269 protein-coding genes, 2 tRNA genes and 1 pseudogene (2 of these 272 running past the window's edge) are annotated in these 224883 nt (G+C 71.0%); 209 read left to right on the forward strand and 63 right to left on the reverse strand.

Annotated features, from left to right (window positions below; translation table 11 throughout):
* The 3 genes from gatB to F4559_RS05320 form a co-directional block, all read left to right on the forward strand.
* Positions 1-137 carry the 3' end of an Asp-tRNA(Asn)/Glu-tRNA(Gln) amidotransferase subunit GatB gene (gene gatB / locus F4559_RS05310; RefSeq protein WP_184666458.1) on the forward strand. It extends 1360 nt beyond the left edge of the window, so only the last 137 of its 1497 coding nucleotides appear in the window; the start codon falls outside the window, past its left edge; its stop codon occupies positions 135-137.
* Positions 138-578: 441 nt separating this feature from the next.
* Positions 579-839 (forward strand): hypothetical protein, encoded by a 261-nt coding sequence (locus F4559_RS05315; RefSeq protein ID WP_184666459.1) that lies wholly within the window; start codon positions 579-581, stop codon positions 837-839.
* Positions 840-914: 75 nt separating this feature from the next.
* Positions 915-3542: a CHAT domain-containing protein gene (locus tag F4559_RS05320; protein WP_184666460.1), complete on the forward strand. Its 2628-nt coding sequence runs from the start codon at positions 915-917 to the stop codon at positions 3540-3542.
* A gap of 96 nt (positions 3543-3638) precedes the next feature.
* Here the strand turns inward: F4559_RS05320 and F4559_RS05325 are convergent, their stop codons facing one another.
* The gene (locus F4559_RS05325) at positions 3639-4820 is read right to left on the reverse strand and encodes a PQQ-dependent sugar dehydrogenase (protein WP_184666461.1); all 1182 of its coding nucleotides are present in this window, start codon (positions 4818-4820) and stop codon (positions 3639-3641) included.
* A 9-nt stretch (positions 4821-4829) separates the two neighbouring features.
* Positions 4830-5666: an alpha/beta fold hydrolase gene (locus F4559_RS05330; RefSeq protein WP_184666462.1), complete on the reverse strand. Its 837-nt coding sequence runs from the start codon at positions 5664-5666 to the stop codon at positions 4830-4832.
* Between the two features lie 18 nt (positions 5667-5684).
* On the opposite strand from F4559_RS05330, the gene F4559_RS05335 reads away from it, so the two are divergent.
* Positions 5685-6599, forward strand: a complete 915-nt coding sequence (locus F4559_RS05335; protein ID WP_184666463.1) for a 2-hydroxyacid dehydrogenase — start codon at positions 5685-5687, stop codon at positions 6597-6599.
* Positions 6600-6671: 72 nt separating this feature from the next.
* Positions 6672-7370, forward strand: a complete 699-nt coding sequence (locus F4559_RS05340) for a DoxX family protein (protein ID WP_184666464.1) — start codon at positions 6672-6674, stop codon at positions 7368-7370.
* Between the two features lie 46 nt (positions 7371-7416).
* Here the strand turns inward: F4559_RS05340 and ilvD are convergent, their stop codons facing one another.
* The 3 genes from ilvD to F4559_RS05355 all read right to left on the reverse strand — a co-directional run bounded on the left by ilvD (position 7417) and on the right by F4559_RS05355 (position 10407).
* On the reverse strand, positions 7417-9261 hold the full coding sequence (ilvD, locus tag F4559_RS05345) for a dihydroxy-acid dehydratase (protein WP_184666465.1): 1845 nt from the start codon (positions 9259-9261) through the stop codon (positions 7417-7419).
* Positions 9262-9345: 84 nt separating this feature from the next.
* Positions 9346-9810: a vitamin K epoxide reductase family protein gene (locus F4559_RS05350; protein ID WP_184666466.1), complete on the reverse strand. Its 465-nt coding sequence runs from the start codon at positions 9808-9810 to the stop codon at positions 9346-9348.
* Between the two features lie 93 nt (positions 9811-9903).
* Complete coding sequence (locus F4559_RS05355) at positions 9904-10407, reverse strand: PH domain-containing protein (RefSeq protein ID WP_184666467.1); 504 nt, start codon at positions 10405-10407, stop codon at positions 9904-9906.
* Between the two features lie 285 nt (positions 10408-10692).
* Here F4559_RS05355 and F4559_RS05360 point away from each other — a divergent pair, with 285 nt between their 5' ends.
* The 6 genes from F4559_RS05360 to F4559_RS05385 all read left to right on the forward strand — a co-directional run bounded on the left by F4559_RS05360 (position 10693) and on the right by F4559_RS05385 (position 17317).
* Positions 10693-12531, forward strand: coding sequence for an acetolactate synthase large subunit (locus tag F4559_RS05360; RefSeq protein ID WP_184666468.1), 1839 nt, complete (start codon positions 10693-10695; stop codon positions 12529-12531).
* A gap of 14 nt (positions 12532-12545) precedes the next feature.
* Positions 12546-13052 (forward strand): acetolactate synthase small subunit, encoded by a 507-nt coding sequence (gene ilvN, locus F4559_RS05365; protein ID WP_184666469.1) that lies wholly within the window; start codon positions 12546-12548, stop codon positions 13050-13052.
* A 47-nt stretch (positions 13053-13099) separates the two neighbouring features.
* A complete protein-coding gene (gene ilvC / locus F4559_RS05370) occupies positions 13100-14113 on the forward strand; it encodes a ketol-acid reductoisomerase (protein ID WP_184666470.1) in 1014 nt (337 codons plus the stop codon).
* A 69-nt stretch (positions 14114-14182) separates the two neighbouring features.
* Complete coding sequence (locus F4559_RS05375) at positions 14183-14452, forward strand: DUF397 domain-containing protein (protein WP_184666471.1); 270 nt, start codon at positions 14183-14185, stop codon at positions 14450-14452.
* 473 nt (positions 14453-14925) lie between these two features.
* Entirely contained in the window at positions 14926-16512 is a 1587-nt protein-coding gene (gene serA, locus F4559_RS05380) for a phosphoglycerate dehydrogenase (RefSeq protein WP_184666472.1), read from the forward strand.
* 550 nt (positions 16513-17062) lie between these two features.
* Positions 17063-17317 (forward strand): hypothetical protein, encoded by a 255-nt coding sequence (locus F4559_RS05385; protein ID WP_184666473.1) that lies wholly within the window; start codon positions 17063-17065, stop codon positions 17315-17317.
* Here F4559_RS05385 and F4559_RS05390 read toward each other — a convergent pair.
* Positions 17314-17835, reverse strand: a complete 522-nt coding sequence (locus F4559_RS05390; RefSeq protein ID WP_184666474.1) for a helix-turn-helix domain-containing protein — start codon at positions 17833-17835, stop codon at positions 17314-17316. The genes F4559_RS05385 and F4559_RS05390 overlap by 4 nt on opposite strands.
* An 88-nt stretch (positions 17836-17923) precedes the next feature.
* On the opposite strand from F4559_RS05390, the gene F4559_RS05395 reads away from it, so the two are divergent.
* From F4559_RS05395 to F4559_RS05615, 45 genes are all read left to right on the forward strand, one after another.
* Complete coding sequence (locus F4559_RS05395) at positions 17924-18190, forward strand: helix-turn-helix domain-containing protein (RefSeq protein ID WP_184666475.1); 267 nt, start codon at positions 17924-17926, stop codon at positions 18188-18190.
* The gene (locus F4559_RS05400) at positions 18187-18642 is read left to right on the forward strand and encodes a helix-turn-helix domain-containing protein (protein ID WP_184666476.1); all 456 of its coding nucleotides are present in this window, start codon (positions 18187-18189) and stop codon (positions 18640-18642) included. Before F4559_RS05395 ends, F4559_RS05400 begins: the two co-directional genes overlap by 4 nt.
* A gap of 161 nt (positions 18643-18803) precedes the next feature.
* Positions 18804-19586 carry a hypothetical protein gene (locus tag F4559_RS05405; RefSeq protein ID WP_184666477.1) on the forward strand — a complete coding sequence of 261 codons (783 nt, stop codon included), beginning with the start codon at positions 18804-18806 and terminating at the stop codon, positions 19584-19586.
* A complete protein-coding gene (locus F4559_RS05410; protein ID WP_184666478.1) occupies positions 19586-20275 on the forward strand; it encodes an ERF family protein in 690 nt (229 codons plus the stop codon). The genes F4559_RS05405 and F4559_RS05410 overlap by 1 nt, the downstream gene beginning before the upstream one ends.
* Positions 20272-20445, forward strand: a complete 174-nt coding sequence (locus F4559_RS05415) for a hypothetical protein (RefSeq protein ID WP_184666479.1) — start codon at positions 20272-20274, stop codon at positions 20443-20445. Before F4559_RS05410 ends, F4559_RS05415 begins: the two co-directional genes overlap by 4 nt.
* Positions 20442-20690 carry a hypothetical protein gene (locus F4559_RS05420; RefSeq protein ID WP_184666480.1) on the forward strand — a complete coding sequence of 83 codons (249 nt, stop codon included), beginning with the start codon at positions 20442-20444 and terminating at the stop codon, positions 20688-20690. Before F4559_RS05415 ends, F4559_RS05420 begins: the two co-directional genes overlap by 4 nt.
* The gene (locus F4559_RS05425) at positions 20687-21151 is read left to right on the forward strand and encodes a hypothetical protein (RefSeq protein WP_184666481.1); all 465 of its coding nucleotides are present in this window, start codon (positions 20687-20689) and stop codon (positions 21149-21151) included. Before F4559_RS05420 ends, F4559_RS05425 begins: the two co-directional genes overlap by 4 nt.
* Entirely contained in the window at positions 21148-21585 is a 438-nt protein-coding gene (locus tag F4559_RS05430) for a hypothetical protein (protein WP_184666482.1), read from the forward strand. The genes F4559_RS05425 and F4559_RS05430 overlap by 4 nt, the downstream gene beginning before the upstream one ends.
* A 98-nt stretch (positions 21586-21683) precedes the next feature.
* The gene (locus tag F4559_RS05435; RefSeq protein WP_184666483.1) at positions 21684-21914 is read left to right on the forward strand and encodes a hypothetical protein; all 231 of its coding nucleotides are present in this window, start codon (positions 21684-21686) and stop codon (positions 21912-21914) included.
* Entirely contained in the window at positions 21911-22171 is a 261-nt protein-coding gene (locus F4559_RS05440; RefSeq protein ID WP_184666484.1) for a hypothetical protein, read from the forward strand. Before F4559_RS05435 ends, F4559_RS05440 begins: the two co-directional genes overlap by 4 nt.
* A gap of 52 nt (positions 22172-22223) precedes the next feature.
* Positions 22224-23150, forward strand: a complete 927-nt coding sequence (locus F4559_RS05445; RefSeq protein ID WP_184666485.1) for a hypothetical protein — start codon at positions 22224-22226, stop codon at positions 23148-23150.
* Positions 23147-23722 (forward strand): zinc finger domain-containing protein, encoded by a 576-nt coding sequence (locus F4559_RS05450; RefSeq protein WP_184666486.1) that lies wholly within the window; start codon positions 23147-23149, stop codon positions 23720-23722. Before F4559_RS05445 ends, F4559_RS05450 begins: the two co-directional genes overlap by 4 nt.
* Positions 23719-24021, forward strand: coding sequence for a hypothetical protein (locus F4559_RS05455; RefSeq protein ID WP_184666487.1), 303 nt, complete (start codon positions 23719-23721; stop codon positions 24019-24021). Before F4559_RS05450 ends, F4559_RS05455 begins: the two co-directional genes overlap by 4 nt.
* Positions 24018-24626, forward strand: a complete 609-nt coding sequence (locus F4559_RS05460) for a hypothetical protein (RefSeq protein WP_184666488.1) — start codon at positions 24018-24020, stop codon at positions 24624-24626. The genes F4559_RS05455 and F4559_RS05460 overlap by 4 nt, the downstream gene beginning before the upstream one ends.
* 171 nt (positions 24627-24797) lie before the next feature.
* Complete coding sequence (locus F4559_RS05465; protein WP_184666489.1) at positions 24798-25070, forward strand: hypothetical protein; 273 nt, start codon at positions 24798-24800, stop codon at positions 25068-25070.
* Positions 25067-25234 carry a hypothetical protein gene (locus tag F4559_RS05470; RefSeq protein WP_184666490.1) on the forward strand — a complete coding sequence of 56 codons (168 nt, stop codon included), beginning with the start codon at positions 25067-25069 and terminating at the stop codon, positions 25232-25234. The genes F4559_RS05465 and F4559_RS05470 overlap by 4 nt, the downstream gene beginning before the upstream one ends.
* Positions 25231-25398, forward strand: a complete 168-nt coding sequence (locus tag F4559_RS05475) for a hypothetical protein (protein WP_184666491.1) — start codon at positions 25231-25233, stop codon at positions 25396-25398. The genes F4559_RS05470 and F4559_RS05475 overlap by 4 nt, the downstream gene beginning before the upstream one ends.
* A 109-nt stretch (positions 25399-25507) precedes the next feature.
* On the forward strand, positions 25508-25654 hold the full coding sequence (locus tag F4559_RS05480; protein WP_184666492.1) for a hypothetical protein: 147 nt from the start codon (positions 25508-25510) through the stop codon (positions 25652-25654).
* Positions 25651-26094, forward strand: a complete 444-nt coding sequence (locus tag F4559_RS05485; RefSeq protein WP_184666493.1) for a hypothetical protein — start codon at positions 25651-25653, stop codon at positions 26092-26094. The genes F4559_RS05480 and F4559_RS05485 overlap by 4 nt, the downstream gene beginning before the upstream one ends.
* A gap of 121 nt (positions 26095-26215) precedes the next feature.
* On the forward strand, positions 26216-26608 hold the full coding sequence (locus F4559_RS05490) for a hypothetical protein (RefSeq protein WP_184666494.1): 393 nt from the start codon (positions 26216-26218) through the stop codon (positions 26606-26608).
* Positions 26605-27120 (forward strand): hypothetical protein, encoded by a 516-nt coding sequence (locus tag F4559_RS05495; protein ID WP_184666495.1) that lies wholly within the window; start codon positions 26605-26607, stop codon positions 27118-27120. Before F4559_RS05490 ends, F4559_RS05495 begins: the two co-directional genes overlap by 4 nt.
* A gap of 53 nt (positions 27121-27173) precedes the next feature.
* Complete coding sequence (locus F4559_RS05500; protein ID WP_184666496.1) at positions 27174-27905, forward strand: hypothetical protein; 732 nt, start codon at positions 27174-27176, stop codon at positions 27903-27905.
* A gap of 60 nt (positions 27906-27965) precedes the next feature.
* Positions 27966-28676 carry a hypothetical protein gene (locus F4559_RS05505; protein ID WP_184666497.1) on the forward strand — a complete coding sequence of 237 codons (711 nt, stop codon included), beginning with the start codon at positions 27966-27968 and terminating at the stop codon, positions 28674-28676.
* The gene (locus F4559_RS05510) at positions 28673-30208 is read left to right on the forward strand and encodes a DNA cytosine methyltransferase (RefSeq protein WP_184666498.1); all 1536 of its coding nucleotides are present in this window, start codon (positions 28673-28675) and stop codon (positions 30206-30208) included. The genes F4559_RS05505 and F4559_RS05510 overlap by 4 nt, the downstream gene beginning before the upstream one ends.
* A gap of 43 nt (positions 30209-30251) precedes the next feature.
* Positions 30252-30476: a hypothetical protein gene (locus F4559_RS05515; protein WP_184666499.1), complete on the forward strand. Its 225-nt coding sequence runs from the start codon at positions 30252-30254 to the stop codon at positions 30474-30476.
* Positions 30473-30721 carry a hypothetical protein gene (locus tag F4559_RS05520; RefSeq protein ID WP_184666500.1) on the forward strand — a complete coding sequence of 83 codons (249 nt, stop codon included), beginning with the start codon at positions 30473-30475 and terminating at the stop codon, positions 30719-30721. Before F4559_RS05515 ends, F4559_RS05520 begins: the two co-directional genes overlap by 4 nt.
* A complete protein-coding gene (locus F4559_RS05525; protein ID WP_184666501.1) occupies positions 30718-31050 on the forward strand; it encodes a hypothetical protein in 333 nt (110 codons plus the stop codon). The genes F4559_RS05520 and F4559_RS05525 overlap by 4 nt, the downstream gene beginning before the upstream one ends.
* A 198-nt stretch (positions 31051-31248) precedes the next feature.
* Positions 31249-31620 carry an ASCH domain-containing protein gene (locus F4559_RS05530; protein ID WP_221447147.1) on the forward strand — a complete coding sequence of 124 codons (372 nt, stop codon included), beginning with the start codon at positions 31249-31251 and terminating at the stop codon, positions 31618-31620.
* Positions 31613-31969, forward strand: a complete 357-nt coding sequence (locus F4559_RS05535) for a hypothetical protein (RefSeq protein WP_184666502.1) — start codon at positions 31613-31615, stop codon at positions 31967-31969. Before F4559_RS05530 ends, F4559_RS05535 begins: the two co-directional genes overlap by 8 nt.
* A gap of 3 nt (positions 31970-31972) precedes the next feature.
* The gene (locus F4559_RS05540; protein WP_184666503.1) at positions 31973-32218 is read left to right on the forward strand and encodes a hypothetical protein; all 246 of its coding nucleotides are present in this window, start codon (positions 31973-31975) and stop codon (positions 32216-32218) included.
* Complete coding sequence (locus F4559_RS05545) at positions 32215-32490, forward strand: hypothetical protein (RefSeq protein WP_184666504.1); 276 nt, start codon at positions 32215-32217, stop codon at positions 32488-32490. The genes F4559_RS05540 and F4559_RS05545 overlap by 4 nt, the downstream gene beginning before the upstream one ends.
* A 3-nt stretch (positions 32491-32493) precedes the next feature.
* Positions 32494-32694, forward strand: a complete 201-nt coding sequence (locus F4559_RS05550; RefSeq protein ID WP_184666505.1) for a hypothetical protein — start codon at positions 32494-32496, stop codon at positions 32692-32694.
* Positions 32691-32927 carry a hypothetical protein gene (locus F4559_RS05555; protein WP_184666506.1) on the forward strand — a complete coding sequence of 79 codons (237 nt, stop codon included), beginning with the start codon at positions 32691-32693 and terminating at the stop codon, positions 32925-32927. The genes F4559_RS05550 and F4559_RS05555 overlap by 4 nt, the downstream gene beginning before the upstream one ends.
* Positions 32924-33268 carry a hypothetical protein gene (locus F4559_RS05560; protein WP_184666507.1) on the forward strand — a complete coding sequence of 115 codons (345 nt, stop codon included), beginning with the start codon at positions 32924-32926 and terminating at the stop codon, positions 33266-33268. The genes F4559_RS05555 and F4559_RS05560 overlap by 4 nt, the downstream gene beginning before the upstream one ends.
* Positions 33268-33798 carry a RuvC family protein gene (locus tag F4559_RS05565; protein WP_184666508.1) on the forward strand — a complete coding sequence of 177 codons (531 nt, stop codon included), beginning with the start codon at positions 33268-33270 and terminating at the stop codon, positions 33796-33798. Before F4559_RS05560 ends, F4559_RS05565 begins: the two co-directional genes overlap by 1 nt.
* Positions 33798-33995 (forward strand): hypothetical protein, encoded by a 198-nt coding sequence (locus tag F4559_RS05570; protein ID WP_184666509.1) that lies wholly within the window; start codon positions 33798-33800, stop codon positions 33993-33995. Before F4559_RS05565 ends, F4559_RS05570 begins: the two co-directional genes overlap by 1 nt.
* A gap of 13 nt (positions 33996-34008) precedes the next feature.
* On the forward strand, positions 34009-34350 hold the full coding sequence (locus F4559_RS05575; RefSeq protein ID WP_184666510.1) for a hypothetical protein: 342 nt from the start codon (positions 34009-34011) through the stop codon (positions 34348-34350).
* Entirely contained in the window at positions 34347-34853 is a 507-nt protein-coding gene (locus F4559_RS05580; protein WP_184666511.1) for a DUF3307 domain-containing protein, read from the forward strand. Before F4559_RS05575 ends, F4559_RS05580 begins: the two co-directional genes overlap by 4 nt.
* A 31-nt stretch (positions 34854-34884) precedes the next feature.
* A complete protein-coding gene (locus F4559_RS05585) occupies positions 34885-35511 on the forward strand; it encodes a type I-E CRISPR-associated protein Cas6/Cse3/CasE (protein ID WP_184666512.1) in 627 nt (208 codons plus the stop codon).
* Positions 35508-36266, forward strand: a complete 759-nt coding sequence (locus F4559_RS05590) for a hypothetical protein (protein WP_184666513.1) — start codon at positions 35508-35510, stop codon at positions 36264-36266. Before F4559_RS05585 ends, F4559_RS05590 begins: the two co-directional genes overlap by 4 nt.
* Positions 36235-36594 carry a hypothetical protein gene (locus F4559_RS05595; protein WP_184666514.1) on the forward strand — a complete coding sequence of 120 codons (360 nt, stop codon included), beginning with the start codon at positions 36235-36237 and terminating at the stop codon, positions 36592-36594. The genes F4559_RS05590 and F4559_RS05595 overlap by 32 nt, the downstream gene beginning before the upstream one ends.
* Positions 36591-37481: a hypothetical protein gene (locus F4559_RS05600; protein ID WP_184666515.1), complete on the forward strand. Its 891-nt coding sequence runs from the start codon at positions 36591-36593 to the stop codon at positions 37479-37481. Before F4559_RS05595 ends, F4559_RS05600 begins: the two co-directional genes overlap by 4 nt.
* Positions 37478-38191, forward strand: coding sequence for a Csf3-related protein (locus tag F4559_RS05605; RefSeq protein ID WP_184666516.1), 714 nt, complete (start codon positions 37478-37480; stop codon positions 38189-38191). Before F4559_RS05600 ends, F4559_RS05605 begins: the two co-directional genes overlap by 4 nt.
* Positions 38176-39081, forward strand: coding sequence for a class I SAM-dependent methyltransferase (locus F4559_RS05610; RefSeq protein ID WP_184666517.1), 906 nt, complete (start codon positions 38176-38178; stop codon positions 39079-39081). The genes F4559_RS05605 and F4559_RS05610 overlap by 16 nt, the downstream gene beginning before the upstream one ends.
* The gene (locus F4559_RS05615) at positions 39075-39848 is read left to right on the forward strand and encodes a phosphoadenosine phosphosulfate reductase domain-containing protein (RefSeq protein ID WP_184666518.1); all 774 of its coding nucleotides are present in this window, start codon (positions 39075-39077) and stop codon (positions 39846-39848) included. Before F4559_RS05610 ends, F4559_RS05615 begins: the two co-directional genes overlap by 7 nt.
* Before the next feature lie 63 nt (positions 39849-39911).
* Here F4559_RS05615 and F4559_RS05620 read toward each other — a convergent pair whose 3' ends face one another.
* Positions 39912-40373, reverse strand: coding sequence for a hypothetical protein (locus F4559_RS05620; protein ID WP_184666519.1), 462 nt, complete (start codon positions 40371-40373; stop codon positions 39912-39914).
* Positions 40374-40447: 74 nt separating this feature from the next.
* On the opposite strand from F4559_RS05620, the gene F4559_RS05625 reads away from it, so the two are divergent.
* Complete coding sequence (locus tag F4559_RS05625) at positions 40448-41032, forward strand: hypothetical protein (protein ID WP_184666520.1); 585 nt, start codon at positions 40448-40450, stop codon at positions 41030-41032.
* 69 nt (positions 41033-41101) lie between these two features.
* Here the strand turns inward: F4559_RS05625 and F4559_RS05630 are convergent, their stop codons facing one another.
* From F4559_RS05630 to F4559_RS05665, 8 genes are all read right to left on the reverse strand, one after another.
* Entirely contained in the window at positions 41102-41302 is a 201-nt protein-coding gene (locus F4559_RS05630; protein WP_184666521.1) for a hypothetical protein, read from the reverse strand.
* A 76-nt stretch (positions 41303-41378) separates the two neighbouring features.
* The gene (locus F4559_RS05635; RefSeq protein ID WP_184666522.1) at positions 41379-41903 is read right to left on the reverse strand and encodes a hypothetical protein; all 525 of its coding nucleotides are present in this window, start codon (positions 41901-41903) and stop codon (positions 41379-41381) included.
* Entirely contained in the window at positions 41900-42625 is a 726-nt protein-coding gene (locus F4559_RS05640; RefSeq protein WP_184666523.1) for a hypothetical protein, read from the reverse strand. Before F4559_RS05640 ends, F4559_RS05635 begins: the two co-directional genes overlap by 4 nt.
* A gap of 153 nt (positions 42626-42778) precedes the next feature.
* Positions 42779-43177 carry a hypothetical protein gene (locus F4559_RS05645; RefSeq protein WP_184666524.1) on the reverse strand — a complete coding sequence of 133 codons (399 nt, stop codon included), beginning with the start codon at positions 43175-43177 and terminating at the stop codon, positions 42779-42781.
* Positions 43170-43517, reverse strand: a complete 348-nt coding sequence (locus F4559_RS05650; protein WP_184666525.1) for a hypothetical protein — start codon at positions 43515-43517, stop codon at positions 43170-43172. The genes F4559_RS05645 and F4559_RS05650 overlap by 8 nt, the downstream gene beginning before the upstream one ends.
* Positions 43518-43658: 141 nt before the next feature.
* On the reverse strand, positions 43659-43970 hold the full coding sequence (locus F4559_RS05655; protein WP_184666526.1) for a hypothetical protein: 312 nt from the start codon (positions 43968-43970) through the stop codon (positions 43659-43661).
* Positions 43967-45838 (reverse strand): type I-E CRISPR-associated protein Cse1/CasA, encoded by a 1872-nt coding sequence (gene casA, locus F4559_RS05660; RefSeq protein ID WP_184666527.1) that lies wholly within the window; start codon positions 45836-45838, stop codon positions 43967-43969. Before casA ends, F4559_RS05655 begins: the two co-directional genes overlap by 4 nt.
* Positions 45835-46551: a hypothetical protein gene (locus F4559_RS05665; RefSeq protein ID WP_184666528.1), complete on the reverse strand. Its 717-nt coding sequence runs from the start codon at positions 46549-46551 to the stop codon at positions 45835-45837. The genes casA and F4559_RS05665 overlap by 4 nt, the downstream gene beginning before the upstream one ends.
* Positions 46552-46680: 129 nt before the next feature.
* Between F4559_RS05665 and F4559_RS05670 the strand changes: the two genes are divergently transcribed.
* Positions 46681-47019 (forward strand): hypothetical protein, encoded by a 339-nt coding sequence (locus tag F4559_RS05670; RefSeq protein WP_184666529.1) that lies wholly within the window; start codon positions 46681-46683, stop codon positions 47017-47019.
* Between the two features lie 44 nt (positions 47020-47063).
* Here the strand turns inward: F4559_RS05670 and F4559_RS05675 are convergent, their stop codons facing one another.
* The 13 genes from F4559_RS05675 to F4559_RS05735 all read right to left on the reverse strand — a co-directional run bounded on the left by F4559_RS05675 (position 47064) and on the right by F4559_RS05735 (position 56414).
* Positions 47064-47789 (reverse strand): hypothetical protein, encoded by a 726-nt coding sequence (locus tag F4559_RS05675; protein ID WP_184666530.1) that lies wholly within the window; start codon positions 47787-47789, stop codon positions 47064-47066.
* Between the two features lie 91 nt (positions 47790-47880).
* Complete coding sequence (locus tag F4559_RS05680; RefSeq protein WP_184666531.1) at positions 47881-48615, reverse strand: metal-dependent hydrolase; 735 nt, start codon at positions 48613-48615, stop codon at positions 47881-47883.
* 14 nt (positions 48616-48629) lie between these two features.
* Positions 48630-49802 carry a hypothetical protein gene (locus F4559_RS05685; protein WP_184666532.1) on the reverse strand — a complete coding sequence of 391 codons (1173 nt, stop codon included), beginning with the start codon at positions 49800-49802 and terminating at the stop codon, positions 48630-48632.
* A gap of 272 nt (positions 49803-50074) precedes the next feature.
* On the reverse strand, positions 50075-52087 hold the full coding sequence (locus F4559_RS05690; RefSeq protein WP_184666533.1) for a hypothetical protein: 2013 nt from the start codon (positions 52085-52087) through the stop codon (positions 50075-50077).
* A gap of 1 nt (position 52088) precedes the next feature.
* Entirely contained in the window at positions 52089-52469 is a 381-nt protein-coding gene (locus F4559_RS05695; RefSeq protein ID WP_184666534.1) for a TraA-like protein, read from the reverse strand.
* Positions 52466-52729, reverse strand: coding sequence for a hypothetical protein (locus tag F4559_RS05700; protein WP_184666535.1), 264 nt, complete (start codon positions 52727-52729; stop codon positions 52466-52468). The genes F4559_RS05695 and F4559_RS05700 overlap by 4 nt, the downstream gene beginning before the upstream one ends.
* Before the next feature lie 5 nt (positions 52730-52734).
* Positions 52735-53238 (reverse strand): hypothetical protein, encoded by a 504-nt coding sequence (locus F4559_RS05705; RefSeq protein WP_184666536.1) that lies wholly within the window; start codon positions 53236-53238, stop codon positions 52735-52737.
* Entirely contained in the window at positions 53235-53846 is a 612-nt protein-coding gene (locus F4559_RS05710) for an NUDIX domain-containing protein (RefSeq protein ID WP_184666537.1), read from the reverse strand. Before F4559_RS05710 ends, F4559_RS05705 begins: the two co-directional genes overlap by 4 nt.
* Before the next feature lie 117 nt (positions 53847-53963).
* Positions 53964-54404, reverse strand: a complete 441-nt coding sequence (locus tag F4559_RS05715) for a hypothetical protein (protein WP_184666538.1) — start codon at positions 54402-54404, stop codon at positions 53964-53966.
* Between the two features lie 71 nt (positions 54405-54475).
* The gene (locus F4559_RS05720) at positions 54476-55435 is read right to left on the reverse strand and encodes a hypothetical protein (RefSeq protein WP_184666539.1); all 960 of its coding nucleotides are present in this window, start codon (positions 55433-55435) and stop codon (positions 54476-54478) included.
* Positions 55432-55632 carry a hypothetical protein gene (locus tag F4559_RS05725; protein ID WP_184666540.1) on the reverse strand — a complete coding sequence of 67 codons (201 nt, stop codon included), beginning with the start codon at positions 55630-55632 and terminating at the stop codon, positions 55432-55434. The genes F4559_RS05720 and F4559_RS05725 overlap by 4 nt, the downstream gene beginning before the upstream one ends.
* Positions 55633-55649: 17 nt before the next feature.
* Entirely contained in the window at positions 55650-56006 is a 357-nt protein-coding gene (locus tag F4559_RS05730) for a hypothetical protein (RefSeq protein ID WP_184666541.1), read from the reverse strand.
* Between the two features lie 84 nt (positions 56007-56090).
* Positions 56091-56414 (reverse strand): hypothetical protein, encoded by a 324-nt coding sequence (locus F4559_RS05735; protein WP_184666542.1) that lies wholly within the window; start codon positions 56412-56414, stop codon positions 56091-56093.
* Between the two features lie 541 nt (positions 56415-56955).
* Here F4559_RS05735 and F4559_RS05740 point away from each other — a divergent pair.
* The 60 genes from F4559_RS05740 (at position 56956) to F4559_RS06030 (ending at position 94924) form a co-directional block, all read left to right on the forward strand.
* Positions 56956-57831 (forward strand): helix-turn-helix domain-containing protein, encoded by an 876-nt coding sequence (locus tag F4559_RS05740; protein ID WP_281386567.1) that lies wholly within the window; start codon positions 56956-56958, stop codon positions 57829-57831.
* Positions 57797-57988 (forward strand): DUF397 domain-containing protein, encoded by a 192-nt coding sequence (locus tag F4559_RS36210; protein ID WP_184666544.1) that lies wholly within the window; start codon positions 57797-57799, stop codon positions 57986-57988. Before F4559_RS05740 ends, F4559_RS36210 begins: the two co-directional genes overlap by 35 nt.
* A gap of 119 nt (positions 57989-58107) precedes the next feature.
* Complete coding sequence (locus F4559_RS05750) at positions 58108-58287, forward strand: DUF397 domain-containing protein (RefSeq protein WP_184666545.1); 180 nt, start codon at positions 58108-58110, stop codon at positions 58285-58287.
* A 143-nt stretch (positions 58288-58430) separates the two neighbouring features.
* Entirely contained in the window at positions 58431-58598 is a 168-nt protein-coding gene (locus tag F4559_RS05755) for a DUF397 domain-containing protein (RefSeq protein WP_184666546.1), read from the forward strand.
* Positions 58599-58626: 28 nt separating this feature from the next.
* On the forward strand, positions 58627-58797 hold the full coding sequence (locus F4559_RS05760; RefSeq protein ID WP_184666547.1) for a DUF397 domain-containing protein: 171 nt from the start codon (positions 58627-58629) through the stop codon (positions 58795-58797).
* 6 nt (positions 58798-58803) lie between these two features.
* Positions 58804-59259: a hypothetical protein gene (locus F4559_RS05765; RefSeq protein ID WP_184666548.1), complete on the forward strand. Its 456-nt coding sequence runs from the start codon at positions 58804-58806 to the stop codon at positions 59257-59259.
* 405 nt (positions 59260-59664) lie between these two features.
* Positions 59665-59862 carry a hypothetical protein gene (locus F4559_RS05770; RefSeq protein ID WP_184666549.1) on the forward strand — a complete coding sequence of 66 codons (198 nt, stop codon included), beginning with the start codon at positions 59665-59667 and terminating at the stop codon, positions 59860-59862.
* Positions 59859-60686, forward strand: coding sequence for a hypothetical protein (locus tag F4559_RS05775; protein WP_184666550.1), 828 nt, complete (start codon positions 59859-59861; stop codon positions 60684-60686). The genes F4559_RS05770 and F4559_RS05775 overlap by 4 nt, the downstream gene beginning before the upstream one ends.
* Position 60687: 1 nt before the next feature.
* Positions 60688-60873 carry a hypothetical protein gene (locus F4559_RS05780; protein WP_184666551.1) on the forward strand — a complete coding sequence of 62 codons (186 nt, stop codon included), beginning with the start codon at positions 60688-60690 and terminating at the stop codon, positions 60871-60873.
* A gap of 114 nt (positions 60874-60987) precedes the next feature.
* A complete protein-coding gene (locus F4559_RS05785; protein WP_184666552.1) occupies positions 60988-61212 on the forward strand; it encodes a hypothetical protein in 225 nt (74 codons plus the stop codon).
* Positions 61209-62105 carry an SPFH domain-containing protein gene (locus tag F4559_RS05790; protein ID WP_184666553.1) on the forward strand — a complete coding sequence of 299 codons (897 nt, stop codon included), beginning with the start codon at positions 61209-61211 and terminating at the stop codon, positions 62103-62105. The genes F4559_RS05785 and F4559_RS05790 overlap by 4 nt, the downstream gene beginning before the upstream one ends.
* On the forward strand, positions 62105-62368 hold the full coding sequence (locus F4559_RS05795; protein ID WP_184666554.1) for a hypothetical protein: 264 nt from the start codon (positions 62105-62107) through the stop codon (positions 62366-62368). The genes F4559_RS05790 and F4559_RS05795 overlap by 1 nt, the downstream gene beginning before the upstream one ends.
* Positions 62368-62991: a hypothetical protein gene (locus F4559_RS05800; RefSeq protein ID WP_184666555.1), complete on the forward strand. Its 624-nt coding sequence runs from the start codon at positions 62368-62370 to the stop codon at positions 62989-62991. The genes F4559_RS05795 and F4559_RS05800 overlap by 1 nt, the downstream gene beginning before the upstream one ends.
* Positions 62992-63114: 123 nt before the next feature.
* Entirely contained in the window at positions 63115-63369 is a 255-nt protein-coding gene (locus F4559_RS05805; protein WP_184666556.1) for a DUF6221 family protein, read from the forward strand.
* A complete protein-coding gene (locus F4559_RS05810; protein ID WP_184666557.1) occupies positions 63366-64100 on the forward strand; it encodes a hypothetical protein in 735 nt (244 codons plus the stop codon). The genes F4559_RS05805 and F4559_RS05810 overlap by 4 nt, the downstream gene beginning before the upstream one ends.
* A gap of 7 nt (positions 64101-64107) precedes the next feature.
* Complete coding sequence (locus F4559_RS05815; protein ID WP_184666558.1) at positions 64108-64356, forward strand: hypothetical protein; 249 nt, start codon at positions 64108-64110, stop codon at positions 64354-64356.
* 273 nt (positions 64357-64629) lie between these two features.
* A complete protein-coding gene (locus tag F4559_RS05820; protein WP_184666559.1) occupies positions 64630-64848 on the forward strand; it encodes a hypothetical protein in 219 nt (72 codons plus the stop codon).
* Positions 64849-64852: 4 nt separating this feature from the next.
* Positions 64853-65236 carry a phage tail fiber protein gene (locus tag F4559_RS05825; protein WP_184666560.1) on the forward strand — a complete coding sequence of 128 codons (384 nt, stop codon included), beginning with the start codon at positions 64853-64855 and terminating at the stop codon, positions 65234-65236.
* A gap of 28 nt (positions 65237-65264) precedes the next feature.
* On the forward strand, positions 65265-65561 hold the full coding sequence (locus tag F4559_RS05830; protein WP_184666561.1) for a hypothetical protein: 297 nt from the start codon (positions 65265-65267) through the stop codon (positions 65559-65561).
* Between the two features lie 14 nt (positions 65562-65575).
* Positions 65576-67453: a hypothetical protein gene (locus F4559_RS05835; protein WP_184666562.1), complete on the forward strand. Its 1878-nt coding sequence runs from the start codon at positions 65576-65578 to the stop codon at positions 67451-67453.
* Positions 67454-67468: 15 nt separating this feature from the next.
* Complete coding sequence (locus F4559_RS05840) at positions 67469-67792, forward strand: hypothetical protein (protein WP_184666563.1); 324 nt, start codon at positions 67469-67471, stop codon at positions 67790-67792.
* An 87-nt stretch (positions 67793-67879) separates the two neighbouring features.
* Positions 67880-68242 carry a hypothetical protein gene (locus tag F4559_RS05845; protein WP_184666564.1) on the forward strand — a complete coding sequence of 121 codons (363 nt, stop codon included), beginning with the start codon at positions 67880-67882 and terminating at the stop codon, positions 68240-68242.
* Positions 68239-68619 (forward strand): hypothetical protein, encoded by a 381-nt coding sequence (locus F4559_RS05850; RefSeq protein ID WP_184666565.1) that lies wholly within the window; start codon positions 68239-68241, stop codon positions 68617-68619. The genes F4559_RS05845 and F4559_RS05850 overlap by 4 nt, the downstream gene beginning before the upstream one ends.
* Before the next feature lie 113 nt (positions 68620-68732).
* Complete coding sequence (locus F4559_RS35785) at positions 68733-68864, forward strand: hypothetical protein (RefSeq protein WP_281386272.1); 132 nt, start codon at positions 68733-68735, stop codon at positions 68862-68864.
* The gene (locus tag F4559_RS05855; protein WP_184666566.1) at positions 68861-69427 is read left to right on the forward strand and encodes a 3'-5' exoribonuclease domain-containing protein; all 567 of its coding nucleotides are present in this window, start codon (positions 68861-68863) and stop codon (positions 69425-69427) included. The genes F4559_RS35785 and F4559_RS05855 overlap by 4 nt, the downstream gene beginning before the upstream one ends.
* Positions 69424-69954 carry a hypothetical protein gene (locus tag F4559_RS05860; protein WP_184666567.1) on the forward strand — a complete coding sequence of 177 codons (531 nt, stop codon included), beginning with the start codon at positions 69424-69426 and terminating at the stop codon, positions 69952-69954. Before F4559_RS05855 ends, F4559_RS05860 begins: the two co-directional genes overlap by 4 nt.
* A 34-nt stretch (positions 69955-69988) precedes the next feature.
* The gene (locus F4559_RS05865) at positions 69989-70336 is read left to right on the forward strand and encodes a hypothetical protein (protein WP_184666568.1); all 348 of its coding nucleotides are present in this window, start codon (positions 69989-69991) and stop codon (positions 70334-70336) included.
* Positions 70337-70402: 66 nt separating this feature from the next.
* On the forward strand, positions 70403-70630 hold the full coding sequence (locus F4559_RS05870) for a hypothetical protein (RefSeq protein ID WP_184666569.1): 228 nt from the start codon (positions 70403-70405) through the stop codon (positions 70628-70630).
* Between the two features lie 7 nt (positions 70631-70637).
* Positions 70638-70814, forward strand: coding sequence for a hypothetical protein (locus F4559_RS05875; protein WP_184666570.1), 177 nt, complete (start codon positions 70638-70640; stop codon positions 70812-70814).
* A gap of 18 nt (positions 70815-70832) precedes the next feature.
* Entirely contained in the window at positions 70833-71300 is a 468-nt protein-coding gene (locus tag F4559_RS05880; protein ID WP_184666571.1) for a hypothetical protein, read from the forward strand.
* Positions 71301-71321: 21 nt separating this feature from the next.
* The gene (locus tag F4559_RS05885) at positions 71322-71546 is read left to right on the forward strand and encodes a hypothetical protein (RefSeq protein WP_184666572.1); all 225 of its coding nucleotides are present in this window, start codon (positions 71322-71324) and stop codon (positions 71544-71546) included.
* Positions 71543-71797: a hypothetical protein gene (locus tag F4559_RS05890; protein WP_184666573.1), complete on the forward strand. Its 255-nt coding sequence runs from the start codon at positions 71543-71545 to the stop codon at positions 71795-71797. Before F4559_RS05885 ends, F4559_RS05890 begins: the two co-directional genes overlap by 4 nt.
* A gap of 189 nt (positions 71798-71986) precedes the next feature.
* Positions 71987-72448 carry a phage terminase small subunit P27 family gene (locus tag F4559_RS05895; RefSeq protein ID WP_184666574.1) on the forward strand — a complete coding sequence of 154 codons (462 nt, stop codon included), beginning with the start codon at positions 71987-71989 and terminating at the stop codon, positions 72446-72448.
* Positions 72449-72458: 10 nt separating this feature from the next.
* Complete coding sequence (locus tag F4559_RS05900) at positions 72459-74138, forward strand: terminase large subunit (RefSeq protein ID WP_184666575.1); 1680 nt, start codon at positions 72459-72461, stop codon at positions 74136-74138.
* Positions 74135-75565: a phage portal protein gene (locus tag F4559_RS05905; RefSeq protein WP_184666576.1), complete on the forward strand. Its 1431-nt coding sequence runs from the start codon at positions 74135-74137 to the stop codon at positions 75563-75565. Before F4559_RS05900 ends, F4559_RS05905 begins: the two co-directional genes overlap by 4 nt.
* A gap of 47 nt (positions 75566-75612) precedes the next feature.
* Entirely contained in the window at positions 75613-76491 is an 879-nt protein-coding gene (locus tag F4559_RS05910; RefSeq protein WP_184666577.1) for a VG15 protein, read from the forward strand.
* 218 nt (positions 76492-76709) lie between these two features.
* On the forward strand, positions 76710-77204 hold the full coding sequence (locus F4559_RS05915) for a hypothetical protein (RefSeq protein WP_184666578.1): 495 nt from the start codon (positions 76710-76712) through the stop codon (positions 77202-77204).
* Positions 77205-77220: 16 nt separating this feature from the next.
* Positions 77221-77925, forward strand: a complete 705-nt coding sequence (locus tag F4559_RS05920; RefSeq protein ID WP_184666579.1) for a hypothetical protein — start codon at positions 77221-77223, stop codon at positions 77923-77925.
* Between the two features lie 15 nt (positions 77926-77940).
* Positions 77941-78987 carry a major capsid protein gene (locus F4559_RS05925; protein ID WP_184666580.1) on the forward strand — a complete coding sequence of 349 codons (1047 nt, stop codon included), beginning with the start codon at positions 77941-77943 and terminating at the stop codon, positions 78985-78987.
* Positions 78988-79000: 13 nt separating this feature from the next.
* Positions 79001-79330: a hypothetical protein gene (locus F4559_RS05930; protein ID WP_184666581.1), complete on the forward strand. Its 330-nt coding sequence runs from the start codon at positions 79001-79003 to the stop codon at positions 79328-79330.
* Between the two features lie 4 nt (positions 79331-79334).
* On the forward strand, positions 79335-79724 hold the full coding sequence (locus F4559_RS05935) for a hypothetical protein (protein ID WP_184666582.1): 390 nt from the start codon (positions 79335-79337) through the stop codon (positions 79722-79724).
* A 3-nt stretch (positions 79725-79727) separates the two neighbouring features.
* On the forward strand, positions 79728-79985 hold the full coding sequence (locus tag F4559_RS05940; protein ID WP_184666583.1) for a hypothetical protein: 258 nt from the start codon (positions 79728-79730) through the stop codon (positions 79983-79985).
* Positions 79957-80220: a hypothetical protein gene (locus F4559_RS05945; protein WP_184666584.1), complete on the forward strand. Its 264-nt coding sequence runs from the start codon at positions 79957-79959 to the stop codon at positions 80218-80220. The genes F4559_RS05940 and F4559_RS05945 overlap by 29 nt, the downstream gene beginning before the upstream one ends.
* An 11-nt stretch (positions 80221-80231) precedes the next feature.
* Positions 80232-80738 (forward strand): hypothetical protein, encoded by a 507-nt coding sequence (locus F4559_RS05950; protein ID WP_184666585.1) that lies wholly within the window; start codon positions 80232-80234, stop codon positions 80736-80738.
* Positions 80738-81043, forward strand: coding sequence for an HK97 gp10 family phage protein (locus F4559_RS05955; RefSeq protein ID WP_184666586.1), 306 nt, complete (start codon positions 80738-80740; stop codon positions 81041-81043). The genes F4559_RS05950 and F4559_RS05955 overlap by 1 nt, the downstream gene beginning before the upstream one ends.
* Positions 81044-81046: 3 nt before the next feature.
* The gene (gene gp17 / locus F4559_RS05960; protein ID WP_184666587.1) at positions 81047-81475 is read left to right on the forward strand and encodes a tail completion protein gp17; all 429 of its coding nucleotides are present in this window, start codon (positions 81047-81049) and stop codon (positions 81473-81475) included.
* Positions 81476-81604: 129 nt separating this feature from the next.
* On the forward strand, positions 81605-82153 hold the full coding sequence (locus tag F4559_RS05965) for a hypothetical protein (protein WP_184666588.1): 549 nt from the start codon (positions 81605-81607) through the stop codon (positions 82151-82153).
* Positions 82154-82162: 9 nt separating this feature from the next.
* Positions 82163-82570: a hypothetical protein gene (locus F4559_RS05970; protein ID WP_184666589.1), complete on the forward strand. Its 408-nt coding sequence runs from the start codon at positions 82163-82165 to the stop codon at positions 82568-82570.
* Between the two features lie 35 nt (positions 82571-82605).
* Positions 82606-82989, forward strand: a complete 384-nt coding sequence (locus F4559_RS05975) for a hypothetical protein (protein ID WP_184666590.1) — start codon at positions 82606-82608, stop codon at positions 82987-82989.
* A 22-nt stretch (positions 82990-83011) separates the two neighbouring features.
* Positions 83012-86782: a phage tail tape measure protein gene (locus F4559_RS05980; protein ID WP_184666591.1), complete on the forward strand. Its 3771-nt coding sequence runs from the start codon at positions 83012-83014 to the stop codon at positions 86780-86782.
* A 3-nt stretch (positions 86783-86785) separates the two neighbouring features.
* Positions 86786-87532, forward strand: a complete 747-nt coding sequence (locus F4559_RS05985; protein ID WP_184666592.1) for a hypothetical protein — start codon at positions 86786-86788, stop codon at positions 87530-87532.
* A gap of 14 nt (positions 87533-87546) precedes the next feature.
* Positions 87547-88971 carry a hypothetical protein gene (locus F4559_RS05990; RefSeq protein ID WP_184666593.1) on the forward strand — a complete coding sequence of 475 codons (1425 nt, stop codon included), beginning with the start codon at positions 87547-87549 and terminating at the stop codon, positions 88969-88971.
* Entirely contained in the window at positions 88971-90071 is a 1101-nt protein-coding gene (locus F4559_RS05995; RefSeq protein WP_184666594.1) for a DUF5047 domain-containing protein, read from the forward strand. Before F4559_RS05990 ends, F4559_RS05995 begins: the two co-directional genes overlap by 1 nt.
* On the forward strand, positions 90071-90295 hold the full coding sequence (locus F4559_RS06000; RefSeq protein ID WP_184666595.1) for a hypothetical protein: 225 nt from the start codon (positions 90071-90073) through the stop codon (positions 90293-90295). The genes F4559_RS05995 and F4559_RS06000 overlap by 1 nt, the downstream gene beginning before the upstream one ends.
* Before the next feature lie 16 nt (positions 90296-90311).
* Positions 90312-90629, forward strand: a complete 318-nt coding sequence (locus F4559_RS06005) for a hypothetical protein (protein ID WP_184666596.1) — start codon at positions 90312-90314, stop codon at positions 90627-90629.
* Between the two features lie 23 nt (positions 90630-90652).
* Complete coding sequence (locus F4559_RS06010) at positions 90653-91075, forward strand: hypothetical protein (RefSeq protein ID WP_184666597.1); 423 nt, start codon at positions 90653-90655, stop codon at positions 91073-91075.
* Positions 91072-91428, forward strand: coding sequence for a hypothetical protein (locus F4559_RS06015; RefSeq protein ID WP_184666598.1), 357 nt, complete (start codon positions 91072-91074; stop codon positions 91426-91428). The genes F4559_RS06010 and F4559_RS06015 overlap by 4 nt, the downstream gene beginning before the upstream one ends.
* A 42-nt stretch (positions 91429-91470) precedes the next feature.
* Positions 91471-92562: a DUF1906 domain-containing protein gene (locus F4559_RS06020; protein ID WP_184666599.1), complete on the forward strand. Its 1092-nt coding sequence runs from the start codon at positions 91471-91473 to the stop codon at positions 92560-92562.
* A complete protein-coding gene (locus tag F4559_RS06025; RefSeq protein ID WP_184666600.1) occupies positions 92562-92960 on the forward strand; it encodes a hypothetical protein in 399 nt (132 codons plus the stop codon). Before F4559_RS06020 ends, F4559_RS06025 begins: the two co-directional genes overlap by 1 nt.
* Before the next feature lie 386 nt (positions 92961-93346).
* Complete coding sequence (locus tag F4559_RS06030) at positions 93347-94924, forward strand: TROVE domain-containing protein (protein ID WP_184666601.1); 1578 nt, start codon at positions 93347-93349, stop codon at positions 94922-94924.
* Between the two features lie 42 nt (positions 94925-94966).
* On the opposite strand, the gene F4559_RS06035 is transcribed toward F4559_RS06030, so the two are convergent.
* The gene (locus tag F4559_RS06035; RefSeq protein WP_184666602.1) at positions 94967-95431 is read right to left on the reverse strand and encodes a hypothetical protein; all 465 of its coding nucleotides are present in this window, start codon (positions 95429-95431) and stop codon (positions 94967-94969) included.
* A gap of 56 nt (positions 95432-95487) precedes the next feature.
* Positions 95488-96687, reverse strand: coding sequence for a site-specific integrase (locus F4559_RS06040; RefSeq protein WP_184666603.1), 1200 nt, complete (start codon positions 96685-96687; stop codon positions 95488-95490).
* Positions 96688-96865: 178 nt separating this feature from the next.
* Here F4559_RS06040 and F4559_RS06045 point away from each other — a divergent pair, with 178 nt between their 5' ends.
* From F4559_RS06045 to cimA, 3 genes are all read left to right on the forward strand, one after another.
* Positions 96866-100192 carry a S8 family peptidase gene (locus F4559_RS06045; protein WP_184666604.1) on the forward strand — a complete coding sequence of 1109 codons (3327 nt, stop codon included), beginning with the start codon at positions 96866-96868 and terminating at the stop codon, positions 100190-100192.
* 247 nt (positions 100193-100439) lie between these two features.
* Positions 100440-101480 (forward strand): 3-isopropylmalate dehydrogenase, encoded by a 1041-nt coding sequence (locus tag F4559_RS06050; protein WP_184666605.1) that lies wholly within the window; start codon positions 100440-100442, stop codon positions 101478-101480.
* A gap of 506 nt (positions 101481-101986) precedes the next feature.
* The gene (gene cimA, locus F4559_RS06055; RefSeq protein WP_184666606.1) at positions 101987-103576 is read left to right on the forward strand and encodes a citramalate synthase; all 1590 of its coding nucleotides are present in this window, start codon (positions 101987-101989) and stop codon (positions 103574-103576) included.
* On the opposite strand, the gene F4559_RS06060 is transcribed toward cimA, so the two are convergent.
* Positions 103557-104129 carry a S1 family peptidase gene (locus F4559_RS06060; protein WP_184666607.1) on the reverse strand — a complete coding sequence of 191 codons (573 nt, stop codon included), beginning with the start codon at positions 104127-104129 and terminating at the stop codon, positions 103557-103559. The two genes, cimA and F4559_RS06060, sit on opposite strands and share 20 nt — an antisense overlap.
* A gap of 57 nt (positions 104130-104186) precedes the next feature.
* On the opposite strand from F4559_RS06060, the gene F4559_RS06065 reads away from it, so the two are divergent.
* On the forward strand, positions 104187-104957 hold the full coding sequence (locus F4559_RS06065; RefSeq protein ID WP_184666608.1) for a fumarylacetoacetate hydrolase family protein: 771 nt from the start codon (positions 104187-104189) through the stop codon (positions 104955-104957).
* A 159-nt stretch (positions 104958-105116) separates the two neighbouring features.
* On the opposite strand, the gene F4559_RS06070 is transcribed toward F4559_RS06065, so the two are convergent.
* Positions 105117-106355, reverse strand: a complete 1239-nt coding sequence (locus F4559_RS06070; RefSeq protein ID WP_184666609.1) for an FAD-dependent oxidoreductase — start codon at positions 106353-106355, stop codon at positions 105117-105119.
* Positions 106356-106443: 88 nt separating this feature from the next.
* On the opposite strand from F4559_RS06070, the gene gltX reads away from it, so the two are divergent.
* The 4 genes from gltX to F4559_RS06090 all read left to right on the forward strand — a co-directional run bounded on the left by gltX (position 106444) and on the right by F4559_RS06090 (position 109137).
* On the forward strand, positions 106444-107934 hold the full coding sequence (gltX, locus tag F4559_RS06075; RefSeq protein WP_184666610.1) for a glutamate--tRNA ligase: 1491 nt from the start codon (positions 106444-106446) through the stop codon (positions 107932-107934).
* Between the two features lie 104 nt (positions 107935-108038).
* The gene (locus F4559_RS06080) at positions 108039-108776 is read left to right on the forward strand and encodes an HAD family hydrolase (RefSeq protein ID WP_312865480.1); all 738 of its coding nucleotides are present in this window, start codon (positions 108039-108041) and stop codon (positions 108774-108776) included.
* Between the two features lie 101 nt (positions 108777-108877).
* Positions 108878-108949 (forward strand) — tRNA-Gln (locus F4559_RS06085).
* Between the two features lie 115 nt (positions 108950-109064).
* Positions 109065-109137 (forward strand) — tRNA-Glu (locus tag F4559_RS06090).
* A gap of 520 nt (positions 109138-109657) precedes the next feature.
* On the opposite strand, the gene F4559_RS06095 is transcribed toward F4559_RS06090, so the two are convergent.
* Positions 109658-110359: an IclR family transcriptional regulator gene (locus tag F4559_RS06095; protein ID WP_184666611.1), complete on the reverse strand. Its 702-nt coding sequence runs from the start codon at positions 110357-110359 to the stop codon at positions 109658-109660.
* 72 nt (positions 110360-110431) lie between these two features.
* On the opposite strand from F4559_RS06095, the gene leuC reads away from it, so the two are divergent.
* The 3 genes from leuC (at position 110432) to F4559_RS06110 (ending at position 113378) form a co-directional block, all read left to right on the forward strand.
* Positions 110432-111835 (forward strand): 3-isopropylmalate dehydratase large subunit, encoded by a 1404-nt coding sequence (gene leuC / locus F4559_RS06100; protein WP_184666612.1) that lies wholly within the window; start codon positions 110432-110434, stop codon positions 111833-111835.
* Between the two features lie 15 nt (positions 111836-111850).
* Positions 111851-112453 (forward strand): 3-isopropylmalate dehydratase small subunit, encoded by a 603-nt coding sequence (gene leuD / locus F4559_RS06105; protein ID WP_184666613.1) that lies wholly within the window; start codon positions 111851-111853, stop codon positions 112451-112453.
* A gap of 208 nt (positions 112454-112661) precedes the next feature.
* Entirely contained in the window at positions 112662-113378 is a 717-nt protein-coding gene (locus tag F4559_RS06110) for an HU family DNA-binding protein (RefSeq protein WP_184666614.1), read from the forward strand.
* A 389-nt stretch (positions 113379-113767) separates the two neighbouring features.
* Here F4559_RS06110 and F4559_RS06115 read toward each other — a convergent pair whose 3' ends face one another.
* The 3 genes from F4559_RS06115 to F4559_RS06125 all read right to left on the reverse strand — a co-directional run bounded on the left by F4559_RS06115 (position 113768) and on the right by F4559_RS06125 (position 117476).
* A complete protein-coding gene (locus F4559_RS06115; protein WP_184666615.1) occupies positions 113768-114604 on the reverse strand; it encodes an NUDIX hydrolase in 837 nt (278 codons plus the stop codon).
* Positions 114601-116736, reverse strand: coding sequence for an RNA degradosome polyphosphate kinase (locus F4559_RS06120; protein ID WP_184675485.1), 2136 nt, complete (start codon positions 116734-116736; stop codon positions 114601-114603). Before F4559_RS06120 ends, F4559_RS06115 begins: the two co-directional genes overlap by 4 nt.
* Positions 116737-117281: 545 nt before the next feature.
* Positions 117282-117476, reverse strand: a complete 195-nt coding sequence (locus F4559_RS06125; RefSeq protein WP_184676547.1) for a hypothetical protein — start codon at positions 117474-117476, stop codon at positions 117282-117284.
* A 108-nt stretch (positions 117477-117584) separates the two neighbouring features.
* On the opposite strand from F4559_RS06125, the gene F4559_RS06130 reads away from it, so the two are divergent.
* Together F4559_RS06130 and F4559_RS06135 are read left to right on the forward strand one after the other, a co-directional pair.
* Positions 117585-119141 (forward strand): LVIVD repeat-containing protein, encoded by a 1557-nt coding sequence (locus F4559_RS06130; protein WP_184666616.1) that lies wholly within the window; start codon positions 117585-117587, stop codon positions 119139-119141.
* A gap of 66 nt (positions 119142-119207) precedes the next feature.
* Positions 119208-120229: pseudogene (locus tag F4559_RS06135) on the forward strand (IS5 family transposase).
* Positions 120230-120570: 341 nt separating this feature from the next.
* Here the strand turns inward: F4559_RS06135 and cofC are convergent.
* The gene (gene cofC / locus F4559_RS06140) at positions 120571-121182 is read right to left on the reverse strand and encodes a 2-phospho-L-lactate guanylyltransferase (RefSeq protein ID WP_376774624.1); all 612 of its coding nucleotides are present in this window, start codon (positions 121180-121182) and stop codon (positions 120571-120573) included.
* A gap of 84 nt (positions 121183-121266) precedes the next feature.
* On the opposite strand from cofC, the gene F4559_RS06145 reads away from it, so the two are divergent.
* The 4 genes from F4559_RS06145 (at position 121267) to F4559_RS06160 (ending at position 124800) form a co-directional block, all read left to right on the forward strand.
* Positions 121267-121971, forward strand: a complete 705-nt coding sequence (locus tag F4559_RS06145) for a lysophospholipid acyltransferase family protein (protein ID WP_184666617.1) — start codon at positions 121267-121269, stop codon at positions 121969-121971.
* Between the two features lie 21 nt (positions 121972-121992).
* Positions 121993-122979 (forward strand): NAD(P)H-dependent glycerol-3-phosphate dehydrogenase, encoded by a 987-nt coding sequence (locus F4559_RS06150; RefSeq protein ID WP_184675489.1) that lies wholly within the window; start codon positions 121993-121995, stop codon positions 122977-122979.
* Between the two features lie 65 nt (positions 122980-123044).
* A complete protein-coding gene (locus tag F4559_RS06155) occupies positions 123045-124109 on the forward strand; it encodes a cystathionine gamma-lyase (RefSeq protein ID WP_184666618.1) in 1065 nt (354 codons plus the stop codon).
* A 226-nt stretch (positions 124110-124335) separates the two neighbouring features.
* Positions 124336-124800: a cysteine dioxygenase gene (locus tag F4559_RS06160; protein ID WP_184666619.1), complete on the forward strand. Its 465-nt coding sequence runs from the start codon at positions 124336-124338 to the stop codon at positions 124798-124800.
* Between the two features lie 80 nt (positions 124801-124880).
* On the opposite strand, the gene F4559_RS06165 is transcribed toward F4559_RS06160, so the two are convergent.
* On the reverse strand, positions 124881-125528 hold the full coding sequence (locus tag F4559_RS06165) for a pyridoxamine 5'-phosphate oxidase family protein (RefSeq protein ID WP_184666620.1): 648 nt from the start codon (positions 125526-125528) through the stop codon (positions 124881-124883).
* 67 nt (positions 125529-125595) lie between these two features.
* On the opposite strand from F4559_RS06165, the gene pdxR reads away from it, so the two are divergent.
* Both pdxR and F4559_RS06175 read left to right on the forward strand, forming a co-directional pair.
* Positions 125596-126990 carry a MocR-like pyridoxine biosynthesis transcription factor PdxR gene (gene pdxR, locus F4559_RS06170; RefSeq protein ID WP_246445093.1) on the forward strand — a complete coding sequence of 465 codons (1395 nt, stop codon included), beginning with the start codon at positions 125596-125598 and terminating at the stop codon, positions 126988-126990.
* Between the two features lie 10 nt (positions 126991-127000).
* On the forward strand, positions 127001-128068 hold the full coding sequence (locus F4559_RS06175) for a D-alanine--D-alanine ligase family protein (RefSeq protein WP_184666622.1): 1068 nt from the start codon (positions 127001-127003) through the stop codon (positions 128066-128068).
* A gap of 2 nt (positions 128069-128070) precedes the next feature.
* Here the strand turns inward: F4559_RS06175 and F4559_RS06180 are convergent, their stop codons facing one another.
* Positions 128071-128646 carry a DUF3515 domain-containing protein gene (locus F4559_RS06180; protein ID WP_184666623.1) on the reverse strand — a complete coding sequence of 192 codons (576 nt, stop codon included), beginning with the start codon at positions 128644-128646 and terminating at the stop codon, positions 128071-128073.
* A 20-nt stretch (positions 128647-128666) separates the two neighbouring features.
* The gene (locus tag F4559_RS34300) at positions 128667-128900 is read right to left on the reverse strand and encodes an Lrp/AsnC family transcriptional regulator (protein ID WP_184666624.1); all 234 of its coding nucleotides are present in this window, start codon (positions 128898-128900) and stop codon (positions 128667-128669) included.
* 97 nt (positions 128901-128997) lie between these two features.
* Between F4559_RS34300 and F4559_RS06190 the strand changes: the two genes are divergently transcribed.
* The 4 genes from F4559_RS06190 (at position 128998) to F4559_RS06205 (ending at position 131826) form a co-directional block, all read left to right on the forward strand.
* Positions 128998-129963: a thiamine-phosphate kinase gene (locus F4559_RS06190; protein WP_312865483.1), complete on the forward strand. Its 966-nt coding sequence runs from the start codon at positions 128998-129000 to the stop codon at positions 129961-129963.
* 25 nt (positions 129964-129988) lie between these two features.
* Positions 129989-130447 (forward strand): GNAT family N-acetyltransferase, encoded by a 459-nt coding sequence (locus F4559_RS06195; RefSeq protein WP_312865484.1) that lies wholly within the window; start codon positions 129989-129991, stop codon positions 130445-130447.
* A gap of 53 nt (positions 130448-130500) precedes the next feature.
* The gene (locus F4559_RS06200; protein ID WP_312865485.1) at positions 130501-131175 is read left to right on the forward strand and encodes a uracil-DNA glycosylase; all 675 of its coding nucleotides are present in this window, start codon (positions 130501-130503) and stop codon (positions 131173-131175) included.
* 213 nt (positions 131176-131388) lie between these two features.
* Positions 131389-131826, forward strand: coding sequence for an RICIN domain-containing protein (locus F4559_RS06205; protein WP_184666626.1), 438 nt, complete (start codon positions 131389-131391; stop codon positions 131824-131826).
* Positions 131827-131902: 76 nt separating this feature from the next.
* Here F4559_RS06205 and rpmB read toward each other — a convergent pair whose 3' ends face one another.
* Positions 131903-132094, reverse strand: a complete 192-nt coding sequence (gene rpmB, locus F4559_RS06210; protein WP_184666627.1) for a 50S ribosomal protein L28 — start codon at positions 132092-132094, stop codon at positions 131903-131905.
* A gap of 146 nt (positions 132095-132240) precedes the next feature.
* Between rpmB and fakA the strand changes: the two genes are divergently transcribed.
* From fakA to F4559_RS06225, 3 genes are all read left to right on the forward strand, one after another.
* Positions 132241-133824, forward strand: a complete 1584-nt coding sequence (gene fakA / locus F4559_RS06215) for a fatty acid kinase ATP-binding subunit FakA (RefSeq protein ID WP_184666628.1) — start codon at positions 132241-132243, stop codon at positions 133822-133824.
* Between the two features lie 80 nt (positions 133825-133904).
* The gene (gene recG, locus F4559_RS06220; RefSeq protein WP_184666629.1) at positions 133905-136067 is read left to right on the forward strand and encodes an ATP-dependent DNA helicase RecG; all 2163 of its coding nucleotides are present in this window, start codon (positions 133905-133907) and stop codon (positions 136065-136067) included.
* Positions 136064-136876: an SCO4651 family lipoprotein gene (locus F4559_RS06225; protein WP_184666630.1), complete on the forward strand. Its 813-nt coding sequence runs from the start codon at positions 136064-136066 to the stop codon at positions 136874-136876. The genes recG and F4559_RS06225 overlap by 4 nt, the downstream gene beginning before the upstream one ends.
* A gap of 245 nt (positions 136877-137121) precedes the next feature.
* On the opposite strand, the gene F4559_RS06230 is transcribed toward F4559_RS06225, so the two are convergent.
* The gene (locus F4559_RS06230; protein WP_184666631.1) at positions 137122-138237 is read right to left on the reverse strand and encodes a coiled-coil domain-containing protein; all 1116 of its coding nucleotides are present in this window, start codon (positions 138235-138237) and stop codon (positions 137122-137124) included.
* A gap of 269 nt (positions 138238-138506) precedes the next feature.
* Here F4559_RS06230 and F4559_RS06235 point away from each other — a divergent pair, with 269 nt between their 5' ends.
* The 10 genes from F4559_RS06235 to mutM all read left to right on the forward strand — a co-directional run bounded on the left by F4559_RS06235 (position 138507) and on the right by mutM (position 149416).
* Positions 138507-141884: a pyruvate carboxylase gene (locus tag F4559_RS06235; RefSeq protein WP_184666632.1), complete on the forward strand. Its 3378-nt coding sequence runs from the start codon at positions 138507-138509 to the stop codon at positions 141882-141884.
* A gap of 130 nt (positions 141885-142014) precedes the next feature.
* Positions 142015-143103 (forward strand): MBL fold metallo-hydrolase, encoded by a 1089-nt coding sequence (locus F4559_RS06240; protein ID WP_184666633.1) that lies wholly within the window; start codon positions 142015-142017, stop codon positions 143101-143103.
* Positions 143104-144697: 1594 nt separating this feature from the next.
* Positions 144698-145264, forward strand: a complete 567-nt coding sequence (gene rsmD / locus F4559_RS06245; protein WP_184666634.1) for a 16S rRNA (guanine(966)-N(2))-methyltransferase RsmD — start codon at positions 144698-144700, stop codon at positions 145262-145264.
* Positions 145265-145318: 54 nt separating this feature from the next.
* Positions 145319-145801, forward strand: coding sequence for a pantetheine-phosphate adenylyltransferase (gene coaD, locus F4559_RS06250; RefSeq protein WP_184666635.1), 483 nt, complete (start codon positions 145319-145321; stop codon positions 145799-145801).
* A gap of 84 nt (positions 145802-145885) precedes the next feature.
* The gene (locus tag F4559_RS06255) at positions 145886-146599 is read left to right on the forward strand and encodes a F0F1 ATP synthase subunit B (protein WP_184675494.1); all 714 of its coding nucleotides are present in this window, start codon (positions 145886-145888) and stop codon (positions 146597-146599) included.
* A 95-nt stretch (positions 146600-146694) separates the two neighbouring features.
* Positions 146695-147282, forward strand: a complete 588-nt coding sequence (locus F4559_RS06260) for a YceD family protein (protein ID WP_184666636.1) — start codon at positions 146695-146697, stop codon at positions 147280-147282.
* Between the two features lie 2 nt (positions 147283-147284).
* Entirely contained in the window at positions 147285-147467 is a 183-nt protein-coding gene (gene rpmF / locus F4559_RS06265; protein ID WP_184666637.1) for a 50S ribosomal protein L32, read from the forward strand.
* Positions 147468-147494: 27 nt separating this feature from the next.
* Entirely contained in the window at positions 147495-148298 is an 804-nt protein-coding gene (gene rnc / locus F4559_RS06270) for a ribonuclease III (RefSeq protein ID WP_184666638.1), read from the forward strand.
* Positions 148299-148305: 7 nt separating this feature from the next.
* Positions 148306-148530 carry a hypothetical protein gene (locus F4559_RS06275; RefSeq protein ID WP_184666639.1) on the forward strand — a complete coding sequence of 75 codons (225 nt, stop codon included), beginning with the start codon at positions 148306-148308 and terminating at the stop codon, positions 148528-148530.
* Positions 148531-148540: 10 nt separating this feature from the next.
* Positions 148541-149416 (forward strand): bifunctional DNA-formamidopyrimidine glycosylase/DNA-(apurinic or apyrimidinic site) lyase, encoded by an 876-nt coding sequence (mutM, locus tag F4559_RS06280; protein WP_184666640.1) that lies wholly within the window; start codon positions 148541-148543, stop codon positions 149414-149416.
* Here the strand turns inward: mutM and F4559_RS06285 are convergent.
* The gene (locus F4559_RS06285) at positions 149413-149853 is read right to left on the reverse strand and encodes a MarR family winged helix-turn-helix transcriptional regulator (protein WP_184666641.1); all 441 of its coding nucleotides are present in this window, start codon (positions 149851-149853) and stop codon (positions 149413-149415) included. The genes mutM and F4559_RS06285 overlap by 4 nt on opposite strands.
* Positions 149854-150097: 244 nt before the next feature.
* On the opposite strand from F4559_RS06285, the gene F4559_RS06290 reads away from it, so the two are divergent.
* Positions 150098-150778 carry a response regulator gene (locus F4559_RS06290; protein ID WP_184666642.1) on the forward strand — a complete coding sequence of 227 codons (681 nt, stop codon included), beginning with the start codon at positions 150098-150100 and terminating at the stop codon, positions 150776-150778.
* Between the two features lie 7 nt (positions 150779-150785).
* On the opposite strand, the gene F4559_RS06295 is transcribed toward F4559_RS06290, so the two are convergent.
* The 4 genes from F4559_RS06295 to F4559_RS06310 all read right to left on the reverse strand — a co-directional run bounded on the left by F4559_RS06295 (position 150786) and on the right by F4559_RS06310 (position 153770).
* On the reverse strand, positions 150786-151889 hold the full coding sequence (locus F4559_RS06295) for an NAD(P)/FAD-dependent oxidoreductase (protein ID WP_184666643.1): 1104 nt from the start codon (positions 151887-151889) through the stop codon (positions 150786-150788).
* Between the two features lie 66 nt (positions 151890-151955).
* On the reverse strand, positions 151956-152399 hold the full coding sequence (locus F4559_RS06300; protein WP_184666644.1) for a hypothetical protein: 444 nt from the start codon (positions 152397-152399) through the stop codon (positions 151956-151958).
* A 142-nt stretch (positions 152400-152541) separates the two neighbouring features.
* Positions 152542-153060, reverse strand: a complete 519-nt coding sequence (locus F4559_RS06305; RefSeq protein ID WP_184666645.1) for a hypothetical protein — start codon at positions 153058-153060, stop codon at positions 152542-152544.
* Between the two features lie 11 nt (positions 153061-153071).
* Positions 153072-153770, reverse strand: a complete 699-nt coding sequence (locus F4559_RS06310) for a CAP domain-containing protein (protein WP_184666646.1) — start codon at positions 153768-153770, stop codon at positions 153072-153074.
* A gap of 45 nt (positions 153771-153815) precedes the next feature.
* Between F4559_RS06310 and F4559_RS06315 the strand changes: the two genes are divergently transcribed.
* The 4 genes from F4559_RS06315 (at position 153816) to smc (ending at position 158906) form a co-directional block, all read left to right on the forward strand.
* Positions 153816-154100: an acylphosphatase gene (locus F4559_RS06315; protein ID WP_184666647.1), complete on the forward strand. Its 285-nt coding sequence runs from the start codon at positions 153816-153818 to the stop codon at positions 154098-154100.
* A 33-nt stretch (positions 154101-154133) separates the two neighbouring features.
* Positions 154134-154634, forward strand: coding sequence for a sigma-70 family RNA polymerase sigma factor (locus tag F4559_RS06320; RefSeq protein WP_184666648.1), 501 nt, complete (start codon positions 154134-154136; stop codon positions 154632-154634).
* Complete coding sequence (locus F4559_RS06325; RefSeq protein ID WP_184666649.1) at positions 154631-155239, forward strand: anti-sigma factor family protein; 609 nt, start codon at positions 154631-154633, stop codon at positions 155237-155239. The genes F4559_RS06320 and F4559_RS06325 overlap by 4 nt, the downstream gene beginning before the upstream one ends.
* A gap of 64 nt (positions 155240-155303) precedes the next feature.
* The gene (gene smc / locus F4559_RS06330) at positions 155304-158906 is read left to right on the forward strand and encodes a chromosome segregation protein SMC (RefSeq protein WP_184666650.1); all 3603 of its coding nucleotides are present in this window, start codon (positions 155304-155306) and stop codon (positions 158904-158906) included.
* Between the two features lie 35 nt (positions 158907-158941).
* Here smc and F4559_RS06335 read toward each other — a convergent pair whose 3' ends face one another.
* Both F4559_RS06335 and F4559_RS06340 read right to left on the reverse strand, forming a co-directional pair.
* Positions 158942-159589, reverse strand: coding sequence for a response regulator (locus F4559_RS06335; RefSeq protein ID WP_184666651.1), 648 nt, complete (start codon positions 159587-159589; stop codon positions 158942-158944).
* A complete protein-coding gene (locus F4559_RS06340; protein ID WP_184666652.1) occupies positions 159586-160635 on the reverse strand; it encodes a sensor histidine kinase in 1050 nt (349 codons plus the stop codon). The genes F4559_RS06335 and F4559_RS06340 overlap by 4 nt, the downstream gene beginning before the upstream one ends.
* Before the next feature lie 152 nt (positions 160636-160787).
* Between F4559_RS06340 and F4559_RS06345 the strand changes: the two genes are divergently transcribed.
* Positions 160788-161423, forward strand: a complete 636-nt coding sequence (locus tag F4559_RS06345; protein WP_184666653.1) for a DUF2306 domain-containing protein — start codon at positions 160788-160790, stop codon at positions 161421-161423.
* Between the two features lie 25 nt (positions 161424-161448).
* Here F4559_RS06345 and F4559_RS06350 read toward each other — a convergent pair whose 3' ends face one another.
* Together F4559_RS06350 and F4559_RS06355 are read right to left on the reverse strand one after the other, a co-directional pair.
* Entirely contained in the window at positions 161449-161781 is a 333-nt protein-coding gene (locus F4559_RS06350; protein ID WP_184666654.1) for a hypothetical protein, read from the reverse strand.
* A 56-nt stretch (positions 161782-161837) separates the two neighbouring features.
* Positions 161838-163364: a cytochrome P450 gene (locus tag F4559_RS06355; RefSeq protein WP_246445095.1), complete on the reverse strand. Its 1527-nt coding sequence runs from the start codon at positions 163362-163364 to the stop codon at positions 161838-161840.
* 105 nt (positions 163365-163469) lie between these two features.
* Between F4559_RS06355 and F4559_RS06360 the strand changes: the two genes are divergently transcribed.
* Both F4559_RS06360 and F4559_RS06365 read left to right on the forward strand, forming a co-directional pair.
* A complete protein-coding gene (locus tag F4559_RS06360) occupies positions 163470-164390 on the forward strand; it encodes a GNAT family N-acetyltransferase (RefSeq protein ID WP_184666655.1) in 921 nt (306 codons plus the stop codon).
* Between the two features lie 230 nt (positions 164391-164620).
* A complete protein-coding gene (locus tag F4559_RS06365) occupies positions 164621-165829 on the forward strand; it encodes a S1 family peptidase (protein ID WP_184666656.1) in 1209 nt (402 codons plus the stop codon).
* Positions 165830-165949: 120 nt separating this feature from the next.
* Here F4559_RS06365 and F4559_RS06370 read toward each other — a convergent pair whose 3' ends face one another.
* Positions 165950-167440 (reverse strand): sodium:solute symporter, encoded by a 1491-nt coding sequence (locus tag F4559_RS06370; protein ID WP_184666657.1) that lies wholly within the window; start codon positions 167438-167440, stop codon positions 165950-165952.
* On the reverse strand, positions 167427-168137 hold the full coding sequence (locus tag F4559_RS06375; RefSeq protein WP_246445565.1) for an anhydro-N-acetylmuramic acid kinase: 711 nt from the start codon (positions 168135-168137) through the stop codon (positions 167427-167429). Before F4559_RS06375 ends, F4559_RS06370 begins: the two co-directional genes overlap by 14 nt.
* Before the next feature lie 92 nt (positions 168138-168229).
* On the opposite strand from F4559_RS06375, the gene ftsY reads away from it, so the two are divergent.
* The 26 genes from ftsY to F4559_RS06505 all read left to right on the forward strand — a co-directional run bounded on the left by ftsY (position 168230) and on the right by F4559_RS06505 (position 194728).
* Complete coding sequence (gene ftsY, locus F4559_RS06380) at positions 168230-169573, forward strand: signal recognition particle-docking protein FtsY (protein ID WP_184666659.1); 1344 nt, start codon at positions 168230-168232, stop codon at positions 169571-169573.
* A 136-nt stretch (positions 169574-169709) separates the two neighbouring features.
* Positions 169710-170168 carry an Imm1 family immunity protein gene (locus F4559_RS06385; RefSeq protein ID WP_184666660.1) on the forward strand — a complete coding sequence of 153 codons (459 nt, stop codon included), beginning with the start codon at positions 169710-169712 and terminating at the stop codon, positions 170166-170168.
* Positions 170169-170280: 112 nt separating this feature from the next.
* On the forward strand, positions 170281-171819 hold the full coding sequence (locus tag F4559_RS06390) for an alpha/beta hydrolase (protein WP_184666661.1): 1539 nt from the start codon (positions 170281-170283) through the stop codon (positions 171817-171819).
* Positions 171820-171951: 132 nt separating this feature from the next.
* Complete coding sequence (locus F4559_RS06395; protein WP_184666662.1) at positions 171952-173421, forward strand: alpha/beta fold hydrolase; 1470 nt, start codon at positions 171952-171954, stop codon at positions 173419-173421.
* A 190-nt stretch (positions 173422-173611) separates the two neighbouring features.
* Complete coding sequence (locus tag F4559_RS06400) at positions 173612-174955, forward strand: ammonium transporter (RefSeq protein ID WP_184666663.1); 1344 nt, start codon at positions 173612-173614, stop codon at positions 174953-174955.
* Positions 174952-175290, forward strand: coding sequence for a P-II family nitrogen regulator (locus F4559_RS06405; RefSeq protein ID WP_184666664.1), 339 nt, complete (start codon positions 174952-174954; stop codon positions 175288-175290). The genes F4559_RS06400 and F4559_RS06405 overlap by 4 nt, the downstream gene beginning before the upstream one ends.
* 18 nt (positions 175291-175308) lie before the next feature.
* On the forward strand, positions 175309-177639 hold the full coding sequence (locus tag F4559_RS06410; RefSeq protein ID WP_184666665.1) for a [protein-PII] uridylyltransferase: 2331 nt from the start codon (positions 175309-175311) through the stop codon (positions 177637-177639).
* A gap of 673 nt (positions 177640-178312) precedes the next feature.
* A complete protein-coding gene (locus tag F4559_RS06415; protein WP_312865486.1) occupies positions 178313-178855 on the forward strand; it encodes an AAA family ATPase in 543 nt (180 codons plus the stop codon).
* Between the two features lie 62 nt (positions 178856-178917).
* Entirely contained in the window at positions 178918-180477 is a 1560-nt protein-coding gene (ffh, locus tag F4559_RS06420; RefSeq protein ID WP_184675498.1) for a signal recognition particle protein, read from the forward strand.
* Entirely contained in the window at positions 180474-181544 is a 1071-nt protein-coding gene (locus tag F4559_RS06425; RefSeq protein ID WP_184666667.1) for an amidohydrolase family protein, read from the forward strand. Before ffh ends, F4559_RS06425 begins: the two co-directional genes overlap by 4 nt.
* A gap of 758 nt (positions 181545-182302) precedes the next feature.
* Entirely contained in the window at positions 182303-183079 is a 777-nt protein-coding gene (locus F4559_RS06430) for a CPBP family intramembrane glutamic endopeptidase (protein WP_184666668.1), read from the forward strand.
* Complete coding sequence (locus F4559_RS06435) at positions 183076-183831, forward strand: LamB/YcsF family protein (RefSeq protein ID WP_184666669.1); 756 nt, start codon at positions 183076-183078, stop codon at positions 183829-183831. Before F4559_RS06430 ends, F4559_RS06435 begins: the two co-directional genes overlap by 4 nt.
* Positions 183832-183980: 149 nt before the next feature.
* On the forward strand, positions 183981-184415 hold the full coding sequence (gene rpsP / locus F4559_RS06440; protein WP_184666670.1) for a 30S ribosomal protein S16: 435 nt from the start codon (positions 183981-183983) through the stop codon (positions 184413-184415).
* Complete coding sequence (locus F4559_RS06445; protein ID WP_015104447.1) at positions 184412-184651, forward strand: RNA-binding protein; 240 nt, start codon at positions 184412-184414, stop codon at positions 184649-184651. Before rpsP ends, F4559_RS06445 begins: the two co-directional genes overlap by 4 nt.
* Positions 184652-184659: 8 nt before the next feature.
* Positions 184660-185178, forward strand: coding sequence for a ribosome maturation factor RimM (gene rimM, locus F4559_RS06450; RefSeq protein WP_184666671.1), 519 nt, complete (start codon positions 184660-184662; stop codon positions 185176-185178).
* On the forward strand, positions 185168-185908 hold the full coding sequence (gene trmD / locus F4559_RS06455) for a tRNA (guanosine(37)-N1)-methyltransferase TrmD (RefSeq protein ID WP_184666672.1): 741 nt from the start codon (positions 185168-185170) through the stop codon (positions 185906-185908). The genes rimM and trmD overlap by 11 nt, the downstream gene beginning before the upstream one ends.
* A 169-nt stretch (positions 185909-186077) precedes the next feature.
* Positions 186078-186437, forward strand: coding sequence for a 50S ribosomal protein L19 (gene rplS / locus F4559_RS06460; RefSeq protein ID WP_184666673.1), 360 nt, complete (start codon positions 186078-186080; stop codon positions 186435-186437).
* Positions 186438-186472: 35 nt separating this feature from the next.
* Positions 186473-187375, forward strand: a complete 903-nt coding sequence (lepB, locus tag F4559_RS06465) for a signal peptidase I (protein WP_184666674.1) — start codon at positions 186473-186475, stop codon at positions 187373-187375.
* Between the two features lie 16 nt (positions 187376-187391).
* A complete protein-coding gene (gene lepB, locus F4559_RS06470) occupies positions 187392-188294 on the forward strand; it encodes a signal peptidase I (protein ID WP_184666675.1) in 903 nt (300 codons plus the stop codon).
* A gap of 9 nt (positions 188295-188303) precedes the next feature.
* Positions 188304-189098, forward strand: coding sequence for a ribonuclease HII (locus F4559_RS06475; RefSeq protein ID WP_184666676.1), 795 nt, complete (start codon positions 188304-188306; stop codon positions 189096-189098).
* Positions 189098-189421 (forward strand): DUF2469 domain-containing protein, encoded by a 324-nt coding sequence (locus F4559_RS06480; RefSeq protein ID WP_015104440.1) that lies wholly within the window; start codon positions 189098-189100, stop codon positions 189419-189421. The genes F4559_RS06475 and F4559_RS06480 overlap by 1 nt, the downstream gene beginning before the upstream one ends.
* 176 nt (positions 189422-189597) lie before the next feature.
* Positions 189598-189945, forward strand: coding sequence for a YraN family protein (locus F4559_RS06485; RefSeq protein ID WP_184666677.1), 348 nt, complete (start codon positions 189598-189600; stop codon positions 189943-189945).
* The gene (locus tag F4559_RS06490) at positions 189945-191456 is read left to right on the forward strand and encodes a YifB family Mg chelatase-like AAA ATPase (protein ID WP_184666678.1); all 1512 of its coding nucleotides are present in this window, start codon (positions 189945-189947) and stop codon (positions 191454-191456) included. The genes F4559_RS06485 and F4559_RS06490 overlap by 1 nt, the downstream gene beginning before the upstream one ends.
* 151 nt (positions 191457-191607) lie before the next feature.
* Positions 191608-192753, forward strand: coding sequence for a DNA-processing protein DprA (dprA, locus tag F4559_RS06495; protein ID WP_184666679.1), 1146 nt, complete (start codon positions 191608-191610; stop codon positions 192751-192753).
* Between the two features lie 33 nt (positions 192754-192786).
* Entirely contained in the window at positions 192787-193761 is a 975-nt protein-coding gene (locus tag F4559_RS06500; protein ID WP_184666680.1) for a tyrosine recombinase XerC, read from the forward strand.
* A 199-nt stretch (positions 193762-193960) separates the two neighbouring features.
* The gene (locus tag F4559_RS06505; protein ID WP_376774706.1) at positions 193961-194728 is read left to right on the forward strand and encodes a FliA/WhiG family RNA polymerase sigma factor; all 768 of its coding nucleotides are present in this window, start codon (positions 193961-193963) and stop codon (positions 194726-194728) included.
* A gap of 274 nt (positions 194729-195002) precedes the next feature.
* Here the strand turns inward: F4559_RS06505 and F4559_RS06510 are convergent, their stop codons facing one another.
* The gene (locus F4559_RS06510; protein WP_184666682.1) at positions 195003-195551 is read right to left on the reverse strand and encodes a murein hydrolase activator EnvC family protein; all 549 of its coding nucleotides are present in this window, start codon (positions 195549-195551) and stop codon (positions 195003-195005) included.
* 344 nt (positions 195552-195895) lie between these two features.
* On the opposite strand from F4559_RS06510, the gene rpsB reads away from it, so the two are divergent.
* From rpsB to F4559_RS06535, 5 genes are all read left to right on the forward strand, one after another.
* Entirely contained in the window at positions 195896-196738 is an 843-nt protein-coding gene (rpsB, locus tag F4559_RS06515) for a 30S ribosomal protein S2 (protein ID WP_184666683.1), read from the forward strand.
* A gap of 93 nt (positions 196739-196831) precedes the next feature.
* On the forward strand, positions 196832-197647 hold the full coding sequence (tsf, locus tag F4559_RS06520) for a translation elongation factor Ts (RefSeq protein ID WP_184666684.1): 816 nt from the start codon (positions 196832-196834) through the stop codon (positions 197645-197647).
* A gap of 113 nt (positions 197648-197760) precedes the next feature.
* The gene (gene pyrH, locus F4559_RS06525) at positions 197761-198471 is read left to right on the forward strand and encodes a UMP kinase (RefSeq protein ID WP_221447711.1); all 711 of its coding nucleotides are present in this window, start codon (positions 197761-197763) and stop codon (positions 198469-198471) included.
* A 45-nt stretch (positions 198472-198516) separates the two neighbouring features.
* Positions 198517-199074, forward strand: coding sequence for a ribosome recycling factor (gene frr / locus F4559_RS06530; RefSeq protein WP_184666686.1), 558 nt, complete (start codon positions 198517-198519; stop codon positions 199072-199074).
* A gap of 17 nt (positions 199075-199091) precedes the next feature.
* On the forward strand, positions 199092-199964 hold the full coding sequence (locus F4559_RS06535) for a phosphatidate cytidylyltransferase (RefSeq protein ID WP_184666687.1): 873 nt from the start codon (positions 199092-199094) through the stop codon (positions 199962-199964).
* Positions 199965-199982: 18 nt separating this feature from the next.
* On the opposite strand, the gene F4559_RS06540 is transcribed toward F4559_RS06535, so the two are convergent.
* Positions 199983-200798 carry a VOC family protein gene (locus tag F4559_RS06540; protein WP_184666688.1) on the reverse strand — a complete coding sequence of 272 codons (816 nt, stop codon included), beginning with the start codon at positions 200796-200798 and terminating at the stop codon, positions 199983-199985.
* A 59-nt stretch (positions 200799-200857) separates the two neighbouring features.
* Between F4559_RS06540 and F4559_RS06545 the strand changes: the two genes are divergently transcribed.
* Positions 200858-201649, forward strand: coding sequence for a class I SAM-dependent methyltransferase (locus tag F4559_RS06545; protein WP_184666689.1), 792 nt, complete (start codon positions 200858-200860; stop codon positions 201647-201649).
* On the opposite strand, the gene F4559_RS06550 is transcribed toward F4559_RS06545, so the two are convergent.
* A complete protein-coding gene (locus F4559_RS06550; protein WP_184666690.1) occupies positions 201601-202245 on the reverse strand; it encodes a PadR family transcriptional regulator in 645 nt (214 codons plus the stop codon). The genes F4559_RS06545 and F4559_RS06550 overlap by 49 nt on opposite strands.
* A 106-nt stretch (positions 202246-202351) precedes the next feature.
* On the opposite strand from F4559_RS06550, the gene rlmN reads away from it, so the two are divergent.
* Positions 202352-203458, forward strand: coding sequence for a dual-specificity RNA methyltransferase RlmN (gene rlmN, locus F4559_RS06555; protein WP_184666691.1), 1107 nt, complete (start codon positions 202352-202354; stop codon positions 203456-203458).
* A 34-nt stretch (positions 203459-203492) separates the two neighbouring features.
* Here rlmN and F4559_RS06560 read toward each other — a convergent pair whose 3' ends face one another.
* Together F4559_RS06560 and F4559_RS06565 are read right to left on the reverse strand one after the other, a co-directional pair.
* Entirely contained in the window at positions 203493-203981 is a 489-nt protein-coding gene (locus tag F4559_RS06560) for a beta-class carbonic anhydrase (RefSeq protein ID WP_184666692.1), read from the reverse strand.
* A gap of 154 nt (positions 203982-204135) precedes the next feature.
* Entirely contained in the window at positions 204136-204390 is a 255-nt protein-coding gene (locus F4559_RS06565; RefSeq protein ID WP_184666693.1) for a DUF2631 domain-containing protein, read from the reverse strand.
* Positions 204391-204569: 179 nt separating this feature from the next.
* Between F4559_RS06565 and F4559_RS06570 the strand changes: the two genes are divergently transcribed.
* Genes F4559_RS06570 through F4559_RS06595 form a run of 6 tightly spaced genes read left to right on the forward strand, consistent with a single transcriptional unit; the run spans position 204570 to position 210830 of the window.
* Entirely contained in the window at positions 204570-205718 is a 1149-nt protein-coding gene (locus tag F4559_RS06570) for an ABC transporter ATP-binding protein (RefSeq protein ID WP_184666694.1), read from the forward strand.
* On the forward strand, positions 205711-206847 hold the full coding sequence (locus F4559_RS06575) for a polyamine ABC transporter substrate-binding protein (RefSeq protein ID WP_184666695.1): 1137 nt from the start codon (positions 205711-205713) through the stop codon (positions 206845-206847). Before F4559_RS06570 ends, F4559_RS06575 begins: the two co-directional genes overlap by 8 nt.
* A complete protein-coding gene (locus F4559_RS06580) occupies positions 206844-207686 on the forward strand; it encodes an ABC transporter permease (protein WP_184666696.1) in 843 nt (280 codons plus the stop codon). The genes F4559_RS06575 and F4559_RS06580 overlap by 4 nt, the downstream gene beginning before the upstream one ends.
* The gene (locus F4559_RS06585) at positions 207683-208516 is read left to right on the forward strand and encodes an ABC transporter permease (protein ID WP_184666697.1); all 834 of its coding nucleotides are present in this window, start codon (positions 207683-207685) and stop codon (positions 208514-208516) included. The genes F4559_RS06580 and F4559_RS06585 overlap by 4 nt, the downstream gene beginning before the upstream one ends.
* 16 nt (positions 208517-208532) lie before the next feature.
* Positions 208533-210176 (forward strand): sensor histidine kinase, encoded by a 1644-nt coding sequence (locus F4559_RS06590; RefSeq protein WP_312865488.1) that lies wholly within the window; start codon positions 208533-208535, stop codon positions 210174-210176.
* Between the two features lie 3 nt (positions 210177-210179).
* Positions 210180-210830: a response regulator gene (locus tag F4559_RS06595; RefSeq protein WP_184666699.1), complete on the forward strand. Its 651-nt coding sequence runs from the start codon at positions 210180-210182 to the stop codon at positions 210828-210830.
* Positions 210831-210887: 57 nt separating this feature from the next.
* Here the strand turns inward: F4559_RS06595 and F4559_RS06600 are convergent, their stop codons facing one another.
* The gene (locus F4559_RS06600; protein ID WP_184666700.1) at positions 210888-211154 is read right to left on the reverse strand and encodes a GlsB/YeaQ/YmgE family stress response membrane protein; all 267 of its coding nucleotides are present in this window, start codon (positions 211152-211154) and stop codon (positions 210888-210890) included.
* A gap of 160 nt (positions 211155-211314) precedes the next feature.
* On the opposite strand from F4559_RS06600, the gene dxr reads away from it, so the two are divergent.
* From dxr to map, 6 genes are all read left to right on the forward strand, one after another.
* Positions 211315-212535, forward strand: a complete 1221-nt coding sequence (gene dxr, locus F4559_RS06605) for a 1-deoxy-D-xylulose-5-phosphate reductoisomerase (RefSeq protein WP_184666701.1) — start codon at positions 211315-211317, stop codon at positions 212533-212535.
* 1 nt (position 212536) lies between these two features.
* Entirely contained in the window at positions 212537-213730 is a 1194-nt protein-coding gene (locus tag F4559_RS06610; RefSeq protein WP_184666702.1) for a M50 family metallopeptidase, read from the forward strand.
* 37 nt (positions 213731-213767) lie between these two features.
* Entirely contained in the window at positions 213768-214898 is a 1131-nt protein-coding gene (gene ispG, locus F4559_RS06615) for a flavodoxin-dependent (E)-4-hydroxy-3-methylbut-2-enyl-diphosphate synthase (protein WP_376774707.1), read from the forward strand.
* A gap of 49 nt (positions 214899-214947) precedes the next feature.
* Positions 214948-215802: a GNAT family N-acetyltransferase gene (locus F4559_RS06620; protein ID WP_184666704.1), complete on the forward strand. Its 855-nt coding sequence runs from the start codon at positions 214948-214950 to the stop codon at positions 215800-215802.
* A 21-nt stretch (positions 215803-215823) separates the two neighbouring features.
* Entirely contained in the window at positions 215824-217620 is a 1797-nt protein-coding gene (locus F4559_RS06625) for a penicillin-binding transpeptidase domain-containing protein (protein ID WP_184666706.1), read from the forward strand.
* A 176-nt stretch (positions 217621-217796) separates the two neighbouring features.
* Positions 217797-218654 (forward strand): type I methionyl aminopeptidase, encoded by an 858-nt coding sequence (gene map / locus F4559_RS06630; RefSeq protein WP_184666708.1) that lies wholly within the window; start codon positions 217797-217799, stop codon positions 218652-218654.
* On the opposite strand, the gene F4559_RS06635 is transcribed toward map, so the two are convergent.
* Positions 218641-219339 carry an alpha/beta fold hydrolase gene (locus tag F4559_RS06635; RefSeq protein ID WP_184666710.1) on the reverse strand — a complete coding sequence of 233 codons (699 nt, stop codon included), beginning with the start codon at positions 219337-219339 and terminating at the stop codon, positions 218641-218643. The two genes, map and F4559_RS06635, sit on opposite strands and share 14 nt — an antisense overlap.
* Before the next feature lie 7 nt (positions 219340-219346).
* On the opposite strand from F4559_RS06635, the gene F4559_RS06640 reads away from it, so the two are divergent.
* Positions 219347-220909: a cobyric acid synthase gene (locus tag F4559_RS06640; protein WP_376774626.1), complete on the forward strand. Its 1563-nt coding sequence runs from the start codon at positions 219347-219349 to the stop codon at positions 220907-220909.
* A 308-nt stretch (positions 220910-221217) separates the two neighbouring features.
* Here the strand turns inward: F4559_RS06640 and F4559_RS06645 are convergent, their stop codons facing one another.
* Positions 221218-222150 (reverse strand): pentapeptide repeat-containing protein, encoded by a 933-nt coding sequence (locus F4559_RS06645; RefSeq protein WP_312865489.1) that lies wholly within the window; start codon positions 222148-222150, stop codon positions 221218-221220.
* 165 nt (positions 222151-222315) lie between these two features.
* A complete protein-coding gene (locus F4559_RS06650) occupies positions 222316-223209 on the reverse strand; it encodes an EamA family transporter (RefSeq protein WP_184666712.1) in 894 nt (297 codons plus the stop codon).
* Positions 223210-223282: 73 nt separating this feature from the next.
* Between F4559_RS06650 and F4559_RS06655 the strand changes: the two genes are divergently transcribed.
* On the forward strand, positions 223283-224191 hold the full coding sequence (locus tag F4559_RS06655; RefSeq protein ID WP_184666714.1) for a LysR family transcriptional regulator: 909 nt from the start codon (positions 223283-223285) through the stop codon (positions 224189-224191).
* 144 nt (positions 224192-224335) lie between these two features.
* On the opposite strand, the gene F4559_RS06660 is transcribed toward F4559_RS06655, so the two are convergent.
* On the reverse strand, positions 224336-224883 hold the 3' portion of the coding sequence (locus F4559_RS06660; protein WP_184666716.1) for a FadR/GntR family transcriptional regulator. The gene runs 124 nt beyond the window's last position; the window shows 548 of its 672 coding nt (coding positions 125-672); its start codon lies beyond the right edge, outside the window; its stop codon occupies positions 224336-224338.

The raw sequence follows: 224883 nt of genomic DNA on the forward strand, positions 1-224883 counted from the left end.
AGCCGGACGTGGCCGCCAAGATCCGCGACGGCAAGGTGGCGGCGGCGGGTGCGATCGTCGGCGCGGTCATGAAGGCGACCAAGGGCCAGGCCGACGCGAAGAAGGTGCGTGACCTGGTCATCGCGCGCTGTTCGTAAGGATTCCTCGCCCGAACGGGGGTGTGCCGGATTTCCGGCACACCCCCGTCGTCGTTTCGCCCACGGTGTGGTTCGGGTCACCGAAGTGCGTGCGGACGGATTTCGCGGAACCGTCGCGGCCCGGAATTCCCGGGGCGATGATCACTGTTCGGAGCCGCGCGGGTACGGGAATTGTTGCCGGTGAGTGACTTCGTTGTGTTAATACGTTCGGCCATTCGAGTGGTATCCACAGTGGCACTGCATTATCTACCTGGGGAAACGCCAGGGCTAACCTGGACTTCATTGCTCTAAGTAAGAGTTCCCCTCCATAGATGCATCCATCTGTGTCAGGATTGATCCGTTCGGTCAGGCCGGGGGGCCGGCCGGACGAGCAGGAAGTACTGACCGAAGGTGATCACGACCCACAGCCGGGGTCGTAGTTGTAGGGGAGGGCAACCACAGATGTCTGTCACCGACGAGAAGAACACCACCGGCACGCTGTCGGCCGAGACCGTCGACCTGGACTCGGTCGAACTGGCGGGCTCCGTCGAGGAGACCACGCCGGCCGAGGCCGTCACCGCGGAGGCCGAGGCGGTCGTCTCGAACGCGGCGCTGCTCGCCGCCGCCAAGCCCAAGGGCCCGCGTCAGGGCGGCGACGGTGACGAGGTCGAGGACGGCCCGTACAAGCCGCACTCGCCGGAGCCCGCGACTCCGCTCAACTAGAAGATGTCCTTACGGCCGGCCGGACGGGAGTTCCCGTCCGGCCGGCTGCGTCCACCTGGACCTTTGTGCTTACATATGTCAGTGCCAGCCGCGACACCCTCTGATGGTGGATCCACGGGCGCGGCCGAGAAGGCGCGGCTGCTGCACCGCAGGGGCAAGAAGGCGGCCACGGCCGACCGGCACCCGACCGCGATCCTCCTGCTGAAGCGCGCGTTGGCCGTGCTCGACGCCGCGCAGGACGTCGATTCCGTCGTGCGGGTGGAGATCCGCACCCGGGTCCAGGCGACTTTGGCCTACTGCCTGGCCGAAACGACGAGCCTCGACGAAGGCGCCGCCCTGCTCGACCGCGTGCGGGCGGAACTGGCCGAGTTGCCCGACATGCCGCTCAAGGACGAGCTGCACGGGTTGATCGACCACAACCACGCCGTACTGCTCTGCCGGGTCGGCCGGATCAAAGACGGCATCGTGCTTTTCGACTCCGACGTCCGCCACACGGAGCGTCGGCTGGCCGAGACCACCGGTGACCGCACGGCCGTCGTCGACTGGCTGGTCACGTCGCTGTCCAACCGCGGCAACGCCCATGGGACCTCGGGCAGCCCGTCGCTGGCGGTGCGGGACCTGAACCGGGCCATCGACCTGGCCCGCGAGTACGGACTGCACGAACGGGTCGGGATCGCGACGCACGCGCTGGGCAACTTCCTCCAGCGCATCGGGGACATGCCCGCCGCGCTGCGCCGCTACGAGGAGGCCAACCGGCTGTTCACCGAGCACGAACCCGGACTGCTGCTGCGCCTGCGGCTGGACCAGGCCGAAGCGATGCTCAGCGTCGGCCTGGCCGACGAGGCCGGCCGGCACCTGGACGAGGTGCTGCCCGAGATGCGGCGGCAGCGCATCCTCCAGGACCACGCCGAAGCCGAGCTGTTCCGGGGCGCGGCGGCCCTGCTGGAGGGCGAGGTGCGTACGGCCCGGCGCATGGCCGTGTCCGCGCACCGCCGTCTGTTGCGCCGGGGCAGCCCCGGGTGGGCGGCGATCGCGGCCCTGATGATCGCCCGTGTGGACGTCCAGAAAGCCTTGGACGCCAGGGTTCCGGCCGCGCTGCCGCGCCGGGTGCTGGAGCTGTCCGACCAGCTCGCGGTGTTGCGCCTGGCCGACGCGTCCGCGCAGGCCCGCATGCTCGCCGTCCGGCTGGAGGTCAAGCTCGGCAACGTCGACCGCGCGGCCGAGCTGTTCGCGGCCGTGCCGACGCCGCGTCCCACGTCCGCGATCGACCACCGCATGCTGGTGCGCATGTGCCGTGCCGAACTCGCGTTGGCGCGCGGCGACCGCCGGGCCGCGTTGGCGCAGGCCAAGGCGGGCCTGACGGAACTGGGGCGGATGCGCGACAGCCTCGGCGCGGTGGAACTGGTGTCGGGCAGCGCGTTGCACGGTCGTGAACTCGGCGACTTCGCGGTCCGGCTCGTGCTCGGCTGCGGCGACTCGCCCGCCGACGCCCGCCGCCTGTTCACCTGGCTCGAACGCACGCGCGCCCAGCTCTACCGGTACGACCCGGTCGAGTCCACTGTGGACAGCGAGTTGCGCGAACGCATCGCCGAGGTGCGCCGGCTGAGCCGGGCACTGCTGCGCGCCCGCCTGGACGGCGCACCCACCTCGAAGCTGGAGATCCAGTACGCCGCGGCCCAGCGCGACGCCATGCGCCTGGGCTGGAGCGAATCGCCGTGGGGCAAACCCCGCCCGGTCGCCCGGCCGCGCGACGTCATGGACCGGCTCGGCGACCGGGCGCTGATCAGCTTCGCGGCGTCCGACGACAGCCTGGTGGCCGTGGTCGTGCTGGCCTCCGGCGTGCGGATGGTGCGCCTGGGCTCGGCCGCCGAGGTCAACGAACGCGCCCGCCGCCTGCACGCCGACCTCAACGCCCTCGCGCCCGACCACCTGCCGCCGCCGCTGGTCGAGGTGATCACCGCCTCGGCCCGCCGCGAGGCCGAACGCCTCGACGAGACGTTGCTGCGCCCGCTGGTGGATCTGATCGGCGATCGCGACCTGGTCGTCGTGCCGACCGGCGCGCTGTACGTGGTGCCGTGGGCGGTGCTGCCGACGTGCGCGTCCCGGCCGACCGTCGTCGTGCCGTCGGCCACGGCGTGGCTGTCGACGACCCGGGCCGACCCCGAGGAGGCCAGCGGTGTCCTGCTCGTGCGCGGACCCGGCCTGGTCGCGGCGGAGGACGAGATCGACCGGCTGGCCGGCTACCACAGCGACGCGCGCACGCTGGGCCTGCCGGACGCCAGGGTGTCGGCGGTGCTGAAGGCGTTGGACGGCGTCGAGCTGGCCCACATCGCCGCGCACGGCGAGCACGAACCGGACAACGCGCTGTTCTCCCGGCTGGAGCTGATCGACGGCGCCCTGTTCGCCCACGAGGTCGGCCGGGTGCGCCGCCCGCCGCACCGGGTCGTGCTGTCCGCGTGCGAACTGGCGCTCAACCGCATCCGCCCCGGCGACGAGCCGCTGGGCTTCGCCGGTGCCCTGCTGGCGGGTGGCGCGCTGACCGTGATCGCGGCGTCGAGCAAGGTGGGCGACCAGCCGTCGGCCGCCGCCATGGCCGACTTCCACCGCAACCTGGCCAACGGCGCGGCGCCCGCCGTGGCGTTGGCCGAGGCGGTCGCCGTGGACCCCTTCCGCCGCCCGTTCGTGTGCCTCGGCTCAGGCTGACCCGCGAGTCCTCCACCCAGGCACTCCGAAATACGCACTCAGGCACCCCGAAAAACGCGTTCGGGCACCCCGAAAAACGCGTTCGGGCCGGCCGGCTCAGTCCTGGCCGCCGCCGGCGCTGTCCGGCCGGACGATGATCACCACGCGGTCGTCGCTGGACACCGGCGTCGCGCCCGGGACCTTGTTGACCGTGCCGACCAACGCCGTGCGGTCGTCCAACGCGACCATGGGCCCCAGCCGCCCGAAACCCTTGTCGTCGTCGAGGTTGCGCTCCGGCTTGCCGCTGAAGCTGCCGTCCGGGTTCAGGTGCAACGACAGCGTGCCCGGCGCCTTCGTCGTGGCCAGCCAGATCAGGCCGGTCATCGACGCGCACCCGGCGATGCCCGGACGGTCCGGCCACGACCACGCGGCCGACGTCAGCGCCTTGCCCGGCTCGACCCGGAACAGCAGGTCCGACGTCGGCGTGGAGTCGGTGACCCACAGCTTCGACCCGTCGGTCGCCAGGCACAGACCGCCAGGGGAGTGCAGGCCCGACGTCACCACGCGCGAACCCTCGGTCGGGTTGCCCTTCGCGGCCTGGCCGGACGCGTCGATGCGCAGCACCTTGCCCGCCAACGACGCGGGGTCGGCCGCCGACGCCGCGTTGCCCGCGTCGCCGGTCGCCACCAGCAGCGCGCCGGACGGGTCGGACGCCAGCGCGCCCCGGTTGCCGGTCGCGCCCTTGGGGATCCCGGTCAGCACCGGCTTGGGCACGTCGCCCGGCGCCAGCCGCAGCACGCGGTTGTCGGTGGCGGTCGTCACGTACACGTAGACGAGCTGGTCCTCCGCGTAGGTGGGCGACAGGGCCAGCCCGCTCAGGCCGCCGTCACCCGACGCGTCCACCTCGAAGGTCGCCACCACGACCGGCTCGACGTCCTTGGCCACGCGCAGCAACCGGCCGCCGCGCTCGGTCGCCAGCGCCGTCACGGACCCGGTGGTCTCGTCCACGTCGATCATCGCCACGCCGGTCACGGTGTTCAGGCAGGTGGCCACGACGGCCGGGTTGAAGTCCTTGCACCCCTCCGGCGGTGGGACCGGCACCGCGGACTGGCCGGGCTGCTGACCCTGGCCGGGGCTGCTGGGCAGCTCCCCGGGCAGCTCGGGCCGGGGCCCGGCCTGGGGCGTGAGCTGCACCTGCGCGCTCCACCCGGCGGGCGCCGGCTGGTCGGGGAAGCTCGCGCACCCGGCGGCGAGCAGGCCGACGGCGGACGCGACCAACACCGTGCGCAGACGTGACACGCGACCAGGCTAGGCGGCGCCGGGTGAACGCGGGGTGAGCAGGAGGGCCTCCCGCACGGCGGCGGCCCGCCGGACCAGCGCGTCCAGTTCCGCCACGACCAGACCGGGGTTCTCCACGGGCAGCAGGTGCGTGTTCGGCACGACCCGGACGCGGGCCTGCGGCAGCGACCCGGCCGCGCCGACCACGTCCGACGCCGCCGCCAGCGGGTCGTAGCGCCCGGCCAGCACGGTCGTGGGGCACGTCAACGGCCGCAGGTCGAACCGGGGCGTGCGGCCCAGCGCCAGCGACAGCGTGAAGTACCAGGCCCAGTCGTGCCGCAGCACCGCGCCGAGCGAGCCGGCCAACGGCACGCGGTGCAACACGCCGTCCAACACCGGCGCGGCCAACCGCAGCGCGGACACCGACAGCACGCCCAGCGCCCGCCGCACCGACTCCGGCACGCCCGGCACGCCGAACGCCCCGGCGAACGCGTCACCCGGCGCACCGGCCACGAGCAGCAGACCGGACACCCGCTCGGGATGGCGCAACGCCAACGCGGCGGCGACCGTGACGCCCATGGCCCACCCGGCGACCACGCACCGGCCCACGCCGGCGTCGTCGAGCACGGCCACGGCGTCGGCCACGTGGTCGTCGACCGCGATCCGGTCCGGGTCGTCGGGTCGCGCCGAGCCGAACGTGCCCCGGTAGTGCCAGCCGCGGACCCGTGCGCCGGCCGCCGGCCACGCGCCGGGCAGCGCGCCGAGGCCGGTGCACAGCAGCACGTCCGGTCCCACACCGGTGTCCCAGGCCCTGATCCGCGTGCCGTCCGTCGCAACGACGTCGTGCTCCCGCATGCGGTCCAGCATGCCGTATACCGTGCGAGGGTGACGATCACCGTGCTGGTACCCGACGATCTCGGCGTGCGCGTGCTGTCCGAAGTGGAAGGCGTGACCCCGGTCCGCTACACGGCGGGCGAACCGCTTCCGCCCGAGGCGGTCGAGGCGCGGGTGCTGGTGCCGAGGTTCCTCGCGGGTGTCGACCCGGAGGCGTTCTTCGCGGATCTTCCCCGCCTGGAGTACATCCAGTTGCTCAGCGCGGGCGCCGAGAACTTCGTGGGCGTGATCCCGGACGGCGTCGTGCTGTCCACGTGCCGGGGCGCGCACGGCGGCAGCACGGCCGAGTGGGTGGTCGGCGCGCTGCTGTCGGTCTACCGGGACCTGCCCGCGTTCGACCGGTCCCGGATCGAGGGCCGCTGGGACTACCGCGGCACGGAGACGTTGCAGGGCAAGGACGTCCTGGTCGTCGGCGCGGGCGACCTGGCCGTGGAGCTGCGGCGGCGGGTCGAGCCGTTCGACGCGACCGTGACGCTCGTCGGTCGTACCGCGCGCGACGGCGTGCACGGGTTCGACGAGCTGCCCGACCTGCTCGGCCGGTTCGACGTCGTGGCGCTGGTCGTCCCGCTGACCTCCGAGACGACGGGCATGGTCGACGCCGCGTTCCTCGAACGGATGCGCGACGGCGCGATCCTCGTCAACGCCGCGCGCGGACGGGTCGTGGACACCGACGCGCTCGTGGCCGAGCTGGTGTCGGGCCGGTTGCGCGCGGCGCTCGACGTGACCGATCCCGAGCCGCTGCCCGAGGGGCACCCGCTGTGGAGTGCGCCCGGCCTGTTCCTGACCCCCCATGTGGCGGGCAGCTGTACGGGCACGATGGAGCGCGCGTATGCGGTCGTGGCTGCTGAAATCGCCCGATTTGCTCGCGGAGAGCAGCCGAATAACCTCGTTCGGGGAGAGTATTAGTCCGTTCGGGTCAGATGGCAGGGCGGAACGGACGCTCGCGGTTGTCGGCCGAACCTCCTACCGTGCGGGTGCGTGGCTACTCACGACGACCGCACGACCGGCTACTCCGACGAAGGTCCCTACCCGGCGAGCGGAGGAGTCCACCACTTCGACGACGGCACGACGGCGTTCGACAAGAAGACCAACGCCTTCGACACGTCCGCCTACACCCCCGTCGACCAGTTCCCGACGGCGGCGGCCCACCTGGACGAGGAGGACACCCGCCGCCCGTTCGGCTGGACCGCCGGACCCGACATCGGCCTGCTCGTGCTGCGGCTCGCGCTCGGCGGCGCGTTCGTGCTGCACGGTCTGCAAAAGGTGTTCGGCCTGTTCGGCGGGCCGGGCGTCGACAAGTTCGCCCAGGCGTTGCAGGACATGGGCTTCCGCGAGGCGAAGGTGCTCGCCTGGGTCACCGGCGTCACCGAACTCGCGGGCGGCGGCCTGCTCGTCCTCGGCCTGTTCACGCCGCTCGCGGCGGCCGGCCTGCTGGGCGTGATGGCCAACGTGCTCGTGCTGCGGTGGCGGTCGGGCTTCTTCGCGCCGGGCGGCGTCGAGTTGGAGGCCGCCTACGCGGCGATGGCGTTCGGCCTGCTGTTCGCCGGACCGGGCCGGGTCGCGCTGGACCGCGGCCGGACCTGGTTCCGGCGCCCGCTGCTGTGGGGCTTCCTGTGCCTGGTACTGGCCGCGGGCGCGACGGCGGCGACCCTGTACGTCTTCCGCAACACCCACTGATTCCGGTCGCGTCCCCACCCTCGACGGGGACGCGACCGGATCGTCCCTACCGGTCGACGTCGCGCACGGCGCCCAGCGAGGCGTCCGTGGCCATGCGCGCGTAGGCCCGCAGCGCCGAGGTCACCGGGCGCACCCGGTCGACGGGCTGCCACGGCCGCTCCGACGTCTCCATCTTCGCCCGCCGCTCGGCCAGCACCCGCTCGTCGACGAGCAGTTCGAGCTTGCGCCGCGCCACGTCGATCAGGATGCGGTCGCCGTCCTCGACCAGGCCGATCGCGCCGCCGCCCGCCGCCTCCGGCGAGACGTGGCCGATCGACAGACCCGAGGTGCCGCCGGAGAACCGGCCGTCGGTGATCAACGCGCACTTCTTGCCCAGGCCCGCGCCCTTGAGGAACGCGGTCGGGTGCAGCATCTCCTGCATGCCCGGACCGCCCGCCGGACCCTCGTAGCGCACGACCAGCACCTCGCCGGCCTGGATCTGCTTGCCGAGGATCACCGACACGGCCTGCTCCTGGGACTCGACGACCCGCGCCGGTCCCTCGAAGCGCCAGAGGTCCTCGTCGATGCCCGCCGACTTGATCACCGCGCCGCGCTCGGCCAGGTTGCCGCGCAGCACCGCGAGCCCGCCGTCCTTCGTGTACGCGTGCTCGACGTCGCGGATGCAGCCGCCGCCGGCGTCGGTGTCCAGGCGCGACCAGCGGTTCGTGGTGGAGAACGCCTGCGTGGTGCGCACGCCGCCGGGCGCGGCGTGGAACAGCTCGACCGCCTCGGGCGACGGCGACTCGGCGCGGACGTCCCACGCGGACAGCCAGGACGCCAGGTCCTCGCTGTGGACGGTGCGCACGTCCTCGTTGAGCAACCCGCCCCGCCAGAGTTCACCCAGCAGGGCCGGGATTCCGCCCGCCCGGTGGACGTCCTCCATGTGGTAGTCCGAGTTCGGCGACACCTTGGCCAGGCACGGCACCCGACGGGACAGCCCGTCGATGTCCTCCAGGGTGAAACCGATCTCGCCCTCCTGCGCCGCGGCGAGGATGTGCAGCACGGTGTTCGTCGACCCGCCCATGGCCATGTCCAGCGCCATCGCGTTCTCGAACGCCTTGCGGTTCGCGATCGAGCGCGGCAGGACCGACTCGTCGTCCTCGTCGTAGTACTTGCGGCACAGCTCGACGACCGTGGTCCCGGCCCGCGCGAACAGGTCGCGGCGCGCGGCGTGCGTGGCCAGCGTCGACCCGTTGCCCGGCAGCGCCAGGCCCAGCGCCTCGGTGAGGCAGTTCATCGAGTTCGCGGTGAACATGCCCGAGCACGACCCGCACGTCGGACACGCCGACCGCTCGACCTCGGCCAGGCCCGCCTCGTCCACGTCCGGCGACGCGGACGCCGCGATCGCCGTGATCAGGTCGGTCGGCGCGACGGCGACGCCGTCCACCACGACCGCCTTGCCGGCCTCCATCGGCCCGCCCGAGACGAACACCACGGGGATGTTCAGGCGCATGGCCGCGTTGAGCATGCCGGGCGTGATCTTGTCGCAGTTGGAGATGCAGACGATCGCGTCGGCCTGGTGCGCGTTGACCATGTACTCGACGGAGTCGGCGATGATCTCGCGGCTGGGCAGCGAGTAGAGCATGCCGCTGTGGCCCATCGCGATGCCGTCGTCGACCGCGATCGTGTGGAACTCCCGGGGGACGCCGCCCGCCTCCCGGATCGCCTCGGCCACGATGTCCCCGAGGTCCCGAAGGTGCACGTGACCCGGCACGAACTGGGTGTAGGAGTTGGCGATGGCCACGATCGGCTTGCCGAAGTCCGAGTCGGTCATGCCGGTCGCGCGCCACAGCGAGCGGGCGCCCGCCGCGTTGCGGCCGTGGGTGGTGGTTCGGGAACGGAGCGGTGGCACGGCTCCTCCAGGATCTGCGTGTGGTGCTGTCGCGAAACGGCGCGGTCGTGGGCGCCGGAAAGCGGTGCGGGCGGTGCGTCCAGGCTACTCCCGCCGCGTCGCCCCGGTGACCGGCCGGTCCTCCCGCAGCGCACCCGCCACCAGTACGCCCGCCAGCGCGAGCGTGATCACGTGCACGGCCGTGCACCACAGGCAGATCTTCCCGATCAGCACGAATTCGGCCGCGACCAGGTAGACGACGAACAGCACGCCCACGCCGGCCGCGCCCAGCCGTGCCCAGTGCAGGCGTCGGTCGCGCCAAGCGGCCGGCAGGCACAGGACCGTGATCCCGACGAAGAACGCCAGGCCCAGGACCGCGACCGGGATGCCGAGGAACTCGGACTGCTCGCTGGTGGTGACCGTGCCGCAGTCGATCACCGCGCCCTCGGAGCACAGCAGCACGTCCGGGTCGAAGTGGGTGTAGGTGAGGTACGCCGAGACCGCGAGCCCGGCGATCGCCAGGACCAGGCTGATCAGCGGGAGGGGCGTCGTCCGGGTGTTCGAACTCACCGTGCCGACTGTACGGAAGCGGCCGTGTCGTCCGGGTCAGGTGGGCGGATCGGGCGAGGTGGACGGGGGTGTGCGACCGGGCAGGTCTCGCGGCTACTTCGCGGTGGGCTTTTCCCCGGCCGGGGCGTCCGGGGTGGTGCTGTCCGGGGTGGTGCCCGCGGGGGCGGCGTCCTCCACGCGGTCCGAGGCGGTGGCGTCCGTCTCGTCCGGCGCTGCTTCGTCAGGCTCCGGAGCGCTCGGGTCCGGCACCCGGCCGCCGCTGACGACCGAGAGCGCGGGCAGGTGCCCGGCGCGCACGGCGGGCAACCGGACGAGCGAGCCGTCCGCGAGTCGGGCGCTCAGCCAGCCCCTGGCCACGACCTTGATCGCGGACACCTCCGACCACGCGATCACGCGCCGGCCGAACGTGCCGCGTGCGACCAGCCGTTCTTCGTCCACAGTGGTCCGGTTGCGCACGACCCACCAGCCGAACCCGAGCGGCAGCAGGTAGATCGCCTGGAGGCCCGGTGCGGCCCACGCGACCGGAGTGGCGCAGATCGCCGTGGTCAGCGCGGCGAACAGCGCGGGCATGGGCATCCGGAAGACGACTCTGCGCACGTCGGGACATGCTGCCACCGGTCGTTCGAGCGGGTGATGGCGGGCCGGTTTCCCCTGATCGGAGCGTCCACGATCCGGGAGTGCCATCCCGCACAGTTGACGCCCGCCTTCATTGACGGTTAACGTCCCTGCCATGCAGCGCAACCTCGTTCTCGTACTTCCCAGGCGCGTCGACGCCTAGGCAAGCGAGCTTGCGTCGACGCGCGACCCTCGTCCGACCCTGCGGGTTGGCGAGGGTTTTTTCGTGCCCGGACCGTGCATTCTCCTTACCCACGAGGCAGACAGATGACCAGCGCAACCTCGCGACCGGCTCCCGGCGAGTCCGCGTCGCCCCGCCCTGGACCGCGACCGAAACCGGCCCCGCCGAGCGGAGCACCGATCCGCGTGACCGGTGCCCAGTCCCTCGTCCGCTCGCTCGAAGCGGTGGGCTGCGAGATCGTGTTCGGCATTCCCGGCGGCACCATCCTGCCCGCGTACGACCCGCTACTCGACTCCACGAAGGTGCGCCACGTCCTGGTCCGCCACGAGCAGGGCGCGGGTCATGCCGCGACCGGCTACGCGCAGGCCACGGGCAAGGTCGGCGTCTGCATGGCGACCTCGGGCCCCGGTGCGACGAACCTGGTCACGCCGCTGGCCGACGCCAACATGGACTCCGTCCCGGTGGTGGCCATCACCGGCCAGCAGTCCCGGCCGCTGATCGGCACGGACGCGTTCCAGGAAGCGGACATCTGCGGCATCACGATGCCGATCACCAAGCACAACTTCCTCGTCACCGACCCGGCGGACATCCCCCGGGCGATCGCCGAGGCGTTCCACCTGGCGGCCACCGGCCGCCCCGGCCCCGTCCTCGTGGACATCCCCAAGGACGTGCTCCAGGAGACCACCTCCTTCTCCTGGCCGCCGGAACTGCGCCTGCCCGGCTACCGGCCGACCACCCGGCCGCACGGCAAGCAGGTGCGCGAGGCCGCGAAGCTGATCGCGGGCGCCCGGCGTCCCGTGCTCTACGTCGGCGGCGGCGTGATCAAGTCCGACTCGTCGGCCGAGCTGCTCACGCTGGCCGAGCTGACCGACATCCCGGTCGTGACCACGCTGATGGCGCGCGGGGCGTTCCCCGACTCGCACCGCCAGCACCTGGGCATGCCCGGCATGCACGGCACGGTCGCGGCCGTGGCCGCGATGCAGAAGGCCGACCTGCTGGTCGCGCTCGGCGCCCGGTTCGACGACCGGGTGACCGGTCAGCTCGCGTCGTTCGCGCCCGAGGCCGCGATCGTCCACGCGGACATCGACCCGGCCGAGATCTCCAAGAACCGGCGCGCGGACGTGCCGATCGTCGGCGACTGCAAGGAGATCATCGGCGACCTCGTCGAGGCGGTCCGCGCCGAACGCGAGAACGGCGAGGTCGTCGACCTCGCGCCGTGGTGGAGCCAGCTCGACGCGCTGCGGGACACGTTCCCGCTGGGCTACGACTGGCCCGACGACGGCACGCTGTCGCCGCAGTACGTCATCGAGCGGATCGGCGCGCTGACCCCGGCCGACACGCTGTACACCGCGGGCGTCGGCCAGCACCAGATGTGGGCGGCGCAGTTCGTGAAGTACGAGACGCCGCGCACGTGGATCAACTCCGGCGGCCTGGGCACCATGGGCTTCGCGGTCCCGGCCGCGATGGGCGCCAAGGCGGGCGTGCCGGACGTCCAGGTGTGGGCGATCGACGGCGACGGCTGCTTCCAGATGACCAACCAGGAACTGGCCACCTGCGCCATCGAGGGCATCCCGATCAAGGTCGCCGTCATCAACAACGGCAACCTGGGCATGGTCCGCCAGTGGCAGACCCTGTTCTACGGCGAGCGGTACTCCAACACCGACCTCGGTACGCACAAGCACCGCATCCCCGACTTCGTCCTGCTGGCCGAGGCACTGGGCTGCGCCGGGTTCCGGGCCGAGTCGAAGGAAGAGGTCGACAAGGTCATCGAGCAGGCCATGGAGATCAACGACCGCCCGGTGGTCATCGACTTCGTGGTCGGCAAGGACGCGCAGGTGTGGCCCATGGTCGCGGCGGGCACCGGCAACAGCGAGATCATGGCCGCCCGCGGCATCCGGCCGCTGTTCGACGAAGACGACGTGTGACGGGAACGAAGGACATGACAAGGCACACCCTGAGCGTCCTGGTCGAGGACAAGCCCGGCGTCCTCGCGCGGGTGGCGGGCCTGTTCTCCCGTCGCGGCTTCAACATCGAGTCGTTGGCCGTCGGCCGCACCGAGCACCCGGACATCTCGCGGATGACCATCGTGGTCTCGGTGGAGGACCTGCCGCTGGAGCAGGTCACCAAGCAGCTCAACAAGCTGATCAACGTCATCAAGATCGTCGAGCTGGAGCCGACCGCCGCCGTGCAGCGGCAGCTCCTGCTCGTGAAGGTCCGCGCCGACGCGACCGTCCGCAGCCAGGTGCTGGAGACCGTGCAGCTGTTCCGCGCCAAGGTCGTCGACGTGTCACCCGAAGCGGTGACGGTCGAGGCGACGGGCACGTCCGAGAAGCTGGACGCGCTGCTGCGCATGCTCGAACCGTACGGCCTGCGCGAGATCGTCCAGTCCGGCATGGTCGCGATCGGCCGCGGCGCCCGTTCCATCACCGCCACCGCGGTGCGCTAGTAGACCGCGTTGAGAATCTTCGCCAGTTCGAAAGGGAGTACCACACAGTGAGCGTCGAGATCTTCTACGACGAGCATGCCGACCTGAGCGTCATCCAGGGGCGCAAGGTCGCGGTCATCGGCTACGGCAGCCAGGGCCACGCCCACGCGCTGAGCCTGCGCGACTCGGGCGTCGACGTCCGCATCGGCCTGGCCGAGGGCTCGAAGTCCCGGGCCAAGGCCGAGGAGGAGGGCCTGGTCGTCGGCACCGCCGCCGAGGTCTCCGCGTGGGCCGACCTGATCATGATCCTGGCGCCGGACACCGCGCAGCGCCACATCTACGCCAACGACATCGCGCCCAACCTGAACAAGGGCGACGCGCTGTTCTTCGGCCACGGCTTCAACATCCGCTACGGCCTCATCCAGGTGCCGTCCGATGTGGACGTCGCCATGGTCGCCCCGAAGGGCCCGGGCCACCTCGTCCGCCGCCAGTTCGTGGACGGCAAGGGCGTCCCGGCGCTCATCGCCGTGGAGCAGGACGCGTCGGGCAACGCGCAGGCGCTGGCCCTGTCCTACGCCAAGGGCATCGGCGGCACGCGCGCGGGCGTCATCAAGACGACGTTCAAGGAAGAGACCGAGACCGACCTGTTCGGCGAGCAGGCCGTGCTGTGCGGCGGCGCGTCCGCGCTGGTGCAGGCCGGTTTCGAGGTGCTCACCGAGGCGGGCTACGAGCCCGAGATCGCGTACTTCGAGTGCCTGCACGAGTTGAAGCTGATCGTCGACCTCATGTACGAGGGCGGCATCGCGCGCATGCGCTACTCGATCTCCGACACGGCCGAGTACGGCGACCTCACCCGCGGCCCGCGCGTGATCACCGCGTCGGTCAAGGAGGAGATGCGCAAGATCCTGGGCGAGATCCAGGACGGCACGTTCGCCCGTCAGTGGGTCGAGGAGGACGACGCCGGTCGCGCCAACTACAAGAAGTTGCAGTCCGAGGGCGAACAGCACCCGATCGAGGAGGTCGGCAAGAAGCTGCGCGGCCTCATGTCGTGGGTCGACCGGCCGATCACCGAAACCGCCTAGGACCTGCGGGTTCGCTGCCGGGGTGTGCGGTGTCCCCACGCACCGCGCACTCCGGTATACCTAGTTTCCATGACCGAGAGCGCGCCGATCTACGACGACAAGGCCCACGTCAGAGGCAATCTCGACCTGTCCGCAGCGGGTTGGATTCGCAGTGACGAAGGGGCGGAGGACGAGGACGAGCACGTCGAGATCGCCTTCGTGGAGCACAGCGACGGGGTCACGTACACCGCGATGCGGAACTCCGCCCATCCCGATGGGCCGGTGTTGGTGTTCACGCCGGCCGAGTGGGAGGCGTTCATCCTGGGGGTCAAGGACGGGGAGTTCGACGAACCCTGGTGAGGGTTCGTGCCTGGTGGCCGTGTTCGGGGTCGGGTCGGGGAAGCGCTGGTGCCTGGCGGGTGTCGTCGTGGGGCGCTGACGGAAGCGTTCAAGCGTCGCTCGCCGCTGGGCAGGCCGCCAGGGGCACTCAGGGGGATTCCGCCTTCGACTGTTGCCGTCGTGGGTTGGCCGTGATGCTGCCGGTGCTTCGCACAGGGTTCGCTGCCGGCAGGTCGCGGGGCTGATGGTGATGCTGCCGGTGTCTCGTGGTCTGTCTGTCTGTCCATCTGTGGCTGTGTGGGCGATTTTTCGGTGTCGTGCTCATCTGCCTTCGGGTGGATTCCCTCCCGGGCCGACCTCCCGCCCGTTCCGTCGGTCGGCGGGACTATGCTCGGGCGGAACCCGGACACACTGTCGTGGCCGGTCGGCGCGGGTATCCGCTGCGACGGCCGCCCGCGCATCCCACCCGTCCACACCCTCCGGGAGCGACGTCCGTGACCAAGCCCGTTGTCCTGATCGCCGAGAAGCTCGCGCCGTCCGTTCTCGACGTCTTCGGTGACGGCATCGAGGTGCGCCACGTGGACGGCACCGACCGTCCCGCGTTGCTCGCCGCCGTGGCCGACGCCGACGCGCTCCTGGTCCGGTCCGCGACCAAGGTCGACGCCGAGGTTCTCAAGGCCACCACCAAGCTCAAGGTCGTCGCCCGTGCGGGCGTCGGGCTCGACAACGTCGAGGTGCCCGTCGCGACCGAGCGCGGCGTCATGGTCGTGAACGCGCCGACCAGCAACATCGTCAGCGCCGCCGAGCACGCCGTCGCGCTGCTGCTCGCGGTCGCCCGGCAGATCCCGGCCGCGCACGCCACCCTCCAGAACCACGAGTGGAAGCGCAGCAAGTTCAACGGTGTCGAGCTGAACGGCAAGACGGTCGGCGTCGTGGGCCTGGGCAAGATCGGCCAGCTGTTCGCCGCCCGCGTGGCCGCGTTCGGCACCTCGCTCATCGCGTACGACCCGTACGTGTCCGAGGCCCGCGCCGCGCAGTTGGGCATCGAGCTGGTGTCGCTGGACGAGCTGCTCGAGCGCGCCGACGCGATCAGCATCCACCTGCCCAAGACGCCCGAGACCAAGGGTCTGATCGGTGCCGCGCAGCTGGGCAAGACCAAGCGGGGCGTCATCATCGTCAACGCGGCGCGGGGTGGTTTGGTCGACGAGGAGGCGCTCGCCGAGGCCGTGCGCTCCGGCCAGGTCGGCGGTGCCGGTGTGGACGTGTTCTCCACCGAGCCCACCACCGAGAGCCCGCTGTTCGGCGTGCCCAACATCGTGGTGACGCCGCACCTGGGCGCGTCCACGGGAGAGGCGCAGGACCGCGCGGGCACGGACGTGGCCAAGTCGGTGCTGCTGGCCCTGCAGGGCGAGTTCGTGCCGGACGCGGTGAACGTGCGCGGCGGCGGTGTCGGCGAAGAGGTCCGGCCGTACCTGCCGCTGGTGCAGAAGCTCGGCACGGTCGTGGCCGCGCTCAGCGCCAAGGCGCCCACCAGCGTCACCATCGAGGTGCGCGGCGAACTGTCCAACGAGGACGTCGACGTCCTGCCGCTCGCCGCGCTGCGCGGCGTGTTCTCCCGCGTGGTCGAGGAGCAGGTCACCTTCGTCAACGCGCCGGCGCTCGCCGAGTCGCTGGGCGTGACGGTCGACCTGGTGAAGGGCTCCGAGAGCGCCAACCACCGCAGCCTGGTGACGGTGCGCGCGGTGCAGGCGGACGGCGCGGTGATCACCGTGTCCGGCACCCTGACCGGCCTCGACCAGGTCGAGAAGCTGGTCGGCGTCAACGGCCGCGGCTTCGACCTGCGTGCCGAGGGCAACGTGCTGCTGCTGGAGTACCCGGACCGGCCCGGCGTGATGGGCACGGTCGGCACGCTGCTCGGCGAGGCGGGCGTCAACGTCGAGGCGGCGCAGATCAGCCAGACCAAGGACGGCGCGGACGCGTTCATGCTGCTGCGCGTGGACCGGCCGGTCGACAACGCGGTGCTGGACCCGATCGGCGCGGCCGTCGGCGCCCGGACCGTCCGCTCGGTGAACTTCGACTGATTCGTCGGTGACGCACCGGGGTTCACGTTAGATATCGTTGTGAGCCCCGGTGTTGTCACACTTCACCGTTGAGTGTCAAATCTGTGGTTTACGTCACTCAAAATGCCTAATTGTTCCGGATGGTCACTCGAATAGGTTGCCCCCACGAGGTTGACCCGGTGCCGTAGAGGGCACGGCACCACGCGGGCGTGACACCTACCGGATTTTGATCACTGACCGTGCTCGCGAACACCACGCCGGGTGGGCTGACCTGCGGCCGTATGGGCAGACGTTTTTCGGCGGGCACTGAAGCCACAGACCGTACCGGCGGACGCTCCACCGTGCTGGCGAACGCGGCGCCGGACTCATAAACGGTGGGTTTAGGGTGGCTCACGCCCCTGCGCGGCATACGGCACGGCGCTCTACCGTGAGTTGTATTCACGTTGAATATTGAGCGTCACGGGTGATCATGTTACGCCGATCGGCGGCGAGCACCTGTCCATGTACCGATGGACGTGTTGGATGGAATTTCCGCAAATCGCGTACCCGCCCTGCGACACCCGGGGGACCAGTGACCACAGACCGTGACAGCGGAGGAGTCCAGCTCTGGAACATCCTCGCGAACATGCTGCACCGACGGGCGAATCTCCCGGCGGACACGCTCATCACCGACACGATCGTCATATCTCGCACGGTGCGTTACGACGCCGACGGACACCCCCGATACCGCGTACACCTCACCCACCCGCACGGCCCCATGGACCCCCATCTGGAGCAAGGCATCCTGGAGGCCGCACTGCGGCAGTCCCACGAGCGGACGTCCTAATCGACCCTGGTGCTAATCGTGTCCGCCAAGGTCGCACCTTCTCCCGCGGCGGCGATTTCGTCGCCCGCGCGGTCTCCCGCCGCCGCGACCTCCGACCCCGAATGCACGACAGGTCCGGGACCGACGTCGTATCCCCGGGCGCGGAGCAGGGAGTCGACGATCGCCTCGATCGCCGAGAAGTCGGCGGGGGCGAGCTTCACCAGCTTGCCCGCCAGGTGGCGTGCCTCCGGTGGCTCTTCTTCTTCGGACGCCTCCACTTTGTATCCGGCGAGTCGGAGCCACACGGAGGGCCGCTCCTCGAGCCCGGACGCCACCCGACGCACGACGTCCTCGCTTGGTTTCCACGGCTCGCCCGGCAGGTGGGTCATGTAGCCCCGCACCAGGTTGCTGACGGTCTGGGGGCTGAGCCCGGACCGCTTCGCGAACCTGTTCTGAGACCATCCGCGCTGACGCAGCGACGCAGTCAGCCGCTCACCGAAGGCCCACTGCGTCCGAGGCTCGCCATCCCCGACTGTCATGGGCGGCATCCTCCCGGATCGGGCACTGCCCGTCGAGCGGTACCCGCTCGCACTTGCCTTTGGATGGTCTTGGATATAATTTGGATGCATGTCGTCCTCCCTCCCGACACCCCAGGAGATCCGTGATCTCCGGATGGCCGCACGGCTCAGTCAGGTCGAACTTGCCCAGCTCACCGGCCTGAGCCGCAACACCGTGCAGGCAGCCGAGCAGGGGCGCCTGACCACCCGTACCGCGCGCGCACTCGGTTGTGTACTGCGCGAACTTCAAGTCCCCTCCGATCGGCTCACCCAGGTCGAGCGGCAACTCGCCGACCTCACGGCCCAGGTCGAGCAACTGGCCCGAGGTGCGGCGTGACGTACTTCCTCGCCGAACGTCGCGCCCTCGCGCACCGCCCCCTGGTCAAGATCGCGTACACCGTCCCCGAAGCCGCCACGGCCCTCGGTAAACCCGACCACACCATCCGCCGGCTGATCGCCAGAGGCGTCATCCGCAGCCGTAACACCGGGTCCGAGTACCTCATCGCCGGCGGAACACTGCTCGACCTCGTCGAGGGCACGCTCCCGGGCATCGTCGACCACCGCGACGTCGTCCACGCCGACGATTACTACCTCACCGCCGATCTGCTGGCCCTGCTCCCCCTCAGCGAGGAGCAGATACGAGGACTCGTGCACCCCGGCAACGCCAGGTTCCGTAAAGGCCCGCTAGTGCCGACGCACCGCAGTCCGCGACTCATCGTGCCCGGGAGCAGCCTGCTGGAGTACCTGAACGGCGAGGACGCCCCGATCCGACACTCCGCGTCCGCGTGATCGAACTCTTACCCCCGCCAATCACAGCGGTGGGTCGTCCTCCACACCGGATTGCGCCCGGTACGGCGACGACCCACCCAGAACACGAGGAGTCGACTCGTGCCCGAACGTAACCATCCCATACCGGCGCAAGCCATCCTTACCGCCCCGGAGGTCGCGTCGTGATCAAGCGCTGGCAGCAGGGCTCCGGCCATTGCTACTCCATCGACGGCAAACGCGCCCTCGGGGTCACCACGGTCCTCAAGGCCGTGCCGAAGGAACTCGTCGGCTGGTCCGCCAGGACCGTCGCGGACTTCGTGGTCGAGCACCCCGGTCTGCTCCAGGACCTGATCCGCGACGGCGGCGGCGACGCCACCCGCGACTTCCTCGCCGGACTCCCCTTCCAGCAGCGCAACGCCGCCGCCGTACGCGGAACCGCGGTCCACCGCCTGGCAGAGCGGATCATGCACGGCGACGAGGTCGAGGTGCCCGACGACCTGGTGCCGTACGTCCGGTCCTACATCGCGTTCTGCGACGACTGGCAGCCGACCGCGCTGCACTCCGAACTGGTGGTCGCCTCCCGCAAGCACGGCTACGCTGGCACGCTCGACTCGATCCTGCGGATCCCCGTCCAGGGGCTGGGGGTCGTGCAGGTGGACTACAAGACCGGCAACGGCGTGTACGGCGAGGTCGCACTGCAGACCGCCGCCTACCGCTACGCCGACGTCTACCTCGACGAGGACGGCGTCGAGCAGCCGATGGTCCCGGTCGACGGCGTCTACGTGCTGCACGTGCGCCCCGAGGGCTACGAGCTGATGCCGCTGGAGGCCGGGCCGGCGACGTTCGACAGGTTCCTGGCAGTGCTGGAGATGTACCGGCAGGTGATCCGACCGGTACAGCGGGTCCGGCCGCTCGACCGGCTGATCGGCGCCCCGCTGTCGATCGACGCGCCGGCGGTGGCCTGATGGGCGACGAGCCGCGCGACGAGCCGATCGTGAAGGTCATGGCCCGGGTCATGGCCGAAGTGCGTGCCGTGGGCAAGGGCGACAAGAACACCTTCCACAACTTCTTCTTCCGGGGCATCGACCGCATCCTCGACAACGTCGGCCCGGCGCTGCGCGCGCACGGCGTCGTGCCCACACCGAGCTTGCTCACCCTGGAGTCACGGGACACCAAGACCGAGAAGAACAAGACCGCACGCGAGATCACCGTCTGGGTCAAGTACACGTTCCACGGCCCGGCAGGCGACTCGATGGAGTGCATCGTGCCCGGCGAGGCACAGGACACGGGAGACAAGGCGGTCTCCAAGGCCATGGCCGTCGCGTACCGGACCGCGTTGATCCAGGTGCTCGCGATCCCGACCAGGGAGCTGGACCCGGATGCCCGGTCCTACGAGCGGACGTCGACGGACGGCGGCCCCAGTGTCACCGAGCTGAAGCGGTCCATCTGGGCCGCCGCCCAGGAACGCGGCTGGATCGCGGAGGACGACACCTACGAGGAGCTGACGCAGGACTTCGCTCTATGGCGGGCACAGGGCGACGAGCCCGTGATCGAGCTGGCCGACGCCGACTCCGAGACGCTCACGGCCTATCTGGCCTTCCTGAAGCCCAAGACGCGAATGTCGCGGACGCGGACGCGGACGGCGCAGTCATGACGGCCGCCGAGCAGTTCGCCAGCGTGGCCGCGTTGGACGCGGCCACCCACCACGCGGTGGAGGTGCTGCCCCCGCTGGACCCGCCGTACCAGGGCGAACTCGACGTACCCACCCGCCCCACGGTGTCGCCGTGGTTCCGCAAGCCGAACAGCCTCGGAGGTGCCGCGTGAGCGACCCGAGCCGGTACGACCCGGTGGACCTGTGGGACCGGATGCTCGCGGCCAAGCAGGTGGTCGAGGAGTTCGAGGCGGGGGTCGATCCTGGCGAGCAGGTGGCCGCGTTCCTGTACGACCTGAAACTCGCGCTCAACGGCGACGTCCTCCGCGACGAGATCACCGGCGAACTGATGCGGTTCCGTCCCGGCCACGGCCAGGCGTTGACCGCGCTGCTCGCCGCCGGTCGGGAGGCGTCATGACCCGCCGCCGATGGGGAAAAGCCGGGGTCCAGCTCACCCCGCGCGAAGCGTCCCACCGCGACCGGCTCTCCGTCCTCCGTAACGCCGAGCGGAAGCGCCAGGACGAGGCCGCTCGGCAAAAGTGGTTGCAGGGCTTGGTGGTCCCGGCACACATCACGATGGCGCTCGACGCCGCAGGCCTGCACGGGCCCGAAGTGGACTGGGCGTGCGGAGTCAACGAGCCCGACGTGGACAACTGGGAATCGGGGCTCCTGTACCCGAGGTGGGAACAGCTCCTGCGATTGGCTGAAATCACGAGCCGGAGGCCGATGTACTTCATGGCTCCGGTGCACCAGATCACGTCCATCTACGACACGTCGATGCGGTTCCACCTGGTTCCCGGAGACCGGCATCCGCTGCCCGTCCACCGATATCGCTACCGCGCCCTCGTCGACGCACGCCAGTGGGGGGTACGAGCATGAGCGTCCGCACCGTGTTCCGCTACCTCTGCGACGCGCCTCGGTGCCCGGTTTCAGCCACCGGGGAGAGCGCCTCGTCGACTCCGGCTGGTTGGTCCCGCCTGTCCTCCACCGCCCACCTCGCCGGTGTACGGGAGACGAGAGGCACGGTGTCGCCGTCGGACCGGGCGCGTGGCAGCTTCAGCCTGCTGCTGTGCCCGGACCACGCACAGGCGTTCGACGGCCACCGGCCGGTCACCGACGGCCGACCACCGCGACCGGGCCGTGGTGCGGTCGCGGTGCACGTGGCCTGCACGTGCGGCGGCCTGTCCACCTACGCCGACGCCGCGACCGTGGCCGGTGACACCGGCGGTGTGCCCGCGCACCTGCCGGAACGCGCCTGGTGGCTGCACCTGCCCGTCGCACTGCGCTGGTACACCACCCGGGAGATGCCGTGAACCGGCGGACGCCGCTGAAGCGCTGCGGCCGAGATGTCCGACGGAGCGGGTATTCGTTGCAGCATCGGCTCCCGCGTGGCCGTGGTGGCACCAACACCATGGCCAACTTGGTGACGCTCTGCGGATCTGCCACGACAAAATGCCACGGCGAGGTCGAGTCCGGACAACGCGCCCTCGCCACCGCCGAGGGCTGGGTCGTCCCCTCGGGCATCCGCCTGGAGGACTGGCCGGTCCTGCGCTTCCGGGAGACGTGGTCGCTGCCCGGCGAGCACGGCTGGGACGACGACGTCGACCCGCACCCGCTCCAGACCGACCCGAGGCTCACGTGAGCCGCCGACGACTGCCCGCCGCACTCACCACCGGCCGTCCCCGCTCGGACTGGCGGCTGTGGCGGGCCTGCTGCGACGGCCGCGAACCCGCCGAGGCGCTGACCACCCGGGACCGCGAGGACCTGGTGCGGCTGCTGTGGGACTGCGGCTGGACCGACGGCGAGATCGCCGTGCACACCCGACTCACCGACTACACCGCCGCCCGCATCAGGACCCGACTGGGCCTCGTGGCGAACACCCTTCCGAGCGCAGCTTGACCGCCGCCGCGGCCGACGCGCCTCCGATCCCGACCACCAGGAGGCAGGCACCATGACGTTCTTCCCCACCCCCGACGAGTTCTATCGAGACCCCCTGTACCTCGGCTTGTCCGCCCAGGCGATCGCTCTGTGGACAGTGGCCGGCTCGTGGTCCGCCGACCGTCTCACCGACGGTTTCGTGCCGACCGCGGCGCTCGCTCTGTTCCCCACGATCGACCCCGCCGCGGCCGACGAGCTGGTGGCACGCGGGATCTGGAAGCGGGCTCGCGGCGGTCACCAGTACGTCGACTGGCCGAGGACGTGCAGTCGCGAGTACGTGCTGGCGAAGCGGGAGAAGGAGCGGGACAAGAAACGCGGGCAACGCGCGGCCAATCCGGGTGCAGGAAGCCGAACTCCCAGTTCAAAGCCGGTTGTGTCCCCAGGGGACACCCGAGGGGACACCCCGGGGACTCACGTGGGGAGTCCATCGGGGAGTCCCCGCCCATCCAGTAAGCCAGTACAACCAGTACAACCAAACAAAGAACAACCCCCTTCGGGGGTTGTCGCGCCCACGCGCCCGCGCGCGAGTGCCGGGACCTACATCCCGGAGGACTTCACCGCGACCGACGAGATGATCGCCTGGGCACGGAAGGAGACCCCCCTGGTCGGCGCGGCCGAAACCGACCAGTTCCGTGACTACTGGCTCGCCGCGTGCGGGCCGTCGGCGAAAAAACGCAACTGGCTCGCCGCGTGGCGGAAGTGGATGCGCGAAGCACAGGCCAAGGCCGAAGCCGCGCCGGTCCGACCGCACCCGCTGGTCCGGCAGCGACAGGGACTAGGACGCGTACCGACGACCGACACCGGCACGGTCACCGGATCACGGCGCATGGACAAAGTCCTCGCGGCGCTCGAGCCAGACGACCCGTTCCTCGCCGACTACCTCGACGAACCACCGACGAACGATCACCTGCTGGTCATCGAAGGAGGCCGGACGGCATGAACCTCTCGGAGGCAGGACGCATCCTCGCCACCGCGATCAGCCTGGACCCCAAGATGCCCCAGCCCGACGCCAAGGGCTTCATCCGCGGCGTCTGGCAGAAGGCCCTGCACGACGTGCCCTACGAAGACGCAGAGAAGGCCGTTTTCGCCCACTACCGGTCCGACGAGTACACCCGGCACCGCGAGACGATCTCGCCCGCGGACATCGTCCAGTGGTGGAACGCGCGGCGACGCCCGACCGAGCGCGAACGCTCCGGGTCGACCGGGGCCCGTGCCATCCCTGCTGCCCCGTTCGATCCGGAGCGGCTGCACGCGGGCGTGGACCGGGCCGTGGCGGCGCTCAGGGCCGGGAAGCGGGTACGGGCCGGGTCCGCGCTCGCCGTCGCCGAGCGGGAGGGCGTGCGTGAGTCGACCGCGAGGCGAAGAGTCCTGGCCCGGCCGTGCGGGTACTGCCGGGCACAGGTTGGGGAGGCGTGTGTGGACGGTCGGGGCCGGAAGCTCACGAAGTCGGAGGCGCACCCCTCCCGCCTGGTCGGCGCCGAGGTCACGCCGCGCGCGCGGAGGCTGTGGTGAGCCCGTCCCGGTTCGGCGACCCCGACGACGAGGCCGTGACCGCCGACGAACTGCTCGTCGACGAGCCCGCGGTCGAGGTGCCCGAGCAGCGTGACCAGCCCCCGGTGCCGCACGTGTGCGACGGGGGCTGGGTCGACCCGGACGCGGACCGTCCGGTGCCGTGTCCGGTGTGCCAGCCGTGGCTGGCCGTGACGGTCCGGGTCGGCATCTGCCCACCCCGGGTCAGGCCGGCCCGACAGGAATCCCCCGCAGTGCCGTCCAGCGTCCCCGTGGACGCGAGAGGAGACCGTTCCGCATGACATCCCACCCCGACACCAGCAGCGGCCCGCAGTACCCGACTCCGTGGCGATGCGGGGAATCCCACGGCACGACGGCGATCGTGGCTGCCGACGGCCGGGTCGCGGCCCAGGCGGTGCCCGACGTCGCCAAGATGATCGTTCGGCTCGTCAACGCAGCAGCTGCATGCGGGGGCATCAGCACGACCCGGACCGGTGACAGCCGCTACCGCACCGGGAGCCACAACCCGCGCAACGTCTACACCGACACCGGGGACAGGGACACCGACGAGCACGTCGCCGTCGCCCTCGACCCGGCTTTCGGGCCGGTGATCGCCGCCGCCCTCAACCGGGCCGCCTGCGGAGGCGGGGCGGTCTCCGGCGGTCACTACGGCGTGGACGAGCTGCGGTCCGCCACGTCCGCATGGGCGCGGGAGCGCGAGTCCCGGATGGACTGGGCCGCCGAAGCGATGCGCGTGGACGCCGCGATAGCCGGGCTGGCCGCCGACTTCCGCCGCATGGCGTCGCTGCCGGAGGCGGGCGAGTGCGTGCGGGGCATGTGCGAGCTGGTCGTCTCCCACCTCGACGCGATCCGTGTGCAGCCCGACGAGGAAGACGGCTGCGACTGACGCGCCCTGCGGGCTGAGGTTCCCCGACCGCTCGCCGCCCCCGGACGACCGCCTGGCGCGCTGAAGCTGTCCTGAGGCGCAAGGTCTGAATTGGCGAAGTGGGATCGACAACACTTGCGTTTGGATGGATTTGGACGTAGTTTGGATACATCAGACGCCCAAGGAGATCCGATGACGCTCTCCACCGCTCGCACCGAACTCGACCCCCAGCTCCGCCCCCTCGACACCCCTGCCGACGCGGTCGGCCTCACCGCCGCGACCACCGCCGCCGGCGCCCTCTCCGCACTCGTCACCACCGCCGTGACCACCGACCTGCCCTGGTGGGCGGTCGGCCTGTCCGGACTGGCCGGCGCGTCGGCCGCCCTGGTCCTGCTCGCCGTGTCCGCGGCGCTGATCGGCGCCGCCGGGACCGTCCTCGCTCGAGCCCGCCGGAGCACCCGATGACCATCCCCACCGTCCGTACCGACGACCAGGCGCTCACCGGCCTGGCCTCCGGCGACCCGGGCACCGTCACGGCTGGCGACCCCGGGCTCGACGCCCGGCTCGCCGCGTGGGCCGCCACCGAACGGGCCGCGCTGGACGCCCAGGGCCGCGAGGCGCTCCGATGACCCCGGCGTGGACGGTCGCGGTGCTGCTGGCCGGGCTGTGGACGGCACCGGTCGCGGTCCTGCGCGCCGCCGTCCGGCGGGCCGACGACGACGCGTTCACCGCCGCCCTGCCCTACCCGCGTGCCCGCTGCCCGCACCGCGACCTGCCCGGCGGCCGGTCGTGACGGGCCGCCACCACATCCACCACACCGACCGGGCCCGGCACGCCTGCGCCGTCCTGCTCTTCGCGGTGGCCATCGCCGGCCTGTGGGCCGTCGTGCTCGGCCTACTCCCGTGACCCGCCAGTCCTGGTTCGCCCGGCTGCTGCTCGGCCCGCTCGACGGCCAGGACGGACCCGACCCCGACTGCCCGCGCGGCGGCGAACCCCACCCCGACGTATCCGACCACGACACCACCACCGATCCCGAGGAGGCGCGGTGAGCGCGACGGTCCGCCTGTCCTGCGACTGCGGCGACGACTGCGGCCTGCACACCACGGTCACCACCGACACCCCGTGGTCCGCCCGGGTCGTCGCCCAGGACGCCGGCTGGTCCTGCGACACCCTGCCCGGCGGCACCACGATCGACCTCGCCCCCGGCCACACCCTCCCGACGGAGGCCGACACCGGCTACACCCCGGACACCGGCATCCCCGGCGACGTCGGCCACCTCACCGACCGGTACGGCCGGCCCTGGACCCGACGCGGCACCCGCTGGCAGAACACCGACGGCGGCTGGCTCACCGTCGCCTCCGAACACGACCTGCTCCGCGAGGACGGTCCGCTGCGCGACCGCGTCCCCGACGACGACGAGCCCGCCGCGACCGCGATCCCGGACTGGGTGCGCAACCACGCCGCTTTCGCCGAGGGCGACCCGGCGTGACCACGACCTCCGACCCGTGGTGCGTCTACTGCCACGACTCCGGTGCCTGCCGGTGGTGCGGCATCCCCCGCACCACCGGCACCACCCCCCGCCCGCCCCGACCCCCGAGGTGAAACCCGCCGTGAACAACACCGCCCTCCTCGCCCGCATCGCCCGCGTCGCCGGACACCCCGCCCTCACCGCCACCACCCCCGACCTCGGCCGCATCGGCAACATCACCGGCACCGCCAAGCGCGTCGACATCCAGCTCGGCCAGCCGAGCACCGTCGAAATCCTGGCCTCCTGGTACGACCTCCTCCACCAGTCCCACATCGCCCTGCACGACATGACCCGCTACGACCCCGACAAGACGCTCTCCGTCCACATCGACGTCACCGGCAAGCTCGACGGCGACGAGGTGCGCGTCTTCACCGCCCTCGACCCCGTCCGCACCGCCCGGCTCCACGCCCTCATGCGCGGCCACGACTCCATCGCGATCGGCGTCGGCACCCTCTGCTCGATCGAGGCACCGTGACCGTCCTCGACCACCACCCCGACGCGGAGACGTGCCCCGAGCTGTGCGCCACCACGCGCAGCCAGAGGTACGCCCCCACCTGCGGCCACCCCGCCGCAGACCACCGCGTCTGCGGATGCTGCCCCGGCAGGCACCGTTCGCGGTGCCAGCAAGCGCAGATCCTCACCCAGCTCACCACCACCGAGATCACCGCATACCTGCGCGACCTCAGCGGCAGTCTCGGCTACCTCGCACCCGAGGACGCGTGGACGGACGCCGTCGGCGTGCCGCTGCCCGAGGACGTGCAGGACGCCGCACACCGGTTGTGGCGCAACGGCCTGCTGCCCGCGTTCGTCGACTGCGGGCTGCCGGACGACTACGTCGCGCCGAACGCCTGCGCCTACTGCGACATCGACCGCGAACACCACCTCCAGCGCCACGCACCCGGCATCAGCTGGCACCGGTGGACCGAGCCGAGCGACGCCCTGCGCCTGGCCCGCATGCGCCACCGCTACGCCACCCGACACCACTGACCACCCCGCCCGGCGCACCCCGCGTGCGCCGGGCCTCACCCCGGAGACCAGCCGTGGCTGACCCAACCGAGGACGAGATCACCACCGCGATGCGCGGCCTGACCCCCCTCACCGCCGCGATGCTCGCAGACATGGCGGCCCAGCCCGATCGGGCTCTGATCCTGGTCGGCCAGTACCACCCGGCCACCCGCGCCGCAGCGGACCGACGCGGCCTCATCTACCCCGTGCCCGCTGGCGAGCACCGGCTGACCCTGCTCGGAGAGGCTGTCATGTCCCGCATGTCCATCCAAACTGGACAGAACAAAGCCGTGGCTGACCCCATCACCGACCAGGCCGTGGCCGCAGCAGCGACCGCGATCCACGACCTCCTGTCCCCGCACGCACACGACTGCGCCGGGATCTACACCGGCCAGATCGGCAGCCTCTCTCCCACGAACGAAGACCTCGCCCGCGCCGTGCTCGCCGCCGCGCTCCCGATCATCCACGCCAACGCCAGCACGGCAGCACACGTCCACACCGGAGAGTGCGACCACCGCGTCGTCCCGATGGACGTCGAGGGCGCCACCGAGTGCTACCACTGCGGCCCGCACTACGGCACCAGCCGGTACTGCCACGAAACCTGCCCGGCACCCGACGACCGGCCGCCAGCGGACATCGACACGTTGATCGCCGAGCACTTGGTGGCCTGGCCTGGGTGGGCCGTGCAGCGAGACCTCCTCGCCAGCGGCACCGCACCGTCCGGTGAGGACCGGAACACGACCCTGCGAGGTGAGCCCGGTGAGTGACCTCGACAAGGCCATCCGCGACCAGCAGGTCACCGGCGGCCTGTCCGACGTGGAGCCCCGATGACCACCGCCTGCGACTGCCCCGACCGCATGCATGGCTACGGCCTCGGAGACCTCACCGCCATCGCTCGACGTGCCACCGCCAACGCGCGCGCCCGCGGCGACGTCGACCTGCTCCACGAGGCCGCCTGGAACGGCTTGGTGGACTGCCTGCTCGCCTCGGAGACCCACCCCGGTCCATGCGAACTCGCGGTCGCCGCCCGCGACGGCATCCTCAACGACATCCATCAGTGGCAGGGCCACCGTGGACGTCGGAAGAGCTGGGGCAATCCCGGGGCACGGTTCGCTGCCTACTGGCACTCGGATCTCCCTGCCCTCGTCGACCCTCGAATCGAAGCGCTCGTCGATCGCATCGCCACCGAGCAGGTCACTCACAAGCTCCCTCGCCACCAAGCCGACCTTCTGCTGCTTCTCGCCGCCACCGGCAGCGTCCAAGCCGTCGCGACCGCGCGCGGATTGCCCTACGAGACCGTAAAACCGCAAGTACGACAGGCACGTCGGTGTTGGGAAGACCTGTGGTTTGACTGGGAACACGCCCACCGCGTGCGACACGCCAAAATCCGGCCACGGCGTCCGATCCAACACGGCACCATCAACGGCTACGCACAGCACCGCCGCCGCTACGAACAGGCATGCGACGACTGTCGTCACGCGGCACGCGCCTACAACCGGGCACTGGCGGCCTGCGGTAAAAAAGGGAAAGCGAAATGATCACCGTAACCGACCTGTTCTGCGGAGCCGGGGGCTCCGGACTCGGCGCGACCGCCGTCCCCGGCGTCCAGCTCGTCATGGCCGCGAACCACTCCCCGCGCGCCATCGAGACCCACGCCGCGAACTTCCCGGACTGCGCACACGACTGCGCCGACATCTCCCAGGTCGAGCCCCGCCGCTACCGGCGCACCAACATCCTGTGGGCGTCGCCGGAGTGCACCTCGCACTCCGTCGCGAAAGGACGCAAACGCCGCCAGGTCGGCCCCGGCCTGTTCGACGAACCCCTGCCCGACCACGTCGCCGAACGCTCCCGGGCGACCATGTGGGACGTACCCCGCTTCGCCGAGGTGCACCGCTACGACGCGGTGATCGTGGAGAACGTCGTCGACGCCGCGCACTGGGCTCCGTTCCAGGCGTGGCTGATGGCCATGGACTCCTACGGCTACGACCACCACGTCGTGTACCTCAACTCCATGCACGCCCCCGCGATCGCCGCGCCCCGTGCCCCGCAGTCCCGCGACCGGATGTACGTGGTGCTCTGGCGGCGCGGCAACCGACGCCCGGACCTGGAGATCCGGCCGCGGGGCTGGTGCACCGGCTGCGCGGCCGAGGTCGAGTGCCGGCAGGCATGGAAACGGCGCGGCGCGACGTGGCCGCTGGAGCGGTGGGGCCGCTACCGCGCCCAGTACACCTACGCGTGCACCACCCCGGGCTGCGGCAGGCCGGTCGAGCCCTACGTGCTGCCCGCCGCGTCCGCGATCGACTGGTCGATGCTCGGCGAACGGATCGGCGACCGGGACAAGCCGTTGTCGGACAAGACCATCGCGCGTATCCGCGCCGGCCTGGCCCGCTACGCCGGTGCCCAGCTGGTGCCGTCCGGGGGCACGTGGAACGAGTCCGCCCAACCCGTGACCGGTCCGTTCCGGTCCCGTACGACCCGGGAGAACGAGGGGCTGCTCGTCCCGGTCGAGGGCAGGGTCGGCAACGCCGCACTCCCAGCCGCGGCACCGATGCGCACCCAGACGACCCGGCACGAGACCGCGCTGGTCGTCCCGTACTACGGGACCGCCGAGGCCGCGCAGCCGACCGACCGGCCGTTGGGCACCCTGACCACGGTGGACCGCTACGGCCTGGCGTTCATCGCCGAGCTGCGCGGCGGCGGCTCCACCGCCCGGGACGTCCGCGAGCCGCTGTCGACCGTGACCGCGAGCGGCACCCACCACATGCTCGTCCGGCACAACACCGCGCGCGGCGACGAGGGCTACCTGTCCACGCCCGTGGACGAGCCGATGCGCACGCTCACCACCGCCGGACACCAGTCCCTGGTCGGCTGGTCCGAGCGGCCTCCGGCCGTGGAGGACTGCACGTTCCGGATGCTCGCCGTCCCGGAGATCCAGCGCGCCATGGCGTTCGGCGACGACTACGTGGTCACCGGGAACAAACGCGAGCAGGTCAAGCAGTTGGGCAACGGAGTCACCCCGCCCGCGGCCGAGTTCCTGATCCGCGCCGTCGTCGACTCCCTCACCCCCTGATCACCCGTGCCGCCGCCGCGGCGGCCTGAGGAGGACAACACCCATGACCGACACCGACAACCTCCACTCCACCCTCTCAGCCTGGCGGGTCGGCGACATCGGCATCTTCCGCCACGACGAGGTCGGCGACATCGAGGTCGAGGTCGAGCGCATCTACAGCGACGGCCCCGCAGCCCCCGCGCTGGGCATCGTCTACGCCGACGACTGGCACGCGGTGATCGACCCGTCGCGGCTGCGCCCGGCACCCGCGGCCGAGGTGTCCCGGTGACCGCCCCGGACCCCGAGACCACGGCCGCCCGGGACCTCGCCACCGCCTGGTGCACGCTGCCCGGCTGGACCCGTGCCCACGCCCTGATCGAGATCGGGTCGATGGGCGCGGTCGCCCTGTACTCGACCGGGTGCGAGCGGGACTACCGCCCGCCGGACCCGGAGGTGGACGAGCCGATCGTCGCCCCGGACGACATGCCGCGCTGCAAGCGGTGCCTGCGCCGATCCGAGGAGCGCGCATCGTGACCACCCCCTCCACCGGCCACGACCAGCCGTGGCTGCCGACCGCCGGCCACCCGGCGGTGTGGATGCCGCACGCCACCGGCGATGACGACTCCCGACTGGTCGTCGACGTCCTGGACGTCTGGCCCGACGCCGGGCGCCGGCACCACACGCCGAGCGCGCTCCTGTGCGAGGTACGGGAGCCTGGCGAGGGCACTCCGGTGTGGGTGTGTACCGAGCAGGATCTCCTCCCGCCCGCCGTCCCTCAGGCCACGGCAGAGCCGACCGAGTGGCACGAGGGGGACGCCACAGATCTTGGGGACGCAGTCACCCCGCCCGCCGAGGAGGCGTGACGTGGCCGCCTACCGATCCGTACGACTGATGTGCGACGGAGCGCGCTGCCTCACGGAGTACATCCCAACCGACCCGACGCCGACTGCGAGCGCTGCCCGGTACCTCGCCTCCCGACGGGGCTGGACGACTGTCGCCCGGCGCGACTACTGCCCGGCGTGCTGCCCCGCCACCGCCAACACCACCGCCAAGGAGGCGTGATGCCCCGCTTGATGTCCGTCGCGATGACGGAGGACGCCGTCCGATCCCGCATCAAGACCGTGACGCGTCGCAAGGGCTGGGTCGACCTCCAGCCCGGTACCCGTCTCACCCTGTGCCGCAAGATCATGGGCCGCAAGCCCGGCGAGCCGCTGGTGCGGATCGTGGACGTCGAGGTCGTGTCCGTCCGCCGCGAACGCCTCGACACCATCACCGCCGACGACGTGGCCCGCGAAGGCTGCCCCGGCATGACCCCGGACGAGTTCGTCGACCGGTTCTTCGTGCGCGCCCAGCGGATCGACCCGGCCGCAGAGATCACCCGCATCGAGTGGCGCTACCTGCCCGACACCACCGAGGAGACCGTCCGTGCGTGAGATGCGTCGGTCCATCCAGCCCACCTACGACAGCCGTGAGACCGGACCCCGGTATCGGGTCACCTACCAGCTCGACGACCGCACCATCACCTTCCGGGAACCCATCGCCGACCCGTTCGGGAGGTTCACGCTCCGCGTGTCGTGGTGGGACCGCTTCAAGTCGCTGCTGCGCCGCGACATGGCCGTGACCGTACTGGTCGACGGCGACCCCGAGGTGATGGACGACGTCCTGGAGTTGGACGCGGACACCCTCGTGCCGTACTCAACCCGGCAGGCCGAATTTCGGGCGGGGGTCCACAAGAGCTTGGCCCGATTCGCCAAGGAGAACGAAACCGTCGAGGGAGCGTGAGCCGTGGCCAACGACGACACCTGGATCTACCCCGCACCCGCCTGGAGGACCGGCGACCGGGTCGCCATCGACGACAGCAGCCGCCTCGACTACGACGAGGCTGGGACCGTCATCGGACCCGACCCGTACGACAACGGCGCGTGGCTCGTCGAACTGGACGACGGCACCGAGACCTCTGCGTACTCCGATGAGCTGACCGGGCTGATCGAGCCCCACTCCGCTTCGTCTCCCGAAAGGACAGACACGTGAGCAGCGACCCCGCCGCCATCACCATCCACCTCGGCATCGGCGGCCTGGACCGCAACGAAGCCACTGCCGTTCTCCGCGCCATCCCGGCCGGACGCTCGGCCACGTTCGACGTCACCCAGCCCGCCCTCGGCGGCCCGCGCTACGACGTCACCCTGCACGACCTGTCCAGCGTGCAGGCCCGAGACCTGCTCGCCGCCCACATCACCGCCGCCGAAGCTGTGTGGAACACGGGAAACGGCGATGGCACCGCCCCGCCCGCCGAGGAGGCGTGAGCCGTGGCGGTCTTCATGGACTCCGCAGCATTCTTTCGCCGCCAAGCCATGCTCGCCCGCCGAGCGGAGGTCATGGCGGCCAACCCGACGATCACCGAGGCATCCGCTCTCGCGCCGCTCATGGGCGACATGCAGAGCGAGTACTGGAAATGGTGCCTGGAGCGCCACCTCATCGAACCGGCCGCGCCCGAGGGTGCGGGGTGAGCTCCGTGCCGGACGGGATACGCCAGCCCGTCCGCCACGACCTCACCACCACAGAACTCGGCGCCCGCCTGCACGTGGTCGAACGCCCGGTCTTCCCGTGCCCCCGGTGCGGCCGGGCCGGGTGGCTGGCCGTGCACCTGCACGGCGTGCGCCGGCCGTGCGGCCACACCCGCAGCCTCCCGCCCCTGACCCCCACACCCGCACACCACCGCCACCACCGAGGAGCAGCATGACCACCGATCCCCTCGCGTACTTCGAGGACGAGACCCTGCCCGACCACTGGTCCAACGGCGACCTCGCCGCCGAGATCACCAGGAACGACCCCGTCGCAGACGCCCGCGTCGTGTGGATCCTCGCCGCCCGCGTGGCAACGGCCGGCGCGGCGAACACCGACCCCTTGCACACCCTCCACGACCTCGGCCGCGCCGTCGCCGCGATCACCGTCACGGCCGACGCGATCATCCGAGACCGTTTCGACGACCTCGACGCCGAGGAGACCACCGACTTCCGGTCCACGATCGACCACCTCGTCGCCGCCGCGAAGGGCCTGGACGACTTGTCGGGGTGGTTCTGATGGACGCCGCCTCCGCGCGCGGGAACGTCATCGGCCTGGACTTGTCCATCACCGCCACCGGGATCGCCTACCCCGACGGCTCCACCGCCACGGTGAAGACCCGGTCCGCCGACGGCGACCGCCGTCTGCTGGACATCGTCGTCGCCGTCAATCTCGCCCTCGGCTCCGAGCCCACGCTCGTGGTGATCGAGGACCTCCCGACCCACGCCCACGCCGCCGGGATCACCGGCATGGTCCACGGCGCGGTCCGGGCCGCACTGCTCGACGCGGGCATCCCGTACGTCCTGGTGCCCCCGGCCACGCTCAAGGCGTACGCGACCGGGAGGGGCAACGCGGACAAGACCGCGATGGCCCTGGCCGCGTTCAAACGCGCCCAGGTCGAGTTCGGCGACGACAACCAGTGCGACGCGTGGTGGCTGCGCCATGCCGGTCTCGACCACCTCGGCGTCCCGCCGGTCGCGCTGCCCGAAGCCCAGCGGAACAGGCTGTCGGTGCTGCGCTGGCCCGACCTGCCGGCCCGGGTCGCGTGATGAGCTCGGACAACCTGTTCATCCCGAGCGTGCACGCCCGCGTCCACGCGTGGGACCGCGACGACCAGGACGGCTACCTCCAAGACCAGCGGCACGCGGCCCGGCTGACCGTGGCCCGCCACGCCCACGACCGGGACGACTGCGTGGTCCTGCTCGACATGCTCGGCCTGCTCCCCGACACCAACCCCCGCCACTGACAGGAGACACCCCGTGACCGTGTTCCGCCGCTACGTGGAAGAGAACGACTGGGAGGGCGAGACCTGGACGTTCTGGCTCCAGGTCGACGGCAACGAGGCCGGCCTCGACCGGCTCGCCAGTCTGCTCGCCGACCTCGACCCAAGCAGCCAGTACGACACCGAGGACTCGGAGGAGTCCCCCTACACCCTGGCCGACGAGGTCGAGCCGGAGCACGTCGTGGACAAGCTCGTCGAGTACTCCGACACCGGCTACATGGCCTCCCACACCAAGGTCCCCGGCCGCCTCGTGCTGCCCGAGGCGACCGTCGCCGAGACCCTCCACAAGGGCGGGATCAAGGACTTGTTCGTCGCATGACCGCCGGGACCACCGCGGCCCTGGTGTTCGTCGCGCTCTACACGGCCCACCACCTGGCCGACCACTGGGTACAGACCGACCACCAAGCCATCCACAAAGGACTCCCCGGTTGGCGGGGACGCCTGGCCTGTGCCCGGCACGTCGCCACCTACACCCTCACCACCCTCGCCGCCGTCCTGGCCGTGCTCTGGCTGCCGCTGGGCCTGCACGCCACCTGGACCGGCATCGCCGTGGGCCAGGCCGTGTCGGCGGTCACCCACTACGTGATCGACCGGCGCACCCCGCTGGCCCGACTCGCGCACGCCACCGGCAAAGGCGACTACCACGACCGCGGAACCCCACGGCCGCACCGGGTGTTCGCGTACCGGCCGGACGTGGAGGACGACCCGACGGCCGACCTCCCGCTCGACCAGGCCCCGGTGGTGCGGGGCGCGTACTTCCTGGACCAGTCTTTGCACATCGCCGTGCTGTTCGCGGCGGCCTTGATCACCGCCCTGCTCTGACCCAACGCACCGAGGAGACCCGCCAGTGATCATGACCAAGGTGGTGCTGGACCACCGCAACCCGCAGACCGTCGAGGATCTCCGAAACGCCTACCAAATGCACGTCCGCGTCCGGGAGATCGCCGAGGGCCTGCCCGACCCGGACGGCGGCAGGCTGCTGTGGGGCCTGCACGGCACGACCCTGCTCGTGCAGACCGGAGCGGCGGTGTCCCCGCTCGCCCTGCCCGCCGGGTACGCCGTCTCGGTCCACTCCGCGAACCTGGCATCCCGCCTCGACCGGATCACCGCCGGTTCGGTCGTGCGGTGGGCGGTCATCGCCAACCCGACCCGGGCACGGGCCAAGGCCACCGCCGTCGGCCCCGACGGCGTCCCGGTGCGCAAGTCGAGGGGCCAGCCCACCCCGGTCGCCCTGGGCGAACGCAACGAGTGGATCACCCGCAGGCTCGCCCCGGCACTGGAGATCACCGCGCTGACCGGCAGGCCGCTGCCCGCCGCCGCCGGCACCCAGATCCGCACGAGGCACCGCGTGCACCACTCCCGGCACCTGTGGCAGGGCACCGCGACCGTGGCCGACCCGGACGTCCTGCGCGGTCTGGTGTCGTCCGGGATCGGCCACGGCAAGGCGTTCGGCTGCGGCCTGCTGCTGGTGGCGTCGTGACCTCGCCGACCCGACTCGTCTGGGGACTGGCCGGACACCCCGAGCCGACCGGGGCCGTCGCGAACCTGTTCGCCGACCGGCCCGGGATGTGCGTGATGTGCGGGCTGTCCGCCGACCGCACCGCCGACGCCGCCCGTGCGACCGGCGCGAACTTCACCGACCAGTACCTGTACCGCCGGCCGGACTCGGACCGGATCTGCCCGGCGTGCGTGTGGTGCTGCTCGGGGAAACCCCCGGCGACGCTGCGCATGTGGACGGTCGTCGCCGCGATCGGCGCGACCCTGCCCGACAACCACCCCAAGTGCTGGCTGCCCAGCCAACCAGGTTTGTGCCTGACCAACCGGGCCGCGCCCGGTGTCGTCGCCGACATCCTCGCCGCCCCACCGGAGGGGGCGTGGCTGGTCACCGTCGCGACCTCCGGGCAGAAACACGTCCTGCCCTACGGGAAAGTCAACCACGGCGGTCCCGAGTGGACGGTCCGAATGGAGAACACCACGATCACCTCCAACGCCCCCACGTGGCGCCGCGTCCTGGGCCACGCCGCCACACTGCGCGCGGCCCGCCACACCGGCGACGACCTCGCCGCCGGGCGGCCCACCCTCGCCGCGATCCGCACCGCCGACGACCTCGACACGTGGAACCACCACCACGCCGGACTCGCCGACCACGTCGGCTCACCACTACTCGACCTAGCCCTCTGGTGCCTGACCAAGGAGACGATCCATGACCACGCCCACGCCGCCCCCGTCGCCTGACGAGCTGATCCAGGCCACCGTCGCCTGGCTCAACGCGCTGCTCGACTCGGCCTCGGCCGACGTGCTCGGCGTCGCCCACTACTGGGACCGCGCCCAGTCCGCGCTGATCACCGCCGCCACCGCCGACACGGTCGGGGAGGCGGTCACCACCGCCGCCCGCAAACTCCAGATCGAGACCACCCAGGCCCGCACCGACACCGCGCTGCTGGAGGCGTGCGCGGTGATCGCCGCCGACTACCCCGCCTGGCAGGCGAGGGTGGAACGCGAAGCCGTCTACCTCGTCGCCCTCGCCCGTGTCGCCCGCACCGCCCGGAAGGCCACCCGATGACCACCACGCTGACGATCCCGTTCACCGCCACCCTGGTGGCGCCGCTGCACCACGGCGCCGGCACCGCCGGCAACACCAGCCTCATCCGCACCCAGCGGATGGTCCGCCCCGACGGCACCGTAGCGCAGGTGCCGTTCGTGTCCGGGAACTCGCTGCGCCACGGCCTGCGCGCCGGCCTGGCCTGGCACGCCGTGCGCACCCTGGGCGTCGAGGACGGCGGCCTGTCCAAGGCCGTGGTCGACCTGCTGTGGTCCGGCGGCGCGATCACCCGCACCGGCTCCCAGACCGACCTCGCGCTGCTGCGCCGGGTCGAGCACCTGTACCCGCCGCTCGCCCTGATGGGGTACAGCGCCGCGGCCGACATGACCGCGGGCACCCTCGCCGTCGACCAGCTGCACCTGGTCTGCGCCGAGAACGCGTGGCGGCTGCCCGGGCGGCTGGCCGGCGACCCACGCGCCGCACGGCCGGCGTCGGCGTTCCGCGGCGAGGAATTCGGGACTCGCCACGACGTCGCCGGGACCCCGGTCGACCGGTACACCGCGCTGGCCGACGAGCTGGTCCCCACCACCACCCAGATGATCTACGAGCACCAGGTCGTGCTGCCCGGTGCCGCCCTGTACGGCGGGCTCGTGCTGACCCCGGCGGCCACCGACGCACAGCTCAGGGTCCTGCTCGTCGCCCTCGACGAGATCATGCCCGCCGACCGGGACGGCGTCCGCGTCCTGCAACTTGCCGCGAAGCGCGGCGTCGGCTACGGCACCTGCCGGGTCGACCTCGACCTGCCGGACGGCCTGCCCACCCCCGCCGACGCCCGCGCCTGGTGGGAAGCCCACCTCGTCGAGCACGCCGAGGAGATCACCGCCCTGTGGCAGGAGATCGTCGCGTGAGCCCGGTCGTCCCCGCCGGCACCGTGGTCGACACCACCGACGACCCGCGCTGGCAGCCACTGGTCGTCACCGCGACCCTGACCGAGCCGGTCGTCGGCCTGGACTCGCAGCCGCTGTGCCTGGACGGGCCGCTGGCGTGGTGCGCCGCGCAGCTCGCCCTGGCCGACGAGGCCGGCCTGCCGCCGCTGCGGCACGACTGGGCACCCGACCTCGCCCTGCCCCTGGCCACGTGGACCGCCGCGCCCTCCCGGCCCGACACCGACTCGCGGCTGCGCGCCGCCGACGGCGAACGGGTGTGGGGGTGGGCGTGCTCGGCCGCGTCGTGGACCGCGCTCGGCCACACCACCGTCGAGATCCGCCGCCGTCCCCCGGTCGGAGAGATGGCCCGGTTCACCGCGGACGGCAAGCACCACTCCGGGTTGGGCCCGTACAAGGCCCGGGACACGCCGATGGCCGCGACCTGGGTCGACACGGTCGTCTGGCACGCCCTGGGCGACCCCGACGCCGTCGCCGGGCTGCTCGCCCACCTGGGACACCTGGGCCGGGCGACCCGGCACGGCCACGGCCGCATCCAGACGATCACCGTCGAACCCGGCCGGGACCGGGACGCGTGGCGGTCCCGGCCGCTGCCCGACCCGACCGGCCCGGCCGGGTCGATCCGCGCCCCCTACCACCACCACTCCCGGAGGATGCCGTGCCGCACCCCGTGATCGCCTGGGACGGGCAGCCGGTCGGCGACCGCTACCCGGCGATGGACGTCGTCCCCGGCGTGCTGCCCTGGTCCACCCTGGACCAGGACTCCCGGCCGTGGCAGGACCGCAAGAAGCACTGGCACGACCTGGGCGTCCGCGACACCACGCCCCGCGACCACGCCGCGGGGATGATGACCACCGGACGGCACGGCGCCCTCTCGGGCGGGGTGTCGCGGTTCGACCCGGTGCTCGCCGAGGTCCTGTACCGGTGGTACTGCCCGCCGGGCGGGCGGGTGCTCGACCCGTGCGCGGGCGGACCCGTACGCGGCCTGGTCGCCTCCCACCTGGGCCTGGAGTACGTCGGCGTCGACCTGGACGCCGACCAGGTCGACGCGAACACCGCCGTCGCGGCGGGTTCGCCGTACCCGTCCCCGGCCTGGTTCGCCGGGGACGCGCTGACCTACGCCTGGCCGGTCTCCGACGGGGACGCGGACATGGTGCTGACCTGCCCGCCCTACCACGACCGGGAGCGCTACTCCGACGACCCCCGCGACCTGTCCACCATGGACTGGCCCGCGTTCCTCGACGCCCACCGCGCCGTGGTCGGCCGGGCCGCCGCGGCGCTGCGCGAGGACCGGTTCCTCGCGTGGGTGATCTCCGACGTCCGCGACCGGCACGGCCACCTGCGCGGCCTGCCCCGCCACGCCTGGCAGCACCTGGAGGACGCCGGACTGCACGTCGTCAACGAGCACGTGCTGCGTGCCCCGGTCGGCACCGCGCACAAACGCATGCGCCCGCCGTGGCAGGCGTGCCGCACCGCGACCCGCCGCCACCAGATCGTCCTGGTCGCGGTCAAGGGCGACCGGCGTGCCGCGACCCGCGCCGTGTCCGGGGGTGGCGGGTGCTGATCGACTCGACCCGGATCACCGACCGCGACCGCGACCACTGGGACGCGCTGGAGCGCTACGACCGGATGCTCGCCGCCGACCCGGCCCTGGACCGCAAGGCCGAGAGCGCCGTCGCCGAGGTCCGGGCGTTCCTGGACGCGGGCGAGGCGTACGTGTCGGTGTCCTGGGGCAAGGACTCCGTCGTCGTCGCCCACCTGGCAGCCCTGGCCGAGCTGACGGTCCGGGTGGTGTGGGTCCGGTCGGTCCTGTTCGAGACCCCCGAGTGCGACGCGGTGCGCGACGCGTTCCTCGACGCCCACCCGCAGGTGCGCTACGAGGAGATCGCGGTCGAAATGCGGAACCCGAAACGCGGCGAACCGGGCTACGACACCCGGCACGCCGACCCGCACGCCGACCACCAGGACGTCCTCCGGGAGACCCTGACCGGCCGGTGGATCTCCGGGCTGCGCGGCGAGGAGTCCCGGATGCGCCGCATGTCCATCGCCCACCGGGGCCTGTCCACGAAGAACACGTGCCGGCCGATCGGCCGGTGGGACGCCACGCACGTGTTCGCCTACCTGTGGCGCGAGAAACTCCCGGTGCACCCGGTGTACGCGATGACCGCCGGCGGACACTACGACCGCCGCTGGCTGCGGGTGCACCCGCTGGGGTCGGCACCCCCGGCCCGGTCCGCCGTGCACGGCCGGGACATGGACTCGTGGGAGGACGCCTACTACGGGGACGTGCTCGCCGCCGCGAGGCAGGCCCGCGCCCACCTGTGGCGGTGACCGGCTGAACGACCAACGCCCCGCCCGACAACCGGGCGGGGCGTTGCGCACGCCGGCGGAAGCTCAGGGGCCGTCGGGGTAGACGACGGCGCGGAGTGCCGCGGCACCGATCCTGTAGATGGCCTCGGCCGCGTCGTCGCTGTGGTCGATCCACCAGCGGGCATCGGTCCGACCGGTCAGCACCTCGCGCATGGCGTCGATCCAGACGTCGCAGAACGCCGGGGTGAATCCGTTGACGCCGATCGACGCGACCAGCTCTTCGACGTGGCGTTCGACAGCGGGCGCGGCCCTGCCTCGGATGGCTTCGGCCCAGGCGATCTGTTTGGTGCTGCCGGTGAGCGGGGGCAGGTCGAGGTCGGCGGTGACCCGGGCGCCGGCGCGGTGTTCGGCGGCGGTGTGGCAGGCGAGGCAGGCGCGGCGTTCCTGGCGGCGGACTTCGCCGCGGTGTTGGTTGCGGACGTTGGTGCCGGTGATGTTGATGGTGTCCTCGTGTCCGCAGGTGCGGGTGATCGTGTACTGGGCCATGGTGTCCTCCGTCGCTCACCCAAACCGTACAAGTCATGCTTGCAATACACAAGTGGTGCTTGTACGGTCGTGCCATGCGATTCGACACCACCCGCCCCGCCGCCGCCTCGCCCCAGCACTACCACGCCACCCCACCCGAACGACCGTTGCCCGAGTACGCCGAGCTGACCGACGACGAGTTCACGGCGCTGTACCGCGACACCCTCGGCCAGGGCGAAGCCCCCGCCGAGTACTTCGCCGCCGAGCTGCTCCGCCGATTCCCCGGCCTGCAGTTCGCCCACCGCCAGTACAAGGACTCGTTTCGCCGCGACATGGACGAAACCACCGCGACCGAGAAGGCCGCCGGCACGTGGAACGTGATGAAGGTCGTCCCGGTCGAGCCGTCGGAGCAGACGCAGCGACTCGCCGAGGCGTTCGCCGCGCTGGTCCGGGCGACCGCCTACGACGACGACACCAGCCTGCGCGCCCGACCCACCATCACCCTCGACGAGATCCTGGAACGCGCGCAGATCAAGCGCGACACCTGGCACGGCTACATCAGCCGCGGGCAGGTCGGCGGCAGGATCGGCCACGACTGGCACACCGGAGAGCCGGTATGGGACCGGGACGTGGTCGAGTACTGGATGCGCCGGCGCCGTACCCCGGCCCGCAGCCGGTAGCCGCGCCCGCGAACAGACCTGTGCCCCGCCACCTCCGGGTGGCGGGGCACTTTCGCTCGTCCCGATCCGTCAGTCGAGGGTGTCGCGCACCGATTCGGCGTGCTGGCGTGCCGACTGCTCGGCAACACTCGTCAGCCCGCCTCCGATAGCCGAGGCTTCGGCGTTCGTCAGCGAGATGGTGGCCCACTGCCCCCCGGCGTCGGAAATCCGAAGCCGCACGTCACCGCCGGCTTCGGGTGTGACCGAGAATTCGATCGGGCCTTTCCACAAGACAGGGCAGCTCGGCGGCCCGTATGGCCGTGGCGTGTCGCACATGGCGTCCTCCTGGTCCGAATCGGTCGTGCGGTCAAGCGCCCGAAACCTGTCCGGGGCGCGGAAAACTCCCCGGCACCGGCCAGTGCTCGATGTCCCCGCCGTCGATCAGCCACAGGTGCCCGTCGACGTCGGCGTAGTTGTCCCGACAGGTCTGCGGCGCGGCCTGGCGGATCGCGGCGAGCCGGGCGGGATCGACTTCCGCGCCGCTGTCGGGCAGGTACGGCATCGCCACGACGACACACTCGAAGCCCCACTCGTCCAGCACCGTCCACAGCGTGGTCGGCGGTGCCCACGGGGCACCCGCTTGACGCCACGCGGTCAGCGCCTCGTGCTCGTACCGGTTGCCGGCGTCGCGCCCGACCTTGTAGACGACTCCGTCGATCAGCCACGCCACGCACCGCTCGCCCCGGCCGATCAACCGCTTGTGCAGGCGCGGATCGTCCTCGTGCGCGTCGTCGTGGAGCATGAGCGAGATGTCGTGGTCGTCGTAGTCGTGGTAGCCCAGTGCCGCCGAGGCCGCGTCGCGCCGGTTTCCGACGGGGCGGTCAGACCTCAAAGGATCTCCCCCCACAGGCTCTCCGCGGTCACCTCGTCGGTGATGTGGCCGTCGTTCCGCAGGCTGGTGCGGGCGGGGCTGGTCATCGTCAGCACCAGCGGCTGCTGCTGCCGGACCTCCTCGACCGTCATCCCGGCCACCTCCGCGATCTGCTCCACGGTCAGCGGGCACGGCTCGAGCGTGCGTACCCGACGCACGGCGTACCGGCGGGCCGCGAAGGCCTCCAGCAGCCCGGTTCGGTCCGGACGCGCGTACGAGGAGGCGACCCGGTCGGCTTCCGCGCGCAGCAGTGCCAGCGAGTCGGCGTGGGCCTCGGCCCGCGCACGCTGTTCGGCCTCGCGTTCCCTCTCGTGGAGGGCCTGGTCCAGGCGGGCCCGGGCGACGACCGTCACGAGCGCGTCCAGGACCTGGTCGGGGTCGGACAGGTCGAAGCCGTACTCCCAGCGGCGCGTCCCGTAGACGTACGGGTGGTCCGGGTCGTCGTTGTGGTTCTCCTCGGTCAGATGCGGCGCCGCGGCCTGCACCCAGTCCAGGCGTTCCGTGCCGACCACGCCGGCCTGGCCGGTCTCGACCAGCTCCTGCTGGTGCCAGGCGGCCAGGACGGTGACGCCGTCGGCCAGGGTCGCGCGCAGCCGCCACCGGGTGCGCGGGAGCGGTGCCTCCTCGACGATGCGGTGGGCGAGGGCGACGAGTTCGCCACGGCCCTCGGGCGTGTCGGTCATGGAGTGTCCTCTCGGTGGTCGTCGGGGTGTCGGGTGGTGACGTCGGCGCGCGGCGCGGTCACGCGGTCCTCTCGGCGGTGTCCTCGGCGCGGCCGCGGATGTCCACGTCGGCGCGCGCGTACTCCTGCTGGACGTCCGAGGACGCCAACGGCATCAGTTCGCCTCCAGCCAGCCGAGCACGGTGGACCGCTCCACCCCGGCCCGGCGGGCGAACGCGCCGGGCGAGTCCGGGTTGTGCCGCCCACGGACACCGACCCGGACGGTCATCACGGCGACTTGGCGCAGCGCGGCCAGCGCTTCGATCTCGGCCCGGCGTGCCCTGGTCCGCTCGGCCGCGAGGGTTTCGACGAGGTCGTCCTCGCCGAGCAGGACGCGGTAGGCGGCGGTGAGCGCGGCGGTGCGTTCGTCCTCGTTGTCGGGGTCGGGCCACGTGGCGGCGATCCGGTCGGCCTCGTCGCGCAGCCGTGCGAGCCGTTCGTCGTCGAGGCCGTGGTCGTCGCCGAGCCACGCCTCGATCTGGTAGTCCTGCACGGGTCGGGGGGTGTCAGTCATCGTCTTCCTCGTCGTCGATGGTGTCGCAGGCGAAGCAGTCGCACGGGTAGTCGGCGACGGGGCCGCCGACCGCCCGTGCGAACGCGTCGCCCTCCTCGGTGCGGTGTCCGGCCGGGGCGTGGAAGACCCCGACCTGGGTGTCCGCGGCCCGATAGAGGGCGCGGGCGAGCCCTTCGCCGCGTCGGTCGGATCGGGTCTCGATGTTGGCGATCTCGTGGGTGTCGACGAAGACGTACAGCTCGGCGGCGACACCTCGACCGTCGAGGATTTCCCAGATGAGGTACCGGCCCCCGTCTCCGAGGTAGTCGCCGGCGCGTCGGGCGATCGTCTCCGTCATCATGTTGTACACACTACATGACTCATGCGGTGTGCACAACATGATGGTTGCCGCTGGACGCAGCGTCCCGACCACATCATTCGGTCTCCGGACGGCACTGGCCCACCATGGCTTCGAGGCCGGCGCGCGTCGGTGTGCAGAGATCTACTCGCCGTCGCCGTTCCCGTGGTCGCGGTACCACCGCAGCCACGACCAGGGCCTCACCCACACACCCCACGGCATCATCGACTCCTCGGTCCCGGTCAACCCCGCGACCCCGACCTCGATCAGCCGCATCCCGCCCAGGACGACCACCACGACCGCGGGCGCGACGGCCGGGGCCAGCCACCACGGCCACCGGACGTCCCGGGCCACGTCGGACCACCTGTCCGCCTCGACCGCGACGACCACGCACCACCCCAGGCCCAAGGCCGCGCTGACGGTTTCCCTGAGCAGCTCCCGGTTCGTCTTCTTCACGACGACTCCTCTCCTTCCCGTTCCGTGTCGTCCGGTGCGGCGCCCGGAGCACGTCGCCCCGGCGTGGTCAGCGCCGCCTCGGGATCCCACCCGTTGATCAGCCGCGACCGCAGCGCCGACACCGAGACCACGCAGCGCTCGTCACGCGCCCACTGCGCCTGGGTCTTCTCCTCCCCGAACGCCACCAGCATCGGCGACGGCCTCCCCCCGCCCGCACCGCGTCCGGACCCGGGCTTCCGCCCGCCGGACCGCCGGGCCCTCGCGCCCGCCGCCGCGGCGGCGAACGCCCGCGCCTGTACCGGGGTGACCTTTCTCGGATAGGGCTTGGTGGGCAGGTCGGTGAAGTACGCCACGTACCGCTCCAACGCGACCCCGGCCTTCGCACGCATCAACATGCCCGACGAGCCGCCGAACGGCAGCCGGTCCAAGGCCTGCGCGCACAGCCCGACCAGTCGCCGGCCGTAGTCCAGGCACACCCCGGCCAGCTCCTCGTGGGACGGGTCGGTGTCCAGCGCGGCCAGCCGGCGGGTCGTGTCGGACCACAGCCGCTCCAGCGCGTAGGCGTCGGGCGTGAGCCTGTCGCCGAGGGTGACGTGCGGCAGCGCCTCGGCCGCGGCGACGGCCAGGCCGCGCAGCGTGGCCGCCGTCTGGTGGTCGAGGAACGCCACCACGCGCGCGGTGGGCTCGGCGGCGTGCACCCCGACCGGTCCCAGGTCGACCCGGCCGTTGTGGTCGCCGACGGCCACGGAGCCGTGCGTGTTGTAGACGGCCTGGGACACCCACACCCGCAGCGGCAGGTCGGCGGGCAGCAGGCCGCGCCGGGCCGCGCCGACGGCGTGCACCAGTGCGCCGCTGTGCCAGCGGCGGGGGTCGGCGGCGGGCGGGACGTGCAACGGCCGGGTGAGCAGCCACCACCGGGGCTGGTGGCCGTACGGGTCGAACGCGTCGGGGTCCGCCGTGCCCTGGCCGTCCCGGGAGTCGCGGCACAGCAGGGTCGGGTCCAGGCGGTGGTAGTGGTTCCAGTACCCGGCGACCCGGTCCCCGTCGTGCCACGCCCACCGGGCCACCCGGCCGTCCCGGTCGGGGAACAGCCTCAGCCGGCGCGCGGGCATCGTGGCCAGCTCCAGCCGCCCGGCCGGGACGCGGTCGACGCGGATGCCCGCCGGCGGGCCCTCGTCGCGTTCCCACTCCGGGGCGTCGCCCGGCGCGCGGGGCGCGGGCGGCAGGTTGAGCAGCAGCGTGTCCTTGAGGGTGGCGCCGAGCACGACCAGCCGGACGGTGGCGCCCAGCGGGCCGATCCGGGACCCGTAGACCTTGTTCCCCTTCCCGGCGGGGTCGCCGGGCGCGGCGGGTTTGATCCCGCCGGTGTCGTAGGCCATGCGGACGAGCAGGTTCCGGGCCGCCTCGCCCGGCTCCCACGGCGGGTGGTCCGCGCCCCGGTACAGGCCGGGGTGGAACCACGCCGCGCCCTGCCCGCCCAGCCAAGCGGGGTGCAGCTCGACCGCGCCCCGGTTCGGCTCGGCCAGGTGGGCGCACTGGGCGAAGGGCCGGTCGGGGTCGTACAGGTCGAACCGGTTCGCCCACCGGTCGAGGTAGTCGGCGATCCGGCCGTGCGGGTCCAGGGTCGGCGCCCGCCAGGCGGCGTCCCACCCGTCGTCGTCGACGGGTCCGGCGGCGGCCTCGTAGACGGCCAGCAGCAGCCGCAGCAGGACCAGGCCCTCGCCGGACAGGCCGAGGCGGGCGAGGTTGTGCCGGTGCGCGGACTGCAGCGCCTCGCGCAGTCCCACCTCCCGTTCGCCCTCGCCCCCGGTGGTGTACACCGGGATCCAGGGCCGGGAGAGCAGGTCGTAGGACGGGGCGCCGGTCACGCGTCGTCACCGGTGGGCCGGGCGGCGTGGACGGTGTCGTGGCCCTCGGTGGTGACGGTGACCACGAGGATCGGGTCGTCGCCGTCCCGGCGGACGGTGACGCGCACGGCGTCGTAGGCGGCGGTGTCGTCGAGGTCCCACTCGTCGACGTACCGTCCGGCTAGGCGCAGCGCGGCGTCCTCGTGGTCCTCCTGCCCGCCGTACTCGTTCTCGCCCAGCATGTCGCGGTCGGATTCGACGCGCTGCCAGTCGCCGTCGATCTCGTGGGTCTCGATGGTGTAGGCGAACTTGCACTGGGGGACGCCGTCGACGTCGGTGCGGTGCCACCAGACGGTGCCCTGCTCGGCGCAGTCGGCGAGCTGGCGGACCTCGTACTCGTAGCGGGCGTCGGCTTCGGTCCGGTCGTCGGTGTCGGCGTAGTGGGTGCCGTTGTTGTCCATGGTGCGCACGGCCCACCGGACGACCTGCTCGGCGTGTCCGCGTCGGGAGAGCACGGTGTCGGTGTTCGGGTCGGTCACGGGCGGCTCCTCGACCCAGACGCGGCCGGCGACGTACTGGATGAGGTCGACGCCGAAGGTGGTCTGGCCGATCTTGTCGGTGCAGTCGGAGGAGCGCTTGACCGATCCCCGGTTGATGGTCTCGACGAGGGCGTCGACGGTCTCTTTCAGGGCTTCGACGACGGTGGTCTCGTAGTCGCTGCGGAGGATGCGCATCGGGGCTCCGGTGGTGTGGCGGTCGGTTGTGTGCCACCACCGTAGCCAAACCAACAAAACATAGTCAACTAATTGCGGAGGTTTTGTTGTTTGAACTAGGGTGGTGGCACGACAACCTCGGAGGCCCGCGTGATCACCACCGACCTGGACACCGTCCTGGCCACCCTCGACCGCACCGACCTGCACTGCCGCTGCCCCCGCCCCGACACCTGCCGCGACGTCCACGCCGAGCACGAGGACCTCCCGCGCGGCGAGTACGGCCTGGCCTTCGTCCACCCCGACGGCCGCCTGCACCGCGCCGCCAACGCCGAGGCGTTCGGCCAGCAGGGCGCCCAGTACGCGACCCTGGCCGACGTGCTCGCCGCACTCGACGACTGGACCGAGTACCTGCACGAGCTGGTCGTGGTCCACCGCGACACCCGACAGACCCGCCCCGCCGCCGACGTCCACCGCGCCCGGGCCTGGTAAGCCCGACCCGGGGCCCGGGGGATGCGTCCGCGTCGCGGGGCGGTTCAGGGGGTGTGCGCCGGGTCCGGCGCGAACCCGTCTCGGTACGGCCTGCGCGGGGCGTAGGTGCGCCCGACGAGTCCGGCCAGCTCCCAGGGCACCTCCGCCTCGCTGATGCGCAGGTGGTAGCAGGGGCACCAGTGGTCGTGCACGGAGGACCTGAGGTCGGCGTCCGTGCACCGGTGCACGCCGTCCGCGTTGGCCGTGCACCGGTGGGTGTCCGACCACGCGGCCCAGCACTGGCCGGCCCGGTCGATCACCGCGCGCAGCAGGTCGACGACTGCGGTACGCGGGTGGAACTCGGCGCCGTACTCCACGCCGAGCGCGTAGCGGGCCCGGTCCGGGTCGTCACCGACCACGGCGGCGAGCGCGGCCAGGTCGACGACCTCCGGGTCGACAAGCAGGGCGGAAAGTTCGGCGACGATGTCGCCGGGGGCATGGGGGCGGGTGTCGGTCATCTGTCCTCCACGGGGGTCAGGGCCGCGCTGCCCGGTGATTCGCATCCCGGCCGTGTCGAGCACGTAGTAGAGACCGTGCTCGCCGCTGATGAAGTCGCTGTCGTCCAGGTCGTCACACCGTGCCAGGCGGTAGCCGCGAGGGAACGGGGCGCCTGGGTCCGGGTCGTCGACGGCCCAGAGCCGCCACATGCTGCCCTCGGGGTCTGGTGCCTCGAAGACGCCGCTGCCGATGCCGCCGATCGGCTCCCATTGCGGGAGCGGCTTGGAATTCATGAAACCTCCAGAGGGTTCGGGGTCAGATCGCGGTGGACCGCGCCCGATCGACGTCGAGTGGAGCAGATACGGAGATCTGCGGGTACATCGGTCATCGGGTGATCCAGGGCCACACGCCGGGCAGCAGCAGCACGGCGGCCACCACGCACACCGGCCACACCACCCACAGCTCGACCCGGCCCCCGGTGCGGAACCTCCACCAGGGCGGCGGGCCGAGTTCGTACCACGTCTCCCCGAGGATCGGGACCGGCCAGAGGATCGGGCAGCCGGAGATGGTCATCGCGTCGCCCAGGCAGTGCACCAGGCAGCCCACGCCGACCGCGATCCCCAGCCAGCCGGTGATGGCGGCGAGTTCGGCGCCCGGGTCGCCGCGGCCGACCCACACCAGCCACACGGTGACCACGGCGGCGGCGACCCAGTCGCCGAGGGCGTCGACCGCGAGCAGCACCGCGACCGCGAGCACGACCACCGCCGCCCACGTCCCGGACGAGGACACCCACCACGTGGTGGCCGCGCCGACGAGTATGGCGAACGCGAGGGTGTGGGTGAGGTGGCGGTGGGTGCCGTCCAAGTCCTCGTCGCGCGGGCCCCGGGTGGCCCGGTAGGCCAGCCCGGACAGTCCTTGCACGATCCGGGACAGCAGCCGGGTGACCGGGGCGGCGAACCGGCTCGCGCGGGAGCCGGGGTGGTCGAGGTCGGGCAGGAGCGCGGACCCGGCGGTCACGGCGGCGACCGTGACGGCCTGGCCCAGGCCGTGGGCGCCGAGCAGCGGGGCGAGGGCCAGTCCGGCGCACCAGCCGGTGAGCGCGTGCGTGGAACCCAGCATCAGGGGTCTCCCGGTCAGACGACGGCGCGCAGGCCGTGGCGCAGGTCGGCGTTGAGGGCTTCGCGGATCTCGCGGGCGCGGGCGGCTCCGACGGACAGGGCTTCACGGACGGCCTGCTCGGTGTAGCTGCCCCGCGCGCCGGGCTGGAGCCGACCCGACTCGATCAGTCGACGGGCGGCGTCGAGCTGTCCGTCGAGAGTCGGGTCGGTCGGGTCGGCATCGGAGTCGGGTCGGGTCGGGTCGGGTTCGGTCGACTGCTTCTGAGTCGGGTCGGCCAGTCGGGTTGCCGGAGTCGGGTCGGCTTCCGGCTCGCCGGTCGGGTCGGGTGAGTCGGCTACCGGGTCGGGTCGGTCGGTCGGGCAGTCGGCTTGTCGGGTCGGGTCCGGTTCCCGCGCGGTCGGCAGGGTCGGCTTGCCCGACTCGACCGGTCGGGCCGGGTCGGGTCGACTACCCGACTCACCCGACTCTCGCAGGTCAGGCCCAGAGTCGGGTTCGAGTCGGGTACCCGACTCGGCCACGCGAGTCGGGTACCCGACCCGGCCCGTCGGGTCGGGTGGGACCGGCGAGTCGGCAGGTGAGTCGGCTACCGGGTCGGGTCGGGTCGGCTTCGCGGAGTCGGCCGGCTCGACGTGGGTCGGGTAGTCGGACAGGCGACCGGTCGGGTAGCCGACCGGCCCGACCGCGAGTCGGGTACCCGACCCGACCCGACCCGACCGGGAGTCGAGCCAGGCCCGCAGCACCGCGCCGAACGCATGCACCAGCACGCCGACCATGATCGGCACGGCGACCGACAGCAGCATCACCACCAGATCCCACCGGCCCGGCAGGTGCCAGCCGGCCATCGAGTCGGGCATCACCGCCCGGGTCGTGCCGCCGGGCACCGCGATCGAGTGCCCGGCGAGGTTGACCACGACCGACAGGCCGGTGGCGCCGACCAGCAGGCCCAGTCCCCAGGCGCGGACCTGCCGGTCGCGGGCGACGACGTGCATCACCGCCCCCGCGGAGGCGGCGAGGTCGAGGACGACCGGCCCGAGCGGCGCGGTGCGGGGCCCCCAGCCGCCGAGCATCATCACCGGCAACTGCTGCTCGAACGACAGGACGAACGCGCCGCCGGCCAGGGGCAGCAGCAGGGCGCCGAGGACGGCGACGAGCCATCCGGGCGTGGGGGTGGTGTGGGGTGCGGTCACGGCGTCTTCCTGGTGTTTTGCCTGGTGAATGGGGGTGTGAAGGGGGTGAATGCGAGGGTGAGTCGGTTCGGTGTCACCGGGTCTCACTCCGCTCTCACTCCGCATCACTGCGGCTTTCACCCCCGTGTCACCCCGTATCACTGCGGTCTCACCTCCGGTCTCACCCCGCTTGTCACCCCCGCTCTCACCCCCTCCGACCTGTAACTGCGTGTCCGTCGGCCGGGGTGACGCGTCGACGGACGGACCGGCCGCCTCCGGGACTTCGGCGCGGATCATGCCGGGACCAACTCGCGCACGAACCTGAACCCGGTGTCGGTGCGCTCCAGTTGCCCGGTGTCCACACGGCCGTTCAGCGACTTGTAGACCCACGCCGGGGACCGGACCGCCTTTCGGGCCACGTCGACCAAATCCCCGGCCCGGATCTCCTCCACGCCCTGGGCCTGGAGTTCGAGCAGCCGCTGCTCGAACAGCGCGGCGGCCTCGGCGGGCGTGGCTTTGGGTCCGGCGGGTCGCTCCCAGTCGCCGTCCGTGCCGCCGATGGGCAGCGGGTCGTCGATGCCCGGCTGCACGGAAGGGTCCGGGTCGTCGGCACCGGGCCGCCACGGCTCCTCGAAGTCGTCGCCGAGCAGATCCCGCACCGGCGCCTCGTCGTCTTCGTCGTCCACGACCGGCACCGGCACCGGGGTGGGCGGCACAACGGGTGCTGCGGGTGCGCTCGGGGCCGCGCCGACCATGCTCTCGACCGGAACCCGGGTGGTGTACAGCTCGCCGAACGCCGCCGTGGTCATCGCGTCCAAATCGTCGCCGTGCAGCCGTGCCCAGCGGGCCAGCATCCGGAGCTGGTCGTCGGAGATCCCCAGGGTCCGGCCAGGGGTGGTCCACAGCGCCCGGTCGACGCCGGGGGCGACCAGGTAGCAGCACGCGGGCCGTTCGTTCTTCCACCGTGACGGGTCGGCACCGGCCTCCAGGACCTCGTCGGGCATGGCGAACGCGGCGTCTTCCTGCTCGGCGACGCCGAAGCAGAGCACCGCGCCGAACTGCGCGCGCGCGGCCACGTCGAGCGACACGTACGAGGGCCTCTGCATGGACAAGGTGAACTCGACGCCCACCGACCGGATGCGCTCCATGGACTGGACGAACGCCTTGTCGCCCAGGAACAGGCCGGATCCCTCCTCGATGTGCACGCGCAGCCGGGGAATGCCGCACCCGGGCTCCCAGTTCTTCAGGCCGCGGCGGCCGAGGTAGTCGGCCCGCGCCGGTACGACCTTGTCCCGCAGAGCCCGCATCAGCGCGTGGGCCTCGGCCTCGGTGCGGATGACCCACCGGATCCCCTCGGCCAGCGGCCCCAGGGACTGCGCGCCCTTCACCGTGTCGACGTAGATCGTGTAGGTGTCCCGGCGGGTGAACTCCTCGGCGAAGATCACGTAGGCGCCGAAGGTCTTGCCCGCACCGGTCATTCCCATGATCAGGAGCGCGGTCTCGCCCCATCCGGGTCGGTGCAACGGCAGCATCATCGGCCGCCCGTCCTCGTACACCCCGATCCGGTACGGCTGCGCCGGCGTGCCGCCCAGCGCGGACGGTTCGGTGTACGGGGTGGACTCGCGCAGCATGTCCCGGCGGACCAGGGTCAGCTCGGCCTGCGACGAGTCGTCCGGGGACGGGGTGATGCGCGCACCGCCCGGCGGGAGCCGGAGCACCGACTCGAGCTTGGACAGGGAGCGCTGGGCGTCGTCGACGGTCTCGCCGCCCTCCAGCGACAGCGGCCCGGCCAGCCGGTCCTCCGACTTCTCCTTCGGCGTGTAGGCCGAGCCCTCGAGCGCACCGCCGACCTTGGTGGACACCTCGTCCCACAGCGACCGGCGGGCGCCCTCGGTCGCGTCCTGGGTGCGGCGCAGCACCCGGCGTACGATCCACGCCCCGGTCACCGACGCCCCCGCCCACCCCCACACGCCCAGCAGCGGCTGCGACACCGGCCCGGCCATCACCGCGGCGATCTGGTGGGCGCCGACCAGGATCGGCGTGCCCAGCGCGAACACCCGGCCCAGCATGTTGCGCCGTCGGTCCAGGTGGTGGACCAGGACGACCATGCCCGCGGTCGTGGCCCCGATGCCCAGGGTCATCCACGGCAGCGACTCCGGCGTGGCCAGTCCCCACAGGGTGCACGACAACGCGAAGTCGCCGGCCAGTCCGGCGACGGGCGCGGCGGCCACGGCCAGGCGGGACGCGGCGTGCTTGGCCACCCGGCCCCCGGCGTCCTTCGACGCTCTGATCAGCGGGTTAACCACGTCACCCCTCCCACGTCGTCTTCTTGCGCTTCTGCTCCGGGGTCATGCCGCGTTTGAAGTACTTGAAGTACAGGGCGTACGACTTGACGGCCATGCGTCCGGCGTGCAGCACCGCGTCGGCGGACTGCCGCAGCGCCCAGGCGACGATCTTCGCCCGGGCCTTGGCGGTCAGGCGGCCGAACGGGTCGCTGATCTGGCGGCCCTCCTCGTCGTAGCGGCGGAACTGGAAGGTCGCCAGGCTCACCTGGACCTGGTCGGCCTGGTAGGAGAGCAGGAACGCGAACTCCCGGCACGCGTCGCGTACCACCACGGTGAATGCCTCCAGGCTGGCGCCGGATTGCAGTTCCACCCGGTACAGGTCGTCGAAGCGGTCGTCACTCACCGCTGGTCCTTTCCGGTGTCGAGCGCGGGGGAATGGGGAGGGAAGAACTCGGGGTCGTCGGGATGCGGGTCGCGGCCGAAGTCGCGGACGGCGAGGATCGTGTGCACGGCCTGGGCACGTCCGGCGCACCACCGGCCGGCCCGCTCGACCACGGCCACGGCGGCCAGCAGCACGGCCCGTGTCGTGGCCAGCACGAGCACGGCGGCCAGCCACCCGTGGTAGGAAGCCAGCCACCACGCCGTGACCAGACGGATGCGCATTCCGATCACCGGGTCAGCCGATCCAGGTCACGGCGCTCCAACCGGCCGTGGTCACGCAACGCGGCGGCCACGGCGGTCACCGCGTCCCAGTTGAGGTCGAGCAGACCCTCGACCTCGACGTCGAGCCCGGCCGCGTCCAACTCGGACTCCCGATCGCGCAGCGCCGCGGCGACCTCCCGGAAATCGCCGCGGTTGCACCGGGCCCGGTGCACCTGGCGGCGGGCGGCCGAGGGCCGGACGCCCCGGGCGACGCGGCAGCGGATCTCGGCGGCCGGTCCGACCGCGGCGACCACGGCGGCGACGTCGGGGTGCTCGTCCACGCGGCGGGACAGCTCGCTGCGGCCCTGCACGTGCCAGTCGGACAGCCACGGCTTGCGCCAGGCCAGCCATACTCGGGCGACGGGCAGCCCGAGCAGTATGCCGATCACGGCGTGCGCGGCCTCGTGGACGGAGATCGCGTGCAAGTCGTCGGCGAGGCGTTCGGCGACGGCGGCGGGCGGGGCGGTCACCGGTCGTCCCCGGTCTGCGGGGTGGACAGCCAGTCGGCGAGCCGGGTGATCACGACGGGGTCGTTCGAGCCGGACAGCCGCCGGGCCTGCTCGTAGCGGTCGGTGTTCTCGGCGGACACGGGGGCGAGGACGGGAGCGGCGAGCCGTTTGGCCGTCTTGATCGCGTCGCGCACGATCCGGGCGTGGTCGAACCCGAGCCGGTCGTACAGGCCGTCGTCGACGCGCCGCCATTCGGCGGTGGCCGCGTCGTCCCCGGCGACCGGGACGGGCAGGAACGTGGCCACGGTGACGTAGGCGAGGGTGGCGTAGTCGCCCCGGGGGTCGCGGCCCGGGTCGGCGTAGCCGCCGACGTGGTGCCAGCGGCCGGGCACGACGATCCCGGTCTCCTCGGCGAGTTCGCGGATCGCGGCGGCCAGCGGGGTCTCGTCGGGGTGGACGTGCCCGCCGGGCAGCGCGGGTTGGCCCTGGTAGGGGTCCTTGCCGCGGGCGACGGTGAGCACCCACCAGTCGTGGCCGACGCGGTGCAGGACGACGGCGTCGGCGGTGAGCGCGGGATGCCGGCGGTCCGGCCGGTCCGGGTTGTGGGGTGTGCTGGTACCCGGGAGCATCGGGGTCCCTCCTGGCTGTCGGTGGCGTTGCGGTTGTCGTGGTCGGGGTGGGGCCCGGTCGGGGCGGGGACGTGCCGGTCAGCGTGTCGACCCGCCCCGACCGGGGGCATGGCGGGGTCAGCCGGGGATCAGCCCGGCATCGACCAGGTAGGTGCGGCGGTCCTGTGCGGATTCGGCGTAGGCGTGGCCGATGGTCACGATCCGGTCCGGCAGGTCCAGGTAGTCGGCGACCGGGCGGACGAGGACCCACTCCTGCCCGTCCGGCTCGGCCGAGTCCAGCGTGATCCGCCCGCCGAGTTCCGGGTGCTCGCCCAGGAGGGGCCGTGCCTGGGCGGTGTGGGCCTCCCGCACGATGTCCCGGAGGGCCTTGACGAGGCGCTGGGCGGCTTTGCCGAGGTGGTGGTGCTGGTCGCGGTGCCGCAGCAGGCTCTGCTGCCACGGGCGGGTCGGGTCGCGCAGGTCCTGCCAGGCCTGGTTGGACTCGGTGGCTTCCTTGGCGAGCGCCCGCCAGGCCGTGGCCACGGCCTCGACGGCGGTCTGCGCTGCGACGATCGTCATGACTGCTCCTGGATCAGGTACGGGTCGGCGGGCGATTTCGGTGCCGGTACCGGTGGTCACGGGTGGTCTGCTCACGGCAGCAGGCGGTGGTCTTCGAACATGTCGGTGGCGTGAAACTGGCCGAGGACCATGCAGCGCAGGTCCGCGTCCCGCTCCATGACCGGCGGCACCCCGAACACGACCGCGCCGACCACCACCAGGAACGTCCGGATCACCGCGTCGGACCCCTTCTTGGTGCGCGGGGACTGGTAGAGCAGGAACCGGGCCCACTGCCAGGCGCGCAAGGCCTTGTCGGGGTGGTCGAGGTAGGCCTGGGCGAGCAGGTCCAGGGCGGCGGTGAACATCCGGTCGGCGTGGTCGGGGTCGGCGGTGACGCAGTACATCGGGTCGCCGCCGGTCTCGACCTGTCCGGTGTCGGCGCGGCGCGCGCGGATGCGGGCGTACAGGTGTTCGGCGACTTCGCGGGCCGCCGCGCCGCGCACGATCCGGTTGCCGGGCAGGGTGGCCCCGCCGGGCAGGGTGACCGTGGTGACCAGCTCGTCGGCACGCGGCGCCTCGGCGGCGAACCTGCGCTCGGCCTGCTCGCCGTAGTGCTCCATGATCTCGCTGGCCGGGGTCGACAGCCCGCCGTCGAACGTCCGCGTGGCCGGGCTCCACACGGCCGCGTCGCGCAGCCGGCCGAACGCGCCGATCCGGTCGTAGTTCGGCCCGCCCGCGCGCAGCGACAGCCGGTAGCGGCCGTGGTCGGCGGGCAGCAGGTAGCCCGGCCGGACCGTGTCCCCGCCGGTGCGGGCCCGGTCGAACTCCAACTCCCACCGCCAGCGGATCAGGTCGGCGTACAGGTCGTGCAGGTACGCGATCCGGGCGGCGTGGTCGTGCCCGGCACGCTCGAACTCGTCGGCGAGGCGGACCCGCATGTGCTCGGCGACCGCTGCCTGGAGGCAGGCGAACGCGTGCACGTCGGCCCGCTTGGCGGCGTTGTTGGTGCGCAGGGCGAGGTGGGGGGTGGGGAACGAGTCGGCGGTGATCACGGGTTCCTCCGGGCGTGCTGGGCGGCCAGGGCGGCGGTGAGCTGGGCGTTGAGCGCGTGGACCTGTCCGGCCTTGTCGTACTGGATGCTGGCGATGCCGTTGCAGGTGTTGCAGTAGCGCACGGCGTCCTTGTTGTGTACGCGCCAGTCGCTGTCGGCTCCGTGCCCGGTGGACCCGGGGCAGGTGGTGTTGGTCATCGGCTGAGTCCCTTTCGTTACTGCCAGGTGGAGTGGATGAGGAGGTCGGGGAGTCGGGTGTCGTCGAGGTGGTCGACGGCGGCGGTGAGCGCGGCGATGAGGGTGCGGGCCTGGTCGGCGGTGACGGTGAGGTCGTGCCAGCCCTCGCCGTCGACGTGGGCGAGGTTGATCCAGGCGTGGACGCCGTCGTCGGGGTCGGCGGTGCGGGTCACGGAGACGCACACCGCGTTCGGGTTGGTGTTGGTCTCGTGCGGGGTGCGGCCGAACACGCGGGTGGCGGTGCACTCGCCGGGGCCGAGGTCAGGGGTTTCGAGGTGGCGGCCGTCACAGCCACGGAGGCACTGGGGGATGACGGTGATGAGAGACTGGGACACAGGTCCGCTCCTGGTGATGCAGGTGGTGGGCTGAGAAGGGCCGTTCGGGGTGCTGTCCCGGCGGCCCTTCGTCCATCGCGGGGGTCAGTGGTCGTGGTCGGGTTCGGGTTGGGGTTCGGGTAGGGCCAGGAGGCCGGCCACGGCGTCGGCGAGCGTTCCGTCGTGGTGCCAGGTGGCGTGTTCGCCGTCGCGGCGGTGGGCGGTGGCGTCGTCCGGGCCTCGGGTGGCCATGACGTCCACTACCGCCGTGCCGGGCCACACGCGCATGCCGGAGAAGCCGCATTTGCCGTCCTCGTAGGCGATACGCAGCGGGAACCACTTCCACGGGCCTTGTGTGGCGAGCAGGTCGAGGTCGGGTACGTCGGCTAGCCATTCGGCGAGCGCTTCGGGGGTCAGGTCGTCGGCCACGGCGTCGGCTCCGTTTTCGCGTGGGTCGGGTGGTTCTGGGGTGGTGCGGCGGCGGGGTCCCGGTGGGGGGTGTCCGGGTCCGCCGCCGCACCCGCCGCCCTGTCGGGGGAGGCTCGGGCGGCGCCCACACGCGGCGCGTACCACGTGCGAGTTCTCGGGGCTGGGTGTCAGGAACCGCTTCGCTTCGACTCTGTCGACCCGCCGAACGCCAAGTGCTGGCGGCACTTACGCAGGGCATCGATTAGCTGGTCCAGCTGAGCTAGATCGAAGTGACCTGCGGTAGGGGACGGGGTGTGCACGGTCACGTACCGCATGTCCAAGTTGACCGCCACGACGGCGGTTCCTCTGCGATCGGATGGGATGCGGCACGGGATCGCGGCTCGGTACTTCATTGCGGATCGAACCCGCTGGTGCCAGCGGCTTGTTTCCACGCTATCGTGTCTGTTGCCGTCAGGGCGTCTTGTTTCCGAAACACGCCGGAACCATCGCACTGTTTCGACAACGCCGCAAGGCGCGATCGGGTGAAGCGGGAGGGCACTACATGCCAAGAAGGTCACCGGGCCCACGCGAGCGGGCGCTCGGCGCCAAGCTGCGGACACTGCGTGAAGCAATCGAGCCTCGTATGACGCTCGGTCACGCGGCGCAGCGGGCCGGGCTCTCCAAAGGCGTCATGTCGAAGCTGGAGAACGGCTTGCGCTTCATCCGCAGCGACGAGGTGCGAGCGCTGTGCACGCTCTACGGCGTGCCCTCGGACGTCCAGGAGCAACTCGTCAAAGAGGCATCCGACGAGTCCTCAGCCCATCTCGAGAAGAGCCTGCCCGGCGTCCCGAAGGAGTCAAACACGCTCGCCTCCTACGAAGGCGACGCGTGCCGCATGACGAGCTGGCAGCCTCTGTTGGTTCCGGGACTGCTTCAGACGTTCAGGTACACCGAAGCGTTCATGGCTGCAGACGGCATACCGGCAGACGAGATCGAGGCACGCGCGGTGGCGCGCCTACGCAGACAGGAGGTCCTGAAGAGCCGCGTCAGGTACACCGCGTACATCGGGGAGTTCGCCCTCGGGGTACCTGTGGGCGGACCGGCCGTCATGGCTCAGCAGCTACGGGAGCTGATCATCGCTGGCCAACGGCCGAATGTCACCATCCGGGTCGTCCCGTCCGACGCGGTGCATTCAGGGCTTCTCGGTCAGTGGTTGCTGCTGGAGTTCCCGCACGCCCGGCCTGTCGCCCACGTGGAGCAGCTCAGAAGTGCCCTGTTCCTTGCCGGGCCCGACGCTCAGCCGTATGCCGATGCCGCCGCCCGCCTCGTGGATGTTTCGATGAACGCGACAGATTCGGTGCGGATCATCGAACAGATGGCCGAGACGATGGAGGGTCGAGCAGGTGGAGGCACAGCGACGGTGGAGGAAGTCGACTAGATCGGGCTCAACGTCTGACTGCGTAGAGGTCAGCCGGTCCGAGGGCCAAGCCGGCATCCGGGACAGCAAGCGCCCCGGACCCGAGTTGGCGTTCACCCCAGGCGGCATGGACGCATTCCTCGCGGCCATTCGTGGGGGGAACTTCGACCGCCGGTGATACAGAAGGCCGCGCCCACCGTTACTGGGCGCGGTCTCCGCGCTAGTGTGGTGCCGGTCACTTCCGCCGCTCAAGCACACCCGACGAGGAAACCAGCCCCGACCCAAGGCAGGTCCACGATGAGCAAGGACGAAGCGCCGGACTGGCGTGTCAGCAGTTGGAGCGCGTCGGAGTCGAACTGCGTCGAGATCCACCGTGACCTTGGCGCGGTGCGCGATTCGAAGAACCGAATGGGCCCGGAGTTGAGGTTCCGCCCCGGCGCCCTGGCGGCGTTCGTGCAGGGGGTCCGGCAGCAGTAGGCCGGACGTGTCAGAAGGCCGCGCCCAGGGCTGTTGGGCGCGGCCTTCGCGCTAGTGTGGCCGCGATCACCTCAGGCTTCACCCCCCTGTCGCCCCCTCGACGGATGCGAGCGTTCGTTTCGATCGGAAGGTGCTCCCAGGCGATGATCAAACCCGAATGGCGAAAATCAAGTCGCAGCACCAACACGGACTCCTGCGTCGAGGTCCGCAACGATCTCGCTGCCGTCAGGGACAGCAAGAACCCGAGCGGACCGCAGTTGGAGTTCACGCCACGATCACTGAAGGCGTTCGTGGCGGCAGTACGCCGCTGACCACCCTGTCGAAGGAGCATGAACGACGATGCCCAAACTCCGATGGAAGAAGTCCAGCAAGTCCGGCTCGAACACCGGCTGCGTGGAGATCAGCAACCGGTTCGACGCCGTCCGCGACTCGAAGAACCCCGGCGGTCCCGCACTGGAGTTCCCGGCCGGCGCGGTGAAGTCCTTCGTCGCGGCGCTCCGGCAGAGCTAGCCGCCCATGGACGAAGACCCCGACGCCGACCGGCTGACCGCGCTCACCCGCCGCCTCCACGACCTCCACCCCGCCCACGACCACGCCACGATCGAGAGCATCGCCCACGCGATCGACCGCGACGGCCACGGCGGCTCGGGCCTCGTGCCCGACCCGCTCTACTGGGACCCCCGGTACCGGGACCAGCCCGAGCTGTGGGACTGGCTGGAGTCCGACTACCAGGTGTACGACTCGGCCGACCCCCGCCGGCTGTGGCGCATCCCCACCACACCGGACACCCCGACGGTCCGCGCGCCGCGTCCCCGCTTCCGGTTGGAGAAAAGGTTGCGCGTCCGGCCGGCGCCGTACGTGGGCCGGGCGTTCGTGTACGCGTGGTACGTCGGCGTGTCCCTGGCGGGCCGGTGCGTCGCCAGCGAGGTGTGGAGGGAGTACCAGGACCGAGGGCAGCCGACCCCGGCTTGACGGTGTCCCTTCCGGACGCAAAGCTGTCGCCGTCGAACGCCGTTCAGCGCGGGTACCCCACGCGGGGTTGGCGGGTGGCACTCCGGTCAACGGCCCGCCAGCGGCTGTGACACCGGCTCAGGCGCCCGGCGGGAACCGCTGGCACTGGTCCCCCTCGCGCTGATCGACGTTCGACAGTGAAGCCCCGGCCGCCTGACATACGGCCGGGGCTTCGTCATTGTGTGAACGGCTCGGCGGGTTGTCCACACAGGACCGTACCGGCCTGGCAAACGCTTGACCGTACTGGCAGACAGCCAGATCACATTCCCGTCACCACCACCCCCGCCCATGCCCTCCCACATGGATACCCCCGCCCACCCCACCTACCCTGCGGGCACGCTCCCCATCCGCCGTAGGGAGGACCACGTGACCACCCCAACACCCCACGCCACCACCGCACTGATCACCACCACCGACGACGTCTACAACCTGCACGCCGAGATCGCCTCGATCCTCGACCGCAGACTCGCCACGATCACCACTCGGACCCGCACCGACATCGCCGACGACCTCGACGCCGCCGGCTACACCGAAGCCGCCGCGTACCTCCGCTCCCAGCCGTGACCGGCATGGACATCGTCGCCGCGATCGACCAGGCGATCGGCTGCGAACAGTGCGGCCGGCCCCTCGACGACTCCCCGTCGGACCTGTGGTGCAGCGAGGGATGCCAGCAGGCGTGGCAGTCCGCGCGCACCACGCCGCTCACCGGCTACCGCGAGCCGTGGGGCGGGTACTACCCGGAGGATTACGAGACCGGCCGCGTTCCTCGGTCGGCAGCAGAGAACCGAGTCGGCGTGTCCGTGTCGGCGTGGTTCTCGGCGTACCACGCCGGCATTGTCGGCGTCGCGGACGCGTTCACAGCGATGGGCTACTCCGAGTCCGAGGCGCAGCGGTTGTCCCAGCGGTTCTCGGAACGCCGCGACGCTTCACTCGCACCTCGGGTGTTGGTGCACGACGCGGGCACGTTGTTCACCGGCTCCGTCGACGGCTGGCGTGAGATCGGCGCTGTGGCAGGGTCGGTGCTCGTGGACGTCGCCGCGTCCACCCCTGGGACCGACGTCGACCAAAGGCGCGGTCTGGACGCGCTCCGCGAGCACGGCGCGGACTTGGACGTCGAGGACGTCGAGTTCCTGAGCCACCACGGCCACGAGATCCGCACTCGCCTGTCCGACACGATCCGCGGTGTCGAGTTCACCGCGGCGTTCGTCGACGAGGCGTTCGTGGACAGCCTGTTCCGGGCGTCCGAGGGGATGGCCGAACTCGCCGCCGTCGTGCGCGAGGTGGACGACCGGCAGGCCAGGGCGTTGGAGGCCCGGCGTAACCGCAACACCGGGCCCCGACGAACACCGCGTCCACCTCGGTCGATCAACGCCAACAAGGCGCGTTGACATGCCCCGCTTCCTTGCCACCGTGCTCAGGACCTGTTTCGTGGTCGTGGTCGTGTTCAACGTCGTCGGCGCGGTCGGCAACCTGGTCACCGGCCAGCCGACCACCGGCTACATCGCGAACCTGGCGTTCGCACTGAGTGTGTACAACCTCGCCCGCCCCGGCGACCCGCACTGGGCGCGAGCATGACCGCCCCGCCCCCACCGGACCCGTTGGACCCCGCCGCCTGGGTCCTGCTGGTCGTGGCCCTGCTGTTGATCCTGCTCGCTGTCGGAGTCGCCGCCGTCCACTAGGGAGCCGCGCATGAAGCCGTTCCTGTTCCTCCTGCTCGTCCTGGCCGTGCTCGCGTTGCTCGCCTTGGCCGTGTGGGCTGCCCACCACCGGACCGGGGTGCGCAGCCGCACGCTGGCCCGCTACCGGGCGGCGGTGCGCGACATCGAGGCCAAGGCCGACCTGTACCGGGACATCGACTCCGTACTCGCCACCGAAGTCCGCGCCATCCTCCGCACTCTCAGGGAGCACACGTGATCCGCCCTCTCACGCTCGCCGTCCTGCTGTTCCTGGCCGCCGCCGTGCTCCTGCTGTCGGGGTGTTCGATCGCGAACACCACCGCGTCCGAGGTCGCGTTGCAGTACGGAGGCGGCCCGTTCGACTCGCGTGTGTTCGTGCAGTGTGTGCCGAACGGCACCCGCGAGGTCAACGACGTCGCGGACGACCACTTCTACTACCCGGCCGGGCAGCGGGACTTCACCTTCGGCCCCGACCAGGGGTTGGACTCGGCGCCGCTGACGTCCACGACCGGCGACGCGCAGGAGATCAGCGTCTCGGGCACGGTCAAGTTCACGGTGAACACCGACTGCTCGGAGTTCGTCGACCCGTCCGGCAAGAGGTGGCCGGGCGGGAAGTTGCAGATGTTCCACGAGCTGATCGCCGCCAAGTACGACGCCGCCCCGACCGACGGCGGCGAGTCGATGCCGAACGGGTGGAAGACGCTGCTGCGCAACTACATCGGCGCCGCCGTCGACCGGGCAACGGACAACGAGGCGCTCAAGTACGGGTGGCAGGACCTGTACACGGACACGGCGAAGAAGGCCCAGTGGGAGAAGGACGTGCTCGCGCAGCTCCCGGCGATCCTGTCCACGCTGACGCAGGGCGTCGACCTGATCCAGATCAACGCGGTCCTGCTGCAGAAGCCCGGCATCCAACCGGCCCTGGTGTCGGGGCTGACGGACAAGCAGGCCGCCGAACTGCGCAACCAGGCCGCCGAGGTGGACAAGAAGGCCGCGGAGAACTTCCCGGGCGGACTGGCCGGGTATCAGGCGTACCAGCAGCAGCAGGCGATCAACCAGGCGATCAAGGACGGCAAGGTCCAGGTGCTGCCGGTGCCGCAGGGCTCGCCGGTGATCGTCGGCGGCAAGTGATGGCCGCCGCCGTCGTGTCCCTGGTCCTGGCCGTGGCCGCGCTGGTGGTGGTGCAGCGGAACTGGCTGACTCTCGCCGACACCGAACGCATCCTGGGCGACAACGCCAGGACGTTGGCGTCGGTGACCGGGGATCGGGAGACGTGGATGGCGTCCGCCGTGCGCCACTACGCGCGGGCCCGTGCGTTCGAGCGCCGCGCCTGGCCGTTCAGGCCGAAGCGGCGCGGGGTCCGTGAGTCCGATCCGTCCACAGAGGAGGCGTGATGACCGACTTCTGCTCGACCCCGACCTGTGCGTCCCGTGACACCCCGCCCTGGGCGGCCGAAGGGGCGACCGTGTGCGCCCGGTGCGTCACCCGGCTCCGGGAGGACTGCACCGCCATCCCCACGCTGTGGAGACCCTGGACGGCCACCGCCGCGCTCTACCCCACCCGTGCCGCATCCGGCCGGCGCGCTCCGGGCGTGGCCCCGGCCGCACCGGCCAACTTGGTGGCCCTGGTCATGACCGACGTGCGCACGTCGTGGGACGAGCCCGGTGACCTGCTCAACCCTCAGCGGGCGTTGGCCGAGGTGTCCGCGCGCATCCTCCGCGACGGCGCAGGCCAAGCGCGGGCGTTGGGGTCGCTGTCGGTGGCCGAGTCCTGTGCGGTCATCGGCGTCGGCCCGCTGCACTGGTGGGCGCTGGCGCAGGAGTGGGCGGGGGCGATGTGCTGGACGGTCCGCCTGGTCCGCCACCAGCTCGGCGGCCTGGCGCACGAGGTCCGGCCGCGCCCGGTCGGGACGTGCGAAGGGTGTCAGGGTCCGTTGTGGGTGTCGGGCATGTCGGTGGTGTGCCGGGCGTGCCGCACGGACAGGTCGGGGTTCGAGCTGCTCGGGCTGTCGGCATGAGCGGCGACGACGCGGGCTTGCGCCGCCACGCCGCGAGAACCGTCATGTCCGAGTGGTGGCCTGGAACCGCATGGTTCCAGTACGGCAACGTCGGCGCCTTGCCATCGGAGGTAGGTAGCGCCCGTGCATGACATCGCCAGGTGGCTTCGTGACCAGATCTCGGCCGACGCCGACGTGCTCGCCATGTGCGACGCGCACGCCGCAATCCTTGCCGTCCACTACGTCGACGAGAAGGACCCTGCCAGCGAATGCGTAGGCTGCCTCACCACCCGCTGGCGTGAGCCCTGGGCGCCCAACATCAACGAGTGCCCCACTCTGCGAGCGCTCGCTTTGGCCTACCAGCACCGCCCCGGCTACCGCGAGGAGTGGAGGCCATGACGGGCGAGGTGTACGTCCTGGTCTCCGATGACGAGGCCGGGTTGCAGGTGCACGGTGTGTTCGAGGCCGAAGCCGACGCCCGCCGTATCGCCAACGAACTCGACGAGGACGGTGACTGCGGCTACGACGTCCGCCCGCTCGGATACTGGCCGTCGGGGACCGCGCCCACGGTCTACGAGGAGTGGGAAGTCGCCATCATCCGCGACTCCCCGGACGGCCAGAGCATCTACACGGAGGCCCGACGCTGCCTCGAATCCGACCTGCGGCCGGGCCGGGCCACCGTCGAACGCGACGAGTCCGGCCGCGTTCTCTCGATCACTGCGACCGCTGCCACCAAAGCCGCCGCGCTCGCCAAGGCCGAGGCCACCGCCGACGCATACCGCGGCCCGCGCTGTCTGGCCCACCGCCAGGACGGCCCCTGCTGGTCCGACCGAAACTGGTGTCTCCTGCCTGCGGCACACGGCGAAGACTGCGAGTTCGGCGCTTTCCCCGAGCCGGTGGTCGTGGACAGCGACTCCGACGTCCTGTACTTCAGGTTGTTCGACCAGCGCCATCGGGTGCCCCGGAACGGCGGGGGCGTGGTCGCCCTCGCCGACGCCGGTCCGTATCTGGTGTACGAGCCGTCCCTGCCGCGGATGTGGTACCCGTGCGTCGACGAGGCCGAGGCGCGGGTGGTCCAGGCGAGCCGTCAGGTGCAACGGGGTCGCATACCGCGCGGCGACGGCGGGTGACCCGGCTGTGCCGCCCGCCAGAGACCGGCCGTCCCGTGAGGACGTGTGGCTGCCCGCCGACCTGCTGCTCGTGCTGCTCACCCAGGAAGCGGTCCGGACCGGCGACAGGCGCCTGCGCGTGACCCGCAAGGCCATCAACACGTGGGTGCGCCGGCGGCACGTGCGGTACGAACGCGGCCGGGGCTACCACGTCGCCTCGGTGATCGACTACCTGACCAACCGGGGACGACGCGGCCTGCACCGCCGGTCGTCTTGACCAGCGGCGACGCGATGTGTCACCATCCGTGACAGCGCCACACGTGTGCCCACCGCACCACACGACGCGCGCGAAACCCCCTTGAGGCCCCGGCATCCACCCGCCGGGGCCTCACCCATGTCTTCCCCGGAAAACGGGCCTGGGCGGCCCTGTGTGGCGGGCCGGGGAACAACGCGGTCGGGAAGCACCTGCCGGGAACTCCACCCCCGGCGCTTCCCGACCGCCCCCATCCGAACCGCACCCCCGAACAGCAGGAAAGGGGGGTGAGACCCCGTGGCCGACACCCGACTGCTGCGCACCTGCATCGGCTGCGCGCAGACCGACGACCACCCCCGCCACGTGGTGTGGCAGCCCGGTGACGTCGAGGTCACCTGGCACATGGACTGCCACGTCATCGCCACCGGCTGCCCCGTCTGCGAGGGGCAGTTGGCCGGGGCGGACGGGCTCACCGGGGACGCACTCCGCGCCCACCTGACCACAAAGGACGGATGACACGATGCCCGCTCTGGTCACCACCGAGGCCAACAGGTTGCTGGACGCGAGCCTCGGCGTCGCCACGTACACCGCGCCCACCGGCTCCATGAAGGTCGCACTCGCCACCTCCGCGTCCAGCGCTTCGGCCGCGGGCACCGAGGTGTCCGGCGGTTCCTACGCCCGCCAGAACGTCACCTTCGGGTCGGCGTCGGCGGGCTCCACGAGCAACACCGGCGCGGTCACGTTCACGAGCATGCCCGCGGCGACCGTGACGCACGTGGACATCTACGACTCCAACGGCACGCCGCGCCGCGCCTGGTACGGCGCGCTGACCGCCAGCAAGACCACTGCCAGTGGCGACACGCTCAGCTTCGCCATCGGCGCGCTCACGATCAGCCTGTCCTGACCGACACACGACATTCCGGGGGAACGAGTTGGCCGGCTTACAGCCCACCAGCGGAAACGACGTCAACACCCAGCTCGGGGTTATCGCGCGCAACGTGTTCGCGGCCCTGGCCGACGTCAAGCAGGCCAAGGACTGGCTCGACACCATGCCCGACAACACCCTCACCTCCCCGCCGTTCAACATGACGTCGGGTGACGTCGCGGTCCTCAAGTCCGCTTTCGCCGACCTGGCCAAGCTCGCCGCGGTCTTCGAGGGGACCCAGCCGCACAGCCCGGCGGCTGACCTCCGCGGGTTCGCCCGGCAGACGATCGGCATCAACTCCTGACGAGGTAGGTCGCGATGGCGGCTCCCGCGTACGGCAGCGCCGGCACCTACTACAACCCCGGCGGCACCGGCACCTCGGCGGTGGTGGCGGTGCCGTCCGGCGTGGTCTCCGGCGACGTCGTCCTGGTCGCGCTCTACAAGGAGAACAGCGCCACGGTCACCCCGCCGTCGGGTTTCACCGAGGTGTCGTCCACCCCGGTCACGACCACGTCGTCGGGCGTGCACACGCTGCACGTGTTCTGGAAGCGGGCGACCGGCGCCGACTCGGGCACCTACACGTTCTCGTGGACCGGCGCGGTCTACCGCGAGGGGTCCGCGCAGCGATACACCGGCGTCGTCACCAGCGGAAACCCTTTCGACGTCCAGAACTCGGCGCAGCGCTCCAGCAACGGCACCGCCACCCCTGCGGTCACTGTCACCACCACGGGCGCCGACCGGCTGCTCGTCTGGGCCGCGACGAGCTGGGCCGGTGGCGCGTGGACCCCGCCGACCGGGTACACCGAGCGCGTCGACACCTCGGCCGACCTCACCGTGGCCACGGTGGTGCAGGCGTCGTCCGGGTCGTCGGGCAGCGTCACGGGCACGTGTGCCGGGTCCAGTGCGCAGACCGCGTGGCTGGGAGCGCTGCTCCCGGTCTCGGGTGCGTCCACGGTGGACGCCACCGCCACGCTGGCCGCGTCGTCCACGCTGGCCGCCGCGGGGACGGTCACCACGCCGGCCACTGCCGCGCTCGTCGCGTCGAGCACCCTGTCCGCCGCGGCGACCACGACCACGAGTGCCACGGCCACGCTCGCGGCCGACTCGGCGTTCACCGCTGCGGCGGCGATCGCCCGCCCGGCCGCCGTGACCTTGGCGGCGGACTCCGCGCTGACCGCCGTCGGAACGGTCGACCGGCCTGCGACCGCGACGCTGCCCGCCGAGTCGACGCTCACCGCGATCGTCGACCGCACCGCCGTCACCACGACGCTCCTGGCCGGAACCGCAACGCTTACGGCGGACGCGGTCGCGACCCGCACCACGGGCGCCACGCTGACCGCGTCGTCCTCGCTCAGCTCGGGCGCGGACCGCACGGCCACCACAACCGTGGGCCTGTCCGCCACGTCGACCGTCACCGCCGACCCGACCGTGGTTCGGCCTGCGGCAGCCACGCTGACCGCGACCGGCACCCTCACGGCCGGCGCCGACCGCACCGCCGTCACGTCCGCCGTCCTCGCCGGTACCAGTGGTCTCACCGCGGACGCCGCCGTCACCCGGCCCGCGACGGCTGTCCTCACCGGCACGTCGACGCTCACGGCCGACCCCGGCGGCGCACTCCCGGCCACGGCCGGCCTGACCGGCTCCACGACCCTGGCCGCGACCGCCGTCCGGTCCACGCACCCCGACGCCCAACTCGCCGCCACGTCCACCCTGACCACGACGGCGACACGCACCACGACCGGCGCTGCCCAGGCGGTGGCCGACAGCCAGCTCGCCGCGACCGCCGGCCTCACCACTACCGCCTCGGGAACGCTCACCGCGAGTTCGAGCCTCACCGCGGCGGCGGTGGTCTCGGCGGGTGGTGTCGGGGCGTCGCTGACCGGCGGGTCGTCGCTGACCGCGACCGCCGTGCGCGACGCACCCGCCCTGGCCGTGCTCGTCGGCGCGGCCACGCTCACCACCTCCGGAGCCGTCCACGCCCCGGCCGTCGCACTCCTGGCCGGAACGTCCGCGCTGGCCGCGTCCACGACCTCGACCCACACGGCCACCGCGACCCTGACCGCGACGAGCGCCCTGGCCGCCACGGCCACGGGTGAGAGCGGTGAGCTGGACGACGTGTTCGCTCTCGGCCGAATCGGCACCGGGTGGACGCTCGGCCGGTTCGGGAGCGGGTGGCGGGCCGGACGCGTCGACTGAGGAAAGGGGACATCGGTGGACAAGCGCCTGTCCCGTGACTCGGTCGAGCTGCTGCGCGTCGAGGTCCTCCACACCAGACCCGACGGCACCCCGGCCGACCCGACGATCTACCCGGTCGCCGTCGCGGTCACCCCGGCCGACGTGCGCTACGTGCTGTCCACCGACTTCAAGCCTGCCCAGTGGCAGCACGGCCCGGCCGGTCCGGTGGCGGTGGTGCTCGTGGGTACCGGGTCGGACGTCGGCACCCTCGCGCTCGGCCGCAACGCCGTGTGGGTACGGGTGCAGGCAGACCCGGAGATCCCGGTGATGCGCGCCGACATGACCCTCGTCGTCTACTGACCGGACGTGACGCTGCGTGGTCGAGGTGTCGGAAAACACCGGGCCGAGACCCGTACCAGCCAGTAACTCCGGTGGACGGAGAGTGACATGCCCCAGCGTGCGGGCAAACGCTGCCCCACCCCCGGCTGCACCAACCCCACCGGCCCCGACGGCTACTGCGCCGAACGCTGCGCACGCCGCCGCAACGCCGCCGCCCACCGCACCACACCCACCAAGGTCGCCAGGGCCAGCCGCGAGGTCCGCCGCCACCGCGCCGAAGCGGTCCGAGCCCACCTCGACCAGCACGACGACGGCATGGGCCACTGCCCCGGCTACGGCCGCGAACCACACGACGTGTTCCCGGGCGAACTCACCGCCGACGACCCGGTCCCGATCGCGCGCGGCGGCGACCCGCTTCAGCAGATGGCCGTCCTGTGCAGGTCGTGCAACAGCCGCAAGGGAGCCCGATGACCGCCGCCATCACGCCCACCGACAGCAACCTCGTCGCCCACGCCCGACGCGAACTCCAGCGCCTCGGCGAGGACCCTGACACCATCGACGGCATCGTCGCCGTGGTCCAGGCTTTCGCCGACTGCGGCCACTCCGGTGGCTCCGCTCCGCACGCGATCGCCTACCTCGAACGCCTGCTTCGCTTCGAGCCCCTGTCCCCGATCACGGACGACCCCGACGAGTGGATCGACCGCTCGGAGATGAGTGGGATGCCGTGCTGGCAGAACCTTCGCCACTCCCGTGCCATGTCCCACGACGGGGGCAAAACCTACTGGCTGGTCGAGGACAACGTTCCCGTCGACGGCGTCACCCCGACCTACGTGAGCGAACCGGCGTAAGGGGGCAGTATCCGGATCATCAAGGGCGTGAAGGGCGAGTTCTACCCGTGAAGCCGAGGGGTTCACCGCGACCTACGAAGCCGTCCGGTAGAGCCCAAACGAGAGGACCCGCAGTGTACGAGCACGAGTCTTGGCCCGAGGTCATAGCCGACGCCCTCGCCGGACTGTTCGGGTTCGTGTTCTTCTTCGCCGTGCAGTTCTTGTTCATGTGGGGTCTTCTAGAACTGGTGGAGGCGGTGGCATGAGGTACTGGTACGACACCGAATTCTTGGAGGACGGCCGCACGATCGACCTGATCTCCATCGGGATCGTCGCCGAGGACGGCCGCGAGTACTACGCGGTCAACGAGGACGCCACGTACGGCAAGCTCAACCGGCGCATCCGCCGCCACCAGTGGCTGATGGACAACGTCGTGCCCGGCCTGCCGAAGCCGCACGGCGACCGGATTCTCCACATGCCCGACCGGTGGCTGTTCGACTACCACGCGCCCGAGGTCAAGCCGCACCACCGCATCGCCGACGAGGTACGCGACTTCCTCCTTGCCACCGACAGCCCGGTGTTGTGGGCCGACTACGGCGCCTACGACCACGTCGTCCTGTGCCAGTTGTGGGGGCCCATGGTCGACCTTCCGAAGGGCCTGCCGATGTTCACCCGTGACATCCAGCAGGAAGCCGCCCGGCTCGGCATCGGCTGGGATGAACTGCCCCAGCAGGAGTCCGGCCACCACAACGCGCTCGCCGACGCCAGGCACTGCCGACTCAGGTGGCGGTATCTGGACGAGGTCCGTAGTGCCGAAGGGACCCGATGACCGCGCCCGACGAGACCCGGTGCATGCCCGGCTCCACAGTCCCGGAACTGCGAGACCGGATCGCCCAGCTCACCGCCGGCGCCGACCCCACCCCGTACGACCCGGGCGTATGGCCCACCCCGGCCCAGTACGTGCACCGCTGGAACCTGATGACCGGCCCCGAACGCCTCGCCGAGGCAGACCGGACGATCAGCCTGCTCAAAGAACTCGGGCCGCCCAACTGGCTCGACATCCGAGGCAGGGTCGTCGATCCGGAATCCGCGCCGCTCGGCACGACGCTGCTGTTCCCGGAGCAGCAGGACGAGCACCACTGGCCCGAGATCGCCATCCGCTGGTCCCCGCCCGGGGCATCGGACGAGCCTTACCCGTGGCTGATCGTCGGCAGCGAAGGCCCGCAGAAGCTGAGCCACGACGTCGTCGTCGGCTGCACCGTCCTCACCGGACGGCTCACCACCCTGTGCCAAGCGGTGGAGGCAGAGACCCAAGCGCGGGCGTCACGACACGGAGATCGCGGTACGGTCGCCTGATAGACGCCCCCACACTTCCATCGGAGCCGCCCCGATGAACGAGTACCCCTACGCCACGTGCACGCGCTCGATCCCGTCGTGGGTGATGTTCGGCGTCGAGCGCCCTGGGCATGTCGTCCTGTTCGCCAGCAACGAACTCACCCAGGCCGAGCTTCGATCGCACGTCCTGGGGGAACCGCTGCTCTGGGAGTCGTCGCCGGTCGAGTGGGAGTACGTGCTCACGACGACCACGAGTTCGTTCGTGAAGATCCTCGCTCCGGACTGGCCGGCTGCGTTCAAGGGCCCCTTCGCACGCTGGTCGCCCGACGCGCAGAACCGGGACACCACCAACCCGGCTGGCCTCTTGGGACACGACATGGCACAGGCCCAGCTCCCGCAGTGACCGACGGCAGCACGGGAGCCCCGAGGTTTGGACGGCACGAAGTCACGCGAGAAGCGGGTGGGGATGATGGACAGCCCCAAAGACGTCACCGTTCAGGAGTTCCTCGACGACCTGTGTGACGCCCTCGCCCACATCGACGTGGTCCAACCCGCAGACCTCCGCGAGCCCTTGAGCCTGTGGCTCCGCGCCACCGAGGAACGCGCACTCCGTGACGGTTGGACGCACCTGCTGGGCCGGTCGGTCACCGCCGAGTGGAACGCGACCCGAGCGATCCTCCGCGCCGCAAGAGAGTGAGGCGTCGATGCGCTGCATCATGCAGAACCCCGGCGTCAACGAACACGAACCTGCAGTTGCGGTCATCGTCACCCACGTCGAAGACGGCAACCGCATCCCGATCTGCAAGCGGGACCTGGACTGGTGGCTGGACGACGCCGACGACAATCCCGGCATGGAACCGGCAGACCTCGTTTTCCTCTGATCTCGACGGAGATGCCCGATGTCTGACCTCCCGCGCAACCTCGTGATCCGCGACCCCGGCGAGGAATTCACGTTCCGGATCGGCGACCACGACCTCACCGACCTCCCGATCGCCCAGCACGGGCCGATCATCGAGAACCTCACGCCCGGCCACGCCAACCCGCTTTACCGCGCGTGGGTGCCGTTCATGGTCGAGGGCACGATCGAGGACCCGCAGGGCCTGTGCCGTCTCGTCCACGACGGAGAAGCCGAACTCGTGGGCCTGCCCAGCGGCGAGCAGGAACTGACCCTGCGCCTACCCGCCGAGCCACCCGAGGGCTGGCACGCCATACCCCGAGGCGGACCCCACGCCCGACGTACCTTCACCCGAGCCGGCAGCCGCTGGGCCCACACCACCGATGGTGACAAGCCGACGTGGCCGGAACTTCTCGCATCGGCTGGCAGCGCGGGCGTCGCGGTCATAAGCCCCTTGGTCCCCGGCATCTGACCCGACAGGGAGGGTGACAGCGTGGGCACCTTCACCGTTCCCTGCCCGGACTGCGGCCACTCGTTCCCCATGACCACGACCACCACGCGACGCGGCGTCGATACCGACGGGCACCCGGTCGTCAACCTCACCCTCGACCTCACCGACGCGAAGACCCGCTTCGCCGCACACGTCCTGCTCAACCCCGACCAACATCCCACCTTCACCATCGACACCCAGCCCGACAGCAGGGAGACGGCCACGTGACCGGCCAGCCCCGACCCATCGGCGATCTGCTCGACGCACTCGGCGTCACCGCCCAGCTCGGCGACCACGACCGCATCACCGAAGCAGTCGTCATCGCCAAGGTCGTCGAACTCGACAGCTCCACAGGAGACCCACTGCTGGGCGTCTACACCGCTGCCGGTACGGACTGGATCGCACAGCGGGGACTGGTGCACGCGGCACGCGAGGTGCTGGAGGCCACGCCACCGGTCGGGTCGGACGACCCCGACTGACCGGACGGCACCCACACCAGCACCCTCAAAACGATCAAGACAACGACCATACCCCCAGGGGTAGTCCCCCGTACCGGGGGTGTTTCCGCAGGTCGCCTCGGGCAAGGGCCGCGCAGGTGCCGGCAGAAGTTCGGAAGACCCTTTGAGGCGGTGATCGTGATGGGTCGTGGAGGTCAGGGAAGGCCGAGGATGCCGACCGCGGTGGCCGAACTGAACGGCTACCGCAAGGACCGGATCAACCACGACGAGCCAGTCCCGGCCGCGGGTGAGGTGGAGCCGCCGGCCTGGATGGTCGCCGTGCATCAGTTGGCCGACGACGGTGAGGAGTCGGCACTGCAGGTGTGGCGCCGGCTGGCCCCGGACCTGATCGCGAAGAAGGTCCTCACGCCGTGGGACGTCGAGGCGTTCGCCGTGTACTGCACCTCGGTGGTCGGCTACCGGCGGGCTGCGATCGAGGTGGCCGTGGAGGGCATGACGACCCGGGGGTCGCAGGGGGTCGTGAAGAACCCGGCGGTGACGGCGATGAAGGACTGCGCGGACCTGATGAACCGGTACGGCGCGAAGTTCGGTCTGACCCCCTCGGACCGGGCGGCGTTGGCGATCAAGCCCGACGAGGGCAAGGGCAAGGGGGCGGAACGCCTGCTCGGCTGAGGAGGGCGCGGTGGCTCTCCCGAGATGCGGGTACGTCCTGGACGACCTGGAGTGCCGGGAGCGCGGGGACCACTTCTGCGAGCCGCGGGCGTTGCACGCGAAGGCGTTTTTCGAGGAGATCCTGGTCCACACCAAGGGCACGTGGGCGCGGAAAAGGTTCGTCCTGTCGGCGTGGCAGGACACCGAGATCATCGCCCCGATCTTCGGTCCGGTGCGGTGGTCGGAGGAGTTCGGCTGCTACGTGCGCGTGATCCGGATCGTGTGGATCGAGCTGGCGCGCAAGCAGGGCAAGTCCGAGATCCTGGCCGGGATCGCGCTGTACATGCTGTGCGCGGACGGCGAGGAGCAGGCCGAGGTCTACGGGGCGGCGTGCGACAAGGACCAGGCGCGGAAGGTGTTCGACGTCGCGGCGCGGATGGTGCAGTTGTCACCGGTGCTGTCGAAGCGGCTGGTGGTCAAGCAGCACGAGAAGCGGATCGTGGACGAGCGGACGGGTTCGTACTACGAGGTGATCGCGGCGGACGCGGCGGGCAACCTGGGGCACAACCCGCACTGCATCGTGTTCGACGAGGTGTTGACGCAGAAGAACGGTGCGCTGTGGGACTCGCTGCGCACGGCGATGGGCACGCGGACGCAGGCGTTGATGGTCGCGGCGACCACGCCGGGGGACGATCCGTCGTCGTGGTGCGGCGGGATGCACGACGAGATGCAGCGCGTCGCGGACCAGCCGGAGCGGGCTCCGCACATCCACGTGTTCCTGCGCAACACGCCGCCGGACGCGGACCCGTGGGACGAGACCCTGTGGGGTTACGCGAATCCGGCGCTCGGCGAGTTCCTGTCGATCCAGGCGTTGCGGGACGAGGCGGTCGAGGCGCGCAACGACCCGTCGAAGGAGAACTCGTTCCGCCAGTACCGGCTCGCGCAGTGGGTGCGGCAGTCGCATCGGTGGATGCCGATGCACCTGTACGAGGACTGCGTCGGCGAGCCGTGGCTGGCCCCGGACTACCGGCGGCGGGAGTTGTCGGGGCGGGTGGCGTGGGCCGGGTTCGACCTCGCCGCGAAGTTCGACCTCGTCTCGTGGTGCCTGCTGGTGCCCGATGGCCACGAGGTGCACGCGTTGTGGCGGTTCTGGCTCCCGGAGTCGGGACTGGCCTTTTTGGACAAGCACAACGAGGGGAAGTTCTCCCGGTGGGCGCGTGAGGGCTGGTTGACGGTGACCGAAGGGGACGTCGTCGACTACGACCGCGTCTACACCGACATCGAAACGGACGCCCGGGACTTCGACATTCGCGCGTCGGACGCGGACCAGTGGTCGATGGCGCCGGTGATCCAGGAGATCGAGAAGCGCACCGGGGTGTGGGAGATCGATGCCTACAACAACACCTACCAGCGCATGTCCCCGGGGATGACGGAGCTGATGGCGCTGGTGAAAGCGCGCCGATTCCGGCACCACGGGAACCCGGTCGCCCGGTTCTGCTTCGACGCGGTCGAGGTGCGCAAGGCCCCGTACGACCCGGAGCTGATCCGGCCGGACAAGCCCGAGCGTGACAAGTCCGGGAAGCGGATCGACGCGGTGCCGTCGGCGGCGATGGCGGTGTCGGCGTGGAAACGGGACCCGCTGCCCGAGACGAAACCGACCGAGCCTGGTCGGCGGATCGTGGTGTCGTCGCGGAGAGGGAGGTCCGCGTGAAGCTGTCCGACCTCACCCCCGAGGAGTGGTACGCGCGGCTGACCACGAAGACGCTGCACCAACGCAGGACCGCGTTGAAGTGGTGGCAGTACATGAACCTCGAACAGGAACTCGTGTACGTCGCCCGGATCATCGCCGAGCAGGACGACCGGTTCCCGCCGCTGTTGCTGCCGTGGGCTGAACTGGTCGTCGAGTCGGTGATCGAACGCCTGCGGCTGGAGAGCTTCCTGTCCGGTGAGGCGCCGGTCGACGCGCTGGTGAAGTCGTGGAACGACAACGACCTAGCCGTCAACAGCGACGAGGCGCACAAGGCGTCGAGTGTCTCCGGCCTGCACTTCCTGATGGTCGGTCCGGACGGGGCCGGTGGTTCGCCGATGGTGACCACCGAGTACTGCGACCAGGTCGCGGTCGAGTTGGACCCGCGGACCCGGCAGCCGCTGGTGGGGCTGAAGTTGTGGACCGAGGACCTCGATGGCTTCGGAGAGGGGCACGCGGCTCTCTACATCCCCGAGGTGCCGACGTTGACCCAGCGGAGGCCTGGCCGGTGCAGGGTATTCGAGCTGGACGAGAACGGCGCCCTGTTCGAGACGGAGCCGCTGGGCGACTGGTCGCGGGTGATCGCCGAGGACCCGTCGTTGCCGAGTGTTCCGTTCGTGCCGATGCTCACCAACCCGGTGCGAGGCCATGGCACCTCCGACCTGCTGCAGCTCAAGCCGACGCTGGACGGGGCGAACCAGATCGCCACGAACATGATGGCGGCGGTGGAGCATCACGCGGTGGGCCGGAAGTGGGTCGTCGGCGCGTCGGAGAAGGACTTCGTCGACGAGAACGGGAACCAGATCCCGTTGTGGCGGATCGCGATGGGCGACGTGTGGGCGATCCCGCATGCGAAACAGGAACAGCGCAACGAGAAGCCGCCGGAGACCAAGGTCGGCCAGTTCGCGGCGTCGGACCTGCGGAACTTCCACGAGTCCCTGAAGACCCTGGCGCAGGTCGCGGCCTCGAAGTACGGGCTGCCGCCGCTGTACATGGGCTACTCCAGCGACAACCCGGCGTCGGCCGAGGCCATCCAGTTCTCGCTGGAGCGGCTCGTGCTACGCGCGGAGAAGCGGCAGTTGTGGTACGGCGGCGCGTGGGAACGCGCGGGACGTATCCAGTGGGCGATCCTCGGTAAGGACCCGACGGAGATTTCCGGCATGGAGTCGAAGTGGCGCAACGCGGCCACGCCGACGATGGCGTCCAAGATGGACGCGGCGGTGAAGGCGGTCGGTGGTCCGGTGATCGACCAGGAGCAGGCGTGGAACGACATCGGCTACTCCGAGGCGGCCAAGGCCGGGATGCGCGAGCGGATGCGTCTGCGTGGTGTGACAGCGGCCCAGTCGCTGCGTGACCTCGATGCCACGGCGACACCCCGCGGGGGTGCCTAGTGCTCCCGTCCTCCGTAGCTGAGGTCGCCGGCACCTACAGCCGCCTGGTGGACGAGCTTGTGGTCGAGGCGATGGCAGTGCTGGACCAGGCGCTGTCGCGTGGCCGGTCGTCACCGGAGGCGTGGCGGGACGCGGTGCAGGCGATCGGTGACCGGCTACTCGCACTGCAGGTGACGGCCGCGTCGTACGCGGACCCGTACCTCAACGACGTGCTCGACGCCCAGGACACCGACCCTGTCGCGGATGCCGTGGTGCAGCCGGCGGCGTTCGCGGACACAACAGACGGCGGCGGGTCCTGGCTGCAGGGGCTGGTGTTCGCGCCGAACTCGGTGCGGGAGCCGGGTGTGGAGTGGGCGTCGCGGTTCGCTTTCGTGGCCCGGTCGATCACGGCGACGGGGATCACCGACGTCGCGCGCGGGTCGGTGCAGGCGGGCATGCAGGCCCGTCCGGCGACCCGCTGGTACGTGCGGATGCTGACCGGCAAATCCTGTGCGCGGTGCGCGATCCTCGCGGGCCGCCAGTACCGGTCCTCGGTGGCGTTCAAACGCCACAGGCGCTGTGACTGCCGGGTGGTGCCCGCGGCCGAGTCCGTGCGGGACTGGACGGTCGACCCCGACGAGTACTTCCGCTCCCTGACCACGGAGGAGCAGGACGAGCGGTTCGGCAAGGCCAACGCGGAGGCGATCCGGCTGGGTGCGGACGTCGCGCAGGTCGTCAACGCCGAGTCCGGGGTGTACGTGGCCTCGGCGCACGGCCGCGAGTACCTGGCGACCACCACCGGTACGACCCGACGAGGTCTGGCCGGGCAGCGGCTCGATGGCGCCGCCCGCCTGCTACCGGACGAGATCTTCCTCCAGGCCGAGCGGCTTGGTTGGGACCGCGAGGAGATCCTCGCGCAGCTCAGGCGTAACGCCTACCTCATCTGACCTACTCGAACAGTCCTGTGTGGACGTGCCGGACGACGGCGGCACACCCGGTTCGAGGTTTCCGTCGGTACTCCGCTCCGGAGGATGCAGTGACCCAGCCCCAGGCTGTTCCGTCCGACCCTGCCCAGACCACGCCGCCGGCCCCCGGACCGACGACTGGGTCTCCCGCTCCCGCGACGACCGACTCGCCGTCTGCGAAGACGTTCACGCAGGAGCAGGTGAACGAGATGTTCGCCCGGGAGAAGCGGCGGCTGGCGGACAAGTACGCCGACTACGACACCGCGAAGACCAAGGCCGCGGAGCTGGACAGGCTCCAGGAAGCCAGCGCCACCGAGTTGGAGAAGGCGGTCAAGGCCGCGGACGCGGCGGCGCGTGCCGACGTGACCGCGAAGACCAACGCCCGCCTGGTCGGCGCGGAGGTCAAGGCGGCGGCGGCGCACGCCGGGTTCAACGACCCCGGTGACGCGGTGATCCAGCTCGGCGCGCAGATCGCGGGCGTGAAGGTCGGCGACGACGGCCAGGTCGACGAGGACGCCGTGAAGGCACTCGTAGCCGAGTTGGCGCAGGCCAAGCCGTACCTGGTGAAGCAGGCGGACGCCAGGCAGCAGCCACTTCCCGGGCAGGGACTGCACCAGCCATCACGCACTGCGGGCAGTGACGAGGGCAAGGCCGAAGCCGCACGCCGGTTCGGCAAGCCACCGGCCCGCCCCTGACGATGAAAGGCAACCCATGACCGACATCTCGGTCCGCTGGAACGACTACCAGGTCGAGAAGCGGGACTGGTTGGCGGGCGAGCACGGAACCGGCCCGGGCGACAACCCGTCCGTCGTGCTCGACGTCTCCCTGTTCACGCAGAACATCCACTACCCCAACGGTTACATCCCGTCGGGCACCCCGCTGGCGAAGGTGACGGCGACCGGATTGTACGGGCCGTACAGCGTCACCGACGAGGTGCAGACCATCACCGAGGGCGGCTCCGGTCTCACCTCGTTCACGTTGACCCTGTCGGGTCAGACCACGGGGTCCATCGCCGCCGCGGCGACCGCGGACACGGTGAAGGCCGCGATCGAGGCCCTGTCGAACGTCGGCGCGGGCAACGTCGCGGTCACCGGCAACGCGGGCGGGCCGTACACGGTGACGTTCACCGGCGCGTTGGCGGACACCAACGTCGCGCAGATGACCGCAACCCCGACCGGTGGCACCGGCACCGTCACGATCGCCACGACCACCGGCGGCGGCACCGAGGGCACCGGCGGCCTGGAGACCTGTGCGGGTCTGCTGTTCGGCTTCGCCACGGTCGTACGCGGGACCACCACGCTGGCCAAGGTCGGCGGGGCGCTGTTCGTGCACGGGTTCGTGCGCCGCTCACGGCTGCCGTTCACGTTGGACACCAACGGGCAGAACGACCTCAAGCTGATCCACTTCACCGACTGATCGGAGGGACTGATCATGGCTATCGTCTTCGACGGCCCGGTTTCCCCCGACGCCGTCACGAGTTTCATCCGTCTGGTCCCGGCCACCACCGGGTTCATCCTCAACGAACTCCTGCCCGACAAGGAGTTCCAGGACATCGAAGTCGACTTCGAGGAACTGGTCCTCACCAACCGGGTGGCCCGGTTCCGCAGCTACGACGGCCGAGTGCACGTCTCCCAGCGGGACGGCATGCGGTCGGGCAAGGTCAGGCTGCCCCCCGTGTCCTCGTCGCTGAACATGGGCGAGTACGAACGGCTGCTGCTGGAGTTCGAGCGCATCGGCGGTACCCGCACCGACGCGCTCAAGCAGGCGATCTACAACGACGCCCTGCGCCTGGTCCGCGAGGTCCGCAACCGCATGGAGTTGGCGCGCGGGGACGTGCTCACCGACTTCAAGCTGTCGATGCTCGCAGGCGGCAACGAGCCCGCCGGTCTGGAGGCCGACTACGGCGCCCCGGCCGGGCACCTCGTCGCCCCCTCCACGCTGTGGAGCAACACCACCACGGCCACGCCGCTGAGCGACCTGGTCGCCTGGTGCGACCGGTGGAAGACCGACAACGGCGGCGCCGGAGCCGGTGCGCTGTGGACCTCCAACCGTGTGCTGCGTCTGGCGCAGCGCAACAAGGAGATCATCGACGCGGTCTACGGAGCCACCCAGGGACGTACCCGGGTCACCGTGGAGGAGCTGAACAACCTCCTGGAGTCCGAGGGCATCCCGACCATCCGTACCTACGACGCGTCGGTGGACGTGGACGGGGTCACCACGCCGATCATCCCGGACGACCGGTTGCTGATCGCTCCCGCCAACGGCGAGGAGCTGGGCTTCACGGCCTGGGGCATCTCGGCGACCGCGCTGGAGCTGGTCCGATCGAACGAAGCGGAGATGAACTTCGCCATCGCACCCGGTGTCGTCGGCCTGGTCGTCAAGGAAGGTCCGCCGTTCCGGGAGTTCACCTACGTCGACGCGGTCGGCATGCCCGTGATCTCCAACCCGCGCGCGCTGATCGTCGCCGACGTCCTGTGAGGAGGGTGACCGTATGGCACGGCTGAACACGCACGTGTCCGTGAACGGCGACTGGTACGGGCCCGACGACGACGTGCCGGACGAGGTGGCGGACCGGATCACCAACCCGGACGTGTGGTCCGAGCCGCCTTCCCGACGCGTCCAGGAGTCGGAGCCCGACGCCGAGGGTGAGGGCGAAGGGCCGGCCGACATGCCGGTTCCGCCTCCTCGGCGTGGCCCGGGTTCGGGAGGCCCGGCGTGGATCGAGTACGCCCGACAGGTCGGCGTCACCGGCGAGTTCGACTCCAAGGACGCGCTGATCGGCGAGCTGGAACGGCGCGGCCTGCTGCCGAAGGAGGCGTGACGCGGTGGCCACGTACGCCCTCCCGTCGGACGTGGCCACCCGCCTCGGCCTCGGTGGCAGCGGTTTCGACGAGGACGAGGAATCCCAGGCGCTCGCGCTGCTGGAGGACGTGTCTGCGGTCATGCGGTCACGTCTGCCGCTGCTGGACACGTGGATCACGGCCGGGCTGGTCGGCGCCGACACCGCCAAGGCCGTGGCCTGCTGGCTGGCGATGGAGTGCATCACCGTCGCCACCACCGGCGTCGGCAAATCCGGCGAGACCCACCCGGAGCACGCGGTGACGATCCGCTCGGCCGCAGGGCTGGACCTCTCCGACGCCCAGGTCGCCCAGCTCACCCCCGCCGGCGCGCGGGGCAGCGGGAGGCCGTTCTCGATCCGACCCGGAGGTGACTGACTGGTGAGCATCATCCGACTCAGGGACGTCGACGGCGACGTCCACTACACCGAGCAGGGTTCGCAGGCCGCGCGGCGGCTGCTGGACGAAGGCGCGGTCGACCTGGACGCGCCGACCACCGGAGGGGAGGTGGCGGCCGATGCCGCACCTGCCGGACCGGGTGACGATCACGACCCCGCGCCCGCCGACGACGGACCCGGACAGCGGAAACGAGCTGCCCGGACCGCCGATCGTGGAGCGGAACCGCCCGGCGCGGCTTAGCCAGCAGCCGGTCGCGAACGTCGGCGGCCAGACCGAACTCGTTGCGGCACAGGACACCACGGTGTCGCTGTGGACGATCCTCGTCGGCCCTCGCACCACGCTGACGGCCGAGTCCGTCGTGGTCGACGAGGCCACCAAACGCAAGTGGGTCGTCGTCGGCGCCGTGGCCCGCCGGCCCGAACATCACCCCAAGTACTTGGCCGCCGGCGCGCGGCTCATCTCCGACATGCAGTAGGGAGCCCACGCATGCCGCTCCAGACCAACCTCGGCGCCGCGATCACGGCGCTGCTGACCGGCACCACAGACCTCGGACCCGCGTCCACCCCGCAGAACCTGTCCTACGCGCGTACCTGGACCAGCGGTACCGCAGCCGGACAGGCAGACCTCGTGTGGGGCGACACCAACACGCTGGCCGCGTCGGCGACCACCGACGTCGACCTGGCCGGGTCGCTGACCGGACCGCTCGGCGGGACGATCACGTTCGCCCGGGTCAAGGCGATCCTGTTGACCGCCGACGCCGGGAACGCCAACAACGTCGTGCTGGGCGCGGCGGCGTCGAACGCGTTCGTCGGCCCGTTCGGGGCGTCGACGCACACCGTCGCCGTCCAGCCCGGCGGCAGCGTCCTGCTGGTCGCGCCCGGCGCCACGGCGTGGCCGGTCACCGCGTCGACCGCGGACCTGCTCCGGGTGGCGAACTCCGGCGCGGGCACGGCCGTCACCTACAGCCTGCTGATCGTCGGCGCGAGCGCCTGATGGGCGCGAAGGTCACCGTCTACTCGGGACAGGCCGTCGCGGAGGCGAACCGCATCTCCACCGAGTATCGGCGGCGGATCGCCGAGCGGATCGCCGCCGACGCCCGCGCCGAAGCACCGGTGCGCACGGGCGAGTACCGCGAGGGCATCGGCACACGCTCGGACGGCGACCGGGTGTTCGTCGAGGACACCGACCCCGAGTCCGTGTTCAAGGAGTACGGCACGGTCGACACCCCGCCTCATGCCGTGGTCACCGACGCGGCACGCCGGTACGGCCGGTACAGCGGGTGGCAGCCTCGGGGGTGAGCCGTGGAATCGGTGCTCCCGTGGATACCGCCGGCGATCCGACGCCTGCTGCTGGCCGACCCACTCTTCGCCGCGGCGGTGCCCGGTGGCCGGGTGTCCACACGCGCCCCCGGCGACGTGACCACGCCGTTCGTCACCATCCAACTGCCGACACCTCTCGGTGCGATGGGCGGCGGCGGGTACAAGCCCCTCGTCCAGGTCGACGCGTGGTCCGCGACGGTCGGCGGTGACGACCCGGAGGGCGTGGTGTGGCGGATCGCCATGACCGCGAAGAACACGCTGGAGCGGGCGCGGAACGTGCCGTACCAGTCGATGCACTACTCGTGCCGGGTCCTGGACGCCGGCCCGCTTCCCCCGGATACCTCGCGCGGCACCTCGTCGCCGCTGTACCGGGCGATGGTCCGCGTCGAGATGACCGTGCACAACACCTGACCCCGGCCCGCCGTGGGCTGGCCGCCTTGCGCGGCGGGCCGGACCTCCCTGCGGCGGCCACGAGATGACACCTCCAAGGCGGCCGGCCATCAACGAGCCCGACTGACGGGCCTTGAGTAGGAGGTTGCAGTGAGCACCTACGCAGACCCGTCCAAGGCGGTCGTGTGGCTGGACGGAGACGCTTTCCGCGCACCCGCCGGTACCGCGCTGCCGGCCGACATTTTCGCCGCCAGCCTTTCCGGCTGGGAGGCGTTCGGCGGCATCAAGGCCGGTTTTACCGTCCAGCGCACGCAGGAAATCACCAAGTTCACGATCTTCAACGCCAACGGCACTTACCTGTCGGTCAAGGGCGACGAGGACGGAACGATCAAGATGCGCCCGGTGGACATGTCCAAGGCCACCGCGCTCACCCTGCTCACCGGTGGTTCCATCGTGGCCGCCGCCGGCGGCTACGAGTGGGTCAAGGGTGACGACGAGAAGTTCGCCTACATCTGCCGGGTGTCCGCCGGAACCAGGCGAAAGGCGTACTTCCTCAAGAAGTCCGAGCTGGCCAACATTCCCGACGACGTGCTCAACGACGAAGACCTCGCCGGTTGGGACATGGAGATCAGTCCGTTGATCCCCGACGACGGGTCCCGGTTCATCCGCGTGTTCACCGAATCCAACCCTCTCGCCTAGGAGTGAGACATGACGCAAGGCGGCCACGACGTGCTCGACCTCGACGACGACACCCCCATCCCGCTGGCACCGATCGAGGTCTCGGTGTTCGGTCGCGTGTGGACCGTGCGACGGGAGTGGACCCCGGCCGACGCCATGCGGTACTGGGTACTGGCCCATCGGCGTAAGGACGCCGAGGCGATGGCGCTGCTGGTCGGCGACGGCGACGCGGCGGCGTTCGCCGAGATCATCGCCGCGGTGCCGTTGGAACGCAGCCAGGGCAAGCTCCGCCGACTGCTCAAGATCGCCGGGCTGCTCGCGCGTGACGCGCAGGACGAGGAGTCGGAGGGAAAATCCTCGGCTACCTCGCCGCCGCCCGGGGAGGATGGCGGGACGCACTCATCGCCGACTTCCGACAGTGGTACCGGGTCTCCCTGAACGCGGCGTGGACGTCGTGGCCGGTCGCCGAGTTCGTGGCGTGCGTCGACAGCCTGCTGCACCGACCGGATTCGGCGCTGGCCCGACATCTCGGCCTGGACTGGTCCGCGCACGAGGAGAACACCGCGCGGCTGTACGAGGTGCTGCACTACGGCCTGCAGCTGACGTGGGCTGACCGGACCGTCGATCCCGACGATCCCGAGGTGCGCCGCCGTCGCATGCAGGACGAACGCAACGGTGTCCGCCCGCCGAAGGCCCCGATCCTGCCGCCGGTCGCCGTGCGTCCCGCCGCTGCCGCAGAGCGTGCCCGCGAGTCGTATCTGGCGGAACTGGCCGCGTGGACCGCTCCCGTCGCGTCCGAGCGGGTGATGGTCGACTCGGACGAGTTCGACCGCATCCTCGGCCTGGACTCGGAATAGCCGGGTGAGGGGGTGACCCCTCGTGGCCGGTGGCCGGATCGACATCGAGGTCGCTCCAGACCTGTCCAGGTTCCCAGGGGACCTGTCGTCCGGGCTGAAAGCGCAGACCGGACTGGCGTCATCGCTGGGCCGGGGACTGGGGCTCGCAGTCGCCGCCGGAGCCACCGTCGCCGCGGTCGGCCTGAAGAAGGTCATCGACCTCGGAGTCCAGTACACCGCGAACCTGAACGAGTTGCAGGCGGTCACGTCCGCGACCGGGTTCGAGATGGCCCGGGTCGGCGAGACCGCCAAGGCGTTGGGCGCGGACATCTCCCTGCCGGGCACCAGTGCGGCCGACGCCGCTGCGGCGATGAAGGAGCTGGCCAAGGGCGGCTTGGACGTCAACGAGGCCATGACGGCGGCCAAGGGGACGCTGCAACTGGCCGCCGCCGCCCAGGTCGAGGCCGCGCAGGCCGCGGAGATCCAGTCCGACGCGCTCAACCAGTTCGGCCTCGCAGCCGACCAGGCCGGGCACGTCGCCGACGTGCTGGCCAACACCGCGAACGCCGCCTCGGGCGAGATCACCGACGTCGCCAACGCCCTGAAATATGTGGGTCCGGTCGCCAAGACGGTCGGCGTGGACATCGACAACGTCGCCACGGCGATCGGCGTGGTCGCCACCCAGGGCATTCGCGGCGAGCAGGCCGGTACGTCGCTGCGTGGCGTGCTGGCGTCGCTGGCGGCACCGTCCAAACCGGCCGCCGAGGGCCTCAAGGCACTCGGGATCGAGGCGTTCACCGCCGAGGGCAAGTTCGTCGGCCTGCGGGCGATCACCGAACAGCTCGCCGCCGCCAAGGGTCGGTTGTCCGAAGCGGAGTTCACCGCAGCGGCAGCGACCGCGTTCGGCAACGAAGGCCTGACGGTCGCGTCGGCGCTGGCGTCGTCGGGCGCGGCGGCGTTCGACTCGATGGCCGGGGCCGTCACACGTGCCGGGGGGGCGGCGGACGTCGCCGCCGCGAAGACCAAGGGTCTGGGCGGGGCGTGGGAGGGGTTCAAGTCCCAGGCCGAGACCTTCGGAATCGAGATTTTCGAGGCGATCGACGGGCCGTTGGAGCAGGCCGTGCGCGCGGCCACAGACCAGCTTTCCAAGCTGGGCCCGGCCATCGCGGACGGCATCGACACTGCGGTCGCGGTCGGCGAGCTGTACGGACCTCGGATCGCGGCGGCGATCGAGGCCCGCGCGGACGTGGTGGCGCAGGCAGGTCGGGACGTGCTCGGTCCGCTGGTCGAGGGCGCGATCGGCCCGCTCAACGCGGCCGTGAACACCGCACTAGGCCTGTGGGGCAACTTCACCGGTGTCCTGGACAACGCGGTCGACGCAGCCGCTCCGGCCGCCCAGGGCCTGGGCGCGGTGGCACAGGCTGCGGCCGATGGGGACGGGCCGGTGTCGGCGCTGGCGTCCGGTCTCGGGCTGGTCGGTGACGCGGCCCAGGCCGCGTCGGGTCTGCTGGTCCCGATCGGCGAGATCGTCGGGGTGATCGCGGCCGGATTCGCCGCCCTGCCCGGCCCGGTCCAGAGCGCGGCCGTGGCGATGGGCTTGGTCGCCGCGTTCCGCGGCCCACTGACCAACCTGGGCACCACGGTCCGGGACCGGGTCACCATGCCGTTCCAGCGGCTCAACGAAACCGTCCGGCTCCAGCAGGCACTGCTGACCGGGTCGACACAGATCGCTACGACCCAGGTCGGCCGTCTGGGGTTGGCGTTCGCCGCGCTGGAGGCCCGTGTCCCGGTCATCGGGCGCATGGCCGACTCGTACCGGACTGCGTCGACGGCCGCGCAGGGGTTCGTGACCCAGCAGTCTGCGGTCGCGCAGGTCGCGGCCGGGATCAGTGGCCAGTACACGGGTGTCGCGAACGTCATCCAGCGCACCGAAGGGGCGCTTCGGGCCACGGCCGGTGCCGCCGCCGGCACGGCGGCGGCGCTCGGGACGGGGCTCCAGTCCGCTGCGACGGGCCTGGTCGGCGCGCTCGGCGGCCCGTTCGGGGTCGCGATCGCCGCCGCGTCCGTAGGGCTGTCCCTCATCGCGGACCGGCAGGCCAAGGCCGCGCAGCAGGCGCAGCAGCACGCGAGCCAGGTGGACAGCCTTACGGCCGCGCTGGTCGAGTCCAACGGCGCCATCACCGAGTCGGTTCGTGCCGCGCAGGCGAAGACGTTGCAGGGCACGAAGGTGGCCGACACCGACCGGAACGTGGCCGACGCCGCCCGTGAAGCGGGGATCAGTCTGTCCGACCTGACGGACGCGACGCTCGGCAACGGCACCGCGCTCGACGGTCTACGCCACAAGCTGGAAGAGGTCGTCAAGGCCGGTACCAAGTATCAGGACACGGCGACGGGCTGGAAGTCCGGGCAGGTCGAGACCGTCAAGACCATGTCGGACGAGGCACGGGCCGCGGAGTCCCTGCTCGGTGAGATCAACAAATTGGCCGACGTCTACGGCGAGTCCAAGCGCAAGCAGGAGGAGTTCGACCGGGCCGTCCGCGAAGGTCGTGCGTCCATAGTGGATGCGACGTCGTCCGGACGCGCGTTGGCCGGGGCGATGACGACGCTGTCGGACGCGACCGCGTCCGCCGACGACAAGGCCCGCGCGCTCAAGAACGCGCTCGACGCGCTGTCCGGCGGACAGATCGACCTCGAGGAGGCCACGTTCCAGGTCGAGGAGGTACTCGACCGGCTCGGCGAGACGTTCAACAAGAACACGGACAAAAGCAAAGGGTGGGGCACCGAACTCAACAACGCCGGCGCCGCCCTGATCAAAGCGGACGGGTCGATCAACGGAGCGACGCAGAACGGCCGGCTGCTGCGGGACACGCTCGAAAGCCTGACCGAGGCAAGCGCTTCGGTCGCGCAGAGCACCTACGACATGGCCATCGCCCAGGGCGACTCGGTGCCTACGGCGACGGCGAAAGCCACTGCCGCGGTCAAGCATTCCCGCGACGCTTTCATCGCTCTCGCCGAGGACATGGGTCTGAGCGCGACCGAGGCGGCCAACCTCGCGACGAAAGCCGGGTTGATCCCGGAGAACGTGGCGATTCTGGTGTCCACGCCGGGCAGTGACAAGACCCGTCAGGAACTGATCATGGTCAAGGGGCTGGCCGACGCCCTCCCTCCGGACAAGCCGATCACGGTGAGATCGCTGTCCGACGAGGCCAAGGCCAAGTTGATCGAACTCGGCTACACCGTGGTCACCACGCCGAACAGCGTGACGATCACCGCCAACTCCGACAAGGCCCAGCAACAACTCAACGCGTGGCTCAGCACACCCGCGACGAAAACCGTCTACGTCAACTACGTCCTACCGGGCAACGCGGGTTCGACCGAGCGGATCGGTACGCCCGGCACCGGCGGACTCGCGGCGGGCGGCATCGTGGCCGCGGCCTACGCCTCGGGTGGCGTGCACAAGCTGACGCCGATGCGCGCCGGATTGGCGCGGATCGTCCCGCCGAACACCTGGCGCATCGTCGGTGACCGGGTGGTCGACGACGAGGCGTACATCCCGATCAACAGCTCGGTGCGGTCGGCGTCGCTGCTCGCGGAGACCGCGTCACGCATGGGCTACGACCTGATCCGCAGGTTCGCAGTCGGCGGCTTCGCCCGCGGCGGCGAGGGAAGCGGGTCGGCCCCGGTTCTGCCCGGTGTGGACGGATGGCGGATCTCCGGCGAGCTGCGGGTCAACGGCCTGGACGGGCACATCGACGGCCGGATCGGCACGGCCATGGACCGCGCGGGCACCGCGCTCACCAGAAGGACGAGGTAACCGATGCCCACCTATCGCGCGCCCAAGGACTACCTTTTCGGACAACTGTCCGCGTCGGCGACGAACTCCACGACCACGTTGACCAGCAACGACTTCACGAATCTGCCCACCACGTACAGCTCGACCTACGTGCTGCCGCTGGCGCTGTCGGACGACACGCTCAAGGTCTACGAGGTCGTGTGGGTCACCGGACACGCCTCCAGCTCCAACCAAGTCACCGTGGTCCGCGGCAAGGAAGGCAGCACGGCACAGACGTGGTCGTCGGGTACGCGATGGCAGTGCGCGCCGATGCAGTACGACGGCCTGGGGGTCACGTCGCGGGCCGGCCTGAACGCGGATCCGCACGTCGGTCAGCGGCGCATGCTCAACGACGAGGGCTTCGTGGTCCAGTCAACGTATGCGCAAGGCTGGCAGGCTGATGTCGGCCTGGCGAACCCTTCGGAGTACGGCAAGACCATCGCCGGCGGCGCGATACCGACCTGGGCTTCGGTGATCGCCCGGGGAAACATCGTCAACGGCACCACCAACGGCTCCGGTCAGATCCCGGTCACCTACACCACGCCGTTCCCCACCGCGACGCTGACCGTGGTGACGACGTGGATCACCGGCTCGGCGTCCTGTGACACGCGCCTGTATCCGGGCTCTCAGACCGCGAGCGGGTTCAGCGTGTACGTGGTCGCGATGGCCACCGGCAGCACGGTCGGCTCGGGCATCACGGCGACGTTCAACTACATCGCCCACGGCTACTAGGAGCGGGGGGCGGCATGGGCTGGGCTTCCGACGCCTACGGACTCGCTCCCTGGGCGGGCGGCTACATACCGAACGTGCTGCCGCCGGGCTGGACTCCGGTTCCGCCGCCGGTACCGGGCGCGACGACGGTCTACACCGTCGCCGCGCCGACCGGCACCGGTCCGTGGGGGGTGCGGACGTGGGGCGGGGCGATGCCGTCGGTGGCATCGCTGCCCGGCGGGGTCAGCGTCGCCCCCGATCCCGAGGCCGGGGTGGTGCGGGTGTGGGCGTGGTGGCCGGACGCGGCGACTCTGCAACTGGTCCGGGTCGGCGAGGACGGCGTCCGCACCCCGGTGCGTGGCGCGTACGGGCTGACCGTCACCGAGCAGACCCGGCGCAACCTGGTCCCCAACCCGTCGATGGAGGCCGGGCTCAACGGCTACCTGCCCGTCGACGGCAACACGACGCTGTCCTCGGTCGTCGACCCTGTGTGGGCGGCGGCGGGCACGGTCGCGCTGCGCATGGCGTCCACCACCACGACCACCGGCGTGGTCGTGCCCGGCACGCTGCCCGGCACGGGCGGCTACACCCTCGCCCTCAACCTGGGCCTGACCGCCGTGCCGTCGACGGTGACCGTGACAGTGGCCTGGCTCAACGCCGCCGGGACGTCGGCCGGTACCACCACGCTGACCGCGACGGCCGATCAGATCGCGGCCAGTGTGAACCGCACCAACCGTCTGGTGTGGACGTTCTCCGCGCCGGGTACGGCGGTCACCGGCGCCGCGACCCTCACGATCACCGGCCTGACCGTCGGCCAGTACGCCCACCTCGACGCCGTCGTCGCCGAACGCGGCACCACGGCGGGCGACTACTACGACGGCGACACGCTCGGCGGACTGTGGACCGGGACCGCGGAGCTGTCCACGTCCGTCCTGTCCCCGGTGCGGCAGATCGTGGACGGCGAGTGCCCGCTGGACGTGCCCGTCCGCTACGAGGTGGCCTCCCCGGCGATCATCGGCGGCAGGGCCACGTCCACCCCGGTGATCCTGGAGTCCGGCGACCGGACGTGGCTCACCCACCCCGAGTACCCCGAGTCCCCGGTCCAGGCGCACGCCACCGCCACACCGACACGTGACCACGTGCTGCGCCAGGCGCTGCACCCGATCCTCGACTCGCCCTATCCGGTGGCGGTGTCGGCCGCCCAGCGGTCCGCGCCCGGCGGCGAGATCCAGCTCGTCACCTCGACCTTCGAGAAGCGCGACCAGGCTTTGGCGCTGCTCGGGTCGGGCACGCCGGTGCTGTGGCGCACCCCGGCCGGGTTCGGCGACGGCGACGGCCAGTGGATCACGCTCGGCACGGTCGTCGAGGATCCCGTCGGCCAGAAAGGCTGGGGGTCCGTGCGTCTGCTCACCGCGCCCTACCAGGTCGTCGAGGCCCCGGCCGACGTGCTGGTGGCCTGATGTGGGCCCAGTCCACCCGGGCCGCCGCGACGATCACCCGGTCGCACTCGGTCCGGGTCCGGGCCACCGCCTACGGCCGCACGATCGGCACCCTGGCCGGGCTGCCCGTGGTGGACGGCGAGGTGACGGTGGACTCCGGCTCCCAGGTCCGCCGGACCGGCACGGTCGAGCTGGCCTCGCCGTCGCTGTGGCCGTACGACCCGGCGGACATCCTGGCCCCCTACGGCACCGAGGTGCTCGTCGAGTACGGCATCGTCGTGTCCCGCACGGTCACCGAGTGGGTGCCGATCATCCGGGGCCTGATCACCCAGGCCACGCGCACCCGCGGCGCCGGGGGCAGCGGGCCGATCACGCTGTCGCTGGCGGACCGGTCGATCAGGGTCGCCGAGGACCGGTTGGACGCACCGGCCCAGACCGTGTCCGGCGCGACCACCGTCGCCGAGATCACCCGGCTGATCCAGGAGAGCATCCCGACCGCGACCGTGGTCGACCGGACCGGGTCCACCCAGGTGGCGGCCGTGCTCGAAATCGAGCGGGAGCGGTGGGCCGACGGCGTCGAGAAGCTCGCCGACAGCATCGGCGCGGAGGTGTACGCCGATCCGATCGGGACGTTCGTGATCCGCCCGCAGCCGCTGCTCACCGATCCGGTGGTGTGGCAGGTCGCCTCCGGACGCGGCGGCATCCTCGTGGAGCGCACGGACGACCTCACCCGCGAGCGGGTCTACAACCGGGTGGTGGCCACCGGGGAACGCACCGACGGCACCCCGCCGGTCCGCGCCGTGGTCTCCGACACCGACACCACCAGCCCCACCTACTACGGCGGCGATTTCGGCAAAAAGCCGTACTTCTACACCTCGCCGCTGCTGACCAGCACGGGCATGGCCACGACCGCGGCGACCACGATCCTCGCCCGCGCCCGCGGCATGCAGGCGTCGGTCACCCTCGACGCGATCGTCAACCCGGCCCTGGACGCCGGGGACGTGATCCGCGTGGTCGACGAAGGCCGCACCACCACCCACATCGTCGACAAGCTCACCGTCCCGCTGGGGGTGGGCGGCGTGCAGACGATCTCCACCCGCTCGGTCGACCTGGAGCCGTGATGGACCTGCACGCCGCGATCGACATCGCCTTGGCCGAGCTGCGCCGGTCCGCGCGCGCGACCGGGACCGTGTCCGGCACGTCGGGCACCAAGGTCGTGGTCGCCGTCTCGGGCGGCACGCTCACCCTGCCCCGGCTCGCCTCCTACACGCCGACCGTCGGGGACGTGGTCGTCATCGACACCCTCCAACCCGGCGCGTGGCTCGTGCTGGGAAAACCCGCCTGACGAAAGGGGAAATCCCGTGGCCGCGACCCTGGCCGAGTCCTACACCCTGACCCGTGTGGCCTCGTTCGTCGAACGTGTCGCTGTGGCGGTGGCCAACGCCGCCGTCGCGGTCGCCACCGAGACCCCGGAGAACACCGAGCGGTCCCGGCTGCGCCGGGCACTCGCCGCGCGGATCGCCGAGAACCGCGACGGCCTGGACTACGCCGCCCGGTTCGCGCTCCTGGTCGCCCGCAACCCGGCCATCGTCCTGGGCTCGTCCGACAACGACATCCAGTTCACCGTGAACTCGGTGTGGGACGCGGTCGCCGGCGCCGAACCCCCGCCGCAGCCCTGACCGACGAGACGAGGACGGCACCGATGATCGTGATACCCAGCGGCCGGCACCCGCACGAAATCCTCCTGATGGCCGTGTTCGTCCTCGCCGGGGTCGCCGGGCTCATCGCTCCGCGGCGCTTCAGCGGGCAGACCCTCCAGGCGCTGCCGCACTCGACCCTGCTGCTGTTCTACGGCGTGCTCGCCGCAGGCGGACTGCTCGCCCTGGTCGGCGTTTTCCTGCCCGGTCTGCGCGGGCCGACGGTGGAGATGTACGGGCTGACGCTGCTCGCGGTCGTGCTGATCGGCTACGGCGCCGCCGTGTGGTGGGCGTTCGGCGCACGAGGCTTTTTCTTCGCGCTGATCACGATCGGGATCGGCGCCGCGAACGTGTGGAGGGCCGCGCAGATCAACGCCAGCATCGCCGCCGCCCGCAGGACCCTCAGAGCGCTCGGTGACGCCCCGTGAGCGCCGCCGTCCTGCTCCAGTGGGCCAGCGCGATCGGAGGCATCGGGGCGGTCGGCACCGCCGTGGCCCTGCCCCTGACCCTGCGCCGGATGCGCGCCGAGGTCCGCAAGGCCGAGACCGAGAGCGACAAGGTCGAGGCCGAGGTCGCCCAGGTGCTCTCCAGCACCGCCTTGGCACTGCTGGCACCGGCCCGCGCCGAGATCGAGGAGCTGGAGCGTCGGCTGCGCCTGGCCACCGACCGCGCCACGGCGTTGGAGGCCGAGGTGCAGACGCTGCGCGGCCAGGTCACGGCCATGTCCCGCGAGATCACCGGCCTGCGCGAGGAGAACACCGCCCTGCGCTCACATCACTGACCACTCTCCCAACCCCCCCACCCACACCTCCGAGGAGGTGGCATGGCCCAAGTCCTCGACTACTCCGCAGGCATCCCCGGCGGCGCCGCGATCAAGGCCGCCGGTTACGCGGGCGCGGTCCGCTACATCGGACTGCCCGGCTACACCAAGAGCACCACACGGTCCGAACTGGACGACTTCACCGCGCACGGCCTTGGCATGGCTTTGGTGTTCGAGCACCTGGCCAGCGACTGGCGGGGTGGCTACCTCGCCGGGTCCGAGAACTACCGGCGTGCACGACAGCACGCGACCGCCATCGGATTCCCCGCCGACAGGCCGATCTACATGGCCGTCGACCAGGACGTGGTCACCAACGCCGAGTTCGGTGTCGCGCTGGCCTACATCCGGGGCGCCCGCGACGCGGCCGGAGGCGATCCCGGCCTGGTCGGGGTGTACGGCGAGTACGACGTGTGCGCGGCCGTGGCCGCGTGGCGCGGACCGACCGGCGACCGGCTGTGCGACTGGTACTGGCAGTGCCGGGCCTGGTCCGGCACACCCGTACGGCTGCTCGACGCACGACACCTGTACCAGCGTGTCGGCACCGTCACCGTGGGCGGCGTCGACTGCGACATCAACGACGTGCTCCAGGACGACTGGGGCCAGCACCTGGAGGACTCCGTGGGCGTGAACGACTCGCTCGGCGAGGTGACGGTCGGAGGCAACACGTTCTCCCTCACCCTCGCCAAGGCGGTGAAGGAGCTGTACCTCGGCGCCTACGAGGGGGGCGGGGACGCGGGCAGGCTGCCCGCCTACATCGCGGCGAACACCGCCGCAGCGGCGTGGGACACGCCGCTCGACAACAGATACGGCGGCCAGGTCACCGCGAAGACGATGCTCGCCTACATCGACCAGCACGTGAACGACGTGCGCGCCGAGCAGGCCGCGCAGCGCGAGATCCTGGCCCAGCTCGCCCAGCACCCGGACATCACCCCGGAACGGCTGGAGCAGGTCGTCCGGGACGCGGTCCAGGCAGCGAACACCGCCCACCTGGCCGAGGTGACCGCCGTGGTCCGTGAGATCGTCGGCGCCCGCGACGAGAACCTGGCGGACGAGGTCGTCGACGAGATCGGCCGCCGTACCGCGAGGGCTGCCTGATGCGCGTGCTCGGCCGGGAGCCGGCCTACTGGATGAGCCTGTGCGCCGCGCTGCTCGCGCTGGCCGGTGCGTTCGGGTTGCCGCTGACCGTGGAGCAGCAGGGCCTGCTCAACGCCTTGTTGGCTGCGGTGTTCGGCGCGATCACCGCCGCGCTGGTGGCCGCCGAGAAGTCGGTGCCTGCCTTGGTGGGCGTGTTCAAGGCCGCGATCGCCGTCGGGTTGGCATTCGGCCTGCGCCTAGCCCCTGAGGTCCAGGCGTCCGCGCTGGTCGTGGTCGAGCTGGTGTTGACCGGTCTTCTGGTGCGGCCCAACGTGGTCGCGTCCGTGCCGCCGTCGGAGAGGCTGGCCATGGTCGGCCCGGACGGTGTCCAGCACGCGACGTTCGGGTTGCGCGGCTAGCCTCATCCCTACGTCCACGGGTTTACGTCTCGTGTCCGTCTCGCAGCAACGCCCCGTCCACCTCTGGTGGGCGGGGCGTTGTCGTGTATCGGTTGACACCGGTCCGCCCCCGGGTACAGTGAAGTCCGCACTCCCGGTGCGCAGCTGGCGGTTACTTCATGGCGTTGAACACCGCAGGCGACTTTGATCTCGGGAGCCCACAACTCCACACGTGCCCGGTGCGCAGGCGAGGGTTACTTCCACTACTAATGGGCGGTCGCAGGTTCGAGTCCTGCCAGCGGCTTCGGCCGTTGTAGCTCAGTTGGCCAGAGCAGCTACGTCACCTTCGCCGACTTGATCTCGGGCCGTGTGGGGCTGTATCTCCCTCTCCGTAGAGAGGTCGAGCAGTGTCCAGGTTCAACACCGCCACGGCACGCCCGGTCGGCTCGGGTCCGATCCACACGGAGTCGACGCCGTCGACCCTCACCCACGAGGGCGCCCCCGGGTACGCGCGGGACACCAAGTCCGCGCTGTTCCTGCTCGCGGTGTCCAACATGGCCGGCGAGGACACCTACTACGAGAAGGCCGGCGACCGCGACGCGCGGTACGCGGACCTCGTTCACGCCGCTGCCCTGGAAGACCCGAAATGGACGGCGCGTTTCCTGGCGTGGCTGCGGTCGGAGGCGAACATGCGCTCCGCGCCGCTGGTCGGTGCCTGCGAGTTCGTCCGCGCACGCCTGACCGCGCAGCGGCGACGGCGTGGTGCCAACCGGGCCGTGATCGCGTCCGTGCTCCAGCGCGCCGACGAGCCGGGTGAACTGCTCGCGTACTGGACCTCCCGGTACGGACGGGCGATTCCGAAGCCGGTGAAGCGCGGGGTCGCGGACGCCGTGCTGCGTCTGTACGACGAGCGCTCTCTGTCCAAGTGGGACTCCGCTGGGCGCGGGTTCCGGTTCGGTGACGTGCTCAACCTCGTCCACCCGACCCCTCGCGCGGACTGGCAGGGCGACCTGTTCCGGTACGCGCTCGACCGCAGGCACGGCAACGCAGAGGAGATCCCCGAGTCGCTGACAGTGCTTCGTCAGCGCGGCGACATGCTGTCGTGGCCGGTGGAACAGCGACGCGCCCTGTTCGCCAACGACGTCGTTGCCTCCTCGGTCCTGCGTACGGCGGGGATGACGTGGGAGTCGGTCGCCGGGTGGTTGCAAGGACCGCTCGACGCGCGCGTGTGGGAAGCGCTGATCCCGTCCATGGGCTACATGGCCCTGCTGCGCAACCTGCGCAACTTCGACGAGGCAGGGGTGTCCGACCAGGTCGCGGCGTCCGTGTCGGCGCGGCTGGCCGACCCGGGCCAGGTGGCGAGGTCGAGGCAGTTCCCGTTCCGGTTCCTGTCCGCGTACGAGGCCGCGCCGAGCCTGCGCTGGGGCCACGCCCTCGACCAGGCGCTGCAAGCCTCGCTCGCGCAGCTGCCCGCGCTGCCCGGCCGGTCGTTGATCCTGATCGACACGTCCGCGTCGATGACCGGCACGTCGTTGTCCGCCAGGTCCAAGGTCACTCCCGCCAAGGCTGCGGCGGTGTTCGGCGTCGCACTGGCCGCCAAGGGTGTCGACGTGGACCTGCGCGGGTTCGCCTCCGGCGAGTTCGTGCACACCGTCCCGCGCGGCGGGTCGGTGATCCGCGAGGTCGACCGGTTCCTGTCCCGGATCGGCGAGGTCGGCCACGGCACCGACATCGCCGGCGCCGTCCGCCGCAGCTACAACGGCCACGACCGGGTGGTCATCGTCTCCGACATGCAGACCATGACCGGCGGCGTCGACACTGCAGTCCCCGGGCACGTGCCGGTCTACGGGTTCAACCTCGGCGGCTACCGGGCGGCGGCCATGGCCACCGTCGGGAACAGGCACGAGTTCGGCGGGCTGACCGACGCGACGTTCCGCATGGTCCCGCTGCTCGAAGCAGGCCGGAACGCGGACTGGCCGTTCTGACCGCCCGGTGCCCGCCCGCGAATCCCGCTGGCGGGCACCGGGTCAGCCGCCCAAGTCCCCGAGCTGCAGGTCGACCGGCAGCGTCGCCCCGCCCCCGATCAGGATGGTCGTGACGTGCGGCAGACAGTCGACGCCCGAGCACGTCTCGTAGGCGTCGTACGCGCTTTTGACCTCCCCGATCAAGGCCGTGGCCTTGGCGTAGTGGTCGGGGTTCGGCTGCGATTCGATCGCCTGCTCCACCGCGTACGCCACGTTGACGATCCAGATCAGCAGAGCAGCGCAGTTCTCCGACTTGACCACAGCCGGGGCGCAAGCGCTCGGCGGTGCGCTGTCGGTGGCCTGCTTGAACAGCGGCCCGTAGCGGGTGTACAGGTCCCCGGTCGTGGCACTGGAGGTCACGACCGAGGACGTAGTCGCCGAACTAGGTGGTGGGCTCGCGGTGGGCTCGTTCGGTGCGGTGGAGCAGCCGGCGAGCAGGAGGGCGGCGGCGACAGCGGCGGTACGCATGCCTGCCTGTCGCCACCACCGGCCCCGGTCGTTACTCCGCTCACTCGATCAGGGCTTCACGCCGAATGCAGGCGGTGGATCGTCGCTGCCGCCCGCCTATTCGGCTCCCCCTTCGCCATGTAGATGTTCTGGGTCATCGACGGGTTGGCGTGCCGCAAGATGCCCGCGATCTCGCGCGCGGAATGCCCGCCACGGTCCAGTGCCGTGGCGACCGTCTTGCGACCCAGGTGCGTGGTGAATCGCGGATAGCCGATCCGGATCCGCATCCGCCGCACCGCCCGCTGCACGTTGGACGGCGTGCGCCAGCCTCCCAGAGCCGACGGAAAAATCGCCGTTCCCGGAAAGACCTGGTCGGGTTTCCGCGCCCGCAGCAGATCGACCAGGAACTCGGGCATCACCACGACGCCGCGCGAAGTCGCGGTCTTGCCCTCGTGGCGGACCACTCCCTTGCCCGTCACGGACACCAGGTTCGCGTGGAACCAGACGCCACCGGCTGGAACGACGACCTCCTCTTCGGAGTCGCGCATCCGGATCGCGTCCGAGCCGAGGTTGACGTCGCCCCATTGCAGGGCCAGCGCCTCGCCGAAACGCGCGCCCGTGCCGAAAAGAAGCCGGATCAGGTCCCGCAGGTCCGCTCGTGCCGAGTACCGGTCGCCGTCGAGCCGCGCCAGGAAATCCACGAGCTGCTTGTCGTCGTAGGCGGCGACCGCTTTCTTGCGCCCGTCGTCTTTGATCTGTCCCATGTCGCGCACAGGATTGCGGCCGAGCAGCCCGCGGTCGACGGCCTCCTGCAGGACTCCGGACAGCACGGTGCGCACGCCGCGGCGAGTGGGGGCGGACAGGCCGTTGGCCTTCATCGCGGACAGCACGCGCCCGAGCCTGCCGGGTGTGCACTCGCGTAGGTACAGGTCTCCGATCGCTGGCAGCACGTGGCCTTCGAGGCGGCCCTTGTAGCGGTCGTAGGTGGTACCGACGTGCTCGGTCCTGATCCGATCGAGCCAGACGGCGGCGACCGCGCGGAACTTGGTGTCCGCCCCGGCCGGGAGGTCCTCGTTGAGGATTTCGGCGAGGGCGGCCTTCAGTGCGGCCTTGGCCTTGGCCTCGGTGGTCGCACGGCGTTCGAGTCGTCCGACCTTGCCCGCGTAGTCGCGGTAGCGGCAGTCGGCACGCCATTTGGCGGGCGTGACGTCGCCGGGGGTGAGTCGGGTGGTGTTGATCTCGCCGTAGGTGCCGATTCGGAGCGGTGGGCGTGGCATCTGAGGTGCCTCCGTGAAAAAGGAGGGTTTGCGACGGTAGCGGCCTACTCTACCGGCCCAGAAGCTTCCGTTCCACGGCGCTGACCTGCGTCTATCTGGTGCCCCCGGTGCGACTCGAACGCACACTGGACGGATTCCGCGCCCGCCAGGTCGTAGCCGACCTCGGTTGGGGCACGTTGTGAGCCGATCTCGCGTTGTCGCCAGATCAGCCGTACCGGTATTGGCGGCGATCCTCGTCGTCGGTTCGACCGCCGGTACCGCGCTGGCCGCGGAAGATCAGCCCGCGCCGTCCGTCGCCACCGCGACGGGCCTGGACGCGGGCATGGTGGACACCAAGGTCGTCGACCGGTTGTCCACCGCGACCGGCACGGTCACCGCGTTCGTCGAGCTGGAGGCCAAGCCCGCCGTCGACGCGTACGAGGAGAAGGCCGACCAGGGCGGGACCAAGCAGCAGGCCAAGGACGCCGCCAAGGCGTCCAAGGCCGAATCGGGCAAGGTCGCGGACTCCGTCGTCGGCGACCTCAAGGGCAAGGACGGCGCCACCCGCGAGCTGTACCGGACCGCCAACGGCGTGCCGGGCGTGGTCGTGCGGGCCGACGCGGAGAAGCTGCGCGAACTCGCCACGCGGTCGGACGTGAAGTCCATTCGCACCGTCGTGCCCAAGCAGCGCACCAACGCCAGCGCCGTGCAGCTGACCAAGACGCTCAACGCGTGGCAGAGCTACGGCAAGCTCGGCGACGACACCCGCATGGGCATCATCGACACGGGCATCGACTACACCCACGCCGACTTCGCCGGTCCGGGCACGCCCGAGGCGTACAAGGCCGTCGACCCGACGAAGGTCGACCCGTCGTTCTTCCCGACCGCCAAGGTCGTCGGCGGCTACGACTTCGTGGGCGACGCGTACGACGGCGAGAGCCCCGACCCCGAGATCAACACGCCCAAGCCCGACCCGAACCCGCTGGACTGCAACGACCACGGCACGCACGTGGCGGGCACCGCGGCCGGTTTCGGCGTCAACGCCGACGGCTCCACGTTCAAGGGCGACTACACCAAGCTCACGCCCGAGGCGCTCAACGCCATGCGCATCGGCCCCGGCACCGCGCCCAAGGCCCTGCTCTACGGCCTGAAGGTGTTCGGCTGCACCGGCTCCACCAACGTCACCAGCCTCGCGCTGGACTGGTCGCTCGACCCGGACGGCGACGGCGACTTCTCCGACCACCTCGACGTGGTCAACCTGTCGCTGGGCTCGGACTACGGCGCCCCGGACGACCCCGACAGCCTGTTCGTGCGCAAGCTGAACAAGGCCGGCGTGCTGACCGTGTTCTCGGCCGGCAACGGCGGCGACCTCTACGACATCGGCGGCTCGCCGGGCAGCACGCCCGAGGCGCTGACCGTGGCCAGCACCCGGGACGCGGCCGTCCTGCGCGACGCCGCCGAGGTCACCGCGCCCGGCGCGGTCGCGGGGTCCAAGCCCGGCCAGTACAGCCAGTCCTACGACTACGCGGGCAAGGACACCACCAAGCCCGTCGTGAAGCTGACCGACCCGGCCAACCTCGACGGCTGCCTGCCGTTCTCGGCCGCGGACAAGGCCGCCGTCGCGGGCAAGTTCGTGTGGCTGGAGTGGGACGACAACGACGCCACCCGACGCTGCGGTTCGGCGGGCCGGTCCAACAACGCCTCGGCCGCCGGCGCGGTCGGCGCGGTGTTCTCGTCGGCGTTGGAGAACTTCAACGCGGGCATCGCGGGCAACGCGGCCATCCCGGTGTTCCAGTTCACCGGCTCGGCCACCGCTTCGCTGCGCCCGGCGCTGGACGCGGGCACGCTCGTCGTCCGGCTCGCCGGCGACCTGCGCACCTCGCTGCCCACCTACAACCAGGCGCTCACGGACACGCCCAGCACGTTCACCTCGCGTGGCGTGCGCGGCCCGGTCGTGAAGCCGGACGTGGCCGCGCCCGGCGACACCATCGCCTCCGCGCTGGTCGGCTCGGGCAACAAGACGCTGGTCATCAGCGGCACGTCGATGGCCGCGCCGCACACCACCGGCATCGCCGCGCTGGTCCGCCAGGCCCACCCGGACTGGACGACCGAAGAGGTCAAGGCCGCGATCATGAACAGCGCGGGCGCGGACGTGAAGGAGAACGGCAAGACCTTCGCGCCCAACCGCGTCGGCGCCGGTCGCATCGACGGCAAGGCCGCGCTGGACAACCAGGTCCTGGCCTACGTCGAGGACGACAAGGGCGCGGTGTCCGCGTCGTTCGGCACGGTCGAGGTGGCCAAGCCGGTCGCGCTCACCAAGACGATCAAGGTCGTCAACAAGAGCACGAAGTGGGTCGACTACAAGGTCGGCTACGAGGCGCTGACCACGATCCCGGGCGTGGCCTACGAGCTGTCCGCCGAGACCGTCCGGCTCGCGCCGCGCGGCGTGGCCAAGGTCCGCGTGACGCTGCGCATCACCGACCCGAAGGCGCTGGCCAAGACCGTCGACCCGACGATCGTGCCCACCCAGCTCGGCGTGCCGCGCCAGTTCCTGGCCGACGCGTCGGGCCGCGTGGTCCTCACGCCCAAGAGCGGCGCGACCGTGGCCCTGCGCGTGCCGGTGTACTCGGCGCCCAAGCCCGCCGCGGACATCGACACGGTGAACACGCTCCAGTTCAAGGGCAAGAACACCCAGGCCGTGCTCAACCTGACCGGCCGGGGCGTCGACCAGACCGGCTACAGGTCGCTGATCAGCGTCCTGGAGCTGCAGGCCACGTCGCCCAAGCTGCGCGACTGCAAGCGCAACGTCACGACGAACTGTGCGCTCAACGAGACGGCCAAGGGCGGTGACCTGCGGTTCGTCGGCGCGGCGTCCACTGCGCCGCTGGCCAGGCAGCAGGGCAAGGCGGCCGACTCGGTGCTCGGGTTCGGCATCGCGACCTGGGGCAACTGGTACAACCTCGGCAACAACACCAGCCCGTTCGTCGACATCGACACCGACGGCGACGGCACGTTCGACTTCGAGGTCTACGCGACCAAGCTGTCGGACACCGACCTGCTCGTGGCGGCGACGGTGAACCTCGCCACCGGCGCGACCGTGAGCGTCCAACCGGTCAACGGCCAGTGGGGCGACGTGGACACCAACGTGTTCGACACCAACGTCGTCGTGCTGCCCGTGCCGCTGGTCGACCTGGGCATCGACCCGAACGGCTCGACCGCGCGGCTGTCGTACCAGGTGGGCGTGACCGGGTTCTACAAGGCACCCGGCGCGACCGACGGCCTGGTCGACTCGATCGGCAAGAAGCTGTCGTTCGACCCGCTCAAGCCCGGCCTGTGGGTGCAGGGCGGCGGGGACGCGGCGCTGTCGTACCAGTCCAAGCCGGGCACGGCGCTGGTCGTGAACCGGGACGCGGCGGCGCTCGCGGCCGATGGCGCGGACAGCCTGCTCGTGATCAACCACCACAACGCCACCGGCGACAAGGCGGACGTGGTCAAGGTGCGCGGCGGTGCCAAGGCCGGCGCGTAAGGACGCGTAGGTGGGCTGATCCCACGTTGCATCGCTCTGGCCGGTCGGGGTTGCCCCGGCCGGCCAGAGTCGTTTAGACCGTTAGGGTTACACCCGAAAGGCGGTACTGAACCGTTCGGGTGTCCCGCAGTCCGGGAGAGATGGCCTCTCAGGGGTGTTCGGGTGCGGCCCGCGCGGCACGGGCCGGTAGCCTTTCGCAAAGGAAACTAGTCCCGAGCAATGGGACTGATACCTGGGAGGTGTGTGGATGCGGCTCGCAGTGATCCCAGGGGACGGGATCGGGCCCGAGGTCGTCGCCGAAGCGTTGAAGGTGCTCGGTGAGGTCGTTCCGGCCGCCGAGATCACCCGCTACGACCTCGGAGCGGCGCGTTGGCACGCCACCGGTGAACTGTTGCCCGAATCCGTGCTCGGCGAGTTGCGCCAGCACGACGCGATCCTGCTCGGCGCGGTCGGCGACCCGTCGGTGCCGAGCGGAATCCTGGAACGCGGCCTGCTGCTGCGGCTCCGGTTCGAGCTGGACCACCACGTGAACCTGCGCCCCGCCCGGCTCTACCCGGGTGTGCGCAGCCCGATCGCCGACCCGCCTGAGATCGACATGGTGGTCGTGCGTGAAGGCACGGAAGGTCTCTACGCGGGCAACGGTGGCCTGCTGCGCAAGGACACCCCGCACGAGATCGCGACCGAGGTGTCGATCAACACCTCGTTCGGGGTCGAGCGGGTGGTGCGCGACGCGTTCGCGCGGGCCGCGAACCGGCCGCGCAAGCACTTGACGTTGGTGCACAAGACCAACGTGCTGACCCACGCGGGCTCGCTGTGGTCGCGGGTCGTGGAGGAGGTGTCGTTGCAGCACCCCGACGTGACGGTCGCGTACCAGCACGTCGACGCCGCGACGATCCACCTGGTGACCGACCCGGCGCGCTACGACGTGATCGTGACGGACAACCTGTTCGGCGACATCCTGACCGACCTGGCCGCCGCCGTGACCGGTGGCATCGGCCTCGCGGCCTCGGGCAACCTCGACGTGACCCGTCGCAACCCGAGCATGTTCGAGCCGGTGCACGGCAGTGCGCCGGACATCGCGGGCCAGGGCATCGCGGACCCGACGGCGGCCGTGCTGTCGGTGGCGCTGATGCTCGACCACCTCGGCGAGTCCGAGGCGGCCCGGCGCATCGAGGCGTCGGTCGCGTTCGACCTGGCGACCCGGGACCACACCAGCCCCGGTGCCACCTACGCCGTCGGCGACCGCTTGGCGGCCCTGGTCTCGTCGAACGCCCGCGCGGGCGCCTGACGCGCGAGTCCTCCACTCAGGCACCCCGAAATACGCGTTCGGGCACCCTGAAACACGCACTCGGGCACCACACGACCTCGTGTGGTGCCCGAGTGCTTTCACCCTCCAACCCGCGAGTCCTCCACTCAGACGCGCGAGTTATGCGTTCAGACACCGCGAGTTGTGCACTCAGACACCGCGAGTCGCGCACTCAGGCATCACAAGTCGCGCACCAGGCCACCGCCGACCGCGCTCCCGGACACCACGAGCCGGGCCTCCGATCTCCCGCTGAACGGGTGACCCCAGGGGCTAGCGAACGCTTGCGTCACACCACAGTGTGGGAAAAACGGCCCGTGGATTGGTCACCGCCGCCGACCCTGTGGCAGTATCGCCGACGTGGCTCTCCACACCGCGATCATTATTTCCCAGCGCGTCGGGTAAGTGCTCCGCAGAGCACCCGACGCGCAGACCTCTCGCATCCCGCGGGGGGTCTTTTTGTTTTCCGTGAAGACTTCCAGGAGACCCTCGTGACCACGCTCGGCGATTCCTTCCACGTGTACGACACGACCCTGCGAGACGGCGCGCAGCGCGAGGGCATCTCGTACTCGGTCAGCGACAAGATCGCGGTCGCGCGGCTGCTGGACTCGCTCGGCGTCGGCTTCATCGAGGGCGGCTGGCCAGGGGCTTTGCCGAAGGACACCGAGTTCTTCGCCCGCGCCGCCGCCGGCGACCTGACGCTGAAACACGCCCAGCTCGTGGCCTTCGGCGCCACGCGCAAAGCGGGCGTCAAAGTCCACGAGGACCAGCAGGTCCGCGCCCTGCTCGACGCGCAGGCGCCGGTCGTGACGCTGGTCGCCAAATCGGACCGGCGGCACATCGAACTCGCGCTCAAGACCGACGTGGCCGAGAACTTCGCGATGGTGCGCGACACCGTGAAGTTCCTGGTCGACGAAGGGCGGCGGGTCTTCCTCGACGCCGAGCACTTCTTCGACGGCTTCGCGTTCGACCCGGACACGGCGTTGCGCACGCTGGAGTCCGCTGTGGAGGGTGGCGCCGACGTCGTCGTCCTCTGCGACACCAACGGCGGCCAACTCCCCCTGGGACTGGCCGAGACCGTGCACGACGTGGTCGCCCGGACGGGCTTCCGCGTCGGCATCCACTGCCAGGACGACACGTCCTGCGCGGTGGCCAACACCATCGCGGCGGTGCAGGCAGGGGCGACCCACGTGCAGTGCACCGCCAACGGCTACGGCGAGCGAGCGGGCAACGCGGACCTGTTCGCCGTCGTCGGGAACCTCGTGACCAAGCTCGGCCTGCCGGTGCTACCCACCGAATCGCTGGCCGAGTTGACCCGGGTCTCCCATGCCCTCGCCGAGATCGCGAACATCGCACCCGACTCCCACCAGGCATACGTCGGGTCGTCGGCCTTCGCCCACAAGGCGGGGCTGCACGCGAGCGCGATCAAGGTCGATCCGGAGCTGTACAACCACATCGATCCGGAGACCGTCGGCAACGGCATGCGGGTACTGGTCACCGAGATGGCGGGTCGGGCCAGTCTCGAACTCAAGGGACGCGAGTTCGGGATCGACCTGACCCGCCGGCCCGACGCCCTGACCAACGTGGTGCGCAAGATCAAGGAGCTGGAGGCCGCCGGCTGGTCGTTCGAGGCGGCGGACGCCTCCCTGGAACTGCTCCTGCGCGACGAACTGTCCGAATTGGACGCGCCGCCGTTCACGCTGGAGTCCTACCGGGTCGTGCTCGACCACCAGAAGGACGGCGGCATCGTCTCCGAGGCCACGGTCAAGGTGCACGTCGGCGGCGAGCGCGTGATCGCCACCGCCGAGGGCAACGGGCCGGTGCACGCGCTGGACGCGGCGTTGCGCAAGGCGTTGCGACCCCATCTGTCCTGGGTGGACAGTGTGGAGCTGAACGACTACAAGGTGCGCATCCTGACCGACCAGCACGGCACCGACGCCGTCACCCGCGTGCTCGTCGAGTCGACGGACGGCGAGCGCGAGTGGACCACGGTCGGCGTGCACGGCAACATCGTCGAGGCCAGTTGGCTGGCCCTGTGCGACGCGCTCGTGCACAAGTCCCTCAGCCCGTCACAAGCGTGAACCCCTCGGCGGAGAGCACGGGCCGCAGCGGCAGGAAGTAGGCCGTGCAGCCCGAACCGCCGAGCAGGTGGCCCTGAGCCTGTGTCCCGCCCAGCACCGGCGCCCACTCGTCGCCGGGCAGCGGGCACAGGCTCGCCTTCGTCAGGCCGGTGATCGTGCCCTCCGGGTAGTTCACCGTCGCGTTCTTCCGCTGGACGGTGCCGCAGCGCTTGCCGCCGCGTTGGCTGAAGTAGCAGACCTGGCCGCCGATCGCGGTCTCCGTCGCGCCCGCGACGGTCCCGGTCGAACCGACGACGGTGGGGGACTGGGTCTGTCCGGGGGCGAGATCCGCGACGGCGTAGGTCGTGCGGACGGCCTTGATGGTGCCGACCAGGACGCCGCCGGCGTGCAGGGTGGTACCGACGGGGCCGCAGCGCGGCGACAGGATCAGGTGGCCGCGGACGTTGAAGCCGTTGGTGCACCGGGCACCGGTCGACGTGGTGAGCGTCGCACCCGCCGCTATCGGCGGTGCGGCCGTCGTCAGGGACAAGAGGAGTGCAAGCAGGGTTCGCATTCCTCTCAAACTAGGCAGGAACAGTGCGCGTGCAAGCCTCCGGTTAGGGTGAACGTCGTGCGCATCGCCCGTATCGCCCAGCCGGACGGCCTCGCTTTCGCCGCGATCGAAGGCGAGGGTGACGACCTCACCGCCGTCGAGATCGCCGACGACCCGTTCAGCGACCCGAAGTTCACCGGCCGGAAGTGGCCGCTCGCCGACGTGCGCCTGCTCGCGCCGTTCCTGCCGCCCAAGATCGTGTGCGTGGGCCGCAACTACGCCGCGCACGCCGCCGAACTCGGCAACGAGGTCCCCGACAACCCCCTGATCTTCCTCAAGCCCAACACCGCCGTGGTCGGTCCGAACGCGGACGTCAAGCTGCCCGCCGTGTCCGAGCGCGTCGACTTCGAGGGCGAACTGGCCGTCGTGATCGGTGTCGGCGGGCGTGACATCCCGGCGGCGCGCGCGTGGCAGTCGGTGCTGGGCTACACGATCGCCAACGACGTGACCGCGCGGGACCTCCAGAAGACCGACGGCCAGTGGACCCGCGCCAAGGGGTTCGACACGTTCTGCCCGTTGGGGCCGTGGGTGGAGACGTCCTTCGACCCGCGGGACGTGGCGATCCGCACCATCGTGGACGGCGAGGTGAAGCAGGACTCGCGGACGTCGTTGCTCGTGCACGACATCCCGACGCTCATCGAGTACATCTCGGGGATCATGACCCTGCGCCCGTTGGACGTGATCCTGACCGGCACGCCCGCCGGCGTCGGCCCGTTGTCGCCGGGCCAGTCGGTGAGCGTGACGATCGAGGGCCTCGGCACGCTGACCAACCCCGTGTCCGCCCGCTGACTCCGCGAGTCCTCCACTCGGACACCCTGAGATACGCACTCGGGCACCGCGAAACCCGCACGCGGGCTGTCCCGAACGCGGGTTTCGCGGTGTCCGAACGCACAACTCGCGGTGCTTGAGTGCACAACTCGCGGTGCCTGAGTGGAGGACTCGCGGGGGTCAGGTGCGGGGGATGCGTTCGGGGGCACGGCGGGCGAAGGCCGGGGCGTGCTCGGGACGCAGGCCGATCGCCACGAGGTAGGCGGGCACGCCCTGGAGGACCGGGAACCGCTGGAGCAGGCGCAACGGCAGCGGGGGACGGGTCGACTCCGGCGTCTTGTCCCCGGGCGGACTGAGGAACCGGCCCTGCACGAGCCGCTGGAACGTCTGCGTCACCACGGTCGGGAACAGCCGCCGCCGACGCACCTTCGCCAGCACCGAAGGCGTGACTGTGCCCCGCCGCAGCGGTGCGGCCAGGATCGCCGCCGTCGCGACCGCGTCCTGCACGGCCAGGTTGATCCCCACGCCGCCGATCGGCGACATGGCGTGCGCGGCGTCCCCGATGCACAGCACGCCGTCCGCGTGCCACCGCCGCAACCGGTCCAGCTTCACGTCCAGCAGCTTCACGTCGTCGAGCGACTCGACGGTCTCCAGCCGCTCCGCCAGCCACGGCACGAGTTTCGCCACCCGCGCCCGGAACGCCTCGATCCCCTCGGTTCGCAGCCGCGCGTCCGTCCCCTTGCGGATCAGGAACGCGGTCTGGAAGTAGTCGCCGCGCGGGATCAGCACCACGGCGGTGTCCGGCCCGAACCGGCCCAGTCCGCCGCCGACGTCCTCCGTGCCGCGCGGCAGCCGGAACCACCACACGTCCATGGGCACGCCGAACCGGTGCACCGGCAGCCCGGCTTCGGCGCGCACCAGCGAGCCGCGTCCGTCCGCCGCCACGACCAGGTCCGCGTTCAGCGTGCCCGCGCCGTCGGGACCGCGGTAGTGCACGCCGGTCATCTTGGACCCGGTGCGCGCCAATCCCGTGACCTCGGTGGACATCCGCAACGTGAACGAAGGCTCACGTCGGGCCGCGTCCGCCATCAGGTCGAGGAAGTCCCACTGCGGCACGAACGCGATGTGCTTGTGCGGCCCCGGCAACCGGGTCAGGTCGGCCACCGTCTGCGGCCCGCTGTCGAGCAGGATCGCCATGCGCTCCACGAGCTGGTGCGGCACCTCGGCGAACGACGGCCCGAGGCCGAGTTCGTCCAGCAGCGTCAACGTCGACGCGTGCACCGTGTCGCCGCGGAAGTCGCGCAGGAAGTCGGCGTGCTTCTCCAGCACCGTCACGTCGACACCCGCACGGGCCAGCAACAACCCCAACACCATGCCCGCGGGTCCACCGCCGGCGATCGCGACCGTCGTCCTCTCCATCGTCCCCACCTCGTTTTCAACACCAGTTGAATAAGCTCAGGATGCTCCCGGGTGCCCGCGCGGTCAAGCCGGATAGGCTGATCGGGTCATGAGCGCAACAGCTGCCCCCTCAGAGGTCCGCGTCCGCTTCTCGCCGTCGCCGACCGGTACGCCCCACGTGGGCCTCATCCGCACCGCCCTGTTCAACTGGGCGTACGCCCGGCACACGGGCGGTTCCGTCGTGTTCCGCATCGAGGACACCGACGCCGCGCGCGACTCCGAGGAGTCGTACAACTCACTCCTGGACGCCCTGCGGTGGCTGGGCCTCGACTGGGACGAGGGCCCCGAGGTCGGCGGCCCGCACGCGCCGTACCGGCAGAGTCAGCGTCGCGAGATCTATGCCGACATCGCGCGCCGGCTGTTCGAGGCGGGCGAGCTGTACGAGTCGTTCTCCACGCCCGCCGAGGTCGAGGAGCGGCGCAAGGCCGCGGGCCAGGACCCGAAGCTGGGCTACGACAACTTCGACCGCACGCTCACCGACGAGCAGAAGGCCGCGTTCCGCGCCGAGGGCCGCGAACCCGTGCTGCGCCTGTTCGTCCCGGACGAGGACCTGTCGTGGGTCGACCTCGTGCGCGGCGAGATCACGTTCAAGGCGGGCAGCACCCCCGACCCGGTCCTGGTGCGCGCCAACGGCGACCCGCTCTACCCGTTCACCAACCCGGTCGACGACGCGCTCATGGGAATCACCCACGTGCTGCGCGGCGAGGACCTGCTGCCGTCCACGCCGCGGCAGATCGCGCTTTACCACGCGCTGATCCGAATCGGTGTCACCACGTTCACGCCGCGGTTCGGCCACCTGCCCTACGTGATGGGCGAAGGCAACAAGAAGCTGTCCAAGCGCGACCCGCAGTCGAATCTTTTCCTCTACCGGGATCGCGGATTCCTGCCCGCCGGATTGCTGAACTACCTCGCGCTGCTCGGCTGGTCCATCGCGGACGATCGGGACATCTTCTCCGTCGCCGAACTCGTCGAGGCGTTCTCCCTGGAGAAGGTGAGCGCGAATCCCGCGCGCTTCGACCTCAAGAAGGCCGAGGCGATCAACGCGACGCACCTGCGCGCCCTGCCCGCGGCCGAGTTCGTGACGCTGGCCGTGCCGTACCTCGTGGCCGACGGCGTGCTGCCGGCCGAGCCGTCGGCGGAGCAGCTCGCCGTGCTCTCCGGTGTGGCGCCGCTGGTCCAGGAACGCCTCGTGGTCCTGTCCGAAGCGGCCGGCATGGTCCGGTTCCTGTTCGCCGCCGAGGAGGACTTCGCCCCGGAGGAGGACTCCGCGGCCAAGGCGCTGGGCGCCGACGCGGTTCCCGTGCTGGAGGCGTCGATCGCCGCGCTGGAGACCGTGCCGGAGTGGACCGCCGCCGCGATCGAGGAGGCGCTGAAGGTGTCCCTTGTGGACGGACTGGGCCTCAAGCCGCGCAAGGCGTACGCGCCGGTGCGGGTCGCCGTGACGGGCCGTACCGTCTCGCCTCCGCTGTACGAATCCATGGAACTGGTCGGTCGGGATCGCTCGATCGGGCGATTGCGTCGGGCGCTCGGGGCAATCTGAGTGGTGCTATCGGGCGGTTCAGGAGTGCTTGACCGTACAAGAGCCGCCAGATATCACCTCCTTGGTCGAGTCGGACGGGGTGTGCCCGCACCTAGCCTCACTGGGTGACAACCGCAGCCCCGTCCCTCACCCCCCGGAGAACCGGCGAGATCCGCGCCGTGTGCCTCGACGTGGACGACACGCTCGTCGACTACAGCACCTCGTCGAAGGCGGCGCTGGCCGCGATCGTCGGCAACGACGACTCCTTCCCGCTGTGGCAGCGCATCACCGACGAGCACTGTTCGCGCCTGCTGGCGGGTGAACTCACCTACGACACCATGCGGAACATCCGGACGCGGGCGTTCTTCGCCGCGCTCGGCGAGGAGCTGTCCGAGGCCGAGGCCACCCGCCGCGAGCTGCGCCGGCAGGAGGTGCTCGCCGCGGGCTGGCGCCTGTTCCCCGACGTGGTGCCGTGCCTGGAGTGGTTGCGCGCCAGCGGGTTGCCCCTCGCCGCCGTGAGCAACGCCTCCGGCCGGCACCAGCGCGTGAAGATCGCCAACCTGGGCCTGGCCCAGTACTTCGACACGGTTCTGATCGCGGGTGAGGTGGGCGCGGCCAAGCCGGACCGCGTGATCTTCGACACCGCGTGCGACGACCTGGGCGTGTCCCTGCACGACACCGTCCACGTAGGAGACCGGTTGCACGCCGACGCCATCGGCGCCCGCGACGCCGGGATGAAGGGCGTGTGGCTGAACCGACAGGGCCCCCGCGAAGGCACGCTGCCGACCGGCATCAGCGCCATCAGCAGCCTGTCTGAGCTGCCCGAACTCCTCGTGTGCGAGCTCTCGGCAGCCTCGGCGTGAACCCCGATTTCCGTTCCGCCGGGTGCGTGGTCTAGTATTCATCCCGGCGGAACGGAGAGCCCCCGAAGCCCAGGCAGCGGGTAAGCTGATCGGAAAGCCAATGGGGTATGGTGTAATTGGCAGCACGACTGATTCTGGTTCAGTTAGTCTAGGTTCGAGTCCTGGTACCCCAGCTGTAAGACCCGGTGAATCGGTAGAATAAGATGTGCTAGACTGCCGGAGCACCACGGAGAACGAAAACTGAATTTCTTGATCGGCAGCCAGTCTGATAAGATCGAGAAAACCTAGGGCCCCGTCGTCTAGCGGCCTAGGACGCCGCCCTCTCAAGGCGGTAGCGTGGGTTCGAATCCCATCGGGGCTACAGATTGAGGGATCCCCGCACCGGAAGAGCTGGTGCGGGGATCTTTCGCATTTCGCATTGGGGGCGCGGCCCCCAAACCCCGCGCAGGAGGGCTTCGCCCCCTGCACCCCCGAGCGGGGTCGAGTCGCGTTGTGATGATGGCGAGCCCCGTGCGGGATTCGAGTTACTCGGTGATGGTGTGGTCACCCCGCGTCGAACCTGTGCGAAGCACGGACAGCATGTTGATCATGCCCCCGCTACCTGCCGGCAGCGAAGCCTGTGCGAAGCACCGGCAGCATGGTGAGCAACCCGCATCGGTGGCACACCTGGGGCACGACACCCTCCTTGGCGGCCTGCCCGGCGGCGAGTGACGCTTGAAACGCTTCCCCGCACCAGCCCCGGACGACACCCGTCAGGCAGAAGTCGCTGGAACGCCTCCACGCCCAACCCCGGAACACCAAGACACAAGCCCGCCCCGCCACGAAAACCGTGACGGGGCGAGAAGACGGTCACCAAGACACGAACCACAGACACAGAAGCCCTACAGGCGCGACTGAAGAGCCTCCGCGGCAGCCAGCAGATCCGCGGCCCACCGCGCCCCGGGCCGACGCCCCATCCGATCGATGGGCCCCGACACCGACACCGCCGCGACCACGGCCCCCGTGCTGTCCCGCACCGGAGCCGAGACGCTCGCCACACCGGGCTCACGCTCGGCCACCGACTGAGCCCACCCACGCCGCCGCACCTCCAGCAGGGTGCGCTCCCCGTAGACCGCGTCCGCCAGGACCGAACGCTGGGTCCCCGGATCGGCCCACGCCGCCAGGACCTTCGCTCCCGACCCCGCCGTCATCGGCAACCGCGCACCCACGGGCACGGTGTCCCGCAACCCGCTGGGCGGTTCCGCCGACGACACGCAGATCCGCTGCGTCCCGTCCCGCCGGTAGAGCTGCACGCTCTCGCCGGTGATGTCGCGCAGCCTCGGGAGTACCGAGGACGCCGCGTCCAGGAGGGGGTCGGTGGCCCCGCCCGCCAGTTCCGCCAAGGCCGCGCCAGGACGCCAGCGACCGTCGGAACCCCGTCGCAGCAACCGGTGCACTTCGAGCCCCACTGCCAAGCGGTGCGCGGTCGCACGGGGCAGGCCCGTCCGGTTGCACAACTCGGCCAGGCCGCACGGATCCTTTGCGACGGCGTTCAACACGGCCACTGCCTTGTCCAGCACGCCGATCCCGCTATGCTGTCCCACAAGCCGATACTAGCTTCCCACTGTCTGGGAAGTCCAGATCTATCGACTGTCCAGATCCTGGGAGTAAAGCTGATGAGCCGCACGCTCGCGGAGAAGGTGTGGGAGGCGCACGTCGTGCGTCACGGCAGTGGCGCCGAGCCCGACCTGCTCTACATCGATCTCCACCTGCTGCACGAAGTCACGAGCCCGCAGGCATTCGACGGCCTGCGGCTGGCCGGTCGTCCGATCCGCCGTCCGGACCTCACGATCGCCACCGAGGACCACAACGTCCCCACCGTCGACATCGAACTCCCCATCGCCGACCCGGTGTCGCGCACGCAGGTCGAGACCCTGCGCCGCAACTGCGCCGAGTTCGGCGTGCGGCTGCACCCGATGGGCGACTTCGAGCAGGGCATCGTCCACGTCGTCGGTCCGCAGCTGGGCCTGACCCAGCCCGGTATGACCGTCGTCTGCGGCGACAGCCACACGTCCACGCACGGCGCGTTCGGCGCGCTCGCGTTCGGCATCGGCACGTCCGAGGTCGAGCACGTGATGGCGACGCAGACCCTGCCCCTGCGGCCGTTCAAGACCATGGCCATCACGGTCGACGGCTCGCTCAAGCCGGGCGTCACGGCCAAGGACATCATCCTCGCGGTGATCGCGAAGATCGGCACCGGCGGCGGACAGGGCTACGTGCTGGAGTACCGGGGCGCCGCGATCGAGGCGCTGTCGATGGAAGCGCGGATGACCGTTTGCAACATGTCGATCGAGGCCGGCGCCCGCGCGGGCATGATCGCGCCGGACGAGACCACGTTCGAGTACCTCAAGGGCCGGCCGCACGCGGCCTCCGGCGCGGACTGGGACGCGGCCGTCGAGTACTGGAAGACGTTGCGCACGGACGACGACGCCACGTTCGACGAAGAGGTCCGGCTGAACGCGGACGAGCTGACGCCGTTCGTGACGTGGGGCACCAACCCCGGCCAGGGCCTGCCGCTGGGCGCGTCGGTGCCCGACCCCGAGACCATCGGGGACGAGAACGAGCGCGTCGCGGCCGAGAAGGCGCTGGCGTACATGGGTCTGGAGGCGGGCACGCCGCTGCGCGACATCCGGGTCGACACGGTCTTCCTCGGCTCGTGCACCAACGGTCGGATCGAGGACCTGCGCGCCGCCGCCGACGTGCTCAAGGGGCACCGCGTGGCCGACGGCGTGCGGATGCTCGTCGTGCCGGGTTCGATGCGCGTGCGCGCCCAGGCGGAATCCGAGGGCCTGCACGAGGTGTTCCTGGCCGCCGGCGCCGAGTGGCGCCAGGCCGGCTGTTCGATGTGCCTGGGCATGAACCCCGACCAGCTCAAGCCGGGCGAGCGCAGCGCGTCGACCTCCAACCGCAACTTCGAGGGCAGGCAGGGCAAGGGCGGTCGCACGCACCTGGTCTCGCCGCTCGTCGCCGCCGCCACCGCCGTGCGCGGCACGCTGTCGTCGCCCGCCGATCTGGTCTGAGGGAGTTCGAAGGACATGGAAGCGTTCACCACCCACACCGGTGTCGGCGTGCCGCTGCGGCGGTCCAACGTGGACACCGACCAGATCATCCCGGCCGTCTACCTCAAGCGGGTCACCCGGACCGGCTTCGAGGACGGCCTGTTCGCGGCGTGGCGCGGCGACGAGTCGTTCGTGCTGAACCAGGAGCCGTTCCGGGCGGGCAGCGTGCTCGTCGCGGGCCCCGACTTCGGAACCGGCTCGTCCCGCGAGCACGCCGTGTGGGCCCTGATGGACTACGGCTTCCGGGTGGTCCTCTCGTCACGGTTCGCCGACATCTTCCGGGGCAACGCGGGCAAGCAGGGGCTCGTCGCCGCTCAGTTGGAGCAGTCCGACGTCGAATTGCTGTGGAAGATCCTGGAGAACGAACCCGGTACGCCGGTGACCGTCGACCTGGCCGCGAAGACGGTGTCGGCCAAGGACTTCTCGGCGCCGTTCGGCATCGACGACTACACCCGTTGGCGTCTGCTGGAGGGATTGGACGACATCGCGCTGACCCTGCGGCACGCCGAGGACATCGGCGGGTTCGAGGGTCGTCGGCCGGCTTGGCTGCCCACAACCGTTCCGCCGACCGCCGGCTGACGGATCGGGGCCGGATTTCCCCCGCGAACAGCGGAAATCCGGCCCCGCCGATCCCGTCGAGCGCCTCTCGTGTCCCTCGACAGGGCGCAATTGCCCACGCCACAACGGAAATTTTGGCGTGGCGATTGGTATTTCCTTGCATATGGGCTTACCGTGGCCTTCAGTCGGCCCTGAACTAGGGCCGTGAGCGTCCTGGGAGGGACTGAAGGTGAACAAGGCCCAGCTCATCGAGGCGCTCGCCGAGCGCCTGGGCGACAAGAAGAACGCCGCCGCCGCCGTCGACGGCATCGTGGACGTCATCGTCCGCAGCGTCCACAAGGGCGAGAAGGTCAACATCACCGGTTTCGGTGTCTTCGAGAAGCGTGCCCGTGCAGCCCGCACGGCCCGCAACCCCCGCACCGGCGAGACCGTGAAGGTCAAGAAGACCAACGTCCCGGCCTTCCGCGCGGGCTCGACGTTCAAGGACGTCATCAGCGGTACCAAGAAGCTGCCCCGCGTCACGGCCGCCAAGCCCGCCGCGACGGCCGCCCCCAAGGCCGCCACCACCGCGACGAAGGCTCCGGCCACCCGCGGCACCACCGCGCGTACGACCACCACGCGTGCCACGCGTGCGACCACGACGCGCACCACCACGGCCGCTGCCGCCGCGACGAAGGCTCCGGCCACCCGCCGGACCGCTGCCGCCGCCAAGCCGGCCGCCGCTGCCGCGACCACGGCCGCCAAGGCGACCACCGCCACCAAGGCGGCACCGGCGAAGGCGACCGCGACCAAGGCCACGGCGGCCAAGACGACCGCCGCCAAGGCCACCACGGCCGCGAAGCCCGCCGCCAAGCGGGCCACGGCCGCCAAGGCCGCGCCGGTCAAGGCCGCGACCACGGCAGCGGCCAAGCCCGCCGCCAAGAAGGCCCCGGCCAAGAAGAAGTGACCCGAGGGCGATGAGCCCTCACGTGATCCGGGCCGGCCTCCAGCCGGCAGGACCACACAGCCACACAGCTCGAGGCCCGGTGCGGACGCGCACCGGGCCTTAGCTATGTCCGAGGCACCCCAGGGCAAATCGGTCCCGACCGGTACCGCTCACGCGTGCGGTCCGGACCGAACGGTCCCGTGACCCGCTTCCGTCGGACGAACTTCCCGGACCGTCCGGCGGACCCCTTCATGCGGAAGGGTGGTCGTCCCACCGGACTTCCGAAGGGCCGTCCGGGCGCGATGCCGATTCGGAAACCGAATACGCGTGCGGTCCGAGTGCGTGTTTCGGGGTGCCTGAGTGCGTGTTTCAGGGTGTCCGAGTGGAGGGCTCGCGAGAGGGGCGGGGGCTCACGGCGGCGGCAGGTAGTGCGGGTCCGAAGTAGAGGGAGAAACGGGCAACACCCAGGTACTCCCCTTCTTGCAGGGGGTCGCGATACCGGGATGCAGGCGCCCGATCACGTCCGGGATGACGTCCCCCTGGCTGCACACCACCGCGGTGCCGCCCGCCGCCGCGATCTCCCGCAATCGGGCCATACCGGCCGTAGGGGACTCCCAGTACCCGTTCTCCGACAACAGCGGTTCCTCGACCAGGGAAGTCCCGATATCGGCCGCCAGTGCCCGCACGGTGTCCGTGCACCGGAGCGGCGGTGCCGAGAACACCCGTGCGGGGGCCCAAAGCCGCAGCAGCGAACGCAGCCCCGCCACCTGTTCCCGGCCCGCCGGGGTCAACGGCCGCAGGTCGTCGTCGCCGGTCCACTCCGCCGGCTTCCCGGCTTTCGCGTGCCGCACCAGCAGGACGACCCCGGCAGGGGGCGAGAACGCCGACAGCACCTGCCGGTCGTCGGGCCGAGTGACCAGGTCGGCGGCCTCCGACACCGGCAACCACCGCAGCTCGTCCACCTCCTCGTTGGGCGTGAACGACCCGCCGACCACCGTCGCGGCGTAGTAGTCGACGGTCTTCGGCCTGCCGAACGCGGTGTACGCCGCCTGGACCAGGAAGCGGTCCAGCACCACCGAGAAACCCGTCTCCTCCGCGACCTCGCGCACCGCGCACCCGGGCAGCGTCTCACCCGGGTCGAGTTTGCCCTTGGGCAGCGACCAGTCGTCGTACCGCGGTCGGTGGACGACGGCGACGAGTCCGTCGCGCCACACGACCGCGCCGGCCGCCCGGATGGTCCGGCTCATGCGAGCGCGTCGTGCTTGCGCAGGAGTTCGGTCTGGTGGTCGCGCACGCGCGAACCGTCCGACGGCGACGCCTCCCACTCGCCGTCCGCGCCCAGCACCCAGCAGCGGGTGGTCGGCTCCAGCGCCGAATCCAGCACCTCGTCGAGCTGCGCGATCAGCTTCGGGTCGGTGACCCGGACCTGCACCTCGACCCGGCGGTCCAGGTTGCGGTGCATCATGTCCGCGCTGCCGATCCAGTACTCGTCGCAGCCGACGAAGTGGAAGAGCCGCGAGTGCTCCAGGAACCGGCCCAGGATCGAGCGCACGTGGATGTTCTCCGAAAGTCCCGGAATGCCCGGCTTCAACGCGCACACACCGCGCACCACCACGTCCACGGGCACGCCCGCCTGCGAAGCCCGGTAGAGCGAGTCGATGACCTGCTCGTCCACCAGTGAGTTCACCTTGATGCGCACACCCGCGCGTTCGCCGCCGCGCGCGTGCTCGATCTCCCGCTCGATCCGCTCCACGATGCCACGCCGCACGCCGTGCGGCGCGACCAGCAGGCTGCGGTAGTTGTCCTGCCGCGCGTAGCCGGTGAGGACGTTGAACAGGTCGGTGAGGTCCGCGCCGATGGTCGGCTCGGCGGTCAGGATGCCGATGTCCTCGTACAGGCGCGCGGTCTTGGGGTTGTAGTTGCCCGTGCCGATGTGGCAGTAGCGCGCGATGTGCGACCCCTCCTGCCGCACGACCAACGACGTCTTGCAGTGCGTCTTGAGCCCCATCAGGCCGTACACCACGTGCACGCCCGCCTTTTCCAGCGCACGCGCCCACTTGATGTTCGCCTGCTCGTCGAACCGCGCCTTGATCTCGACCAGGGCCACGACCTGCTTGCCCGCCTCGGCCGCGTCGATCAGCGCGTCCACGATCGGCGAGTCGCCGGACGTGCGGTACAGCGTCTGCTTGATGGCCAGCACCCGCGGGTCGGCGGCGGCCTGCTCGATGAACCGCTGCACGGACGTGGAGAACGAGTCGTACGGGTGGTGCACGAGGACGTCGCCCTCGCGCAACGTGGCGAAAATGCTCTTGGGCGTCTCGCGCTCGCCGAACGCCGGGTGTGTCGAGGGGACGAAGGGCGGGTCCTTGAGCTGCTTGCGGTCGACGCTGTAGAGCTGCCACAGGCACGAGAGGTCGAGCAGGCCGGGCACCTGCACGACGTCGTGCGGGTCGACCTCCATCTCGCGCAGCAGGCGCTCCAGCATCTTCTCGGTCATGTCCCCGGACACCTCCAGGCGCACGGGCGGGCCGAAGCGGCGGCGGGCGAGTTCGCGCTCCAACGCCTGGAGCAGGTCCTCGTCGCGGTCCTCCTCGACCTCCAGGTCCGCGTTGCGGGTGACCCGGAACGCGTGGCACTCGATGACCGCCATGCCCGCGAACAGCTCGCCCAGGTGCGCGGCGATGAGTTCCTCGACGGGCAGGAACGTCGCCGTCGGACTCGTCCGGTCGGACTCGACGCGGACCAGGCGCGGCACGTTGTCGGGCACCTTGATGCGCGCGAAGCGCTCGGCCGAACCGTCGGGGTCCCGCACGGTCACCGCGAGGTTGAGCGACAGGCCGGAGATGTAGGGGAACGGGTGCGCGGCGTCGACGGCCAGCGGCGTCAGCACCGGGAACACCTGCTCGCTGAAGTAGTTCGACAGCCGCAGCCGCTCGAAGTCGGTGAGCTGCGACCACGAGACGATGGAGATGCCGTGCTTCTCCAGCTCCGGCTGCACGTGGTCGAGGAACGCGCGGGCGTGCTGCTCCACGAGTTCCCGCGACCGCTTGGTCATCCCGGCGAGCTGCTCGCGCGGCGTGAGGCCGTCCGCGCTGCGCACCGTGAGCCCGGTGTCGTCGCGGCGCTTCAGACCGGCGACGCGGACCATGTAGAACTCGTCCAGGTTCGACGCGAAGATGGCCAGGAACTTCGCCCGTTCCAGCAGCGGCTGCGACGCGTCCTCGGCGAGCGCGAGCACGCGGGCGTTGAAGTCCAGCCAGGACAGCTCGCGGTTGAAGTACCGGTCGTCGGGCAGGTCGGCGGGCGAGTCCGTGCTCGTGGCGGCCGGCGGCGAGCTGGGGAACACCCGGACGGGCTGCTCCACGGCGGCCCGGCGCACCGCCGGACGCGGGCGGCGGCGTGGCGTGGTCGCCGTCTTGGCCGGTGCCGCGGGGGTCCCGGCCGTCGCGGTCGCCCGGGTCCGGGTGGTCTTCGCGGTAGTGGTCCCTGCGGTGGTGGTCCCCGCCGCGGTGGACTTCGTCGGCGTGGACCTCGTCGAGGTGCTCTTCGCCGGGGCCGCCTTCGCCGGCGCGGCGGTCGACTTCGCCGGTGCCGACGGGGAATCGGCCGTCGGCGCGGCGGCCCTCGACCCGGACCTGGTCGAGGACTTCGCGGTGGCCGACCGCGTCGCCTTGGCCGGTGCCTTCGGCTTCGCGGACCTGGTCGCGGTCTTGGTGCCGGCGGTGGACTTGGTCGTGTTCTTCGCGGCTGTGCTCGCGGGCGCCGACGACGTCGCCGAGCCCGTCGACGCGGTGCGCGTCGTACGGGCGGTCCGGGTCCGTCGTCGCGGCTGCTCAGGGGAGTTGTCCGTGCTCACGTTTCGCATTGTTCCCCACAAACGACCACCGCGCGCCGGCCGCCGCGGTCGGTCCGGTGAACTCCGCGTCACACGGGCCGGAGCAGCGCCCTTACCGCGCCGTCCGCCGACCGGACCACCAGCACCCGCTGGCCCGGTCGCAGGAAGCGCCAGCCACCCTCCGTGACGGCCGTCGCCGGCACGTCCACGAGTACGCCGTCGTCTCGCAACACGGTCGCCGAACCGTCCGCGTGGTGGGAACTCACCGTCGCCTGCTCGCTCACGCCTGTCGAAACTAGTGGTCGCCTCGTCAACCCCTCCGATCGGCCGTGGTGCCGCGCGTAATCGCGCTGCGACGCTGCGCGATGGCCTCATCCAGCGGAAGGAGCGGCATGAGAGTGCTTGCAGGGGCGGTCGCGCTGGTCCTCGCCTTCGTCGGCCAAGGCGTGGCGAACGCGGCGCAACCGGAGACCCCGGACGTGACGCCCGCACCCAAGGCGAACTTCCAAGCGGCCTCGAAGAACGTCGAGCTGCGCGCGGCGATCCCGGACACCGCGGGCGCCATCTCCATCAACTTCATCGAGTACCGGCACCGCGATGTCGCGTTCGTCAGCGGCACGTGGGGTCTCAAGACGTACGACGTCACCAGGCCCGACCAGCCCAAGCTGCTCGACCACCTGACCAAGAAGGACATCGCGTTACCCGGTGACGACCCCGAACAGCGGTTCTGGGAGAACGAGGACGTCACCGTCGACCCGGTGCGCAAGCTCGTCTTCCTCGCCCGTGAGCGCAACGCGTTCGGCCGTCAGCCCGGCGGCGAACGTCCCACCGGCGTCTACATCATCTCGGCCGAGAACCCGGCGAACCTGGAACTGCTCAGCTTCGCGAGCATGGGCACCGGCCACATCACCACGTGCGTCAACGACTGCCAGTACCTGTGGACCACCGGGTACGACGGCACCCCGTCGACCGACCCCGACACCTACCGCCGCTCCGGCAAGGTGTTCGTGACCGACATCCGGGACCCTCGCAACCCGAAGACCTCGCCCACGTACGTGGACCTCAACCGCAACCAGGGCGAGACCCACATGACCCACGACGTCCAGGTGGACTCGGAGGGCGTCGCGTGGGTGACCGGGACCGGCGGCACGCGCGGCTACTGGACGCGCGGATGGCACCGAGACCCGTTGACCGGCAAGCACCGGAAGGCCACGCCGACCGACCCGGTCGCGTACGCGGGCGGCGCGGCGCCGAAACTGGACATGCCGACGTCGTTCTCGCACAACGCGCTCCGACCGACCGGGCGCACCTTGAAGGACGGTCCGCGGCCGACGCGCGAGAACCCGGCGGGCAGCCTGCTGCTGCACACCGAGGAGGCGTACGGGTCGCCCACGTGCAAGGACCAGGGGCGGTTCGTCATCTCCTCGCTCCAGGGCTCGACCGACGGCGAGTCGTGGCGGGCGACGCCGGACAAGCCGTTCACCCTGAAGACGGTGGGCATCTGGAGTCCGGACGACCAGGAGGGCACCATCCCCGGTCCGGACGCGTTCTGCTCGGCGCACTACTTCGACCTGAAGAACCGGATCGTCGCGTACTCCTGGTACGAGCAGGGCACCCGGTTCCTGGACATCAGCGACCCGGCCAAGCCCATCCAGATCGCCTACTGGCGGCCGGACGGTGCGGTGTCGTGGGCGCCGTACTTCCACCGTGACCGCGTGTACGTGGCGGACTACGCGCGTGGGGTCGAGATCGTGAAGCTGACCAAGGGGGCTTACGACGCGCAGGAGACGCACACCAACGTGCAGCTGACCACGTCGGCTGTCACGGAGTCCATCCACAGCACCGAGGGGCCGCGCAAGCGCTTGCCGCTCGCGCCGGATCCCCAGTACGGGATCGCCTGCCCGATGCTGGTCGGGCGTGGCTGCGGTGACGGGTCTGCCTGCTGCTAGGAGCTGTTTGAAGTTCGGATCTAGGTGGGCCCGGTGGTGTGCTGGTTGGGCTGGTAGAACACGGATGTGGCGCGTTTTGATCTGACCGATGCCGAGTGGGCGTTGATCGAGCCGCATATGCCGGTGGCGGCCACCGGGCCGTTGCCACGTCGGGTGCGGGAGCAGTTCAACGGGATCCTGTGGCGGTTCCGCACCGGGTCAGGCTGGCGTGACGTGCCCGAACGGTACGGTCCCTGGTCCACCGTCTACTCCCGGTTCAACACCTGGGCGAAGACCGGAGTGTTCCAGACGCTGATGGAGGCGCTGATCGCCGAGGCCGCCTCCCGCGGACAGGTCGACCTGGAACTGGTGAGCGTGGACTCCACGATCGTGCGGGCACACCACGAATCGGCCGGACTCGCGGTGACCGGGGAGACCCTTGACGCGCTGGAACAGGCGTTGACCGGGGAAAAAGGGGCTCCGTTGCCCGTCCAGCGGAGCGTGCTGCGGGTGGTGCGTCGCGGTCCGCGCCGGACACGACCGACGCGGGCACATCTGCCGGTCGGGACCGTGCCGCCCGTAGGCGCCGTCGGAAGGCGCGGGCTGCGGCGGCCGGGCTCGGCCGGTCCCGGGGCGGGCTGAGCAGCAAGGTCCACACCGCGGTCGACGCCGCCGGGCTGCCGTTGGCGTTCGTGCTCACCCCTGGCCAGGCCGGGGACAGCCCGCAATTCCGGACGGTGCTGGACCGGATCCGGGTTCCCGGCCCGGTCGGAAGGCCGCGCACCCGTCCGGACGCGGTGGCCGCGGACAAGGCGTACTCCTCCAAAGCCAACCGGGCCTACCTACGCCGCCGCCGGATCACGGCTGTGATCCCGGAGAAGACCGACCAGCGGGCCAACCGCAGGAACAAGGGCTCCGCCGGCGGGCGGCCTGTGTCCTTCGATCCCGTGCGCTACCGGCGGCGCAACACCGTCGAACGCCTCTTCCAGAAGATCAAGACATGGCGCGGACTGGCCACCCGCTACGACAAGACACCACAAAGCTACGAGGCCGGACTGCATCTACGAGGAGCCATCGTGTGGTTGAAGACCCTTACCCCAACCACATGATCCCAACCCCAAACAGCTCCTAGTGCTCTCTTCGTCGGGCCCCGGTGCGCTCTCTCGCACCGGGGCCTCTTTCTGCGCGAGTCCTCCACTCGGACACCCTGAAATACGCACTCGGACACCTCCTTCCGGGTGACCCACCGCGCGAGTTATGCGTTCAGACACCGCGAGTTGTGCACTCGGACACTGCGAGTTGTGTGTTCGGGACCGTGGGGTGTGCGGTCGGGTGCTGTGTGGTCGTGCGGTGGGGATCGTGGGGCTTGCGTTGGGACGCCGAAAGGTGGGCGGCCTGCGTTCGGGGTTGGGTGCCGGTGTGTGGTGGGTGTCGTCATCCTGTGGTCGCGTCAGCCGCAGACCGGGGTCAGGGCTGCTGTTGTTCGTTCGCCCAGGCCCAGGGTCGCGGTGACGTCCAGGTCGTCCGCTGTGTCCACGTCGTGGCGCAACGAGGGCCAGGGGCCGGTCAGGCGGTGGGCGCCCGAGGATTCGTGCGCTCTTGCCGATCCTGGGCCGAAGGACGGGTTCAAAGGTTTTCCCGGTGCGGACAGGAGCAGGGTCGTGCCGGTGCCTTGGCGGTCCGGGCAGAACGCGCGTGCGTCGTGTGCCGCCGTCAGTGCCGCCGCCAGTTCGGTCGGTCGTAGGGCGGGGAGATCCGCCTGCAGTGCGCCTACTACGGAGTGGGGGTCGCGTGACCTCAGCAGGGTCGCGCCGAACGTCAACGCCTCGTTCAGGCCCTCGGGGCCGGGGATCGATCCCACGCCCAGGTCGGCCAGGGCGGCGGCCACCGCCGGGTCGTCGGTGATCGCGGTCACGCTGCGGACCACCCGCACGGCGGCGGCGATCGTGTCCAGGGCGAACGCCAACGCCAGGGCCGGACGGTCGTCCGTGACCCCGACCAGCCGCGACTTCGCCCGGCTCAGGCTCTTGACCGGGACCACCAGGTCCACGTCGGTGCGCACTTGACCCATACTCCCCGATGCCGGCTGGACCTGGCCGGGTGCTCCGGGGAAGACTTCCAGGTCCACGACGAGTAGGGAGAGCACGTGGCGAAGGAGAAGGGCGGCTTCTGGGTGGGGGTCGCCGCGGCGGTCTTCCACCCGGCGACCGCGCTGATGGCGCGTCGACGCGGAACGGGCGTCGAGAACATCCCCAGGACCGGGGGAGCGCTCATCGTGCTCAACCACGTGTCGCACCTCGACCCGGTCTACGACGCCGTGTTCGTCCACAAGCACGGTCGCGTGCCGCGTTTCCTCGCCAAGCACAGCCTGTGGAAGGTGCCGGTCCTCGGCACGGTCATCAAGGGTGCGAAGCAGATCCCGGTCTACCGGGGCACGGCCGACGCCCAGCAGAGCCTGCGGGCCGCGCACGAGGCACTGGAACAGGGCCTGGTCGTGGTCATCTACCCCGAGGGCACGATCACCCGCGACCCCGACGGCTGGCCGATGGCGTCGCGCACCGGCGTGGCACGGCTCGCGCTCGACCACGACGTGCCCGTGATCCCGGCCGCCCGCTGGGGCACCCGCGACCTCTACGACCACTACCGCAAGCGGTTCCGGCCGTTTCCGCGCAAGACGGTCGTCACGAAGGTCGGGGAACCGGTCGACCTGTCCGCCTACCGCGACCGGCCACGCAACCTGGCTCTCTTGCGCGAGGTCACGGACCTGCTGATGACCGAGGTCAAGGACCTGCTCGCGGACATCCGCGACGAGCCCGCGCCCGAGGGTTTCCACGCCGGCAAGAAGGACTGACGCGTGACCAGGGTCGCGGTCATGGGTGCCGGTTCGTGGGGCACCGCGTTCGCCAAGGTGCTCGCCGACGCGGGCACGGACACCGTCCTGTGGGCCCGCCGGTCCGAAGTGGCCGACGCGATCTCGGCACGTCGCGTCAACCCCGACTACCTGCCCGACGTGGTGCTGCCCGCCAACCTCGTCGCCACCACCGACGCGGAGAAGGCCCTGGCCGGCGCGCGGGCCGTGGTGCTGGGCGTGCCCAGCCAGACGTTGCGCGCGAACCTCGCCGGGTGGCGGGACCTGCTGCCGCCCGACGCCACGCTGGTCAGCCTCGCCAAGGGCGTCGAACTGGGCACGCTCAAGCGGATGAGCGAGGTGATCCGCGAGGTCGCCGACGTGCCCGAGGACCGCGTCGCGGTCGTCACCGGCCCGAACCTGGCCAAGGAGATCGCCGCCGAACAGCCCACCGCGACGGTCATCGCGTGCGCCGACCACGACCGCGCCGTCGAACTCCAGCGCGCGTGCTCCAACGCGTACTTCCGGCCGTACACCAATGTGGACGTGGTCGGCTGCGAACTGGGCGGCGCGTGCAAGAACGTCATCGCGCTCGCGTGCGGCATGGCGGCCGGCCTCGGGTTCGGCGACAACACGATGGCGTCGATCATCACGCGCGGCCTCGCCGAGACCGCACGCCTGGGCGCGGCGCTGGGCGCGGACCCGTTGACGTTCGCCGGGCTCGCCGGACTGGGCGACCTGGTGGCCACCTGCGCGTCGCCGTTGTCCCGCAACCGGACCTTCGGTGAACGCCTCGGGCGTGGCGAGACCCTGGCGCAGGCGCAGGAGGCCGCGCACGGGCAGGTCGCCGAGGGCGTGAAGTCGTGCCGCTCGATCGGGGAGCTGGCCGCGCGCAACGGTGTCGACATGCCGATCACCGACGGCGTGCGCCAGGTGTGCCACGAAGGGCTGGACCCGCGCGTGCTCACGGCCGCCCTCCTGGGGCGGGAGCGCAAGTCCGAACGGCAGTAGGCAAGAGGTGCGGTCGTCGGGGTGTGGTTGCCCGAGGGTGGCGGGTGGACTGGTCGGGAGTGGTGATGGCTGAAGCGTGGGGTGACGGGACGCGGGTCGTGCACTCGGTGCCGGCCGCGGCGGGGCAGCCGTTCCTGCCCGGACCGGTGTTCGCCGCGCCGTACCACCTGGGCGGCGACGACACGTACGGCCGGGCGCACAACCCGACGTGGCGTGCGCTGGAGGACGCGCTCGGCGGGCTCGAAGGCGGCGAGACCGTGCTGTTCCCGTCGGGGATGGCCGCGATCACGACGTTCCTGCGCGTGGTGCTGTCGCCCGGTGACACGGTGGTCCTGCCGTCCGACGGGTACTTCCTGGTGCGGACGTTCGTGGCGGAACTGCCGGTGTCCGTGGTGGAGGTGCCGACCGCCGGGCCGTACCCGTCGTTCGACGGCGTGCGGCTCGTGCTGCTGGAGACGCCCGCCAACCCCGGGCTCGACGTGTGCGACATCACGGCGGTGTGCGAGGCCGCGCACGCGGCGGGCGCGCTCGTGGCCGTGGACAACACGACCGCCACGCCGCTGGGGCAGCAGCCGCTGCGGCTGGGCGCGGACGTGGTGCTGTGCAGCGACACGAAGGCGGTCGCCGGGCACAGCGACGTGCTGCTCGGCCACGTGTCCACTTCGGACACCGACCTGGCCGCGCGGGTGCGTGCCGCGCGGACGCTCAACGGCGCCGTCCCCGGACCGTTCGAGGCGTGGTTGGCGCATCGCGGGCTGGGGACGTTGGACCTGAGGCTGTCGCGCCAGGCCGCGAACGCCGCCGCGCTCTACGACGTGTTGAAGACGCACCCGGCCGTGTCGGGGCTGCGGTGGCCGGGCGCGGTGGAGGACCCGGCGCACGCGGTGGCCGTGCGGCAGATGCGGCGGTTCGGGGGCGTGCTGACGTTCGAACTCGCCGACGCCGACGCCGTGGCCCGGTTCCTGGGACGGTCGCGGCTGATCGCGGCGAGCACGAGTTTCGGCGGCCTGCACACAAGCGTGGACCGGCGCGCGCAGTGGGGCGATCCGGTGCCCGAAGGGCTGGTCCGACTGTCCGCCGGGTGTGAGGACACCGCCGACCTGGTCAGGGACGTGCTGGGGGCGTTGTAGCTGATCACGGGCGGCGTGTCCCAATTCCTGGGACGCCCTTGCGGTGGTCGTCGGGGTGCTGCCACCCTTCGGCCATGTCCTTCCGCGCGATGACGGACCGGCGGGGTCACATCGACCTCGGCCGGATGTCCAGCGCGCTCTGTCTTCCTCGGTGATCGTCCTGCGTCCGGCGGGCGTGTGAGCACGTCCGCACTCATTCGCATCACGAAGATCCCGAGAAGGAACCATGTTCGCCGTTCCGGAGAACACGATCGCCCTGCCCCAGACGCGTGCCGCCCTGCACCCCGTGCGGATCGCGCTCGACGTGGCGGCACGGCGTGAGCGCTGGGCACACCTGCTCCGCTACGACCCCGAGACCCGCTTCTCCGCGCTGGTCGAGCGGACCGACGACCACGAGGTCTGGCTGCTGAGCTGGCTGCCGGGCCAGCACACCGACCTGCACGACCACGGACCGGCCAACGGTGCGTTCACCGTCGTGAACGGCGCCCTGACGGAGGTGGTCGCGTCGGGTCGGCACCAGGTGCTGCACCACCTGACCGCCGGCCAGTCCCGGGTGTTCGGCCCGTCGTACGTCCACCAGGTCCGCAACGAGGGTCCCGATCCCGCCGTGACGATCCACGTCTACCGCGACGGCACCCGCACCCTGCGCCCGTACCACTTCGACCCGCTCACCGGCCCCACCCCGTCCTAAGCCCCGCGAGTTATGCGTTCGGACACCGCGAAATGTGCAATGCACATTTCGCGGTGTCCGAACGCATAACTCGCGCGTGGTCAGGTGCGGTGGGTGACGTGGGGCGGGATCTCCCACGGGCCGACCAGGGTGGGGTCGGATTCGGGCGTGCCCCACGAGCGGTGCAGGGGCAGGACACCGGCCCACCGCGAGTTCTCCGCGACGTCCGCCGGTTCGTCGCCGGGCGGGCCGGTGCGGATCTTGACCGACGCCTCGGTCAGGTCCAGGGCCAGGACGGCGGTCGCGGCCAGCTCCTTCGGCGTGGGCCGCCGCGAGTAGTCCCACGAGCCCGGTGCGAGGTGGTCGGTCAGCACGCGCAACCCGTGCTCGGCCCGCGCCGGGTCGGTGATCCGTTCCGCGACCCCGTGCACGACCGCCGACCGGTAGTTCATCGAGTGCGAGAACGCCGAACGCGCGTAGACCACGCCGTCGACCAACGTCACGGACACGCACACCGGCATGCCCGAGGACGCTTCGCGCATCGTCCGCGCGCCCGTCGACCCGTGCAGGTACAGCGTGTCCCCGTCACGCCCGTAGCCGGTCGGCAGCACGACGGGCGCGCCGTCGACCACCACGGCCAGGTGGCACACGAGTCCGGCGTCGAGCACGTCGTACAGCGCGGCACGGGAGGTCACGGCCCGCTTCTTGCCCCGGGCTACCGTGCTGCGCGGCGTCGGTGAGAGCGTCATGCCTTCACCCTGCGCGGTAAAGTGGCCTTCGACAAGGACCATTTCAAGGCGATTTCAGGAGGCCACTTTGCCCAGCGAGGCCACCCTGCCGGTCACCGTCGACCGGAACTCGTCCGAACCGCTCGCGGTCCAGCTCGCGGACGCCGTGCGCGCCGCCGCCACCGACGGACGCCTGCGCAGCGGCGACCGCCTCCCGTCCACCCGCGCGCTGGCCGGCCAGCTCGGCGTCAGCCGCACCGTCACGGCCGCCGCCTACGAGCAGCTCCACGCCGAAGGCTGGATCGCCGGCCGCCACGGCTCCGGAACCTACGTCACGACCACCCCGCCCGACGCCCTGCGCGCCCCTGCCCGGCACGCCACCGCCGAACACCCCGACACCCAGGTCGACCTCGCGCCCGGCGCGCCCTGGGCCGAGGGCCTCGACCGGGCCGCGTGGCGCCGCGCGTGGCGTGCCGCCGCCGACACCCTGCCCCTGTTCCGCCCCCGGCGCGGCGGTCTGCCCGAGTACCGCGAGGTCGTCGCCGAGCACCTCCTGCGGCACCGCGGCCTGGCCGTGCGCGGCGGGCTGAGCGCCGAACTCGTCCTGGCCACGGGCGGCACGACGGCCGCGCTCGTCGAACTGGCCGCCGCCGTGCTGCGCCCCGGCGACGTGATCGCGGTCGAGGAACCCGGCTACCAGCGCGCGGTGTGGGCGCTGCGGTCCGCGGGCGTGCGCGTGGTCCAGGCACCGGTCGACGAGGAGGGCATGCTCGTCGACGGCGTGCCGGCGGGCGTGCGCGGCGTCTACTGCTCGCCCGCGCACCAGTACCCGATGGGCGGCCGGATGTCCGCCGCGCGCCGCGTCGCCCTCGTGGAACGCGCCCGCCGCGAGGGCTGGCTCGTCGTCGAGGACGACTACGACGGCGAACTGCGCTACGACGTCGCCCCGCTGCCCCTGCTCGTCGCCCTGGCCCCGGACGTCGTCGTGCACCTGGGCACCACGTCCAAGATCCTCACGCCGACGCTCGGCGCGGGCTGGATGGTCGCGCCCGAACGCGTCGCCGCCGAGGTCCTGGCCCACCGCGACCGCACGGGCACGAGCCCGTCGGCCGCCGGCCAGCGCGTGCTCGTCGAACTGGCCCGCTCCGGCGACCTGGGCCGCCACCTGCGCCGGCTGCGCCGCGAGATGTCCGAACGCCGTGCACTCGTTTCCGACGCGCTCGCCGAGGCGGGGGTCGCCGTGCTGGGTGACGACGCCGGCGCGCACGTGGTCGTGCCGCTGTCCTCGGCGGCTGCCGAGCGTGACGTCCTGGCCACCGCGGACCGGCACGGTCTGCGCCTGGACGGCCTGGCCAGGCACCACGTCGGCCGCCCGCGCGTGCACGGCGTCCTGATCGGCTACGGCGCGTGCTCCCGTGAGCAACTGGTCACCGCGCTACCCGTGGTGGTCCGACTCCTCCGGGACGTTAAGCCATCCGGGTAGGGTCCCGCCTATGACTGAGCGCAAGACCAAGGTCGCCGTGGTGTTCGGCGGGCGCAGCACCGAGCACACCGTCTCGTGCCTGTCCGCCGGCAGCGTCCTGCCGCACCTGGACCGCACGCGGTTCGAGGTCGTGCCGGTGGGCATCTCGCCCGAGGGCATGTGGGTGATCGGCGCCGACGACACCAAGGCCCTGGAGCAGCGCGACCGGGAACTCCCGTCCGTGAAGAGCCTGGTGCCGGCGTCCGGCGGCGCGTTGACGCCCGTGCAGCCCGGCGTCGCGCTCGCGGACGTGGACGTGGTCTTCCCGCTGCTGCACGGCGCGTGGGGCGAGGACGGCACGATCCAGGGCCTGCTCGAACTCGCCGACCTGCCCTACGTCGGACCGGGCGTGCTGGCGTCGGCCGTGTCCATGGACAAGGAGTTCACCAAGCGCCTGCTGCGCGGCGCGGGCCTGGAGGTGGGGCGCTTCGTCGTGCTGCGCCGCGACCAGGAGACCTTGACGTCCGAGCAGCGCGACGAGCTGGGTCTGCCGGTCTTCGTCAAGCCCGCGCGCGCCGGGTCGTCGGTGGGCATCTCGAAGGTCGTCGACTGGGCGCACCTGGACAGCGCGATCGCGCTGGCGCGCAAGACCGACCCGAAGGTGATCATCGAGGCCGCGACGGTCGGCCGCGAGGTCGAGTGCGGCGTGCTGGAGTTCCCCGACGGCCGGGTCGAGGCGTCGCTGCCCGCCGAACTGCGCATCGTCGGGGGCACGGTCGACTGGTACGACTTCGACGCCAAGTACCTCGACGACGTGTGCGAGTTCGACATCCCGGCCCGGCTCGACCCGGACGTCACCGCGCGGCTGCGCGAGCAGGCCGTCGAGGCGTTCCGCGCGCTGGACTGCCAGGGCCTGGCCCGGGTGGACTTCTTCGTCACCGAGTACGACGAACTGGTCCTCAACGAGGTCAACACGATGCCCGGCTTCACGCCCATCTCGATGTACCCGCGGATGTGGGCGCACACCGGCGTCGAGTTCAAGGAACTGCTGACGATCCTGATCGAGACGGCCGCGGCACGGGGAACGGGCCTGCGCTGAGGTCAGCCCCGGGTGTCCACCGGCGTCTTGGGCAGGGTGTCGCGAATGGTCGTCGAGACGTCCTGCAACGGCCCCGTGCCGGCGTCGGAGGGCACGGTCAGCGCCACGTACACCGGACGGTCGACGACGTACCAGGTCGCGTTCGGACCGTCGGCCACCTCCAGCCACTGGACGTCGGAGATGATCCGGAGTTGTGACGTGGGTTCCAGGTCGGCCGGCCGGTCGAGGCCGCACCGCAGCACGAGCGGCGAGTGCGTGGAGTCGCTCCACGCCAGGGCCCCTTCGGGCGCGGGCGCGGCGAGTTCGCGGCGGGGCAGCGTCACGCCGGAGGACAGCAGCTGCATGGGTAGTTTCGCCAGCAGCCCGGCGCACTCCGGCGACGCCGCCTTCGGCGCGGGCACCGGCACCAGCGCGAGCGGCCCGGTCGGCACGGTCGTCGGACCGCCCGGGGTCTCGCTGCCGGTGCCCAGGAACAGGCCCGCCGCCGCGACGCCTGCCGCGAGCAGCGCCGGCAGGCCGATGGCGACGGCGAGCAGGGGGCGGGGGAGCAGCGAGGTGCGTTCCGGTTCCGGTGCCACGCGGTTATGACAGCACGGACCTACAGGTGCACCACAGGGCAGGTCAGTGTTCGGGTGATGCCTTCCACGTTCTGGATGCGCGCGACGACCAACTGGCCGAGCTGGTCGACGGTCTCGGCTTCGGCGCGCACGATGACGTCATAAGGACCGGTGACGTCCTCCGCGGTGGCGACACCGGGGATGCCGGAGATCTGGCCGGCGACGGCGGCAGCCTTTCCGACCTCGGTCTGGATGAGGATGTATGCGTGGACCACGGCGTGCCCCTTCGTCGCTACAGAACAGGTCGGGGTAGGAACGTGTTCAGCAACGTACCCCAGTCGGGGTTCCGAATGCTCAGAACGGGAGGCAACTGTGCGTCCGGACCCGCCGCGCACTGCGGACACGGTCGCCGACGTGGGTGAGTTCGGTCTCATCCGCCGCGTCACGTCCGGTCGGACGCAGCCGCCCTCCACCCTGCTCGGGCCGGGTGACGACGCGGCGGTGGTCGCCGCGCCGGACGGCCGCGTCGTCGCGTGCACCGACGTCCTCGTCGAGGGTGTCCACTTCAGACTCGACTGGTCGTCCCCGGAGCAGGTCGGGCGCAAGGCGGCGGCGGTGAACCTGGCCGACGTGGCCGCGATGGGCGCCATGCCGACGGCGTTGCTGATCGGGCTCGCGTGCCCGGCGGACACGCCGACCTCGGTGATCGAGGGGATCACCGCGGGCCTGTGGCAGGAGGCCGCTGCGGCGGGCGCGGGCGTGGTCGGCGGCGACCTGGTCAGCTCGGCCACGCTGGTGATCTCCGTGACGGCGCTGGGCGACCTCGGCGGCTTCGAACCCGTGACGCGGTCCGGCGCGCAGGTGGGCGACGTGGTCGCGGTGTGCGGCCGACTCGGCTGGGCGGCGGCTGGTCTGGCCGTGCTGGGCCGCGGTTTCCGCTCACCCGTCGCGGTCGTCAACGCGCAGCGGAACCCCGAACCCCCGTACGAGGCGGGAATCCGGGCTGCCGAAGCCGGCGCCACGGCCATGATCGACGTGTCGGACGGGCTGCTCGCCGATCTCGGGCACATCGCCGAGGAGTCGGGCATCGGCATCGACGTCCGCACCGAGCTGCTGGAGGTGCACACGCGACTCGTCGACGTGGCGTCCGCGCTCGGCGCCGACGCCCGGCACTGGGTGCTGACCGGCGGCGAGGACCACGCGCTCGCCGCGACGTTCCCGGACCCGCGTGCGGTGCCCGAGGGCTGGCGGACGATCGGCACGGTCCGGCACGGCTCGGGTGTGACGGTCGACGGCCGCGCGTACGAGAAACCTCCTGGTTGGGAGCACTGGCGCTAGGTAGGCTGCCCGCGTGGAACCATGCGTGCGGCCGTATGACCATCCGGACTCGGTGAAGTTGATCGCCGAACTCCAGCAGTTGTTCGTCGTGCGCTACGGCGAGGCCGACGCGACCGTGGTCGACCCGGCGCAGTTCGCCGCGCCCGCCGGGCACTTCCTGGTCGGCTACGTCGACGGCGTGCCGGTCGCGTGCGGCGGGTGGCGTGCCCGTGAGGAGGCCCGGCCGCCGCTGCTGGCCGGCGACGCGGAGATCAAGCGCATGTACGTCGTGGACTCCGCGCGCGGCAAGGGCTACGCGCGGCTGCTGCTCGCCGCCCTCGAACAGGCCGCCCGCGACGCCGGGCGCACCCGGCTCGTGCTGGAGACCGGGGACAGGCAGCCCGAGGCCATCGCGCTGTACGAGTCCAGCGGCTACACGCCCATGGCGGGCTTCGGCCACTACAAGGACGAGCCCGGCGCGCACTACTTCGCCAAGGTCCTTTAGCGCACACGGACCGCATCGGAACGAGCCGAACGGGTGAGATAAAGTCCACGCCCGTGGCACGTCCGCTGGAAGAAATCATGGAAGCAGGCTGGGCCGAGGCCCTCGCGCCGGTGGCCGACCAGATCGCCCGCATGGGCGAATTCCTCCGGGAGGAGGTCGCGGCCGGGCACACCTACCTGCCCGCCGGCGAGAACGTGCTGCGCGCGTTCCAGCAGCCCTTCCACGAGGTGCGCGCGCTGATCGTCGGCCAGGACCCGTACCCGACGCCGGGGCACGCGGTCGGTCTGAGCTTCTCCGTCTCGCCGGAGACCAAGCCGATCCCCAAGAGCCTCAACAACATCTACCGGGAGTACCAGGAGGACCTGGGCCACCCGAAGCCCGCCAACGGCGACCTGACGCCGTGGACCGAGCAGGGCGTGCTGCTGCTCAACCGCGCTCTCACCGTGCGGCCGGGCAAGTCGAACGCGCACCAGGGCAAGGGCTGGGAGCCGATCACCGAGCAGGCGATCAAGGCCCTGGCGGCCCGCGACGTGCCGCTGGTCGCGATCCTGTGGGGCCGCAACGCCCGCAACCTCAAGCCGCTGCTCGCGCCGTACCCGTGCGTCGAGTCGGCGCACCCGAGCCCGATGTCCGCCGACGGCGGCTTCTTCGGCTCGCGGCCGTTCAGCCGGGCCAACGCGCTGCTGGTCGAGCAGGGTGCCGAGCCCATCGACTGGAAGCTGCCGTGACGCGCGGTCGTCGCCGCTGAACCCGCCCGGCGGGAATCGTCCACTTTGGAGTGATGATCGCGTAGGTCCGGCCGTGTCGGGAATCCCGGGTGTCCCTGGGATTCCCGACACGGAAGGACCTGTGCGATGTCTGTCCGACGCCACCTCGCCGTAGCCTGCGCACTCCTCGCGGCGGCCTTCGTCCCAGTGCCGGCCTCGGCCGCGGTGGGAACCGTGCGCATCGTGTCCGCCATGGCCAACGGCGGCGCGTTCGCCGTGAACGGCGAACGCGAGGCCGTGGTCGTGGTCGCCCCGGGCGCGGAGTACACCCCCAACGCCCAGTGGTACCTCGAGATCGAGGGCCAGGCCGCCGAGATCCGCAGCAAGGTCACACCCGGCTGCCTCCAGGCCGACCCCCGGCCCGACGACCCGGGGCAGGGCGGCCTGGTACCCGGCAACCGGCTGATCGTCGGCGAGTGCTCCGGCGAGGACGACCAACTCTGGCGGGTCGCCGGCGCGCCGAAGGGCCGCTGGACCATCGGCTCGCTGGTCGACGACACGCTCGTGCTGTCGGTGGGCAAGCCGACCCACTCGGCCGACGCCGAGATCTGGCTCGGCGTGCGGGGCATCTCGACCGCGTCCGAGTGGACGATCGAGCCGTTCGACTCCTAGTCCGTGTTCCGACCACGACGAAGAGGGCACCGGGAAGCTCCCGGTGCCCTCTTCGCGAAACCGTGAGGTCGCGGACTCAGCCGCGCACCACCTTGCCCGCCTTCAGGCACGAGGTGCACACGTTCAGCCGCTGCCGCTGCGAAGAGGACACCTTCGCGCGCACGGTCTGGATGTTCGGGTTCCACCGACGGTTGGTGCGCCGGTGGGAGAACGAGACCGACTTGCCGAAGCCCGGCCCCTTGCCACAGACGTCGCACACAGCAGCCACGTCAGCCACTCCTTAGGTGATCTCCAGCGGTACTCACGCCCCGGCGGGCGCGCAAGCGTGCACAAGCCTCAGCCGGGCATGGCAACCCGGTCAGGGTAGCCGGTGGGTCTCCTCGCCTCCAAACCGGGTCGAATACCCTCGCCGCCATGCAGGCTCTCGACGCGGGCGCGGTACGCCGATGGGCGGACGCCTGCGTCCGGTCCCTCGATGCCCACCGGGCGGACATCGACCGCATCAACGTCTTCCCGGTGCCCGATGGCGACACGGGGACGAACCTGCTCCAGACCATGCGCGCGGGTCTCGACGCCCTGCTGCGCACCCCCGCCGACAGCGTGGGCGGCGCACTGACCGCCCTGGCCAAGGGCGCGCTCGCCGGTGCGCGCGGCAACTCGGGCGTGATCCTGTCCCAGGTGCTGCGCGGGCTGGCCGAGGCGGCACGGGAGGCGTCCACGGCGGGCGGCGTGGCGTTGCGCGCCGCACTGCAACGCGCCGACGTGCTGGCCACGGCCGCCGTCGCGGACCCGACGCCGGGCACCGTGCTCACCGTGCTGCACGCCGCCGCCGAGGCCGCCCGCGACTGCCCGTCCGACGACCTGGACGCGGTCGTCACGGCCGCCGCCCAGGCCGGTGCACGGGCGCTCGCGGACACGCCGCGCCTGCTGCCCGTGCTGTCCCGGGCGGGCGTGGTCGACGCGGGCGGGCGCGGCCTGGTCCTGTTGCTGGACACGCTCGCGGCCGTGATCACCGGACAGGCCGTCGAGCACGTCGCGACCAGCGCCTCGCCGCGCACGGCCGACGCACTCACCACCGCGCGTGAGGCGGGCAGCGCGGACTACGAGTACGAGGTCATGTACCTGCTGGACGGCGAGCCGGACGTCGACGGGCTCAGACACGCGCTCGCCGCGCTGGGCGACTGCGTGTCCGTGGTCGGCGACGGCGACGGCCTGTGGACCGTGCACGTGCACTGCACCGATGTGGGCGCGGCGATCGAGGCCGGGATCGAGCGCGGGCGTCCGCACCGGATCACCGTCAACCGGTTCGCCGACCAGGTCGCGGCCCCGGCCTCCCGCTTCACCCGGGACCGCGTGATCGTGGCGCTGGTGGACGGCGTGGGCACCGCCCGGCTGTTCGAGACCGAGGGCGCGGTCGCGCACGGCACCGACCTGTCGGACCTGCTGTCGGTCGTCACGGGCACGCGCGCGCGGCACGTGACGCTGCTGCCCGGCGACCCGGCCACCCGCACGGCGGCGGCGGCCGTCGCGGCGCAGGCGGTGGACGCGGGGCAGGACGTGGTCGTGGTGCCGACGGCGTCCCCGGTGCAGGCCCTCGCCGCGTTGGCCGTGCACGACCCGTCCCGGCGACCGGGCGACGACGTCGTGGCGATGGCGGACGCGGCGGCGGCGACCCGGCGCGGCGAGATCACGGTGTCCGAGCGCGAGGCGATCACCTGGGTGGGCCGCTGCCGGCCGGGCGACCTGCTGGGCATGGTGGACGGCGAGGTCGTGCTGATCGAACCGCGCCGTGCGGACGTGGCCGACCTGGCCTGCCGGCTGGTGGACCGGATGCTCGCGCTCGGCGGCGAGCTGGTGACCGCGCTGCTGGGCGAGGGCGTGCCCGAAGGGCTGGACCGGGAGCTGGAGGAGCACCTGCGGTCCGCGCACCCGGAGGTCGAGCTGGCCGCCTACCCGGGCGGGCAGGCGGGTGTGCTGCTCGCACTCGGCGTCGAATAGCGCCTTCACCCGAAGGTGGAATCGGCCCGCGCGGCGGCCAGGCGTCCCGTTGTCGGTGCCGGGTAGTTGAATGGGCCGCGATGACGACGTTCGACGAGAAGCTGGAGTCGGTGCTCGGGAAGAAGAGCGCCGACGCGTTGGCGACCGGCCTGGGCCTGGCCACGGTCGGCGATCTCCTGCGCCACTACCCACGCCGGTACGACGAGCGCGGCAAGCTCACCGAGATCCGCGGGCTGGAACTCGGCGAGCACGTCACCGTGCAGGCCCGCGTGAAGAGCGCACGGCAGCGGCGGATGAAGAGCCGCAGCGGCGAGCTGCTCGAGGCCGTGATCACCGACGGCACGTCCGACCTGCACCTGGTCTTCTTCGGACGGGGTTCGCGCACGGTCGAGCGCGAGTTGCTGCCCAACCGCGAGGCGTTGTTCGCGGGCAAGGTCGGCATGTTCAACGGCAAGCTCCAGCTCGCCCACCCCGACTACAAGATCCTCGACGGTTCCGCCGACGGCGCGGACTTCGCGGGCGCGTTCATCCCGGTCTACCCGGCCGCGCAGGGCATCCAGTCGTGGATCGTGGCCAACTGCGTCGAGCAGGTGCTGTCGCTGTGGGACGGCGTGGACGTCGACCCGCTGCCCGACGACCTGCGCGCCGAGCACGGGCTGGTGCCGTTGGAGAAGGCGTTGCGCGACATCCACCGGCCGGACGGGTGGGCCGCGGTCACGATCGCCCAGCAGCGGCTGAAGTGGGACGAGGCGTTGGCCGTGCAGCTCGCGTTGGCGCAACGGCGGTCCTCGGCGACGGCCCGCCCGGCGTCCGCGTGCCCGCCGGTGCCCGGCCGGGTGCGGGACGCGTTCGACGCGCGGCTGCCGTTCGAGCTGACCGCCGGCCAGCGCGAGGTCGGCGAACGCCTGGCCGCGGACCTGTCCGGCGAGCAGCCGATGAACCGCCTGCTCCAGGGCGAGGTCGGGTCGGGCAAGACGATGGTGGCGTTGCGGGCGATGCTCCAGGTCGTCGACGCCGGCCGGCAGGCGGCCATGCTGGCGCCGACCGAGGTCCTCGCCGCGCAGCACGCCCGGTCGTTGCGGGAGCTGCTCGGCGACCTGGCACAGGCGGGCGAGCTGGGCGGTGCCGAGCACGCCACGCGCGTGACGCTGCTGACCGGCTCCATGCCCGCCGCCCAGCGCAAGAAGGCGTTGCTGGAGATCGTGAGCGGCGAGGCCGGGATCGTCGTCGGCACGCACGCGCTGATCCAGGACAAGGTGGAGTTCGCCGACCTCGGGTTCGTGGTCGTCGACGAGCAGCACCGGTTCGGCGTCGAGCAGCGGGCCGCGCTCAGCGGCCGGTCCGGCGGATCGACGCCGCACGTGCTGGTGATGACCGCGACGCCGATCCCGCGCACCGTGGCCATGACGGTCTACGGGGACCTTGAGGTGTCCGCGTTGCGCGAGCTGCCGGGCGGGCGTTCGCCGATCAAGACCTCGGTCGTCCCGGTCGCGGACAAGCCCGCGTGGCTGGACCGGGCGTGGCAGCGCATCCGCGAGGAGGTCGGCAAGGGGCACCAGGCGTACGTGGTGTGCCCGCGCATCGGCGACGACGAGGACGACGAGCCACCCAAGGGCGATTCGGACCGGCGTCCGCCGCTGGCCGTGCTCGACGTGGCGGCCCGGCTCGCCGCCGGTCCGCTCCGGGGGCTGCGGGTGGGTATCCTGCACGGCCGGATGGCGCCGGAGGACAAGGACGTGTCGATGCGGGCGTTCGCGGCCAACGACGCGCAGGTGCTCGTGGCGACCACTGTCGTCGAGGTCGGCGTGAACGTGCCCAACGCGACCGTCATGGCGATCATGGACGCGGACCGGTTCGGCGTCAGCCAGCTCCACCAGTTGCGTGGCCGCGTCGGTCGGGGCAGTGCGCCCGGACTGTGCCTGCTGGTCACCGAGATGCCCGACGGCACCGCGACGATGGAGCGGCTGCGGGCCGTGGAGTCCACGTTGGACGGTTTCGAGCTGGCGCAGCTCGACCTGGAGTTGCGGCGTGAGGGCGACATCCTCGGTGCCGCGCAGTCCGGGAAGCGCTCGGGGTTGAAGATGCTGTCGCTGCTGCGCGACGAGGACGTGATCGTGCAGGCGCGGGACGTGGCGCGGCGGGTCGTGGCCGACGATCCGGGACTCGACCGGCACCCCGGCCTGTTCTCGCTGGTCGCGGGCCTGTTGGACGGGGACCGTGCCGAGTACCTGGAGAAGGCGTGAGAAGGCTGCTGCCCGCTTTGCTGCTGCTCGTGCTGACGGCGTGCTCGTCGGGCGACGCGACACCCGCGCCGACCACCACCCCGTCGTTGCCCAAGGGCGAACTCGCCGTGCTGGTGGACCGGATCACGGCGGCCCGCGCGACGCAGCGGACGTTCCGGTTCCACACCGAGAGCTTCGCGTCCGACGGCGCCGCCACCGAGGCGCGCACGATCGCCGACGGCCACACCCGCGAGGGGCCGGACGGCGTGGGCACGTCCCTGTCGATGACCGTGTCGGCCGGAGCCGGTGACCAGCGGATCGACATGGTGCTGGTCGGCGACGACGCGTACGTGCACATGGACGGTGCCCCGATGCCCGAGGGCAAGCGGTGGGCGTTCTACGACCAGGGGCAGACGGAGACGGGGATCGCGGCCCTGCTGCGCGGTTTCGGCCCGCGTGCCAGACCGGGTTCCGAGCTGGACTACGCGGAACCGCGCGCCGCCCTCGTCGTCGGCCGGGCCGAGGAGCCGCTCGACGGCGTGCCGACGACCCGGTACGAACTGGTCGTCGACCCGATGAAGATGGCCAAGGTCATCGCCGACCCGGACGTCCAGCTCCAGCACACCCAGCTCGCCGAGCACGGGGTGACCATCGCCGCCACCGTCTGGGTCGAGGCGGGCGGCCTGCCCCTCAAGGTCGACTACCGCTTCACCCTGGACGGCAAGGTGGTCAAGCGCTCGACCACGACCTTCGCCGACTGGGGCCGACCGGTCGACCTGACCGTCCCCTCGGCCCAGGAGACCGTCCCCGCCGACCAACTACCCAAGTAGCCGCGCGAGTCATGCGTTCAGACACCACGAGTTGTGCGTTCGGACACCGCGAAATGTGCACTCCGCACGGCCGTGCGGATCCGGCCCGCCGCCCGAGCCGCGCCGGTCGGAGGTGAGGTTGTCGGGTGCCTGCTCGCGGCGTCGGCGAGCGTGATGTCGACGGGTGGGGCGCCCCTGGTTCGGGGCGACCCGGATCGGCCGACGTCCGCACACCGGTCGGCGGAGTCCGGTGTGCGGGTGGGGAGCTACTTCGCCACGGGCTTGGGGAGCTGCGTGGTGGGCTCCTCGGAGTTCTCCTCGGCCTCGGCTTCGAGTTCCAGCGGCTTCAGGGTCGCCATCGCGCGCGTGACCGCGTCCTGCGCGGCGGTGAACTGCTCGGTCAGCGCGGTGTGGACGGTGCGCAGGTCGGCGAGCTTGCGGTCGGCCGCGGTGATCCGGGTGTCGGCGTAGGCGTCCGCGTCGGTGACCGTCTTCTCGGCGCGGGTCGTGGCCTCCGACAGCGACTGGTCGATCCGGGCCAGGGCCTCGGACTCCAGCTCCGCGATCTGCTTCTCCGAGTCGGCACGGGACGCGGCCACCTCGGTGGCGACCTCCGCGCGCAGCTTGGCGGCCTCGGCCTTGGCGTCGACGACGTGCTGCTCGTGCTCCTTGCGGAGCTTCTCCCGCAGGTCCTCGTACTCCTTGTCGAGGTCGTCGTGGTAGCCCTTGTACTTGGCCTCCAGCTCCTCGCGGCGCTGGTCGAGTTCGCCGCTGCGGCGCTCGTAGTCGGCGACCGCCCGCGCGGTCTCGGCCTTGGTCTCGGCGACGAGGGCCGCGTGCTCGGCGGTCAGCTTCGCCCGCTGCTCCTCGAAGGACTTCTCCAGCTCGGACCGGCGCTCGTCGTACGAGCGCTCCAGGTCGGCCACGCGTTGCTGGTCGGCGATCTCCAACGCCTTGCGCCGGTCGTCGACCTCGGCCATGGCCCGCTGGTGCACGGCCCGACCCTCGGCGGCCTCGGCCTCGGCCTGCGCGCGGGTCGCGTCGGCCGCGTCCTCGGCGGCTTTGCGGATGTCCGCGATCTCCTCCTCGGCCAACGTCATCATCACGCGGACACGCTCGGTGACGTTCGCGGTGCTGACGGGGGCGCTCGCGAGGCTGTTGAGCTGACGCTTGACCTTCTCCAACTCGGACCGCGTGGCGTCGAGTGTCCGGGCCAGTTCGGAGTTCTGCGCGGTCGCCGCGTCACGGGCGCGTGTGGCGTGCTTCAGGTCGTATTCGAGCCGCGTGACGCGCTCGTTGACCTGTCGCTGGTTGTACCCGCGCAGTACGACGTCGAAATGGGTTCGGGCAGCAGGCTGCCCAGTCCCTTCAGCCCCGGCCATGCGTGCAACCCTACCCACGCTGAACCCCTACTCGTCACCCGAACCAGCGAACGCTGAGTAACTGAGGGGTGTCCGACCCTGCCTCCGTCCAGGCGCTGCGCGCACGGTCGGTACAAGGAAGAATCCCCCGTCGGGTGCAGGTGGTTCCTGAATCGATGAGGTTTCGGTCACGATGACGTCCGTCACGTGGGATGGAACTCCCGACCGTCGGGAAACGCGCGGTAGCGTGCCCTGACTGACCCGCCGAGTGATCCGGGAGGGAACGCCGAATGTTCCGCAAGGTTCTTGTCGCCAACCGCGGCGAGATCGCGATTCGGGCTTTTCGTGCGGCTTACGAGCTGGGCTACGGAACGGTCGCGGTCTTCCCCCATGAGGACCGCAACTCCCTGCACCGGCTCAAGGCCGACGAATCGTACGAGATCGGCGAACCCGGCCATCCGGTCAGGGCCTACCTGTCCGTCGAGGAGATCATCAAGGCCGCGCGCAAGGCGGGCGCGGACGCCGTCTACCCCGGCTACGGCTTCCTGTCGGAGAACCCCGGCCTCGCGCGCGCGTGCGCGGAAGCGGGCATCACGTTCGTCGGCCCGCCCAGCGACGTGCTGGAGCTGACCGGCAACAAGGCCCGCGCGATCGCGGCGGCCCGGGAAGCCGGCCTGCCCGTGCTCAAGTCCAGCGAGCCGTCGAGCGACATCGACGCGCTGGTCGAGGCCGCGCGCGACATCGCGTTCCCGGTGTTCGTCAAGGCGGTCGCCGGCGGCGGCGGTCGCGGCATGCGGCGCGTGGCGGACCCCGCCGCGCTGCGCGAGTCGCTGGAGGCGGCGTCCCGCGAGGCCGAGTCCGCGTTCGGCGACCCGACGGTGTTCCTGGAGCAGGCCGTCGTCGAGCCGCGCCACATCGAGGTGCAGATCCTCGCCGACGGCGTCGGCAACGTGATCCACCTCTTCGAGCGCGACTGCTCGGTGCAGCGGCGCCACCAGAAGGTCATCGAGATCGCGCCCGCGCCGAACCTCGACCCGGAGCTGCGCGACCGCATCTGCGCCGACGCGGTCCGCTTCGCCCGCCACATCGGCTACCGCAACGCCGGCACCGTCGAGTTCCTGCTCGACCCGAACGGCAACTACGTCTTCATCGAGATGAACCCGCGCATCCAGGTCGAGCACACGGTCACCGAGGAGGTGACCGACGTCGACCTCGTCCAGTCGCAGATGCGCATCGCGGGCGGCGAGACCCTCGACGACCTCGGCCTGAGCCAGGACACCGTGCAGCTGCGCGGCGCGGCGCTCCAGTGCCGCATCACGACCGAGGACCCGGCCAACGGTTTCCGCCCGGACACCGGCATGATCAGCGCGTACCGCTCGCCCGGCGGCTCGGGCATCCGGCTCGACGGCGGCACGACCGGCGCCGGCACCGTGGTCAGCGCGCACTTCGACTCCATGCTGGTCAAGCTGAGCTGTCGGGGTCGCACGTTCGGCGCGGCCGTGGCCCGTGCCCGCCGCGCGGTCGCCGAGTTCCGCATCCGCGGCGTGTCCACGAACATCCCGTTCCTCCAGGCCGTGCTCGACGAGCCCGACTTCTTCGAGGGTCGCGTCACCACGTCGTTCATCGAGCAGCGCCCGCACCTGCTGACCGCGCGCCACTCGGCCGACCGCGGCACGCGCCTGCTCACCTACCTCGCGGACGTCACGGTCAACAAGCCCAACGGACCGCGACCGGCGGCCGTCGACCCGCGCGACAAGCTCCCGACCGTCGACCTGGGCACCGAACCCGCGCCCGGCTCCAAGCAGCGGCTCACCGAACTCGGGCCCGAGGGCTTCGCCCGGTGGCTGCGCGAGAGCAAGGCGCTCGGCGTCACCGACACGACGTTCCGCGACGCCCACCAGTCGCTGCTCGCGACGCGCGTGCGCACCAAGGACCTGCTGGCCGTGGCGCCGCACGTGGCCCGGCTGACCCCGGGGCTGCTGTCGCTGGAGGCGTGGGGCGGTGCCACCTACGACGTGGCGCTTCGGTTCCTGGCCGAGGACCCGTGGGAGCGGCTGGCCGCGTTGCGCGAGGCCGTCCCCAACATCACGCTCCAGATGCTGCTGCGTGGCCGCAACACCGTCGGGTACACGCCGTACCCGGAGGCGGTCACCGCCGCGTTCGTCGAAGAGGCCACGAAGACCGGCATCGACATCTTCCGGATCTTCGACGCGCTCAACGACGTCGAGCAGATGCGCCCGGCGATCGAGGCCGTCCGCGCGACCGGCACGGCCGTCGCCGAGGTCGCGCTGTGCTACACGGCCGACCTGTCCAACCCGGACGAACGCCTCTACACGCTCGACTACTACCTCAAGCTGGCCGAGCAGATCGTCAACGCGGGCGCCCACGTCATCGCCGTGAAGGACATGGCCGGTCTGCTGCGCCCGCCCGCCGCGTCCCGCCTGATCACCGCGCTGCGCAAGGAGTTCGACCTCCCGGTCCACCTCCACACGCACGACACCGCGGGCGGTCAGCTCGCCACCTACCTGGCCGCCATCCAGGCCGGGGTCGACGCGGTCGACGCCGCCGCCGCGTCCATGGCTGGCACGACGTCGCAGCCGCCGCTGTCGGCGATCGTCGCCGCGACGGACTACACGGAGCACCAGACCGGCATCGACCTCCAGGCCGTGTGCGACCTGGAGCCGTACTGGGAGGCCGTGCGCAAGGTCTACGCGCCGTTCGAGTCCGGCATCCCCGGCCCGACCGGTCGCGTCTACCACCACGAGATCCCCGGCGGGCAGCTGTCCAACCTGCGCACCCAGGCGGTCGCGCTCGGCCTCGGGCAGAAGTTCGAGGAGATCGAGTCCATGTACGCCGCCGCCGACCGGATGCTCGGCCGGCTGGTCAAGGTGACGCCGTCGTCCAAGGTCGTCGGCGACCTCGCGCTGCATCTGGTGGGCGCGGGCGTGTCCCCGAAGGAGTTCGAGGCCGAACCGGGCCGGTTCGACATCCCGGCGTCGGTGATCGGGTTCCTGCACGGCGAGCTGGGCGACCCGCCCGGCGGCTGGCCCGAGCCGTTCCGCGGCAAGGCGCTCCAGGGCCGTGCCGCGCCCAAGGGCGTGACCGAGCTGTCCGAGGACGACGCGAAGGGCCTGGAGACCGACCGCCGCGCCACGCTCAACCGCCTGCTGTTCCCCGCGCCGACCCGCGAGTACCTCGCGCACCGCGACGCGTACGGCGACACGAGCGTGTTGCGCAGCAAGGACTTCTTCTACGGCCTCAAGCCGGGGGAGGAGTACTCGGTCGACCTGGAGCCCGGAGTTCGGCTGCTGATCGGTCTCGAGGCCATCGGCGAGGCCGACGAGCGCGGCGTGCGCACCGTGATGGCCACGCTCAACGGCCAGCTCCGCCCGATCCAGGTCCGCGACCGCTCGATCGCCGCCGAGGTGCCGGCCGCGGAGAAGGCCGACCGTGCCAACCCGGACCACGTGGCCGCGCCGTTCGCCGGTGTCGTGACCCCGTCGGTCGAGGAGGGCGACGAGATCGAGGCGGGCCAGACCGTGGCGACCATCGAGGCGATGAAGATGGAGGCGTCCATCACCGCGCCCCGTGCGGGCCGCGTCAAGCGCCTGGCGGTGCGCGGCGTGCAGCAGGTGGAAGGCGGCGACCTCCTGATCGTCCTGGAGTAGGCCCGGTTCCCGGCCGGACGCGATGCGCGTCCGGCCGGGCGTCGTCCGGTCGGGTGTCATTTGCCGCCCGCGGTCCGTGGCGCAGGTCTCAACGGGGAACCCGCATCCTTCAGGTGCCGTTGGGGGCGGTATGAGGAAAGCCACCGCAGCCCTGCTCGGCGTGGTCGCGGGTGCGGTCGCGGTCACCGTGCGCGACGTGCCCGCCGCACTCGGCGCGACGCCACGCGACGAACGCGTCCTCCGCTCGCCCCGCTACCGCGACGGCCGCTTCCACAACGACGCGCCGACCAACTCCGCCCCCAGCGGCGGCGGCATGGCCAAGATCGTGCGCGACATGCTCGTCGGCAAGCAGCGCCGCCGTCCGTCCGGCGCCGTGCCGCTGGTCGCGCACCGCCCCGGCGACACCGCTCGCGGCCTGCACCTCACCTGGTACGGGCACGCCTCGACGCTCGTCGAGATCGACGGCGCGCGCATCCTGCTCGATCCGGTGTGGAGCGACCGGTGCTCGCCCTCGAGGCACGTCGGCCCGCGCCGCCTGCACCAGCCCCCGCACTCCCTCGCCGACGTCGGCGCGGTGGACGCGGTCGTCATCTCGCACGACCACTACGACCACCTCGACCTGCCGACGATCCGCCGGCTCGTCCAGTCCACGACCGCGGTCTTCGTCGTGCCGCTGGGCATCGGCGCCCACCTGCGCCGGTGGCGGATCGCGGCCAACCGGATCGTCGAACTCGACTGGGACGAGTCGCACACCGTGGCGGGCGTGAAGCTCACCGCGACGGCCGCGCAGCACTTCTCCGGCCGAGGGTTCAAGCGCGACGTCACGCTCTGGGCGTCGTGGGTGATCGCCGGACCGGAGCACCGCGTCTACTACAGCGGCGACACCGGGTACTTCGACGGCTACGCGCGCATCGGCGCCGAACACGGCCCGTTCGACGCGTCGCTCGTGCAGATCGGCGCGTACGGCGAGGGTTGGCCGGACATCCACATGACGCCCGAGGAGGGTGTGCGCGCACACCTCGACCTGCGCGGCGGCCTGCTGGTCCCGGTGCACTGGGCGACCTTCACCCTGGCGCTGCACGACTGGTCCGAACCGGTCGACCGGGTGTGGCGCGAGGCGAAGGCGCACGACGTGCCGCTCGCCGTGCCGCGTCCCGGTGAGCGCGTCGACGTGTCCACGCCACCGCCCGTCGACGGCTGGTGGCAGACGATCGCCTGATCGGCGATCGGCGGTGGTGGCCGCCGGATGACCCACGGCGTGCTCCGGGGCCGCCGGCCCCACCACGCGATCCACTGTGGAGCGATCCACGACGGCACGGAAAGGCCTCGCGTACCTGTGACGGTCCGGGTACAGAACCGCCGCTGTATACCCGTGTCGTGCGCTGAATCGCATCGCTGGCTCCGACCCGTGCGCGCCACTGCCGCCAGGTACTACGCCCGTTCGCGGAATCCCCGTCACATACCAGGCCTGTGCTCGGAACCGCGCTTCCGAGCAGAGCCGTGCCCGGCACCGCGCTTCAGTCCCGGGCCGTGCCCGGAACCGCGCTTCCGGCCAGCGTCGTGCGCGGCACCGCGGCAACGTACCGGGCCCGTGAGCGAAACCTGTCTCCGTGGACGGGCCGCTCACGGAAACGCGGTCGCGTACCCCATCCGTTGCCGGAACCGCGCTTCCGCGCCCAAGCCGTGCGCGGACCCGCGTCGCGTACCGGTCCGTGTGCCGAACCGTGTTTCTGTGCGCTTCCGTGCCCGCGCTACACGGAACCGGCATCGCATACCGAGCCGGTGCCCGGAACCGACCTACTGCCTCCAGGTCCTGCACGGAACTGCGGTCGCGTGCCCGGTCCGGGCGGTATCGCGCTGCTGTGTCGACGCTGCGTGAGGACCGGCAGTCCGGTTCCGGATCTGTGTCCGGAACCCGCTTCGGTGCCCAGGTCGTGCGCGTAGCCACCGTCGCGACCCGACCGGCGTGCGGTATCGCGCTGCTGTATCGGCGTCGCACTCGGAACTGCGGTCGCGTACCAATCCCGTGTCCGGAACCGTGCTTCTGTGCCCGGCCCGTGCGCGGAGTCGCGGTCGCGTACCCGGTTCGCGTACGGCATCGCGCTTCCATACCGGCTCTGTACGCGGACCCACGGTCCGGTGCCGAGCCTGTGGCCTGAACCGTGCTTCTGTAGCCGAGTTGTGCACGGGACCGCTGTCGCGACCCGACCTGGGTGGGGAATCGCGCTGCTGTGCCGGGGCTGCGCGCGGACCAACGGTCCGGTTAGGGCACTGCATCGGAACCCTGCCGCTGTGTCGGGTCGTGCTAGGAGTTGTGATCGCGTATCCGGTTCGCATGCGGCGTCGCGCCGCTGTGGCGGCGCTGCGCGCGGACCCGTGGTCCGGTTCAGGGCCCGTGTCCGGAACGTGCTTCTGTGACCAGCCCGTGCGCGGAGTCGCGGTCGCGTACCTGGTTCGCGTGCGGAACCGTGCCTCTGTCCCAGGCCGTGCGCGGAACCGCCGTCGGTGTGCCCGGTTCGGCTACCGAACCGTGTTTTCGTACCGTGCCAATGCGCGAAACCGCGTCCGGTCGTGGACCCGTGTGCGCAAAGGGGTTCCCTTCTCGCGTTGGGTGCCCAGGCGCGTCCCCGTGCCCGGCCCGGCTACGGAATCGTGCTTCCGTGTCCGGACCGGGTGAGGAACCGTGCTTTCGTAACCGGGCCGGGTGCGGGATCCCGGTTCTGTGTCGGCGCGGTGTACGTAACGCGGTCGCGTGCCCTCCACCGTGCCAGGCCGGGCACGGACCCGCCCCGCCCGCCTGGGACGATGGTCCGGTGACCAGGATCGTGGCGGGCGTCGTCGGCGGACGTCGGCTCAAGGTGCCGCCGCGCGGCACACGGCCGACCTCCGAGCGGGTGCGCGAGGCGCTCTTCAACTCCCTCACCACGCTGGTCGACCTCGACGGCGCGCACGTCCTCGACCTCTACGCCGGCTCCGGCGCGCTCGGCTTCGAAGCGCTGTCCCGCGGTGCCGTCGCGGCCACGTTCGTCGAATCCGACAAGCAGGCCGCCGACGTCCTCAAAGCCAACGCCCGTACCCTCGCCCTCCCCGGTGCCACCGTCCTCAACCGCACGGCCGAGACCGCCGTCGCCGTCGCACCGGCCGCGTCGTTCGACATCGTGTTCGCCGACCCGCCGTACGCCGTCGACGAGGTCCGCCTCGGCCGCGTCCTGGCCCTGCTGGTCGTCAACGGCTGGACCGCGCCGGACGCCGTCGTGGTCGTCGAGCGGGCCGCGCGCGACCCCGAACCGACGTGGCCGGCGGGCCTGGAACCGTTGCGCACCAAGCGTTATGGGGACACCGCACTGCACTGGGCGGAACGGTCCGGCGTCACCGGGTGACGCCGCACACGGAGTCGAGTTGACGCGTCCGACCGGGTGCTACCGTCCGGGACCATGACGCGCGCCGTGTGCCCCGGCTCCTACGACCCGGCCACCAACGGACACCTCGACATCATCGGCCGGGCGGCGAAGCTGTTCGACGAGGTGGTCGTCGCCGTGCTGATCAACAAGAACAAGCGCACGCTGTTCTCCGTCGAGGAACGCACCGAGATGCTGCGCGAGGTCACCGCCCAGTGGCCCAACGTGCGCGTCGACTCCTGGCACGGCCTGCTCGTCGACTACTGCCGCGAGAACGACATCAAGGCCATCGTGAAGGGCCTGCGCGCGGTCAGCGACTACGACTACGAGCTGCAGATGGCGCAGATGAACCACCAGCTCTCCGGCGTCGACACCCTCTTCATGCCGACCAACCCGCTCTACAGCTTCCTGGCCAGCTCGCTGGTCAAGGACGTGGCGACCTACGGCGGCGACGTGTCCAGCCTGCTGCCCCCCTCGATCCTCCATCGGCTGAACCTGCGCCTGGCCGAACGCCGCTGACCGGGTCCCCCGCGCGTCCTCCACACCGTCCCGGCCCGCGCAGGGCACACTGGTCACGTGGCGACCACGGGTGAGGGGAGTGACGTGTACCGGGTGTTCGAGGCCCTCGACGAGCTGGTCACGATCGTCGAGGAGGCGCGCGGCGTGCCGATGACCTCCGGCTGCGTCGTGCCGCGCGGCGACGTGCTCGAACTGCTCGACGACGTGCGCGACGCGATCCCCGGCGAACTCGACGACGCCCAGGACGTGCTCGACCACCGCGACGAGCTGATCGGCAAGGCGCAGCACGAGCTGGACACGGCGACCAGCAAGGCGCGGTCGGACGCGGACCGGATCGTGGGCGAGGCGCAGCACGAGGCCGAGCGGATGCTCTCCGAGGCCCGCGCCCGCGCCGAGCGGATGGTCGCGGAGGCCGAGGACCAGGCCCAGCGCACGGTCGTCACCGGCCGCCAGGAGTACGAGGACCTGGTCGGCCGCGCGCACGCCGAGGCGGACCGCATGATCCAGGCCGGTCGCGCGGGCTACGAGCGCGCGATCGAGGAGGGCCGCGCCGAGCAGTCCCGCCTGGTCGACCAGACCGAGGTGGTGCGTGCCGCGCACGCCGAGTCCGCGCGGGTCGTCGAGTCCGCGCAGACCGAGTCGATGCGCCTGCGCGGCGAGTGCGACGCCTATGTGGACGGGAAACTGGCCGACTTCGAGGACCTGCTCGCGCACACCCTGCGCAGCGTCGGCAAGGGTCGTTCGCACCTGCGCGGCCCGGCCGTCGCGGGCGCCGCGCCGTTCGACTACCACGACTGACACGACCTTCGACCTGCCGATTTCACGACCGGGCCGGTTGTCCCGTACCCTTGACCGGCTGGCCGTGGTAAGTCGCCCTCCAGCACACCACCATCATGTCTGAGCACCGTCACGCCTCCGCGCGTCCTTCAGCCACCGGGCCCTGGGTCATCGACACCAGGGACCTCGGTCGTCGCGCGGGCTCTTCACGCGCGTACCGCAGGTCGGTTCCCGCCGAAGGTGTCGGTCTGCTGGGCGTGATCGCGGTACCGCCCGGCGGCGAGGTCGACCTCGACGTGCTGCTGGAATCGGTGGTCGAGGGCGTACTGGTGACGGGCAGGGCCTCGACGGCGGTCGAAGGGGAGTGCTCGCGCTGCCTCGAACCGCTGACCGACGAGGTCGCGGTCGAGTTGACGGAGCTGTACGCCTACCCGGACAGCGCCACCGACGAGACCACCGAGGAGGACGAGGTGAGTCGGCTCGCCGACGACCTGGTCGACCTCGAACCGGTGGTGCGCGACGCGATCGTGCTCGCGCTGCCGCAGGTGCCGCTGTGCTCGCCGGACTGCCCGGGGCTGTGCGTCGATTGCGGTGGCAGGCTGGCCGAACTCGGCCCCGACCACGGGCATGAGACGATGGACCCCCGGTGGGCCGCTCTTCAGGAGCGGTTCGGCGGGAATCGTGACAATCCAGAGGAGAACTAGTCGTGGCCGTCCCGAAGCGGAAGATGTCGCGCTCGAACACGCGCTCGCGCCGCGCTCAGTGGAAGACGTCCGCCGTGCACCTGGTGGCCTGCTCGAACCGGGCGTGCCGTCAGCCCAAGCCCCAGCACGTCACCTGCCCGTCCTGCGGCCAGTACGACGGCCGCCAGGTCGTTCAGCCGGCCTGATCCCTCTGGCGAAGGTAGCGGCGAACAGTGGGGGGTAGGTCGTCGCGCGGTCGGTCCGCCGACAGCGCCCCGTTGCTCGAAGCGCTCGGCGTCCCGTTGGACGCCGAGCTGCTGACACTCGCACTCACACACAGGTCCTACGCGTACGAGAACGGCGGGCTCCCGCCGAACGAGCGTCTCGAGTTCCTCGGCGACGTCGTTCTCGGTCTCGTGGTCACCGACCACCTTTACCGCACGCATCCCGACCTGCCCGAGGGTCAGCTCGCCAAGCTCCGTGCGAGCGTGGTGAACATGCACGCGTTGGCGGGCGTGGCCAGGGGACTCGGCGACGACGGGCTCGGCGGTCATCTGCTGCTCGGTCGTGGCGAGGAACTGACCGGCGGGCGCGACAAGGCGAGCATCCTCGCGGACGGTCTCGAGGCCGTCATCGGTGCGGTGTACCTGCAATTCGGTATCGACACCGCGCGTCAAGTTGTCCACCGCCTGTTCGACCCGCTGCTGGCCGAAGCGCCACTGCGGGGCGCGGGGTTGGACTGGAAGACCAGCTTGCAGGAACTGACCGCGTCGGCAGGGCTCGGCGTGCCCGAGTACCGGGTGGACGACCAGGGCCCCGACCACCGCAAGGAGTTCACCGCGACGGTGTTCGTCGGTGGTCAGGCCCACGGCTCCGGCGACGGGCGCACGAAGAAGGAAGCCGAGCAGAAGGCGGCCGAGGCCGCCTACCACGTGCTGGAGCGGGCCAAGGCCAAGCAGGACAAGGCCGCGTCCGGGAACGGCCACGCTGCCGGTGGGACCACCTCATCGCAGACCTCATCCTCCGAGGAAGACTGACGCCGTTATGTTTGCCACGAACGTCCGGACGACCCGGCGCGCACGCCACACGCGACCGGCCCGCCCGCTGAACGCCTCCCGCAGCGGTGGCATCCAGGGCCTGGTCCTGGTCCGCGACACCGCCCAGGCGGGCGGCTGGATGCTCAAGCCGACCAAGCCACAGGCCGCCGCGTACGAGATGCTCGAAGAGCTCGAACGCGCCGAGGCCGAGGGCACCACCACCGAGGACTGACGCTCCGACCGTGCCCGAACTGCCCGAGGTCGAGGTCGTCCGTCGCGGTCTGCACGAGCACGTCGCGGGTCGCACCATCACTTCGGTCGAAGTGCTGCACGCCCGCGCGATCCGCCGCCACCTGCCGGGGGCGGCGGATTTCGCCGTGCGCCTGACCGGACAGCGCATGGAGGCCGCGCGTCGGCGCGGCAAATACCTGTGGGTCGACCTGTCCGGCGGTGACGCGTTGCTCGCGCACCTGGGGATGAGCGGCCAGATGCTGGTGCAACCGGTCGACGCACCGGACGAGAAGCACCTCCGGGTCCGCCTGCGCTTCGACGACGGCGGACCGGAGCTGAGATTCGTCGACCAGCGCACGTTCGGCGGACTCATGGTCGCGGACCTCGTCGAGGTGGACGGCACGTCCCTGCCGGACGAGGTCGCGCACATCGCCCGCGACCCGCTCGACCCGGAGTTCGACCTGTCGGCCGCGGTGCGGGCGCTGCGGCGCAAGCGGACCGAGGTCAAACGCGCGCTGCTGGACCAGACGCTGGTGTCGGGGATCGGGAACATCTACGCGGACGAGGCGTTGTGGCGCACCCGGCTGCACGGCCTGCGGCCCACCGCGAAGCTGACCGCGGCACAGGGTGTCGAACTGCTCGGGCACGCCACCGAGGTGATGCGCGAAGCACTGGGGCAGGGCGGCACGTCCTTCGACGCGCTCTACGTCAACGTGAACGGGCAGTCGGGGTATTTCGACCGGTCCCTCGCGGCCTACGGGCAGGAGGACCGGCCCTGTTCGCGATGCGGAACCGCGATCGTCCGGGAACCCTTCATGAACAGGTCCTCGTATTCCTGTCCCCGGTGTCAACCCCGACCGCGTTCGGCGGTGCGGCCGATCGGCTAGCCGCGTGAGTGCGGATCGGCCAGTCGGCGCAGCAGTGAGGTGGCCAGGCGGAGGCTCTCCAGTTCCGCCTCGGTGAGCCGGGAAAGGCGGTCGGAGAGCAGTTCCGCTTCGCCGTGCGCGAGTGAGGCAATCGTTTCCCGACCGGCTCCGGTGAGTTCCACGATCGTCGCGCGGCCGTCGGCGGGATCGGGTTCGCGGCGGACGAGACCACCCGATTCCAGGCCGGTCACGACGGTCGTCGCGGTCGGTTGGGAGCACAGTGCACGGACCGCGATCTCGCCGATACGCATGGGTCCCTGCGTCGAGAGTTCCGAAAGTACGAGCAGTTGCGTGGGCTGGAGTCGCTTCACCGGAGCGGCCTGGCGAAGACTGCGGATCAGCCGGTGAACGGCAACCACGAGTTGTAAGGCATCCTGATTGGTCACACTGGCGGTCATAGCGGACCTCCTCGTGGCTCACTGGCAGTGAGCGGTTGTCCGAATTCGGACAGGACATTCGCACTATCGCAGTACTCCTGTCCAGCAAACTGATTCATTCGCACCCGGATGTACTCATCGGCGCCGCAAGCATGCGGGCCTAGGGGTGTGAATGCGGCATTAATGGCCGACGGGTCGGCGTCAAGGGTGCGTCAAGACCTGACGTTACCGACTCCGCGTGCTCCCGCGCGCGTAGTGTCACAGCGTGACGAAGGTGCTCGTGGTCGACGACGAACCGCAGATCGTGCGCGCGTTGCGGATCAACCTGTCGGCGCGCGGCTACCGGGTGCTGACCGCCTCCGACGGCGCGTCCGCGTTGGCGGTCGCGGCCGAGGGACGGCCGGACGTGGTCGTGCTCGACCTCGGGCTGCCCGACCTGGACGGCACCGAGGTGATCTCGGGCCTGCGCGGGTGGACCACCGTGCCGATCATCGTGCTGTCGGCGCGCACCGACTCGACCGACAAGGTCGAGGCGCTCGACGCGGGCGCCGACGACTACGTGACCAAGCCGTTCGGCATGGACGAACTGCTCGCCCGCCTGCGTGCCGCCGTGCGCCGGTCCGCGGTGTCGCACGACGTCGGCGACCCGGTCGTGCGCACCGCGTCGTTCGTGGTCGACCTGGCGGCGAAGAAGGTGCACCGCGAGGGCGTCGAGGTGCACCTGACGCCGACGGAGTGGGGCGTGCTGGAGCTGCTGGCCCGCAACCAGGGCCGGCTTGTCGCGCAGAAGCAGCTCCTCCAGGAGGTGTGGGGACCCGCGTACGCGAAGGAGACCCACTACCTGCGCGTGTACCTGGCGCAGTTGCGTCGCAAGCTCGAACCGGAACCCGCGCGTCCGCGGCACCTGGTGACCGAACCCGGCATGGGGTACCGGTTCGAGCCGTGACCGCCGCTCAGAACGAGGTCGGGATCGTCGGGTGGCGTTCGAACAGGACGGTGCCCCGCACGACCGCCTCTTTCACGCGGGCGGCGAGCCGGCCGGTCAGCACGAGTTCGCGGGGCGAGTCGTCGCCGCGCACGAACTGGATCAACCCGTCGCGGCGGCCGAGGCTGACGCACTGGAGCGCGTAGCCGAACCGCAACGGCTTGCTCACCCGGCCGCTCAGCCGCGCGGCCACCGTGCGGATCGCGTACTGCGTGGTCGGCAGTCCGGTCGCGCACGCCATCCGCAGTTCGAGCCCGTCCGGGCGGTGCACGGCGGCGGCGTCGCCCACCCCGATCACCTCCGGGTGCGACACCGACGACAGCGTGCCGTCGACGACCAGCCGGCCCCGGCCGTCCACCTCGAACCCGGCTTCCCGCGCCAGGTCCGGCACACGGAACCCGGCCGTCCACACGACGGTGTCGGCGGTGATCTCCCGGTCGGCGAGCACGACACCGTCCGCGCGCACCTCGGTCACCCGCGCGTCGTCGACCACGGTCACGCCCAGCCGGTCGAACACGCGGCGCAGGTGTCGACGGCCCTTGGCCGACAGCGCCCCGCCGAACACGCCGCCGGTCGCCAGCGTGACCGCCAGGTGCGGGTGCGCCTCGGCGAGTTCGGCGGCGGCCTCGATCCCCGTGAGGCCGCCGCCGATGACGACCACGGACCGCGCGGTCGTCAAGTTCACCCGCAGGCGTTCCGCTTCTTCACGGGTCGCCACGGTGAACGCGTGCTCGCGGGCGCCGGGCACCGAGTCCAGATCGGCCCGGCTGCCCAACGCGTACACGAGCCGGTCGTAGTGCAGTCTGCCCGTTTCCAGGGTGATCTCGCGCGTGTCGGCGTCGATCCGGGTCACGCGGTCGACGACGAGCCGCACGCCGGTGCCGTCGAGCAGGCCGGTCAGCGGCAGGTCGTGCGGGGTCCGGCCGGCCGCGAACTCGTGCAGGCGGACCCGTTCGACGAACCGGTCACGGTCGTTGACCAGCGTGACCTCGGCTTCGGTCCAGCGGGCGAGGAGCTTGGCGGCGGCCAGTCCGGTGTACCCGCCGCCGACGACCACGATGTGCTCTGCCATGTCGGAAGTCCTTTCGCTCTCGCGGAAGGAGCGAAATGGGCCGGGCCGGCGTGACAGTGATCCGCCTCACGCCTCCGAGGACGGCACCGGCAGCTGCGGTGTCGTGGTGGTCGTCGTCGTGGTGACGGTCGTCGTGGTGGTGGTCGTTGTCGTCGTGGCCTGTTCCTTGGGCGCGGCCGTCGACGTCGTCGGCGGCACGCTCGTCGTGGTCACGGTGACGGCGATCTGCTTGTCGGGTTCGACGGTGGACGCCTCCGGATCGCTCGGGTGCGTGCCGGTCGGCGACGGGCTTGTGGGCAGGGGCGGCGCGGGGCCGCGCTCGGGTGCCACGCTCGTCACGACGCCCTGTTCTGCCTTGGGCTCGGGTGGTCCGGCGTCGGGCTTGACGCCGCCCACCATCATCGTGGCGACCACGGCCATCGCCGTCGCCACGACGACACCGCCCGCGGCGAGCAGCACGAGCGGGGGCATGCCCCACTTCGCCGGGTCGGTCTGGTCTTCCTCGAACACGCCGAACTCCCTGTCGGAACACGCGGATGGGTGTCCGGGTTATCGGCGCGTCGTCGTGGCCACCGCATCGTCAGGCGCACATGCCCACACCATCGAGTGGAGACGCGTGACCGCCGTGCGGCGGGCTCGTTGAAACGGCGGCTCAGCCTGCCTGCGTGATGACGCCCTGCGCCGGCGTCGTCGTGGTCGCCGGGGGCTGGGTCGTGGTGGCCGGGGGCTGGGTCGTCGTGGTCGTGGTCGGCGGAGGCAGCGTGGTCGTCGGCCTCGGCGGCTGAGTGGTCGGCTTCGGGTCCGGCCGGTCGGGTTCCTCGACGGTCGTGGTCGTGCCGTCCGGGCGGGTCACCGTGGTGATGCGGGCCCGGGTCGTGGTCGTCGGCGCGTCCTCGCCGGTCGTCGTGGTCGCGGTCGTGGTGTCCGTCGTCGTCACGGTCGTGCCCGCCGTCGTGCCGCGGGTCGAAGTCACGGTGAGCTGCCCCCGGTTGACCACGTCCTCGCGCGGTGTGGGCTTCGCGGGCGCGGCCTGCTCGGACGGGCCGGCGATCGACGCGATCGCGGCGAAGATCGTCGCGGTGGCCACGCCGGACGCGGCGAGCACCAGGTTCGGCGACAAGCGCCTGCGCGCCGGTTGCGCCTCCGGTGCCTCGTGGATGCCGTCGCTCACGCCTGCTCCTCCTACCGGCCGAAATCCTGGGTCCAGTACCAGCCGCGGGTGTCCAGACCGACCCCGATGGCGGTGAACGAGCAGTCCAGGATGTTGCGCCGGTGCCCGTCCGAGTTCATCCACGCCGACATGACCGCCTCGGGGGACCGCTGACCCTTGGCGATGTTCTCGCCGCCGGGACGGGAGTAGCCCGCCGTGCGCATCCGCGCCGCGAAGTCCACGCCTTCCGGCGTGTCGTGGGAAAAGTAGCCGCGTTCCGCCATGTCGGCGCTGTGGCCCTGCGCGGCGGCGGTGATCCGGTCGTCGACCTTGAGCGCCGGGCACCCGGCCGACGCGCGTTCCCCGTTCACGAGTTCGACCACCTGCGCGGCGGCCGGCAAGTCTGCCGGGCGCGTGGTGGTGGTCGGTGCGACCGTCGTGGTCGTCGTGGCGACGGTCGTCGTCGTGGTGGTCACGGTGGTGGTGGTCGTTACCGGTGCCGTGGTCACGGTCGCGGTACGCGACGCTGTCGTCGTCGCGGGGACCGCGACAGTGGTCGAACTCGGCGCACCGACCGCGCCCGCCGCGTGGCTAGTCGCGTCGTCCGGTTCGTCGCCGACGGAGGTGAAGTGGGCGGGGCTCGCCACGGCGACCCCGGTCGCACCCGCCGCTCCCAGCAGCAGGCCCACGAGGATGCCGATCACCGATCGGTTACCGCGTCGGGCTGTCACGGTCGCGCACCGTACCACTAACGAGTGAAATGACAGGATGTACGTGTGGTTGGAGTAGAGCAGGTTCGCCTGACTGTGTGGGTGCGCGGACACGTTCAGGGAGTCGGGTTTCGGTGGTGGACCCGGGCCCGAGCGCTCGAACTCGGCCTGGTCGGCTCGGCGTCGAACCTCGCCGACGGCCGCGTGGAGGTCAACGCCCAGGGCTCGCGCACGGCGTGCGACGGGCTGCTGACGCTGTTGCGGTCGGGTGCGACGCCCGGCCGGGTCGACGCCGCCGTCGAGCGCTGGTCGACGCCACGCGTCGGCGTCACGGGTTTCGTCGAGCGTTGAACGTCGCGGCGACCGGTGGCGTAGTAACCCGACGTGGACCGCGGCGAGGATCTGGTCAGGCGCCTGGACGACCGGTGGCGCGGTCCGCTGCACGGTTACGTCCTGCGCCTCGTCGGCGGTGACCACCAGAAAGCCGAGGACGTCGTCCAGGAGACGCTGCTGCGCGCCTGGCGACACGCCGACGAACTGCACCCCGACCAGGCCGGTCCCTGGCTGTACACGGTGGCGCGCAACCTGGTGATCTCCGGGTACCGCCGCCGGGGAGCCGGCGAGGTGCCGCTGGGACCCGACCACCTGCCGCCGGTCGCGGACCGCGTCGACCAGGTGCTCCAGAACTGGCAGGTCGCCGAGGCCCTGCGCGCGCTGAGCGACGACCACCGGGCCGTCGTGGTCGAGCTGTACTACCGCCGCCGCACGGTCGCGGAGGCGGCGGCGGTGCTGGGCGTCCCGTCCGGCACGGTCAAGTCGCGCTGCTTCTACGCCCTGCGCGCGCTGCGCGACGCATTGGAGGAACGGGGGGTGACCGAACCGTGAGCTGTGCACACACCGTGTCGCTCGGCGCCTACCTGCTCGGCGCCCTCGACCCCGCCGAGCGCTCGGCGTTCGAACGGCACCTGGACGGCTGCGTCACGTGCCCGCGCGAGATGGTGCGCCTCGCACCGCTGCCCGGTCTGCTCAGCCAGGTCCGGCCGGAGGACCTGGAACCGACCGCCCGTCCGCCGGTCCCGCCGCCGGCCGTGCGCCGGCCGACACGCCCACGACTGCCGCTGCTCGCCGGTGCCGCGACGCTGCTGGTCGTGCTCGCCGCCGCGGTCGTGCTCGGTCTCCGGTTCGCCGGTGCCGACGAGCCGGTCACGTGGCGCGCGACGGACACCGCGACCGGGGTGAGCGCGCGGGCCGACCTCGTGGGCCGGTCGTGGGGCACCGAACTGTGGGTGAGCACCGACAACGTGCCGAAGGGCAGCCGCTGCAAACTCGTCGTGCACGACCGCGACGGCCGCACCGAGGTGGGCGGCTGGTGGGGCGCCGACCGCGACGCCGGCGCGCGGATCCCGGGCAGCACGTCGTTCGACGTCGACCGGATCGACCGGCTCGACGTGGTGGTCGATTCGACCGTCGTGGTGACCGTCCGGAGATGATCTCCCAGGTCAGCGGCGGCACGCCTGCGCCGGATCGGCCGCGTTCACCGGTAGTCTGCCCCGCGTGCACCTCAAGAGCCTGACGCTGAAGGGCTTCAAGTCCTTCGCCTCGGCTACCACCCTGCGCTTCGAGCCGGGCATCACGTGCGTGGTCGGTCCCAACGGGTCCGGCAAGTCGAACGTGCTCGACGCGTTGCGCTGGGTCATGGGCACCCAGGGCGCGAAAGACCTGCGCGGCGGCAAGATGGAGGACGTCATCTTCGCCGGCACCTCCGGCCGCGCCCCGCTGGGCCGCGCCGAGGTCACGCTCACCATCGACAACTCCGACGGCGCGCTCCCGATCGACTACACCGAGGTCTCGATCACCCGCCGCATGTTCCGCGAGGGCGCGACCGAGTACGAGATCAACGGCAACTCGTGCCGGCTCATGGACATCCAGGAGCTGCTGTCGGACTCCGGCATCGGCCGCGAGATGCACGTCATCGTCGGCCAGGGCCAGCTCGCCGCGATCCTGGAGTCCAAACCCGAGGAACGCCGCGCGTTCGTCGAGGAGGCGGCCGGCGTCCTCAAGCACCGCAAGCGCAAGGAGAAAGCGCTGCGGAAGCTGGAGGCGATGCAGGCCAACCTCACCCGCCTCACCGACCTGACCGCCGAACTGCGGCGCCAGCTCAAGCCGTTGGGCAAGCAGGCCGAGATCGCCCGCCGGGCCCAGGTCGTCCAGTCCGAACTGCGCGACTCGCGGCTGCGCCTGCTGGCCGACGACCTGGTCACGCGGCGTGCCGTGCTGGCCCGCGAGGAACAGGACGAGGCCGCCGCCCGTGCCCGGCGCACCGAGGTGGAGCGCTCGCTTCAGCAGGCACAGGTGCAGCAGAACGAACTCGAGGAGCAGGTCGCGGCCGACGCGCCGAAGCTCCAGCGCGCACAGGACACCTGGTACCGGCTGTCCGCGTTGGAGGAACGGCTGCGCGGCACGGTCCGCCTGGCCGCCGAACGCGACCGGCACCTGTCCGCCGTGGTCGACGCGCCGCGGGGCGGGCGCGATCCGGACGAACTCGAAGCCGAGGCCGAGCAGACCGCCCTGCTGGAGCAGGAACTGCAGGAGGGCGTGACCGACGCCCGCATCGGGCTCGCCGAGGCGGTGGAGACCCGCGCCGAGTGGGAACGCGTCGTGTCCGCCGCCGAGAAGGCGCACCTCGCCGCCGTGCGCGCCATCGCCGACCGGCGTGAAGGGCTCGCCCGGCTGTCCGGGCAGGTCGAGGCGTTGCGGTCCAAGACGAACGCGACCGCCGAGGAGATCGAACGGCTGTCGGCGGCGCTGGCCGAGTCCGTGGCGCGCGCCGATCAGGCCCGCCTGGAACTGGCCGAGGGCCAGGAGGTCACCGGCACCGAGGACGAGGACGACCAGGGCGTCGAGGAACGCCACCGGCAGGCCGTCGAGGCGGACGCAGCCGCGCTTGGTCGGGTCGAGGAGTTGGTGAAGGCCGAGCGCACGGCCGAGCGTGACATCGCGTCGTGGAAGGCCCGTGTGGACGCGTTGTCGCTCGGGTTGACCCGTAAGGACGGCGCGGGCGCGCTGTTGGCGTCCCGGTTGCCCGGTCTGCTCGGGTCGGTGGCCGCGTTGCTGACCGTCGACGCCGGTGCCGAGGTCGCGCTCGCGGCGGCGCTCGGACCGATCGCGGACGCGGTCGCCGTGGCGGCGGGGGCGGATGCCGTGGCCGCGTTGGAGTTGTTGAAGGAACAGGACGCGGGGCGGGCCGGACTGCTGGTCGGCGGCGCCGGCGACGTGTCCGACCGGTCGACGTGGCCGGTGCTGACCGCGGGTGCCTGGGCCGTGGACCTGGTGCGTGCGCCGGACGCGCTGCGGCCTGTGCTGCACCGCGCGCTGGACCGCGTTGCGGTGGTGGACGATCTGGCCGATGCGCAGGCTCTGGTCGCCGCCTACCCGGACGTGCGCGCGGCGACGCGTGAAGGCGACGTCCTCGGTGGAGACTGGGTGGTCGGCGGATCGCAACGCGCGCAGAGCGTCATCGAGGTGCAGGCCGCCGTCGACGAGGCGACCGAGAAGCTTGCGTTGGCCGAACGGGCTTTCGAACGGTCCAGTGCGGCGTTGGAAGGCGCCCGTGCCGAGCAGCAGGCCCGGCGTGCCGAGGTGGCCGCGCTCAAGGAACAGCTCAACGAGGCCAAGGTGCGCCGCGCCCGGTCGGCCGAGCGCCTCAACCGGCTCGCCGCCGCCGTGCGGTCCGCCGAGGCCGAAGTGGACCGTGCCCGCGGCCGGCGGGAGAAGGTCGAGGCAGCCCGCGAGGAGTACCTGCTCAAGCTCGGTGAGCTGGAGGAACGCCTGCTCGTCGCCGAGGAGCAGCCCCTGGAGGACGAACCGGACACCGACCATCGCGACGAGGCCGCCGCCGAACTCGCCGGCGCGCGCCAGTCCGAAATGGACGCCCGGTTGGCGTTGCGCACGGCCGAGGAACGCGCCCGTGCCGTGCAGGGCAAGGCGGACGGGCTGCGGCGTGCGGCACGCGCCGAGCGCGAGGCCCGTGAACGTGCACAACGCCAGCACGCGGCCCGTGCGCGGGGCGCGGTCGTGGCGAAAGCCGTGGTGCGGGGTGGCGAGCTGGCGTTGGAACGGATCGCGGTCTCGCTCGCTCGCGCGGCACGTGAACGCGACGCGGCGCAGGAACGTCGCACGCAGCGCGAGACTTTTCTGGGACAGGTCCGCAACCTGGTCCGCGAGATGTCCGGCGAACTGGAGAAGCTGACCGACGCTGTGCACCGCGACGAGGTGCTGCGCGCGGAACAGCGACTGCGCATCGAGCAGTTGGAGACCAAGGTCGCCGAGGAGTTCGGCATCGGCCTGGACGACCTGGTCGCCGAGTACGGGCCGGACGTGTTCATCCCGCCGTCGCCGCAGGAGATCGCCGAGTACGAGGCGGCGAAGGAACGCGGCGAGGCGGTGACCGCGCCCCAGCCCATCCCGTACGACCGGGACACGCAGCAGCGGCGGGCCAAGCGCGCGGAACGCGACCTGTCGTTGCTGGGCAAGGTGAACCCGCTGGCGCTGGAGGAGTTCGCCGCGCTGGAGGAGCGCTACAAGTTCCTGTCCAACCAGTTGGAGGACATCAAGGCGACGCGGCGCGACCTGCTCACCGTGGTGAAGGAGGTCGACGACAAGATCCTGGAGGTGTTCACGTCCGCGTACGAGGACGTGGCCCGCGAGTTCGAGGTCGTGTTCGGCGTGCTGTTCCCCGGCGGCGAGGGCCGCCTCGTGCTCACCGAACCCGACGACATGCTCACCACCGGCATCGACCTGGAGGCCCGGCCGCCGGGCAAGAAGGTCAAGCGGCTGTCCCTGCTGTCGGGCGGCGAGAAGTCCCTGGCGGCCGTGGCCATGCTGGTGGCGATCTTCCGCGCGCGGCCGTCGCCGTTCTACGTGATGGACGAGGTCGAGGCGGCGCTGGACGACACCAACCTGCACCGGCTGATCGGCCTGTTCGAGCAGTTGCGCGAACGGTCCCAGCTCCTGATCATCACGCACCAGAAGCCGACCATGGAGATCGCCGACGCCCTGTACGGCGTGTCCATGCGCGGTGACGGCATCAGTCAGGTCATCTCCCAGCGCCTGCGCGGCCACGAACCCGCCCGCGAGTCCTCCACCCAGGCACCCTGAAATACGCGTTCGGACACCCTGGAATACGCGTCCGGTCAGACCCGGCGGTGTACGAAGCCGGTCCGGTACGCCCACACCACGGCCTGGGTGCGGTCGCGGACGTCGAGCTTCATCAACACGCTGCTGATGTGCGTCTTCACCGTCTCGACCGCGAGGTGCAGCTCACGGGCGATCTCCGCGTTGGAGCACCCGTCGGCCAACGCCCGCAGCACGTCGGCCTCACGTTCGGTCAGCCGGGTGGCCCGGTCGCGGTCGGGCTCGAATCGGGCCGCGTAACCCTCGAACAGCCGCCGGGTCACCGACGGGGACACCACGGCGTCGCCCGCCGCGACCGTCCGGATGCCCGCGATCAACTCCTCGGGCGTGGCGCGCTTGAGCAGGAAACCGTCCGCGCCCGCGGCGATCGCGTCGTCGACCACTTCGTCCAGGTCGAACGTCGTCAACACGAGCACGCGTGGTCGCGGGTCCGTACGCATCAGCTCGCGGGTCGCGGACACGCCGTCGCGCACGGGCATGCGGATGTCCATCACCACGACGTCCGGTCGCACGACCGCCGCCCGGTGCACCGCCTCGGCACCGTCGGCCGCCTCACCGACGACCACGATGTCGGCCTCGGCGTCGAGCAGCGCCTTCAACCCGCCGCGCACCAGCGCGTCGTCGTCGGCCAGCAGCACCCGGATCACGACGACACCGGCAGGGTCGCGCGCACCCGGAACCCGCCCTCGACCGGACCGGCCTCGACCGTCCCGCCGACGAGCACGGCACGTTCGCGCATGTTGGCCAGACCCCGACCCGGACCGGCGGTCAGGTTCCGGCCCTCGTTCACGACTTCGAGCACCACGTCGTCACCGACGCGCGCGAGGTCGATGTCGATCCGCCCGGTCGACGTGTGCCGCAACGCGTTGGTCAACGCCTCCTGCGCGATCCGGTGCAGCGCACGGCCGGTGTCCGGGCTCAGCGTCACCTCGTCGGTGTTCACGCGCAGGTCCCGGCCGGTCATCCGGACCCGGTCGACCAGCACGGAGAAGTCCGGCGGCGGCGCGTCCTGCAACACGCGCACCAGTCCGTCGAGTTCGCCGAGCGCGTCGCGGCCGACGTTCTCGATGTTCCCGAGCGCCTCCCGCGCGAACTCGGGGTTGTCCGCGAACACCCGTCGACCGACACCGGCCTGCATGACCATCACGTTGACGGCGTGGCCGAGCGAGTCGTGCAGTTCGCGCGCGAGTCGGGCACGTTCGCGCATCGTGCTCTCGCTCGCGGCACGGGCCTGTTCCGCCGCCGCGTACGCGCGCCGGCCGCGCACCGCCTCGCCCGCCGCCGCCGACACCAACAGGACCATGACCACGCTGAACAGCTCCGATGGGCCGACCGTGCCCCGGTCGAGCGCCGCGTAGCCGCCCACCGCGGCCACGGTCAGCACGGACGCGGTCACCCGGACCCACCACGTGCTGACCGTGAAGCAGGTGAACAGCGCGATCCACGCGGGCCACTGCACGACCGTGACCGCGTACCCGGACGCGGTGCTGGCCACCACAAGCGCGTCGGCGACGGCCACCACGGCCAGGGGCGCGACCTGACGCCACAGCAGGCTCGTCGCGGACGCCACCGCGAACCCGAAACCGAGCGCGTCGGGCGGCCGGTACGCCGTTCCGGAGTCGACCAGCAGCGAGGCCACGGCCGACAGCACGACGAGTGCGGCGGCCAGCCAGGCGTCCGAACGGGTGGGCATGGTCCATGGTGCACCGGCGACCTCCGGTGCGGTCAACGCTCGTGCGGGTGTTCCGCCTCCCTCTCCCGAGCCAGACGACCCACCGCGTCACGAGCGGCGACTTCGCGACGCGGGCTCCCTAGCGTTCCCGGCGAACCCAAGGGAGGAAGTCCATGACGACGTACACGGTGACGAGACGCCGTTCGGTGGGCGTGTGGTGGTTGGCGTTGTCGGCCGCCGCGATCGCGGTGTACGCGCCGCTGCCGTACCTGACCGGGTCGCTCGAGCAGATCGCGTCGGACGGCACCGGGCTCGCGGAGCACTACCTGAAGCAGCCCGACTGGGTGCGCGTGGCGATGTACCTGCACATCGTGTTCAGCGGTGTCGCGCTGTTGCTGTCGCCGGCGCAGTTGTCGGCACGGATCCGCGCACGCGCGCCGGGCGTGCACCGGGTGGTGGGACGGATCACGCTCACGGCGATGGTCGTCGGCGGTCTGGGCGGACTGGCGCTGGCGCCGTACGGGTACGAGGGCGTGCCCGGTGCGCTCGGGTTCGGGCTGCTCGCGATCCTGTCGGTGGTGTTCCCGCTGCTGGGGTTGCGTGCCGTTCGCGCGGGGCGGATCGCGGAGCACCGGCGGTGGATGATCCGGGCGTTCGCGCTGATCTACGCGGGTGTGACGCTGCGGGTGTGGATGATCGTGCTGACCGCCGCCGGTCTGGAGTTCGACGAGGGGTACCCGCTGATGCCGTTCGGGTGCTGGGTGCCGAACCTGCTGGTCGCCGAACTGGTGCTGCGCCGGCGGGGCTAGCCTCGGGCCCCGCCGGCGGGAAGTGCTATTCGCGGGACGCCTCGTGCTCACGCACGACCCGGGGCACGCCGGCGAGGTCCTCGTCGTTGCACAGCAGCTTCAGGTTGTAGTAGGGCGATCCCTTGGTGTCGTCGTAGTCGAGGTGCACGGCGATCACGTCGACCGGTTCGCCCAGCCAGTCCTGGGTCTGCCGCAGCCAGGAGGCGGCCCGTTCGAGGGCGGTGGGCAGGTCGTCGTCCCGGAACTCGACCGGCCGGTAGGGCACGCCTTGGACCTGGTCGCGTTGGTGGGCGGGAAGGGGAAGGTCGACCGCGACCCCCGTGTCGTTCAGCTCGAGTTGGATCGTTTCCTCACTCACCTCAGCAGGGTCTCCCAGTGCGGGCCGGGCGGCAAGCCCGCCGACTGCGTGAGGTGTCACGGCAGGACGGGCAGTTCGGCCAGGCCGCTGACGAGCACGCGCCGCCAGGCCAGGTCCTCGATCGGCCGCGCGGGACGCAGTCGGGGGAACCGGTTGATCAGCACGGACAGGGCCTCGCCGAGTTCGATCCGGGCGAGCTGCGCGCCGAGGCAGAAGTGGATGCCGACGCCCAACGCCAGGTGCGGGTTCGGCGCGCGGTCCAGGCGCACGGTGTCGGGGTCGGGAAACACGCGCGGGTCGCGGTTGGCGGCACCGATCGACGCCATGACCCCCTCGCCCGCGCGGACCGTGACGCCGCCGAGTTCCACGTCCTGCTTCGCGATCCGGAGTTGGCCCACGTCGCTGAGCCTGGTCACGCGCATGAGTTCTTCCACGGCCGACGGCAGGAGTCCCGGGTCGCGTACCAGCCGGTCCCACAGGGCGGGGTCGCGCAACAGGGTCGCGACGAAGCTGGTGATCTGGTTGGCCGACGTCTCGTGTCCGGCGACGAGGAGGTTCAACGCGAACGCGACCAGTTCGTCGTCGGTGAGCGCGGTGCGGCACAGCTCGTCGAGTAGGTCCCCGCCTGTGTCCTCGGCGTGGTCGTGGGCGCTGTCCCTGATGCCACCCGCGACCGCGGACTCCACTGCGTCAGTGTCCGCGACCGCAGTTCCGACTGTGTCGGTGCCTGCGACCGCAGTTGTTACGGTGCCGGTGGCTGCGACCGTGTCGTCAGCCGCGACCCCGTCGGTGGCTGTGTTCCCGACCACGCCTGTGTCCGCATCCGCGACCGCGTCCGTGTCGGTGACCGCGTTCGTGACGGTGTTCGTGACCGCGTCCGTGTCGCCTCCTCTGGCCGTGACCGCGTCCGCGTCGTGGCTCGCTTTCGTCGCGGCGCCCGCGACGGCAACCGATCCGTGCGCACCGCGTCGGTACGCGATCCGTTTGCGCACCACCAGGTCGGTCATGTACCCGACCAGCGACCCCATCGCGGACTCGACCCGGGCACGCTCCGACACCTCCATGCTGTACGCGAGTTCGGTCCACTCGCGGAACGCTTCGCGGTCGGCGTACGGCACGCCGAGCATCGAGCAGATGACCTGGATGGGCAGCGGCAACGCGAACAGCTGTCGCAGGTCCGCGCCCTGACCCGCGGCGGCGACGTCGTCGGCGAGACGGCCCGCGAGTTCGCGTATGGCCGGCCGCAGTGCCTCCACGCGACGTGGCGCGAAGACGCCGGACACCAACCGTCGCAACCGCGTGTGCTCGGGCGGGTCCGTGGTCGGCAACGTGTTCGACAACGGGCGGGAGACCCCGGCACGCGGCGCGCCGTCGGCGACCACGGCGGCCCGCGAGAACCGGGGGTCGGACAAGATCAGCCGCACGTGGTCGTACCGCGTGGCCAACCACACGTGCGATCCGGTCAACGTCCGCACCCGCACCACCGGCCGATCGGACTCCCTGATCGCGGCCCAGGTGGGGGAGGGGTCGAACGCGAACGCGTCGGCGAACGGGATGTCGAGAACCTGCCCGGCCTCGGTCATGCGCGAAACGCTACGAGGCGGTTCCGCCCGGCCGCGAGCGCCATTCGTGCCACGGGTCCGGAAACTCCCTCGCGTTCCCTCCGGTCAAGAGTGACCATTCCAGACATGTACGCCACCCGTTTCGCCACCCCGGACGACCTGGCCGGGCTCCCCGACCTGCTCGTCCGGCTGCAGGCCGATCCCGCGCACCACATCGGCTACCTGGGCGAGACCCTCGCGGACGTCGCCGGGCCGCTGACCCCGGACTGGCCCGCACGCACCGTGGTCGCGACCGACGACTCCGGTCGGGTCTGCGCCCTGCTCACCGTCGAGACCTCCGGCACCCGCGCCTTCGTCCACGGCCCGTTCGTCGACGTACCGGTCAACCACCCGGCCGGCAGCCGCATCTGGGACCAGACCGCCGACGCCCTCTACGCCCTGGCCGAGCCGCTGTTCGACGGCATCGCCGATCGCGAGGTGTTCGGCCACACCCGGCACCGCAACCTGGAGCAGTTCGCCGTCCGCCACGGGTTCGCCTCCGGCCGTGCCTGCGGGATCCACGTGCTCGACGGCGACGCGTTGCGGGACCTGATGCTGCGAGAGGCGGGCTGCCCGCGCACGGGGCCCGCCCGCGAAATGCGGGTCTTGCCGACCGACCGGGCCGTGCACGAGGCCGTGGCCGTGTTGCACGAGAGGTGCTTCCCGAGCAGCTATCTCACCGGTGCGAAGCTCGTCGAGGACTCCGGGGAACGCACCGTGGTCGTCGCGATGGACGGCGACGTCGTCCTCGGCTACGCGGCCGGCAAAGCCGAACCCGGCGAGTACTACATCGACTTCCTCGCGGTCGAGCCAGGCGTGCGCGGACAGGGCGTGGGCGCCGCGTTGGCCACCGAACTGGTCTGGAAACTCGCCGAACGCCACGGCGCCCGGCCGCAGGCCGCCGCCTCGATCCTCGTCGGCAACACCTCGTCGCAACGAATGTTCGACCGCCTCGGTTTTCGCTTGCACCTTGAACTTATTGCTTACCGATCGACTGCGGCCGGCTGAACCGCCGATTTATCCGTTACTGCAACAGGGTGTTCTCCGGCAAAAGCCGGAAACGGTTTCCGGCGCCGCGCGACTACTCGGTTGCGCGGCGTAATCCGCTGTTATCCCGGATTTGCGGTCCCCGGAGACGGGGCCGTGGCGTCGTGCGCCGAAAAACCCTCAGGGCATGATTCGAGAAAGTAGGACTTCGAATGAAGAGGGCTATTCGTGCGGTCGTCACCGGTGCTTCGGTGATCGCACTCGGATTCTCCGGCAACAGCATCGCCTCGGCCGCCCCGGACCGTTCCGTCGACCTGCCGGCGGACGTACTCGCGGCCATGCAACGCGACCTCGGCCTCACCGCCGAGCAGGCGAACACCCGCGCGGCGCAACAGGAGCAGGCCGACAAGATCGACGACGTGCTCAAGGCCAAGCTGGGCGCGTCCTTCGGCGGGGCCTGGTTCGACGCGAACCTGGGCAAGCTTGTCGTCGGTGTCACCGACGCCAAGCAGGCAGGCGCGGTCACCGCGGCGGGTGGCCAGGCCAAGGTCGTCAAGTACGCCGAGGCCAAGCTCGACCAGATCGTCAAGGGCCTCGACACCCAGTCCGGCCGGGTGGCCGGTTCGTCCCGCTCCACCAACGCCAAACCCGCGTCCGCCGCGGTCAAGGGCCTGGTGTCGTGGTCGGTCGACCCGACGACCAACCAGGTGGTCGTGACCGCACTCGACGGCAACCGCGCCTCCAAGGCCGTGACCGGTCTGAAGAAGTACGGCGACGCCGTCCGCGTCGAGTACACGGCCGACGCCCCGCGGCCGACCGTGGACTTCCTCGACGGCGGCGACGACCTCAACTACCCGGCGGGCGGCTGTTCGGCCGGGTTCAACATGCGCAACAACGCCGGTCAGCGGTTCGTGCTGACCGCCGGCCACTGCGGGTCGGCCGGGCAGGTCGTGCGGGGCCAGGGCAACGTCGTCATCGGCGTGGTGGCCGCGGCGTTCTTCCCGACCTGGGACGACGCCCTGATCTCCGTGACGAACACGGGCTACTGGATCCAGGGCCCGTGGGTCGACGTCAACCCGCCCAACGGCGGCATCATCACCGTGAGCGGCTACTCGAACTCGCCGGTCGGCACCGCGATCTGCAAGTCCGGTCGCACCACCAAGCTGACCTGCGGCGTGATCACGGCCAAGAGCCAGACCGTCACCTACTCCGGCGGCACGACCGTCTACGACCTGGTCCGGCACAACGCGTGCGTCGAGCCGGGCGACTCGGGTGGCTCGAACTTCCGCAACACGGCCGTGCGCACCGCCGAGGGCGTGACCAGCGGCGCCCAGCTCTGGTGGGTCGGCGGCCAGTACCGCTGCGGTCAGGTCGTCGGCCAGCCGAACGTGGCCTGGTACTACCCGGCCGCGATCAGCATCCCCTACTACAACGCCGTCTACGGCGCGTTCCTCTGGTGATCACCGCCTGAAGACCCGGTGGTCGGTCGGTCCGGGAGAGCCCGACCGGCCACCGACCGGGGGCGGGCGCGGTGGAACCGTTGGCGGGCGCCCGCCCCCACCCGGGAGATGACGTCGGCGTCATGGTCCGTCGTGACGCCCCGAGGGCCTGCTGTCCCCGGTGCCCCGCAGGGACAGCAGGCCACCCACGACCAGGGTCACGACCACGCCCAGTGACGTGTACCAGGGGTAGGCCAGGGCCTTGCCGCCGAAGTCGACACCGAGGATCACGAACGTCATGACCGCGACCGTGACCACGAACGCGACCAGCGCGTCCGCCCGGCGGGCCCGCCGAACCAGCAGCCCCAGCAGGAACGACCCGAGCAGAGCGCCGTACGTGAACCCCGAGATGGACAGGCCCTGTTCGACGATCGGATCGCCGCGGCGGGTCAGGGACGAGAACAGCCCCGCGCACACCACCAGCAGCACCGCCCACACCACGGTCCAGATGCGGCCTTGGCGCAACACGTCCTGCTCGGTGGTCTCGCGTCGGGCGAACCTGCGGTACACGTCGGCGACGGTCGACGACGCCATCGCGCCGAGCGACGAGCTCAACGCCGCCGCCAGGATGCCCGCCATCACGAAACCGGACAGCCCGGTCGGCATCTCCCGGACCACGAAGTGCGCGAACAGTTCGTCGTTGTTGTGCAACCCGAGGCCCGCGACCGGCGGGGCGCCCTTGTAGAACGCCCACAGCATCACGCCGATCAGCAGGAACAGCGCGAACTGGAGGAACACGACGACGCCGCTCCCGATCAACGCCCGGCGTGCCGACCGCACGTCCCGCGTGGCCATCAGCCGCTGGACCACCAACTGGTCGGCGCCGTGCGACGCCATCGACAGCACCGCGCCGCCGACCAACGCGGTGACCACGGCGTACGGGCTGGTCAGGGGATTGGCGGCGAAGTCGAGGACGCGGAACTTGCCGGCGTCGGACGCTGCGGTGAACCAGCCGTCGGGCAGCAGACCGCTCAACACCACGATCACGACCGCGGCGCCGAGCACGTACCAGAGCAGTTGGATCGCATCGACCCACACGACCGCGCGCACCCCGCCCAGGAAGCTGTAGACGACCATCGCCGCGCCCAGGACCGCGACGATCACCCAGTACGACACGTCCACGCCGTACGCGGCGAGGACCACCTTGACCGGGATCGCCGTGGCGAACAGCCGCAGCCCGTCCGCGAGCAGTCGCGTGATCAGGAACGTCACCGACGCGGTCGCCTGCACGTCGGGCCCGAACCGTCGGCCGAGGAACCCGTACGCGGTGATCAGGTCCCCGGCCACGTAGCGGGGGAGCAACACGAACGACACCACGATCCGGCCGAGCAGGTACCCCACGGCCAGCGACAGGAACGTCATGGTGCCGCCGTACGCGACCGTTGGCACGCTCAGCACGGTCAACGTCGACGTCTCGGCCGACACCACCGATACGCACACGACCCACCACGAGATGCGCCGCTCGCTGACGAAGTAGTCGGTGGCCGAGCGCTGTCGGCCGCCGATCAGCGCGCCGAGCAACGGCATGCCGATCAGGAACAGGGCGATGATCCCCAGGTCAAGTACGCGCACGGTGTCCTCCGACTGACAGTCCGGTTGCGGTGGTCGCGGTGCGGGTCAGGAAGCCGTGCAGCGCGGCGGCGTACCCGCGCTTGTGCCCGGTAGGCACGCCGAATTCGTCGCTCATGCGCAACGGCACGTGCCGGGTCAACGCGCGGACGAGTGCGGGGTCGCGCATCCCGGAACCGGCCGCGATCACGATGTCGGCACCGGCACAGCCCTGTGCCGCGGTCCGGGCGGTGAACTCGACGAGCGTCGCGAACAGGTGCTCGGCCCGGACCACCAGTCCGTTCGTGACGCTGTCCAGGTACGCGCGGTCGTGTCCCCAGCGGTCGGCGAGCAGGCGTGCGAGCAGCGTGTCGTCGACGTGACCGCGTGAGGCGAACTCGCCGCGCAGGTCACCAGTGCGGCGACCGTTCGTCAACACGGACATGGCGACGTTCGCGAGAACGGTTCCCGTACCGGTGCTGTGTACGGAACACCGATCATGTGACACCCGCGTCACACGGACGAATTCGTCGACATCGAGCGCCACCGCGTTCGCGTGGCCCGACGCGCGCAGCCACAGCACGTCGAACGTGCACGGGACCGGGTCCGGCGCGCAGACCAGGTCGACGTCCGGTGCGCGCGGTCCGAGCGGGGTGAGCACGACGGTGCTCCCGTCCACCACGAAGTCGCCGACCGCGACCGAACCCGGTGTCACCCCCATGACGCGCACGGAGTGTGGTCTATTGCACACGGCGTGCGGGCGCAAGGGCCGTCGTCGGTCGGGTGCGCGCACGCCCGTGCGAGGATTGCGCCGTGTCCTCCACGACCCTGATCTGGATCATCGTCGCCGTAGCTGTGCTGCTCGCGGTCGCCCTCGTGACGGGCGTGGTGCTGTCGCGCAAGCGGCGGATCAGCCTCGCCGAGCGCAAGGGCGACGAGCCCGTGAAGGGCGCCTACCAGGCCGGCGGCGGGATCAGCCTGGCCGGTGGCCGGACCGACGCCACGACCGCGGTGCCCGACACGACGCCGGACACGACGCCGGACACGACGTCGGACGCGGTGCCGGACGAGGTGCCCGACCCGACACCGGAACCGGTCGAGCACCCGGTGGCCGACCGCACCGAGGTCGACGGCCAGCCCGGCGTCGGCGACGACGCGGCCGTGCCGCGCGACTCGGTCAAGCGGGGCATCGTCGAGGTCGACCTGCCCGACGAGGCGTCGGAGATCGAGGAGATCGAACCGACGGCCGGCCGGCTCGAACGGCTGCGCGGCCGGTTGGCGCGCTCGCGGTCCACGTTCGGTCAGGGTCTGCTGGGCCTGCTCGGCGCGGGCGACCTCGACGAGGACTCGTGGACCGACATCGAGGACACGCTGCTCGTCGCCGACCTCGGCGCGGGCATCACCGACCAGATCGTCACCGCGTTGCGCGCCCAGCTCGTGTCGCGTGGCGTGCGCACGTCCGAACAGGCGCGCGCGTTGCTCAAGGACGTACTGACCGAGTCGCTGTACCCGGAGATGGACCGGTCCGTGCGCGCGCTGCCGCACTCGGGCAAGCCCGCGGTCGTGCTCGTGGTCGGCGTCAACGGCGTCGGCAAGACGACCACGACCGGCAAGCTCGCCCGCGTGCTCGTCGCCGACGGTCGCACGGTCCTGCTCGGCGCGGCGGACACGTTCCGCGCGGCGGCGGCCGACCAGTTGGAGACGTGGGGTTCCCGGGTCGGCGCGAGCACCGTGCGCGGCGCCGAGGGCGCGGACCCGGCGTCGGTCGCGTTCGAGGCGGTCAAGCAGGGTGTGACGGCGGGCGTCGACACGGTCCTCGTCGACACCGCGGGTCGGCTGCACACCAAGACCGGGCTCATGGACGAGCTGGGCAAGGTCAAGCGCGTGGTCGAGAAGCAGGCCGAGGTCGACGAGGTGCTGCTGGTGCTCGACGCGACCACCGGGCAGAACGGCCTCACCCAGGCGCGCGTGTTCGCCGAGGTGGTCAACGTGACCGGCATCGTGCTCACCAAGCTCGACGGTACGGCCAAGGGCGGCATCGTGTTCCAGGTGCAGCGCGAGCTGGGCGTGCCCGTGAAGCTGGTCGGGCTGGGGGAGGGCGCGGACGACCTGGCGCCGTTCGAACCGGCCGCGTTCGTGGACGCGCTGCTGGGCTGAACCCCCGGGCGAGGGACCGGGATCACCCGTCCTGACCGCAACCGCGCGGGTTTACCGCAGGTCAGGGGTCGCTAAATAGGGTGATCCTCGCAAACCGTCCGCCCCAATCGGGGCGGGCGGCGCCATGGTGTTCGGCATGAGCATGAGAGCAGGGTTGTGGACCGGGCTGCCGGACCTGGACCAGGCCGAGCACCGGTACCAGGTCGTGGGTTGTGCCGCCGACGTCGACCTGCTGATCACGTACCTGTCCCGGCCGGACTGCAACGATGCGACGTTGGAGCACTTCGGCCGCGACACCGACGCGGACGGCGAGGCCGACCACAACGTGGTGCTCGCGGTGCGCGGGCCGTGGGGGTACGTGAACTTCGTCGACAACGCGTTCTCGGGGTGGCCCAAGGGCGACCCGGCGGCGCCCTATGTCGACGAGCCCTACACCGACTACCCGCCCGGCGTGGGCGTGTCGTTGCCGATGTTCCGCGAACTGCTGTTGGAGTTCCTCGCGACGGGTCGTCGGCCGAAGGTCGTCGAGTGGTACGACGAAGGAGAACTGTTCCACTCCTGGCGTCTCCAAAGGATGGCCTTGCACGAGAAGTGATCGGTCCACGGGCGGATAGTGACCGCTACCAACGTCGGTTGTGTTCCTGATCACCGTTCCTGAACACTGTTGCGGCCCGTACGGGCGACAGGACTTCAGGAGGGGGACCCCGGTGAGACCGACATTCCGGGTGCTCGGTGGCATGGCCACCGCGACCGCACTCGTGCTCGGTATGACGACGGCGGCCGACGCCGCACCCGAAACGGCTTTCACGCCCGCCGCGGTCGACTGGAAACCGTGTCCGGAATTGGCCGAGGTCGAATGCGGGACATTGCGCCTCCCGGTCGACTGGGCCAAGCCGAAGGGCGAGAAGTTCGATCTGGCGCTGGCCCGCCGCAAGGCGACGGACCCGGCCCGGCGCATCGGCATCCTGGTGATCAACCCGGGCGGCCCCGGCGGTTCCGGCGTCGATTTCGCGCTCGGCGCACCCGGCCTTTTCAGCCCGGAGATCCAGGCACGGTTCGACATCGTCGGATTCGACCCGCGCGGCGTGGCACGCAGCAACCCCGTCAAGTGCTCGGTCGAGGTGCTCCAGCGGCAGGTGTCGGTGTTCCCGACGTCGCGGCAGGAGTTCGAGGCGCTCGGCCGCTACAACCGCGAACGCGCCGCCGACTGCCGGAAGCACACCGGGCCGATCTACGACCACGCCGACACCGGTGCCGTGGTCGACGACATCGACGCGATCCGCCGGTCCCTGGGCGAACGCAAGATCAATTACTACGGCGTGTCGTACGGCACGCTCATGGGCCAGCAGTACGCGGAGCGGTACGGCCGCAACCTCCGCGCCATGGTCATCGACTCCAACATGGACCACAGCATCGGTGCGTGGCGGTTCAACGAGCAGCAGGCGGCCACCACCGAGGACTCGTTCCGGGAGTTCGCGAAGTGGTGCGAGCGTGACCGCAACTGCGCGCTGCACGGCCGCGACGTGTCGAAGTTCTGGCGCGACCTGCTCGCCAAGGCCGACCGGGGCGAGATCCCCGACCCGTTCGACCCCGAGCGCAAGCTCACCTCCGAGACCCTGATCAGCAACGCGTTCAGCGCGTTCTACGGTCCGAGCTGGGAGGCGCTCGCCGAGTGGCTGGTCGCGCTCGCCGAACCCGGCGCGACCGTCGCCAGCGCGTACGCCGAGCCGGAGACCGTGGAGTTCCCCTTCCCGGCGGTCTTCTGCCAGGACTACAACTTCCGCGTGAAGACCTACGCCGAGTTCTCGGCACTGGTCGCGCGCGCGAAGCAGGTGGCGCCGAACATGCGCGGGTCGATGCTGGGCCACTACGCGGTCGCGGACTGCGTCGGCCTGACCGACCGGGCGAACAACCCGCAGCACCGGCTGCGCGTCGAGAACGCCCCGAAGATCCTCATGCTCAACGCCGAACACGACCCGGCCACCGGCTACGACTGGGCGAAGGCCGTGCACGAGCAGACCCGGGGCACCACGGTCCTGCTCACCTACGGCGGCTGGGGTCACGGCGTGTACTGGCGGTCGGACTGCACGCGGGGCACGACCGACGACTACCTGCTGTCGGCGAAGGCACCCGCCCGCGACCTGCGGTGCGCGGCCGTCCAGCCGTCGCCGACGGTCGCCAGGAAGGCCGCGTCGGTGACGTTGCCCACCGGCCCGGCACCGACCGTGCCCGGTTGGCGACGCTAGGCGTCTGACCTGGGGCGTCGACGTCCGCGTCGGCGCCCCACTGGTCCGTACAGGTGATCGTTTCCCTGGTTTGTCCGGTTCATACTTCGTCGCGCGGCCGCCGCCGACCGGATGAACCCCTGGAGGACACCTGTGCGATCTGTGATCCGGGCGTTGGGCGGCTTGACGGCCGTCACGGCGCTCGTCGTCGGCACCGCCGTGACCGCGACGGCGGCGCCCGAGAGCCGGCCCGCGGCCGTCGAGTGGGCCGCGTGCCCCGAGACGACCGAGGTCGAGTGCGGGACCCTGCGCCTGCCGATCGACTGGAACTCGCCGCGTGGTGCGAAGTTCGACCTGGCCGTCGCCCGGCGCAAGGCAGCGGACCCGGCCAAGCGCATCGGCGTGCTGCTGATCAACCCCGGCGGCCCCGGCGTGTCCGGGGTGAACTTCGCCTTCGACGCGGCGTGGTGGTTCGGTCCCGACGTCCTCGACCGGTTCGACATCATCGGGTTCGACCCGCGTGGCGTCGCCCGCAGCTCGGGTGTCACGTGCGACCCGGCGTTGCTCGCCGCCCGTCCGGGACGTCCGACGACGGCCGCCGAGTTCGATGCCCTGGGCCGGTACAACCGGCGACTCGCCGCCGACTGCCGGGCCCGCACCGGCCCGTTGTACGACCACCTCGACACGAGCGCGGTCATCGACGACATGGACGCGTTGCGCAAGTCCCTGGGCGAGAAGAAGATCAATTTCTGGGGCGCGTCCTTCGGCACCTCGCTCGGCCAGCAGTACGCGGAGCGGTACGGGGACAAGGTCCGTGCCATGTCCCTCGACTCGGTCATGGACCGGTCGCTGACCACGTCACGGTTCAACGAGACGCAGGCGGCCGCCGCCGAGGATTCGTTCGGCGAGTTCGTGAAGTGGTGCGACCGCGACGAACGCTGCGCGCTGCACGGGCAGGACGTCCGGAAGTACTGGAGCGGCCTGCTCGCCAAGGCCGACCGGGGCGAGGTCGTCGACCCGCGTGAGCCGACCCGGCGGATCACCGCCGCGGAGTTGGTGCACTTCGCGTTCGACATGCTCTATTACCCGGACTGGGCGCCGCTGGCCGAGCAGATGATCTCGCTGGAACTCACCAGGCCGCAGCCCGTGCCGGTCGCGTTCCAGCCGGCGTTCTGCCAGGACTGGCAGTTCCGCGTGCGCTCCTACCCGGAGTACGCGGCGCTGGTGCGGCGGGCGAACCAGGTCGCGCCGTCCCTGCGGGGCGGCATGCTCGGCCTGTACGCGATCTCCGGGTGCGTCGGCCTGCCCGACGCGACCAACCCGCAGCGGCGCGTCGACCTGTCCGACTCGCCGAAGATCCTCCTGTCGAACAGCCTCCACGACCCGTCGACCTCGTACGAGTGGGCCGTGGGCGCCAACCGGCAGAACCGGAACAAGACCGTCCTGCTGACCTACGAGGGCTGGGGACACGTCACCTACTACCACAGCACGTGCATGTCGGGCGCGTCCGACAAGTACCTCGTGGACCTCACGCTCCCGGCGGCCGGCACACGATGCGCGGCCGTCGACCCGACCGTGTTCGCGGCCAAGGCGAGCACCACCGCGCGACTCTCTCGCGGGTAACCCCCGATCGAGGTAACGCCTCACCGTTCGTGGCCGTCGATTCCGGCGGCCACGAACGGCCGTCCCTCACCGGAAACCTTCCTGTAACACCGGACCCGCGACAGTTCACCGCGCGGAAACCTCCGACGACGGCCCCGGAAACAGCGCGTACCGATGCTTCCCGGCAACCGACGTGCCTGTGGAGGTCGACGTGGATACAGGGGACACCGCCTGGTTGCTCACCAGTTCCGCCCTCGTGCTGTTGATGACGCCCGGACTCGCGTTCTTCTACGGGGGCATGGTCCGGGCGAAGAGCGTGCTCAACATGATGATGATGAGCCTGGGCGCGATCGGCGTCGTCGGTGTGCTCTGGGTGCTGGTCGGCTACTCGGCCACGTTCGGCACGGACGTCGGCGGCGGTCTGCTCGGCAAACCGTTCGAGTTCTTCGGCCTCGACGGGCTCTTGGGCAAGGACGCGGTGACCGGCACAGTGCCGACGACGGTCTTCGTCGCCTTCCAGGCCATGTTCGCGATCATCACCGTCGCGCTGATCTCCGGTGCGATCGCCGACCGCGCGCGGTTCGGGCCGTGGCTGCTGTTCGCCGGGTTGTGGTCGATCGTCGTGTACTTCCCGGTGGCGCACTGGGTGTTCGACTTCGACGGCAAGGACACGTCCGGCGCCGTCGTCGACCCGGGCGGCTGGATCGCCAACAAGCTCGCCGCGATCGACTTCGCCGGTGGGACGGCCGTGCACATCAACGCGGGCGCGGCCGGACTCGCCCTCGCGCTCGTGCTCGGCAAGCGCGTCGGCTGGCCGAAGGACCGGATGAAGCCGCACAGCCTGCCGTTGGTCGTGCTCGGCGCCGGCCTGCTGTTCTTCGGCTGGTTCGGGTTCAACTCCGGGTCCGCGGTCGGGGCCAACGCCACGGCCGGTGTCACGTTCGTCAACACGCTCGTCGCCACCTCCGCGGCGATGCTCGCGTGGCTCGTTGTGGAACGCGTCCGCGACGGTCACGCCACCACGCTCGGTGCCGCGTCCGGCATCGTCGCCGGCCTGGTCGCGATCACGCCCGCGTGCTCGGCGGTGACGCCGCTGGGCGCGATCGGCGTCGGTGCGATCACCGGTGCGTTGTGCGCGCTCGCGGTCGGCCTCAAGTACCGGTACGGGTTCGACGACTCACTCGACGTCGTCGGCGTGCACCTCGTCGGCGGCCTGTCCGGCACGATCCTGATCGGGTTCTTCGCGAGTTCCGCCGCGCCGGCGGGCATCGACGGCCTCTTCTACGGTGGCGGCGTCGACCAGCTGTGGCGCCAGGCCGTCGGCGCGGGCGCGGTGCTCGCCTACTCGTTCGTGCTCAGCCTCGCGCTCGGCTGGCTGGTCAAGATCACTGTCGGGTTCCGGCTCGACAAGGAGGCCGAGGTCGACGGCATCGACGAGGCCGAGCACGCCGAATCCGCGTACGAGCACGGCGTCCTGACCGGCTCGCGGGGCACCGCGCGGCCGAGCGTCGCGGCCGGTGCGGCCGCCGTCCTGGAGGGGAGCACCAAGTCATGAAGCTGGTCACCGCCATCGTCAAGCCGTTCACGCTCGACGACGTCAAGACAGCCCTCGAACAGCTCGGTGTGCTGGGCATGACCGTCAGCGAGGTCCAGGGCTACGGCCGGCAGAAGGGCCACACCGAGGTCTACCGGGGTGCCGAGTACGCCGTCGACTTCGTGCCCAAGCTGCGGGTCGAGGTGCTGGTCGACGACTCGGCCGTGGACAAGGTCATCGACGCCGTCGTCGACGCCGCGCGCACCGGCAAGATCGGCGACGGCAAGGTCTGGGTCACCCCCGTCGACACCGTGGTCCGGGTGCGCACCGGCGAACGCGGAACGGACGCCCTGTAACCCGGGAGGACCGGCCGCATGGAGCACATCGAGCCGGCCGTCGTCACGGCCGACGACCTGGTCCGGGCACGTGATCGCCTGCTCGGGCCGGGTCGTCGGCGGCTGACCGGCGAGGCGTTGCGCGAGGCGTTGGTCGACCTGCACGAGTTCTGGCTCGCCGCGCACGCCGCGCAGTCCGGTGTCGACGGGCCGGGCGTGGCGCTGGTCGCGGTCGGCGGGCTGGGCCGGTGCGAGCTGGTGCCGTACTCGGACCTCGACCTGGTGCTGGTCCACACCGGACGCAAGGACGTCAAGGCGATCTCCGAGCGGCTGTGGTACCCGCTGTGGAACTCGGGCATCGGCCTCGACCACTCGGTACGCACGGTCGGCGAGGCGTTGCGCGTCGCGTCGACCGATCTGCGCACCGCGACGGGACTGCTCGACCTGCGGTACCTGGCCGGTGACACCGAGGTGGCACGCCGTCTCGCCGACAGCGCGCGTCAGGCGTGGCGTGCCGGGGTGCGCACCAGGCTCGACGAGATGACCGAGTCCGCGCGTCGCCGTTGGGTGCGCAGCGGCGAGATCGCGCACCGCGTCGAGCCGGACATCAAGCACGGCCGAGGCGGATTGCGTGACCTGACGCTGCTCGACGGGTTGGCCATCGCGCAGCTGATCGACCGTCCGGGCGTCGATGTCACGGACGCTCGTGCGTTGCTGCTCGACGTGCGCACCGAGCTGCGACGGGTCGCGGGCCGGCCGCGTGACGTGCTCCGTGCCCAGGACGGCGACGAGGTAGCTGCGGCGTTGGACCTTCCCGATCGTTTCGCCCTGGCCCGTGCGCTGTCGTCGGCCGCGCGTACCGTCGCGTACTCCGTCGACGTGGCGCTGCGCACCGCGCGGGCGGCGGTACCGAAACGCGGCCTGTTCGCGTTGCGCCGTACCCCGACCCGTCGTCCGCTCGACGAGGGCGTCGTGCTGCATGGCAACGAGGTGGCGCTCGCCCGGGACGCCCACCCGGCCCGCGATCCCGCGTTGCTGCTCCGCGTGGCCGGTGCCGCGGCCCGTACCAATCACCCGGTGGCGCCCGGCACGCTGGCCCGGCTCGCCGACTCGGCCCCCGAACTGCGCAAGCCCTGGCCGCGCGAAGCCCGCGAGGAGCTGCTGTCCCTGCTCGGCGCCGGCACGGGCCTGATCGACGTCGTCGAAGCCCTCGACCGAACCGGACTGTGGGGCCGGTTGTTTCCGGAGTGGGGCGCGGTGCGCGACCTGCCGCCCCGCGACGCCGCGCACATGTGGACGGTCGATCGGCACCTCGTGGTGGCCACCGCGCACGCTTCGCGCCTGGCCACCCGCGTCTCCCGTCCGGACCTGCTCCTGCTGGGCACGCTCGTCCACGACATCGGCAAGGGCCGCCAGGCGGACCACTCCGAGGTGGGCGCGGCGCTCGCGACGCAGATCGGCGAACGCCTGGGCCTGTGGCCGCACGACATCCGGCTCCTCACCGCGATGGTCCGCCACCACCTGCTGCTCCCGCACACCGCGACCCGGCGTGACGTCGAGGACGAGGCGACGGTCCACCGCGTGGTCGAGACGCTGGACGGCGACCCGGTCCTCCTCGAACTGCTGCACGCCCTGGCGGAGGCCGACGCCCTCGCCACCGGTCCGGGCACCTGGACCGACTGGAAGGCGTCCCTGATGGCCGACCTGGTCCACCGCTGCCGCACCGCCATGGCCGGAGACCCGCTCCCCGGACCGGAACCGCTCGACGACATCAGCAGGACCCTGGCGACGACCGTGGTGACGACCGGTCGCCCGGACGTGGTCATCACGACGACCGACGGAACGACCACGGTGACCGTCGCCGCCCCCGACCGCCCCGGCACCCTTTCCCGGGCGGCGGGCGTGCTGGCGCTGAACTCCCTCGAAGTCCACGCCGCGACGCTGCGTTCGTACGAGGGCGCGGCGGTCGACGCGTTCACCGTCTCGCCGCGCTTCGGCTCCTTGCCGGACGTGGCGCTGCTGCGTGAACAGTTGTCCCGTGCACTGGACGGCAGCCTGTCCTTGCCGGAGAAGCTGGCGGCTAAGGAACGCGACTACGGCGGCCCGCCCGCGGACGCACCCCCGGCGAAGATCCTGTGGTTCGACGACGAGTCGACGGGAGCCGTGGTCCTGGAACTACGCGCCCCCGACCGGATCGGCCTGCTGCACCACGTGGCGGACGCGTTGGAACGCTGCGGCGCGGACATCCGCTGGGCCCGCGTCGCCACCCTGGGCTCCACGGTGGTCGACTCCTTCGCCCTGACGGCCCCCACCCTCGACCCGGATCACCGGGCACGGATCGAGCACGCCGTCCTACAAGCCGCACATTGACCCCGGCGCCGACCTGGCACCCCGACCACCGCACACACCATCATTTCCCGAGTCCCGAGTCCCGAGTCCCGAGTCCCGAGTCCCGAGTCCCGAGTCCCGAGCTGCTCCCGCGTCCATGCCCAACCGGCTGTCGGCTTGCGGCCGCGGCGCTCACGTTCGTGTTCACCTCGGTACTCGTCCCACGTGCGGCCCGACCTCACCGGCTTCCGATTCGCGTCCGGATCAGAACCCGCCGAGACCCCCGCCTTCCGTCACCCTGCCCACCGACGCCCCTGCCCACGGACGCCCCTGCCCACATGGCCCGCCGGGTAGGTCGCCCCGACCTTCCGCCTCCCGCCGGCTGCCGCTCACCCACAGGCCGTCGCCGCCGGATCGCTCGCGACCCGGCCATCGCACATGTCGGCGAACTTGCGTAGGTCTACGCACAACCGATCGGGGTGCTTGCGCTGCCGTCGATCGGTCCAGACGCGAGAGGCTGTCCGCGTGACGCGGGGGGACGCCCGAACCAGGGGGTCGGGCGGTGAGCACGTCACACAAGGTCGTCCGGTGGCGATCCACTGAGGGGTTGGATCGCCACCGGGCGCCGTGCGTCCGGGCGCCGTACATCCCGTCCCACCGACTCACACCACCGGAACGCTCCGGCGTCCGAAACGTCTCAATTAGCATGGAAGCGATGACCGCCGTCGCCGTTGCGCCGCGCTCGCTGGTCGTGCTGGCCGGTCTGCCGGGAGCGGGGAAGACGACGCTGCTTGCGGGAGTCGACACCGGAGGCGCGTCCGCTGTGGTGCTGGACTCCGACCAAGTGCGTTCACGGCTGCGTGCGCTGCTGCCGTCGACGCTCCCTTACCGCATCTACCGTCCCGTCGTGCACCTCGTGCACCGCCTGCGCATCGTGTGGTTCGCGCTCACCTCGTCCGGCCTGCTGCTGGTGCACGAACCCTCGACCCGCGGCACCACGCGGATCGGGCTCGTCGCGGTCGGCCTGCTCACCGGCCGGGCGCGGCACTTCCTCTGGCTCGACGTCAGCCCCGAGGAGGCGCTGTCCGGACAGGTCCACCGCGGCCGACTGATCCGTTCGCGTTCGTTCTCCCGACACGTGCGCCGTGCCCAGCGCCTCCGCGTCCTGTTCGCCGCCGGCCGCCCGCCCCGCGGCTGGCAGGCGTTGACCGTGCTCACCCGTGCCGACCGGCTCCGACTGTCCGTGACACCCGCCTGAGACCGGGCGGCTACCCTGGACGGTGGTCCTTACCGGTTTCCTGTGACGACGTGCGAGGTCTCGTGTTCAACACGCTTTCCGACCGGCTCACCTCGGTCCTGCAAAACCTGCGGGGCAAAGGTCGGCTGTCCGAGGCAGACGTCGACGCGACCGCGCGCGAGATCCGGGTGGCCCTGCTCGAGGCCGACGTCGCGCTGCCGGTCGTGCGCGCGTTCATCGCGAAGGTCAAGGACCGCGCCAAGGGCACCGAGGTCTCCCAGGCCCTCAACCCCGCCCAGCAGGTCGTCAAGATCGTCAACGAGGAACTGGTCGCGATCCTCGGCGGCGAGACCCGCAGGCTCGACCTGGCGAAGAACCCGCCCACCGTGATCATGCTCGCCGGCCTCCAGGGCGCCGGCAAGACCACCCTCGCGGGCAAGCTGGCGCGCTGGCTCAAGAGCCAGGGCCACACGCCGATGCTGGTCGCCTGCGACCTCCAGCGCCCCAACGCGGTGACCCAGCTCCAGGTCGTCGGTGAACGCGCGGGCGTGCCCGTGTTCGCGCCGGAACCGGGCAACGGTGTCGGCGACCCGGTCGACGTTTCCCGCCGCGGCATCGACGAGGCCAAGCGCGCGCAGCACGACATCGTCATCGTCGACACGGCCGGTCGTCTCGGTGTCGACGAGGAGATGATGCGCCAGGCCATCGACATCCGCGCCGCCGTCCAGCCGGACGAGGTCCTGTTCGTCGTCGACGCGATGATCGGCCAGGACGCGGTCAACACCGCGACCGCGTTCCGCGACGGCGTCGGCTTCACCGGCGTGGTCCTGACCAAGCTCGACGGCGACGCCCGCGGTGGTGCCGCGCTGAGCGTCCGCGAGCTGACCGGCCAGCCCATCATGTTCGCTTCCAACGGGGAGAAGCTCGAGGACTTCGACGTCTTCCACCCCGACCGGATGGCCTCGCGCATCCTCGGCATGGGCGACGTGCTCACCCTCATCGAGCAGGCCGAGCAGGCGTTCGATGCCGAGCAGGCAGAGGCGACCGCCCAGAAGCTCGGCTCGGGTCAGCTGACCCTGGAGGACTTCCTCGAGCAGATGCTGGCCATCCGCAAGATGGGGCCCATCGCGAACCTGCTGGGCATGCTCCCCGGCGCGGGCCAGATGAAGGACCAGTTGGCCATGCTCGACGAGAAGCACCTCGACCGGGTCCAGGCCATCATCCGCGGCATGACCCCGGCCGAGCGCGACGACCCGAAGATCATCAACGCGTCCCGCCGACTGCGCATCGCCAACGGTTCGGGCGTGAAGGTCAGCGACGTCAACGAACTGGTCAACCGCTTCTTCGAAGCCCGCAAGATGATGTCCCAGATGGCCGGTCGCTTCGGCCTGCCGGGCGGGCGGTCCTCCAATCGCAAGGGGAAGGGCAAGAAGGGGAAGAAGGGCAAGGGCGGTCGCGGCCCCACGCCGCCCAAGATGCGCGGCGGCTTCCCGGGCATGCCCGGCATGCTCCCGGGCGCGATGCCCGGCGGTGGGATGCCCGGTGGCACGCCCGGTGGCATGCCGGAACTCCCGCCGGGGCTCGGCGGACTCGACCAGCTGCCGCCCGGCTTCGACCCGTCGAAGCTGAAGTTCGGCAAGTGACCGGCCTGCACCTGCGCGGCGTCGTCCTTCCGGACGGGCACGAGACCGACCTCTGGGTGGTCAACGGTCGCATCCGCACCGAGCGCGTTTTCGGCGCGACGACGGTCGTCGACCGCGGCTACTTCGTGCCGGGTCTGGTCGACGCGCACTGCCACGTCGGCCTCGGCGCCGAGGGAGCCGTCCCGCTCCCTGAGGCCGTGGAGCAGGCGCGGATCGACCGTGACACGGGCACGCTCCTCATCCGCGACTGCGGCTCGCCGCTGGACACCCGCCCGCTCCAGGAACGGCTTGACCTGCCCAGGATCGTCCGGGCGGGTCGGCACATCGCCCGACCGAAGCGCTACCTGCGCTACCTCGGCGTCGAGGTGGAACGCGAGTCCGACCTCCCGACCGCGGTGGCCGAGCAGATCCAGTACGGCGACGGCTGGATCAAGCTCGTCGGAGACTGGATCGACCGCACGACCGGCGACCTCGAACCGCTGTGGTCCGACGACGTCCTCCGCGACGCGATCAAGGTCGCCCACGACGCGGGCGCGCGGGTGACCGCGCACGTGTTCGGCGAAGCCGCTCTGCCAGGTCTGCTGGCAGCCGGGATCGACTGCGTCGAACACGGCACCGGACTGACCGACGACACCATCGACCTGATGGCATCGGCGGGCACGGCCCTGGTCCCCACCTTGATCAACATCGAGAACTTCCCGGGAATCGCCTCGGACGCGGGCAAGTACCCGGCCTATCAACAGCACATGCGTGACCTCTATTCGCGTAGCAAGCGGACCATCGGGGCCGCGATCGAGGCCGGCGTACCCGTGTACGCCGGCACCGATGCGGGTGGCGGTATCGCCCACGGTCGCATCGTGGACGAGATCGAGGCGCTTCATGGGGTGGGCATGACGGGCCACCAGGCCCTCGCCGCCGCCTCGTGGGCGGCGAGGGCCTGGCTGGGCCACCCGGGACTGGTCGAGGGTGCGGCCGCCGACATCGTCGTCTACGACGATGACCCTCGTACTGCGCTGACGACCCTGCGCCACCCCAGGCTCGTCATGCTGCGGGGCAGGATCCACTGACTCGCGACCGCCGGCGGTCGTGGGCCCGCCGACCGTCGGCGTCGCTCGTCGAGTGCGCCCCGGTGGACCGGTCACCATCCCGGTCCTCGTGTGAGGGTCGATCCCGGCATCCCGGCATCCCGTGACCGTGATCGACTCCTGGCGGGGTGCCTTTCGGGTGGGCCCCCCGCGTCTTTCCCATGCCGCTCGTTTCACCGGTGGAGCGGGTTCTGGGGACCAGTGAAGCATCGGGGGCGGGGGTTGTCTTCGGGGATCTTCGGAGCTGTGGACAACCGGACCCCCTGTGGACAACTCGTCGGCGGATGCGGAATTCCCCACCCCCGCGGCGGCCGTCGGGGTGATCTTGGCCGGACCTCCGGCCCCATGGCCTCCGCATGGCCGCTACGTTCGGTCAAGTGGAGCGAAACGGGCGTACCAGGAGTCTTGGACCCGCCTGCCCGACGCATGCCCGCCTCCACCCTGGATCCGACGGGGTGGGGTCCACCGCCGAGCCGGGTATCCGGGAGCGTGCCGCCGAGCCGTCCGCTTCGCATGCCCGCCGGAATCACGTCCGAGTACGGCATCCGATATCAGGGGACCTCGATCCCCGTGTCCCGTCGACGACAGCCGTGTCGGATCATGGCCCTCCCCGCGCGGTCACCCGCCATCGGTGCCGCGAGGGCGATCAGCGGACGGATCGCGGCAAGCGTGGTGGCGCACGTGGTCGACAACCTCGTCCCCGCCGGTGCGTCGGGGCCTTCTGACTAGGGTGGACGGCTGTGAACCCACCGGACGAACCCCCCACAGGGCTGATCGCCGGCGTCCGCGCGGCCGGACGCGAGCCCGAGCCCGAACGGACCGGGCAGCGTTGGGGCTTCGGAGCGTTCCTGCTCGTCGAGGCGGTGTTCGTGCTCACCGCGGTGTTCATCACCGCGTTGGCGCGCACGTCCGGGACCGACATCGGCGGCTCGGTGGCGTTCGTCCTGGTCGGGTCGATACTGCCGACGGTGCTCGCCGCCACGCTCGCGGTCGTCATCACCCGGGTCCGCGGAAACGGACCACTGGTCGACTTGCGTCTTCACTGGAACTGGGCCGACGTCAAGGTCGGGTTGAAGCTTGGTTTCCTCGGCCTGGTCCTGACCTACGTGGCCGCGCTGCTGTGGTCGCGTCTCGTGGGGGACCAGAACGCCACATCGGCCATCGGTGAACTCGTCGACGGAACCGCCCTTCCGCTCGGCGCGGCCATCGGCATGTTCGTCTACGTGTGCTTCCTCGGCCCGGTGTGCGAGGAGCTGATCTACCGGGGCCTGCTGTGGGGCGCGATCGAACGCCAGGGCTGGAGCCGGTGGGCCGCGTTCGTCCTCACCACCCTGATCTTCGCCGCCGGACACCTCGAACCCCTGCGGACGTCGCTGCTCATCGTCATCGCGCTGCCCATCGGGATCGCCCGTCTGATCACCCGGCGACTGACCGCGAGCGTCGTCGCGCACGTGATCAACAACTTCCTGCCCGGTCTCATGCTGCTGCTCGTCTCCCTCGGGGTGGTGTCCGCGTGATCGATCTCAACAGCGATCTCGGCGAGGGCTTCGGCATCTGGCGACTTGGTGACGACGACGCATTGCTGGAGGTCGTGACCAGCGCGAACGTCGCGTGCGGCTTCCACGCCGGCGACCCGTCCACGATGCGTTCGGTGTGCGCGCGTGCGGCGGAGCGCGGTGTCGCCGTCGGCGCACAGGTGTCGTACCGGGACCTGGCGGGTTTCGGACGACGGTTCATCGACGCGGACCCCCGCGAGTTGGCCGACGAGGTGCTCTACCAGATCGGCGCGCTCGACGCGTGTGCCCGCGCGGCCGGGACGTCCGTCTCGTACGTCAAGCCGCACGGTGCGCTGTACAACGCCACCGTGCACCACCAGGTCCAGGCCGCCGCCGTGGTGGACGGCGTGCGCGCGTTCGGTCCGCTGCCGGTGCTGGGACTGCCGGGCTCGTTGTTGCTCGCCGAGGCCGAACGCGCGGGACTGCGCCCGGTACGGGAAGCGTTCGCGGACCGCGGCTACACACCCGATGGAGTGCTTGTGCCGAGAAATCGCGACGGTGCGCTGCTCCGTGACACCGACGCGGTCGTCGACCGCGTTCTCGGCATCGCCCGCGACGGGCGATTGACCGCTGTCGACGGCACCGTGCTCACGGTGGAGATCGACTCCGTGTGCCTGCACGGGGACACGCCGGGAGCGGTCGGGCATGCCCGTGCGGTGCGGCACGCCCTCACCGAAGCGGGCCTCACACCGGGCCGATTCGTGACCGCTTGAGTTCGTCTGGCAGAATGATTGGCTGTTCGCCGAGGTCGGTCCCTCTCACCGTGCCATGGCGCCCCAGACACCTGGGCTTTCCCACCCGTGCCCCACGCGGGCGGGAGCGCCCGCACGTAGGCACTCAGCTTTAGGGAGCACCGGAACCCGTGGCCGTCAAGATCAAGCTTCAGCGGCTTGGCAAGATCCGTCAGCCGTACTACCGGATCGTCGTCGCCGACTCGCGCACCCGTCGCAACGGCAAGGCCATCGAGACGATCGGCAAGTACCACCCGAAGGAAGAGCCGTCGTTCATCCAGGTCGACACCGACCGCGCGCAGTACTGGCTCGGCGTCGGTGCTCAGCCGACCGAGCCCGTGCAGCGCCTCCTGGAGATCACCGGCGACTGGCAGAAGTTCAAGGGTCTGCCGGGTGCCGAGGGCACGCTGAAGGTCCGCGAGCCCAAGCCCAGCAAGGCCGACCTGTTCGCCGCCGCGCTCGCCGCCGCCGGCGAGGAGCCCACCACCGAGGCGACCACGCCGAAGAAGCGGGCCGCCAAGAAGGCCGACGCCGAGCCTGCCGCCGAGGCGAAGGACGAGGCGTGAGCCTGTTGGCTGACGCACTCGAACACCTCGTTCGGGGCATCGTCGACCACCCGGACGACGTGCGGGTCAACCTGGTCACGACGCGGCGTGGTCGCACGCTCGAGGTGCACGTCCACCCGGACGACCTCGGCAAGGTGATCGGCCGCAGTGGTCGCACCGCGACGGCGCTGCGCACGGTCATGGCCGGCATCGGCGGTCGTGGCGTGCGTGTCGACGTGGTCGACACCGACCGCTGAGCACACGCATGGACGTAGTCGTCGGCCGCGTGGCCAAGGCGCACGGCATCACCGGCGAACTCGCCGTCGACGTGCGCACCGACTCGCCGGACACGCGGTTCGCCGAGGGCTCGGTCCTCAACGCGAAACTGCGTGACGGCACGTCCCGCGACCTCACCGTCACAGCCGCCCGGCACCACGCCGGGCGGCTGCTGGTGCGTTTCGAGGAAGTGGTGACCAGGGATGTCGCGGAGACGTTGCGCGGCACCTTGCTGCTGGGCAGTACCGCCGACCTGCCCCCGACGGGCGACCCGGACGAGTTCTACGACCACGAACTCGAAGGGCTGAACGTCGAACTGCTCGACGGCACGGTGATCGGCACCGTGCGCGAGATCGTGCACGGTCCGGGCGGCGAGCTGCTGGTCGTCCGCCGCGAGGGCGGCGCGGACGCGCTGGTCCCCTTCGTGCGGGAGATCGTGCCGACCGTGGACGTCACGGCCCGACGCGTGGTGCTCGACCCGCCAGAGGGCCTGCTCGATGCGGATTGACGTCGTCACGATCTTTCCCGAGTACCTCCAGCCGTTGCGCGCCGCGTTGCTCGGCAAGGCCATCGACAAAGGACTTCTCGACGTCGCCGTGCACGACCTGCGTGACTGGACGCACGACGTGCACAAGGCCGTGGACGACAGCCCTTACGGCGGCGGACCGGGCATGGTCATGAAGCCCCAGGTGTGGGGTGAGGCCCTGGACGAGGTGTGCGCGGGTGACGTGCCGCCCAGGCTCATCGTGCCCACGCCCGCGGGGCGGCCTTTCACCCAGGAACTCGCGCACGAGTACGCGGCCGAGTCGCGCCTGGTGTTCGCCTGCGGTCGGTACGAGGGCATCGACCAGCGCGTGGTCGACGACGCGTCCCGGCGCATGCGCGTGGACGAGGTCTCGATCGGCGACTACGTGCTCGTCGGCGGCGAGGTCGCCGTGCTGGTGATGGTGGAGGCCGTCGTCCGCCTGCTGCCCGGCGTGCTGGGCAATCCCGACTCGGCCGCGCAGGACTCGTTCTCCGACGGGCTGCTGGAAGGCCCGTCGTACACGCGGCCCGAAGTGTGGCGGGACCTGGCCGTGCCCGACGTGCTCCGGTCGGGCAACCACCGGGCGATCGACCGTTGGCGCCGGGACGAGGCGTTGCGGCGTACCGCCGCGCGGCGTCCGGACCTGCTCGGCGCGCTGCCCGCCGAGGCGTTCGACAAGCACGACCGGGCGTTGCTCGAGGGCCTGGGCTGACCCCGATTTCGTCCGGAAGCGGCGCGTCTGGCACACTGGACAGGTTGCTGCACCCGGAACGACCTGTTCGGCGTGCGCCGCAAGCCCGCCCCCATCGCGTGTGACACCTTGGCAGAACCGCGTTCGTGGGGGAGTACGCAATACACGTGAGGACGAGGACGGACCACCGATGAACACCCTGGACGCTCTTGACGCCCAGTCGCTGCGTTCCGACATCCCGAGCTTCCGGCCGGGCGACACGCTGAAGGTCCACGTCCGGGTCATCGAGGGCTCCCGCGAGCGGGTCCAGGTGTTCCAGGGCGTCGTGATCCGCCGCCAGAACGGCGGCATCCGCGAGACCTTCACCGTCCGCAAGGTCTCGTTCGGTGTCGGCGTCGAGCGCACCTTCCCGGTGCACTCCCCGAACATCGCCGAGATCGAGGTCGCCTCCCGCGGCGACGTGCGTCGCGCGAAGCTGTACTACCTGCGCGACCTGCGCGGCAAGGCCGCCAAGATCAAGGAGAAGCGCGAGGCCAAGCCGGCCTCCTGACGCCGGGTTCACCGTCGGCCAGTAGCCTGCCCCTTGTGGCAGAACCCGTACACAGCTCCGCCGACGAAGACGGTCGTGATCCCGCGGTCGAGTCCTCTGAGGACTCGACCGCGGGCCGTAAAGGCCGAAAGGTCAAGAAGAAGCAGCCGTTCTGGCGCGAGTTGCTCATCCTCGGCGCCACGGCCCTCGTGCTCACCGTCTTGATCCAGACTTTCCTGGCACGCGTGTACGTGATCCCTTCGCAGTCGATGGAACAGACGCTTCATGGCTGCCCGGGGTGCAACAACGACCGCGTCCTGGTCGACAAGCTCGTCTACGACTTCACCGACATCGAACCCGGTGAGGTCGTCGTGTTCAGAGGCCCCGAGTCGTGGGGCAACAACGACTTCCAGTCGGCGCGGTCGGACAACCCGGTCGTGGCCGGTCTCCAGTCCGTGCTCTCCCTGATCGGCCTCGCGCCGCCGGACGAGCGCGACTTCGTCAAACGGGTCATCGCCGTGGGCGGTCAGACCGTCGAGTGCTGCGACGACCAGCATCGGATCAAGGTCGACGGCAAACCGCTGGACGAGCCGTACATCTACTGGCAGGCCGGTACCGGCCCCGAGGACCACGAGCCGTTCGCACCGGTGAAAGTGCCCGAAGGACACCTTTGGGTGATGGGCGACAACCGCACCAATTCCACCGACTCGCGAAAGCAGGGCGGTGGCGGGGTCGCGGGCACCGTCCCGGTCGACAACGTGATCGGGAAGGCGCGCGTCATTGTGCTGCCGCCGTCGCGCTGGCAGGGGATCGGCGACCACAACCCGCAGGCTGTCGCGCTGGGCACACCCGCCTGGCAGGGTGCCATTCCCGCGGGCGCGGGCCTTGCCGCGGCGTGGCCCGTCCTCTTCCTCGGCCGAAGGCTTCGCAACCGGTTGACCAGGGCCTCACACGGTTGATCGGTACGCTGGAAGCGTGGTAGACGTCGCACCCCGTGGCCCGTCGGGCGAGGAACCCGATCACTCCTCAGGCGAGGAGGAGGTCGAGTCTTCGCCCAAACGGGGGCGCAAGGACGAGAAGCGGAAAGGCTCGTTCTGGCGCGAGTTGCCGATCCTGGTCGGTGTCGCGGTGGTGTTGGCGATCATCATCCAGACCTTCCTCGCGAAGGTCTACATGATTCCGTCCGAGTCGATGGAGCAGACGCTGCACGGCTGCGCGAACTGCTACGGCGACCGTGTGCTCGTGGACAAGATCACGTACGACTTCACCGACCCGTCGCCCGGCGACGTGGTCGTCTTCCACGGCCCGGACACGTGGATCAACCAGGACTTCGTCGCACCGGAGCCGGAGAACCCGATCCTGCGGGCACTGCAGAAGGCCGCGTCGCTGATCGGGTTCCCGCAGGCGAACGAAGAGGACTTCGTCAAGCGCGTCATCGCCGTCGGCGGGCAGACCGTGCAGTGCTGTGACGACAAGAACCGCGTGACGGTCGACGGCAAGCCGCTCGACGAGCCGTACATCTTCTGGGAGCCGGGACGCAGTTCGTCGCAGGACTCCTTCGCCGAGTTGAAGATCCCGGACGGCTACCTGTTCGTGCTCGGTGACAACCGCAACGACTCGTGCGACTCGCGGTGTCAGGGCGACGGACGCGAAGGTGGTCTCGTACCCGTGGACAACGTCGTCGGGAAGGTGCGTGTCGTCGTGCTGCCGCCGTCGCGTTGGCAGGGCGTCGGCGACCACGACCCGCAGACGGTCGCGATCGGCGCGCCCGCGTGGCAGGACGCGATCCCGGCCGGTGCGGGGTTCGCGGCGGCGTGGCCGGTGATGTTCCTCGGGCGACGGGCGCGGGCACGGTTGCGGCGTCAGCGGCTGGGATAGGGTCGTGGGGTGATCCGCAAGCCGCCTCGTGTCCAGGTTCGGCAGAACGCGGGTATCTGGGCGTTCCAGGCCGCGCTCGACCGGCGTGGACTCGGTCCCGTGGCGGGTGTCGACGAAGCCGGTCGGGGAGCCTGTGCCGGCCCGCTCGTCGTGGCCTCGTGCGTGCTGGACTGCCGGGACGCGGCGCGGTTCGAGGGACTCACCGACTCCAAGCTGTTGACGGCCAACGCCCGTGACCGCATGTACGACCTGGTCCTCGATCGAGCCGTCGACTACGCCGTGATCGTCATCCCATCGAGTGAAGTTGATCAACTCGGGGTGCACGTGGCGAACATCGAGGGGATGCGACGAGCCGTTGCCCGGCTTTCGGCGCACCCGGGCTACGTGCTGACGGACGGGTTCCCGGTGCCGGGCCTGACCGCGCCGAACGTCCCCGTGGTCAAGGGCGACCGGGTGGTGGCGTCCGTCGCGGCGGCATCCGTGCTGGCCAAGGTCACGCGCGATCGGATCATGACCGACTTGCACGGCGAACTCCCGGTCTACGGGTTCGCCGTGCACAAGGGCTACAGCACGGCCGATCACACGGCCGCGCTGCTGGAACACGGCCCGAGTGCGCAACATCGCTGGTCGTATGCGAATGTGGCCACGGCGGCGGCCAGGCACGGCCTGGTCGCGCCCCACCGGCTGGCACGAGGCGTCGTGACCGCCGGGGTGGTCCAGAATGGAACACCGCCGCCCGACGGCGGTGGCGGGCATGCGACGAGGAGGGGCGCGGATTCGATGAACACCCGCGCGGAGGCGTAATGAGTGCAGAGGATCTCGAGAAGTACGAGACCGAGATGGAGTTGTCGCTGTACAAGGAGTACCGCGACATCGTCAGCCAGTTCTCGTTCGTCGTGGAGACCGAGCGGCGGTTCTACCTGGCCAACTCGGTGGACGTGCAGGTCCGCAACGCGGACGGCGAGGTCTACTTCGAGGTGCGGATGTCCGACGCGTGGGTGTGGGACATGTACCGTCCCGCCCGATTCGTCAAGAACGTCCGGGTGATCACGTTCAAGGACGTCAACGTCGAAGAGCTGGACAAGCCTGACTTGAGACTGCCCGAGGACGGTCCTTTCAACTCCTGATCTCGTCGTCGGCAGGGGGCCGCCGGGTGCACACCCGGCGGCCCCCTGCCGCGTCCGGTGGAAGTTGTCCACAGGTCCACGGGCGACCCCCGAGTTGTCCACAGGTTCGACGGACGTCCTCGCATCCGACCGACCCACCCCGGCACAGTCGTACCCACGAACTCCGGAGGCGTCGGATGAACATGGCATTGGGCAAGCGCGGCGAGGACGTCGCCTGCGAATGGCTGGAACGCGAGGGGCTGGTGGTCCTGTCGCGCAACTGGAGGTGCAAGGAAGGCGAGTTGGACATCGTCGCCACCGACGGCACCGAGCTGGTGGTGTGCGAGGTGAAATGCCGGTCCGGTACCGACCGGGGCAGTCCGCTCGAGGCCGTGACGCCGGAGAAGCTCGACCGCATCCGCCGTCTGGCGATGCGCTGGCTCTCCGATTACCGGGTCGGGTGGGTGCGCATCCGGTTCGACGTGATCGCGGTGGAGTGGCCGCCGGACGGACCGGTGTCGCTGCGCCACGTGCGAGGCGTGTGATGGGGCTGTCGAGGGCGTGGTCGGTCGCGTTGTACGGCGTCGACGGCGTGCCCGTGGAGATCGAGGCGGATGTCGGGGTCGGCACCGTGCGCACGCAGCTCCTCGGTCTGCCGGACGCCGCGCTGCACGAGTCGAAGGATCGCGTCAAGGCGGCCGTCCGCAACTCCGACCGGTCATGGCCGACGCAGCGGGTCACGTTGGGCCTGTCGCCCGCGACGCTGCCCAAGGGTGGTTCGAGCTATGACCTCGCCCTGGCGTGTGCGGTGCTGGCCGCGGCCGGATCGGTGTCGTCCGAGCGCCTCGTCGGCACGGTGTTGTTGGGCGAGTTGGCTTTGGACGGGCGGGTGCGGGCGGTACGCGGCGTGCTGCCCGCCCTGCTGGCGGCGCGCCGCGCCGGGTTGACCCGGGCGGTGGTGCCGGTCGAGTGCCTGCCCGAGGCCACGCTGGTCGAGGAGATCGAGCTGTTCGGCGCCGAGACGCTCGTCGACGTGATCATGTGGTTGGACGGTGGCACTTCGCTTGTCGTGCCGTCGTCGGGAGCTTTCGTGGCCATGCCCCCGAGCGGTCCCGAGCTGGCGGACGTGATGGGTCAGCCGGAAGCGAGGTGGGCGCTCGAAGTGGCCGCCGCCGGTGGGCACCACCTGCTGCTCAGCGGACCTCCCGGCACCGGGAAGACGATGCTCGCGCATCGCCTGACCAGCCTGCTGCCGCCGTTGACGGTGGAGGACGCGTTGGGGGTCACCGCCGTGCATTCGGTCGCGGGCCTGCTGACGCCGGACATGCCGCTCGTGTCGGCGCCGCCGTTCGTCAGTCCACACCACTCGACGTCGACGGCGGCCCTGATCGGCGGCGGGACCGGCCTGCCCAGGCCGGGTGCGGTGAGCCGGGCGCACTGCGGGGTCCTGTTCCTGGACGAGGCTTGCGAGTTCGGCCAGAGCAAGCTCGAAGCGCTGCGCACGGTCCTGGAGGAAGGCGAGATCCGGCTGGCCAGGCGGGACGGGATGGCCCGCTACCCGGCTCGCTTCCAACTGGTGCTCGCCACGAATCCCTGCCCGTGCGCACCGCCCAAGGAGGTCGACTGCCTGTGCACGTCGACCGCCCGGCGGCGGTACCAGGCCAAACTGTCGGGCCCGCTGCTCGACCGGGTCGATCTCAGGGTGAAGACCCGGCCGTTGATCGCGATGAACGGTGCCGAGGTGGTCGAGCCCGAGTCGACGGCGGTCGTCCGGGCCAGGGTGCAGCGGGCCCGTGAGCGGGCGATGCGGCGGTGGTCGGAGCACGGCTGGCGCACCAACGCCCAGGTGCCCGGTCCGGTGTTGAGAAAAGAGCACGTGCTGCCGCGTTCGACCACGGCGCTGCTGGATCGCGCCCTCGCGACCGGCGCCCTGACCGGCCGGGGTGCGGATCGCTGCCTCAGGGTGGCTTGGACGTTGGCCGATCTGGCGGATTCCCCGGAACCCGCCGCCGAACACGTCGCCACCGCCCTCGAATTTCGGGAACGTCGAAGCTGATTCTGTTCTTCTCGTCTTGGAAATGTCACCGGTTCCGCGTCGCATGCTCGATCGGTGAAGCATTTCGATCTTGGGTGAGTCCTTTCTCGGAAATTCTCGTGGAGGTGCGTCGTGTCCGAAGCTCGTCGAATCCGATCCAAGGAGCGGGGTCATGATCGATGATCCGGTGAGGGTGGCCCGGGCCTATCTTTCCCGCGTGGCCGAGCCGCCGGCACCCGCGCTGGCCGCGTTCGTCGCCGAGCACGGTCCCGTCCGGGCGGCGCGGTTGGTGCGCGACGGGATGGTGCCGACGGACGTCGACCGGCAGACGTCGGCGCGGCGTGCGCGGGATCGGGCCGAGGAAGATCTGCGGCAGATGGCCGCACAGGGTGGTCGCCTGGTGATTCCCGAGGACGACGAGTGGCCCGACTGGCCGTTCCAGGCGTTGACCATGGCCGCCGCGCGCCGACTCAGGTGTGGTCTCGCGCCGCTTGCGTTGTGGGTGCGGGGCAAGGGAAATCTCGCGGAATCGACCGATCGGGCGGTCGCGGTCGTCGGCAGCAGGTCCGCGAGCGGGTACGGCCTGCACGTCGCCGCCGAGTTCGGCTACGGGCTGGCCGAGGCGGGGATGACCGTGGTGTCCGGTGCCGCGTACGGGATCGACGGCGCCGCGCACCGGGGTGCCCTGGCGGCGGGCGGGTCGACGATCGCCGTGCTGGCGTGCGGTGTCGACGTCGCCTATCCCGCCGGTCACGAGCGATTGCTCGCGGAGATCCTGGAGCAGGGGCTGGTGATCAGCGAGTACCCACCGAACCATTCACCGGCCCGCCACCGTTTCCTGACCAGGAACCGACTCATCGCGGCTCTCGGCGACGGGACGGTCGTCGTCGAGGCGGGAAGGCGCAGCGGTGCCAAGAACACGGCGGCCACTACGTCGGCCCTCGGCCGGGTGCTGATGGCCGTGCCCGGTCCGGTGACGTCCAGCAGTTCGTCCGGCTGCAACGAGTTGCTCCGCGCGGGCGACGCGGTACCGGTGACCAGCGTGGCCGAAGTCGTGGAATCGGTGGGGCGACTCGGCTTCGACCTGGTCGAGGCGACGGGAAACCGGGACGTCCCGCCGCAGGGCGACGCGATGCGGGTGCTCGAAGCGCTCGACCCGATGTTCCCGGTTCCGACGCGGGCCGTGGCGGTGGAGTCGGGTGTCGAGCTGGCACGGGTCGAGGCGCTGCTGCCCGAACTCGAGGCCATCGGTGCGGCGGAGCGTATCGACATGGGATGGAAACGCACTCCGGAAGGGACTTGGCGTGGCGACACTTGACCCGACGTGCCGGAGGGCGCAGCGTCAGAGGCTATGTCCCCGCCGCCGAACCGGACTCGCCGTGTCGATCTCGTACGGCTACGTGGCGCGCTGCCTTCGGACGTGGCCGCGGTGGTGGACGATTTCGAGCGCCATCTGGCTCTTGAGCGGGCGTTGTCTCCGCACACCGTCCGTGCGTACCTGGGTGACGTCGTGGCTTTGCTGGTCCACTTGGCGGCCGGTACGGCGGCGGACGCGACGGTGGAGTCGATCGATCTGGCGGGGCTGCGGTCGTGGCTCGGTGCGCAGCATGCCGCGGGTGCCGAGCGGACGACGCTCGCGCGCCGGACCGCCGCGGCGCGGACGTTCACCGCCTGGGCCACGCGGACCGGAATCCTCACCGAAGATCCCGGCCTTCGGTTGGTCGCGCCCAAGGCGCACCGGACACTGCCCGCAGTACTGCGGGCGGATCAGGCCGAAGCCGCCATGTCGGCCGCCGAACTCGGTGCGCGTGAAGGCGATCCGGTTGCGCTGCGTGACCAGGCCGTGGTGGAGTTGCTCTACGCGACGGGTGTGCGGGTGGCCGAGTTGTGCGGTCTCGACCTCGACGATGTCGACTACTCCCAAAGGGTGATACGGGTTCTGGGCAAGGGCAGTCGCGAGCGCGTCGTGCCGTTCGGCGTTCCGGCCGAACGCGCTGTACGTCGCTGGGTGGAACAGGGGAGAACAACGCTGGTCGGCGACCGTTCACACCGGGCGCTCTTCCTGGGCGCGCGCGGTGGCCGACTGGACACGCGTACCGCCAGGAGGGTTGTCCACGATGTAGTGGGTGCGGTGCCGGGAGCGGTGGACACCGGACCGCACGGACTGCGCCACTCCGCGGCGACGCACCTGTTGGAAGGGGGAGCCGACCTGCGAACCGTCCAGGAGCTTCTTGGTCACGCTACGCTCGCAACGACTCAGCTCTACACACACGTCACCGTCGAACGGCTGAAGGCGATCCATGACCGAACCCACCCCCGTTCCTGACGTCGCAGGGGGAGGTTCGCGGACCGCGACCGTGACCTCTCCTCCCGCCGCGCGCGTCGGGACTTCGTCGGAGGCTCGCACCTCGGCCGGGACGAACGGTCGCCGTGCCGACGGCGGTGCGCCCCGGAACAACGGGCACACCGCCGTCGGACACGGTCGGTCGTCGTACCCGGCGGCGGAGGCGCGCTCCGCCGACGACGTGGAGGCCGGCATCATCGCGCTCTGGCACACCTACGGCAGGTCCCGGGATCAGGGAATGCGCGACCGGCTGGTGCTGCACTACGCACCCCTGGTCAAGTACGTGGCCGGTCGGGTGGGCACCGGGCTGCCGGCGCACGTCGACGTGGCCGATCTGATCCAGTCCGGGATCTTCGGCCTGGTCGACGCGATCGAGAAGTTCGAGCCGGAGCGCGGGCTGAAGTTCGAGACGTACGCGATGCAGCGCATCCGGGGCGCGATCCTGGACGACCTGCGTTCGCAGGACTGGGTGCCGAGATCGGTGCGCAGCCGGGCCCGCGACGTGGAGCGGGCGCTCGAACGGTTGGGCGGTCGGCTCCAGCGCACGCCGACCGACCGCGAGCTGGCGGCCGAGTTGAAGATCGGGCTCGGCGAGTTGCGTGAGCTGTACGCGCAACTCCAGCTCACGAGCGTGGTCGCGTTGGACGAACTCATCGCGGCCGGGCGCAGTGCGGGTGCGGGGTCGTCGTTGGCCGAGTCGTTGCCCGACGAGGGCGCCGAGGACCCGATCGCGAGCCTGGTCGACCAGGACAGCCGTCGTCAGCTCGCGGACGCGATCGCGCAACTCGCCGAGCGGGATCGGGTGGTCGTGACGCTGTACTACTTCGAGAACCTGACGCTGGCCGAGATCGGCAAGGTGCTCGGGGTGACCGAGTCGCGTGTGTGCCAACTGCACACGCGGGCGGTCCTGCGTCTGCGGACGAAGCTGAACGAGCAACTCGACGCCTGACCGGCCATCCGGTCACCGCGCTGGTCGAAGTCCGCTGCCCTCGAGGGGAAGGGTGGCGGTTTCGCTTTCTCCGAATGGTCGGTCGTGGTGGTGTTTTCGTGGGCCATTCGGCTCTGGGTCTACGAGGCGGGGCGTTCTCGGCGGCTTTATTCGGGCGTGCGGTGGATGTGAATGATCCGATGTCGGCTGTTCGGTCGGGATTATGCATCACTTCCATGGGTGGGCGGTGCGGGGAATTCGAGTGGATTCGTCGTCGGCAGGATCTCGAGCGTGATCACCTCGTTCCGTGAATGGCGTGCGGTGAAGACGCTCGGCTTCGGGGGAGGGGAAGCAGGCGGATCTTGGGGCGGGCGATCAGGTGCAGAGGGTTGAGGTAGGCGTCCTTCTGGGTCTTTCGGCGGACGCCCCAGTGCAGGCAGGCGGGGCGCGGGCAGCCCTCGTGGCCGGTCAGGAGGGTGCCGATGGGGGTGCCCCTGTCGACCGGTTGGCCCAGGGTGACGGTCGGGGCGACCGGCTCGTAGGTGGTGCGCAGGCCGTTCGGGTGGTCGATCGAGATCACCGGGCGGCCGGCCACCTGGCCCGCGTGGGCGACGGTGCCCACGCCGGCGGCCAGGACCTCCGCGCCCGGCAGGGCCGCCAGGTCCACGCCTCGGTGGCCCGCCTCGTACGGGGTCGGTGGCCGTACGAAGGGGCGCACGACCTCGTGCGGTGGGCGTAGGGGCCAGGTGAAAACGCCGTGGTGCGGGCGGGACTGGGTCGGGGCGGCCAAGCTCGACACCGCCAGGGTGGCGGCCAGTGCCAGCGCGGTCGTGGTGAGGGGCATTGGGCCAGGGTGGCGGGTGAGGGACGCGGTGTCCGGCGTGTCCGGCGTGGCTGTGGACAACTCCGCCCCCTGTGGACAAGTCGTGCAGGGCGGTTAGTGGTTCCGGCGTGCTGCGGCGTACACTCGTTCCGCGGCCCGTCCAAGTGCGGGGCGACTTCGCGTGTCACTGCTGAGACGACCTTTCGCGGTCGGGTCACGGCGTCCGAACGGTCCTCGAAATGTCTTCGACGGTACGGACGGCGGCAGGGCACCAGGGCGGTGGTCCGACCAGGGCCCACCGCGACGAACCGAACCGCGTGCCGGCAAGCGTCGGCACGCCCGATCGAAGAGGTGCGAACCCGGCCATGGCCGTCGTCACCATGAAGCAGCTGCTCGACAGCGGCGTGCACTTCGGGCACCAGACCCGGCGCTGGAACCCGAAGATGAAGCGCTACATCTTCACCGAGCGCAACGGCATCTACATCATCGACCTCCAGCAGACGCTGACCTACATCGACCGGGCTTACGAGTTCGTCCGGGAAACGGTCGCGCACGGCGGGTCGATCCTGTTCATCGGCACCAAGAAGCAGGCGCAGGAGGCCATCGCCAACGAGGCCCTCCGCGTCGGCATGCCCTTCGTCAACCAGCGCTGGCTGGGCGGCATGCTCACCAACTTCTCGACGGTCCACAAGCGTCTCCAGCGGCTCAAGGAGCTGGAGTCGATGGAGCAGACCGGCGGCTTCCAGGGTTTCACCAAGAAGGAAATCCTGATGATGAACCGCGAGAAGGACAAGCTGGAGCGCACGCTTGGCGGTATCCGCGACATGTCCAAGGTGCCCAGCGCCGTGTGGATCGTGGACACCAAGAAGGAGCACATCGCGGTCGGCGAGGCGCGCAAGCTCAACATCCCGATCGTCGCGATCCTCGACACCAACTGCGACCCGGACGAGGTCGACTACCCGATCCCGGGCAACGACGACGCGATCCGCTCGGCCGCGCTGCTGACCAAGGTCGTCGCCGAGGCGGCTGCCGCCGGCCTGATGGCCCGTTCCGGCGTCCGCACCGGCAACGCCGGCGGTGGCGGCGCGGAGAAGCCCGAGCCGGGCACGGGTGAGCCGCTCGCGGAGTGGGAGCAGGACCTGCTGGTCAACGCCGAGGCTCCGGCAGCCGAGGCGCCCGCCGCGGGCTCCGAGACCGTCCAGTCCTGATTGCGCCGCACGCCGCGTCCCACCTCTGCATCCGGTGGGCGCGGCGTGCGCACAGACGCGTACACGCACCGTAGAAGGAACGGAAATCGCACGATGGCGAACTACACCGCCGCTGACGTGAAGCGGCTGCGCGAGCTGACCGCCGCGGGCATGATGGACTGTAAGAAGGCGCTCGAGGAGACCGACGGCGACTTCGACAAGGCGGTCGAGATCCTGCGCATCAAGGGTGCGAAGGACGTCGACAAGCGCGCCGCACGCACTACCTCGAACGGCCTCGTCGCCGCCGAGGACGGTGTCGTCGTCGAGCTGCGCTGCGAGACCGACTTCGTCGCCAAGAACTCCGACTTCCAGGACCTCGCCGCCCGGATCGTGGCCGTCGCCAAGGCGACCCGCCCGGCCGACGCCGAGGCGCTCAAGGCCGCCGACCTCGACGGCCGGACCGTCGACGCCGTCGTCCAGGAGCTGTCCGCCAAGATCGGCGAGAAGCTGGAGCTGGCCAAGGTCGCCGTCTTCGACGGCAAGGTGACCACCTACCTGCACCGCCGTGCCGCCGACCTGCCGCCCGCGGTCGGTGTCGTGGTCGAGTACACCGGTGACAGCGAGGACGCCGCGCGCGGTGCCGCCATGCAGATCGCCGCGATGCGCCCGCGCTACCTGACCCGTGACGAGGTCCCGGCCGACGTGGTCGCCAACGAGCGCCGCATCGCCGAGGAGACCTCCCGCGAGGAGGGCAAGCCCGAGGCCGCCCTGCCCAAGATCGTCGAGGGCCGGGTGAACGGCTTCTTCAAGGACGTCGTCCTGCTGGAGCAGTCGTCGGTCACCGAGTCGAAGAAGTCCGTCAAGGCCGTGCTGGACGAGGCCGGGGTCACCGTGACCCGGTTCGCCCGCTTCGAGGTCGGCGAAGCCTGATCAGGGTGAGGGCGGGGTTGCGCAACCACGGCAACCCCGCCTTTTCCGTGTCCAGAGGAGGACCTGTGAGCGCAGAGGCAGACCACGACCCGGCCGACGGTTACCGCCGGGTGATGCTCAAACTGGGCGGCGAGATGTTCGGCGGCGGCGGGGTCGGCGTCGACCCGGACGTCGTGCAGACCGTGTCCCGGCAGATCGCCGCCGTCGTGCGGACCGGGGTCCAGATCGCCGTCGTCATCGGCGGCGGCAACTTCTTCCGCGGCGCGGAACTCCAGCAGCGCGGCATGGACCGCAGTCGGGCCGACTACATGGGCATGCTCGGCACCGTCATGAACTGCCTCGCGCTCCAGGACTTCCTCGAACGCGAACACGGCATCGACACCCGGGTGCAGACCGCGATCACCATGGGCCAGGTCGCCGAGCCCTACATCCCGCGTCGGGCCATGCGCCATCTGGAGAAGGGCCGCGTGGTGATCTTCGGCGGCGGCGCCGGCATGCCCTACTTCTCCACCGACACCACGGCCGCGCAGCGTGCGTTGGAGATCGGCTGCGAGATCGTCCTGATGGCCAAGGCCGTCGACGGCATCTACACCGCGGACCCCAGGATCGACCCCGACGCGCAGATGTTCGACCACATCACCCACCGCGAGGTGCTGGAACGCGGCCTCAACGTGGCCGACGCGACGGCGTTCAGCCTGTGCATGGACAACCTCATGCCGATCATGGTGTTCAACCTCCTCACCGAGGGGAACATCGCACGGGCCGTCCGCGGTGAGAAGATCGGGACGCTGGTGAGCACCCCCGGCGGCCGCCCGTCGTACTGAACCTGCTGGGATTCGATCGAACTTCGCACACCAAGGGAGTCTGCCGTGATCGACGAGACCCTCCTCGAAGCCGAGGAGAAGATGGAAAAAGCGGTGTCGGTGGCGAAGGAGGACCTGTCCTCGGTGCGCACGGGCCGTGCGGCGCCGTCGATGTTCTCCCGTATCGTCGTCGACTACTACGGGTCGCCGACCCCGTTGAACCAGCTCGCGAGCATCTCCGTCCCCGAGCCGCGCATGGCCGTCGTCAAGCCCTATGACGCGAGCCAGCTCAACGCGGTCGAGAAGGCCATCCGCGACTCGGACCTCGGGGTGAACCCGGGCAACGACGGTTCCGTCATCCGCGTGGTGTTCCCGCAGCTCACCGAGGAACGCCGGCGCGAGATGGTCAAGGTCGCCAAGTCCAAGGGCGAGGACGCCCGGGTCTCCATCCGCGGCGTCCGCCGCAAGGCCAAGGAGACGCTCGACCGCCTGGTCAAGGACGGCGAGGCCGGCGAGGACGAGGTCGCCCGCGCGGAGAAGGAACTCGAGAACGTCACGGGCAGGTACGTCCACCAGGTCGACGAGCTGGTCAAGCACAAGGAAGCCGAACTGCTCGAAGTCTGAGCTGTCGGCGGGTCGTGATGGGAGCACAGGTGTCAGCCGGTGGTGAGCAGGGCGCGGCCGAGTCCGCCCCGAAGGGCGCGTCACGCGCGGGTCGCGACCTGCGCGCTGCCATCACGGTCGGCGTCGGCCTCGGCGCGGTCATCCTCGTCTCGCTGTTCACGATCCGGCAGCTGTTCGTACCCGTCGTCGCGGTCGCGGTCGCGGTGTCGATGTACGAGCTGGCGGGTGCGCTGCGGCGTGGTGCCGGCATCAACGTCACGATGGTGCCCGCGCTGCTCGGCGGCCAGGCGGTGGTGTGGCTGGCGTGGCCCTACGAACGCGGCGGCATGCTCACCGCGTTCGTCGTGACCCTGCTGGTGTGCCTGATCTGGCGGCTCAAGGACGGTTCCGAGGGCTACCTGCGCGACGTCACCGCGTCCGTGTTCACGGTCGCGTACGTGGCGATGTTCGCGTCGTTCGCGGTGATGCTCGTGGCGCCCGAGGACGGCGTGTACCGGGTGTTGGCGTTCCTGATCGGCGTGGTGCTGTCCGACACGGGCGGCTACGCGGCGGGCGTGTTCTTCGGCCGGCACCCCATGGCGCCGAAGATCAGTCCGAAGAAGTCCTGGGAGGGCTTCGCCGGCTCGCTGGCGGCGGGCATGATCGGCGGAGCGCTCACGGTCGGCCTCATGCTCGACGGCCAGTGGTGGCAGGGAGTGTTGTTCGGCGCCGCCCTGGTGGTCACCGCGACGACCGGTGACCTGGTCGAGTCGCTGATCAAGCGCGATCTCGGGATCAAGGACATGGGCACGCTGCTGCCCGGGCACGGCGGTCTCATGGACCGGATGGACTCGCTGCTGCCCTCGGCCGTGGTGGCGTGGCTGCTGCTGGATCTGTTCGTGCCCGCGTGACGTGCGAGGACGACCCGTTCAGTCGTCGAACGGGTCGTCGACCTCGGCGCCGATCTCGTCGTCGGCCAGTGGCGTGACGCGGGTCGGGTCGAGCACGGAGAACACCGCCCCCGCGTGGTCGGCCACGACCGTGACCCGCCCGAACGGCGTGTCGTAAGGCTCGATCGTGACCCGTCCGCCGAGTTCCAGGGCGCGACGGGCCACCGAGTCGGTGCCGATCTCGGGCGCGGCGGTGAAGTACACCATCCAGTGCGGCGGGGTTTCCGGCGCGAACGCCGCACCCATGCGCTGACGGCCGAGCACGGTGTCGCCCTCGATCGCCCACGTCGTGTAGTCGACGGCTTGACCGTCGCCGATCTGGGTGACCTCGAACCCGCACAGCTCGTGGAAGAACGCGTCGGCCGCGTCACCGTCCCGGGTGTTCAGCTCCGCGTACGCGAACGCGCCGTGCCCGTCGGTGCCGAACTCCCAGTCGGGCGTCACGTGCCGGAACCCGGTGATCGCGCCGCTCGGGTCGCCGATCACGGTGGTCAGGTCGGTCGGTTCGGTCAGGATCGTGCCGCCCAACGAGAGCGCTTTGTCCGCCGTCGCACGGGTGTGCGGCGTGTTCAGGTACAGCGTCCACGCGCTCTGCGCCTCGGCTTGGACCAGTTCGGCCACCGGCAGACCGTCGACGAGTGCGAGCGTACGTCCCTCGCTCACCACGTAGAGCCAGCCGAACAGCCCGGCGTAGAAGTCCAGCGTGGCCTGGGGGTCGGCGGTGGCCAGGTCCACCCAGCACGGTGCGCCGTGCACCGGAGCGGCGGGTGCCGGTGAGTGGGGGACGATCGACACCGGAGTACCTCCTGCCCTGGTCGTTCTTCTGGATCACGCTACGGCTCTACAGTCGTCCCGTGAAGGGACTAGTCCGTGCCGCGTGGGCCGCCGTGCGTTCGGCCGAGGTGTTGCCCAGCCCGAACATCTGGCACTGGCCGGAGGTGTACGAGGTCGAGAACCGCGCGCAGGACGTGGACGGCGAGATCTGGGCACGGCTGCGGTCCACGTACGACTGGGCCGGGCGCGACGTGGTCGACGTCGGGTGCGGTGACGGCTTCCACCTCCCGTACTTCGCCCGTGACGCGCGCGGTGTCGTCGGCGTCGAGCCGCATCCACCGTTGGTGGAACGCGCGCGTGCCCGTGTCGCGGACGTGGCGAACGCGCGGGTGCTGACCGGGGGAGCGCAACGGTTGCCGTTACCGGACGCGTGCGCGGATCTGGTACACGCACGCACCGCGTACTTCTTCGGTCCTGGGTGCGAGCCGGGGATACGTGAGGCGGACCGCGTGCTCCGACCCGGTGGCGTGCTCGCGATCGTCGACCTCGACGGGCTCGCGGAGCCGTACGGTCCGTGGCTTTGCGCGGACGAGCCGCGATACGACCCACGTGTCGTCGAAGCGTTCTTCGACACGGAGGGCTTTACGTTGACACGCGTGCGCGCGTTGTGGCGCTTCGAACGCCGTGCGGAGCTGGAGTCCGTTTTGCGGATCGAGTTCTCGTCGAAGGTGGCCGAGCGCGCGATCGCCCGCACGCCCGGCCTGTCGTTCGAAGTGGGCTACCGCGTGCACACCCGGGTGAAGCCGACGGGTCTGCTGCGCGGTCAGTCGTCCGTGTCCTCCTCGACGTCGATCTCACCGAGGATCGCGTAGAGCTGGCGGCGGGCCTCGTTGACGATCTCGATCGCCCGCGTCTTCTGCTCACGCGTGCCGGCGTGAGCCATCTGCCGCAACGCGGACGCGAGGTGGCCCGACGCGGTGTGCAGCTTCATGGCGTGGTCGTCGATGTCGTCGGTGACCTGCTGCCACGGCGGCGCGCCCTCGAACTTGGCCGCCTCGGCCCGGCCGGTCTCCGTGAGGGAGAACAGCTTCTTGCCGCCCGCCTCCTCGCTGGAGGAGACCAGTCCCTCGTCGGCCAGCAGCTGCAGCGTCGGGTAGACCGAGCCGGGGCTGGGCCGCCAGAGGCCGTCGGTGCGGCGACCGATCTCCTGGATCATCTCGTAGCCGTGCATCTCGCGTTCCGCGAGCAGTGCGAGCACGGCGACGCGCACGTTGCCCTTGCGCTGACGTCCGCCGCGTCGTCCGCCCCGCCCCGGACCGCCTCGGCCGAAGAACTCCGGTGGTTCCGGCGGCTGGGGCGGCATCGGCGGGCGGAACGGCCCGAAGCCGCCGCCGAAGCCACCGCGGGGATCGCCGAAGCCGCGGTCGCGGTGGTGACGTCGCTGGGGCCTGTCGAAGTGGGAGAACATCGTTCACTCCTGTCGTCGATCGGTTGTGACAGGTCGACGATATATCGGAATGTATCGCGATGCAACGGTCAATCAGGTCGGGGCGACGTGGGACACTGGAGCGGCCATGACTGCGCTCCCTCTTGTCTTCGACGCGCCCAAGCGCGGCCTGCCGCCGCGCCACCTCGCCGACCTCACCGCCGACCAGCGCCGGGAGGCCGTCGCCGCGCTCGGCGAGAAGCCGTTCCGCGCCGCGCAGCTGTCGAACCACTACTTCGGCCGCCTGGCCGTCGACCCCGACGAGATGACCGACATCCCGGCCGCGAGCCGGTCGCGCCTGGTCGCCGACCTGATGCCGACCCTGTGGACCGAGTTGCGCAGCGTCGAGGCCGACGGCGGCACGACCCGCAAGACGCTGCTGCGCGCCCACGACGGCACGCTGGTCGAGAGCGTCCTCATGCGCTACCCCGACCGGGCCACGCTGTGCATCTCCAGCCAGGCCGGCTGCGGCATGGCGTGCCCGTTCTGCGCCACCGGCCAGGCCGGGCTGACCCGCAACCTGTCCACCGCCGAGATCGTGGACCAGGTGCGGCGGGGCGCGGCGGCCATGCGTGACGGCGAACTGCCCGGCGGCCCCGGCCGACTGTCGAACATCGTGTTCATGGGCATGGGCGAGCCGCTGGCCAACTACAAGCGCGTGGTCGAGGCCGTGCACCGCATCTGCGACCCGGCGCCGGCGGGCCTGGGCATCTCGCAGCGGTCGGTGACCGTGTCGACAGTCGGCCTCGTGCCCGCGATCCGCAAGCTCACCGACGAGGGTCTCCAGGTCCGGCTGGCGGTGTCGCTGCACACCCCGGACGACGAGTTGCGCGACACGCTCGTGCCGGTCAACACGCGGTGGAAGGTCGCCGAGGTCCTGGAGGCCGCGCGCGGCTACGCCGACAAGACCGGACGTCGGGTGTCGATCGAGTACGCCCTGATCCGCGACATCAACGACCAGGGTTGGCGTGCCGACCTGCTCGGCAAGGTGCTGCGCAAGCACCTCGGGCAGCTCGTGCACGTGAACGTGATCCCGCTGAACCCCACGCCGGGGTCGAAGTGGGACGCCTCGCCCAAGCCGGTCGAACGCGAGTTCGTCCGCCGGGTCGAGGCGCAGGGCGTGGCGTGCACCGTGCGGGACACGCGCGGCCAGGAGATCGCAGCCGCCTGCGGGCAGCTGGCCGCCGAGGGGTGAGGGCGGGCCTCACGCGGGCCCGCCCGTCACAGGGTCAGACGACCTCGTTGAGCTTTCCGGTCGCGACGTCGAACACGAAGCCGCGCACGGAGTCCTTCACCGGCACGAACGGGTTGTCGCGGATGCGCTTGATCGACTGGCGCACGTCCTCGTCCAGGTCGGGGAACGCCTCGGCGGCCCACGAGGGCTTGATGCCGAGTTCGTCCTGGATCGACCGCTTGAACTGGTCGTCGGTGAACGTCAGCATGCCGCAGTCGGTGTGGTGGATCAGGATGATCTCGCGGGTGCCGAGCAGGCGCTGGCTGATGGCCAGCGACCGGATCTCGTCCTCGGTCACCACGCCGCCCGCGTTGCGGATGACGTGCGCCTCGCCCTCGTTCAACCCGAGGATGCGGTACACGTCGAGGCGCGCGTCCATGCACGCGACGACCGCGACGTGCTTGGCCGGCGGCAGCGGGAGCGGCCCGCTGAACTGCTCGGCGTAGGCGGCGTTGTTCGCCAGAAGCTCGTCCGTGACGGACATGGCGTTGGTCCTGTTCTGAAGTGACGACGGGAGGTGCGCGCGCGGCACTGAGCCAATCGACCCATGCGCATGCGCGCAACCGACGTCCGACAGTTGGGACCGGGCTGACCCGAACGGGCGAATGTGGACATCCGCCCGTATCTCCGGGACAGAACTACTTGCGGCGCCACGACGTGCGGCTGCGCACCTGCTCCCAGATGAGCAGGATCGCCATGCCGCCGCCGAACGCGACGATGTACAGGTCTTCGGTCCGCCCGTGGTGGTTGCCGATCAGCAGGCTGAACGTGGCCAGCACCGACAGCCAGCCCGCGATCCGGATGCCCTTGGGGAACGTGCCGTGCCAGCCCCACGCGGCGGACGGCTCGTCGTGGGTGTCGACCGCCGGACGCGGCTCAGAGGACGAGGACACAGCGCACGACCTTCCTGCTCCCGATCACTTTCGAAGACGCGGCAATCGTCGCACACGGCGCGACCACGCGAGACGTGAGGTGCGCGGCACCGTGATCGCGTCTACCCTCGGCCCTCGCGCGCGTCGGCGTCGCGCCCCGCCACCGCCGGCGGGTCACGTCCTGCCTGGAAGGCGACGAGGTGACCGAACCGGGCTTCCGTCCGGCACAGGGACGAACCCCCGACACGTACGCGCCGGTGGAGGCGGGTCTGTCCGGGGTGACCAAGCGCTTCGCCGACCAGACCGTCGTGGACGACCTCACGCTGCGGGTCCACGAAGGCGAGTTCTTCTCCGTCCTCGGCCCGTCCGGCTGCGGCAAGACGACGCTGTTGCGGATGATCGCCGGGTTCGAGCACCCGGACGCGGGGCGGATCGAACTCGACGGCGTCGACATGGTGGGCGTGCCGCCCTATAGGCGCGACGTGAACACCGTGTTCCAGTCCTACGCCCTGTTCCCGCACATGACCGTGTGGGACAACGTCGCGTACGGCCTCAAGCGCAAGGGCGTGCGTGGTGCGGACCTGCGCAAAACCGTCGGCGAGCACCTCGACCTGGTGCGTCTGGGCACGTTCGCGAAACGCCGCCCCGCGCAGCTCTCGGGCGGCCAACAGCAACGCGTCGCCATCGCCCGCGCACTGGCGGCCGGTCCGCGCCTGCTGCTGCTCGACGAACCGCTGGGCGCACTCGACGCCGTGCTGCGCAAAGAACTCCAGATCGAGCTGATGCGCATCCAGCGTGAGGTCGGCACCACCTTCCTCTACGTCACGCACGACCAGGAGGAAGCGCTCGTCCTCTCGCACCGGATCGCGGTCATGAACGCCGGTCGGCTGGAGCAGGTCGGGTACCCGGAGGACGTGTACGAACGCCCCGCGACCCGGTTCGTGGCCGGCTTCATCGGCACGTCCAACATCCTCGACGCGCACGTGTCCGGTGTGGACGGACGCTGGGTCGAGCTGACCGCGCCCGGCATGACCCGGCTGCGCGTGCCGCTGGGCACGCCGTTCGCGCACGGCGACCGCGTGGCCGCCACCGTGCGCCCGGAGAAGGTGCACCTGCACGGCGTCGACGATGAGGTGCCGACCGGCTGGTGCGAGTTCACCGGCACGGTCCGCGACGTCGTCTACACCGGGTCGTCGACGCAGTACGTGGTCGACGTGCCCGGCGGCGACGCGCTGGTCGCGTTCGTGCAGAACACCCGGCGCGTCGACGACGCCGGTTCGCCCGGACAGCCCGTCCGGGTCGCGTGGGACCCCGAGTTCACCGTGTTGTTGGGAGGGACCGATGACTGAGCCCGTGCGGATCGCCCGGCTGTGGGACGGCGGCGTGACGCGCCGGAACCTGTTCCGGTCCACCGCGTTCTTCGCGTTGGCCGCTGCCGGCGCGTGCGGCGTCGGCCAGGCGCCGAGCGCGACGACCACCGCGGATGCCCCGGCCAAGGCGACCAACGCCCGGGACGAGAAGAAGCTCAACTTCTACAACTGGACCGACTACATCGCGCCGGACACGCTGTCCGGGTTCACGGCCGTGACCGGCATCGAGGTCACGTACGACAACTTCAGCACCAACGACGAGATGGAAGCCAAGATCGCGTCCGGTGCGGCGGGCTACGACCTCGTCGTGCCCAGCGACAACTTCCTGCGCCGGTTCCTGCGCGCCGGCCTGCTCCAGCCGCTCGACCACGACCTGATCCCGAACCTGAAGAACCTCGGACGCCGGTTCACCGAGGCCGACTACGACCCCGGCAACAGGTACTCGGTGCCGTGGGCCTGGGGCACGACCGGGCTCGCGTACTCGAAGGCCGCGCTCGGCACCGACGTCACGGGCTTCTCCGCCTACGACCTGGCCGCCGCCCAGGGCCGCAGCACGATCCTCGACGAGGCCCGCGACGGGCTGGCCGTCGGCCTGCTCAAGGCCGGTCACGACCCCAACACCACGTCGGCGGCCGAGATCGACGAGGCGGTCCGGGTGCTGCTGGACCTGAAGAAGAAGCTCGGCCAGATCACCTCGGACGTGATCGAGCCGCTGACCGGCGGCCAGGTGCCGCTCGCGCAGGCGTACTCGGGTGACGCGTTCCAGGCCCGCGCGACCAACCCCGACCTGGCCTACGTCATCCCGGCCGAGGGCGGACTGTCCTACGTGGACCTGCTGGTTGTGCCCAAGGACGCGCCGCACGCGGAGAACGCGCACCGGTTCGTCGACCACGTGCTCAAGCCCGAGGTCGGCGCGGCACTCGCCAACGCGGTCCGTTACGGCAGTCCCAACGAGGCGGCCAAGCCGTTCATCGACCGCGGACTGCTCGACGACCCGCTCGTCTACCCGCCGCCGGAGCGGCTGGCGAAGCTGCCGTTCACCAAGGACCTCGGTGTCGAGGTCGAGGCGCGGTACGCCGACGCCTGGACCAGGGTCAAGACCGGGTGAGTCGGCCGCGGTGGCTCGTCGCGACCGGTCTGCTGACGCCGACCGGCCTGTGGCTCGGCCTGTTCCTGCTCGCGCCCCTCGGTCTCGTGGTGCAGTTCAGCTTCGCCACGCGCGACACCGGCGTGGCGCGGGTCGTGCTGCCGTGGACGGTGGACGCGTACACGACCGCGCTCGACCCCGCGTTCCTGCCGATCTTCGCTCGCACGCTCGCGTACGCGGGCACGACCACGGCGCTGTGCCTGCTGCTCGGCTTCCCCCTCGCCTGGTTCCTGGCCCGGCACGCCGGCCGGTGGCGCAACGTGCTGCTGGCCGCCGTGCTCGTGCCGTTCTGGTCGAGCTACCTGGCCCGCATCTACGCGTGGAAAGCGCTGTTGGACGACGACGGCCTGGTCGACCGGGCCCTCGGCGTGATCGGCCTCGGGCGCGACGGCGGGTTCCTGCTCACCCACGGCGCGGTCGTGCTGGGCCTGACCTACGGGTTCCTGCCGTTCATGGTGCTGCCGCTGTACGCGGCGTGCGAGCGGTTCGACTTCCGGCAGGTCGAGGCGTCCTATGACCTCGGGCACGCGCAGGTCTCCACGTTCTTCCGGGTCGTGCTGCCGGGGGTCATGCCCGGCGTGGTCGCGGGGTCGTTGCTGGTGCTCGTGCCCGCGACGGGCGACTTCGTCACGCCACGCCTGCTGGGCGGCGTGGACCAGTCGACGTTCGGCAGCGTCATCGACGACCAGTTCCGGGGCGGCAACAACTGGCCGCTCGGCTCGGCGATGGCCGTACTCCTGCTGCTGCTCGTGGTGGTCGCGTTGGTGGTGCGCGGCCGGCGCGGCGAGGAGGTGCTGTGACCCGGCGGCCGTGGGTGCTCGGCGCCGTGACGGCGCTGGTGTTCCTGTTCCTGTACCTGCCGATCGGCTGGCTCGCGCTCGTGTCGTTCACCGAGTCGAGGTCGATCAGCCGGCTCGGCGGGTTTTCCACGCGCTGGTACGCGGAGCTGTTCGACGACGACCGCGTGCTCGACGCGTTGGCGCTCACGGTGCGGCTCGCGGCGTCGAGCGCGGTGATCGCGACGGTGGTCGGCACGCTCGCCGCGCTCGGGTTGCGTCGTGCGTTTCCCGGACGCGGTGTGTGGACGGTGCTGCTCGGGCTGCCGCTTGTGGTGCCCGAGGTCGTGCTCGGCGTCGCGATGCTGGGGTTCTGCGTGAAGCTCGTGGGCATCCCGCTCGGGTTCGGTGCGCTGCTGGCGGCGCACGTGGCGTTCTCGTTGAGCTTCGTGGTGGTCGTGGTGCGGTCCCGGCTCGCGGGCGCCGATCCCCGGTTGGAGGAGGCCGCCGCGGACCTGGGCGCGGGACCGTTCACCGCGTTCCGCACGGTGACGTTCCCGTTCCTGGCCCCCGCGGTCGTGTCGGGTGGCGCGTTCGCGTTCCTGCTGTCGTTCGACGACGTGGTCACGTCGAGCTACCTGACCGGCGTCGGGTCGACGACGCTGCCGGTGCACGTGTACGCGCAGGCGAGCAAGCGCGGCGTGTCGCCGGAGGTCGTGGCGTTGTCCACGCTCATGGTCGGGGTGAGTGCCGCGTTGCTGGTCGCGGGCGTGGCGGTGGCCGCATGGCGGGCCCGTCAACTTTCGTCGGCGTCGGTGGCGACCAACGACCGCCGCGTGACCTCGGCGTCTTGACCTACCGTTGGCCGGTGTGACGTTCGTGCTGGAACACCTGCGCGCCGAGATGCCCGACCTTCGTGAGGCACCGGCGACGTTCGTGCGCATGCACGTCGAACGACTCCGCACGGCCACGCGGATGCGTGTGCTGCGTGAAGTGCTCGGCGTGCTGGTGATCGTCGGCCTCGACGTGTGGCCGGGGTGGATCGCCGACGACCTCGGTGCCGGCGGGTGGGCGTCGGCGGGCATCGGGGCGGCGTTCATCGCCCTGTACCTGTCGCGGCTGCTGTTCCCGGCACTGTCTTTACTGGTCGGCACGTGGCTGGTGTTCTTCGCCGACTGCGGCGGCATCTCGTTGGTGATCATGCTCGCCTACGCGGCCGGGTACCGGATCGTCACGTGGCAGCGCGCGTTGCAGACCGCGACGTTCGCCCTCGCGCTCTACATCCTGGTGTGGGAGTGGTCGGCGCCCGGTCTGTCCGGTCCGCTCAACTCGTGGGTCATGCTCACCGTGTACTGCATGGTGATCGTGCTGCCGTTCCTGATCGGCCGGTACGCCGCGCAACGCAACGCGCTCGTCGCCGCGCTCCAGGAACGGGAAGAGCGCGTCGACCGCGAACGGCGCATGGTCACGCGTCAGGTGCGACTTCGGGAGCGCAACCGGATCGCCCAGGACATGCACGACAGCCTCGGGCACCGGCTCAGCCTGATCTCCGTGCACGCCGGCGCGCTCACTCTCGACCCGGAGTTGAGCGAAAGGCAACGCGAAGCCGTCATGGTGTTGCGTGGTGCCGCGCTCACCGCCATGGAGGAGTTGCGCGGCGTGATCGGCGTGCTGCGCCGTGACCTGCCAGAGGACGACGAAGGCGGCCGGCGCACGGTCGACGCGATCGACGAACTGGTCGACGGCGCCCGCCAGGCGGGCGTGCGGGTGAGCCTGGTGCGCGGCGGGTCGGCCGTGCCGCTGCCCGCGAAGGTGAGCCACGCGGCGTACCGGATCGCGCAGGAGGGCCTGACCAACGCCAGCAAGCACGCGCCGGGCGCGGGCGTCCAGGTGACCGTGAAGTACGAGCCGGACGCGCTCGTCGTCGAGGTGCGCAACAACCCGTCCCGGTCACGACCGCCCGCGGCGAGCAGCGGGTTCGGTCTGATCGGGCTCGGCGAACGGGTCCGGCTCGCGGGCGGCATGCTGCACGTCGGCGACACCCCGGCGGGTGGGTTCCGGATCGCCGCGGTGCTGCCGTACGAGGACACCGCGGCGGCCGACGCCGACGAACCCGCCGACGAGGCGCCGCGCGGCGCGCGCAACCGGACCGACCGCGTCCGCCAGTGGGCGGGCGTCGGGTCGATCCTGTTGGCGGGCGTGGTCGTCGTCGTGGTCGTCGGCGGGTACACGTGGCTCGGTGCGCAACCGGTGAGCAAGGTCGTGAACCGGGACCTGTACGACTCGGTGACCGTCGGGCAGTCGGAGGCGGACGTCATGGGCAGGCTCCCGGGCGGTGTCGACCCGCCGCTGGGCGACCTGCGGTCGCAGGCGCCGCCGGAGCCCGAGGGGGCCAAGTGCGTGTACCGCGTAGCGGACGAGCAGACGTTCACCGCGCGCGGGGCGAAGGTCGTGCGCTTCTGCTTCGCGGACGGCAAGCTGATCGAGAAGAACACCCATCTGCAAAGGTCGTGAACGTTGATCCGGGTCCTGATCGCCGACGACGAGCCGTTGATGCGCGCGGGCATCAAGGCGATCCTCGGCACCGCCGACGACATCGAACTCGTCGCCGAGGCGGGCGACGGTCGCGAGGCCGTGCGGATCGCGTTGGAGCGTCGGGTGGACGTCGCGGTCCTCGACATCCGCATGCCCCGGCTCGACGGGTTGGCCGCCGCACGGGAGTTGCGGTCGGTCGCGCCCTCGGTGCGGGTGGTGGTGCTCACGACGTTCGGCGAGGACGACAACATCGTGCGCGCGCTGTCCGACGGTGCGGCGGGTTTCCTGCTCAAGGACTCCGCGCCGGAGGAGTTGCTGCGGGCGGTGCGCGCGGTGTACGGCGGCGAGGCGTACCTGTCGCCGATGGTCACCAGTCGGGTCGTCGGCATGGTCGCCCAGGTCGGGCAGCCGCGCCGGCAGGAGGCGATGCGCCAGGTCCAGGGCCTGACCGACCGTGAGGTGGAGGTGCTCTCGCTGCTGGGGCTGGGCATGTCCAACGCCGACGTCGGCCAGCGGCTGCACATGAGCGAGGCCACCGTGAAGACCTATGTCAGCCGGCTGCTCGCGAAGCTCGGGCTGACCAACCGCGTCCAGGCGGCACTGCTGGCGCGGGACGCCGGGTTGGCAGGCTGATCACACGAACGCGCCCCGCCGACCGTGCGGTGGCGGGGCACGAAGGTGTACGCGGGGTTACGCGTGCGACCGGCGACCGGTCACCGCACGGTAGATGCCGAGCACGATCAACGAGCCGAGAATGGCCAGCAGCCACGTGCTCAGGTCGAAGAACGAGCCGATGTCGGAGCCGAACAGCGCCTGGCCGACGAAACCGCCGACCACCGCGCCGACGATGCCCAGCAGTATGGTGATGATGATGCCGCCGGGGTCGCGACCGGGCATGATGGCCTTGGCGATGGCACCGGCGATCAGTCCGAGAATGATCCAGCTCAGGATCCCCACGGGCCTCTCCTTCGTGTGGGCCGCCGCGGTTCGGTCCCGCAGGGCGCTTGATCGAGGAATGCCCACGATCGAGTGATGTCACTCGTGCGTTATCATTCTGTTATGTGGCGGGGTACCGCGCGTGCCGGCTTTCGGACCCCTTCCGGAACAATGGGCCGCGATGAGCACTCCACGCAGCGTCCTCGTCCTCGGTTCGACCGGATCGGTCGGCACGCAGGCCCTCGACGTCATCGCCGCCAACCGTGACCGCTTCACCGTCGCCGGGCTCGCGGCGGGCGGTGCCGACCCCGGCGCGCTCGCGCGGCAGGTCCTCGACTTCGCCGCGCCCGCCGTGGCGCTGGCCCGTGCGACGGCCGCCGAGGACCTCACGCTCGCCCTCTACGCCGAGGCGCAGAAGCGTGGGTACCCACGTGGTGATTTCAAGCTCCCGCGCCTCCTGATCGGGCCGTCGGCCGTGGTCGACCTCATCGACTCGACCCCCGCCGACGTCGTGCTCAACGGCATCACCGGGTCCATCGGCCTCGAACCGACGCTGCACGCCCTGTCCACCGGCGCCACGCTCGCCCTGGCCAACAAGGAATCGCTGGTCGCGGGCGGTCCGCTCGTGCTCAGGGCGGCCAAGCCCGGCCAGATCGTGTCCGTCGACTCCGAGCACTCGGCACTGCACCAGTGCCTGCGCGGCGGCCGGGCCGACGAGGTCGCACGGCTCGTGCTCACCGCGTCCGGCGGTCCGTTCCGCGGCCGGACGCGCGCCGAACTCGACGGCGTGACCGCGGCCGACGCGCTCGCCCACCCCACTTGGAACATGGGCCCGGTGATCACCGTCAACTCCGCGACGCTGATCAACAAGGGGCTCGAGGTCATCGAGGCGCACCTGCTGTTCGGCGTGCCCTACGACCGCATCGACGTGGCCGTGCACCCCCAGTCGATCGTGCACTCCATGGTCACGTTCACCGACGGGTCGACGCTCGCCCAGGCCAGTCCGCCGGACATGCGACTGCCCATCGCGTTGGGTCTGGCCTGGCCGGACCGCCTCCCGGCCGACACGCCCGCGTGTACCTTCGACAAGGCGACGGCGTGGACGTTCGAGCCGTTGGACGACGAGACCTTCCCCGCCGTGCGGCTGGCCCGACAGGCCGGCACGGCGGGCGGTTGCCTCCCGGCGGTGTACAACGCGGCCAACGAGGAGGCGGTCGCGGTCTTCCTCGCCGACGGCACCGCCTTCACGACCATCGTCGACACCGTGGACCGGGTGCTGGCCGAGGCCGACGGGTGGGCGCACGAGCCCGCCGACGTCGCCGAGGTGCTCGCGGCCGAGGAATGGGCCCGCGCGCGGGCGCGGGAACTGGTGGCCACTTCGGTGGGATCGGGAAGGAACTGACGTGGCCTACTTCTTGGGCATCCTGCTGTTCGCCGTGCTCATCGGCATCTCGATCGCGCTGCACGAACTCGGGCACCTCGCCACCGCGAAGATGTTCGGGATGAAGGTCACCCGGTACTTCATCGGGTTCGGCCCCCGGATCTGGTCGTTCCGCCGGGGCGAGACCGAGTACGGGCTCAAGGCCATCCCGGCCGGCGGGTTCTGCGAGATCACCGGCATGACCGCGCTGGAGGAGGTCTCGCCGCAGGACGCGCCCCGCGCGTTCTACCGGCAGAAGACCTGGAAGCGCGTGATCGTGCTCGCGGCCGGGTCCATCACGCACTTCATCATCGGTTTCGTCGTTCTCTACGTCATGGCCGCCACGATGGGCCTCAAGAACATCGCCGACACCCCCGTCATCGCCGAGGTCGGCGACTGCGTGCAGACCAACGCCGACGACAAGTGCGAGCCCGGCGAGCCCGCACCCGCCAAGGCGGCCGGGTTCCAGGTCGGCGACGAGATCGTCGCGGTCGCCGGCAAGGACACGCCCACCTGGTCCGACGTGCAGCTGGCCACCCGTGACCGCTCCGGCCCGACCGAGTTCCGCGTCGAGCGCGACGGCACCGAGCTGACGCTCACCGCGGACGTCGTCCGGGTGACCCGCGAGCTGCTCTACCAGGACGGCCACACGGAGAAGAAGGAGGTCGGCGCGATCGGCGTCGTCCGCCAGTCCGACTTCACCTACACGCCGCTCACCGCGTTCGGCGGCGCCACCGAGTTCACCGGCCAGATGTTCCAGAACACCTGGCACGGCCTGCTCAAGTTCCCGGAGAAGATCCCGGCCGTGATCAAGGCCATCGCGGGCGGCGAACGCGACGCGGACAGCCCGGTCAGCGTCGTCGGTGCCAGCCGCCTGGGCGGCGAGGCGGTCGAGAAGGGCATCTGGCCGCTGTTCTGGTTCATGCTCGCCGGCCTGAACTTCTTCGTCGGCGTGTTCAACCTGCTGCCGCTGCTGCCGCTGGACGGCGGCCACATCGCGGTCAACCTCTACGAGCGGGTGCGCAACTGGGTCCGCAAACTGCGTGGCCTGCCCGACGGCGCGCCGGTCAACTACACCCGGCTGCTGCCGTTGACCTACTTCGTGATCTTCGTCGGCGGTGCGGTCACGCTGCTGACCGTCACGGCCGACATCGTCAACCCCATCAGGCTCCAGTGAGAGAGGTTCGTCCATGACTGACGGCGTGCTGCTCGGTATGCCCGCATTGCCGCCGCCGGTGCTGTCGCAACGGCGCAAGACCCGCCAGCTCATGGTCGGGTCGGTCGGCGTCGGGAGCGAGTTCCCGGTGTCGGTGCAGTCGATGACGACGACGCTCACCGCCGACGTGAACGCGACCCTCCAACAGATCGCCGAGCTGACCGCGTCCGGCTGCGACATCGTCCGCGTGGCCTGCCCGTCGCAGGACGACGCCGACGCGCTGCCCGCGATCGCCCGCAAGTCCCAGATCCCGGTCATCGCGGACATCCACTTCCAGCCGAAGTACGTGTTCGCGGCCATCGAGGCGGGCTGCGCCGCCGTCCGCGTGAACCCAGGCAACATCAAGAAGTTCGACGACAAGGTCAAGGAGATCGCCCAGGCGGCCCGCGACCACAACACGCCGATCCGCATCGGCGTGAACGCGGGCTCGCTCGACCCACGCCTGCTGGAGAAGTACGGCAAGGCCACGCCCGAGGCGCTGGTCGAGTCGGCGCTGTGGGAGGCGTCGCTGTTCGCCGAGCACGACTTCCACGACATCAAGATCTCCGTGAAGCACAACGACCCCGTGGTCATGGTGCGCGCCTACGAGATGCTCGCCGAACAGTGCGACTACCCGCTGCACCTGGGCGTGACCGAGGCCGGTCCGGCGTTCCAGGGCACGATCAAGTCCTCGGTCGCGTTCGGCGCGCTGCTCGCCCGGGGCATCGGCGACACGATCCGGGTGTCGCTGTCCGCGCCGCCGGTCGAGGAGGTCAAGGTCGGCCACCAGATCCTCCAGTCGCTCAACCTGCGCCCGCGCAAGCTGGAGATCGTGTCCTGCCCGTCGTGCGGCCGGGCCCAGGTGGACGTCTACACGCTCGCCGACCAGGTCACGGCCGGTCTGGAGGGCATGGAGGTGCCGCTGCGCGTCGCCGTCATGGGCTGCGTCGTGAACGGTCCGGGCGAGGCGCGCGAGGCCGACCTCGGCGTGGCGTCGGGCAACGGCAAGGGCCAGATCTTCGTCAAGGGCAAGGTGATCAAGACCGTGCCCGAGCACAAGATCGTGGAGACGCTCATCGAGGAGGCCATGCGCCTGGCCGAGGAGATCGGCGACGACGCCGCGGGTGAACCGGTGGTGACGGTCGGCTGAGCGGGTGGTGGAAGCGCACTTCCGGCGTCCGGTCTGGCAGGCTTGAGGCGTGCTGAGGTTGGCCGGTGCGCGGGTGCTCGACGAACGCGACCTCCCGGGGGTGCTCGCCGCGCTGGCGGCCGACCCGGTGGCCGCGTGCATGGTCGCCTCACGGGTCGAGGTCGCCGGGCTCGACCCGTGGCGCCTGGGCGGGGAGATGTGGGCGTACGACCCTCGGTCGCTGCGGGGCGGCCGGGCGGACGCGTTGTGCTTCGCCGGACCGAACATGATCCCGTTGAGCGGTGACGGCGCCGCCCTGCGCGGCTTCGCCGACCGTGCGCGGCGGCGTGGCCGGATGTGCTCCTCGCTCGTCGGACCCGCGGCGCAGGTCCTCGGACTGTGGGAGGAACTCGCGCCCGACTGGGGTCCGGCCCGTGAAGTGCGTGCCGACCAGCCGCTGATGGCGCTCGGCGGTGCCACCACGATCACTCCGGACCCGCTGGTGCGCCCGGTCCGGCCGCAGGAACTCGACCGGTACCTGCCCGCCGCCGTCGCGATGTTCGTCGAGGAGGTCGGCGTCGACCCGTGCGCGGACGACGGCGGCGTGTCCTACCGGGCGCGGGTCGCCGAACTGATCGCGGGCGGTCGCGCGTTCGCCCGGTTCGAGGGCGGCGAGGTCGTGTTCAAGGCCGAGATCGGGGCCATGTCGGCGAAGGTCGGGCAGATCCAGGGCGTGTGGGTGCGGCCGGACCGACGTGGTCGCGGCATCGGCGCCGCGGGCACGGCAGCGGTGGCCGAACGCCTGGTCAGGGGTCTGGGGCGGACCGCTTCGCTGTACGTGAACAGCTACAACGACGCCGCGCGCGCCGCGTACGCCAGGATCGGCTTCACCCAGGTCGGGCGGTACGCGACCGTCCTGTTCTGACGGTTGGGCATACTCGGTGCCGTGATCACGCGCAGGCTCGCCCTGGTCGTCGCACCTCTGCTCGTCGTCGCCGGTTGCGGGCTGTTCTCCTCCCGACCCGGCCCGGACGAGGTGGCGGGGGACTTCCTCACCAGACTGGCCTCGGGCGACACGGCCGGCGCGGCCGCGCTGACCGACGATCCGGGCGCGGCCAAGGACCTGCTGGACAAGGTGCGCGGTGCGCTCAAACCGGCCGGGGTGCGCGGGTCCGTCGAGCAGGTCCGGTCCGCGGGCGAGTCGTCGACCGCCGAGGCGACCGCCGCGCTGGAGTGGGACTTCGGGCACGACCACGTGTGGAAGTACCAGACCAAGTTCGAGCTGCGTCGCGAAGAGGACGACTGGCGCGTGCACTGGGTGCCGTCGGTCGTGCATCCGAAGCTGGCCGCGCAGCAGACATTGGCCGCTACGCCAGTGAAAGCGTCGCTGGCACCCGTTCTCGACCGTGACGGTGCCGCACTGCTCGCGCCCGAACAGGTCGTGTCGGTGTTGCTGGACCCGACGCAGGCCGGCGACGTGACCGCGGTCGCGACCACGCTCGCGACCGCGTTGAACCCCATCGACCCCGCGATCACCCGCGAGTCCATCGTCGACGGCGCCGGCAAGACCGCGGCCGGGCAGGTGTACCAGGTCGCGGCCCTGCGCGACGCCGACTACCAGACCGTGAAGCCGGTGATCTACGAGTTGCCCGGCGTGCGGTTCACCACGCAGACCAGCCTGCTGGCGCCGTCGCGCGGGTTCGCGTCGCAGGTGCTGCCGGCCGTGCGCAAGTTCGTGGAGGAGGACGTCGAGGGGCGCGCGGGCGTGCGGGTGTTCACCGCGAACGGGAGCGGCGACGAGGTCGACAGCCTCTACGAGCAGCAGCCCGTGACCGCGCAGGCGGTGACCACCGGGTTGAGCCGCGCGGTGCAGACCGCGGCCGAGGACGCGGTCGAGTCGTCGGTCGGCGCGACGATGCTCGTGGCGATCCAGCCGTCGACCGGCGAGATCCTCGCGGTCGCGCAGAACGCGGCGGCCGACGAGCAGGGCGCGATCGCGTTGACCGGCCGGTTCGCGCCCGGGTCCACGTTCAAGATCGTGTCGGCGGCGCACGCGTTGGCCGGCGGCACGGCGGCGGACGTGCCCGTGCCGTGTCCGGGCAAGACGACGATCGACGGGCGACGGGTCGTGCCCAACGACCACGAGTTCGACAAGGGGACGATCCCGTTGCACTCCGCGTTCGCGTACTCGTGCAACACGACGTTCGCGCAGCTCGCCGTGGACTACCCGGCCGACGGGCTGACGAAGACCGCCGACTCTTTCGGACTGGGGGTCGACTTCGAGATCCCGGCGTTGACCACGATCACCGGGTCGGTGCCCGCCGCCACCGACGTCGTCGAGCGCGCCGAGGACGCGTTCGGCCAGGGCAAGGTGCTGGCCAGTCCGTTCGGCATGGCGCTCGTCGCGGCCACGGTCGCGAAGGGCTCGGTACCGGTTCCGTCCTTGTTGCGCGGGCGTGACGTGAAGGCCGACCACACGCCGACCGCGCCGCCGCCCGCCGTGCTCGAACCGCTGCGCGTGATGATGCGCGAGGTCGTCGAGGTGGGCACCGCGCAACTGCTCAACGGTCTCGGTGACGTGCGCGGCAAGACGGGCACCGCGCAGTACGGCGACGGCACACGGTCGCACGGTTGGTTCGTCGGCTACCGGGGTGACGTGGCGTTCGCGACGCTGGTCCTGGACGGGAACTCGTCCGTGCCCGCCCTCGAGGCGACCGGACGGTTCCTGCGCGCGCTGGGGTGACACGACCGCGTCCGTGTCGCGGAACCCGCGACACGGACCGGTTTCGCGCACGCGTCCGCGACACAACGGCGTTCACGTAACGGCTTCGGGACACGGGCGAATGCGTGTGCACCGGGTCGGCCACATCGCGGGCACTCCGCGTCCGTGCGGTCACAGGGCGCCGTACTGTGTGGGGTATGTCCGTGCGTGCCGCGCTCAAACCAGGTGTGCTGTCCCCCCGTCGTCCGGTTCCCGACGAGATCGGGCGGCCCGAGTACGTCGACCGCCCGGAGCCCCGTCGCAACACCGACCCGTGGGTGCAACCACCCGAGGTGATCGAGGCGATGCGCGTGGCCGGTCGGCTCGCCGCGCAGGCGTTGCAGGCCGCGGGCGCGGCCGTGCGCCCCGGTGTCACCACCGACGAGATCGACGCCGTCGCGCACGAGTTCCTCTGCGACCACGGCGCGTACCCGTCCACGCTCGGCTACCGCGGTTTCCCCAAGTCGTGCTGCACGTCCCTCAACGAGGTGATCTGCCACGGCATCCCGGACTCGACCGTGATCGAGGACGGCGACATCGTCAACATCGACGTCACCGCGTTCATCGGCGGCGTGCACGGCGACACCAACGCCACCTTCCTCGCGGGCGACGTCACCGAGGAGAACCGGCTGCTGGTCGAGCGCACCCACGAGGCGACGCTGCGGGCGATCAAGGCGGTCAAGCCCGGTCGGCAACTCAACGTCGTCGGCCGCGTCATCGAGGCGTACGCCAACCGCTTCGGCTACGGCGTCGTCCGCGACTTCACCGGTCACGGCATCGGACGCACGTTCCACAGCGGCCTGGTCGTGCTGCACTACGACGCGCCGCACGTACCCACGATCATCGAGCCGGGCATGACGTTCACCATCGAGCCGATGATCACGCTCGGCGGTATCGAGCACGACATCTGGCCGGACAAGTGGACCGTCACCACCAAGGACAAGAGCTGGACCGCGCAGTTCGAGCACACGATCGTCGTGACCGACGACGGCGCGGAGATCCTCACCCTGCCCTGAGCACGCGCACCAGCGCCGCCGCGACCTCGTCCGGAGCGGTCGCGGCGGCCAGGTGGTGAGTGTCGAGTTCGACGACGGGCCAGCCCGCGGCCCTCGCCTTCGCCGCGGCGTCGGCGTACGCGGCACTCAACCGCACATAGGTCGACGGACCGGACCACTCCACGGACGGGCGCTGCTCCTTGAGGAACGCCAGCGCCACCTCGGGCGCCTCGCCGGCGATCTCCTCCAACTGCCGCACGTCCGGGACCATCGCGGCCAGTACCTCGGGCGCGAACCACAGGTCCCAGCGCGGCATCAGACCGTCCCGCGAGATCGACTTCAGCCGGTTCATCTCGGCGACGGACGCGTCGTCCCGCCACGAGCGGCCGGGCGTGGGCAGGTCTGCGTCCAGGTACACCAGGCCCGTCACCGGCGTCTCCAACGCGTCGGCGAACGCGGGCAGCAACGGTCCGGCGCCGCTGTGCCCGACCAGCACCAGTTCGCCCTCCACCAGCGAATCCTCGACCGCGTCCGCGAACGAGCCGATCAGCCGCTGGTGCACGGGCGCCGCGTTCACGGTCACCCGCAGGTCGAGCAACAGGACCGGGTGTCCGAGCGCGGCCAGCGCGCCCGCGAGCGGGCGCAGGCTCGCCGGTCCGAGGTAGGGGCTGTGCACCAGGACTGCGGTGGCGGGCGCGTCGACCATGACAGGGATGATGTCAGTCGGGACCGACAGAAGTGGGGGACATGGCGTGGGCGGCGGACTGCTCGTGGCCGGTACGACGTCCGACGCGGGCAAAAGCGTGCTCGTCGCGGGACTGTGTCGCTGGCTCGCGCGCCGTGGCGTGCGCGTGGCGCCGTTCAAAGCGCAGAACATGTCCAACAACTCGGTCGTGACGCCGGACGGCGGCGAGATCGGGCGTGCGCAGGCGTTCCAGGCCGCGGCGTGCGGACTGGAACCGAGCGTGCGGTTCAACCCGGTGCTGCTCAAGCCGGGTGGCGACCGCAGCTCGCAGGTGGTCGTGCTCGGGCGCGCGGTCGGCGAGGTCTCCGCCCTGTCCTACCGCGAGCGCAAGGCCGAGTTGTTCGACACCGTCCTCGACACGTTGCGCTCGCTGCGACGTGATCACGACGTCGTCGTCTGCGAGGGCGCGGGTTCGCCCGCCGAGATCAACCTGCGGGCGACCGACATCGCGAACATGGGCCTCGCGCGGGCGGCGGACCTGCCCGTGCTCGTCGTCGGCGACATCGACCGGGGCGGGATTTTCGCGCACCTGTTCGGCACGCTGGCGTTGCTCGACCCGGCCGACCAGGCGCTCGTGGCGGGCTTCGTGGTGAACAAGTTCCGGGGCGACCCGGCGTTGCTCGAACCGGGGCTGCGGCAGTTGACGGCGTTGACCGGTCGCCCGGTGCACGGCGTGCTGCCGTGGCGCGAGGAGCTGTGGCTCGACGCGGAGGACTCGCTGTCTTACGCGGCCGACGGCGTGGTCGGCCGTCCCGCGCCACCGGTCGGCGACCAGTGGCTGCGGGTGGCCGTGGTGCGGTTGCCGCGCATCTCCAACGCCACCGACGTGGAGGCGTTGGCGTGCGAGCCGGGCGTCTCGGTGCGGTTCGTGACCGAGCCGTCGCGCCTGGCCGACGCGGACCTCGTGGTCGTGCCGGGGTCCAAGGCGACCGTCGCCGACCTGGCGTGGCTGCGGTCGACCGGGCTCGCGGACGCGATCGCCACGCACCCCGGTCCGGTGTTCGGCGTGTGCGGCGGGTTCCAGATGCTCGCCGCGCGCGTGGAGGACGACGTCGAGTCACGCGCCGGCGCCGTGCCGGGACTGGGACTGCTCGACCTCGACGTGCGCTTCGCCCCGGACAAGACCTTGCGCCGGCCGACAGGCATCGCGTTCGGATATGCCGTGGGTGGCTACGAGATCCACCACGGCCAGGTCGTGCGCAACGGCGAAGACGGCCTGCTCACGCTCGCCGACGGCACGCCGGAGGGCGCGGTACGCGATCGCGTCGCGGGCACGCACTGGCACGGTCTGCTGGAGAACGACGACTTCCGCCGCGCGTTCCTGCGCTGGGCCGCCGCACGCGCGGGCCGGGACGGCTTCGTGCCGGCCGCCGATGTCGACTTCGCGGGTCGGCGCGCGGCGCAGTTCGACCTGCTCGGCGATCTGGTGGCCGAGCACCTCGACACGGACGCGGTGCTGCGGTTGCTGGAGGAAGGACCTCCTCCGGGACTTCCGGTGATCCCGCCCGCGGGCGCCCCGACCGTCGCATAGCCGGGCAACGCCTCGTGCCGGTGCGCGCGACCGCCAAGCCGCGCGGGCGTCATCGGTACGGGTCTGCACGACGGCGGGTGGGCGACGCACGGCCGCCAAGCCGGGCGTGACCGTCCACCCTCGTCGGTTCCGCGATTCTCGGGCGCGCGGAACGGGTCACCGGCGATCCGACCGGAGGTCGGTCCGGTTACGCGGGCATGGTCCGGAGGCGGCAGAACATGCGCACACCTCCAAGCCCGGGAACGGTCACACGGAAAAGGTACCGGGCCCGGCGTGGGGGATACGTCGCCCGAACGGGCGAGCGGTGGTCATGATTCGTCGTCGTAGACGAGAAACCGCAGGTCGGACTCGTCCTGGCGTTCGGTCCACCCGTCCGGCCAGCGGCGCCGACCACTCGACGGGCGGACCCTCGCGCCGGAGAGTCGCACGGTGGTGCGCACGCCGAAATCCACCTCGCCCGCGAACACCGCGCCGCGGAACGCCGACTCGCCCGACGTCACGCGGCGGAAGTCCGCGAGCCCGGCGAAGCGCGCGTCGCGGAAGTCGGCGTTCCGGTGGAAGGTCGTGCCCCGGAACGTCGCGGCGTCGACGAACGTGGCGCCGACGAACGAGGCCGAACGCACCGACGCGTGCGTGAACGTGAACTTCACCAGCGTCGCGTTCGAGAGGTCGAGATCGAGGTCGGGCCAGAACGCGTCGACGTCGTCGGGTCGCGAGTGCGCGGTCAGTACACCGACGGCGGTCTGTCGCACTTCGAGTTCCTGTGCGCGGTCGGCGTCGCGCACGCCGACACGCGCACGTGCCGCGGGCGGTGGCGTGAACGGCATGCGCAGATACGCGCATACCAGGTTGACGATCGTCTGCCGGTGCGCGGCGTTGCCCTGGCCGAGTCGTTCCAACGCGTAGAGACCGGCCAGTCGCACGGGTGCCTTGTCGTTGCCGAGCTGGTCCGCGGCCCGCCCGTACAGTTCGGTGACCCGTCGTTCGGTCGCGTCGTGGTCCTTCTGCCGCAGGTCGAGTTCGACGTAGCGCTGGCGTCGTGCGGTGAGCAGCAACGCCGCCGCCCCTCCGGTGCCGATCACGACGCTCGCGGCCGTGCGCACGACGTCGAGGCGCACCGCGTCGCGTGGCTCACCGCGACCGAGCAGGACGAGCAGCACCACGACCGAACCGACGGCGACCACCGCCAGGCCGACACCCCACACGACGATGGTCCGCGCGGACAACACCGGGTGATCCACGCCCCCACTCCACCACCCGCTGCCCGAGTCCTCCACCCCGTATCTCCGAGTCCTCCACTCGGACACCCACGATCAGGTGATCATCGCCCCCTCGATGCGCGAGTCATGCGTTCAGACACCGCGAGTCGCGCGTTCAGACACCACGAAACCCGCACTCGGACACGCTCACCCGCCCACGCGTTCGGGCACCTCCACCGGCACGCGTGCCCGCCGCCGCACGGTCGTCGCCGCCATCCCCGCGATCACCAGCACCGCCGCGCCGATCCGTACCGGCGTCACGGTCTCGTGCAGCAGCACCACACCGGAGAACATGCCCGCCACCGGCACAAGCAGCGCGAACGGTACGACGGTGCTCGCGTCGTACCGGCTCAGCAGGTACCCCCACAACCCGAACCCGAGCAACGTCGACACCCACGCGATGAACGCCACGGCACCGACACCGGACCACGTGATGTGCGCCAACGCGTCGAGATCACGTGTCGGTCCCTCGAACACCGACGACAGCACCAGCAACGGCCCGGCCGCGACGGCGCTGACCCACACGATGAAGCTCAACGCGTCCGGCGGCTTCGCGTACCGGGTCGCCACGTTCGCCAGACCCCACGCGGCGGCGGCACCGACGACCATCAGCAACGCCGACAGCGGACTCGTCAGGCCGTAGTCGAACGCGATCACGACGATGCCCGCCGCCGCGATCGCCATCCCCAGCAGTTGGACGCGCCTGGGCCGTTCCCGCAGCACCACCGCCGCGAACACCACCGTGAAGATCACCTGGCTCTGCAACACCAGCGACGAGAGCCCGGCCGGCATCCCGGCGTCCATGCCCAGGAACACCAACCCGAACTTGGTCACGCCCAACGTCAGGCCGACCACCACGACCCATCTCCAGGCGACACCCGGTCGACGCACCAACCACACGGCGGGCACGGCCGCGACCAGGAACCGCAACCCGGAGAACAGCAGCGGCGGCAGCTCTGCCAACCCCGCCTTGATCACGACGAAGTTGACACCCCACAGCACGGCGACGAACACCGCGATCACCACGTCACGAGGCTTCACCAGTCCGAGTCTCGACAGCCAGACCGTTAAGCACCAGCGATGATTTCTGAACGCTTCCCTTTAGCATCGCTGCATGCTCGATCTCGGAAGACTGCGCGCGCTGCACGCCGTCGCGCTCCATGGCTCGGTTGGCGCGGCGGCCGAAGCGCTCGGCTACACGCCCTCGGCGGTGTCCCAGCAGATCGCCAAACTCGAACGGGAAACCCGCACCACGCTGCTCGAACGCCGAGGTCGGGGCATCGCGCTCACCGACGCGGCACGCCTGCTCGTGGACACCGCCGGTCGGGTGCTGTCCCTGGTCGAGGAGGCCGAGGTGACGTTGGAGGAACAGCGCGGCGCTGCGGTCGGGGAGTTGCGCATCGGAGCCTTCGCCACGGCAGCGCGCGGCCTGCTGCCCGCGACACTCGTCACACTCGCGGAGCGGCACCCGGCGCTGGACGTCCGCCTGGTCGAGACGGACCCGCCCGACGCGTCGGCCGCGGTCGACCGCGGCGACCTCGACCTCGCCGTCACCCACGACTGGGTCGACACCCCCCTGGCCGTGCCGGGCTCCTCGTCCCGGGTCGAACTCGGCGGGGACATCGCGGACGTGCTGCTGCCCGCCGGGCACCCCCTGGCCGACCGCGCCTGGATCGGTCCGCGCGACCTGGCCGGCGAGCGCTGGATCTGCCAGCCCGAGGGCACGATCTGCCACTCGTGGCTGGTGAACACGTTCCGCCGCGCGGGCATGGAACCCGATCTGGCCTATCGGATCGGCGAGTACGAGACGCAGCTCGCGTTGCTCGCGCGCGGCATCGGTGTGGCGCTGCTGCCGCGACTGGGACGCGGAACCGTCCCCGAAGCCGTGCGCGTCGTGCCGTTCCGTCCCACGCCGACGCGTCGGTTGTTCGCGGTGTGGCGCACGCAGGCCAGCCGTCGTCCCGCGATCACCGCGACCGTGACGGCGTTGCGCGAGTGCTGGGAACAGCGTTCCACCGCGTGAGATAACGGATTTGCAACGACATGTAGCAATAGTGCAAGCGTTCGCGACTCCAGGGTGACGGTGCCGCGACGGGCCGCCGGAGACCACACCGCCAGGGGGCCTCCCAGGAATCCGCCGTCCTGGGAGGTTCCCACTCCGGTCGGGTCAGTCCGCGTGCCGTTCGAGCAGCTCCTCGAGGAACCCGCCCGCCTCGGCCGCCGCGCGCACCGGGTCGCGATCGCGGATCGCGTCGAGCAGTCCGGCGTGCGAGACCTGCTCCTCCTCGTGCTCCTTGTCCACGGTGGCCGTGATGCTTGCCCGCACCGCCTCGGTCAACCCCTGGTACAGCTCGGCCAACAGGGTGTTGTGCGAGCACTGCACGAGCAGCACGTGGAACGCCGCGTCGCGCTCGACCAGTCGATCCCACTGCTTCGCGACCAGCGCCTCGTCGCGTTCGGTCAGCAGAACGGCCAGCCTGCGGTACTCCTCGTCGGTGCGTCGGGTCGCGGCGAGTCTGGCCCCCTCGACCTCCAGCGTCCGTCGCACCTGGAGCACGTCCCGCAGTTCGCTGCCGCACAGTCTCCGCACCGCGCCGGACAGCTCGCTGGTCGCGCGCACGAAGGTGCCGTCGCCCTGGCGCACCTCCAGCAGCCCGGCGTGGGACAACGCGCGCACCGCCTCGCGCACGGTGTTGCGTCCGACGCCGAGCGCGG

It is taken from the genome of Saccharothrix violaceirubra (assembly GCF_014203755.1).
GTDB lineage: Bacteria > Actinomycetota > Actinomycetes > Mycobacteriales > Pseudonocardiaceae > Actinosynnema > Actinosynnema violaceirubrum.

Coding starts and splice junctions, on each gene's coding strand:
- F4559_RS05315 (WP_184666459.1), top strand. CDS start 579: ATGTCTGTCACCGACGAGAAGAACACCACCGGCACGCTGTCGGCCGAG.
- F4559_RS05320 (WP_184666460.1), top strand. CDS start 915: ATGTCAGTGCCAGCCGCGACACCCTCTGATGGTGGATCCACGGGCGCG.
- F4559_RS05330 (WP_184666462.1), bottom strand. CDS start 5,666: ATGCTGGACCGCATGCGGGAGCACGACGTCGTTGCGACGGACGGCACG.
- F4559_RS05360 (WP_184666468.1), top strand. CDS start 10,693: ATGACCAGCGCAACCTCGCGACCGGCTCCCGGCGAGTCCGCGTCGCCC.
- ilvN (WP_184666469.1), top strand. CDS start 12,546: ATGACAAGGCACACCCTGAGCGTCCTGGTCGAGGACAAGCCCGGCGTC.
- F4559_RS05375 (WP_184666471.1), top strand. CDS start 14,183: ATGACCGAGAGCGCGCCGATCTACGACGACAAGGCCCACGTCAGAGGC.
- F4559_RS05390 (WP_184666474.1), bottom strand. CDS start 17,835: ATGACAGTCGGGGATGGCGAGCCTCGGACGCAGTGGGCCTTCGGTGAG.
- F4559_RS05395 (WP_184666475.1), top strand. CDS start 17,924: ATGTCGTCCTCCCTCCCGACACCCCAGGAGATCCGTGATCTCCGGATG.
- F4559_RS05410 (WP_184666478.1), top strand. CDS start 19,586: ATGGGCGACGAGCCGCGCGACGAGCCGATCGTGAAGGTCATGGCCCGG.
- F4559_RS05415 (WP_184666479.1), top strand. CDS start 20,272: ATGACGGCCGCCGAGCAGTTCGCCAGCGTGGCCGCGTTGGACGCGGCC.
- F4559_RS05425 (WP_184666481.1), top strand. CDS start 20,687: ATGACCCGCCGCCGATGGGGAAAAGCCGGGGTCCAGCTCACCCCGCGC.
- F4559_RS05430 (WP_184666482.1), top strand. CDS start 21,148: ATGAGCGTCCGCACCGTGTTCCGCTACCTCTGCGACGCGCCTCGGTGC.
- F4559_RS05435 (WP_184666483.1), top strand. CDS start 21,684: ATGGCCAACTTGGTGACGCTCTGCGGATCTGCCACGACAAAATGCCAC.
- F4559_RS05445 (WP_184666485.1), top strand. CDS start 22,224: ATGACGTTCTTCCCCACCCCCGACGAGTTCTATCGAGACCCCCTGTAC.
- F4559_RS05450 (WP_184666486.1), top strand. CDS start 23,147: ATGAACCTCTCGGAGGCAGGACGCATCCTCGCCACCGCGATCAGCCTG.
- F4559_RS05460 (WP_184666488.1), top strand. CDS start 24,018: ATGACATCCCACCCCGACACCAGCAGCGGCCCGCAGTACCCGACTCCG.
- F4559_RS05465 (WP_184666489.1), top strand. CDS start 24,798: ATGACGCTCTCCACCGCTCGCACCGAACTCGACCCCCAGCTCCGCCCC.
- F4559_RS05470 (WP_184666490.1), top strand. CDS start 25,067: ATGACCATCCCCACCGTCCGTACCGACGACCAGGCGCTCACCGGCCTG.
- F4559_RS05475 (WP_184666491.1), top strand. CDS start 25,231: ATGACCCCGGCGTGGACGGTCGCGGTGCTGCTGGCCGGGCTGTGGACG.
- F4559_RS05505 (WP_184666497.1), top strand. CDS start 27,966: ATGACCACCGCCTGCGACTGCCCCGACCGCATGCATGGCTACGGCCTC.
- F4559_RS05510 (WP_184666498.1), top strand. CDS start 28,673: ATGATCACCGTAACCGACCTGTTCTGCGGAGCCGGGGGCTCCGGACTC.
- F4559_RS05515 (WP_184666499.1), top strand. CDS start 30,252: ATGACCGACACCGACAACCTCCACTCCACCCTCTCAGCCTGGCGGGTC.
- F4559_RS05530 (WP_221447147.1), top strand. CDS start 31,249: ATGCCCCGCTTGATGTCCGTCGCGATGACGGAGGACGCCGTCCGATCC.
- F4559_RS05560 (WP_184666507.1), top strand. CDS start 32,924: ATGACCACCGATCCCCTCGCGTACTTCGAGGACGAGACCCTGCCCGAC.
- F4559_RS05565 (WP_184666508.1), top strand. CDS start 33,268: ATGGACGCCGCCTCCGCGCGCGGGAACGTCATCGGCCTGGACTTGTCC.
- F4559_RS05570 (WP_184666509.1), top strand. CDS start 33,798: ATGAGCTCGGACAACCTGTTCATCCCGAGCGTGCACGCCCGCGTCCAC.
- F4559_RS05580 (WP_184666511.1), top strand. CDS start 34,347: ATGACCGCCGGGACCACCGCGGCCCTGGTGTTCGTCGCGCTCTACACG.
- F4559_RS05585 (WP_184666512.1), top strand. CDS start 34,885: ATGACCAAGGTGGTGCTGGACCACCGCAACCCGCAGACCGTCGAGGAT.
- F4559_RS05595 (WP_184666514.1), top strand. CDS start 36,235: ATGACCACGCCCACGCCGCCCCCGTCGCCTGACGAGCTGATCCAGGCC.
- F4559_RS05600 (WP_184666515.1), top strand. CDS start 36,591: ATGACCACCACGCTGACGATCCCGTTCACCGCCACCCTGGTGGCGCCG.
- F4559_RS05620 (WP_184666519.1), bottom strand. CDS start 40,373: ATGGCCCAGTACACGATCACCCGCACCTGCGGACACGAGGACACCATC.
- F4559_RS05625 (WP_184666520.1), top strand. CDS start 40,448: ATGCGATTCGACACCACCCGCCCCGCCGCCGCCTCGCCCCAGCACTAC.
- F4559_RS05640 (WP_184666523.1), bottom strand. CDS start 42,625: ATGACCGACACGCCCGAGGGCCGTGGCGAACTCGTCGCCCTCGCCCAC.
- F4559_RS05645 (WP_184666524.1), bottom strand. CDS start 43,177: ATGACTGACACCCCCCGACCCGTGCAGGACTACCAGATCGAGGCGTGG.
- F4559_RS05650 (WP_184666525.1), bottom strand. CDS start 43,517: ATGATGACGGAGACGATCGCCCGACGCGCCGGCGACTACCTCGGAGAC.
- F4559_RS05665 (WP_184666528.1), bottom strand. CDS start 46,551: ATGCGCATCCTCCGCAGCGACTACGAGACCACCGTCGTCGAAGCCCTG.
- F4559_RS05675 (WP_184666530.1), bottom strand. CDS start 47,789: ATGAATTCCAAGCCGCTCCCGCAATGGGAGCCGATCGGCGGCATCGGC.
- F4559_RS05680 (WP_184666531.1), bottom strand. CDS start 48,615: ATGCTGGGTTCCACGCACGCGCTCACCGGCTGGTGCGCCGGACTGGCC.
- F4559_RS05700 (WP_184666535.1), bottom strand. CDS start 52,729: ATGCGCATCCGTCTGGTCACGGCGTGGTGGCTGGCTTCCTACCACGGG.
- F4559_RS05710 (WP_184666537.1), bottom strand. CDS start 53,846: ATGCTCCCGGGTACCAGCACACCCCACAACCCGGACCGGCCGGACCGC.
- F4559_RS05715 (WP_184666538.1), bottom strand. CDS start 54,404: ATGACGATCGTCGCAGCGCAGACCGCCGTCGAGGCCGTGGCCACGGCC.
- F4559_RS05725 (WP_184666540.1), bottom strand. CDS start 55,632: ATGACCAACACCACCTGCCCCGGGTCCACCGGGCACGGAGCCGACAGC.
- F4559_RS05740 (WP_281386567.1), top strand. CDS start 56,956: ATGCCAAGAAGGTCACCGGGCCCACGCGAGCGGGCGCTCGGCGCCAAG.
- F4559_RS05750 (WP_184666545.1), top strand. CDS start 58,108: ATGAGCAAGGACGAAGCGCCGGACTGGCGTGTCAGCAGTTGGAGCGCG.
- F4559_RS05755 (WP_184666546.1), top strand. CDS start 58,431: ATGATCAAACCCGAATGGCGAAAATCAAGTCGCAGCACCAACACGGAC.
- F4559_RS05760 (WP_184666547.1), top strand. CDS start 58,627: ATGCCCAAACTCCGATGGAAGAAGTCCAGCAAGTCCGGCTCGAACACC.
- F4559_RS05765 (WP_184666548.1), top strand. CDS start 58,804: ATGGACGAAGACCCCGACGCCGACCGGCTGACCGCGCTCACCCGCCGC.
- F4559_RS05780 (WP_184666551.1), top strand. CDS start 60,688: ATGCCCCGCTTCCTTGCCACCGTGCTCAGGACCTGTTTCGTGGTCGTG.
- F4559_RS05785 (WP_184666552.1), top strand. CDS start 60,988: ATGAAGCCGTTCCTGTTCCTCCTGCTCGTCCTGGCCGTGCTCGCGTTG.
- F4559_RS05795 (WP_184666554.1), top strand. CDS start 62,105: ATGGCCGCCGCCGTCGTGTCCCTGGTCCTGGCCGTGGCCGCGCTGGTG.
- F4559_RS05800 (WP_184666555.1), top strand. CDS start 62,368: ATGACCGACTTCTGCTCGACCCCGACCTGTGCGTCCCGTGACACCCCG.
- F4559_RS05810 (WP_184666557.1), top strand. CDS start 63,366: ATGACGGGCGAGGTGTACGTCCTGGTCTCCGATGACGAGGCCGGGTTG.
- F4559_RS05825 (WP_184666560.1), top strand. CDS start 64,853: ATGCCCGCTCTGGTCACCACCGAGGCCAACAGGTTGCTGGACGCGAGC.
- F4559_RS05835 (WP_184666562.1), top strand. CDS start 65,576: ATGGCGGCTCCCGCGTACGGCAGCGCCGGCACCTACTACAACCCCGGC.
- F4559_RS05845 (WP_184666564.1), top strand. CDS start 67,880: ATGCCCCAGCGTGCGGGCAAACGCTGCCCCACCCCCGGCTGCACCAAC.
- F4559_RS05850 (WP_184666565.1), top strand. CDS start 68,239: ATGACCGCCGCCATCACGCCCACCGACAGCAACCTCGTCGCCCACGCC.
- F4559_RS05855 (WP_184666566.1), top strand. CDS start 68,861: ATGAGGTACTGGTACGACACCGAATTCTTGGAGGACGGCCGCACGATC.
- F4559_RS05860 (WP_184666567.1), top strand. CDS start 69,424: ATGACCGCGCCCGACGAGACCCGGTGCATGCCCGGCTCCACAGTCCCG.
- F4559_RS05865 (WP_184666568.1), top strand. CDS start 69,989: ATGAACGAGTACCCCTACGCCACGTGCACGCGCTCGATCCCGTCGTGG.
- F4559_RS05870 (WP_184666569.1), top strand. CDS start 70,403: ATGGACAGCCCCAAAGACGTCACCGTTCAGGAGTTCCTCGACGACCTG.
- F4559_RS05875 (WP_184666570.1), top strand. CDS start 70,638: ATGCGCTGCATCATGCAGAACCCCGGCGTCAACGAACACGAACCTGCA.
- F4559_RS05880 (WP_184666571.1), top strand. CDS start 70,833: ATGTCTGACCTCCCGCGCAACCTCGTGATCCGCGACCCCGGCGAGGAA.
- F4559_RS05895 (WP_184666574.1), top strand. CDS start 71,987: ATGCCGACCGCGGTGGCCGAACTGAACGGCTACCGCAAGGACCGGATC.
- F4559_RS05920 (WP_184666579.1), top strand. CDS start 77,221: ATGACCGACATCTCGGTCCGCTGGAACGACTACCAGGTCGAGAAGCGG.
- F4559_RS05925 (WP_184666580.1), top strand. CDS start 77,941: ATGGCTATCGTCTTCGACGGCCCGGTTTCCCCCGACGCCGTCACGAGT.
- F4559_RS05930 (WP_184666581.1), top strand. CDS start 79,001: ATGGCACGGCTGAACACGCACGTGTCCGTGAACGGCGACTGGTACGGG.
- F4559_RS05950 (WP_184666585.1), top strand. CDS start 80,232: ATGCCGCTCCAGACCAACCTCGGCGCCGCGATCACGGCGCTGCTGACC.
- F4559_RS05955 (WP_184666586.1), top strand. CDS start 80,738: ATGGGCGCGAAGGTCACCGTCTACTCGGGACAGGCCGTCGCGGAGGCG.
- F4559_RS05970 (WP_184666589.1), top strand. CDS start 82,163: ATGACGCAAGGCGGCCACGACGTGCTCGACCTCGACGACGACACCCCC.
- F4559_RS05985 (WP_184666592.1), top strand. CDS start 86,786: ATGCCCACCTATCGCGCGCCCAAGGACTACCTTTTCGGACAACTGTCC.
- F4559_RS05990 (WP_184666593.1), top strand. CDS start 87,547: ATGGGCTGGGCTTCCGACGCCTACGGACTCGCTCCCTGGGCGGGCGGC.
- F4559_RS05995 (WP_184666594.1), top strand. CDS start 88,971: ATGTGGGCCCAGTCCACCCGGGCCGCCGCGACGATCACCCGGTCGCAC.
- F4559_RS06000 (WP_184666595.1), top strand. CDS start 90,071: ATGGACCTGCACGCCGCGATCGACATCGCCTTGGCCGAGCTGCGCCGG.
- F4559_RS06010 (WP_184666597.1), top strand. CDS start 90,653: ATGATCGTGATACCCAGCGGCCGGCACCCGCACGAAATCCTCCTGATG.
- F4559_RS06020 (WP_184666599.1), top strand. CDS start 91,471: ATGGCCCAAGTCCTCGACTACTCCGCAGGCATCCCCGGCGGCGCCGCG.
- F4559_RS06025 (WP_184666600.1), top strand. CDS start 92,562: ATGCGCGTGCTCGGCCGGGAGCCGGCCTACTGGATGAGCCTGTGCGCC.
- F4559_RS06035 (WP_184666602.1), bottom strand. CDS start 95,431: ATGCGTACCGCCGCTGTCGCCGCCGCCCTCCTGCTCGCCGGCTGCTCC.
- F4559_RS06040 (WP_184666603.1), bottom strand. CDS start 96,687: ATGCCACGCCCACCGCTCCGAATCGGCACCTACGGCGAGATCAACACC.
- F4559_RS06050 (WP_184666605.1), top strand. CDS start 100,440: ATGCGGCTCGCAGTGATCCCAGGGGACGGGATCGGGCCCGAGGTCGTC.
- F4559_RS06060 (WP_184666607.1), bottom strand. CDS start 104,129: ATGCGAACCCTGCTTGCACTCCTCTTGTCCCTGACGACGGCCGCACCG.
- F4559_RS06070 (WP_184666609.1), bottom strand. CDS start 106,355: ATGGAGAGGACGACGGTCGCGATCGCCGGCGGTGGACCCGCGGGCATG.
- gltX (WP_184666610.1), top strand. CDS start 106,444: ATGAGCGCAACAGCTGCCCCCTCAGAGGTCCGCGTCCGCTTCTCGCCG.
- leuC (WP_184666612.1), top strand. CDS start 110,432: ATGAGCCGCACGCTCGCGGAGAAGGTGTGGGAGGCGCACGTCGTGCGT.
- leuD (WP_184666613.1), top strand. CDS start 111,851: ATGGAAGCGTTCACCACCCACACCGGTGTCGGCGTGCCGCTGCGGCGG.
- F4559_RS06115 (WP_184666615.1), bottom strand. CDS start 114,604: ATGAGCCGGACCATCCGGGCGGCCGGCGCGGTCGTGTGGCGCGACGGA.
- F4559_RS06130 (WP_184666616.1), top strand. CDS start 117,585: ATGAGAGTGCTTGCAGGGGCGGTCGCGCTGGTCCTCGCCTTCGTCGGC.
- F4559_RS06150 (WP_184675489.1), top strand. CDS start 121,993: ATGGGTGCCGGTTCGTGGGGCACCGCGTTCGCCAAGGTGCTCGCCGAC.
- F4559_RS06155 (WP_184666618.1), top strand. CDS start 123,045: ATGGCTGAAGCGTGGGGTGACGGGACGCGGGTCGTGCACTCGGTGCCG.
- F4559_RS06160 (WP_184666619.1), top strand. CDS start 124,336: ATGTTCGCCGTTCCGGAGAACACGATCGCCCTGCCCCAGACGCGTGCC.
- F4559_RS06165 (WP_184666620.1), bottom strand. CDS start 125,528: ATGACGCTCTCACCGACGCCGCGCAGCACGGTAGCCCGGGGCAAGAAG.
- F4559_RS06175 (WP_184666622.1), top strand. CDS start 127,001: ATGACTGAGCGCAAGACCAAGGTCGCCGTGGTGTTCGGCGGGCGCAGC.
- fakA (WP_184666628.1), top strand. CDS start 132,241: ATGCAGGCTCTCGACGCGGGCGCGGTACGCCGATGGGCGGACGCCTGC.
- recG (WP_184666629.1), top strand. CDS start 133,905: ATGACGACGTTCGACGAGAAGCTGGAGTCGGTGCTCGGGAAGAAGAGC.
- F4559_RS06230 (WP_184666631.1), bottom strand. CDS start 138,237: ATGGCCGGGGCTGAAGGGACTGGGCAGCCTGCTGCCCGAACCCATTTC.
- F4559_RS06235 (WP_184666632.1), top strand. CDS start 138,507: ATGTTCCGCAAGGTTCTTGTCGCCAACCGCGGCGAGATCGCGATTCGG.
- F4559_RS06240 (WP_184666633.1), top strand. CDS start 142,015: ATGAGGAAAGCCACCGCAGCCCTGCTCGGCGTGGTCGCGGGTGCGGTC.
- coaD (WP_184666635.1), top strand. CDS start 145,319: ATGACGCGCGCCGTGTGCCCCGGCTCCTACGACCCGGCCACCAACGGA.
- F4559_RS06260 (WP_184666636.1), top strand. CDS start 146,695: ATGTCTGAGCACCGTCACGCCTCCGCGCGTCCTTCAGCCACCGGGCCC.
- F4559_RS06275 (WP_184666639.1), top strand. CDS start 148,306: ATGTTTGCCACGAACGTCCGGACGACCCGGCGCGCACGCCACACGCGA.
- F4559_RS06285 (WP_184666641.1), bottom strand. CDS start 149,853: ATGACCGCCAGTGTGACCAATCAGGATGCCTTACAACTCGTGGTTGCC.
- F4559_RS06295 (WP_184666643.1), bottom strand. CDS start 151,889: ATGGCAGAGCACATCGTGGTCGTCGGCGGCGGGTACACCGGACTGGCC.
- F4559_RS06340 (WP_184666652.1), bottom strand. CDS start 160,635: ATGCCCACCCGTTCGGACGCCTGGCTGGCCGCCGCACTCGTCGTGCTG.
- F4559_RS06345 (WP_184666653.1), top strand. CDS start 160,788: ATGACGACGTACACGGTGACGAGACGCCGTTCGGTGGGCGTGTGGTGG.
- F4559_RS06355 (WP_246445095.1), bottom strand. CDS start 163,364: ATGACCGAGGCCGGGCAGGTTCTCGACATCCCGTTCGCCGACGCGTTC.
- F4559_RS06360 (WP_184666655.1), top strand. CDS start 163,470: ATGTACGCCACCCGTTTCGCCACCCCGGACGACCTGGCCGGGCTCCCC.
- F4559_RS06375 (WP_246445565.1), bottom strand. CDS start 168,137: ATGGGGGTGACACCGGGTTCGGTCGCGGTCGGCGACTTCGTGGTGGAC.
- F4559_RS06385 (WP_184666660.1), top strand. CDS start 169,710: ATGAGCATGAGAGCAGGGTTGTGGACCGGGCTGCCGGACCTGGACCAG.
- F4559_RS06405 (WP_184666664.1), top strand. CDS start 174,952: ATGAAGCTGGTCACCGCCATCGTCAAGCCGTTCACGCTCGACGACGTC.
- F4559_RS06410 (WP_184666665.1), top strand. CDS start 175,309: ATGGAGCACATCGAGCCGGCCGTCGTCACGGCCGACGACCTGGTCCGG.
- F4559_RS06415 (WP_312865486.1), top strand. CDS start 178,313: ATGACCGCCGTCGCCGTTGCGCCGCGCTCGCTGGTCGTGCTGGCCGGT.
- rimM (WP_184666671.1), top strand. CDS start 184,660: ATGGACGTAGTCGTCGGCCGCGTGGCCAAGGCGCACGGCATCACCGGC.
- trmD (WP_184666672.1), top strand. CDS start 185,168: ATGCGGATTGACGTCGTCACGATCTTTCCCGAGTACCTCCAGCCGTTG.
- rplS (WP_184666673.1), top strand. CDS start 186,078: ATGAACACCCTGGACGCTCTTGACGCCCAGTCGCTGCGTTCCGACATC.
- F4559_RS06480 (WP_015104440.1), top strand. CDS start 189,098: ATGAGTGCAGAGGATCTCGAGAAGTACGAGACCGAGATGGAGTTGTCG.
- F4559_RS06485 (WP_184666677.1), top strand. CDS start 189,598: ATGAACATGGCATTGGGCAAGCGCGGCGAGGACGTCGCCTGCGAATGG.
- F4559_RS06490 (WP_184666678.1), top strand. CDS start 189,945: ATGGGGCTGTCGAGGGCGTGGTCGGTCGCGTTGTACGGCGTCGACGGC.
- dprA (WP_184666679.1), top strand. CDS start 191,608: ATGATCGATGATCCGGTGAGGGTGGCCCGGGCCTATCTTTCCCGCGTG.
- F4559_RS06500 (WP_184666680.1), top strand. CDS start 192,787: ATGTCCCCGCCGCCGAACCGGACTCGCCGTGTCGATCTCGTACGGCTA.
- F4559_RS06510 (WP_184666682.1), bottom strand. CDS start 195,551: ATGCCCCTCACCACGACCGCGCTGGCACTGGCCGCCACCCTGGCGGTG.
- rpsB (WP_184666683.1), top strand. CDS start 195,896: ATGGCCGTCGTCACCATGAAGCAGCTGCTCGACAGCGGCGTGCACTTC.
- tsf (WP_184666684.1), top strand. CDS start 196,832: ATGGCGAACTACACCGCCGCTGACGTGAAGCGGCTGCGCGAGCTGACC.
- pyrH (WP_221447711.1), top strand. CDS start 197,761: ATGCTCAAACTGGGCGGCGAGATGTTCGGCGGCGGCGGGGTCGGCGTC.
- F4559_RS06535 (WP_184666687.1), top strand. CDS start 199,092: ATGGGAGCACAGGTGTCAGCCGGTGGTGAGCAGGGCGCGGCCGAGTCC.
- F4559_RS06550 (WP_184666690.1), bottom strand. CDS start 202,245: ATGTTCTCCCACTTCGACAGGCCCCAGCGACGTCACCACCGCGACCGC.
- rlmN (WP_184666691.1), top strand. CDS start 202,352: ATGACTGCGCTCCCTCTTGTCTTCGACGCGCCCAAGCGCGGCCTGCCG.
- F4559_RS06560 (WP_184666692.1), bottom strand. CDS start 203,981: ATGTCCGTCACGGACGAGCTTCTGGCGAACAACGCCGCCTACGCCGAG.
- F4559_RS06575 (WP_184666695.1), top strand. CDS start 205,711: ATGACTGAGCCCGTGCGGATCGCCCGGCTGTGGGACGGCGGCGTGACG.
- dxr (WP_184666701.1), top strand. CDS start 211,315: ATGAGCACTCCACGCAGCGTCCTCGTCCTCGGTTCGACCGGATCGGTC.
- ispG (WP_376774707.1), top strand. CDS start 213,768: ATGCCCGCATTGCCGCCGCCGGTGCTGTCGCAACGGCGCAAGACCCGC.
- map (WP_184666708.1), top strand. CDS start 217,797: ATGTCCGTGCGTGCCGCGCTCAAACCAGGTGTGCTGTCCCCCCGTCGT.
- F4559_RS06635 (WP_184666710.1), bottom strand. CDS start 219,339: ATGGTCGACGCGCCCGCCACCGCAGTCCTGGTGCACAGCCCCTACCTC.
- F4559_RS06640 (WP_376774626.1), top strand. CDS start 219,347: ATGATGTCAGTCGGGACCGACAGAAGTGGGGGACATGGCGTGGGCGGC.
- F4559_RS06655 (WP_184666714.1), top strand. CDS start 223,283: ATGCTCGATCTCGGAAGACTGCGCGCGCTGCACGCCGTCGCGCTCCAT.